The 230,686-nt window shown below is 45.2% G+C and carries 193 protein-coding genes, 5 tRNA genes, 1 pseudogene, 1 riboswitch and 1 other annotated feature (2 of these 201 only partly in view); of the genes and pseudogenes, 129 read left to right on the top strand and 70 right to left on the bottom strand.

The window, feature by feature from the left end; genetic code table 11:
- From rsxC to pflB, 4 genes are all read right to left on the bottom strand, one after another.
- On the bottom strand, positions 1-1,139 hold the start of the coding sequence (rsxC, locus tag KIO97_RS03245) for an electron transport complex subunit RsxC (RefSeq protein ID WP_285380962.1). It extends 1,594 nt beyond the left edge of the window; the window shows 1,139 of its 2,733 coding nt (coding positions 1-1,139); the start codon lies at positions 1,137-1,139; its stop codon lies beyond the left edge, outside the window.
- Positions 1,140-1,147: 8 nt separating this feature from the next.
- Positions 1,148-1,741: an electron transport complex subunit RsxB gene (rsxB, locus tag KIO97_RS03240; RefSeq protein ID WP_005439677.1), complete on the bottom strand. Its 594-nt coding sequence runs from the start codon at positions 1,739-1,741 to the stop codon at positions 1,148-1,150.
- Between the two features lie 3 nt (positions 1,742-1,744).
- Positions 1,745-2,323 (bottom strand): electron transport complex subunit RsxA, encoded by a 579-nt coding sequence (gene rsxA / locus KIO97_RS03235; protein WP_005425202.1) that lies wholly within the window; start codon positions 2,321-2,323, stop codon positions 1,745-1,747.
- 311 nt (positions 2,324-2,634) lie between these two features.
- Positions 2,635-4,932, bottom strand: coding sequence for a formate C-acetyltransferase (gene pflB / locus KIO97_RS03230; RefSeq protein WP_285380959.1), 2,298 nt, complete (start codon positions 4,930-4,932; stop codon positions 2,635-2,637).
- Between the two features lie 92 nt (positions 4,933-5,024).
- Between pflB and KIO97_RS03225 the strand changes: the two genes are divergently transcribed.
- The 6 genes from KIO97_RS03225 to KIO97_RS03200 all read left to right on the top strand — a co-directional run bounded on the left by KIO97_RS03225 (position 5,025) and on the right by KIO97_RS03200 (position 11,074).
- Positions 5,025-5,300, top strand: a complete 276-nt coding sequence (locus KIO97_RS03225; RefSeq protein ID WP_285380958.1) for a hypothetical protein — start codon at positions 5,025-5,027, stop codon at positions 5,298-5,300.
- Positions 5,301-5,741: 441 nt separating this feature from the next.
- A complete protein-coding gene (locus tag KIO97_RS03220) occupies positions 5,742-6,554 on the top strand; it encodes a winged helix-turn-helix domain-containing protein (protein WP_285380956.1) in 813 nt (270 codons plus the stop codon).
- Complete coding sequence (locus KIO97_RS03215; RefSeq protein ID WP_285380954.1) at positions 6,544-7,062, top strand: hypothetical protein; 519 nt, start codon at positions 6,544-6,546, stop codon at positions 7,060-7,062. The genes KIO97_RS03220 and KIO97_RS03215 overlap by 11 nt, the downstream gene beginning before the upstream one ends.
- Positions 7,063-7,165: 103 nt before the next feature.
- Positions 7,166-8,653, top strand: coding sequence for a sphingomyelin phosphodiesterase (gene sph / locus KIO97_RS03210; protein ID WP_285380952.1), 1,488 nt, complete (start codon positions 7,166-7,168; stop codon positions 8,651-8,653).
- A gap of 629 nt (positions 8,654-9,282) precedes the next feature.
- Entirely contained in the window at positions 9,283-10,614 is a 1,332-nt protein-coding gene (locus tag KIO97_RS03205) for a hypothetical protein (protein ID WP_045372857.1), read from the top strand.
- A 19-nt stretch (positions 10,615-10,633) separates the two neighbouring features.
- The gene (locus KIO97_RS03200; protein WP_038889848.1) at positions 10,634-11,074 is read left to right on the top strand and encodes a hypothetical protein; all 441 of its coding nucleotides are present in this window, start codon (positions 10,634-10,636) and stop codon (positions 11,072-11,074) included.
- Between the two features lie 175 nt (positions 11,075-11,249).
- On the opposite strand, the gene KIO97_RS03195 is transcribed toward KIO97_RS03200, so the two are convergent.
- Positions 11,250-11,325, bottom strand: a tRNA-Asn gene (locus KIO97_RS03195).
- Between the two features lie 559 nt (positions 11,326-11,884).
- Between KIO97_RS03195 and uvrB the strand changes: the two genes are divergently transcribed.
- The 3 genes from uvrB (at position 11,885) to luxU (ending at position 16,002) form a co-directional block, all read left to right on the top strand.
- On the top strand, positions 11,885-13,915 hold the full coding sequence (gene uvrB, locus KIO97_RS03190) for an excinuclease ABC subunit UvrB (protein ID WP_045379097.1): 2,031 nt from the start codon (positions 11,885-11,887) through the stop codon (positions 13,913-13,915).
- 342 nt (positions 13,916-14,257) lie between these two features.
- On the top strand, positions 14,258-15,661 hold the full coding sequence (luxO, locus tag KIO97_RS03185; protein ID WP_005433212.1) for a quorum-sensing sigma-54 dependent transcriptional regulator LuxO: 1,404 nt from the start codon (positions 14,258-14,260) through the stop codon (positions 15,659-15,661).
- Positions 15,658-16,002: a quorum-sensing phosphorelay protein LuxU gene (gene luxU / locus KIO97_RS03180; protein WP_005433209.1), complete on the top strand. Its 345-nt coding sequence runs from the start codon at positions 15,658-15,660 to the stop codon at positions 16,000-16,002. Before luxO ends, luxU begins: the two co-directional genes overlap by 4 nt.
- Positions 16,003-16,118: 116 nt before the next feature.
- Here the strand turns inward: luxU and KIO97_RS03175 are convergent, their stop codons facing one another.
- A complete protein-coding gene (locus KIO97_RS03175) occupies positions 16,119-17,012 on the bottom strand; it encodes a YvcK family protein (protein ID WP_005531401.1) in 894 nt (297 codons plus the stop codon).
- 175 nt (positions 17,013-17,187) lie between these two features.
- Positions 17,188-17,321: riboswitch (molybdenum cofactor riboswitch) on the top strand.
- Between KIO97_RS03175 and moaA the strand changes: the two genes are divergently transcribed.
- From moaA to KIO97_RS03115, 12 genes are all read left to right on the top strand, one after another.
- Positions 17,310-18,299, top strand: coding sequence for a GTP 3',8-cyclase MoaA (moaA, locus tag KIO97_RS03170; protein WP_005531402.1), 990 nt, complete (start codon positions 17,310-17,312; stop codon positions 18,297-18,299). It overlaps the preceding riboswitch by 12 nt.
- Before the next feature lie 100 nt (positions 18,300-18,399).
- On the top strand, positions 18,400-18,912 hold the full coding sequence (gene moaB, locus KIO97_RS03165; protein WP_005433210.1) for a molybdenum cofactor biosynthesis protein B: 513 nt from the start codon (positions 18,400-18,402) through the stop codon (positions 18,910-18,912).
- A gap of 26 nt (positions 18,913-18,938) precedes the next feature.
- Positions 18,939-19,415 (top strand): cyclic pyranopterin monophosphate synthase MoaC, encoded by a 477-nt coding sequence (moaC, locus tag KIO97_RS03160; protein ID WP_005433216.1) that lies wholly within the window; start codon positions 18,939-18,941, stop codon positions 19,413-19,415.
- Positions 19,415-19,672 carry a molybdopterin synthase sulfur carrier subunit gene (gene moaD / locus KIO97_RS03155; RefSeq protein ID WP_005433220.1) on the top strand — a complete coding sequence of 86 codons (258 nt, stop codon included), beginning with the start codon at positions 19,415-19,417 and terminating at the stop codon, positions 19,670-19,672. Before moaC ends, moaD begins: the two co-directional genes overlap by 1 nt.
- A gap of 1 nt (position 19,673) precedes the next feature.
- The gene (gene moaE / locus KIO97_RS03150) at positions 19,674-20,129 is read left to right on the top strand and encodes a molybdopterin synthase catalytic subunit MoaE (protein ID WP_005433207.1); all 456 of its coding nucleotides are present in this window, start codon (positions 19,674-19,676) and stop codon (positions 20,127-20,129) included.
- 561 nt (positions 20,130-20,690) lie between these two features.
- Positions 20,691-22,322, top strand: coding sequence for an ABC transporter substrate-binding protein (locus KIO97_RS03145; protein WP_282248864.1), 1,632 nt, complete (start codon positions 20,691-20,693; stop codon positions 22,320-22,322).
- Between the two features lie 108 nt (positions 22,323-22,430).
- Positions 22,431-23,351: an oligopeptide ABC transporter permease OppB gene (gene oppB, locus KIO97_RS03140; protein ID WP_005433208.1), complete on the top strand. Its 921-nt coding sequence runs from the start codon at positions 22,431-22,433 to the stop codon at positions 23,349-23,351.
- Between the two features lie 15 nt (positions 23,352-23,366).
- Entirely contained in the window at positions 23,367-24,269 is a 903-nt protein-coding gene (gene oppC / locus KIO97_RS03135; RefSeq protein WP_005531413.1) for an oligopeptide ABC transporter permease OppC, read from the top strand.
- A gap of 30 nt (positions 24,270-24,299) precedes the next feature.
- On the top strand, positions 24,300-25,271 hold the full coding sequence (locus tag KIO97_RS03130; protein WP_010449362.1) for an ABC transporter ATP-binding protein: 972 nt from the start codon (positions 24,300-24,302) through the stop codon (positions 25,269-25,271).
- The gene (oppF, locus tag KIO97_RS03125; RefSeq protein WP_285380945.1) at positions 25,268-26,260 is read left to right on the top strand and encodes a murein tripeptide/oligopeptide ABC transporter ATP binding protein OppF; all 993 of its coding nucleotides are present in this window, start codon (positions 25,268-25,270) and stop codon (positions 26,258-26,260) included. The genes KIO97_RS03130 and oppF overlap by 4 nt, the downstream gene beginning before the upstream one ends.
- A gap of 185 nt (positions 26,261-26,445) precedes the next feature.
- Positions 26,446-27,390 carry a glutathione S-transferase family protein gene (locus KIO97_RS03120; RefSeq protein ID WP_285380943.1) on the top strand — a complete coding sequence of 315 codons (945 nt, stop codon included), beginning with the start codon at positions 26,446-26,448 and terminating at the stop codon, positions 27,388-27,390.
- A gap of 135 nt (positions 27,391-27,525) precedes the next feature.
- A complete protein-coding gene (locus KIO97_RS03115; protein ID WP_285380942.1) occupies positions 27,526-28,800 on the top strand; it encodes an MgtC/SapB family protein in 1,275 nt (424 codons plus the stop codon).
- Positions 28,801-28,871: 71 nt separating this feature from the next.
- Here KIO97_RS03115 and pta read toward each other — a convergent pair whose 3' ends face one another.
- Complete coding sequence (gene pta, locus KIO97_RS03110) at positions 28,872-31,037, bottom strand: phosphate acetyltransferase (protein WP_005433245.1); 2,166 nt, start codon at positions 31,035-31,037, stop codon at positions 28,872-28,874.
- Between the two features lie 138 nt (positions 31,038-31,175).
- On the bottom strand, positions 31,176-32,372 hold the full coding sequence (locus KIO97_RS03105; RefSeq protein ID WP_005433250.1) for an acetate kinase: 1,197 nt from the start codon (positions 32,370-32,372) through the stop codon (positions 31,176-31,178).
- Positions 32,373-32,718: 346 nt separating this feature from the next.
- Here KIO97_RS03105 and yfbV point away from each other — a divergent pair, with 346 nt between their 5' ends.
- The 6 genes from yfbV to KIO97_RS03075 all read left to right on the top strand — a co-directional run bounded on the left by yfbV (position 32,719) and on the right by KIO97_RS03075 (position 39,770).
- Complete coding sequence (yfbV, locus tag KIO97_RS03100) at positions 32,719-33,171, top strand: terminus macrodomain insulation protein YfbV (protein WP_285380940.1); 453 nt, start codon at positions 32,719-32,721, stop codon at positions 33,169-33,171.
- Positions 33,172-33,481: 310 nt separating this feature from the next.
- Entirely contained in the window at positions 33,482-34,447 is a 966-nt protein-coding gene (locus KIO97_RS03095; protein ID WP_038889859.1) for an ABC transporter substrate-binding protein, read from the top strand.
- Between the two features lie 55 nt (positions 34,448-34,502).
- A complete protein-coding gene (locus KIO97_RS03090; protein ID WP_285380937.1) occupies positions 34,503-35,438 on the top strand; it encodes an ABC transporter permease in 936 nt (311 codons plus the stop codon).
- Positions 35,435-36,229 carry an ABC transporter ATP-binding protein gene (locus KIO97_RS03085; RefSeq protein WP_005531430.1) on the top strand — a complete coding sequence of 265 codons (795 nt, stop codon included), beginning with the start codon at positions 35,435-35,437 and terminating at the stop codon, positions 36,227-36,229. Before KIO97_RS03090 ends, KIO97_RS03085 begins: the two co-directional genes overlap by 4 nt.
- A 140-nt stretch (positions 36,230-36,369) precedes the next feature.
- On the top strand, positions 36,370-38,196 hold the full coding sequence (gene malZ, locus KIO97_RS03080; RefSeq protein ID WP_285380935.1) for a maltodextrin glucosidase: 1,827 nt from the start codon (positions 36,370-36,372) through the stop codon (positions 38,194-38,196).
- Between the two features lie 113 nt (positions 38,197-38,309).
- On the top strand, positions 38,310-39,770 hold the full coding sequence (locus KIO97_RS03075; protein WP_038889862.1) for a diguanylate cyclase: 1,461 nt from the start codon (positions 38,310-38,312) through the stop codon (positions 39,768-39,770).
- Positions 39,771-39,858: 88 nt separating this feature from the next.
- Here the strand turns inward: KIO97_RS03075 and dusC are convergent, their stop codons facing one another.
- Entirely contained in the window at positions 39,859-40,818 is a 960-nt protein-coding gene (dusC, locus tag KIO97_RS03070; protein ID WP_285380932.1) for a tRNA dihydrouridine(16) synthase DusC, read from the bottom strand.
- 452 nt (positions 40,819-41,270) lie between these two features.
- Between dusC and KIO97_RS03065 the strand changes: the two genes are divergently transcribed.
- Complete coding sequence (locus KIO97_RS03065) at positions 41,271-41,879, top strand: SEC-C metal-binding domain-containing protein (protein WP_285380930.1); 609 nt, start codon at positions 41,271-41,273, stop codon at positions 41,877-41,879.
- A 76-nt stretch (positions 41,880-41,955) separates the two neighbouring features.
- Here the strand turns inward: KIO97_RS03065 and dsbB are convergent, their stop codons facing one another.
- Positions 41,956-42,492: a disulfide bond formation protein DsbB gene (dsbB, locus tag KIO97_RS03060; protein WP_005433241.1), complete on the bottom strand. Its 537-nt coding sequence runs from the start codon at positions 42,490-42,492 to the stop codon at positions 41,956-41,958.
- 85 nt (positions 42,493-42,577) lie between these two features.
- On the bottom strand, positions 42,578-44,164 hold the full coding sequence (gene nhaB, locus KIO97_RS03055; protein ID WP_038889866.1) for a Na(+)/H(+) antiporter NhaB: 1,587 nt from the start codon (positions 44,162-44,164) through the stop codon (positions 42,578-42,580).
- Between the two features lie 639 nt (positions 44,165-44,803).
- Here nhaB and fadR point away from each other — a divergent pair.
- Positions 44,804-45,643: a fatty acid metabolism transcriptional regulator FadR gene (gene fadR, locus KIO97_RS03050; protein ID WP_005433233.1), complete on the top strand. Its 840-nt coding sequence runs from the start codon at positions 44,804-44,806 to the stop codon at positions 45,641-45,643.
- Positions 45,644-45,727: 84 nt separating this feature from the next.
- Here the strand turns inward: fadR and KIO97_RS03045 are convergent, their stop codons facing one another.
- Positions 45,728-46,534, bottom strand: coding sequence for a hypothetical protein (locus KIO97_RS03045; RefSeq protein ID WP_285380927.1), 807 nt, complete (start codon positions 46,532-46,534; stop codon positions 45,728-45,730).
- Between the two features lie 213 nt (positions 46,535-46,747).
- Positions 46,748-48,808, bottom strand: coding sequence for a methionine--tRNA ligase (metG, locus tag KIO97_RS03040; protein WP_005433237.1), 2,061 nt, complete (start codon positions 48,806-48,808; stop codon positions 46,748-46,750).
- Positions 48,809-48,965: 157 nt separating this feature from the next.
- Between metG and apbC the strand changes: the two genes are divergently transcribed.
- The 3 genes from apbC (at position 48,966) to KIO97_RS03025 (ending at position 53,142) form a co-directional block, all read left to right on the top strand.
- The gene (apbC, locus tag KIO97_RS03035; protein ID WP_005433230.1) at positions 48,966-50,042 is read left to right on the top strand and encodes an iron-sulfur cluster carrier protein ApbC; all 1,077 of its coding nucleotides are present in this window, start codon (positions 48,966-48,968) and stop codon (positions 50,040-50,042) included.
- A 181-nt stretch (positions 50,043-50,223) separates the two neighbouring features.
- On the top strand, positions 50,224-50,865 hold the full coding sequence (gene udk, locus KIO97_RS03030) for a uridine kinase (RefSeq protein ID WP_005433235.1): 642 nt from the start codon (positions 50,224-50,226) through the stop codon (positions 50,863-50,865).
- 189 nt (positions 50,866-51,054) lie between these two features.
- On the top strand, positions 51,055-53,142 hold the full coding sequence (locus KIO97_RS03025; RefSeq protein WP_285380925.1) for an AsmA family protein: 2,088 nt from the start codon (positions 51,055-51,057) through the stop codon (positions 53,140-53,142).
- 123 nt (positions 53,143-53,265) lie between these two features.
- Here KIO97_RS03025 and cobO read toward each other — a convergent pair whose 3' ends face one another.
- On the bottom strand, positions 53,266-53,871 hold the full coding sequence (gene cobO, locus KIO97_RS03020) for a cob(I)yrinic acid a,c-diamide adenosyltransferase (RefSeq protein WP_005433239.1): 606 nt from the start codon (positions 53,869-53,871) through the stop codon (positions 53,266-53,268).
- A 117-nt stretch (positions 53,872-53,988) separates the two neighbouring features.
- Between cobO and KIO97_RS03015 the strand changes: the two genes are divergently transcribed.
- Positions 53,989-54,438 carry a low molecular weight protein-tyrosine-phosphatase gene (locus KIO97_RS03015; protein ID WP_010645685.1) on the top strand — a complete coding sequence of 150 codons (450 nt, stop codon included), beginning with the start codon at positions 53,989-53,991 and terminating at the stop codon, positions 54,436-54,438.
- A 60-nt stretch (positions 54,439-54,498) separates the two neighbouring features.
- On the opposite strand, the gene KIO97_RS03010 is transcribed toward KIO97_RS03015, so the two are convergent.
- Together KIO97_RS03010 and rne are read right to left on the bottom strand one after the other, a co-directional pair.
- Positions 54,499-56,058 (bottom strand): SulP family inorganic anion transporter, encoded by a 1,560-nt coding sequence (locus KIO97_RS03010; protein WP_010645684.1) that lies wholly within the window; start codon positions 56,056-56,058, stop codon positions 54,499-54,501.
- Positions 56,059-56,383: 325 nt separating this feature from the next.
- Positions 56,384-59,491, bottom strand: a complete 3,108-nt coding sequence (gene rne, locus KIO97_RS03005) for a ribonuclease E (protein WP_285380923.1) — start codon at positions 59,489-59,491, stop codon at positions 56,384-56,386.
- Between the two features lie 636 nt (positions 59,492-60,127).
- Here rne and rluC point away from each other — a divergent pair.
- Positions 60,128-61,072, top strand: a complete 945-nt coding sequence (gene rluC / locus KIO97_RS03000) for a 23S rRNA pseudouridine(955/2504/2580) synthase RluC (RefSeq protein ID WP_041853308.1) — start codon at positions 60,128-60,130, stop codon at positions 61,070-61,072.
- 375 nt (positions 61,073-61,447) lie between these two features.
- Here the strand turns inward: rluC and KIO97_RS02995 are convergent, their stop codons facing one another.
- On the bottom strand, positions 61,448-62,029 hold the full coding sequence (locus KIO97_RS02995; protein WP_045372804.1) for a nucleoside triphosphate pyrophosphatase: 582 nt from the start codon (positions 62,027-62,029) through the stop codon (positions 61,448-61,450).
- 149 nt (positions 62,030-62,178) lie between these two features.
- On the opposite strand from KIO97_RS02995, the gene yceD reads away from it, so the two are divergent.
- The 15 genes from yceD to KIO97_RS02920 all read left to right on the top strand — a co-directional run bounded on the left by yceD (position 62,179) and on the right by KIO97_RS02920 (position 75,354).
- Positions 62,179-62,703, top strand: a complete 525-nt coding sequence (gene yceD / locus KIO97_RS02990) for a 23S rRNA accumulation protein YceD (protein WP_005444794.1) — start codon at positions 62,179-62,181, stop codon at positions 62,701-62,703.
- 59 nt (positions 62,704-62,762) lie between these two features.
- Positions 62,763-62,933: a 50S ribosomal protein L32 gene (gene rpmF, locus KIO97_RS02985; RefSeq protein ID WP_005396978.1), complete on the top strand. Its 171-nt coding sequence runs from the start codon at positions 62,763-62,765 to the stop codon at positions 62,931-62,933.
- A gap of 10 nt (positions 62,934-62,943) precedes the next feature.
- On the top strand, positions 62,944-63,969 hold the full coding sequence (plsX, locus tag KIO97_RS02980) for a phosphate acyltransferase PlsX (protein WP_038889875.1): 1,026 nt from the start codon (positions 62,944-62,946) through the stop codon (positions 63,967-63,969).
- A 5-nt stretch (positions 63,970-63,974) separates the two neighbouring features.
- Positions 63,975-64,925: a beta-ketoacyl-ACP synthase III gene (locus KIO97_RS02975; RefSeq protein ID WP_005531469.1), complete on the top strand. Its 951-nt coding sequence runs from the start codon at positions 63,975-63,977 to the stop codon at positions 64,923-64,925.
- 76 nt (positions 64,926-65,001) lie between these two features.
- On the top strand, positions 65,002-65,925 hold the full coding sequence (fabD, locus tag KIO97_RS02970; RefSeq protein WP_045400776.1) for an ACP S-malonyltransferase: 924 nt from the start codon (positions 65,002-65,004) through the stop codon (positions 65,923-65,925).
- A 34-nt stretch (positions 65,926-65,959) separates the two neighbouring features.
- Positions 65,960-66,694, top strand: coding sequence for a 3-oxoacyl-ACP reductase FabG (gene fabG, locus KIO97_RS02965; RefSeq protein ID WP_005444803.1), 735 nt, complete (start codon positions 65,960-65,962; stop codon positions 66,692-66,694).
- Between the two features lie 245 nt (positions 66,695-66,939).
- Positions 66,940-67,173 carry an acyl carrier protein gene (gene acpP / locus KIO97_RS02960; protein ID WP_004406112.1) on the top strand — a complete coding sequence of 78 codons (234 nt, stop codon included), beginning with the start codon at positions 66,940-66,942 and terminating at the stop codon, positions 67,171-67,173.
- 93 nt (positions 67,174-67,266) lie between these two features.
- The gene (fabF, locus tag KIO97_RS02955; RefSeq protein ID WP_005425696.1) at positions 67,267-68,514 is read left to right on the top strand and encodes a beta-ketoacyl-ACP synthase II; all 1,248 of its coding nucleotides are present in this window, start codon (positions 67,267-67,269) and stop codon (positions 68,512-68,514) included.
- A 108-nt stretch (positions 68,515-68,622) separates the two neighbouring features.
- Positions 68,623-69,438: an aminodeoxychorismate lyase gene (gene pabC, locus KIO97_RS02950; protein ID WP_005425690.1), complete on the top strand. Its 816-nt coding sequence runs from the start codon at positions 68,623-68,625 to the stop codon at positions 69,436-69,438.
- Positions 69,435-70,451: an endolytic transglycosylase MltG gene (mltG, locus tag KIO97_RS02945; protein WP_010645673.1), complete on the top strand. Its 1,017-nt coding sequence runs from the start codon at positions 69,435-69,437 to the stop codon at positions 70,449-70,451. Before pabC ends, mltG begins: the two co-directional genes overlap by 4 nt.
- Positions 70,448-71,080 carry a dTMP kinase gene (gene tmk / locus KIO97_RS02940; protein ID WP_045458041.1) on the top strand — a complete coding sequence of 211 codons (633 nt, stop codon included), beginning with the start codon at positions 70,448-70,450 and terminating at the stop codon, positions 71,078-71,080. The genes mltG and tmk overlap by 4 nt, the downstream gene beginning before the upstream one ends.
- Before the next feature lie 24 nt (positions 71,081-71,104).
- On the top strand, positions 71,105-72,067 hold the full coding sequence (locus KIO97_RS02935; RefSeq protein WP_050909915.1) for a DNA polymerase III subunit delta': 963 nt from the start codon (positions 71,105-71,107) through the stop codon (positions 72,065-72,067).
- Complete coding sequence (locus KIO97_RS02930; RefSeq protein WP_012128450.1) at positions 72,058-72,825, top strand: TatD family hydrolase; 768 nt, start codon at positions 72,058-72,060, stop codon at positions 72,823-72,825. Before KIO97_RS02935 ends, KIO97_RS02930 begins: the two co-directional genes overlap by 10 nt.
- A gap of 444 nt (positions 72,826-73,269) precedes the next feature.
- The gene (gene ptsG, locus KIO97_RS02925) at positions 73,270-74,700 is read left to right on the top strand and encodes a PTS glucose transporter subunit IIBC (protein WP_012128449.1); all 1,431 of its coding nucleotides are present in this window, start codon (positions 73,270-73,272) and stop codon (positions 74,698-74,700) included.
- A gap of 252 nt (positions 74,701-74,952) precedes the next feature.
- The gene (locus KIO97_RS02920; RefSeq protein WP_005425675.1) at positions 74,953-75,354 is read left to right on the top strand and encodes a hypothetical protein; all 402 of its coding nucleotides are present in this window, start codon (positions 74,953-74,955) and stop codon (positions 75,352-75,354) included.
- A gap of 73 nt (positions 75,355-75,427) precedes the next feature.
- Here the strand turns inward: KIO97_RS02920 and KIO97_RS02915 are convergent, their stop codons facing one another.
- From KIO97_RS02915 to KIO97_RS02905, 3 genes are all read right to left on the bottom strand, one after another.
- Positions 75,428-75,526: a MetS family NSS transporter small subunit gene (locus KIO97_RS02915; RefSeq protein ID WP_005536518.1), complete on the bottom strand. Its 99-nt coding sequence runs from the start codon at positions 75,524-75,526 to the stop codon at positions 75,428-75,430.
- Positions 75,526-76,986, bottom strand: coding sequence for a sodium-dependent transporter (locus KIO97_RS02910; protein ID WP_005425680.1), 1,461 nt, complete (start codon positions 76,984-76,986; stop codon positions 75,526-75,528). Before KIO97_RS02910 ends, KIO97_RS02915 begins: the two co-directional genes overlap by 1 nt.
- Positions 76,987-77,466: 480 nt before the next feature.
- On the bottom strand, positions 77,467-78,057 hold the full coding sequence (locus KIO97_RS02905) for an outer membrane beta-barrel protein (protein ID WP_005425677.1): 591 nt from the start codon (positions 78,055-78,057) through the stop codon (positions 77,467-77,469).
- A 127-nt stretch (positions 78,058-78,184) separates the two neighbouring features.
- Here KIO97_RS02905 and KIO97_RS02900 point away from each other — a divergent pair, with 127 nt between their 5' ends.
- The 10 genes from KIO97_RS02900 (at position 78,185) to KIO97_RS02855 (ending at position 90,267) form a co-directional block, all read left to right on the top strand.
- The gene (locus KIO97_RS02900; protein WP_005444835.1) at positions 78,185-78,277 is read left to right on the top strand and encodes a YnhF family membrane protein; all 93 of its coding nucleotides are present in this window, start codon (positions 78,185-78,187) and stop codon (positions 78,275-78,277) included.
- Positions 78,278-78,295: 18 nt separating this feature from the next.
- Positions 78,296-79,426, top strand: a complete 1,131-nt coding sequence (locus tag KIO97_RS02895; RefSeq protein ID WP_050906275.1) for a patatin family protein — start codon at positions 78,296-78,298, stop codon at positions 79,424-79,426.
- Positions 79,427-79,765: 339 nt separating this feature from the next.
- Complete coding sequence (locus KIO97_RS02890; RefSeq protein ID WP_285380917.1) at positions 79,766-81,889, top strand: inverse autotransporter beta domain-containing protein; 2,124 nt, start codon at positions 79,766-79,768, stop codon at positions 81,887-81,889.
- Positions 81,890-81,901: 12 nt separating this feature from the next.
- A complete protein-coding gene (locus KIO97_RS02885; RefSeq protein ID WP_005425658.1) occupies positions 81,902-82,636 on the top strand; it encodes a hypothetical protein in 735 nt (244 codons plus the stop codon).
- A gap of 75 nt (positions 82,637-82,711) precedes the next feature.
- Entirely contained in the window at positions 82,712-83,611 is a 900-nt protein-coding gene (locus tag KIO97_RS02880; RefSeq protein WP_285380915.1) for a hypothetical protein, read from the top strand.
- Positions 83,612-84,024: 413 nt separating this feature from the next.
- Positions 84,025-86,610, top strand: a complete 2,586-nt coding sequence (locus KIO97_RS02875) for a hypothetical protein (RefSeq protein WP_285380914.1) — start codon at positions 84,025-84,027, stop codon at positions 86,608-86,610.
- Between the two features lie 85 nt (positions 86,611-86,695).
- Entirely contained in the window at positions 86,696-88,345 is a 1,650-nt protein-coding gene (locus KIO97_RS02870) for a carboxylesterase family protein (RefSeq protein ID WP_285380912.1), read from the top strand.
- A gap of 86 nt (positions 88,346-88,431) precedes the next feature.
- Complete coding sequence (locus KIO97_RS02865; protein ID WP_038863411.1) at positions 88,432-88,629, top strand: hypothetical protein; 198 nt, start codon at positions 88,432-88,434, stop codon at positions 88,627-88,629.
- Positions 88,630-89,012: 383 nt separating this feature from the next.
- Positions 89,013-89,774, top strand: coding sequence for a winged helix-turn-helix domain-containing protein (locus KIO97_RS02860; protein ID WP_285380909.1), 762 nt, complete (start codon positions 89,013-89,015; stop codon positions 89,772-89,774).
- The gene (locus KIO97_RS02855) at positions 89,737-90,267 is read left to right on the top strand and encodes a hypothetical protein (protein WP_050912751.1); all 531 of its coding nucleotides are present in this window, start codon (positions 89,737-89,739) and stop codon (positions 90,265-90,267) included. The genes KIO97_RS02860 and KIO97_RS02855 overlap by 38 nt, the downstream gene beginning before the upstream one ends.
- Positions 90,268-90,361: 94 nt before the next feature.
- Here KIO97_RS02855 and pyk read toward each other — a convergent pair whose 3' ends face one another.
- On the bottom strand, positions 90,362-91,804 hold the full coding sequence (pyk, locus tag KIO97_RS02850; RefSeq protein ID WP_038863406.1) for a pyruvate kinase: 1,443 nt from the start codon (positions 91,802-91,804) through the stop codon (positions 90,362-90,364).
- 319 nt (positions 91,805-92,123) lie between these two features.
- On the opposite strand from pyk, the gene KIO97_RS02845 reads away from it, so the two are divergent.
- Positions 92,124-93,341: an ROK family protein gene (locus KIO97_RS02845; protein ID WP_005425684.1), complete on the top strand. Its 1,218-nt coding sequence runs from the start codon at positions 92,124-92,126 to the stop codon at positions 93,339-93,341.
- A gap of 229 nt (positions 93,342-93,570) precedes the next feature.
- Positions 93,571-94,512, top strand: a complete 942-nt coding sequence (locus KIO97_RS02840; RefSeq protein WP_005425659.1) for a chemotaxis protein CheV — start codon at positions 93,571-93,573, stop codon at positions 94,510-94,512.
- Between the two features lie 348 nt (positions 94,513-94,860).
- Here KIO97_RS02840 and KIO97_RS02835 read toward each other — a convergent pair whose 3' ends face one another.
- The 4 genes from KIO97_RS02835 to KIO97_RS02820 form a co-directional block, all read right to left on the bottom strand.
- Positions 94,861-97,935, bottom strand: a complete 3,075-nt coding sequence (locus KIO97_RS02835; protein ID WP_285380908.1) for an error-prone DNA polymerase — start codon at positions 97,933-97,935, stop codon at positions 94,861-94,863.
- A gap of 27 nt (positions 97,936-97,962) precedes the next feature.
- The gene (locus tag KIO97_RS02830) at positions 97,963-99,366 is read right to left on the bottom strand and encodes a DNA polymerase Y family protein (protein ID WP_285380906.1); all 1,404 of its coding nucleotides are present in this window, start codon (positions 99,364-99,366) and stop codon (positions 97,963-97,965) included.
- A 4-nt stretch (positions 99,367-99,370) separates the two neighbouring features.
- The gene (gene imuA, locus KIO97_RS02825) at positions 99,371-100,063 is read right to left on the bottom strand and encodes a translesion DNA synthesis-associated protein ImuA (protein ID WP_038889891.1); all 693 of its coding nucleotides are present in this window, start codon (positions 100,061-100,063) and stop codon (positions 99,371-99,373) included.
- 131 nt (positions 100,064-100,194) lie between these two features.
- The gene (locus tag KIO97_RS02820; protein WP_045372751.1) at positions 100,195-100,941 is read right to left on the bottom strand and encodes a YciK family oxidoreductase; all 747 of its coding nucleotides are present in this window, start codon (positions 100,939-100,941) and stop codon (positions 100,195-100,197) included.
- 278 nt (positions 100,942-101,219) lie between these two features.
- Here KIO97_RS02820 and sohB point away from each other — a divergent pair, with 278 nt between their 5' ends.
- The 8 genes from sohB to KIO97_RS02780 all read left to right on the top strand — a co-directional run bounded on the left by sohB (position 101,220) and on the right by KIO97_RS02780 (position 110,136).
- Complete coding sequence (sohB, locus tag KIO97_RS02815; protein ID WP_285380904.1) at positions 101,220-102,281, top strand: protease SohB; 1,062 nt, start codon at positions 101,220-101,222, stop codon at positions 102,279-102,281.
- Between the two features lie 210 nt (positions 102,282-102,491).
- Positions 102,492-103,172, top strand: a complete 681-nt coding sequence (cmk, locus tag KIO97_RS02810) for a (d)CMP kinase (RefSeq protein WP_005533590.1) — start codon at positions 102,492-102,494, stop codon at positions 103,170-103,172.
- A gap of 110 nt (positions 103,173-103,282) precedes the next feature.
- The gene (gene rpsA, locus KIO97_RS02805) at positions 103,283-104,953 is read left to right on the top strand and encodes a 30S ribosomal protein S1 (RefSeq protein WP_005533588.1); all 1,671 of its coding nucleotides are present in this window, start codon (positions 103,283-103,285) and stop codon (positions 104,951-104,953) included.
- Positions 104,954-105,166: 213 nt separating this feature from the next.
- Positions 105,167-105,451: an integration host factor subunit beta gene (ihfB, locus tag KIO97_RS02800; RefSeq protein ID WP_005431133.1), complete on the top strand. Its 285-nt coding sequence runs from the start codon at positions 105,167-105,169 to the stop codon at positions 105,449-105,451.
- Between the two features lie 140 nt (positions 105,452-105,591).
- Complete coding sequence (locus KIO97_RS02795; RefSeq protein WP_005431104.1) at positions 105,592-105,885, top strand: lipopolysaccharide assembly protein LapA domain-containing protein; 294 nt, start codon at positions 105,592-105,594, stop codon at positions 105,883-105,885.
- 18 nt (positions 105,886-105,903) lie between these two features.
- The gene (gene lapB, locus KIO97_RS02790; protein ID WP_005431114.1) at positions 105,904-107,079 is read left to right on the top strand and encodes a lipopolysaccharide assembly protein LapB; all 1,176 of its coding nucleotides are present in this window, start codon (positions 105,904-105,906) and stop codon (positions 107,077-107,079) included.
- 83 nt (positions 107,080-107,162) lie between these two features.
- Positions 107,163-107,864 (top strand): orotidine-5'-phosphate decarboxylase, encoded by a 702-nt coding sequence (gene pyrF, locus KIO97_RS02785; RefSeq protein WP_005431048.1) that lies wholly within the window; start codon positions 107,163-107,165, stop codon positions 107,862-107,864.
- 424 nt (positions 107,865-108,288) lie between these two features.
- Positions 108,289-110,136: an extracellular solute-binding protein gene (locus KIO97_RS02780; RefSeq protein WP_045372743.1), complete on the top strand. Its 1,848-nt coding sequence runs from the start codon at positions 108,289-108,291 to the stop codon at positions 110,134-110,136.
- 69 nt (positions 110,137-110,205) lie between these two features.
- On the opposite strand, the gene KIO97_RS02775 is transcribed toward KIO97_RS02780, so the two are convergent.
- The 6 genes from KIO97_RS02775 to KIO97_RS02750 form a co-directional block, all read right to left on the bottom strand.
- Positions 110,206-110,445 (bottom strand): hypothetical protein, encoded by a 240-nt coding sequence (locus KIO97_RS02775; protein WP_005431118.1) that lies wholly within the window; start codon positions 110,443-110,445, stop codon positions 110,206-110,208.
- A 148-nt stretch (positions 110,446-110,593) separates the two neighbouring features.
- Entirely contained in the window at positions 110,594-111,076 is a 483-nt protein-coding gene (locus KIO97_RS02770; protein ID WP_285380903.1) for an SRPBCC domain-containing protein, read from the bottom strand.
- Positions 111,077-111,182: 106 nt separating this feature from the next.
- A complete protein-coding gene (locus KIO97_RS02765) occupies positions 111,183-111,752 on the bottom strand; it encodes a membrane integrity-associated transporter subunit PqiC (RefSeq protein WP_050905594.1) in 570 nt (189 codons plus the stop codon).
- A complete protein-coding gene (pqiB, locus tag KIO97_RS02760; RefSeq protein WP_285380902.1) occupies positions 111,752-113,398 on the bottom strand; it encodes an intermembrane transport protein PqiB in 1,647 nt (548 codons plus the stop codon). The genes KIO97_RS02765 and pqiB overlap by 1 nt, the downstream gene beginning before the upstream one ends.
- On the bottom strand, positions 113,391-114,722 hold the full coding sequence (locus KIO97_RS02755) for a paraquat-inducible protein A (RefSeq protein WP_285380900.1): 1,332 nt from the start codon (positions 114,720-114,722) through the stop codon (positions 113,391-113,393). The genes pqiB and KIO97_RS02755 overlap by 8 nt, the downstream gene beginning before the upstream one ends.
- A 180-nt stretch (positions 114,723-114,902) precedes the next feature.
- Positions 114,903-115,808: a LysR family transcriptional regulator gene (locus KIO97_RS02750; protein ID WP_285380898.1), complete on the bottom strand. Its 906-nt coding sequence runs from the start codon at positions 115,806-115,808 to the stop codon at positions 114,903-114,905.
- Positions 115,809-115,947: 139 nt separating this feature from the next.
- Here KIO97_RS02750 and KIO97_RS02745 point away from each other — a divergent pair, with 139 nt between their 5' ends.
- The 18 genes from KIO97_RS02745 to KIO97_RS02660 all read left to right on the top strand — a co-directional run bounded on the left by KIO97_RS02745 (position 115,948) and on the right by KIO97_RS02660 (position 133,347).
- Positions 115,948-116,346, top strand: coding sequence for a hypothetical protein (locus tag KIO97_RS02745; protein ID WP_285380896.1), 399 nt, complete (start codon positions 115,948-115,950; stop codon positions 116,344-116,346).
- 62 nt (positions 116,347-116,408) lie between these two features.
- Positions 116,409-118,520 carry a protein-disulfide reductase DsbD gene (locus KIO97_RS02740; protein WP_285380894.1) on the top strand — a complete coding sequence of 704 codons (2,112 nt, stop codon included), beginning with the start codon at positions 116,409-116,411 and terminating at the stop codon, positions 118,518-118,520.
- Positions 118,517-119,029 (top strand): protein disulfide oxidoreductase, encoded by a 513-nt coding sequence (locus tag KIO97_RS02735; protein ID WP_038889907.1) that lies wholly within the window; start codon positions 118,517-118,519, stop codon positions 119,027-119,029. Before KIO97_RS02740 ends, KIO97_RS02735 begins: the two co-directional genes overlap by 4 nt.
- A gap of 105 nt (positions 119,030-119,134) precedes the next feature.
- Entirely contained in the window at positions 119,135-119,764 is a 630-nt protein-coding gene (locus KIO97_RS02730; RefSeq protein ID WP_152684528.1) for a class I SAM-dependent methyltransferase, read from the top strand.
- Positions 119,765-119,789: 25 nt separating this feature from the next.
- Positions 119,790-120,545 (top strand): class I SAM-dependent methyltransferase, encoded by a 756-nt coding sequence (locus KIO97_RS02725; protein ID WP_285380891.1) that lies wholly within the window; start codon positions 119,790-119,792, stop codon positions 120,543-120,545.
- Between the two features lie 78 nt (positions 120,546-120,623).
- Entirely contained in the window at positions 120,624-121,394 is a 771-nt protein-coding gene (locus KIO97_RS02720; RefSeq protein ID WP_155400339.1) for a phospholipase A, read from the top strand.
- 44 nt (positions 121,395-121,438) lie between these two features.
- Positions 121,439-121,984, top strand: coding sequence for a GNAT family N-acetyltransferase (locus KIO97_RS02715; protein ID WP_285380889.1), 546 nt, complete (start codon positions 121,439-121,441; stop codon positions 121,982-121,984).
- Positions 121,985-122,098: 114 nt separating this feature from the next.
- Positions 122,099-122,911, top strand: coding sequence for a TIGR02594 family protein (locus tag KIO97_RS02710; protein ID WP_050905864.1), 813 nt, complete (start codon positions 122,099-122,101; stop codon positions 122,909-122,911).
- A gap of 2 nt (positions 122,912-122,913) precedes the next feature.
- Positions 122,914-123,348 (top strand): hypothetical protein, encoded by a 435-nt coding sequence (locus KIO97_RS02705; protein WP_079402191.1) that lies wholly within the window; start codon positions 122,914-122,916, stop codon positions 123,346-123,348.
- A 337-nt stretch (positions 123,349-123,685) separates the two neighbouring features.
- Positions 123,686-124,813 (top strand): toxin, encoded by a 1,128-nt coding sequence (locus tag KIO97_RS02700; protein WP_285380885.1) that lies wholly within the window; start codon positions 123,686-123,688, stop codon positions 124,811-124,813.
- A 210-nt stretch (positions 124,814-125,023) separates the two neighbouring features.
- On the top strand, positions 125,024-125,872 hold the full coding sequence (locus KIO97_RS02695) for an MBL fold metallo-hydrolase (RefSeq protein ID WP_285380884.1): 849 nt from the start codon (positions 125,024-125,026) through the stop codon (positions 125,870-125,872).
- Positions 125,873-126,038: 166 nt separating this feature from the next.
- Positions 126,039-127,175: an efflux RND transporter periplasmic adaptor subunit gene (locus tag KIO97_RS02690; RefSeq protein ID WP_285380882.1), complete on the top strand. Its 1,137-nt coding sequence runs from the start codon at positions 126,039-126,041 to the stop codon at positions 127,173-127,175.
- Entirely contained in the window at positions 127,168-128,439 is a 1,272-nt protein-coding gene (locus tag KIO97_RS02685; protein WP_285380879.1) for a TolC family protein, read from the top strand. The genes KIO97_RS02690 and KIO97_RS02685 overlap by 8 nt, the downstream gene beginning before the upstream one ends.
- Complete coding sequence (locus tag KIO97_RS02680) at positions 128,436-129,680, top strand: ABC transporter permease (protein ID WP_285380878.1); 1,245 nt, start codon at positions 128,436-128,438, stop codon at positions 129,678-129,680. The genes KIO97_RS02685 and KIO97_RS02680 overlap by 4 nt, the downstream gene beginning before the upstream one ends.
- Positions 129,681-129,682: 2 nt before the next feature.
- Positions 129,683-130,966 (top strand): ABC transporter permease, encoded by a 1,284-nt coding sequence (locus tag KIO97_RS02675; RefSeq protein ID WP_285380876.1) that lies wholly within the window; start codon positions 129,683-129,685, stop codon positions 130,964-130,966.
- A gap of 19 nt (positions 130,967-130,985) precedes the next feature.
- Positions 130,986-131,678 (top strand): ABC transporter ATP-binding protein, encoded by a 693-nt coding sequence (locus tag KIO97_RS02670; RefSeq protein ID WP_038889919.1) that lies wholly within the window; start codon positions 130,986-130,988, stop codon positions 131,676-131,678.
- A gap of 257 nt (positions 131,679-131,935) precedes the next feature.
- Positions 131,936-132,919: a YopT-type cysteine protease domain-containing protein gene (locus tag KIO97_RS02665; protein WP_045372687.1), complete on the top strand. Its 984-nt coding sequence runs from the start codon at positions 131,936-131,938 to the stop codon at positions 132,917-132,919.
- Complete coding sequence (locus KIO97_RS02660) at positions 132,919-133,347, top strand: CesT family type III secretion system chaperone (protein WP_005535790.1); 429 nt, start codon at positions 132,919-132,921, stop codon at positions 133,345-133,347. Before KIO97_RS02665 ends, KIO97_RS02660 begins: the two co-directional genes overlap by 1 nt.
- A 65-nt stretch (positions 133,348-133,412) precedes the next feature.
- Here KIO97_RS02660 and KIO97_RS02655 read toward each other — a convergent pair whose 3' ends face one another.
- Positions 133,413-134,027: a PolC-type DNA polymerase III gene (locus tag KIO97_RS02655; protein ID WP_010447410.1), complete on the bottom strand. Its 615-nt coding sequence runs from the start codon at positions 134,025-134,027 to the stop codon at positions 133,413-133,415.
- A gap of 303 nt (positions 134,028-134,330) precedes the next feature.
- On the opposite strand from KIO97_RS02655, the gene KIO97_RS02650 reads away from it, so the two are divergent.
- A complete protein-coding gene (locus tag KIO97_RS02650) occupies positions 134,331-136,961 on the top strand; it encodes an SIR2 family protein (RefSeq protein WP_285380873.1) in 2,631 nt (876 codons plus the stop codon).
- Between the two features lie 295 nt (positions 136,962-137,256).
- Here KIO97_RS02650 and KIO97_RS26930 read toward each other — a convergent pair.
- Positions 137,257-137,376: pseudogene (locus KIO97_RS26930) on the bottom strand (amino acid transporter); the annotation flags it as partial.
- Positions 137,377-137,626: 250 nt separating this feature from the next.
- Here KIO97_RS26930 and KIO97_RS02645 point away from each other — a divergent pair.
- Entirely contained in the window at positions 137,627-138,601 is a 975-nt protein-coding gene (locus tag KIO97_RS02645) for a DUF1852 domain-containing protein (RefSeq protein WP_045378948.1), read from the top strand.
- A gap of 30 nt (positions 138,602-138,631) precedes the next feature.
- On the top strand, positions 138,632-139,660 hold the full coding sequence (locus KIO97_RS02640; protein ID WP_033006964.1) for a methionine synthase: 1,029 nt from the start codon (positions 138,632-138,634) through the stop codon (positions 139,658-139,660).
- A gap of 1,576 nt (positions 139,661-141,236) precedes the next feature.
- On the opposite strand, the gene KIO97_RS02635 is transcribed toward KIO97_RS02640, so the two are convergent.
- Positions 141,237-142,256 (bottom strand): DUF2955 domain-containing protein, encoded by a 1,020-nt coding sequence (locus tag KIO97_RS02635; RefSeq protein ID WP_285380870.1) that lies wholly within the window; start codon positions 142,254-142,256, stop codon positions 141,237-141,239.
- A gap of 9 nt (positions 142,257-142,265) precedes the next feature.
- The gene (locus tag KIO97_RS02630) at positions 142,266-143,330 is read right to left on the bottom strand and encodes an HlyD family secretion protein (protein WP_038889928.1); all 1,065 of its coding nucleotides are present in this window, start codon (positions 143,328-143,330) and stop codon (positions 142,266-142,268) included.
- Positions 143,331-143,444: 114 nt separating this feature from the next.
- On the opposite strand from KIO97_RS02630, the gene KIO97_RS02625 reads away from it, so the two are divergent.
- The 3 genes from KIO97_RS02625 (at position 143,445) to KIO97_RS02615 (ending at position 145,482) form a co-directional block, all read left to right on the top strand.
- Complete coding sequence (locus KIO97_RS02625; protein WP_005431152.1) at positions 143,445-144,305, top strand: LysR family transcriptional regulator; 861 nt, start codon at positions 143,445-143,447, stop codon at positions 144,303-144,305.
- Positions 144,306-144,422: 117 nt separating this feature from the next.
- The gene (locus KIO97_RS02620; protein ID WP_285380868.1) at positions 144,423-144,965 is read left to right on the top strand and encodes a hydrolase; all 543 of its coding nucleotides are present in this window, start codon (positions 144,423-144,425) and stop codon (positions 144,963-144,965) included.
- Between the two features lie 40 nt (positions 144,966-145,005).
- Entirely contained in the window at positions 145,006-145,482 is a 477-nt protein-coding gene (locus KIO97_RS02615) for a GNAT family N-acetyltransferase (protein WP_045372669.1), read from the top strand.
- Between the two features lie 153 nt (positions 145,483-145,635).
- Here the strand turns inward: KIO97_RS02615 and KIO97_RS02610 are convergent, their stop codons facing one another.
- The 3 genes from KIO97_RS02610 to KIO97_RS02600 form a co-directional block, all read right to left on the bottom strand.
- A complete protein-coding gene (locus KIO97_RS02610; protein WP_285380865.1) occupies positions 145,636-147,075 on the bottom strand; it encodes a hypothetical protein in 1,440 nt (479 codons plus the stop codon).
- Positions 147,076-147,157: 82 nt separating this feature from the next.
- Positions 147,158-148,513 (bottom strand): LysM peptidoglycan-binding domain-containing protein, encoded by a 1,356-nt coding sequence (locus KIO97_RS02605; RefSeq protein WP_285380863.1) that lies wholly within the window; start codon positions 148,511-148,513, stop codon positions 147,158-147,160.
- Between the two features lie 298 nt (positions 148,514-148,811).
- Complete coding sequence (locus KIO97_RS02600) at positions 148,812-149,708, bottom strand: 1-aminocyclopropane-1-carboxylate deaminase/D-cysteine desulfhydrase (protein ID WP_285380862.1); 897 nt, start codon at positions 149,706-149,708, stop codon at positions 148,812-148,814.
- A gap of 255 nt (positions 149,709-149,963) precedes the next feature.
- On the opposite strand from KIO97_RS02600, the gene KIO97_RS02595 reads away from it, so the two are divergent.
- Complete coding sequence (locus KIO97_RS02595) at positions 149,964-151,202, top strand: leucine-rich repeat-containing protein kinase family protein (RefSeq protein WP_285380861.1); 1,239 nt, start codon at positions 149,964-149,966, stop codon at positions 151,200-151,202.
- Between the two features lie 119 nt (positions 151,203-151,321).
- On the opposite strand, the gene KIO97_RS02590 is transcribed toward KIO97_RS02595, so the two are convergent.
- Together KIO97_RS02590 and KIO97_RS02585 are read right to left on the bottom strand one after the other, a co-directional pair.
- A complete protein-coding gene (locus KIO97_RS02590; RefSeq protein WP_285380859.1) occupies positions 151,322-152,620 on the bottom strand; it encodes a HAMP domain-containing sensor histidine kinase in 1,299 nt (432 codons plus the stop codon).
- Positions 152,617-153,294 carry a response regulator transcription factor gene (locus KIO97_RS02585; RefSeq protein WP_038889938.1) on the bottom strand — a complete coding sequence of 226 codons (678 nt, stop codon included), beginning with the start codon at positions 153,292-153,294 and terminating at the stop codon, positions 152,617-152,619. The genes KIO97_RS02590 and KIO97_RS02585 overlap by 4 nt, the downstream gene beginning before the upstream one ends.
- A gap of 153 nt (positions 153,295-153,447) precedes the next feature.
- Between KIO97_RS02585 and KIO97_RS02580 the strand changes: the two genes are divergently transcribed.
- The 4 genes from KIO97_RS02580 (at position 153,448) to KIO97_RS02565 (ending at position 158,809) form a co-directional block, all read left to right on the top strand.
- Positions 153,448-154,488, top strand: coding sequence for a glycosyltransferase family 2 protein (locus KIO97_RS02580; protein ID WP_285380857.1), 1,041 nt, complete (start codon positions 153,448-153,450; stop codon positions 154,486-154,488).
- Between the two features lie 2 nt (positions 154,489-154,490).
- Entirely contained in the window at positions 154,491-155,897 is a 1,407-nt protein-coding gene (locus tag KIO97_RS02575; protein WP_050904598.1) for a glycosyltransferase family 39 protein, read from the top strand.
- 4 nt (positions 155,898-155,901) lie between these two features.
- Positions 155,902-156,324, top strand: a complete 423-nt coding sequence (locus KIO97_RS02570) for a GtrA family protein (RefSeq protein WP_285380854.1) — start codon at positions 155,902-155,904, stop codon at positions 156,322-156,324.
- Between the two features lie 388 nt (positions 156,325-156,712).
- Positions 156,713-158,809: a methyl-accepting chemotaxis protein gene (locus KIO97_RS02565; protein ID WP_005431176.1), complete on the top strand. Its 2,097-nt coding sequence runs from the start codon at positions 156,713-156,715 to the stop codon at positions 158,807-158,809.
- A 186-nt stretch (positions 158,810-158,995) separates the two neighbouring features.
- On the opposite strand, the gene KIO97_RS02560 is transcribed toward KIO97_RS02565, so the two are convergent.
- Positions 158,996-159,847 (bottom strand): alpha/beta hydrolase, encoded by an 852-nt coding sequence (locus tag KIO97_RS02560; RefSeq protein ID WP_050906837.1) that lies wholly within the window; start codon positions 159,845-159,847, stop codon positions 158,996-158,998.
- Between the two features lie 224 nt (positions 159,848-160,071).
- Between KIO97_RS02560 and KIO97_RS02555 the strand changes: the two genes are divergently transcribed.
- The 6 genes from KIO97_RS02555 (at position 160,072) to KIO97_RS02530 (ending at position 169,119) form a co-directional block, all read left to right on the top strand.
- Positions 160,072-163,515 (top strand): hypothetical protein, encoded by a 3,444-nt coding sequence (locus KIO97_RS02555; RefSeq protein ID WP_285380851.1) that lies wholly within the window; start codon positions 160,072-160,074, stop codon positions 163,513-163,515.
- A gap of 317 nt (positions 163,516-163,832) precedes the next feature.
- Positions 163,833-164,648 carry a TauD/TfdA family dioxygenase gene (locus KIO97_RS02550; RefSeq protein WP_285380849.1) on the top strand — a complete coding sequence of 272 codons (816 nt, stop codon included), beginning with the start codon at positions 163,833-163,835 and terminating at the stop codon, positions 164,646-164,648.
- 548 nt (positions 164,649-165,196) lie between these two features.
- A complete protein-coding gene (locus KIO97_RS02545; RefSeq protein ID WP_005431136.1) occupies positions 165,197-165,865 on the top strand; it encodes a transcriptional regulator in 669 nt (222 codons plus the stop codon).
- A 24-nt stretch (positions 165,866-165,889) separates the two neighbouring features.
- Positions 165,890-166,273, top strand: a complete 384-nt coding sequence (locus KIO97_RS02540; RefSeq protein WP_012128364.1) for a RidA family protein — start codon at positions 165,890-165,892, stop codon at positions 166,271-166,273.
- 40 nt (positions 166,274-166,313) lie between these two features.
- Complete coding sequence (locus tag KIO97_RS02535; protein WP_012128363.1) at positions 166,314-167,720, top strand: cation:dicarboxylate symporter family transporter; 1,407 nt, start codon at positions 166,314-166,316, stop codon at positions 167,718-167,720.
- 76 nt (positions 167,721-167,796) lie between these two features.
- Positions 167,797-169,119, top strand: coding sequence for a CoA-disulfide reductase (locus tag KIO97_RS02530; protein ID WP_285380847.1), 1,323 nt, complete (start codon positions 167,797-167,799; stop codon positions 169,117-169,119).
- A 172-nt stretch (positions 169,120-169,291) separates the two neighbouring features.
- Here the strand turns inward: KIO97_RS02530 and KIO97_RS02525 are convergent, their stop codons facing one another.
- A complete protein-coding gene (locus tag KIO97_RS02525) occupies positions 169,292-169,774 on the bottom strand; it encodes a hypothetical protein (protein ID WP_233969214.1) in 483 nt (160 codons plus the stop codon).
- A 305-nt stretch (positions 169,775-170,079) separates the two neighbouring features.
- Positions 170,080-172,464 (bottom strand): YgiQ family radical SAM protein, encoded by a 2,385-nt coding sequence (locus tag KIO97_RS02520; protein ID WP_285380845.1) that lies wholly within the window; start codon positions 172,462-172,464, stop codon positions 170,080-170,082.
- A 413-nt stretch (positions 172,465-172,877) separates the two neighbouring features.
- Between KIO97_RS02520 and KIO97_RS02515 the strand changes: the two genes are divergently transcribed.
- The 3 genes from KIO97_RS02515 (at position 172,878) to KIO97_RS02505 (ending at position 176,518) form a co-directional block, all read left to right on the top strand.
- Positions 172,878-175,334, top strand: coding sequence for an EAL domain-containing protein (locus KIO97_RS02515; RefSeq protein WP_285380842.1), 2,457 nt, complete (start codon positions 172,878-172,880; stop codon positions 175,332-175,334).
- An 88-nt stretch (positions 175,335-175,422) separates the two neighbouring features.
- A complete protein-coding gene (locus KIO97_RS02510; RefSeq protein WP_012128355.1) occupies positions 175,423-176,133 on the top strand; it encodes a hypothetical protein in 711 nt (236 codons plus the stop codon).
- A 184-nt stretch (positions 176,134-176,317) separates the two neighbouring features.
- Complete coding sequence (locus KIO97_RS02505) at positions 176,318-176,518, top strand: DUF4250 domain-containing protein (protein ID WP_005445023.1); 201 nt, start codon at positions 176,318-176,320, stop codon at positions 176,516-176,518.
- A gap of 23 nt (positions 176,519-176,541) precedes the next feature.
- Here KIO97_RS02505 and metR read toward each other — a convergent pair whose 3' ends face one another.
- The gene (metR, locus tag KIO97_RS02500; RefSeq protein WP_010649441.1) at positions 176,542-177,453 is read right to left on the bottom strand and encodes an HTH-type transcriptional regulator MetR; all 912 of its coding nucleotides are present in this window, start codon (positions 177,451-177,453) and stop codon (positions 176,542-176,544) included.
- 264 nt (positions 177,454-177,717) lie between these two features.
- On the opposite strand from metR, the gene metE reads away from it, so the two are divergent.
- Positions 177,718-180,000: a 5-methyltetrahydropteroyltriglutamate--homocysteine S-methyltransferase gene (gene metE, locus KIO97_RS02495; RefSeq protein ID WP_285380840.1), complete on the top strand. Its 2,283-nt coding sequence runs from the start codon at positions 177,718-177,720 to the stop codon at positions 179,998-180,000.
- 95 nt (positions 180,001-180,095) lie between these two features.
- Here metE and KIO97_RS02490 read toward each other — a convergent pair whose 3' ends face one another.
- The 15 genes from KIO97_RS02490 to KIO97_RS02420 all read right to left on the bottom strand — a co-directional run bounded on the left by KIO97_RS02490 (position 180,096) and on the right by KIO97_RS02420 (position 195,047).
- Positions 180,096-180,497 (bottom strand): GspS/AspS pilotin family protein, encoded by a 402-nt coding sequence (locus KIO97_RS02490; RefSeq protein WP_038889955.1) that lies wholly within the window; start codon positions 180,495-180,497, stop codon positions 180,096-180,098.
- A gap of 3 nt (positions 180,498-180,500) precedes the next feature.
- A complete protein-coding gene (locus KIO97_RS02485; protein ID WP_005430936.1) occupies positions 180,501-180,797 on the bottom strand; it encodes a YciI family protein in 297 nt (98 codons plus the stop codon).
- 120 nt (positions 180,798-180,917) lie between these two features.
- Positions 180,918-181,313, bottom strand: a complete 396-nt coding sequence (gene yciA / locus KIO97_RS02480; RefSeq protein WP_010649449.1) for an acyl-CoA thioester hydrolase YciA — start codon at positions 181,311-181,313, stop codon at positions 180,918-180,920.
- Positions 181,314-181,456: 143 nt separating this feature from the next.
- A complete protein-coding gene (locus KIO97_RS02475; RefSeq protein WP_038889956.1) occupies positions 181,457-182,029 on the bottom strand; it encodes a septation protein A in 573 nt (190 codons plus the stop codon).
- A 129-nt stretch (positions 182,030-182,158) separates the two neighbouring features.
- The gene (locus KIO97_RS02470; RefSeq protein WP_029388840.1) at positions 182,159-182,401 is read right to left on the bottom strand and encodes a hypothetical protein; all 243 of its coding nucleotides are present in this window, start codon (positions 182,399-182,401) and stop codon (positions 182,159-182,161) included.
- A 94-nt stretch (positions 182,402-182,495) separates the two neighbouring features.
- Entirely contained in the window at positions 182,496-185,045 is a 2,550-nt protein-coding gene (locus tag KIO97_RS02465) for a hybrid sensor histidine kinase/response regulator (RefSeq protein WP_285380838.1), read from the bottom strand.
- On the bottom strand, positions 185,038-186,237 hold the full coding sequence (gene luxM / locus KIO97_RS02460; protein ID WP_285380836.1) for an acyl-homoserine-lactone synthase LuxM: 1,200 nt from the start codon (positions 186,235-186,237) through the stop codon (positions 185,038-185,040). The genes KIO97_RS02465 and luxM overlap by 8 nt, the downstream gene beginning before the upstream one ends.
- Positions 186,238-186,398: 161 nt before the next feature.
- Entirely contained in the window at positions 186,399-187,658 is a 1,260-nt protein-coding gene (locus KIO97_RS02455; protein WP_005431192.1) for a dicarboxylate/amino acid:cation symporter, read from the bottom strand.
- A gap of 336 nt (positions 187,659-187,994) precedes the next feature.
- Positions 187,995-188,801, bottom strand: coding sequence for a tryptophan synthase subunit alpha (trpA, locus tag KIO97_RS02450; protein WP_285380833.1), 807 nt, complete (start codon positions 188,799-188,801; stop codon positions 187,995-187,997).
- Positions 188,801-189,991 carry a tryptophan synthase subunit beta gene (trpB, locus tag KIO97_RS02445; RefSeq protein ID WP_005376781.1) on the bottom strand — a complete coding sequence of 397 codons (1,191 nt, stop codon included), beginning with the start codon at positions 189,989-189,991 and terminating at the stop codon, positions 188,801-188,803. The genes trpA and trpB overlap by 1 nt, the downstream gene beginning before the upstream one ends.
- Positions 189,992-190,055: 64 nt before the next feature.
- Positions 190,056-191,495, bottom strand: coding sequence for a bifunctional indole-3-glycerol-phosphate synthase TrpC/phosphoribosylanthranilate isomerase TrpF (gene trpCF / locus KIO97_RS02440; RefSeq protein ID WP_285380831.1), 1,440 nt, complete (start codon positions 191,493-191,495; stop codon positions 190,056-190,058).
- A gap of 13 nt (positions 191,496-191,508) precedes the next feature.
- On the bottom strand, positions 191,509-192,519 hold the full coding sequence (trpD, locus tag KIO97_RS02435; RefSeq protein ID WP_285380829.1) for an anthranilate phosphoribosyltransferase: 1,011 nt from the start codon (positions 192,517-192,519) through the stop codon (positions 191,509-191,511).
- A 36-nt stretch (positions 192,520-192,555) separates the two neighbouring features.
- Entirely contained in the window at positions 192,556-193,164 is a 609-nt protein-coding gene (locus KIO97_RS02430; protein ID WP_285380827.1) for an aminodeoxychorismate/anthranilate synthase component II, read from the bottom strand.
- Between the two features lie 16 nt (positions 193,165-193,180).
- Positions 193,181-194,746: an anthranilate synthase component 1 gene (locus KIO97_RS02425; RefSeq protein ID WP_285380825.1), complete on the bottom strand. Its 1,566-nt coding sequence runs from the start codon at positions 194,744-194,746 to the stop codon at positions 193,181-193,183.
- 125 nt (positions 194,747-194,871) lie between these two features.
- Positions 194,872-194,975 (bottom strand) — a sequence feature (Trp leader region).
- Entirely contained in the window at positions 194,922-195,047 is a 126-nt protein-coding gene (locus KIO97_RS02420) for a tryptophan operon leader peptide (protein ID WP_005431202.1), read from the bottom strand. It overlaps the preceding feature by 54 nt.
- 94 nt (positions 195,048-195,141) lie before the next feature.
- Between KIO97_RS02420 and KIO97_RS02415 the strand changes: the two genes are divergently transcribed.
- The gene (locus KIO97_RS02415; RefSeq protein WP_010649472.1) at positions 195,142-196,020 is read left to right on the top strand and encodes a PHP domain-containing protein; all 879 of its coding nucleotides are present in this window, start codon (positions 195,142-195,144) and stop codon (positions 196,018-196,020) included.
- 38 nt (positions 196,021-196,058) lie between these two features.
- A complete protein-coding gene (locus KIO97_RS02410; protein ID WP_005431206.1) occupies positions 196,059-196,679 on the top strand; it encodes an L-threonylcarbamoyladenylate synthase in 621 nt (206 codons plus the stop codon).
- Between the two features lie 89 nt (positions 196,680-196,768).
- Here the strand turns inward: KIO97_RS02410 and KIO97_RS02405 are convergent, their stop codons facing one another.
- On the bottom strand, positions 196,769-197,479 hold the full coding sequence (locus tag KIO97_RS02405; RefSeq protein ID WP_012128338.1) for a calcium-binding protein: 711 nt from the start codon (positions 197,477-197,479) through the stop codon (positions 196,769-196,771).
- A gap of 345 nt (positions 197,480-197,824) precedes the next feature.
- Here KIO97_RS02405 and rluB point away from each other — a divergent pair, with 345 nt between their 5' ends.
- A complete protein-coding gene (gene rluB / locus KIO97_RS02400) occupies positions 197,825-198,763 on the top strand; it encodes a 23S rRNA pseudouridine(2605) synthase RluB (RefSeq protein ID WP_005431207.1) in 939 nt (312 codons plus the stop codon).
- Positions 198,764-198,929: 166 nt separating this feature from the next.
- On the opposite strand, the gene KIO97_RS02395 is transcribed toward rluB, so the two are convergent.
- Together KIO97_RS02395 and yeiP are read right to left on the bottom strand one after the other, a co-directional pair.
- Positions 198,930-199,250 carry an HI1450 family dsDNA-mimic protein gene (locus KIO97_RS02395; RefSeq protein WP_005431208.1) on the bottom strand — a complete coding sequence of 107 codons (321 nt, stop codon included), beginning with the start codon at positions 199,248-199,250 and terminating at the stop codon, positions 198,930-198,932.
- Positions 199,251-199,252: 2 nt separating this feature from the next.
- Positions 199,253-199,819, bottom strand: coding sequence for an elongation factor P-like protein YeiP (gene yeiP, locus KIO97_RS02390; RefSeq protein ID WP_005431209.1), 567 nt, complete (start codon positions 199,817-199,819; stop codon positions 199,253-199,255).
- A 186-nt stretch (positions 199,820-200,005) separates the two neighbouring features.
- On the opposite strand from yeiP, the gene KIO97_RS02385 reads away from it, so the two are divergent.
- Entirely contained in the window at positions 200,006-200,773 is a 768-nt protein-coding gene (locus KIO97_RS02385) for a nucleotidyltransferase domain-containing protein (RefSeq protein WP_285380823.1), read from the top strand.
- 39 nt (positions 200,774-200,812) lie between these two features.
- On the opposite strand, the gene KIO97_RS02380 is transcribed toward KIO97_RS02385, so the two are convergent.
- Entirely contained in the window at positions 200,813-203,176 is a 2,364-nt protein-coding gene (locus tag KIO97_RS02380; protein WP_285380821.1) for a DNA polymerase II, read from the bottom strand.
- Between the two features lie 432 nt (positions 203,177-203,608).
- On the opposite strand from KIO97_RS02380, the gene uvrY reads away from it, so the two are divergent.
- The 10 genes from uvrY (at position 203,609) to nspC (ending at position 213,927) form a co-directional block, all read left to right on the top strand.
- The gene (gene uvrY / locus KIO97_RS02375) at positions 203,609-204,253 is read left to right on the top strand and encodes a UvrY/SirA/GacA family response regulator transcription factor (RefSeq protein ID WP_005434947.1); all 645 of its coding nucleotides are present in this window, start codon (positions 203,609-203,611) and stop codon (positions 204,251-204,253) included.
- A gap of 1 nt (position 204,254) precedes the next feature.
- On the top strand, positions 204,255-206,087 hold the full coding sequence (gene uvrC / locus KIO97_RS02370; protein ID WP_285380819.1) for an excinuclease ABC subunit UvrC: 1,833 nt from the start codon (positions 204,255-204,257) through the stop codon (positions 206,085-206,087).
- A gap of 46 nt (positions 206,088-206,133) precedes the next feature.
- Positions 206,134-206,691, top strand: a complete 558-nt coding sequence (gene pgsA, locus KIO97_RS02365; protein ID WP_005530466.1) for a CDP-diacylglycerol--glycerol-3-phosphate 3-phosphatidyltransferase — start codon at positions 206,134-206,136, stop codon at positions 206,689-206,691.
- A 401-nt stretch (positions 206,692-207,092) separates the two neighbouring features.
- Positions 207,093-207,166 (top strand) — tRNA-Cys (locus tag KIO97_RS02360).
- Positions 207,167-207,203: 37 nt separating this feature from the next.
- Positions 207,204-207,279: transfer RNA gene (locus tag KIO97_RS02355), tRNA-Gly, on the top strand.
- A gap of 78 nt (positions 207,280-207,357) precedes the next feature.
- Positions 207,358-207,444: transfer RNA gene (locus tag KIO97_RS02350), tRNA-Leu, on the top strand.
- 11 nt (positions 207,445-207,455) lie between these two features.
- Positions 207,456-207,531: transfer RNA gene (locus KIO97_RS02345), tRNA-Gly, on the top strand.
- A 762-nt stretch (positions 207,532-208,293) separates the two neighbouring features.
- Entirely contained in the window at positions 208,294-211,185 is a 2,892-nt protein-coding gene (locus tag KIO97_RS02340; protein WP_285380818.1) for a pyridoxal phosphate-dependent class III aminotransferase, read from the top strand.
- A gap of 18 nt (positions 211,186-211,203) precedes the next feature.
- A complete protein-coding gene (locus KIO97_RS02335) occupies positions 211,204-212,457 on the top strand; it encodes a carboxynorspermidine synthase (RefSeq protein WP_050906311.1) in 1,254 nt (417 codons plus the stop codon).
- A gap of 336 nt (positions 212,458-212,793) precedes the next feature.
- Entirely contained in the window at positions 212,794-213,927 is a 1,134-nt protein-coding gene (nspC, locus tag KIO97_RS02330) for a carboxynorspermidine decarboxylase (protein ID WP_285380815.1), read from the top strand.
- A 104-nt stretch (positions 213,928-214,031) separates the two neighbouring features.
- On the opposite strand, the gene KIO97_RS02325 is transcribed toward nspC, so the two are convergent.
- Positions 214,032-214,544: a glycine cleavage system protein R gene (locus KIO97_RS02325; RefSeq protein WP_038889972.1), complete on the bottom strand. Its 513-nt coding sequence runs from the start codon at positions 214,542-214,544 to the stop codon at positions 214,032-214,034.
- A gap of 241 nt (positions 214,545-214,785) precedes the next feature.
- Entirely contained in the window at positions 214,786-215,688 is a 903-nt protein-coding gene (locus KIO97_RS02320) for a DUF3943 domain-containing protein (protein ID WP_285380971.1), read from the bottom strand.
- Positions 215,689-215,887: 199 nt separating this feature from the next.
- Here KIO97_RS02320 and KIO97_RS02315 point away from each other — a divergent pair, with 199 nt between their 5' ends.
- A complete protein-coding gene (locus KIO97_RS02315; protein WP_285380813.1) occupies positions 215,888-217,120 on the top strand; it encodes a CinA family nicotinamide mononucleotide deamidase-related protein in 1,233 nt (410 codons plus the stop codon).
- Between the two features lie 136 nt (positions 217,121-217,256).
- Here KIO97_RS02315 and yfaE read toward each other — a convergent pair whose 3' ends face one another.
- From yfaE to ubiG, 4 genes are all read right to left on the bottom strand, one after another.
- Entirely contained in the window at positions 217,257-217,535 is a 279-nt protein-coding gene (yfaE, locus tag KIO97_RS02310) for a class I ribonucleotide reductase maintenance protein YfaE (protein WP_038889975.1), read from the bottom strand.
- Entirely contained in the window at positions 217,535-218,668 is a 1,134-nt protein-coding gene (gene nrdB, locus KIO97_RS02305; protein WP_045402965.1) for a class Ia ribonucleoside-diphosphate reductase subunit beta, read from the bottom strand. The genes yfaE and nrdB overlap by 1 nt, the downstream gene beginning before the upstream one ends.
- Positions 218,669-218,749: 81 nt before the next feature.
- Positions 218,750-221,032: a class 1a ribonucleoside-diphosphate reductase subunit alpha gene (gene nrdA, locus KIO97_RS02300; RefSeq protein ID WP_045378844.1), complete on the bottom strand. Its 2,283-nt coding sequence runs from the start codon at positions 221,030-221,032 to the stop codon at positions 218,750-218,752.
- 501 nt (positions 221,033-221,533) lie between these two features.
- Positions 221,534-222,241 carry a bifunctional 2-polyprenyl-6-hydroxyphenol methylase/3-demethylubiquinol 3-O-methyltransferase UbiG gene (ubiG, locus tag KIO97_RS02295; protein WP_045421443.1) on the bottom strand — a complete coding sequence of 236 codons (708 nt, stop codon included), beginning with the start codon at positions 222,239-222,241 and terminating at the stop codon, positions 221,534-221,536.
- A 309-nt stretch (positions 222,242-222,550) separates the two neighbouring features.
- Here ubiG and gyrA point away from each other — a divergent pair, with 309 nt between their 5' ends.
- The 3 genes from gyrA to KIO97_RS02280 all read left to right on the top strand — a co-directional run bounded on the left by gyrA (position 222,551) and on the right by KIO97_RS02280 (position 226,532).
- Positions 222,551-225,190 (top strand): DNA gyrase subunit A, encoded by a 2,640-nt coding sequence (gene gyrA / locus KIO97_RS02290; RefSeq protein WP_005430650.1) that lies wholly within the window; start codon positions 222,551-222,553, stop codon positions 225,188-225,190.
- Between the two features lie 121 nt (positions 225,191-225,311).
- On the top strand, positions 225,312-225,935 hold the full coding sequence (locus tag KIO97_RS02285; protein ID WP_050909038.1) for a cytochrome c: 624 nt from the start codon (positions 225,312-225,314) through the stop codon (positions 225,933-225,935).
- A gap of 42 nt (positions 225,936-225,977) precedes the next feature.
- A complete protein-coding gene (locus tag KIO97_RS02280; protein WP_285380811.1) occupies positions 225,978-226,532 on the top strand; it encodes a hypothetical protein in 555 nt (184 codons plus the stop codon).
- An 89-nt stretch (positions 226,533-226,621) separates the two neighbouring features.
- On the opposite strand, the gene nrfA is transcribed toward KIO97_RS02280, so the two are convergent.
- The gene (gene nrfA / locus KIO97_RS02275; protein WP_285380809.1) at positions 226,622-228,049 is read right to left on the bottom strand and encodes an ammonia-forming nitrite reductase cytochrome c552 subunit; all 1,428 of its coding nucleotides are present in this window, start codon (positions 228,047-228,049) and stop codon (positions 226,622-226,624) included.
- A 450-nt stretch (positions 228,050-228,499) separates the two neighbouring features.
- Between nrfA and nrfB the strand changes: the two genes are divergently transcribed.
- The 3 genes in view from nrfB to nrfD are tightly spaced (at most 1 nt apart) and all read left to right on the top strand, a layout consistent with a single transcriptional unit that may run on beyond the window.
- Entirely contained in the window at positions 228,500-229,102 is a 603-nt protein-coding gene (gene nrfB, locus KIO97_RS02270) for a cytochrome c nitrite reductase pentaheme subunit (protein WP_285380807.1), read from the top strand.
- A gap of 1 nt (position 229,103) precedes the next feature.
- Positions 229,104-229,790 (top strand): cytochrome c nitrite reductase Fe-S protein, encoded by a 687-nt coding sequence (gene nrfC / locus KIO97_RS02265; RefSeq protein WP_285380806.1) that lies wholly within the window; start codon positions 229,104-229,106, stop codon positions 229,788-229,790.
- Positions 229,787-230,686 carry the 5' portion of a cytochrome c nitrite reductase subunit NrfD gene (gene nrfD, locus KIO97_RS02260; protein ID WP_285380805.1) on the top strand. Its footprint extends 72 nt past the window's final position, so only the first 900 of its 972 coding nucleotides appear in the window; it begins with the start codon at positions 229,787-229,789; the stop codon falls past the right edge of the window. The genes nrfC and nrfD overlap by 4 nt, the downstream gene beginning before the upstream one ends.

Here is a 230,686-nt window from a genome sequence, read left to right as displayed (position 1 = left end):
CGGATACATTCCATTTCGTATTGGTCAGAGGCGATCTCACGACGCTTCGGTGCCAGAATACAGTTTGCCGTTTTAGTGATAGGAACCTGAGCATGGGGGAGTGTAAAGCCCATCATTGGACCACCCATGATCAGGCGCTGCAGTTTCTTATCTGCTTTGTAGCCAAACTCGTCTAACAGTGCTTGTACTGGCGTACCAAGTAGCGTCCAAACGTTACGTGGTTGCTTGAAGGTTTTACCCGTCAGAGTCACGATGCGATTTACCACAGGTTCGCCATCGATCACTGCACGTTTAATTGAGTAGAGAGAACCAACGTTTTGAACCAGGATGCCAATATCTGCAGGGATAGCGCCGCTAGGAACTTCTTTGTTGGTCAAAATCTTGATGAGCTGCTTCTCACCACCAGAAGGGTACTTGGTTGGGATAACGCGGATCACGATATCTTTGTTCATCGCCGCTTGTTCCAGTGCTTTGATTGCTGCTGGCTTGTTATCTTCAATACCAATGATGGTCAGTTTTGGCTTAAGGATATGCTCGACGATCTCGATACCTTGGATCAGTTCGTCTGCATGTTCCTGCATGAGTTTGTCATCGGCGGTGATGTAAGGTTCACATTCTGCCGCATTAACGATAAGAATTTCGGTACGTGCAATACCCGATTGGATCTTCTTAGCGGTAGGGAAGCCTGCGCCACCCATGCCAGAGATACCAGCAAGGCGGATCACGTCGATCAATGCATCAGCGGATTCTTGGGGGTAATCGGCTACTGGCGTTTTCTCACACCAAGTATCGTTACCATCTGGCGTAATCACTGCGCACAGTTCGCTCAAACCTGATGGGTGCGCAACAGTGCGTGGCTCAATAGCTGTTATTTGCCCAGAAGTTGGAGCATGAACAGGAACGGTAAAACCACTGTCTGACGCCGTTAGCTGTTGACCTTTCAACACTGTGTCACCAACAGCAATCAATAGATTACCTGCTTTACCGATGTGTTGTTTCAGAGGTAGGACGATTTCCGACGGAATGGCTGCATGAACCAATTCAGTTTTGTTGGATTGCTTTTTGTTTTCTGCCGGATGCACGCCGCCTGGGAAATCCCATAGCGAACCAGTACGAATTTGTTCAATCAAAGACAACATACGAAACCTTATTTAATTGAATCAGTCACGTTCGCTGCATTGGCAGCATCCGTAATGTTAACCACTGGAATGGCATTAAGCTTCCATTTCCAGCTCTCTGTGGTGGTTTCCACAGGAATCATTTCAATACAGTCAGTTGGACAAGGCGCAACGCACAAGTCACAACCCGTACACTCGTCTTTGATTACGGTATGAAGGGCTTTAGTACCTCCAACAATCGCATCCACAGGACACGCTTGGATACACTTGGTACAACCGATACACATGTCTTCATGGATGAAAGCAACGGTTTTGACTTTGCTGTCGAGATCGTGTGCCGACTCTTCGGCTTCAACGCCCATTAGATCCGCCAGTTTTTCAATGGTCGCTTGACCACCTGGAGGACACTTATTGATTTTGTCGCCATTCGCGATTGCTTCTGCGTATGGACGACAACCCGGGTAGCCGCACTGACCACACTGAGTTTGCGGTAGAATAGAGTCGATTTGATCGACAATTGGATCCGCTTCGACTTTGAAGCGAATCGATGCAAAACCGAGTATCGCCCCGAATACAGCAGCGAGGGCAGCAAGAGCTATGATCGCAATTAAAATCGTACTCATCGTTTACTTCACCAAACCTGTAAAGCCCATAAAGGCGAGAGACATCAGGCCTGCGGTGATCATCGCAATCGATGCGCCTTTAAATGGCACAGGTACGTCAGCGGCGGCAATACGTTCACGCATTGACGCAAATAGGATCAGTACCAAGGAGAAGCCAACCGCTGCGCCAAAACCGTAAATGATCGATTCGATAAAGTTGTGGTTTTCATTGATGTTAAGCAGAGCAACACCCAGAACCGCACAGTTCGTTGTGATCAGAGGTAGGAAGATACCCAACAGACGATACAGCGTCGGGCTGGTTTTATGCACGACCATTTCGGTGAACTGTACAACAACAGCGATCACCAAAATAAAGCTCATGGTTCGTAAATATTCGATGCCCAGTGGACGCAAAACATAGCTTTCCACCAAGTATGCACACACAGACGCGAGCGTTAGTACAAAAGTTGTAGCTAAGCCCATGCCAATTGCTGTTTCCAGTTTTTTAGACACGCCCATAAAAGGACACAAGCCTAAAAACTTCACCAGTACAAAGTTGTTCACCAGCACAGTGCCGACCAACAACAAAATATATTCGGTCATAGTTATTACGTTCTTAAAATCCGATCCCAATATTATCGTGTTTTGTGACCTCAATAACAACCAGAGAACGGTGTGGTTTTATGCACTCGATGGAAAATTATACGTGTATGTGATGTGAGCGGATGAATTAATAAGAAATTGAAAAGTTTGGTGAATGGTTGTTAACAAAGAAAAACGCAATTACCGCCACTGATTTAACGCACGCGTTGTTGATGTTTTTGGTATCATTTCGTATGGTTCGCCAGAAACGACAAAAGCTCATACCCTAATGAGTTAGAGGGATGAGCTTCGATTACTTTACAATCTAGCGATTACAGTTTTTCTGTAAACGTTCGGCTGATCACGTCTTGTTGTTGCTCTCGAGTTAGCGAGTTAAAACGTACCGCGTAACCAGACACTCGAATCGTCAACTGAGGGTATTTCTCTGGATGTTCAACCGCATCCAATAACATCTCTCGGTTAAGAACGTTGACGTTAAGGTGTTGACCACCTTCAATCGCAATGCCCTCGTTGCTTGCTTCGTGATGGAAGTAACCATCCATTAGCGCGGCTAGGTTTTTCTTCTGACTTAATTCATCTTTACCTAACGCGTTAGGCACAATTGAGAAGGTGTAAGAAATACCATCTTTCGCGTAAGCAAACGGCAGTTTAGATACCGATGCCAAAGACGCAACCGCACCTTTTTCGTCACGACCGTGCATTGGGTTTGCACCTGGACCAAAAGGCATACCTGCGCGACGGCCATCTGGTGTATTACCCGTTTTTTTGCCGTAAACCACGTTAGATGTGATCGTTAGGATCGATTGAGTTGGCACTGCTTCGCGGTAGGTGTGCATCTTCTGAATTTTCTTCATGAAGCGCTCAACTAGATCACAAGCGATGTCATCGACACGAGCATCGTTGTTACCAAATTTTGGATAATCACCTTCGATTTCAAAATCAACGGCGATGCCATCTTCATCACGAACAGGCTTCACGGTCGCGTATTTAATTGCCGCCAAAGAGTCAGCGACAACAGACAGACCCGCAATACCACACGCCATGGTGCGGTGCACGTCGCGATCCATCAATGCCATCAGTGATGCTTCGTAGCTGTAACGGTCATGTGAGTAATGGATGATGTTCAACGCTGTGACGTATTGCGTTGCTAGCCATTCCAACATGTTGTCGAAGCGTGGCATCAAAGCGTCAAAGTCGAGAACTTCATCTTGAACTTTGTCCACTACCGGACCCACTTGCGCTTTCGATTTTTCGTCGATACCACCATTGATAGTGTAAAGCAGCGCTTTTGCAAGGTTGGCACGTGCACCAAAGAACTGCATATGCTGACCAACAATCTGTGGGCTCACACAACATGCAATCGCGTAGTCGTCATTGTCGAAATCAGGACGCATTAGATCGTCGTTTTCGTATTGAACAGAAGAGGTATCAATTGACACTTTTGCCGCGTATTGCTTGAACGCTTCAGGTAATTGCTCTGACCAAAGAATCGTCATGTTTGGTTCAGGAGCAGGACCCATCGTATGTAGCGTATGTAAGTATCGGAATGTCGTCTTAGATACTAGTGTACGGCCATCAACCCCCATACCAGCCATTGCTTCTGTTGCCCAGATTGGGTCGCCAGAGAACAATGAATCGTATTCTGGTGTACGAAGGAAGCGAACCATGCGCAGTTTCATGATGAAGTGGTCGATCATCTCTTGCGCTTGTGATTCATCAATCAAGCCATTTGCGATATCACGTTCTAGGTAAACATCTAGGAAAGTCGATGTACGACCCAATGACATTGCTGCGCCATTTTGAGATTTAACTGCCGCCAAGTAACCAAAGTAGGTAAATTGAATCGCTTCTTGCGCTGTTTTTGCAGGTAGCGACATATCAATGCCGTATTTCAAACCCATTTGACGGATGTCTTCAAGCGCTTGAACTTGGTCTGCAATTTCTTCACGTAGACGAAGCGTTTTCTCAAGATCGCCACCGCGCTCTAGGAACGTTTGTGTCGAATTGTATTGCTCTTTTTTGTCTGCTTTTAAGAAGTCGATACCGTAAAGAGCGATACGACGGTAGTCACCAATGATACGACCACGGCCATAGGCATCAGGAAGACCTGTGATAATACCGGATTTACGACACGCTAAGATTTCTTTGGTGTAAAGGTCGAAACACGCTTTGTTGTGAGTTTTACGGTACTCAGTGAAGATCTTTTCAACCGTTGGATCCAATTCGCGGCCATAAACTTCGCACGAGTTTTTCACCATGCGAATACCACCATTAGCGATGATTGCACGTTTTAGAGGCTGATCGGTTTGTAAGCCAACGATCTTTTCCAGATCTTTGTTGATGTAACCCGCATCGTGAGAAGTAATCGTTGATGGCAGATCGGTATCGAAATCAACAGGCGCGTGTGTGCGGCTTTCTTGTTTAATGCCTTCAAGCACTTGGTTCCATAATGCTGAAGTAGATGCGCTAACCTCGGCTAAGAAGGACTCGTCTCCCTCATATGGTGTGTAGTTTTTTTGGATGAAGTCACGAGTGTTGACAGAGTTTTGCCATTCACCAGCAGTGAATCCAGCCCATGCGTCGAGCATATCAGTCGTCGGAATAGTCATTAGTAAATCCCTAAGTTATTGATAAATAGAATGGAGGCGACGAGTAGGACGGAACCATTCTTAACCCTGTCAATCGTATGGATTTACAGGTTATGAGTAAAATGAATGCTTTTCATTTTTTAGATGACTATTGTGCATTAATTTTAAATTCAACTGGTTATGCGCATTGCAACAACATCAAATGGTTTTGGTTGAACGTGCCTTGTACAGATATTGACAATTTTAACGTTGGTAATGGTGGGCTTGAGTTCGTAATTACCGGTAGTAGCGACGGATTAAGAGAAGTGCCAAGGTTTTGGACTTTTGAGAGTTGTAAAAATTATTGGGCTAGGTGTGGGGTATTTGAGTACAGAAAATATGCAACCTGAACCTTTGTTGATGGAAAAATAGTCTATTATAGGGTTGGGAAAACCACATTTATATGAACTGATATTAATATTTTTGTGTGTATTTGCATTTGTGAATAAATTTTCAGTTTTATTTTAAATTATACGTTTTGCTTAATTTACTTTCATATTTACTAATTACCTATTCCGTTATTGGGTTGGTTTCTTCTCTTTTTTTTGTGAATTATCTGTCAATTCAAATAAGTTAGCCGTTTAGTTTTTTTTATTTTATAGCTATGTGCTTGTTATGTATACTTATTGTGTGAGCAATGTCGCTTATTTGCTAAATAAAAATAACAATATTATTATTTCCAAACTCATTTGGTTTAAATGTGTTCGTGGCACTGGAGTATTATTTTATTTAAGACTTTATTACCCATGAAGAATATATAGGTATAAAAATTGTGGTTTAAAGGTTGATTCATGTACAAAATTAAAAACTGGTTAATACATTCTGACCATCCACTCGTTACTAATTTAATCACAAATGAAGAGAAACGTATTGGTTACCACGACCATCTGGTCATTTTGATGCTTTGTGAGAATGCTGGAAAAATAAACACGAAAGAAGAGCTATTAAAAGGCGCTTGGCCAGGGAAGCATGTCTCGGAGGGCTCTCTGACACAATCTATTAGTGCGATACGCACCCTAATTGAAGATGACGGTAAAGCTCAAAAGCATCTTAAGACCGTCGCTAAGGTTGGATATAAACTAGAAAGTGATGCGGTTTCATGGCAAGGGGAAGAACAAGATGGATTGATGAATCAGGATACTTCTTTGGTTGAAAAGTCTGATTCAGAAGATAGCGTGTTGGTGCCCACCGTTGTTGACAGACTTCGACTTAAACTGAGTCGTAATCACATGTACATCGCCGCTGGCTGCTTGTTTGTGTCTATTGCGGTGATTTTTCCGTTTGTGTTTACCGAAAAGAACTCAAGGTTAGGGGGTTGGTTACCGTTAACAAAAATATTCTCCACTCAACACATCACCGTTTATTGTGATGATGAAGAAGAAGCCAAGGCCGTTGCTAAAGGCGTAGCGCCTTTGGTTAGAGAGAAGGTTGCGCAAGGTAAGTTAGATCGACTCGTCCTCGCTCATTCAGATGAAACATTATCCATTGTGATACTCAAGCCACTTTCACCTCCTATCAACCTTGTTGTTATGTTTGACTCTCCCCAATCAAGTGAGAGTCTGGTCGATATGATTCAGGTAGAATTAAACGATTATGTATATTAAAAATAAAAGTGTTTATTTTCTTTTCTTCGCTCTTAGCTTAATGCTGACTTCCATTGTGCTTAGTCTTCAAACACAAAATAATGTTCTGGTCAGTGCCACCACTCTCTATATGTCCATGGATGGCGAATCTCTTGCAAAAGAACATATGGAAGTTGTCATTAGCGACAACAAATTTGAAGCGGTAACCGTCATTAAAGAAGCTGGATTGGACAAGCCTCTCGATATTTTTACGAAAGGTGAGTTTCATAATAAAGAGGCGGGATTGTTCAATGTAAGCATAAGTGAAGAGTATATAAGTAATATTGAATTAAGCACTCGAGATAACGAAGTGTTACTTTATAATAAATACCTTGACGCAAGACGAAAGCTATCTTTCTTTAAATCTGTTCAGGTCGTGGAGAAACTACCACACAACTATAAGCTCATAATCTCTAATAGCCCTGTGAAAAAGATGATTGCGATAAAGATGGGAAAGCAAGAAGAAGTCAAATTTTATAATAGCTACTGATTCTTTTAATAGTATTTTGAGATTAATTTCAGATATATTTTACTATTGATAGTTGGGTCATTATGGAACTATGTCTCTGTAATTTATTAAGAGGCAACGTATCATGATTAGATATATTTTACCCATAATTTATTTGCTGATAAGTCTGGCTGTAGAGGCTGATGAGATTAGTGCTCCACCAAAAATAATGAGCTATAACGTTTATATGCTTGACCACCGCCTTGGCATTTTCGTTGGTGGAACAAACCCAAATAAGCGAGCGGAGTTATTATCGAACTCACCGGTTTTTGACGATATTGATGTGCTCGTATTTAACGAGGTGTTTGATAATCAAGCAAGCACAATACTGATTGATGCACTAGCTCAGAAGTTTGGGTATAGGACTCCTGTCCTTGGCCGTACTAAAAGCGGTTGGGACCACACCGAAGGCTGGCGCTCGACTTCTCTCGATGATGGCGGTGTGATTGTACTCAGTAAGTATCCTATTGAGTACAAGTCGCAAGTTATCTTTAGAGAGGGATGTGGCGCTGATTGGGCATCTCAAAAAGGTTTTATTCATGCGGTCATTAACAAAAACGGAGAGCGATACAATATTGTTGGCACGCATGTGCAAGCGGATGACAACACCTGCAGCATTCCTCCTTCTGTTGTTCGACAAGACCAGTTCGCACAAATAGAGAACTATATTTCAGGTGCAAATCGTTCATTTGACGAAATGTTTTTTATTGCCGGTGATTTAAATGTAGCGAAGGACTCACAAGAGTTTCCTACAATGATTGAGACTTTAAATGTTTCAGAGCCGACTAATTATGCTGGTGCGCCATACTCCTGGGACCCAGCAACTAATGGCTTAGCACACGCGAACTATGCAGATTTAAAAGGCCAACTGCTTGACTATGTCTTTGTCGAACGAAGCCATAAGCAACCCAAAAATTGGCACAACCAAGTCTTGGATGTCGTTTCAAAGAGAGTGACGCTACCTGGTACACAGGAGCCGTATTACTTTTACGAGTATTCCGACCACTTCCCCGTTGCCGCGTTCGAGTACGCGGATGAAAGCACGCCAACCCAAAGCGCTCGTCCCCAAAATAAACCCTATAATGCCATTCGACTAAAGCATCAATTGACGGGGCAATATGTTTACGCCGATGCAAATGTCTCGAATGGTTATCTTACTTACGGTAGCGATGGCAGCGTGCCGAATGCAGAGTTTAAATTAGATAATTGGTATCCTTACAACGGTACGTGTATTCACGACCATGACTACGTACAAATTTCACGAAGAGATGGTTATAAAGACTACTACTGGACTTATAGTGGTAGTAAGTATTATACCGAAGATCGCGACTCTTCTGACTTTATGAAAATCAGCCGCCAAGTGGAGTCAGATGACTGTATCCAGAATGGTGATGTCGTCTATATTTATGATCATGCACATCTGCTATGGGCTTCAGCGAATGAATATCTTGAGCCTAGCGACTCGTACATTAAAGCAACCAAGGAACTGCCGGTTGGAGATAATGGACTATTTATTGTTGAAATGAACGACTTTAAGTTTTCTGATTGGAAATCGACGCTAACTTACAAGTAAATATCGTCTAATTGTTATTTTAAATAAATTATTCTTCAGGACGATCAATCATTCGTTTGAAGCCTGATGGTTAAACATTTTCAAAGTAAAAGCCACAGTTTGTGGCTTTTTGTTTATATAAATAATTTATTAAAACATTAAGTTGTTTAGTTAATCGATTACTGTGATGTTTCGCTAAAGGTATAGGAAACCTTTAGCTGAGAATGAGTGATAAAAAGTTAGAGCGGTTTGTTGCTCTGTAAGGTGTGGAATTATGAACTTTGACGGATATTTTGACAAAATAAAAAATCAAATAAAGAAAGTTGAATCACTTGAAGAACTACTTATATGGCGAAAAAGAACGAATATCGGTCACTCCGGGCTTTCATTTAGAACGACGCGAGGACGATTGACTTCCCATAGCTACCGAAGATTTAAGGAGGAGAAATCTAAATCTTTTTAGGTTTTTATATCAAATTCTCAGTTTGTTGATGCTTGTTAAATACTTATTAATACGTTCATAGCTACTCAGGAAAAATCAAAAATAGAATTGATGCTTTTATTGCCAATTATTTGTGAATAGATTCTTTTTACTCGTTAAATTAGTGAGGTATCGACATTGGTGCAAACACGATTAAAAGGAACAAGTGATGAAAATAAAAAGTTTCAGCCTGAGCTTGATAACAGTCTCTATGTTATCGGGTTACGCTCATGCATCTCCTATCCCAGGAATTGATGATGCTTACTTTAAGGGAGCTGATGAATATGTTGCTTACGACGATCCGGCGACAGCATGTGACATATTCAATGCCAAAGTAGCGTACATTAACAATCATTTAGAGCAGCAGGGATTACCGGGTAAAATTGCGAATCTTTGTCAGCATGCAAGAATAGAAGATGGTCAAATTGAAGAGCAATTTATCATCACTTCTCAGAATGGCGCGTATCACTATGGCAAGGAAGACTATAAAATTCGCGAACAGATTGATGTCGCTCGAACTATTGATCTGTTGATGTTTTCTCAGTCAAACAAGACGAACTATATCATGGCGGTTGATGGCAGCATGAATGTGACTCGCCAAACCCTTGCTGACGGTGGCTACTACTTTGAATGGGTAGATGAAGAAGTTGCTCCGCACTTTTGGTACGGAGAAGGCTACATGGGGCAGATGTTCCATGGAAACTCTCAATTTAACTTCATGTCTGGCGAAAATGCTTATAGATTCGCTCGTAAAAAAGCAGTTAATGAAGCGCCAAATGATGTTGAAGAGCAATCAAGGCTAACTTGGAAGTATTTGGCTGAAGAGTGTGAAAACGATAGAGGTAACGACTACTGTCTTCCTCAGAACCGTTATGGAAATCTGTTTGTGAATCAGCAAAGCTTTCCAAGCTCGAGTAATGTGAATAAAGAGATTTCTCTCGCTGAGAGTACATCTTTTAGCTTTGATATTACGGGTTCTTTTGAAGCAAGCAAATCAGACGGCCCTTCTGCTGGCCTCGCTGTAGGTTTTGGCTTTAGTCAAACAAAAGAATCTAGTCAGACGCACAGTATGCTGAATTACACATCGGTTGATGAAGGTAATGACATTGGCCACTCAGTTGTTCAAACGATTAATACACGTGCGGTGGGAGAAGCTGGCTGGCGTGCAGATAATCCCAAAAATGAATTTTGGCATGTAAAGAATGCTGCTGAAATTTGGGGTGAAGACCTTTACCGAGTTTACGACCTCAAGAGTTATGAGACGTGGCAGGAAAACTACACTTCTGATTGGAATACTTGCCAAGATCAAAAACTTGTCTTTGGTAACGCCGTCACCGTTTCGCGTGCTTACCTCAATACTTATGGCGACAACTGGACAATTAATGAGAACGAGTCGACGTTGTACCAAAGAGAATCTAACTACGGTATTACGATAGATACCGATTGTACTGTTGATGACAAGGGTCAAACCTTCCGCGTTATGAAAGAAACAATTCTTTAATTATTAGAGGGTAAAGAGAATGAATTTTGTTAAAAGTACTATTTTTACAAGTACACTGTTATTGTCTTTGGCTTCTCATGCTGCAAGCCTATCTACGATTGGAACCCAAGATAATGGTGTTTTCAATGAGATGAAGCAAATTCAACTTAAGTCTGCTAGAGAGCGAAGCTCTTCGAAGTCTGCGGATATCTTTTTCATTAATAGTAATGATATTCAAGTTGAAGATTTGACCAAAGAGCTGCTTAAAGATTTTAACTCTATCGTGATCGTTGGCGATTCTTTTAAAAACAAAGAGTTGATGATTAAGCTAGTTGGATTTGGTATCGAGAGGGAAGTGGTAGCGATTACTAATATCCACGACTCATCAAAGCGTCAGATCAATACCTACAGTAAAGGTGATGAAGCTGGTGATGATAAAGTTGCTGCAGTGCTAATGGATACGATCGCTCGTCGACTTTAATCGTAAATGAATTGACTCTATTTGGAGTTAACGCATTTTGACGAGTAACTGATAGCTTTAAAGCTTAACTAAGCCACGGATTTATCCGTGGCTTTTTTGATCAACATCTAGCGATGAACAAATCAAAAAATTAAAACGCAAAAAGCCGCATCGAGTGATGCGGCTTTTCTAAATTTGGCTCCTCCTGCTGGGCTCGAACCAGCGACCTGCGGATTAACAGTCCGTCGCTCTACCAACTGAGCTAAGGAGGAATTGCTTTGCTTGAAAGCGGGTCGAATCTTACCGAGCAGCCCTAATTCTGTCAACACCCAAAAAACACATTTTTAGCAAAAAATCATGCATTTTATTCTTTACTTTTTTGTAGTCCTTGCCAGTAAAGGGCTAGAGTTACTTATCCACTAAAATTGTGGATAACTATGTTGATGAGATCTGAGTAAAGATCTTTTATATGCAACAGAGTTGCTTTGGTTTGAGTTTTTAAGCAGAAATATGCAATGAATAATCAGATAAAACAGTAATTTATTTAAATTAACTCAGAATTGCGCAAAGTGGATAAGATTCAGCCTTTTGGGGATAAAGGATAATATTGGCTATTTTTGGGGAAAAGTTGTGGAAACTGAATTTAGATGATCTGGGATGCTTCATCAAGTAGGGCGGGAGACTATAACAGAGTCACCAAACTAAGGCTAGACCAAAATAGAGAAAGCGCAAAAATTAATCGTAATGAGCTATAAATCTAAAATAGACGTAGATTTCATCTAATAAGGTGTATATATATACAGCCAAAGTGCAGGAAATTTGAGGAAGGGTATGAGTAAAGTTTATGAACTGGTCTCTGAATATCAACCATCCGGTGATCAGCCAACCGCCATCAAACAGTTATTAGAGGGTTTAGACTCAGGCCTTGCCCATCAGACTCTGTTGGGTGTAACGGGCTCGGGTAAAACATTCACACTGGCAAACGTAATTGCAGAAGCGCAGCGTCCGGCGATTCTTCTCGCGCCAAACAAAACACTTGCCGCGCAACTGTACGGCGAGATGAAAGCCTTCTTCCCAAATAATGCCGTTGAGTACTTCGTTTCTTACTACGATTACTATCAACCCGAAGCTTATGTGCCAACGACGGATACCTTTATCGAAAAAGACGCGTCGGTGAATGCTCACATAGAGCAGATGCGTTTATCGGCAACAAAAGCATTATTGGAACGCAAAGATGCAATCATTGTTGCGTCGGTTTCGGCCATTTATGGTTTGGGTGACCCAGAGTCGTACCTACAAATGATGCTTCACTTGCGCCGCGGTGATGTGATTGACCAGCGCGACATGCTGCGTCGTCTTGCAGAACTTCAATATTCACGTAACGATGTTGCGTTTGAGCGTGGCCAGTTCCGCGTGCGTGGTGAAGTGATTGACATCTTCCCGGCGGAATCAGACCAAGACGCCGTGCGCGTAGAGATGTTTGACGATGAAGTCGACTGTATCAGCGTATTTGACCCATTGACTGGTGTGGTCAAACAGCGAGACCTGCCGCGTTATACGATTTACCCAAAGACGCACTATGTCACGCCACGTGAGCGTATTCTTGATGCCATTGAAAGCATTAAAGACGAGCTTGAAGTGCGTAAGAAGCAGCTGTTAGACAACAACAAACTCCTAGAAGAGCAACGTATCAGCCAGCGCACTCAATTTGACATTGAGATGATGAACGAGCTGGGTTTCTGTTCCGGTATCGAAAACTACTCTCGTTACTTAAGTGGACGAGCGGAGGGGGAGCCGCCACCAACGCTATTTGACTACTTACCTCACGATGGCTTGCTGATCATCGACGAATCACACGTTACCGTACCGCAAATTGGCGCGATGTATAAAGGTGACCGCTCACGTAAAGAGACGCTGGTGGAGTTTGGTTTCCGTTTGCCTTCTGCATTGGATAACCGCCCGATGAAATTCGAAGAGTTCGAGGCGATTTCTCCACAGACAATATTTGTCTCTGCAACGCCGGGTAACTACGAACTTGAGAAGTCAGCCGATGAGATTGCGGACCAGGTTGTGCGTCCAACGGGTCTGCTTGATCCGGAATTAGAAGTTCGCCCAGTTGCTACTCAGGTTGATGATCTGTTGTCTGAGATTCGAATTCGCGCAGCGCAAGACGAGCGTGTTCTTGTGACGACGCTAACCAAGCGTATGGCAGAAGACTTAACCGAATACCTGCACGAGCACGATGTGAAAGTTCGTTACCTTCACTCAGATATTGACACGGTTGAGCGTGTAGAAATCATTCGCGACCTTCGTTTGGGTGAATTTGATGTGTTGGTTGGGATCAACTTATTGCGAGAAGGCCTCGATATGCCAGAAGTGTCGCTGGTGGCAATCTTGGATGCAGATAAAGAAGGCTTCTTGCGTTCAGAGCGTTCATTGATTCAGACCATTGGTCGTGCGGCTCGTAACATCAAAGGTAAAGCGATTCTTTACGCAGATTCGATCACTAAGTCGATGAAGAAAGCGATGGACGAAACAGATCGTCGTCGAGAGAAGCAAAAAGCGTATAACGCAGAGATGGGTATTGAGCCTCAAGCCTTGAAGCGAAATATTAAAGACATCATGGAGTTGGGGGATATCACCAAATCGAAGCGTCAGCGTAATACTAAGCAAGTGCCGCTATCGAAAGTGGCAGAGCCTTCTCAGACTTACGAGATCATGTCTCCACAACAGCTGGAGAAAGAGATCAGTCGTTTGGAAGCGGCGATGTACCAACACGCTCAAGATCTTGAATTTGAATTGGCGGCCCAGAAACGTGACGAGATTGAAAAGCTGCGCGCTCAATTTATCGCGAACAGTTAATTCTTCTCTAAGCGTAATTTCATTGCCACACCTAATGCCCGAGTGACTGTGTTTACGACCATATCTCGGGCATGTCCCGTTCCCAAATCTGCAGACAAAAAAGAAGCCAATAGGCAGTCGGATCTATTGGCTCGTTCTGTGAACATGTCGTTCACTAACAACGTCAGTTGGCTAGGTGACCCGAGGGGTCAAAAAGTATACAGCATGGTTTATGCCATAATTTAACCTGTTGATATTCGGTTTACTTTGTTTAGAATACCCACAGTCTAACAAATGATTATTTGCAAAATGCAAAGCGTAATGCGATTATTATTTAAAACACAACGAAAAATCGGCTAGGCTATGCAACAAATAACAGAAGGTCAAAAGTCTCGTTATCTACTAATGGTAGAAGACACCGCATCCGTTGCGGCACTTTACCGTTCTTACCTCACGCCACTTGGCATCGATATCAATATTGTTGGAACAGGCAGAGATGCCATTGAAAGCCTGAACCATCGCATTCCTGATCTTATTCTGCTCGATCTTCGTCTACCTGATATGACGGGGATGGACGTATTGCACGCGGTGAAGAAAAGCCATCCAGACGTGCCAATCATCTTCATGACAGCCCATGGCTCTATCGATACTGCGGTAGAGGCGATGCGTCACGGTTCTCAAGACTTCCTAATCAAACCATGTGAAGCAGACCGTTTACGTGTCACGGTGAATAATGCGATCCGCAAAGCAACCAAATTAAAGAATGAAGCTGACAACCCTGGTAACCAAAATTACCAAGGCTTCATCGGCAGTAGCCAAACGATGCAGCAGGTTTACCGTACCATTGACTCGGCAGCGAGCAGTAAAGCGAGTATTTTCATCACGGGTGAAAGTGGTACGGGTAAAGAAGTGTGTGCCGAAGCGATTCACGCAGCAAGCAAACGTGGTGATAAGCCGTTTATCGCCATCAACTGTGCGGCAATCCCGAAAGACCTTATTGAAAGTGAGCTGTTTGGTCACGTGAAAGGTGCGTTTACTGGTGCTGCGAATGACCGACAAGGTGCGGCAGAGCTTGCTGATGGCGGCACGTTGTTCCTTGATGAACTCTGTGAAATGGACTTGGATCTTCAAACTAAGCTATTGCGCTTTATCCAAACGGGTACATTCCAAAAAGTCGGTTCTTCTAAAATGAAGAGCGTGGATGTACGCTTTGTGTGTGCAACTAACCGAGACCCTTGGAAAGAAGTGCAAGAAGGCCGTTTCCGTGAAGACTTGTATTACCGTTTGTACGTGATTCCTTTGCACCTTCCGCCGCTGCGTGAGCGTGGTGAAGACGTTATTGAAATTGCATACTCGCTGCTTGGTTATATGTCTCATGAGGAAGGCAAGAGTTTCGTCCGTTTCGCACAAGACGTGATTGAAAGATTCAACAGCTACGAATGGCCGGGTAACGTTCGCCAGTTGCAAAACGTATTGCGTAATATCGTGGTACTGAACAATGGCAAAGAGATCACGCTGGATATGTTACCGCCACCACTGAATCAGCCTGTTGTGCGCCAATCGGTAGCAAAATTTATTGAACCTGACATTATGACGGTGTCAGATATTATGCCGCTTTGGATGACAGAGAAAATGGCCATCGAGCAGGCAATTCAAGCGTGTGAAGGCAACATTCCACGCGCTGCTGGCTATCTGGATGTTAGCCCATCAACGATTTATCGCAAGTTGCAAGCTTGGAATAGCAAGGACGAAAAACAAAACGTATGAATACGGACGTATTAAATCAGCAAAAAATTGAAGAACTGTCTGCGGAAATTGGCAGCGATAATGTTCCTGTTTTGCTTGATATTTTTCTTGGGGAAATGGACTCCTACATTGGCACTTTAACTGAACTTCAGGGCTCAGAGCAGCTGTTGTATTTAAAAGAGATCAGCCACGCACTGAAAAGCAGTGCTGCAAGCTTTGGCGCAGATCGATTGTGCGAACTAGCAATTGCCATCGACAAAAAAGCAAAAGCGAATCAATTGCAAGAGCAGGGGATGGAGATGAGTGAAATGCTCGATTTACTTCATATCACTCGTGACGCCTACCGTTCTTGGACAAACTAACGTTTCCAGAACGACATTAAGCGCAACGCAAAAACACAAAGCCCTTCCGGTGTGGAAGGGCTTTTTTGTTTAGGGAGTTTGCTCCGAATCGAAGCCGCTTTCTCAATGCTTTTCGTCTAGTCAGACAGTAGTTGATTTTCAATCGCGAGCTTTAGTTTGTCTCGGTCGTGGCGCCAATCACGGTTCGTTGAAGCCAATGACTCCGTGACTACGTTCCAGTTATCCAGCACTTCTTGCTCAGTCTCTTCAGCCAGTACCACATCGATCTTACGGCCTTGGCACGCACGCTCACACCATTCAAGCTTTTGCTTCATCGTCATACGGCCAGCAGGGCCATATTCTGGGCTCAAGTTTGCCACAAAGATGACTTTCGCCTTTTGGTTAGCAGCAATCGCTTTACCAATTTCAGGCAGCAATAGCGGCGGCATGATGCTCGTTAAGAAGCTTCCCGGACCAAGAATGATGACATCTGCTTCTGAAAGCGTTGTAACGGCTTCTTTGGTTGCAGGGACTTCCGGTGACAGATCAAGACGACGCAGATCGGTTTCCATTTCATCCACATTGGTTTCACCTGTGACCCATTGCCCATCTACTGATAGAGCCGTTAGGTCGGAAGGGTGCTCAGACATAGGCAGAATGTTTACGTCGACCTTCAGCATATTGCGAATAAGGTTGATCGCATCTAGTGGTCGTACCGACAGGTTGTCCAATGCCGTCAGCATCAAGTTACCTAGGTTGTGTCCATCTAACTCGCCAGTACCTTTAAATCGGTACTCAAACATCATCGAGCTGATTGATGGTTCGGTGATCAACTGGTTGATACAGTTACGAGTATCACCCCAAGCAATACCCCCCTGACAATGACGAATACGGCCCGTAGAACCGCCATTATCTGTTGTCGCAACAATGCCAGTTGCATTGCCGCCAAAATCTTTTAATGCCGCTAACATACGGCCCAAACCGTGACCACCGCCAACTGCGACCACTTTCTTATCGGTGTAGATATTCATTACGTTCTTCTAATAATCTTGTAAAAAACGACTACAATTTAACTTAATGAGTGCCAAAGAGGTACTCACTAAGCGGTAAATTGTGTTTCCAGAGAGTTTTTTATCACTCAAGTCTGGATTCCATTACAAATATTAAGTATTTTACACGGCAAAGCTATCAGGGGGTTATCTCCTCTGGTTGCCATAACTCCGAGCTCACTATGCTAAGTCCAAGGATAGGCGTCTTGAGCCAGTGACATACTGTCACAAGGGCATAATTGGAAATGATTATGCCTCCCGTGTTTGGAAAGGTGTTCCGTGGCGCAACAATTCGAAGACAAATTTCATCGTAAGTTCTATTACTTGCGTCTGTCTGTGACCGACGTATGTAATTTCAAATGTACCTATTGCCTTCCTGACGGCTACAAGCCATCGGGCAATAAAAACTCGTCTTTCTTATCTCTCCCTGAGATCAAACGTGTCGTAAAAGCGTTTGCAGATTGTGGTACCTCAAAGGTACGTATCACCGGTGGTGAGCCGAGTTTACGCAAAGACTTTACTGACATTATTCACTCAGTCGCAACCACGCCGGGTATCAAAAAAGTCGCCACAACGACGAATGGTTACCGCATGGCGAAGCAAGTTGCAGATTGGCGTGAAGCTGGCCTTACGCACATCAACGTGAGTGTGGATAGCCTGGACCCACGTATGTTCCATCAAATCACTGGTGAAAATAAGTTCACCGAGGTGATGAATGGTATCGAACGTGCGTTCGAAGTGGGTTATGAGCAAGTCAAAGTCAACGTGGTGCTGATGAAAGACCTCAACCATAACGAGCTGCCTGCTTTTCTTAATTGGATAAAAGATCGTCCTATCCAACTGCGTTTCATTGAATTAATGCAGACGGGAGAAATGGATGATCTGTTTGCTAAGCACCATGTCTCTGGTGTCGCTATTCGCAATCAATTAATTGCCAATGGTTGGTTACTTAAAGTTCGTTCTCACAACGATGGCCCTGCTCAAGTTTTCGTTCATCCAGATTACAAGGGTGAAATTGGCTTGATCATGCCGTACGAAAAAGACTTCTGTGAGAGCTGTAACCGACTTCGTGTATCGGCTATGGGTAAACTGCATTTATGCCTGTTTGGTGATCATGGCGTGGAATTGCGAGACCTGTTAGAACGTGACGAGCAAGAAAACGAATTGATTGAACGTATTCAAGCTCAACTGCAAACGAAATCCGTTAGTCACTTCTTGCACGATGGCAATACAGGTATGACGCCACATCTTGCGTCTATCGGCGGCTAATTCCAATCAGATTTTACATCGGGAGCTGACGTGGCTTCTGATGATTTTTCCAGAATCGATACCTTACGTATCAAAGCAAACTTAGAGAATAGGTGAACAAATGGGTCACGCTGAAAGCAAATTTCAACCTGCAAACATTGCCGTTCTAACGGTATCTGACACTCGTACTGAAGAAAACGACACTTCTGGTGGTTACCTAGTTGAACACGCGAAAGAAGCGGGTCACAACGTTGTTGATAAACAAATCGTTATCGATGACATGTACAAGATCCGCGCGATCGTTTCTCAGTGGATTGCTGACGAAAACGTACAAGCAATCATGATCACTGGCGGTACAGGTTTCACTTCACGTGACAGCACGCCAGAAGCACTTAAGCCTCTGTTTGATAAAGAAGTAGAAGGCTTTGGTGAGTTGTTCCGTTTGGTTTCTTACGAAGAGATCGGTACTTCAACGATCCAATCTCGCGCAATTGCAGGCTTTGCTAACCACACGGTTATTTTCGCAATGCCAGGTTCTACTGGTGCGTGTCGTACAGGTTGGACGAAGATCATCAAGCAACAGCTAGATGCAAGTCACCGTCCTTGTAACTTTATGCCTCACCTATCTGTATAACCTTTCCTAAAAGCGAAGGAAAAACAATGACCCAATTTACCCATATCAACGCGTCTGGCGAAGCTAACATGGTCGACGTGTCCGCAAAAGCGGAAACGGTACGTGAAGCGCGTGCTGAAGCATTCGTACACATGGCTCCAGAAACGTTGCAATTGATCGTGTCTGGCCAGCACCACAAAGGTGATGTGTTCGCCACAGCTCGTATCGCTGGCATCCAAGCCGCGAAGAAAACTTGGGATCTGATCCCGCTTTGTCATCCTCTTCTATTGTCTAAAGTTGAAGTTCAACTGGAAGCCATCGAAGCAGAAAACAAAGTACGTATCGAGTCTGTGTGTAAGCTTGCAGGCAAAACCGGCGTCGAGATGGAAGCGCTAACGGCTGCTTCTGTGGCGGCTCTGACGATTTACGATATGTGTAAAGCAGTGCAAAAAGACATGGTTATTGGTCAAGTTCGTCTTCTTGAGAAGACGGGCGGTAAATCGGGTCACTTCAAGGCGGAATAATGATTAAAGTACTTTTCTTTGCTCAAACGCGTGAGCTTGTTGGTATCGATGGCCTAGAACTCGAAGAGCAGTTCAGCAATGTTGAGGCGATTCGCGCACATTTGGTCGAAACTGGTGCAGATAAAGAAGGTAAATGGGATCTAGCGCTAGAGCCAGGTAAGTTACTGGCTGCGGTAAACCAGTCTATCGTGCCTTTAGATACAGCAGTGAAAGCGGGTGATGAGGTTGCCTTCTTCCCACCGGTAACAGGGGGCTAATATGGATCCTCGCGTTTCTGTACAAGCTGAAGACTTTTCGGTTGATCAAGAATACCAACGTCTATCAGAAGGCACATCTTCTGGTGCGGTAGTGACCTTCATCGGTAAAGTTCGTGATATGAACCTTGGCGACAACGTGATTGGTCTTCACCTAGAGCATTATCCGGGTATGACGGAGAAAAGCCTGATCGACATCTGTGATGAGGCGGAATCACGTTGGCCTCTGTTAGGCGTTCGCGTTATTCACCGTGTTGGTGATCTCGACACGGGTGACCAAATTGTGTTTGTTGGTGTCTCTAGTGCACACCGTGGTGCGGCATTTGATGCTTGTGAGTTCATCATGGACTTTCTAAAGACCAAAGCGCCATTTTGGAAAAAAGAGCGCACGACTAGTGAAAACCGCTGGATTGAGTCGCGCGATACCGATCATCAAGCTGCACAGCGCTGGGAAAAGTAGGGCAGTTTTTTATTCTGCTAACAACCCTTTCAAAGCCAGATGTTAATAACGTCTGGCTTTTTCTTTTTTTAGGGCTGAAACAGCCTATATTTCCTTCTGTGATTTGCCTTCAAAATCACCACCTTTCCTTTCTTTCTCCTCTCGGTGACCTTGTTCACAATAAAAAATATCTAACGGAATATATGCAATTATTTATTAGACTCAATGTGTCATAAATGTTAACTTTTTTACATATATCTAGCATAAGATGCTATCAATAAGTTTGAAATTAGATTTATCGAAAGTTTCACCTGTCAAATAAGCGGGTGAATCAGTATTTCTCTATTCAATACTTTTATTGCGGTATTTATTGCTAAATATGTGCACTATTTACAGAATTATTAGTTTTTTTGCTACCTCTTTATGGCAAATTACTTCAATGGTTGCTAATGTGTGCCGCAGTCTTTGTAAGGTTTTAGAATTTTGTGCTCAAAAAGTGCACTAAAAACTTCTAAAATACTGACCGTTCCAGTCCCTTGCAGAGAAGTCATGGATGCTAATGAAAAACTTGGAGTTTTACGCATGTACAAGAATAAAATCACCAAAGCCCTTCTTCTAGGTGCTGGTCTGGCAGTGGCTGCCTCTTCTACTACCGCTTTCGCTGCTGACGTTCCGGCAGGCACTAAACTAGCTGAAAAACAAGAAATCGTTCGTGGTAACGGTACTGAAGTTGCAACAATTGACCCGCATAAATCTCAAGGTGTTCCTGAATCACATGTGATTCGTGATCTTCTTGAAGGCTTAGTGAATCAAAATGCAGACGGCGACACTATCCCTGGTGTAGCTGAGAGCTGGGAAACCTCAGACAACAAAACTTTCACTTTTCACCTGCGCAAAGACGCTAAATGGTCTAACGGCGATCCTGTAACAGCACAAGATTTCGTATACAGCTGGCAGCGTGCAGTCGATCCTGCAACCGCTTCGCCATACTCTTGGTACATGGAATACACCAAGATGAAAAACGCGAAAGACATCGTTGCGGGTAAAAAAGACAAAAGCGAGCTAGGTGTTAAAGCGACTGACGACCACACACTTGTGGTTGAACTAGACACAGCGGTTCCTTACTTTGTAATGATGGTTGGTCACACAACAATGAAACCAGTACACAAAGCGACAGTTGAGAAGTTTGGTGATCAATGGACGAAACCGGAAAACTTTGTAGGTAATGGTGCATATAAACTGAGCAAATGGGTCGTAAATGAACGTCTCGAGCTTGTTCGCAACAGCGAATACTGGGATGACGCCAAAACAGTTATTGGTAAGGTGACTTTTTTACCGATAGAGAACGCAGTTTCAGAGATGAATCGATTCTTATCTGGCGAAATTGATATTAGCTATCAACTGCCAGTAGAGCATTACAAGCGTCTAAAAAAAGAGCACCCTGAGTCCCTCTCGGTTGTTGGTAATCTTTGCACTTATTACTACTCATTCAACACCAAGAAAGAGCCTTTTAACGATGTTCGCGTTCGTAAAGCAATTTCTTACGCTATCGACCGTAACATTGTAGCAAACGCGATTCTTGGCCAAGGTCAGAAGCCTGCGTACTTCCTAACGCCGGAAATCACAGCGCACTTCAACCCTGAGCTTCCAACTTACGGTAAGATGACGCAAAAAGAGCGTAACGAAGAAGCAGCACGCCTATTGGCGGAAGCGGGTTACGGCAAAGACAACCCTCTTAAATTCTCTCTTCTATACAACACAGATGAGAACCACAAGAAGCTAGCAGTAGCGCTTGGTTCTATGTGGAAGAAAACTTTGGGTCTAGACGTAACGCTAGAAAACCAAGAGTGGAAAACTTACCTATCTACGAAAGACCAAGGTGATTTCGAAGTAGCACGCGCAGGTTGGTGTGGTGACTACAACGAAGCATCTTCATTCCTAACCCTTATGGTTAGCTCGAACACAACTGGTGGCCAGCACTGGGGTAACAAAGAGTACGATGCTTTGATCGACAAAGCGATCAAATCGACTTCAGAAGAAGAGCGTACCAAGCTCTATTTAGAGGCTGAAAAACTAATGGCAAAAGATATGCCTATCGCGCCTATTTATCAGTATGTCAAACCTCGCTTATTAAATCCGCACGTTGGTGGTTTCCCTGCTAACAACGCGGAAGAAAAGATCTACACCAAAGATCTTTACATCAAAGCAGACTAATTAAAGTCGCTTCAAGACTATAAGAATAAGGCCCACACGTCCCAAGAAAGGGACGTGCGGTGCCTATCATCAATTTTTTTAACTGTCACAGACTGAAAGAGTGAGTTTATGCTTAAATTCATCGCAAAAAGGATATTTGAGGCGATCCCAACAATGTTGGTTTTGATCACCGTATCTTTCTTTCTTATGCGTTTCGCACCGGGTAACCCATTCTCGAGCGAGCGTCCATTACCGCCAGAAGTTATGGCGAACATTGAAGCCAAATACGGTCTAGATAAGCCTGTGTTTGAACAGTACACCACGTACTTGACTAACGTTGTCCAAGGCGACTTTGGTCCTTCATTCAAATACTTAGATTACACAGTAAACGAGCTAATCTCGGTAGCACTGCCAGTATCGGCGAAGGTGGGTTTCATTGCCTTTATCTTCACGGTCATTCTGGGGGTGACGATCGGGACCATAGCCGCGCTCAAACAAAACTCCTGGCTTGACTACACCATTATGTCTACGGCGATGCTTGGGGTAGTAATGCCATCTTTCGTGTTGGCGCCAGCTTTGATTTACTTGTTCTCGCTCCACTGGAATTTATTCCCTGCTGGTGGTTGGCACGATGGTTCATGGCAATATTTGGTACTACCAGTGATCGCCATGTCACTGCTTTATGTCGCCACGTTTGCTCGTATCACTCGTGGTTCAATGATCGAGACATTGAACAGTAACTTTATCCGTACTGCCCGTGCGAAAGGTCTAAGCTACCGTTACATCATCCTGAAACACGCATTAAAACCAGCTCTGCTTCCTGTAGTGTCTTACATGGGACCTGCGTTTGTCGGCATTATCACTGGCTCGGTAGTTGTTGAGACCATCTTTGGTCTGCCAGGTATTGGTAAGTTGTTTGTAAACGCAGCCTTCAACCGTGACTACTCGCTAGTAATGGGTGTAACCATTTTGATTGGTTTCCTATTCATCTTGTTCAACGCTATCGTTGATATTCTGCTAGCAATGATTGACCCGAAAATTCGCTACTAACAGGGAAGTATGGTTATGTTAACGAAAAAAGAGAATCTTGAAGCGGTCGAGAAATTTGCAGAGAACCTGGAAGTTGAAGGCCGTAGTTTGTGGCAAGACGCCCGTATCCGCTTTATGCGTAACAAAGCGGCGATGGTGAGCTTGTTCATTCTTACATTGATGACCCTTGCGGTAATCTTCCTGCCAATGTTGGCACCTTACACATTTGATGATACAGACTGGTACGCAATGCACGTCGGCCCAAGTGCTGAGCACTGGTTCGGTACTGACAGCTTAGGTCGTGACCTTTATGTACGTACGCTGATTGGCGGTCGTATCTCTCTAATGGTTGGTGTTCTAGGTGCATTGGTTGCGGTTGTGATTGGTACGCTTTACGGTGCGGCTTCTGGCTTCATCGGCGGTAAAGTTGACCGTATAATGATGCGTATTCTTGAAATCCTATACGCGGTTCCGTTCATGTTCCTAGTTATCGTACTGGTAACATTCTTCGGCCGTAACATCGTTCTTATCTTCGTCGCTATCGGTGCTATTGCGTGGCTAGATATGGCTCGTATCGTACGTGGTCAAACGCTAAGTCTACGTAGTAAAGAATTTATTGAAGCGGCACACGTTTGTGGTGTGAGCAAGTGGAAGATCATCACTCGCCACATCGTTCCAAACGTACTGGGTATCGTAGCGGTTTACTCAACACTACTTATCCCAAGCATGATTCTGACCGAATCATTCCTTTCATTCCTTGGTCTTGGTGTACAGGAACCAATGACAAGTTGGGGCGCACTTCTACAAGAAGGTTCGCAAACAATGGAAGTGGCAATCTGGCAGCTGGCGTTCCCAGCAGCATTCATGGTTGTGACTCTATTCTGCTTCAACTACGTTGGTGACGGTCTGCGCGATGCGCTGGATCCAAAAGACAGATAATTAAAAATAGAAAGAATAAAGGAAGCAATGATGAGTTTATTAGATGTCAAAGATCTGCGCGTCGAATTTACCACGCAAGATGGTATCGTAACCGCAGTAAACGATTTGAACTTCTCTCTGAATCAAGGTGAGACCCTAGGTATCGTAGGTGAGTCTGGTTCAGGTAAGTCACAAACTGTATTCGCAATCATGGGTCTACTGGCTAAGAACGGTATTATCTCTGGTAGTGCGAAATTCGAAGGTAATGAGATTCTTAACCTTCCAGAAAAAGAGCTGAACAAGGTTCGTGCGGAACAGATCGCTATGATCTTCCAAGACCCGATGACGTCTCTTAACCCATACATGAAAGTGAGCGATCAGCTGATGGAAGTACTGATGCTGCACAAAGGTATGGGTAAAGCAGAAGCGTTCGAAGAGTCGGTTCGCATGCTTGAAGCAGTAAAAATCCCAGAAGCTCGTAAGCGTATCACCATGTACCCACACGAGTTCTCAGGCGGTATGCGTCAGCGTGTAATGATCGCAATGGCGCTGCTGTGTCGTCCAAAACTGCTTATTGCGGATGAGCCAACTACGGCATTGGACGTTACGGTTCAAGCGCAGATCATGGATTTGCTGAACGAACTGAAATCTGAGTTCAACACTGCAATCATCATGATCACGCACGACCTTGGTGTCGTAGCGGGTTCATGTGACAAAGTGCTAGTGATGTACGCAGGTCGTACCATGGAGTACGGCACGGTGAACGAAATCTTCTACAACCCAAGCCATCCTTACGCGGAAGGTCTATTGAAGGCAATTCCTCGTTTGGATACAGAAGGCGAGATCCTGCCGACGATTCCAGGCAACCCACCTAACTTGCTTCGTCTACCACCTGGTTGTCCTTACCAAGATCGCTGCCACCGTGTGATGGATCGTTGTAAGCGTGAAGCACCAATTCTGACGCCGTTTGGTGATGGCCGTCAGCGTGCATGTTTTTCTGAATGGGAGGCTTGGAGCAAATGAGTACAGACAAAAAACTAATTCTGGATGTATCTGATCTGAAAGTTCACTTCAGCATTGCATCAAAATCTGCATGGCCTTGGGCAAAACCTTCAAGCCTAAAAGCGGTAGACGGCGTAAACGTCCGTCTATACGAAGGTGAGACTCTTGGGGTAGTAGGTGAGTCTGGTTGTGGTAAATCGACGTTTGCTCGCGCGATCATTGGTTTGGTCGAAGCAACAGATGGCGAAGTTGTTTGGTTAGGCCAAGACCTAACGAAGATGAAAGACGTCCAACGCCGTGAAACGCGTAAAGAAATCCAAATGATTTTCCAAGATCCTTTGGCTTCTTTGAACCCACGTATGACAGTGGGTGACATCATCGCTGAGCCGCTAGAGACGTTTTACCCAGAATTAACTAAGCAAGAAGTGAAAGACCGCGTTAAAGAGATGATGGCGAAGGTTGGTCTACTGCCAAACGTTATCAACCGTTACCCACACGAGTTCTCAGGTGGTCAGTGTCAACGTATTGGTATCGCACGTGCACTTATCCTTAAGCCGAAGATGATCATCTGTGACGAACCGGTATCAGCACTGGATGTATCGATTCAGGCTCAGGTGGTTAACCTACTGAAAGAGCTACAAAAAGAGCTAGGTCTTTCATTGGTATTTATCGCCCACGATTTGTCAGTGGTGAAACACATCTCTGACCGTGTATTGGTTATGTACCTAGGTAACGCTGTTGAACTGGGTGAAGCAGAAGCATTGTTTGCCGATCCAAAGCACCCATACACACGTGCGTTGATGTCAGCGGTTCCAATTCCGGATCCGAAAATTGAACGCAGCAAGAAGATTCAGATGCTAGAAGGTGATCTACCATCACCAATTAGTCCTCCTTCTGGTTGTGTGTTCCGTACTCGTTGTCCACAAGCAACAAAAGAGTGTGCGAAGACTAAGCCACACATCGAAGGTTCAGACGTTCACGCAGTATCTTGTCTACACGTAGCAGTGTAATTAAATTCGGCCTGTGACGGGCTTAAGCGCGGCTCCTTTTTATAGGGTCGCGCTTTTTTTATGCCTACGATTTCTCTTAGTTTTAGTTCATTCGAAATTCTTGAACAAGATGGACTAAATGGTCGGATTCTAAGCTGTACATGAAGCGCTAATATAGTAGAAAACAGAATATGAGGAGAGCAGTCATGGGTAAGTTAGTTGAAGGCGTTTGGCACGACGTATGGTACGAAACTAAATCAAGCGGTGGTAAGTTTGTTCGTGAAGATGCAGGCTTTCGCAATTGGATAAAGAACAAACCTGATGCAACGTTCCAGCCAGAGTCGGGCCGTTACCATTTGTATGTTTCACTCGCTTGTCCGTGGGCGCATCGCACACTGATCTTCCGTAAACTCAAAGGCTTGGAAAAGCACATTGACGTCACCGTTGTGTGTCCAGATATGCTAGGTGAAGGCTGGCAAATGGGACTCCCAGAGCCACTATTCGGTCACAGCCGAATGCATCAGATCTACACTCAAGCCAAGTCCGATTATACTGGTCGCGTTACCGTTCCAGTTCTGTGGGATAAAAAGACCAACACGATCGTGTCGAATGAATCGTCTGAAATCATCCGTATGTTCAACTCCGAGTTCAATGAATTAACGGGCAACCATGATGATTATTACCCAGAGCAACTTCAAAGCGTGATTGATGAGTGGAATGACTACATTTATCCGAACGTGAATAATGGCGTATACCGTTGTGGTTTTGCGACAACGCAAGAAGCTTATGAAGAAGCGTTTGATTCACTGTTTACTGCTCTGGATAAAGTTGATGCACATCTTGCGACGCATCGTTATCTAGCAGGTAATAAAATCACCGAAGCGGATTGGCGCCTATTTACTACTCTTGTTCGTTTTGACGCTGTGTATGTAGGCCACTTTAAGTGTAATAAACAACGCATTGCGGATTACCCAAATATTCAGGGTTATTTGAAAGAGCTTTATCAAGTGGAAGGCGTCGCAGAGACTACCGACTTCTACCACATTAAGCGTCACTACTACTTCAGTCATACGGGTATCAACCCGACGCAAGTCGTACCAAAAGGGCCTGAGTTAGATTTGGATTCACCCCATGACCGAGATTTAATCTAACTTCAAGCTCTCCGAGAAAAGCGCCATTTGATATAGCGCTTTTTCTTTTTTCCAATATCTTCCAATCATCACAACTTCTTTCCGCTCATAACATAAACTGATGATATAACGGCCGATCTTGGACTGAGGTGGGGTATGGATATCAATGAGTTTGTCAGTGGCGAGCATCTAATTTGGAATCTGTTTATTGCGCTGTTATTGGGGGCAATTGTCGGAACCCAACGTGGCTGGGTAATGCGTAATAGCGTTGAAGGCAGTCGCGTTGCGGGTATCCGTACCTTCTCTTTGGTCGGTTTGCTGGGTGGCTTAGTTGGGATTCTTGCCAACATCTACACACCGTTATTGTTTGGCTTTGCGTTGATTGCTTTGGTTATTCTTGCCTGTATTGCGTTTGTGATTCAACAAAGAAAGAGTGAGGACATCAGCATTACTGGCGTGGTTAGTTTGGTGATCACCTTTGTTCTTGGCAGTCTCGCTGTTTCTGGGGAGCCTGTTCTTGCTGCGGCCGCAGCGGTTATCACTGCGGTGGTACTGGATAACAAGAAAGAGCTTCATCAGGCGCTTCAGCGTCTCCAAGAGTACGAGCTTGATGCTGCTTTGCGTCTGCTGCTCATTTCTATCGTCCTATTACCTCTTTTACCCAACCAAGCTTACGGCCCATGGAAGGCTTTGAACCCTTATGAAATTTGGTGGATGGTGGTGCTGATTGCCAGTATTTCATTTGTTGGTTATTTCGCGATTAAGATCGGCGGTGCAAAGCGGGGTATTTTGTTTACGTCTGTCTTTGCTGGGCTAAGTTCTTCTACTGCACTTACACTGCAGTTCTCTCATCTTTCACGGGAGCAAGCGAATATCAGTCCTTTGCTTGCCAGCGGCATACTGCTAAGTTGCGGGACTATGTTTCCTCGGTTGCTGATCGTTCTTTCGGTGATTAATCCCCAATTAGTGACATTGTTGGGACCCGTTGTCTTGGGCATGATGGCTGCCCTCTATTTGCCTGCTTGGTGGATATGGCGTCGCAGCGAGGTTGAGAAAATAGAACAACCGAATAAACAAACCAACCCATTAGCCCTTCAATCGGCGCTTTTCTTTGGGGTTGTGCTCGCCGTGATCATGTTGTTATCGCATGCACTGTCTGATCTGTTTGGTAGTGCTGGTGTGCTAATACTGTCTGCGCTATCTGGTATTACGGATGTTGATGCTATTTCCCTTGCGCTTGGGCGGCAAAGTATCCAAACCTTGAGCGTGGAAACCGCGGCATTGGGTATTCTGATCGCGGCCTCAGTTAATACAGTGGTAAAAATGGGGATGGTTGTTGCAATAGGGGATAAGGCATTATGGAGAAGAGTTGCGCCCGTTATGGTTGGCAGCGTGCTTTCTGGCGCTATTTTGTTTTTGGCTTTGTATTGATTTATTCGAACACAAAGTGAAAAAAAACCTCGCCGTGGCGAGGTTTTTTGCATTCAGAAAAGTGCAGTTAATTAGTTAACTGCTTTTTCGCGAGCTTGGTCAGCTTGATCCGCCTGAATCGCAGTTAGAGCAACTGTGTACACGATATCGTCTACTAGTGCACCGCGAGATAGATCGTTTACAGGCTTGCGCATACCTTGCAGCATTGGACCGATAGATACTAGGTCTGCTGAACGTTGTACCGCTTTGTAAGTCGTGTTACCAGTGTTTAGGTCTGGGAATACGAATACTGTCGCTTTACCTGCTACTGGAGAGTTAGGCGCTTTAGAAGCTGCCACGTTTTCCATGATCGCTGCGTCGTACTGTAGAGGACCGTCGATCACTAGATCTGGACGTTTCTCTTGAGCAATCTTAGTTGCTTCACGTACTTTATCTACGTCTGCACCCTTACCAGATTCACCAGTAGAGTAAGAGATCATAGCAACGCGAGGGTCGATACCAAATGCCGCTGCAGAATCAGCAGATTGGATAGCGATTTCAGCAAGCTGTTCAGCTGTTGGATCTGGGTTGATCGCACAGTCACCGTAAACCAATACTTGGTCAGGTAGCAGCATGAAGAATACAGAAGATACGATAGACGCATCAGGTGCAGTCTTGATGATTTGGAACGGAGGAACGATAGTGTTTGCTGTGGTGTGAACCGCACCAGAAACTAGACCGTCTACTTCGTCGTTCTCAAGCATCATTGTGCCAAGGAATACTGAATCTTGTAGTTTCTCGCGAGCAACAACTTCAGTCATGCCTTTCGCACCACGTAGCTCAACTAGACGAGCCACGTAGTTTTCACGAACTTCATCAGAGTTGATGATAGTTACGCCAGCACCTAGTGTTACGCCTTGCTGCTCTGCAACGCGACGGATTTCGTCTGGGTTACCTAGAAGCACACACTCCGCGATGCCGCGCTCAGCACAGATAGCCGCAGCTTTAACTGTACGTGGCTCGTCACCTTCAGGAAGAACGATACGCTTGCCAGCTTTACGAGCGAACTCAGTTAGCTGGTAACGGAATGCTGGTGGGCTTAGGCGACGAGACTTCTGAGTACCCTCAGTCATAGACTCGATCCAGTTACCGTCGATGTGACCAGCAACGTGCTCGTTGATGAACTCGATTCGCTCTTTATCGTCTGCAGGAACTTCGATAGAGAAGCTCTGTAGGTTTAGAGAAGTCTGCCAAGTGTTACCTTGTGCTTTGAAGATCGGTAGACCCGTTTCAAATGCTGGTTTACATAGACCTGCAATCTCTTCAGGAATGTCGTAACCGCCAGTTAGAAGTACCGCACCGATATCAACACCGTTCATTGCTGCAAGTGCAGCTGCAACGATAACGTCTGGACGGTCTGCAGAAGTAACAAGTAGAGAACCTGGTTTGAAGTGCTCAATCATGTTTGGCAGAGAACGTGCACAGAAAGTGATGCTCTTAATACGACGAGTCGCGATGTCACCTTCGTTGATGATGTCAGCGTTTAGGTGCTGAGCCATATCGATTGCACGAGTAGCGATTAGATCGATGCTCCATGGCACACAACCTAGTACACGAATTGGAGAAGTGTTGAAGATTTCCATCACTTTCATTTCGTTTTGCTTCGCGCTGTCTGCATCGTCAAAGATTTCAGATAGGTCAGGGCGAGTACGGCCAGCTTCGTCAACAGGCGCGTTCAGCTTGTTGATGATTACGCCAGAGATGTTCTTGTTCTTAGTACCACCGAAGTTAGAACATGCTACTTCGATGCGCTCTTTAAGTTGAGCTGGGTTATCTGTACCAGGAGTTGCAACAAGAACGATTTCCGCACCTAGAGTTGCAGCGATTTCCGCGTTCACTTGGTTAGCGAATGGGTGCTTACGAGTTGGTACTAGACCTTCGATAAGCGTTACGTCTGCATCTTTGTTGATTTGGTTGTAACGCTCAACAACAGTTTCTAGCAGCTCGTCCATGTTGTCGTTACCAATTAGGCTTTCAGCAACAGACATCGCTAGTGGTTGACCGATCTTCATATCGCTGTTGTAGCCAACGATAGTTGAAGTTAGATCTGGTTGATCACCGCCAGAACGTGGCTGTGAAATTGGTTTGTAGAAAGAAACCTTAACGCCTTTGCGCTCCATTGCGCGAAGAACACCCATGCTTACGCTAGTTAGACCAACACCAGCACTTGCAGGGATAAGCATAATAGTACGAGACATTCGTAGAGTACCTTTAGCTATTGGGGGATAAAAGCTCAACTCTTATTCCATGAATAATTCAGAGAATAGGAGTTAAGCCCCTAAGAAATTCTTTGGAAGAAAAACTGGCTAGCCGGAGTGGCTAGCCAGTTTAATCTATTAAAGACCTGCTAGGCGTGCAGTGTCTTCAGCAATTACTAGCTCTTCGTTAGTAGAGATAACCATTGCTGGGATACGGCTGTTAGCTGTAGTGATAGTACCTTCGCCGCCGAAACGAGCTTTAAGGTTAGCTTCACCATCAACTTCGATACCGAAGATACCTAGACGGTTTAGAACCATTTCACGGATAGGGCCAGAGTTCTCGCCGATACCGCCAGTGAACGTGATTGCGTCTAGACGACCTTCCATAGAAGCTGTGTAACCCGCTACGTACTTAGCTAGACGGTGACAGAACACGTCCATTGCACGTGTTGCTTCTTCTTTCTCACCGTAGTTGTCTTCAACGAAACGACAGTCAGAAGTCACTTCAGTTAGACCAGCAAGACCAGACTCTTTAGTTAGCATGTTGTTGATTTGTTCAACAGAGTAACCTAGAGCGTCGTGTAGGTGGAATACGATAGCTGGGTCGATATCACCACAACGTGTACCCATTACTAGACCTTCAAGAGGAGTTAGACCCATAGAAGTGTCTACAGATTTACCGTTCTTGATTGCACATACAGAAGCGCCGTTACCTAGGTGACAGTTGATGATGTTTACTTCTTCAACTGGCTTGTCTAGTAGGTTCGCAACTTCACGAGTGATGAATAGGTGTGAAGTACCGTGCATGCCGTAACGACGGATGCCGTGCTCTTTGTATAGGTTGTATGGAAGAGCGTATAGGTAAGACTCTTCTGGCATAGTTTGGTGGAACGCAGTGTCAAAAACAGCAACGTTTTGTAGGCCAGGGAAGTTTACTTTAGCCGCTTCGATACCGATTAGGTGAGCTGGGTTGTGAAGAGGTGCGAAAGTTGCAGCGTCTTGAATACCCTTAAGTACGTCGTCAGTGATCAGTGCTGATTGAGTGAACTGCTCACCACCGTGTACGATACGGTGACCGATAGCGCCTAGGTTAGCTTTAAGCTCTGGCTTAGAAGCAAGAATAGTTTCTACCATGAAAGATAGTGCTTCTACGTGAGCTGCGCCTGCGCCTAGTTGAGCTTCGTGCTTGCCATCAAGTTTCCACTTCATACGAGCTTCTGGAAGACCAAGACACTCAGCAAGACCGGTTAGGTGCTCTGCACCTGTTTCTGCATCTACAACAGCAAATTTAAGAGAAGAACTACCACAGTTTAAAACTAAAACTAGCTTAGACATGTATGACTACCTGTTTATTCGTCTGATCAAAATCAGTTAAAGGATGAAAAATTAATCACAAGAATAGACGATACCCGCAAGGCTGCGTACTAATCTTGGTCAAAAATCGTTCTAATTCCGTATAAATGAATAGTGATGAACCCATCCACCACTATGAAGCGATCCGTGCAGAATAAAATCTCGGAGTTGCTTAAATTGTAAATAACGGCAACAATGAGATTGAGGGTCTGCAAAGGATAGCGATAATAGGCAATGATAACAAAAAAATTTTGAAAGAATATTAACTTTCATCAATTTTTTGCGCCTTTAGTTGAAATGTTCAACTATTTTTTAGTGAGAGAGCGGTATGAGCAAACAAGTCGGATTAATCCATAGCCTGAAAGACGGCCAAAGTTACATGGAGATCTGGCCGGTTCGTAAAGAGCTGAACGCCATTTTTCCCGAACAACGTATCATCAAAGCAACGCGTTTTGGCATTAAAGTGATGCCAGCGGTCGCCGCGATCAGTGTGCTCACTCAAATGGCTTTCAATAACTATGATGCACTGCCTCAAGCCATCGTAGTTGCATTGTTCGCAATCAGTATGCCTCTGCAAGGTATTTGGTGGTTGGGCAGTCGTTCCAACACCAAATTGCCCCCTGCATTAGCCTCTTGGTATCGCGAATTGCATCAAAAAATCACAGAAACAGGTTTTGCGCTCGAGCCCGTCAAAGCGCGCCCGCGATACAAAGAGCTTGCGGTCATCCTGAACCGTGCATTCCGTCAATTAGACAAAACGGCTCTCGAACGTTGGTTCTAGACCCTTAACAAAACCACAACTACTGAAATGGAGTGTGCAATTGCCACTCCATTTTTTATGCCTGCGCTTCTGACTTCACTCCTTTCTAATTTGCAATAACCGCCTTTCGTACCGATTGCGAGATCACAAATGTTACATTGTTGTTAAGTCTTGCTTTTCTTTCCCGAGAGTTAGCGTTAATAATGAAAAACAGATGCACAAAAAGTGCACAGTTATAAACACAACATCCCATCTTCCGGATTATTTCTGTTGAGCACTCATTTTCGATGAGGCTTTCAGTTCAAGGACGAAGAGACATCAAGGAGTCATGATGAAAACGAAACGTATACTTGCCACTGCTATTCTTGCCGCAACCACAGCTTTCTCCTCTGCTAGTGTGCTTGCCAATACCGCGACCGTAGCGGTTTCTCAAATCGTAGAACACCCAGCACTCGACGCGACTCGTCAAGGCTTGATAGATGGCTTGAAAGCCAAGGGCTATGAGCAAGGTAAGAACCTAGAGTTTGACTACAAAACCGCACAAGGTAACCCAGCTATAGCGGTACAGATTGCCCGTCAATATGTGGGCGAGAGCCCAGATGTGCTGGTGGGTATTGCCACACCGTCAGCGCAAGCTTTGGTGTCTGCAACACGTTCTATCCCAGTGGTGTTTACTGCGGTAACGGATCCGGTGGGCGCAAAGCTTGTGAAATCCATGCATCAGCCGGGTAAAAACGTCACTGGTCTTTCCGATTTGTCTCCTGTGGCACAGCACGTTGCATTGATTCAAGAAATTCTGCCTGCGGCTAAATCTATCGGTGTGGTTTACAACCCAGGTGAAGCAAACGCGGTGACTCTGGTGCAACTGCTAAAAGAGAGTGCAGAGGCCAACGGTCTTGAAGTGGTAGAAGCGACGGCTCTCAAAAGTGCCGATGTTCAGTCCGCGACGCAAGCTATTGCGGCTAAATCTGATGTGATTTATGCGCCGACAGACAACACGGTAGCCAGTGCTATTGAGGGCATGATCGTTGCGGCAAACCAAGCGAAGAAGCCGGTCTTTGGCGGTGCAACCTCTTACGTAGAAAAAGGCGCTATTGCGAGCTTGGGTTTTGATTACTACCAAGTGGGTGTTCAAACTGCCGACTACGTTGCTGCTATTTTGGAAGGGCAAGATCCTGGCAAGTTGGATGTGAAAGTCGCAACCGGTTCTGATCTTGTTGTGAATGAAGGAGCTGCAACCAAGCTTGGCATTCAACTACCGAGTTCTGTTGTGAAACGTGCGACTAGCATGCAGTAATAGTGATGTTCAGGTCGGTTTGATGCCGACCTGATATGTGCAGAAAGGAGCAGTTATGTCTGCATTTGCTTTTTTTGGTGCGCTCGAGATAGGTCTTATATATGGCTTAGTTGCTTTGGGCGTCTACCTTACGTTTCGCGTTCTTGATTTCCCTGACTTAAGTGTTGACGGTAGTTTCCCTATGGGCGCCGCCGTTGCTGCAACCGCGATTGTTGGGGGCATCAATCCTTGGATTGCCACCGGAATGGCCGTGATTGCTGGTAGCATGACTGGGTGGGTGACCGCCTTCCTCGCCGTTCGTTGTGGCATTCTTCATCTACTTGCTTCCATTCTTACCATGATTGCGGCGTTCTCTATCAACATTCGTATCATGGGTAAGCCGAACATGGCGCTGCTTGGGGAAGACACTATTCTCACCCCGTTTGAAGCCATGGGGGACGCCATGTACATCCGACCTTTGGTTGTTGGTGTGCTGGTCTTACTTTCCGCTCTGTTTGTTGTACGCCTCCTTAACAGCGACTTTGGCTTAGGGTTAAGAGCAACGGGAGTGAACGCCCGAATGGTGGCAGCGCAAGGGGCGAGTACTGGCTTTTACACTTACTTTGGCTTGGCGCTGTCTAACGGGTTTGTTGGTTTTGCTGGAGCCTTGTTTGCTCAGACCAACAGCTTTGCCGATGTCACCTCTGGCGTGGGCACCATCGTAGTTGGTCTTGCGGCGGTTATCCTTGGGCAAACCCTCATACCAGGGCGGAAAATCTGGGTCGCGGTTTGTGCGGTGATTATTGGTTCGGTACTTTATCGCCTCGCAGTCGCGTTTGCCCTGAGTTCCGGCATGTTTGGTCTACAAGCTTCGGATCTAAACTTGGTTACAGCTGTGCTCGTTGCGGTGGCGTTGATTGCGCCGAAATTGAAACAGAGTATGAAAGCGAAACAACGCTTGAACAATGCTAAGCAATCGACATCAAAAAATGGTTCAGGAGAGGCACTATGATTGAACTCAATGATATTCAAGTGACCTTCAATCCCGGAACCATTCTGGAAAACAGAGCCTTGAAAGGTGTTTCGTTAGAAGTGCCTGAACATCAGTTTCTCACCGTTATTGGCTCCAATGGAGCAGGGAAGTCAACCCTGCTTGGAGCAGTGACAGGAGAGACGCCGATGATTGGCGGCCAAGTGATCATTGATGGACAAGACGTAACCCGTAAGACGGTTGCACAACGCGCCACTCAATGTGCTCGCGTATTCCAAGACCCACTAGCTGGTACTTGTGGGGATTTGTCGATTGAAGAAAATATGGCGCTTGCTTACATGCGGGGTCAGCGTCGCGGGTGGGGGATGGCGCTATCAGCGAAACGTCGCAAGCTGTTTCAAGAGCGCATCAGCATTCTGGGTTTAGGGCTTGAAGATCGCTTGGGGGACAGCATTGGGCTACTTTCTGGCGGTCAGCGTCAAGCAGTCAGTCTGGTTATGGCAACACTATCAGACAGTAAACTACTCCTGCTTGATGAACACACGGCCGCTTTAGACCCTCGTATGGCGGCTTTTGTTATCGACCTGACCAAGCGCATTGTCACCGAGTTTAATCTTACGGTTATGATGGTGACACACTCGATGAAGGATGCTCTGGCTTGTGGTGACAGGACAGTAATGTTGCACCAAGGAGAGATTGTTCTTGATGTCGCGGGTGAGCAAAGAGCGAATATGCAAGTACCAGACTTATTGGAAATGTTTTCTAAAGTGCGTGGAGAAGAGTTGGCAGATGATAGCTTGTTGCTGAACTAGCTTAAAGTGTTTGTCGACTACGCCTACCAAATGTGATCCTCCTTGAGAAAATGACCCGTACGGTATTTTTAAAAGGAGGATTTTTAGATGGGTGCTCTTTAATAAAATAGTGGAATATTCCAATACTAAGAGCGCTTACCATGACCCTTCCATTTCTCTTCCATAGCCAGACTGAAGATGGCCTTGTTTTTGATGGTGAACGACTTACCGTCACTTTGAAAACCGAAAACATCGAGTTTGATAGTGTGCACGTGCGCTGTGAACCAGACAACGAAGAATACCTCATAGAGATGAAGCCTTGTGGTAACGCAGGTGAGCTTCAGCTTTGGCAAGCACAGTTTGCAGCAAACCGAGACCGTGACGTCACCCATTACGTATTCAAGCTAATTAAGGGTAATCAGCAACTTTGGCTCGATGGTAGAGGTGTGCATAAGCGTATGCCACCGAAAGAATTCCACTTTAAGTTGAACACGCAGTCTCAGCCACCGAGTTGGGTGCAAGAACAGGTCTTCTACCAGATCTTTCCTGATCGTTTTTCGGCTAGCCAAGATGAACAAACGATTCGACATGCTTACGCCCAATACGATCCGGATAGCATGGTGAAATCTTGGGGCGAGGCCGTTGGGGATCACCACAACTCGGGGGCGCGTGAGTTCTTCGGCGGTGATTTGAAAGGCATTGAGCAGAAATTGGACTACTTGGAAGAGTTGGGAGTCACTGCGCTGTATTTCAATCCTATCTTTACTGCGCCAAGCAACCATAAGTACGACACAAAAGATTACCTTACTATTGACCCGATGTTTGGTACCAATGAGCAGTTTGCACAGTTGTGTGAACAGCTCCGCGGTAAACAGATGAAGATAGTATTGGATGCGGTATTCAACCATACGTCGGTTCATCATCCTTGGTTCGACCTGAAGCAAGAAGGTCAGGGTGCGTACGGCAATCCGAGTTCAGACTTCCGTGACTACTACTTCTTTGAGGGCCAAACCAACAATTACATTGGCTGGAAAGGAATCGGCAATTTACCGGTTTTGAACTTTGAGAACGAACAAGTCCGCGATCATATTTATCAAGGTGAGGAAGCGGTGATCAAGCATTGGCTTAAACCACCATATTCTGTCGATGGTTGGCGTTTTGATGTAATCCATATGCTGGGAGAAGGCGAGGGGGCAAAAAACAATGCTCACTATGTAGAAGCGTTTCGTAAAGCGACTAAAGCGATCAACCCTAATGCTTATGTGTTAGGAGAGCATTTCTTTGAAGCGACTCAATGGCTGCAAGGCGGACAAGAAGATGGAGCGATGAACTACTACGGGTTCGCGCACCCTGTTCGTGCCCTGATTGCTAAGCAAGACATTATGTACGATCCGATCGACATCAACGTGCTAGATTTCAAAGAGTGGGTGGATGAAGCGCGAGCAAAAGTACCATTTGCCAACCAACTGTCTCAACTGAATCAATTAGATAGTCATGATACCGCCCGTTTTCTGACGCTTTTGAATGGCGATAAGGAAAAAATGCGTCTTGCACTGGGGTTACTCATGACTTATGTCGGCACTCCATGCCTTTATTATGGTAGTGAAGTTGGGTTGGAAGGCGGACAAGATCCTGATAACCGTCGTTGCTTTCCTTGGGGGCAGGTTGAGGCTTCTGATTGGTTGTCGATTTATCAACGATGGATAGGAATTCGCAAGCAATACAAGGCTCTACAAGCCGGAAGTTTGCAATGGCTTTACTGTGATGAACAGGTCATGGTTTTCGTTCGACAATGGAAAGAAGAAGCAATAGTTGTGGCATTTAACCTCGATGAATACGACCGAAATGTTAACCTTCCATTATGGCAAGTTGGCTTAAATGCAAAACAGTTGCATCAATTATTAGACAAAGGTGAAGTTGTAAGTGGTGAACGTCATTTTTCTGTCAATATCCCAGCAATGAACTGCAAAATATGGCAGATCGAGTGACTTCGAGCGCCTTCTTTATTAAAATTTATGAATACATAAATATAAAACTATAAACAGCCCTTCGATAATCTAAGCTTTCGAAGGGCTTATATTATTAGAAACAATGGTGCTCAATGGGTAATAAAAGGCGATTTAGCCTCAAGTTTGTCATCTTCTTCCCACTCTTTTTATTCTGTGTTGTCATGCTGGTGACAGCAAAGAACTACTACGATGCGATGAATCGTTACATCACGCTAGAGTACTCTCAAGTTGACCGTGCCATCGATCGCGCAATCAAAGTATTGACCGCGTTGGACTACAGCTTTGTTAACTACTCGAATCCCGCGCACCCGCTATTTAAAGAACATAACCATATGGAAAAAAATGGCTTATGTTACGTGTGGCCGATAGATGTTCTGCTATTAGAGAACAAACACTCAGGTGGGTTACCTGCAGTGGAGTTGGATTACATGATCGTGGGACAAAAATCGCTTTGCCAACCCGGCACCAAGCTGTTTAAGTTGGCAGAAAAGAAAGCTGGCTTTGCCCCATCTCTCTCTTTCCTTCATGACATTGAGTCCCATATCGTTGCGATTCATTACATTGATCAACGAGGCTACATCATCTCCTCGCCAGATACCTATGCTCAATATTTCTCTCAACAGCTGTGGGAGACGCTAAAGGCGAGACCATTCTGGCAAAAAACAGCTCAAGAGACGATGAAAGTGACCATGTCAGGCCCTGCGCCTATGTTAGACAGACATGATGGCCAAGTCGTAAGTTTAACCGTGCCCATTTATGAAAAAGATGAGCACCAAGGCGTGTTATCGATTGATTTCGATGTTGATGGGTTACTAAAAGCAAATGAAAACCTGGCAGGTAAGCTACACATCATTTCTGCTGTAATGGATGTTCCTGACAATGTGATGCGTTTAAAGCCTATAGAGCATGAGCGTCTGAGTGCTAATCACCGTATTTTCTATGAATACGACCTTTGGAGTGAATTGAAGAATCTATTGGCGTTCGAGAAGTACAGCGTCGCGGTGGCTTTCTTTATTTATGTTTTGAGCACAGTGGCATTGTTCCTAGTCAACACTCAAACAGAGCGTCGCTATTTCAAAGAGTTGGCTGCGAAAGACCCAATGACTGGGTTATTGAATCGACGTGGCATACAGGCTGTATGGCGCAATAAGATGACTAAAAAACACGTCGCGCTGGCGGTATTCGATATTGATGACTTTAAATCAATCAATGACACCCATGGACATGATGTGGGGGATGATGCGATTCGTTTGGTGGCAAAATGCATCCGAGACAATATTCGTCATTCAGATGTCGCATCACGCTTCGGTGGTGAAGAATTTGTACTTGCTATCTACGACGAAGATTTTGAAAGTATGCTTCGAATTTTAGAGCGAGTAAGAAAGGCGATCGCCAAAAGTTCACGTAAGGTGGTTGCTGGTGGCTTTACCGTTTCGGGTGGTGTGGAGTTTAAGTCTGCTGCTCAACTGGAAAGCTTTGATGAGCTGTTTAAGCTTGCCGATGAGAAGCTTTATGAAGCGAAAAGCACGGGCAAAAACAAAATCTGTCACTAGAACTAGCGAGTGGTAGAAACACAAAAGGGCGAATTCATCGCCCTTTTTCTTATTCTTAATTCACTGTACTCTCAAATTATCTCAACCACTATGCGATGCGAGATTGCAGCTCGTCGCGGTAACGTTGAATGTGCTCAACGATCGGCGCTGCTTTATTGAATGTACGAATTTCGCGGAACAACTCATTTGCTTCATGGTAGGCTTGGCGTAGGTAAGAGAACCATTGCTTAACGCGGTTTGGATAATACAAACCTTTATCGCCTTTCATTTCAAACTGAGAGTAATAGATCAGCAGCTCGACAACTTCTGGCCAAGCCATTGGTTGCTGGTTGTGTTTCACCATGTTACCCAAGTTTGGAATATTGAATGCGCCACGACACACCATCAGAGAATCCACTCCTGTGGTTTCAATACAGCGTTGGCCATCTTCGTAGTTCCAAATCTCACCATTAGCGATGAGTGGGATAGAAAAACGCTCACGGATCTGGGTAATGTATTCCCATTTGATTTCTGAGGCTTTGTAACCACCTTGCTTTGTACGAGCGTGAACCGTCAGCTCGTTTGCTCCAGCAGATTGAATCGCATCTACAATCTCGAAGCAGTCTTCAGGGTTTTCCCAACCGAGACGAATTTTCGCGGTTACAGGAATATTGCTTGGTACGGCATCACGACATGCTTTTACGATGTTGTGAATGAACTCTGGGTGCTGAAGAAGTGCCGCGCCACCTTTACTTTTGTTTACCAGTTTTGCCGGACAACCAAAGTTAAGATCAATACCTCGTGCGCCCAGTTCCGCTGCTTTGACTGCGTTTTCTGCCATCCAATTCGGCTCTTGGCCAAGCAATTGAACATGAACAGGCACGCCAGATGCGGTCTGTGAGCCTTGAAGTAGTTCAGGACACAAACGATGGAATACGTGATCAGGTAATAGCTGATCGATGACTCGAACAAACTCTGTCACACACAGATCATAGTCGTTTATCTCGGTCAGGATTTGGCGCATTAAATGGTCCAAAACGCCTTCCATCGGGCCTAATACAACTCGCATAGCTTGCCTAATACAGTTTGGTGGTAAAAAGGAGGGCGATTGTAGCGATGTGAGGGAAGTTTGTCATTAAAAGACTCATCAGCATCGAGTGACATCAACTAGCATCCTATATACCCAAGTGACTTCAAGATGCTGGATTCAGAGCGTTGTCATTGATTCCCTGTTTACCGAAAGTAAGCAAAGAAAACAACGCAGCGTAATAGCCAGCTCTTACCAAGTTGTTTGACGCAGCCATTGGTTTAATAAAAAAGCGAGTTCAATGACACGCTCCCGAAGGGCGAGTTGCCTTGGCTTGTATACTTTGTTGCCGATTCTTGATTTAGGCCCACTAGACCTTTAAATCGGCGCCGCGTCTACAAACCAACTCATTCTCGCTGAACCAAGCATCTCGAGGTTACTTGGGTATAAGCTCTAGGGTATAATGCCGCCAAATTCATGGGAAACCAGATGACATGCAATACACATTAATTGAGAAAGGTGAAGTTCAACTCGAAGAATCTTCGCTGTTTATGGAAGGGGCGGTCCTAGCTGCGAACCTGACCACGAAACCGTTAGCACCGGAAACATGGCTAGAGCCACTTCTAGGTGAGGGCTTTAAAGCGATTCAGCCAATGGTTGAAGAGCAGATTCACAAGCAGCACAACTACATTCTGCGCAACGAGTACTCTATACTTGCGCTGACAGAAGCCAACCCAGAGCAGTTAGCGGATTTTGCTGAAGGCTTTATGTCTGTCTGGCCGGTGATTGAAGAGCAGTGGCATGATGTCGCATTGAACGATGGCCTTGAGCGAATGCTGCAAGCGCTTTTGACGACGATGATGTTGGCGATTGATGAAGAGCAAACTCAGCAACAGATGCGTGATGTGGGTATTGAAACGCCGCCAGCGCTTGTGGACTTCATCGAGCAGTTTGACCTGATGATCAACGAAGTTGCACTTGGTGCCGACGAATTGATGGTCGGCAAAAAGTCGAAGAGTTTGAACCCTTTCAAAGGTGTTGGGCGTAATGACCCTTGCCCATGCGAAAGCGGTAAGAAGTTTAAGCAATGTTGCGGTAAGTAATCGAATTGCAAAGAAAAGCCGACCTCATGGTCGGCTTTTTTGTATTCGTTTTCAGTAATTAGAAGTCGGAAAAACGTTACTGGATTGGATTCTTGCGCTTACCACGAACAAATTGCGCAATCACAATGAATGCAAGAGCGACTAAGTTACCCGCAAAAATGACGACAAGCCATTGAGGCATAGAAAGACCAAGGAACTGCCACACAATCTTCGCGCAGTCACCGTATGCTTCAAACATCCATGGAACCCACTGGTTTAATGGTGCCCAACTTGGAAACGTCACAAATAGGTCACATGTTGCAAATGGTGACGGGTTGAATTGATAGTCCACATGCTGCATCGCAAGCATCAAACCTTTGTAAGCACTTGCGCCCCATGCTGCTAATGCTATCCAGCGAACGAGAGGGTTGTTTGGTGCGATAAGACCAATCATCGCGGCAAAACCAATTCCCATCATTGCCACACGTTCGTAAATGCACATAACACAAGGTGCTAGCATCATAACGTGTTGGAAAAATAGGGCACAGGCTTCAAAAAAGATAATCGCTAAAAGGAGAAGGAGCCAAGATAAGCGTCCTTTCGAAAACTGATTAAGTGATGCAAAAATACTCACGGTTACAATCCTGTCTGAAATATAAAAAAGCTCTGAATACTCAGAGCTTTTTAACTTGGATAAGTTTCCTAATCAACTCAAATTTTTAGTGTCCACCTGACACAACAGGAGCCAGATCACCACTGCTTGGCGAAATCCAGCCTGCATCGTAGAAGAATGCGGTTGCTGGTTCTAGGAAGAACATGATGCCCATCAAGCCAACAAGCGCCAGTACGATAGTGTATGGCAGTGCCATGATCACCATGCGACCGTAGGATAGACGAATCAATGGTGCCAGTGCGGATGTTAGCAGGAATAGGAACGCAGCTTGGCCGTTTGGCGTTGCAACTGAAGGTAGGTTAGTACCTGTGTTAATTGCTACTGCTAGTAGGTCGAACTGTTCACGAGTAATTTGGCCATCAATCAGTGCCGCTTTTACTTCGTTAATGTAGACCGTACCCACGAAAACGTTATCTGAGACCATTGAAAGTAGACCGTTGGCGACATAGAACAACGCCAGCTGTGTGCCTTTGTCTTCAACTGCAAGTACAGCGTCGATAACCGGCTTAAATAGCTCTTGGTCAATGATTACAGCAACGACTGCAAAGAACACGGCAAGAAGTGCTGTAAACGGCAGGGCTTCTTCAAACGCTTTACCCATTGAATGTTCTTCAATCACACCAGTGAATGAGGTTGCAAGGATAATAACTGAAAGACCAATCAGACCTACGGCCGCTAAGTGCAGAGCAAGTGCTGCAATTAACCAAACTGCGATTAGACCTTGAATCCAAAGCTTAGCTACGTCTTGGTTAGTACGGGTTTTACGCTCTTCACGGTCGAAATCAACAAGGATTTGACGCACGTTATCAGGCAGCTGCGCACCGTAACCACAAATCTTTAGCTTCTCTACTACTGCACAAGTGATCAAGCCGCAGAAGAAAACAGGAAGAGTCACTGGCGCCATTCGGATCAGGAATTCACCAAAGAACCAACCCGCTTGGTCTGCAATGATCAAGTTTTGTGGTTCACCAACCATTGTTGTTACACCCCCAAGCGCAGTACCCACACCAGCATGCATTAGCAATGAACGTAAGAATGCACGGTAGTTCTCAAGGTCGTCACGCGTAAGCTCAGTGATGGTGTCATCTTGAGTATGGTCATGGTCACCGATAGGGTTACCAGAAGCGACTTTGTGGTAAATCGAGTAGAAACCCACTGCAACGCTGATGACAACGGCGATAACGGTCAGTGCATCGAGAAATGCTGACAAAAACGCTGCTGCGAAACAGAATGCGAGTGAAAGTAATGTTTTAGAACGGATACCAAGCAGGATCTTCGTAAAAATGAACAGCAGAAGCTGTTTCATAAAGTAGATACCCGCAACCATGAATACCAATAGTAGAAGAACTTCGATATTCGCAACCAGCTCATGCTTCACCTGGGCAGGGCTGGTCATCCCGATAGCAACCGCTTCAATTGCAAGCAAACCACCTGGTTGAAGTGGGTAACACTTCAGCGCCATTGCTAGCGTGAAAATAAATTCTGCTACTAGCAACCAACCTGCAACAAATGGGTCAATTAGGAAGAAAACAATCGGGTTAATAATTAGGAAGGCTATAATGGCAACTTTGTACCAATCAGGCGCTTTACCAAGAAAGTTCTTGATAAAGGCATTTCCGAGCGACATCGGCATGATAATTCTCTTTATAACAAAATTATGAATAGACACTACAATAGTGCTTAAGTATCTGTTTGTTAGGCTTATTATTTAGCCTTTTAAAACAATAACTTAGAAAAACAACAATCCCTTGTTTCACTGTAGTCTTGCCAAGTTACTTCCCCTGAACTTAAGCACCGCTCACTTTCGACCGCAACTCTACACTTCGGCATTTTATAGTCAATAACAAAACGTAATGCTGCCGACTAAAACTGCTTTTTATTTGTAATAACGCGATCAAAACGGCGTTACTATACCATGAAAAGCTTAAAAAAAATCACCTTGGAATTTAAAACCAAGTCAATTACGAGAAAAGATCAATTAAGAAAGAATATTAATCGTAAAACATAAATTTATTTTGCATATTTTGAGCATAAAAATGTGACGAGGTAGGCTTTATTTTTCCTGCGTTTGTGGTCAGTAGGATTTGTCCAAAATATAAATTTTACGAGTTTGATTCAAAGTGATTAACATTTTGAATTGAATATATATGTAGAGTATTAACTCTATATTGAGATTTCGTTTCATTTATTGATCGTTAATTTTCGCAAATCGTTAAGTAGTGGTATGATGAGTGGTATCGACCCTTAGAAATCAATATTGGATAAAAACAGAATGGTCATTAAGGCTAAGAGCCCTGCGGGTTTCGCAGAAAAATACATTATCGAGAGCATTTGGAACGGCCGTTTTCCACCTGGCTCAATCTTACCCGCTGAACGTGAGCTATCTGAACTTATTGGTGTTACTCGTACTACGTTACGTGAAGTGCTTCAGCGTCTTGCGCGAGACGGTTGGTTGACTATCCAACACGGTAAACCAACCAAAGTTAACCAATTCATGGAGACCTCTGGTCTGCATATCTTGGACACGCTAATGACGCTAGACGTTGATAACGCAACAAACATCGTTGAAGATTTGCTTGCGGCACGTACTAACATCAGTCCAATCTTCATGCGCTATGCGTTTAAAGCAAACAAAGAGGCGTCTGAGCGCACAATCCAGAACGTGATTGAGTCTTGTGAAGCGCTTGTTAGTGCCTCTTCTTGGGATGACTTTATTGCTGCGTCTCCATACGCCGACAAGATCCTGCAAAGCGTAAAAGAAGACAACGAAAAAGATGAAGCGAAGCGTCAAGAAATCCTGATTGCTAAGACATTCAATTTCTACGACTACATGTTGTTCCAACGCTTGGCGTTCCATTCTGGTAACCAGATTTACGGATTGATCTTCAACGGTCTAAGAAAGCTTTATGATCGCGTAGGCAGCTACTACTTCTCAAACCCAGCATCACGTGATTTGGCTCTGAGTTTTTACCGTCAGCTTCTAGAAACGTGTGAAACAGGCCAGCGCGATCAACTACCAATCGTGATTCGTCACTACGGTATGGAAAGTGCACAAATCTGGAACGAGATGAAGCAAGAGCTGCCAACTAACTTCACAGAAGATGACAGTTAATTAACCCTTGAATTCCAACGATTTCAGTACAAAAACCGCAGGTATAAACCTGCGGTTTTTTTTGATACTTATTCACCCTAGCGATTAAGCTAAGGACAATCTGGGTAAAGGTAAATAAAGGGTTTCGATAATATCCGATAGCATTTGATCGTAGGTATTAAATATCGTGAGAGACAAGTCAGAAGTGATATTGTAAAGCTCTTCTTCACTCAGCGAAGTGAGCTCGCCCTCAATGTACTCATTTAAAGATTGAATCGAACGAGTTGACATAGGAGAGGCAATACTTAAAGGGCTAATCACAGCCAACTGGTTCAGTCTTCTTATCATTACCGAAGCGTAATTCTTCATCCGCTCTGGAGCACCTTTATCCCCCATGTCTTGAATGCTGATACGCAGTTGTGTCAGCGTATCTAAGCTATCAATGACAGTTTGCCAGTTCATGTGGTACTCATCATTTAGCTCGTCCTTCTGAGCGATGGCGAGCCAAGCAAGGGTGACCTCATCCATTAGGTACAAACTGTGGCGAATCAGCTTGCCATGCTCCATCTGATTGCGTGCAACAGTGTTGTCCTGCCACTGCTCGAGCAATTTATCAATTTTGATTTGCAGCACGCGATACATGGGTTTGTTCTCAAAGCGAGAGGTTTCCACTAATTGGTGCAGTTTATAACCTAGTTCCTGATGGATGTGCTCTATCTCTTTCTCATGATTTTGTTGGTGTTGGATAGAGTAGTGGGTCACTGCACGATGACGGCGCAATAGATGGATGGTATCGCGTAATAAGGTGAGCAATTGATACTTACGAGCATGTTGCTTTTCTCGCTTCGCAGCCAAGTGATAGATCCCAGCCAGAATAGCAATCGAGATCAAAGTAGAAATCAAAACAAACATAACCAACTCCTTGTTAGTGCTTTTGACCTAGCAACTATGAAAGAGCAGTTTTGATGCCAACAATTAAAATAAATCAAAACAATAACTTATGTTTGGTTGGAAAAAGAAACTGTACGAATTTGGTGCGTAATCTCCCCAAAAGTGTGAATTTAGTCAAAAAAAATCCCCGCCGAATCGGGCAGGGATTTTCTAATTTCTTCGCGAAGTAACGAATTACATTACACGCATACCTGGTTGAGCACCTTCGTGTGGCTCAAGAATCCATAGATCGCTACCACCAGGGCCAGCGGCTAGGATCATGCCTTCAGACATACCAAACTTCATCTTACGTGGTTTTAGGTTCGCTACCATTACGGTTAGCTTGCCTTCTAGCTCTTCAGGTTTGTATGCTGACTTGATGCCAGAGAACACCTGACGAGTTTCACCGCCGATGTCTAGTTGGAACTTAAGCAGTTTGTTTGCTTTTGGCACTTCTTCACAAGAGATGATTCGAGCAATACGCATATCAACCGCTGCGAAAGCATCGAACTCAATCTCTTCAGCGATTGGATCTTTATCTAGCTCAGTTTGGCTCGCTTTGTTCTTTTCTGCTTCCGCTTTCTCTTTTGCTGCCATTTCTGCCGCAGCGTCTTCTTTCGATGCTTCAATCATCGCTTCGATGTTCTTAGGATCGATACGGTTGAACAGTGCTTTGAACTTAGTGATCTCGTGACCAGTAAGCGGTGCAGCGATGCCTTCCCAAGTTAGCTCTTCGTTAAGGAAAGCTTCAGTACGTGCTGCTAGTGCAGGCATCACTGGTTTCAGGTAAGTCATCAGAACGCGGAACAGGTTGATACCTACAGAACAGATTTCTTGCAGTTCCTGATCTTTGCCTTCTTCTTTTGCTACAACCCAAGGTGCTTTTTCATCAACGTATTGGTTAGCTTTGTCTGCTAGCGCTGTGATTTCACGGATTGCACGACCAAACTCACGAGTTTCGTAAAGCTCTGCGATACGGTCTGCTGCAGCAACGAATTCGTTGTATAGCTCAGGCTCTGCAAAGTTTTCAGCAAGCTTGCCTTCAAAACGTTTAGAGATGAAGCCAGCGTTACGAGAAGCTAGGTTAACAATCTTGTTTACTACGTCAGCGTTAACACGTTGAGTGAAGTCTTCCAGGTTAAGGTCTAGATCGTCGATACGGCTGTTTAGTTTTGCAGCGTAGTAGTAACGAAGACACTCTGGGTCTAGGTGGTTTAGGTACGTGCTTGCTTTAACAAACGTACCTTTAGACTTAGACATCTTCGCACCGTTTACCGTTACGTAGCCGTGTACGAATACGTTGTTTGGCTTACGGAAACCGCTACCTTCTAGCATTGCTGGCCAGAATAGCGAGTGGAAGTAAACGATGTCTTTACCGATGAAGTGGTATAGCTCAGTCGAGCTGTCTTTCTTCCAGTACTCGTCGAAGTCTAGACCTTCAGTTTTGTCACATAGGTTCTTGAAAGAAGCCATGTAGCCAACAGGCGCGTCTAGCCATACGTAGAAGAACTTGTTTTTCTCGCCTGGGATCTCGAAGCCGAAGTACGGTGCATCACGTGAGATATCCCACTGTTGCAGGCCTGATTCGAACCACTCTTGCATTTTGTTCGCAGTTTCAGATTGTAGAGAGCCTGAACGAGTCCACTCTTTTAGCATGCTTTCGAACTGGGGTAGGTCGAAGAAGAAGTGCTCAGAGTCTTTCATGACTGGAGTTGCGCCAGAAACTGCTGATTTTGGATCGATCAGCTCAGTTGGGCTGTACGTCTCACCACAGTTATCACAGTTGTCACCGTATTGGTCTTCTGACTTACACTTAGGACAAGTACCTTTTACGAAACGATCCGGTAGGAACATTTCTTTCTCAGGATCGAACAACTGAGAGATTGTGCGGCTAGAGATAAAACCGTTTTTCTTCAGCTCAAGATAGATGTGAGAAGCTAGCTCACGGTTCTCTTCTGAGTGTGTGCTGTGGTAGTTATCAAAGCTAATATCAAAGCCAGCGAAGTCTTTTTGATGCTCTTCGCTTACTGCAGCGATCATCTCTTCTGGCGTAATACCCATCTGTTGTGCTTTTAGCATGATTGGCGTGCCGTGAGCATCGTCAGCACAGATGAAGTTTACAGTGTTGCCACGTAGGCGTTGGTAGCGAACCCAGATGTCAGCTTGAATGTGCTCAAGCATGTGACCTAGGTGAATCGAACCATTAGCGTACGGAAGGGCACAAGTTACCAGCAGTTTTCTTGGATCGTTTGCCATACTTAATAATCGCTTTTTGATAGGTATAAAAAATAGAGAGTAATACTACCCCATGAGCTCCCTGACGCCAAGGCATCAAACCATGGATTGCCTTAGTTTTTTTGGGGTTCTGAATCTCGCCGCTGGGTGCTACGATTAGATGCATAAAGGAGGCCTCATGCATCAGTTCACTTCAAAACAAGATTTTTGTCATTGGCTAAACCAGTTCCAACATCCACAGTTGGTGGAAAACTGGGCAGATATGAATGGGATGGTTGCTATCCCTGCGCAAGGCGGTATTCAAATTACCTTGCCATTCGCGAGCAACGAACTTCAAATCGCGCTGAACGACTGGATTAAAGAGCAACAAGCAGCAGGCGACGTCCCTGCGTTTGATTTCCAAATCGAGATAAAGGTTAAAGCGCTTGAGACGCAAGTTACCAATGCTGTTAAAGGCGTGAAAAACATCATTGCGGTCAGCTCGGCAAAGGGAGGCGTGGGTAAATCGACAACGGCGGTTAACCTTGCTTTAGCTATTGCACAGTCGGGTGCGAAAGTTGGCTTGTTAGATGCTGATATCTATGGCCCATCGGTTCCTATGATGTTGGGGCAAGAAGACGCGAAGCCTGAAGTCCGTGATGCGAAATGGATGGAGCCTATTTTTGCTCATGGCATCTATACTCATTCTATCGGTTACTTGGTGGATAAGTCGGAAGCGGCTATTTGGCGCGGTCCTATGGCCTCCAAAGCGCTATCACAACTGCTGACAGAAACGGATTGGCCTGAGCTTGATTATCTGGTTATTGATATGCCACCAGGCACGGGTGACATTCAGTTAACGCTTTCACAGCAGATCCCAGTAACAGGTACAGTGCTTGTCACGACACCGCAAGATCTTGCCTTAGCGGATGCGCGTAAAGGCGCGGCCATGTTCCATAAAGTGAATGTGCCAGTTGTCGGCGTTGTTGAGAACATGAGTTACCACATTTGTGGTCAGTGTGGAGCGGTTGAGCATATTTTCGGTACTGGTGGCGCAGAGAAAATGTCGCAAGAATTTGGTTTGGCGCTGTTAGGGCAAATACCACTCCATATTTCAATGCGAGAAGACATTGATGCTGGCATTCCAACTGTGGCACGACGTCCAGAAAGCGAGCACGCTGGCTACTACAAACTGCTGGCTGATCGCGTGTGTTGTACAATGTATTGGCAAGGCAAAGCAAAACCAGATGCAATCAGTTTTACCATGGTGAACTGAGTTTAATATCAACGCTGGTTGAATATTGTACATATAAACGTTTGCTTGGAGGTTGATCCTCTGAGCAGACAGAAACTTATAACGAAACCCTAATTCCAACTAGTAACGAAGGGGGGAACTCCCTATAATCAGGCAGTTTATCTCTTTATGTGACTAGAAAATCATCATCGGGTGCAAATTAATGTCTGATAATAATCAATGCGTCATCGTAGGTATTGCTGGCGCTTCTGCTTCTGGAAAAAGTCTGATCGCGAGCACTATTTACAATGAGCTTCGCGAGAAAGTGGGCGATCATCAAATCGGTGTCATCACGGAAGATTGCTACTACAACGACCAAAGCCAACTAAGCATGGAAGAGCGTGTAAAGACTAACTACGACCACCCGAGCGCGTTGGACCACGACCTACTCTGCGAACACCTAGAGAAATTGGTACGTGGCGAAGCTGTAGAAGTTCCTGAGTACAGCTACACAGAGCACACTCGTACAAGCAACACGACTCCAATGACACCTAAAAAGGTCATCATTCTTGAAGGTATCTTGCTTCTTACTGACCCACGTCTACGTGACCTAATGCACGCAACTGTATTTATGGATACGCCTCTGGATATCTGTCTACTTCGTCGCGTTAAACGTGACGTTGAAGAGCGTGGTCGTACAATGGAATCTGTTCTTAAGCAATACCAACAGACAGTTCGTCCGATGTTCATGCAATTTATCGAACCTTCTAAGCAATACGCGGACATCATCGTACCTCGCGGTGGTAAAAACCGTATCGCAATTGACGTTCTTAAAGCGCACATTGCAAAACTTCTGAAAGCTTAAGCCTTTAGACGGCTATATCGCTTTATTTTTGTATGAAGAAGTGGCACCTTAGGTGCCACTTCTTTTTTTGTTTTTAAATTAATCAGTTGCAATACGAAATCGGACGTTTTTCACGCTTTTGTGGAACTGTCGGCGATTAATTAAGTCTGTGCTTATAATTGTAAAAACACTCGAGCAAGGAAAAAGCGAATGAAAAAACTGCTCTTAATCATCGCCATCCCAATTGTGGCGATTTTGGCTGTTATTTTAGGGTTAGTGATTTTTGTTAATCCAAACCAATTTAAACCACTGATTGTGGAACAAGCTCAAAAACAAACCGGCTTAGAACTCGTTATTGACGGGGACATTAGCTGGCAGTTTTTCCCATCAATTGGCTTCGAGCTGGGCCGCACTGAATTAAGAAACCCACAAGGCTTCAGCCAACCTAACCTGTTTAAAGTTGAAACGGTCGGCGTGGATGTGTCTGTTACTCCTTTGTTCAGCAAACAACTGGAAATTGGCAATGTCACTCTTGACGGTGCTGAGTTCTACCTTGAAACGCTGAAAGATGGTACCAAGAACATTGATGCGCTAACCAAAGCACAAACTCAGCAAGCAGAAAAAAACACGGAAGCAACGCCAGAGCAAGCGGCAGACTCTCAGAGTACGGCTTCTGATTGGACGATCAATTTAGCTGGCGTCACCATCTCCAATGGCTATGTTGAAATCCAAGACAAGCAAGCGGGTAGCTACACTAAGCTGTCGGATATTTCTTTAAACCTTTCTCAGTTTGCCTTTGATAGCTGGACAACGGCAGATTTTGGCGTGAAAGGTGAAATGGATGATCAGACGTTTACAGCGCAAGGTAAAGCGGATTTCAAACTGGCGAAAGGTTTGACTAGCTACGCTCTGAAAAACATCAACTTTGATGCAACTTACCGCGATCCTGCCAACAAAATTGAATCTGCGACCATCGGTTTAGAGACGTTCGAATTCGATAAAGCAAACAACCTAAGCTACGCATTGAAAGGCGAAGCAGGTGGCATGAAGCTTGATATGCAAGGTGGCGGTGAGCTAAACGTCGATAAAGCTATCAGCAAAGTGCAGTTGAACAAGTTGACGTTGAACTCAACGTTTGAAGGAGATGCGCTTCCACAATCACCAATGAAAGTTGATATGGCTTCAGATCTCTCTTTCGATCTTACTAAGAGTCACTTGAGCTTTGTGTTGGAAAAGCTAACAGCAAACGCAATTGCATTGGATGGTAAAGCGGACGTGACTTTGGGTGAGATTCCGAAAGTACGCTTTGCTGTGCACAGTCCTAACATCGACTTGGATGAATTCCTTGGCTTGAATAAGCAAGCTCTAGCGGGTGATCAACCAGCATCAGGCGGCAACAGTGCTCCTGCTGGTCCTGAAGTTGAACCAGACCTGTCTGCACTAAAAACGCTTGATGTGAAGGGCGATATTACGATTGATAAGTTCAAAGCCGCTAATGCGAAGATGGAAGCGGTAAAAGCAAGCTTCTCTGTCAATCGCGGTGTGTTCGATCTGACTTCATTCAGTTCTAAGTTGTACCAAGGTACGATTACTGCAACCGCTAAGCTAGATGCACGTAAATCACCAGCAACTTACTCAGCGAAGAAATCAATTAAAGGTGTCCATATTCAACCATTGTTGATCGATGTGGCAAACAACGACATGTTGGAAGGTACTGGTAACATTGATGTGAACGCTAGTGGTAAGAGTCTAACGCCAACCGGCATCAAGAAGAACCTGGCCGGCACTATCGTGATCAATTTTGCCGATGGTGCTGTGAATGGCATCAACGTTGCTCAACTGATTCGAGAAAACTACGCACGATTCAAAGGTCAAAGCCTAGAAGGCACGGATGAAGTTAAGAAAACAGACTTTAGTGCCATGACGGCGACGTTGAAGCTGAACAAAGGTGTGGTTTCTACCGATAACATGAAAGCGCAGTCTCCACTTCTTCGTGTTCGTGGTAAGGGTAAAGCGAACTACTTAAACGAAACGGTCGACTTCACTATTAGCACTTCGATTGTGGGCTCGTTAGAAGGCCAGGGTGGTAAGAACATTGATGAACTGAAGGACATCACTATTCCTATCAACGTTTCTGGTAAGTGGGCTGATCCTAAATTCAAGCTGGTTTTCGATGACGTATTGAAGCAAAAAGCACAGAAAGAAATTGACCGTGGTGTAGACAAGCTAACGGATAAGATCAAAGACGAGAAAACCAAAGAAGCCGTAGATGGTTTGTTGAAGAACTTATTTAAATAACGAACCAAGCTTCCTATCTATATATCGTTAAAGCAAAAGGGTTGGTCTGAGCCAACCCTTTTTTAGTTTGTGCATTATTCGAATTCTTTGGAGCTTTATTCGCTCGGAGAAATCTTTAAACAATTACCAATCGACACCTTTTAGGGCTTTTACGCCGGATTCGAAAGCGTGCTTAACGTTCTTCACTTCGGAAACGGTATCTGCCATCTCAATTAAGGTGCGGTGTGCACCGCGACCAGTAATTACGACAGATTGCATCTTCGGGCGGTTGTTCAGCGCTTCGACCACTTCGTCTAAGTCGATATAGCCATAACTCACCATGTACGTCAGCTCATCAAACAGAATCACATCAATAGATTCATCTTTAAGCATGCGCTTACACTCTTGCCACACCAATTGAGCGGCTTCTGTATCGGCGGTTTTATTTTGCGTTTCCCAAGTAAAGCCCGTTGCCATCACTTGAAACTCAACGCCGAGTTTCTCTAGTAGGTTGCGCTCGCCATTATCCCATGTACCTTTGATAAACTGAGCAACGGAACATTTCAATCCATGGCCAACGGCACGCGCTATGGTGCCAAAACCGGATGTCGATTTACCTTTACCATTGCCAGTGATGATAAGTAGTAGGCCTTTTTCTTCTTGGGCAGCGGCGATTTTAGCGTCTACCTGCTCTTTTACTTTCTGTTGGCGAGCCTTATGGCGTGCTTCTTTGTTTTCTTCGATAGACATAATACTTCCTCAATTCCGTTGTGTGCTTTGCCCGTGGTTACTTGGGTTCATCGAATTATCTCGTTATGATAGACCAACAGTTGGTGAAGAAAAACCATCGATAATTCAGGGAATAAAATGAAGAAACTACTCGTTGTTTGTATGGGAAACATTTGTCGTTCGCCAACAGGTGAAGCAGTATTAAGAGCGAAAGCTAAAGAACTGGGCATTTCAGTGGAAGTGGACTCCGCAGGGACTATTGGTTACCACGCCGGAAATCCTCCCGATGCACGCTCCATGCAAGCAGGAAAGCAACGAGGCTATTCGTTTAAAGGAATGCGTTCTCGTAAGGTAACGGTAGGGGACTTTGATGAATTTGATATGGTGTTAGCGGCCGACAAAGCGAATCTTGCCGATCTATTGGATATTTGTCCGACAGAGCATCGCCACAAAGTGTCGTTATTCTTAAGTCATGGTGATTCAGACTATGACGAGATTCCGGACCCATACTATGGTGGAGATGCGGGTTTTGAATTGGTACTGGATTTGATTGAAGATGCGTCGGAAGTGATTTTGAAAAAGCTCTAAGTAGTGACAAGCGACAGATAGCAAAAGGGATGAGTCATGCTCATCCCTTTTTCGTTTTCATTAACCAGCAAGTACGTCGGTTGCAACCTTGTAGCTTGGGTCTTCTTTCACGTTGATTTCAACCAAGCTGCCTGCTTTATCTAGAAGCTTGCGGCAGTCAGGGCTCAGGTGACGTAAGTGAAGTGTTTTACCTAGTACAGCGTAGCGCTCAGCCAAAGTCTCAATTGCCTCAATAGCTGAATGGTCTGTTACGCGAGAGTCTGCAAAATCAACAATGATGTCTTTAGGATCGTCTTGAGCATTAAACAACTCAAGGAAGTTTGCAGCAGAACCAAAGAAGATAGGGCCGTGGATCTTGTACTCTTTTGAACCTTCTTCGTTTAGACGCGTGTCTGCGTAGATATGTTTAGCATGCTGCCATGCAAACATTAGCGCAGATGCAATCACACCAACGGCAACTGCAACCGCTAGGTCAGTCAGTACAGTCACTACTGTTACTAGAACGATAACGAAGAAATCTTGCTTAGGTACACGACGCGCAAGTTTGAACGTTGCCCATTCGAATGTACCGATTACCACCATGAACATAACACCAACTAGCGCAGCCAGTGGAATCATTTCAATCAATGAAGAAGCAAACAGGATAAACATCAGTAGGGCAATAGCCGCAACGATGCCTGATAAGCGACCACGACCGCCGGAGTTTACGTTGATCATTGACTGACCAATCATCGCACAACCACCCATTGCACCGAACACTGAACATGTCATGTTCGCCATGCCTTGGCCGATACATTCACGGTTTGATTGACCACGAGTATTGGTCATTTCATCTAGTACCGTCAGCGTCAGTAGAGACTCAATCAGGCCGATAGCAGCAAGAATGATTGCGTAAGGCAAGATGATCTGCAGTGTTTCAAGAGTGAAAGGTACAGCTGGAATAGAGAAGGTCGGAAGAGAGCCCGCCAAAGTCGCTGCTTCGTCACCAGACATAGTACGTAGGAAATCAACAACTGTGCGCGTTTCTAGATCCAAACCCACAACAAGAGCCGTCACCGTCACGATTGCTACTAGAGAAGACGGTACCGCGGTTGTGATCTTTGGTAGGAAGTGAATGATCGCCATTGTTAGCGCAACGAGACCTAGCATGAGCAGCATTTGGTCTTGTGGTAGCCAAGTCAGCATGCCGTTGATGTCAGGCGCTTTAAACTGACCTAGCTGCGCAAGGAAGATAACGATAGCTAGACCGTTTACAAAACCAATCATTACTGGGTGTGGAACAATTCGAATGAATTTACCCAGCTTGAATAGGCCTGCTGCGATCTGAAGAATACCCGCGAGCATAATTGCGGCAAACAGATATTGAACGCCGTGAGTCGCCACTAGCGATACCATAACTACCGCCATAGCGCCGGTTGCACCAGAAATCATACCTGGGCGACCACCGAAAATAGAGGTGATAAGGCCGACGATAAAGGCTGCGTACAGACCAACCATAGGGTCTACACCAGCAACGAATGCAAATGCTACAGCTTCAGGAACCAGTGCTAGCGCAACCGTAAGACCTGATAGCACATCGTTTTTTACAGAGTGCTTAGAAAATTGAGGAAATTCGAACATGTTTTAAATTGGGTTCTCTTGGCGATGAATTTCTCCCGACACATATTCGTATTGCACAAGTACTGATGGGGAAGCGAAGTCGCTTCTAACAGTACAAACCGTAGTAAAAAAAGAGCAGCATCAGAATGGTGTCGAAAACTTGAGTCGGCGAATGCTACCGAAAAGTGTGATTAAGTTCAACAAAGAAGGGGATATTGACGCACAAATGTGATCGGTAGTTGATATTAATATGAACAATGAAAGCCAACGGGCCGAATAACAAAAAAGGCTGCCAATCGGCAGCCTTTTCATTAGCTTTTCGCTTTGTGTAAAGACAAATTACAACTTAGCTAAAGTTTGGCTTTGTCATACCTGCAGACGCACGGTTTGTTGCTACTTGGCTACCTGCGCCTTTCGGTGCGTAGCGTTCAGCTTTAAACGGTGCTGCTGTAACAGTGATTTCGCGAAGCTCTTGAGGACCCGGCGCTTTTGTCATCGGTGCGCTAGCACGTGGCTTGGTCGCTACCTTGATAACTTCTGCTTTAGGCTCTGGTGTTTCTACTTTCGCTTCCGCTGTAACTTGTTCTACAGTTTCTGCTACTACTTCGACTACTGGCTCTTGAGTTGGCGCCGCTTCTGCTACTGCAGTTTCAGTTGTTTCAACTACAGGTGCTTCTACGATTGGCTCAACTGGTGTCGCTTCTGCTGCTACAGTTTCAGCTTGCTCTACAACTGCTGCTTCAACTACTGGTGCTGCTGCAACCGGTGTTTCTACAACTGGAGCTTCTACTTTCGCTTCTACAGGTTGTTGAACTTTTGGTTCAACCACTGGCGCTTCAACGACTGCAGGTTGCTCACGGCGAATGATCACTTTACCCATCGCCATTTCAGGACAAGCAAAACCACCTTGGATTGCAGGTACTGCTGTTGCAACAACCGCTGCTTCTTCCTTCACTCGCTCTTCCTTCTTAGGTGCTGGTTTTGGAATGTAGCGTGGCATTACTTTACCCATTGCCATCTCAGGAGAGGCTACACCACCTTTGCGTAGGCGGAATGGGTTAGGGCGACGATCGCGACCGCGACGACGACGTTGGCCACTTGCACGTAGGTGACGTGGTGAACGACGGTTACGACGCTGTTTAGATTCTGCTTTGTTGTCTTGTTGTGCTTCTGCTGCTGCCTCAACGGTCTTTTCAACAGGTGCTTCAACCGCTTCAACGACTGCTTGTACAGGTACTTCCTGTTCCGCTTTCTCAGCCGCTTGCTGATCTTTAACACGTACAGATTTGTTCAGTTTGCGACGCTGACGGCGCTCTTTCACTTTCTCTGCTTTCGCGTTTGATTTCGCTTTGCTTTCTTCCGGCTTCGCTTCTGTACCAGTGCGTGCTTCAGCGGCAAGTTGCAGACCTTTTTCCGCTACCTTCGCATTTGCTTTTGGCTCTTGTGCTTTTTCAGCTTGTTGAGCTCTAGGCTTACGTTTCTGGTTGCGGTTTTGCTGCTTATTAGGCTGCTGTTGCGTTTCGTTTTGCTCAGTCGCTTGCTCTTCACGTGGCTTACGGCGACGTTTGTTATCGCGGTTGTCACGACCTTCGCGGTTATCGCGTTGGTTGTTGTTGCGACGACGATCGTTGCGGTCACGTTTGTTGCGCTTGTTATCGCGGTTTGGCTTCTTCTCTTCTTTCTTAGGCTCTTCTTTTACTTCTTCAGAACCACCGAATAGGAAACTGCCAAGCGCTTTAAACAGACGGCTGATTAGACCTGGTTTTTCTTCCTGTGGCGCTGCTTCTTTCTTCTTCGCAGCTGGTGCAGGTTTAGACGTTGCTGCAGGAGCTGGTGCAGTTTGCGTTGGCGCTGCGAAACCTTTCAGTACAGGCTCTTCGATGCGCTTAGGCTTAATATCAACTTCTGCAGGCTCTTTGCCTTCTGCTTCTTTCATCGCTTCCAGTTTCTTAGGAAGTAGGTAAGAAAGCAGGTCGAACTCTTCACCCTCACGAACACGGATAACTTCAAAGTGAGGCGTTTCCATGTCTGAGTTAGGAACAACAGTGATCTTCACTTCTTGAGTGCGTTCAATGTGGTTCACAGAGCGACGTTTTTCGTTTAGAAGGTAAGACGCGATTGGCACAGGTACCACAGCAAGTACTTGTGCTGTGTTGTCCTTAAGCGCTTCTTCTTCAATAAGACGAAGAACAGAAAGTGCTAGAGACTCGTTGTCACGAACCACACCTGTACCCGTACAACGAGGACAAATATGGTGGCTTGCTTCCGCTAGAGAAGGGCTCAAACGTTGACGAGACATTTCCAAAAGACCGAAGCGAGAAATGCGACCGATTTGAACGCGGGCGCGATCTAGACGAACGGCTTCACGTAGACGGTTTTCTACTTCACGCTGGTGGCGTACTGGCGTCATATCGATGAAGTCGATAACAACCAGACCACCAAGGTCACGTAGACGCAATTGACGAGCGATTTCGTCTGCTGCTTCTAGGTTGGTATTAAGTGCTGTTTCTTCGATATCGCCGCCTTTCGTTGCGCGAGCAGAGTTGATATCGATAGAAGTCAGTGCTTCTGTTGGGTCGATTACGATAGAACCACCAGATGGTAAGCGCACTTCACGTTGGAAAGCCGATTCAATTTGGCTTTCGATTTGGTAGTGGCTGAACAGTGGTACTTCGCCATCGTATTTTTTAACGCGGCTGATGAAATCAGGACGAACCAATTTGATGTGCTCTTTAGCACGCTCATAAATGGTGTTGCTGTCGATTAGGATTTCACCGATATCACGACGTAGGTAGTCACGGATTGCACGAACGATTACGTTACTTTCCTGGTGGATTAGGAATGGGGCAGGGTTAGAATCTGCCGCGCCCTTAATCGCGCTCCAGTGGTTAAGTAGTACGTTCAAATCCCACTCTAGTTCTTCTGCGCTCTTGCCAACGCCAGCAGTACGAACAATCAGGCCCATGCCTTGAGGCAGTTCCAGAGTGCTTAGTGCAGCTTTAAGTTGTGTACGCTCATCACCTTCGATACGACGAGAAATACCGCCGGCACGAGGGTTATTAGGCATAAGAACAAGGTAGCTACCCGCAAGAGAGATGAAAGTAGTTAGAGCTGCGCCCTTGCTACCACGTTCTTCTTTTTCCACTTGCACGATCACTTCTTGGCCTTCTGTTAGCACTTCTTTAATGCTAGGACGGCCTTGGTAAGTGTAACCTTCAGGGAAGTATTCGCGGGCAATTTCTTTAAGAGGAAGGAAACCGTGACGCTCAGCACCGTAGTCAACAAATGCGGCTTCTAAGCTTGGTTCGATACGTGTGATACGTCCTTTGTAGATATTCGCTTTTTTAGATTCATGACCTGGACTCTCGATATCAAGATCGAAAAGTCGCTGGCCATCAACCAGAGCGACACGCAACTCTTCTTTTTGAGTTGCGTTGATTAACATTCTTTTCATTGAAAATTTCTCGTTGTCTTTTCTTTATCTTTCTTTGCAACTTGCCACTGTTTTTTCACTCTTTCACGGTGCCTGATCCCATGGCTATATTTTGCAGCCTCCCGGCTGGAAGGGGATGCTCTAGGGCACTTCAGTCATCACAAACTTCTTTGGGTTTCGTTGGAAACGTAAACTTGTGACCCGCTATACGGAGCGGTAGATACTCAACGTGAATATGCGAGGAGTAGAGTGACAAGTGTGTTGAACTCAATGTGTCTTACGCCAATGCTGCACCTGACATTCAACAGTCTACTCACATTGCTTGGGGATAAATGATTGGTAATGAACAAAATGTAACCAAACCTTCCTTAGCAGCTGTGAACTATAGCAGCGCAGGTGGATATCAGCAATCTGCTTTAACGTAAACGATGGAAAATTTGGCGCTAAATTCAATTTTTGTAATTTATAACTGGCTGTTTCATAAGCAGTTGAGTCTCGCAAACTGAGAAAGACGCAAATTAAATCGAGAAGTTGATAGAGAGTTTTAATAATTTAAACAAAAGCTTGGCGTGTTTTAGCTCGATGAACGGCAACAAGTGTTTCTTTTGCGGCAAGAATAATGTGAAGTCGTACAGATTTGGGTTTACAATACCGCCCATGAGCGAAATAAGAACAAAAGTCCAGTTCGTTGATATCGACGAAGACATGGCGGGTCAACGCATTGATAACTTTCTGCGTAACCAATTAAAAGACATTCCCAAAAGCATGATTTACCGAATCGTGCGTAAGGGTGAAGTGCGCGTTAATAAAAAGCGTATTAAAGCCGAGTACAAACTTAAGGCAGGCGACCTCGTACGTATTCCACCGGTAACGGTCGAGAAGAAAGAAGACGATGTCGCACCGAGCACTAAGTTAAATAAAGTGGCAGAACTAGAACATATGATCATTTTTGAAGACGACCATATGTTGGTGCTAAATAAACCATCTGGTACAGCAGTACATGGTGGCAGTGGTTTGAAGTTTGGCGCGATTGAAGCACTTCGAGCATTACGCCCACAGGCACGCTTCTTAGAACTGGTTCATCGTATTGACCGTGACACTTCCGGCATTTTGTTAGTTGCTAAGAAGCGTTCGGCATTGCGTCATCTGCAAGCCCAATTCCGTGAAAAGACAGTGAAGAAGTTCTACTTCGCGCTTGTCATGGGTGAGTGGAAAAACAGCTGCAAAGTCGTTAATGCGCCGCTACTCAAAAATGAAGTAAACAGTATCGTACGTGTGAACCCAAATGGTAAACCGTCAGAAACGCGCTTCAAGGTTTTGGAAAGGTTTGAGCAGGCGACGTTGATTCAAGCAAGTCCGATTACCGGCCGTACTCACCAGATTCGTGTGCATACTCAATACACAGGTCATCCAATCGCATGGGATGATCGTTACGGTGACCGCCGCTTTGATGCTTATACTGGCCAGGTTGGTTTGGACCGTTTGTTCCTTCATGCGGCGAACATCAAGTTCCAGCACCCATCGAATGATGAGTGGATGGAGATCAACGCGCCGATGGAAGCTAAGCTTGAAAAAGTGTTGGTAGGTCTACGTAAGAAGTAGAGGCGAGAGCGTCTACATCCTTCGGGATCGCAAAAAGCTATGTAAAAGCCGATGTTAAGACATCGGCTTTTTTGATCGTAGAAAGCTTCTTAGAGAGTGGTGGCACCTTTGCCTGTTGAGTTATGAGAACTTTGTGCTCAGCAATACCGTTGAAAGAGATCCCCAACTCGCTCGTTCCTCACTCTTGAGGATGACGTGCAGTGAATTCTGAATTTAAGTGGGTTATGACTTACGTTTTGATGGATGAGCTTAAACGACGTCATTCCCGAAAGCGACGAAGGAGCATTGTCGGGAATCTCTGGTTGAGATGCAAAGTCATTAGCTTGATGACTGCTTACACCGTCCATATCAGCCCTTTGGAGTCTTCTGTATTCCCTACAAAACCTCTAACCCTTGTTTTTGCAGCATGTCGATCAAATCAATCAGTGGCAGGCCGACTAGCGTATTTGGATCTTTACCGACTAACTTATTAAACAGGCAAATGCCCATTCCCTCGCTCTTAAAGCTGCCGGCGCAATAAAACGGTTCCTCTCTGTCTACGTAACGCTCGATTTGTTCGCGAGTCAAATCCCTAAAATGCACTTCAAAGGTATCGAAGCCGACTTCAGTATGATTTGTCGCGGTGTTATGTACCGCAAGCCCGGTATAAAAAGTGATGGTTTTACCGCTTTGAGCTAATAACTGCTTGATCGAGTTTTCTCGATTTAGTGGCTTACCGACAATTTGGCCATCGATGACACAAACTTGGTCACTGCCGATGACCAAACTGTCCTGAGTTGTGTGGCAAGAAGTCGCTTTTCCCATCGCGAGCCTTTGAACCAGTTCTAAAGGGGTTTCGTTGGGTAAAGGAGTCTCGTCACAGTCTGGTGATAAGCAAGTAAAAGGTACTGCTAGTTTTTCCAGCAGTTGTTTACGAAAAGGGGAGGTTGAGGCTAAAACCAGTTGGTAATTTTTCATTTTGAATTACAATTCGCAAAAGCATTTCCGATAGGATAATCGATCAAAATCGATTCTGGCTAATGCTCTGTACGTTAAGCGTAAAAAAGTACAACTTTTTTGCCTTTTTCTTTGACTAATTTTGATTTGGAAGATAATATTCGCGCCCTATGCAAAAGGTAAAAATACCGCGAACGGTTGATCCGGCGAAGTCCGCACAGAAACGATTAGATTACGATGGCATCATCCAAGCTAGTCTTTTCAAGCGCTTAGCGGAAACAACTGAAGGCGTAAAACGCGACGCAGAAGTCTCATTGTCATTTGATATTGATGAACAGCGACTTGTTGTTATCTCTGGTAAAGCTAACATCGAAGTCGATTTAGAGTGTCAGCGTTGTAATGAGGTATTCACACACATGTGTGAAGTTGAATTCCTTTACACTCCTTACTACGGTGAGAAGACGGAAGAGGAAGCACCAGAAATTTATGATTTGGTAGATCTAAATGAGTACGGTGAATTAGACCTCATACAACTGGTTGAAGACGAGTTCATCTTAACATTACCTCAAATCGCAATGCACGATGATGCGGATTGTAGCGTTGACTCAAATAACATGGTTTTTGGTGAGATTCCTGAAGAAATTGAGGAAGAAAAACCGAATCCATTCGACGTTTTGAAAAATCTGAAAAAGTAACTGGTGTGGTAGCCGCTTCTTCTTTAGGTTTTTAACCCAATAGTATAGGAGTAGGGTCAATGGCCGTACAGAAAAACCGTAAAACTCGTTCTAAGCGCGGTATGCGTCGTTCACACGATGCGCTAACTACAGCTGCACTATCTGTAGACGCGACTTCTGGTGAAACTCACCTACGCCACAACGTAACTGCTGAAGGTTACTACCGTGGTCAAAAGGTTATCAACAAGTAAGGTTGAACCTTTGCAAAGTATTACCGTTGCACTTGATGCAATGGGCGGGGATTTCGGTCCACGCGTAACAGTGCCTGCCGCCGTGCAGGCACTGTCTCATTTCCCAGAGCTAAAAGTGATTCTTATAGGTGATCAATCCCTGATCACGTCTCAATTATCTCAACTAGGTACCTCTACCAGTTCTCGTTTGAGCATTCTTCACAGCGAGAAAGTGATATCCAATTCAGAAAAGCCTTCTCTAGCATTACGTAATAGCCAAAATAGCTCCATGCGTATGGCCATTGATCTCGTTTCTGACAACGAAGCAGATGCTTGTGTGAGCGGTGGCAACACCGGAGCCTTGATGGCGCTCTCACGATTTGTTCTTAAGTTGCTTCCTGGTATTGAGCGTCCTGCTTTAGTTTCCGCCTTACCGACCATCAGTGGTAAACGTACTTGGATGTTAGATCTTGGTGCGAACGTGTCGTGCGATGCTGACTCGTTGTTTCAGTTTGCTGTTATGGGCAGTGCATTAGCAGAAGAACACCTAGGTCGACCTCCTCGTGTTGCTGTGCTAAATATCGGCGCAGAAGAAATTAAAGGTAATGATTTAGTCAAACGCTGTGCAGAAATGCTTTCTCAAACCGACGCAATCAATTTTGTCGGTTATATTGAAGGTAATCAAATTTTGCATGACGTGGCCGATGTCATCGTTTGTGATGGCTTTGTCGGTAACGTATGCTTAAAAGCCAGCGAGGGAACAGCGCAACTCTTTATCGAAAAATTAAAAACCAGCATGATGGCATCGACGATAAAGGGTTGGATTGCTAGAAAGTTGTTTTCTCGGCTATTTAATGAACTAAAAACACTGAACCCCGACCAGTATAACGGCGCAAGTTTGCTAGGATTGCGCGGCATTGTCATAAAAAGCCATGGAAGTGCGGATGTATCTGCGATTGTCAATGCACTTGGCGAGGCAGTACACGAGGTCAAACGACAAGTACCAAGCCGTATTAGCGATCGTTTGGAAGCGGTTTTACTCGAGAGGCATTATTAGTCTTCATGTATAGCAAAATTTTAGGTACTGGCAGCTACCTGCCATCTCAGGTGCGTACTAACGCAGACCTAGAGAAAATGGTAGATACAAGTGATGAGTGGATCGTTGCTCGCACGGGTATTAAAGAGCGTCGAATTGCAGCAGAAGATGAAACTGTTGCGGACATGGCATTCTACGCAGCTGAAAACGCTATCGATATGGCCGGCATTGATAAAAATGATATCGACCTAATTATCGTTGCTACCACGAGCAGTAGCCATACTTTCCCTTCATCTGCGTGTCAGGTGCAAGGAAAGCTTGGCATTAAAGGTTGTCCTGCATTCGACTTAGCCGCTGCTTGTTCAGGCTTTGTATACGCATTGTCTGTTGCTGATCAGCACATCAAATCAGGTATGTGTAAAAACGTACTCGTGATTGGCGCAGACGCATTGTCTAAAACGTGTGATCCAACGGACCGTTCAACCATCATCCTATTTGGTGATGCGGCTGGCGCGGTAGTGATTGGCGCGAGCGAAGAGCCGGGCATCATCTCTACACACGTATACTCAGACGGCCAATTTGGCGATCTGTTGAGCTTACCTGTGCCAGAGCGCGGCAAAGATGCCGACAAATGGCTGCACATGGCAGGTAACGAAGTATTCAAAGTGGCAGTAACTCAGCTATCCAAGCTAGTGAAAGACACGCTTGAAGCGAACGACATGCACAAGTCTGAACTAGACTGGCTAGTGCCGCATCAAGCGAACTACCGAATTATCTCAGCGACAGCGAAGAAACTTTCGATGTCACTAGACCAAGTCGTGATTACACTTGATAAACACGGCAATACGTCAGCAGCAACTGTGCCAACAGCACTAGATGAAGCTGTACGTGACGGTCGTATTAAGCGTGGTCAAACTCTGCTTCTTGAAGCGTTTGGCGGCGGATTCACTTGGGGCTCAGCTCTGGTGAAATTCTAAGTTTCACAAGAATTCAAAATTTAAGATGCGCTACGGTGCATCTTATTTCTTTTTACTTTGCTTAAAGGAAAACAACATGAGCAAGTTTGCTATCGTATTTCCAGGCCAAGGTTCACAAGCTGTAGGTATGCTTGCTGATCTAGGCGAACAATATGACGTAGTAAAACAAACATTTGCAGAAGCATCTGACGCACTAGGTTACGACCTATGGGCGCTTGTTCAAAATGGACCTGCAGAAGATCTAAACCAAACTTTCCGTACACAGCCTGCATTGCTAGCTTCATCTGTTGCTATCTGGCGCGTATGGCAAGAGCTTGGTCTTGAGCAACCAGCAAACCTAGCGGGTCACAGCCTAGGTGAGTACTCAGCATTAGTATGTGCTGGCGTGATTGACTTTAAAGAAGCAATCAAACTGGTTGAGCTACGTGGTCAACTTATGCAAGAAGCCGTACCAGCAGGTACTGGCGCAATGTACGCGATCATCGGTCTAGATGATGAAGCGATTGCAAAAGCTTGTGAAGAAGCAGCGCAAGGTGACGTAGTTTCACCAGTAAACTTCAACTCGCCTGGTCAAGTTGTTATCGCAGGTAGCAAAGACGCAGTAGAGCGCGCGGGTGCACTATGTAAAGAAGCGGGTGCTAAACGTGCACTTCCTCTTCCTGTTTCAGTGCCTTCACACTGTGCACTAATGAAGCCAGCAGCAGAGAAACTAGCGGTTGCGCTAGAATCTATCGAGTTCAACGCACCACAACTTCCTGTTATCAACAACGTTGATGTGGCAGCAGAAACGGATCCTGCAAAAATCAAAGACGCACTTGTTCGTCAACTTCACAGCCCAGTTCGTTGGACTGAGAGCGTGCAACTAATGAGCGAGCAAGGCGTAGAAAATCTTCTTGAGCTTGGTCCTGGCAAAGTACTGACAGGTCTGACTAAACGTATCGTGAAAACACTAAGCGCAGCAGCTGTTAACGACGTAGCGTCGCTAGAAGCCGCTAAGTAATTCGTTCACGATAAGAAAAGGAAAACACAACATGATGAATCTAGAAGGTAAGATCGCTCTAGTGACAGGCGCGAGCCGTGGCATTGGTCGTGCGATTGCTGAGCTTCTTGTTGAGCGCGGTGCAACGGTAATTGGTACTGCGACTTCTGAAGGTGGCGCAGCGGCTATCAGCGAATACCTAGGTGAAAACGGTAAAGGTCTAGCACTTAACGTAACTGACGTTGAGTCTATCGAAGCAACCCTAAAAACCATCAACGATGAGTTCGGTGCAATCGATATTCTTGTTAACAACGCAGGTATCACTCGCGATAACCTACTAATGCGTATGAAAGATGACGAGTGGAACGACATCATCAACACAAACCTAACGCCAATCTACCGCATGTCTAAAGCGGTTCTGCGCGGTATGATGAAAAAACGCGCAGGTCGCATCATCAACGTAGGTTCTGTTGTTGGTACTATGGGTAACGCTGGTCAAACGAACTACGCAGCAGCGAAAGCTGGCGTAATTGGTTTCACTAAATCAATGGCTCGTGAAGTCGCTTCTCGTGGCGTAACGGTTAACACAGTGGCTCCTGGTTTCATCGAAACTGACATGACTAAGGCGCTAAATGATGACCAACGTGCAGCAACGTTGTCGAACGTGCCGGCAGGTCGTCTAGGTGACCCACGTGAAATTGCATCAGCAGTTGTATTCCTAGCTTCACCTGAGGCTGCTTACATTACTGGTGAAACTTTGCATGTAAATGGTGGCATGTACATGGTTTAATGCACAGTTCGTGCAAAATAAGCTACTTTACTTTGTGAAAAATAGCCTATAGTTGCTGTTAACTGTCATTAAGTTGTCATGCTCATGCGCAACATTTGTGCATGATTTAAGTCAAAAATGTATTGAAATTCGGTTAAATTCGCTAATTTTGTGGTTTGACCAGCAAGGACCCCCTTGCAACTTTCAATAGTTCGAATAAACTACGGAATCATCGCATTAGGCGAAATCTGTAAAGGAAAAGAAAAATGAGCAACATCGAAGAACGCGTAAAGAAAATCATTGTTGAACAGCTAGGTGTAGACGAAGCAGAAGTTAAAAACGAAGCTTCATTCGTTGACGATCTAGGTGCTGATTCTCTAGACACTGTAGAGCTAGTAATGGCTCTAGAAGAGGAATTCGACACTGAGATTCCTGACGAAGAAGCTGAGAAAATCACTACTGTTCAAGCTGCAATCGACTACGTAAACAGCGCTCAGTAATTATCTCTCCCAGGCGGTCTCCTAGACCGCCTGTGTTCTTTCTAACTTCTTCTATCCTCTCATAGAAACATTCAATTCCCGGAGAATTATATCGTGTCCAAGCGTCGTGTAGTTGTCACAGGCATGGGTATGTTGTCACCGGTAGGCAACACAGTAGAATCATCTTGGAAAGCCCTGCTAGCAGGTCAAAGCGGTATCGTGAACATCGAACACTTCGATGCAACGAACTTCTCGACTCGTTTTGCTGGTCTTGTGAAAGATTTTGATTGCACAGAGTACATGTCTAAGAAAGATGCTCGTAAAATGGATTTATTCATCCAGTACGGCATTGCCGCGGGTATCCAAGCACTGGATGACTCTGGCTTAGAAATTACCGAAGAAAACGCAGCTCGAGTTGGTGTAGCAATCGGCTCAGGCATCGGCGGTCTAGACCTAATCGAAACAGGCCATACAGCGCTTGTTGAAAAAGGTCCTCGCAAAGTTAGCCCATTTTTTGTTCCTTCGACCATCGTAAACATGGTTGCAGGTAACCTATCTATCATGCGTGGTCTTCGTGGTCCAAACATCGCGATCTCTACGGCATGTACTACAGGTCTACACAACATCGGCCACGCAGCGCGTATGATTGCATACGGTGATGCTGAGGCGATGGTTGCTGGTGGTTCAGAGAAAGCATCTACACCACTAGGTATGGCTGGTTTCGGTGCAGCGAAAGCACTTTCAACTCGTAACGATGAGCCTCAAAAAGCGTCTCGTCCATGGGATAAGGGCCGTGATGGCTTTGTTCTTGGTGACGGTGCGGGCATGATGGTTCTTGAAGAGTACGAGCACGCAAAAGCACGTGGCGCTAAGATCTACGCAGAGCTAGTTGGCTTTGGTATGTCTGGTGACGCTTACCACATGACTTCTCCAAGTGAAGACGGTTCAGGTGGCGCTCTAGCAATGGAAGCGGCGATGCGTGATGCAGACATCACAGGCACTCAAGTTGGTTACGTGAACGCTCACGGTACATCGACGCCTGCTGGTGACGTTGCTGAGATCAAGGGCGTGAAACGTGCTCTTGGTGAAGAAGGCTCTAAACAAGTATTAGTATCTTCAACTAAATCTATGACTGGTCACCTTCTAGGTGCTGCAGGTTCTGTTGAAGCTATCATTACAGTGATGTCTCTAGTTGACCAAATCGTTCCACCAACGATTAACCTAGATGATCCTGAAGAAGGCCTAGATATCGATCTTGTTCCGCATACTGCGCGCGAAGTTGATATGGAATACGCAATCTGTAACTCGTTTGGCTTCGGCGGTACGAACGGTTCGCTAGTATTCAAAAAATTCGCTGAGTAAAAATCTCTAACACTGTTTTAGAGTGGCGATACTTGTATTCTAACGGCTCGATGCTTAGCATTGAGCCGTTTTGTTTTATTTGTCGATCAGAAAACAAAGGGTATCTGAATGTTCTGGGTAAATGGACTTCCACAAACGCATGTTCCGCTTGGTGACCGCTCGTTTCAATATGGTGATGGCTGCTTCACCACCATCAAGACTAAACACGGTCAGTTGGAGCTCTGGCAAGCGCATATTGAGCGAATGGAAGCGTGCCTAAAAACATTACACATCCCTTTTCCTGATTGGAGCCAAGTGTTCGATTGGGTAATGAAAGCAGTCTTGAGTGACGAGCTTGCTGGAATCAAAATTCATATCAGTCGTGGCACTGGAGGGCGAGGGTATAGTCCCAGTGGTATTGAAGGGCCAGTAGTGACTATTTCGAATTTTGCGTTCCCTTCTCATTACTCTTTATGGCAAGAAAATGGCGTGCAGCTAGGGGTTTGCGAAACTCGCTTAGGTATTCAACCAATCCTTGCTGGCCATAAGCACAACAACCGGTTAGAGCAGGTTCTCGCAAAGGCAGAAATTGATGACTCTGAATTTGCAGATGCTGTGACGTTAAATGTGCAAAATCATGTCATTGAAACTACAATGGCAAACCTTTTTTGGGTTAATGATAAGAAGGTTTACACACCGGAGTTGAATTTGTCTGGTGTGGCTGGCGTAATGCGCCGTCAGGTATTGGAATTACTCCAAGCTGAAGGTTACCCAGTGCAGGTAGCTGAGTTCACACTGGCTGATTTGCTTGATGCAGAAGAGGTGTGGATGTGTAACTCATTATTGGGTGTCGCGCCGGTTTGCGGTATTTCAACACCAGATAACAAGATTGAATTTCCAATTGGAAAATTGACACGACGACTTCAAGGGAATCTAAATTCGTGATTAAAAAACTGTTTGCTTTTGTTGTACTGATTGCCGTTATTGGTGCAGCTGGTGTTTTTTACGTTGTTTCACAGACTAAGCAATACGTTAACTCGCCAATTCTAATAGAGCAGCCACAACTGTTTACCGTTGAAAATGGTACTAGCTTTCACCGCGTCATGCGTGATTTGGTGAAAGACAATATTATTGAAGCCTCTGATTACACTCGCTTAATGCCTCACCTTTATCCAGAGCTTCTTCAAGTGCGAGCCGGCACTTACCAACTTGAGCCGAATGTTTCTTTATACGAGACGCTAGAGCAACTAAACACAGGTAAAGAACATCAGTTTGCGATTACTTTTGTTGAAGGTAGCCGTTTCTCTGAGTGGGTTGAACAGCTAAGCGTTGCGCCTTATGTAAAACATGACTTAACTGGACTGTCTGAAAAAGAGATGGCAGAAAAGCTAGGTATTGAACGTGATAAGCTTGAAGGTTTATTCCTTGCGGAGACTTACCATTACACTGCTGGAGCAAGTGAAAGTCAGATCTTAGAGCGTGCACACAGCAAGCTAAACAAGATCCTGGATGAACAATGGGAAGGACGTCAGGACAAGTTACCACTGAAAGATAAATACGAAGCGCTGATCCTTGCTTCTATTATTGAGAAAGAAACGGCAATTGATGCTGAGCGTGAACGTGTCGCATCAGTCTTTGTTAACCGCCTCAATAAACGTATGCGTCTGCAAACGGATCCGACCGTTATCTACGGTATGGGTGATGCGTACGATGGTAATATTCGTAAAAAAGATTTGCGTACACCAACGCCATACAACACATACACAATCAATGGTTTGCCGCCAACGCCTATCGCTATGGCAGGTGAAGCGTCGATTGAAGCTGCTTTAAACCCAGAAAACAGCAACTATCTATATTTCGTAGCAAGTGGAAAGGGCGGACACGTGTTTTCGAAATCCCTTGCTGAGCACAACCGTGCTGTACGTGCCTATTTAAGAGAACTAAGAAAGAACAAATGATGAAAGCAAACTTTATTGTCGTTGAGGGCCTAGAAGGCGCGGGTAAAAGCACTGCGATTAAAACTGTTTTAGACACACTTAAGGCCGCGGGTATCGAAAATATCGTCAATACGCGTGAGCCGGGTGGTACGCCACTCGCAGAGAAAATGCGCGCGCTAGTCAAAGAAGAGCACGAAGGCGAAGACCTGAAAGACATGACAGAGCTGCTTTTGCTTTACGCTGCACGTGTTCAGTTAGTTGAGAACGTGATTAAACCAGCGCTAGCGAACGACCAATGGGTAGTGGGTGACCGTCATGATTTGTCCTCTCAAGCTTACCAAGGTGGTGGCCGTCAGATAGATGCATCATTGATGAAGAATCTGCGCGATACAACGCTAGGTGAGTTTAAGCCTGCTTTCACATTGTACATGGATATCGATCCGCGTGTTGGTCTTGAGCGTGCACGTGGCCGCGGTGAACTAGACCGCATCGAAAAAATGGACATCAGCTTCTTTGAGCGTACCCGTGAGCGTTACTTGGAGCTTGCGAACGCAGATGACTCTATCGTAATTATCAACGCAGAACAGTCGATTGAAAACGTGGCACAAGATATCAAAGCTGCGCTCAATGAATGGCTAGCAGCACAGTAAGCAAAGTGTGGATTGAGGTAATTCATGTTAAATGACTTTCCATGGTTACAACCCGTTTGGGATAACCTCAAAGTAAGTTTGGATTCCGAAAGAGTTCCAGGTGCCTTGCTGCTGCAAAGTGCGCAAGGATTAGCCGTTGAGAAGTTGGTCGAACTCTTTAGTCATTCGCTTTTGTGCCAAAACTACACCAGTGAAGCGTGTGGTTTTTGCCACAGCTGTCAGCTAACGCAATCGAACAGCCACCCTGACTTACACTGGATCAAACCAGAGAAGGAAGGGAAATCCATTACCGTTGACCAGATTCGAGCATGCAATCGTCTTGCGCATGAATCATCTCAGCTAAATGGCTATCGTGTGTTTATCATTGAACCTGCGGATGCGATGAACGAATCAGCGTCGAACGCGTTGCTCAAAACACTCGAAGAACCTGGGCAGAAGTGCTTGTTCTTGCTTGTCACGCATAACCAAGAACGATTACTCCCAACCATCCAAAGCCGTTGTCAGCAGTGGGTGGTGACGCCACCTTCGACAGAACAAGCGATGAGTTGGATGAGCGAGCAGGGTTCTTTGAAAGTGCCAGCTTACGCGCTTAAGCTGAACATGGGCTCCCCAATCAACACACTAGAAGCAGTAAAAAATGGCGAGCTTGATGCCTACCAGGCATTTGAGCGCAGTTTGATTGAGGCTTTGTCTTCTCCTGTTTCTGATGTGTTCCAATGTGCGTCTTTGATGGCCAAGAACCCAGATAAAGCGTTGGATTGGGCTTGGTACTTATTAACTGATGCACAGAAAGCGCAATTTGGTGTGGCTGAGGCAGACCAGTTGCCAGGGGCTGACAAGTTTCAACCGAACAACTACAACGGTTTATACTCAGCAGCACAAAAATTACTCGAGTTAAAGGCTCAAATGCAGACCTTTCCAGGCTTGAACCTTGAGCTACTATCAATGAATTGGTTAATTGAATCACGAGAGGCATTATGTTCGTAGATTCTCACTGTCATTTAGACAAATTGAATTACGATGATCTTCACATCAATGTTGAAGACGTTATTAACAAAGCAAAACAAGCGAACGTAACAGAGCTTTTATCTGTAGGCGTTACGCTGGATTCCTTCCCGAAAATGTTGGAACTGATCACGCCGTATGAAAATGTCTACGCGTCTTGTGGTGTCCATCCTCTCGATGTAGAAAGTGACTTCTCGATGGAGGTGTTACGCCAGCATGCTTCTCACAATAAAGTCGTTGCGATTGGTGAGACAGGCCTAGACTACCATTACAAGCCAGAGATGGCAGCGCTACAACAAAAGCGTTTTGAACAACAAGTCGACTTAGCGGTAGAGTTGAACAAACCACTTATCATCCATACCCGCAATGCGCGCGAAGATACATTAGAAATTCTACGCAATGGCGGTGCAGAAAAATGTGGTGGCGTGATCCACTGCTTTACTGAAGATCTAGCTTTTGCAGAGGCGGCGCTTGATTTAGGTTTCTACATCTCGATTTCGGGTATTGTGACCTTCCGTCAAGCAACAGAATTGAAGGAAGTTGTAAAAGCTTTGCCCCTTGAAAAGTTGCTTATAGAGACTGACTCACCATATCTTGCGCCTGTTCCGCACCGCGGAAAAGAGAACCAACCAGCCTTTGTAGTGGAAGTTGCGGCTTACATTGCACAGCTAAAAGGGTGTTCATTATCTGAAGTCGGGCAAAAAACCACCGAAAACTTCCGAAATCTTTTTTTGCGATGAAAAATCAAGAAACGGTTTAAAAAGGGGCGAAAGCCCCTTTTTTGTTTAGAAATACGCCAAAAAGATCATTTAGTTTAATGTTTACTAAATTTGTTGATTTAAGCGTATTCAAATTCATCAAATGTAATTTTGTTACTAAAAATAACATCGGCCTTTATTTTATTTACGCCTTAAAATTAATTATGTAGATAATAAAATCTTTATAAAACAGTAATATAAGTTTAATGCAAACCTTTTCATTGGCTGTTTTTCGGTGTGATCCAAGACTTGTTTTGAAACTAAATTTCGTAACTGTGTGGAAAGTTTGAGGGCCATCAATATATATTTAGAGCCGGAAAATATAATGCCTCGTGTGGTTACATTTTCATTGGGTGCTAACATTTAGGCTACGGGGGTGTGCCGTTAGTGCCCAAATAATACTTATAATTTATCAGGAGCATAAACATGTTTAAGAACCTTTTTGCAAACCTGCAAAAAGTTGGTAAAGCTCTGATGCTACCAGTATCAGTGTTGCCAGTCGCAGGTATCCTACTAGGTGTTGGTGCTGCCCACCTAAGCTTCATTCCAGAGGTTGTATCTAACCTAATGGAACAAGCTGGTGGTTCAGTATTCGGCCAAATGGCACTTCTATTTGCTGTTGGTGTAGCTCTAGGCTTCACGAACAATGACGGTGTAGCTGGTCTAGCTGCTATCGTTGGTTACGGCATCATGACGGCAACGCTAGGCGTTATGGCTGGCATCATGGGCGTTGAGAAAATCGACACAGGTGTGCTAGGTGGTATCCTTGTCGGTGGTGTTGCTGCTTGGGCATTCAACCGTTTCTTCAAAATCCAACTTCCAGAGTACCTTGGCTTCTTCGCTGGTAAGCGTGCAGTGCCAATCATCACTGGTTTCGCTGCGATCTTCCTTGCAGTTGTTCTTTCTTTCGTATGGCCACCAATCGGCGGTGCAATCTCTGCATTCTCTGACTGGGCTGCACACCAAAACCCACAACTTGCGTTCGGTATCTACGGCGTAGTTGAGCGTTCTCTAATCCCATTCGGTCTACACCACGTATGGAACGTACCATTCTTCTTCGAAGCAGGTACTTGTGTGAACGCTGCTGGTGAAACGCAAAACGGCGTACTAACTTGTTACCTAGTTGCTGATGAAGCTTCTCGTGCTGCTGGTAATGGCTTCGGTCAGCTAGCGGGTGGCTACATGTTCAAGATGTTCGGTCTACCAGCTGCAGCAATCGCAATTGCTCACTGTGCTAAACCTGAAAACCGCGCGAAAGTAATGGGTATCATGGCGTCAGCTGCTCTGACTTCATTCCTAACAGGTATTACTGAGCCAATCGAATTCTCATTCCTATTCGTTGCTCCACTACTATACGGTATCCACGCTCTACTAGCTGGTTCTGCGTATGTTGTTGCTAACACGCTAGGCTTTGTACACGGTACATCATTCTCACACGGTCTGATCGACTTCCTAGTTCTATCTGGTCACGCTCAGAAGATGGGTCTGATGGTAGCTGTTGGTCTAGTTTACGCAGTAATCTACTACGTAGTATTCCGCACAGTAATCACTGCTCTTGACCTTAAAACTCCAGGTCGTGAAGACGAATCTGAAGAAGCTGCTGCAACTTCTGGTTCTGACATGGCAGGTGAGCTTGTTGCAGCATTCGGCGGCAAAGCAAACATCACTGGTCTAGACGCATGTATCACTCGTCTACGTGTAGCAGTAGCTGACACAGCTGCAGTTGACCAAGACAAACTAAAACAACTAGGCGCTGCTGGTGTTGTAGTTGTAGCAGGTGGTGTTCAGGCTATCTTCGGTACTAAGTCTGACAACCTGAAAACTGAAATGGATGAGTGGATTCGTAACCACGGCTAATCTCAGTCATTCATGATAGAAAGGAGGCTTCGGCCTCCTTTTTGCGTATTATCCTTTTCGTTCTCCATCCAACGTTGCGTATTTTTCTCGCTTCTCTCTTCTTAGGGCTTACTTTCTGACATTGTTGTTGTGATCCCTGACTCAGCCTTACGTTTGTGGCCTTTTTCGTACGTCATTCTTACTCATTACTGACATAATAAAATGCCACCATGTTTGAATTATGTACGCCGTTTTTTAAGAGTGATGACGTGTATGAAAAAGCAAATAATGTTGGCAGCTGCACTGTTCCCGAGTGTTAGCATGGCAGCAAATCAACCGACAAACTTCTCTGTCGGTATGGCAGTGGATCAGCAGCTAAGTGTTGTGATTGAAATTGAAGATAAGTATCGCGGTATTATTGGTAACGATGGTATGGCGTTTGACTACATCGCCAAGCGCGGGTCATTTGATCAGAGTATGCCGCTAACATGGTACGTAGGTATCGGTGGTTGGTATGAATGGGATGACGAATTTGGCGTTCGTGTGCCATTAGGTCTGAACTGGGACCTATCGAAAGGCTGGGACCTTTACGCTCAAATTCACCCAGAGCTAGAACTTTACAAAGGGCCGGACCTACAAATCGGTGGGGCACTTGGTATCAAGTACAGTTTCTAAATGGACACAAAAAATGCCGGCGTAGAGCCGGCATTTTGTTTGTAAAACTTATGTGTTCTGTGAATTAACGGCGTTATTGCTGTTTATTCATTGCTCTTTTGATGCATACCGCAGCGCCACCCCAAGTGATGCCAAGACCGATAACCATCATGATGATTGCACTTGTAGTCATTATGCTTTCTCCTTGCTCGCAACATTAATCAGTACACCAAACACAAACAGCGCGGCAATCATTGCCCAACCTAGTGTAAGGTCGTAGCCGCCGTAGCCCTCTGTTAGAAGTGCGTACAGTTTTGTCGCCAAGATAATCGCTAGCATGATCGGAGTGATGAAGCGTAGACAGACTTCAAACCATTGACCTACAGAGAAGTCAGAGCGTTCGTTTACGTAGCGACGAACTTCCGGTACTTGTTTCAGCAACCATGCCATCAGAAGGATTTCTACTAGGCCACCTACCATAATACCGACGTTGTTTGCGAAATGGTCAACAAGGTCAAGCAGAAGTAGACCGCCATTGGTTGCAAATGCCATTGAGACCACAAAACCCGTACCAATCACAACATTCGCAGCTTTCTTACGGCTCCACTTCAGCTTGTCGATAACCGCTGATGTTACTGCTTCCATGATTGAGATGTGCGAGCTTAAACCAGCCACAACCAAAGCAAAGAAGAATAGGGGACCAAGAATGTATGGTGCTGGTAGCAAGTTAATTGCCGCAGGTAACGTAACAAATGCTAAACCTACACCCGCTGATACAACCTCAGTCAGAGGTTTGCCTTGTTCTTGAGCCATGTAGCCCAACACAGAGAAAATCATGATGCCTGATAGAATCGAGAAACCGCAGTTGATCAATACCGTCATGAAGGCGTTATTGGTGATGTCTGATTTCTCTGGCAGATAGCTTGAGTAAGCCAGCATGATGGCAAAGCCGATACTCAACGTAAAGAAGATTTGACCGTAAGCGGCTGCCCATACCTTCACATCCCAGATTTTGCTGAAGTCAGGTTCGAACATATAGTTCACACCGTCTAGTGCGCCAGGAAGGAAGATCATACGGCCAATCAAGAAGATCACCATAAAGAATAAGATAGGCATCATGATCTTAGACGCACGCTCGATCCCTGATTTTACGCCACTCACAATCGCTGTGTAGGTAATGGCCCAAGCAATGAGCATAGACACTGCGATCTTCCATTGAATGCTGCCTAAATCCGTTGGAGAGTTATCACCAAGCTTTAGGTATTCACTGAAGAAGAAAGCGTTGGTATCTGAGCCCCAACTTTGGGTAAACGACATGCCAAAGTAAGAAATTGCCCAACCAATCACGGCTACGTAGTAAACGGCGATAACAGCGGCGACACCCACTTGGAACCAGCCAAGCCACTCAAACTTGGAATGAATTTTGGCCAGTGTTTTTGGTGCAGAACCACGGTATTTTTGACCCATGCTGAACTCAAGGATCATAAAAGGAATACCAGCAGTGATCATGGCAAAAAGGTAAGGAATGAAAAAGGCACCACCGCCATTTTCGTAGGCCATGTATGGGAAACGCCAGATGTTACCCAAACCGATGGCTGAACCGACTGCGGCTAAGATGAATCCCGCACGGGATCCCCATTGTTCTCGCTTCATATTTGACTCCTGTACGACTCCCTAAGGAATGAAGCTCTTCTCGGCAACCTGCAATCCAGAAGAATAAAGAACAACTGTTATCCGTCAGTCTTTTGTCCAATATTCGGTATTGTTATTAAATTCTGGAGTTTTGCTTTGTATTGCCTAAAAAGAAATAGAATTAAATGCTTTAAATTTTGATGTGTGTTTGTGAAAGCTGAAACATTCTTCTGCTTTATGTTGTCAGACTAACTTTTTACATTATTTAGCGCAATAGATTCTAAATGTTAATGGCGATATTTTATCTGGTATAAATATTGTTAATTAGTGATTTGCTAGGCTATCTGACCAGTTATTGCGGCTAGTTTTTGAAATAAAATATTGATGCTTGGATGTGATCTTGGTCAAATTAACTATTTTTATGTATTAGGGCGTATCCCTGTATTCGATACGCCCCATAGAGGATTTTTCGCCAAAATCATTCTTTGAAAGTGAAAGTTATTAGAAGCGGAAACTAAAGCCAATATTGGACTGGAATTGGTTCATCCAGTCGGTCTCAAACTTGATGATGCAAGATGAGCCATCAGTCGGAAGGACACATGCACCAGAGGTATCATTATCCACAACGGTGCCTAACCAACGGATCTGAGCCGTCATGGCAAAGTTTTTTGAAAATTCATATTCGAGACCAGCGAAAGCACTGGCCGAAAAACCATATTTGTCACTAACCCAATCCGCATCGGTATAAGAGCCACCTAAACCAAGTCCGACATAGGTTTGCCATCCTTGAGAGAGTGGGTAGTAAATACTGCTTTGAAACTGCAGGTAGTGAACATCTATCGAGTTATTGATGTCTTGTAATTCAGAAGATTGATTAGAGTAAAACAAACCAATACGACCCATTTCAAAAGGGGTTTCTACCGATAATGCGTAGTTAATAGAAGGATCTAAATCGTAGGTACGTTCCTTTTGATCCTCGACTTCCCCACCTCCTGTAAAGCCGACATAGGGTGTAACGATAACGTTTGCTTGAGCAGTCATAGAACAACCCAATAATACACTCCCCATTAGCCAGCCAATTTTATAGTTCATTTGCTATCTCCTTATTATGACTAAGCTAATTGTGATGCCTTAGTCAAAATCGTGCGACTAAATTAAGCAAATCTTGAACATAATTCACACTGGTGTTATTAATTTGTTACAACAAAAGGAGGTGTCTATGGAACACGATCTAAAATCAGCCCTACTCATCGTCGTCACGGTATTCGCAGTTTTACTCTCTTTTGGCATTATTGCGATTACTACGGCTTAAATCACTGGCACTGCGCCTATGATACGTAACAGCGGTATTATCACTGACAGCCATACAGAGCTAAACGTCGACGTTTATGAGCACTTTAGAAATGGCAAAACAGCCCTTGTCACGCAAGGAGGAGGGCAGAGAGGGATTTTTACCGCTGGAGTACTGGACGCATTTCTTCTCTCTAACTTTGACCCGTTTGACGAGTTTTATGGCACCTCTGCTGGTGCACTCAACCTATGTGCTTTCCTTTGTCGTCAACATGGCATGGGTAAGTCCTTCATTACAGACCTCACCACATCTGATCAATTCTTTAATCTATTTCGCTATATCCGTAAGAAGCAGTACCTTGGCTTAGAGTGGGCTTTAGAAAGAATTCAAGATTACCCCTACAAGCTGGACTTAGACCTTGGCCGTTTGGCACTAGGCGACCGTGGAGCATTTGCTGCAGTAACCAATGTCGATACGCTCTCTGATCAGTATCTTCCAATACTCGGTGCGGATTGGGTAAGCACTATGGTGGCGACTTGTGCAATCCCAAAATTGTATCAAGGTCCTGTAGATGTGAATGGTCAGCGTTTTGTCGATGGTGGCGTTTCTGCCTCTATTCCTGTGCAAGAGGCGTGGCGGCAAAATGCGCGTAATATTATTGTGATTCGTACCGAACCTTTCTCTGAATCCGAAGCAAAAGCACAAAGTGAAATTGGTGATGACAAAGTCGAATGGTATCGCGAATCCATCAATTCAGTACAAGAGTCTTGGCAAGTTAAAGTGAATCAATGGAAAGAAGATTGGAGCGGGTTCCTTCAGCAGAAAATTAATACTGCGCATGATTCTAAGCTAACTGGTGGTAAGCTGTTAAATGGCGGACGCTGGTTGTTTGGGGCTGATAACTTATACCGTTTAAGTCATCTAATTGGGGAGAACTTTGACTCCGGCTTAGCGGATATGTTGATGATTCACTACCAAACCTTCGAGCTGACTCAAGCATTCCTATCTACACCTCCGGATGACACATTTATCCTACAACTTGCCCCAAGAGAGGAATTGCAATCCTCCTCTTTAATGAGTGACCCAGAAGCATTAGAGCATGATTATCAACTCGGATTACAAACAGGCTTTAACCTTGTTCGGTTGTATGACGAGTTATCTAATCAGTAAGCCTTTAGCATGAGCACTTCATTGGATTGCTCGGATTGTGGGCTGTTTTTTCTTCTTTAACCTATAAAACCTATCTGAAAGTTCTCAAAAGAGTTTACGAAACTCCCTTCAAATAAATTCAAGTTATTGATTTTTAATATTTTAACTTTCTTTATCGTTGAATTACCTAGTGATTCACCATCCTTGCATTAGATTGCGTATAAATTTTTTATCGTTCTATACGCCATGCTATTGAAAAGAATTATTCACTCTTTATTTGTTCTTTCCTGTTTGCCTATCTCCAGTCATTCGGTTTTAGCTCATGAGAAAAATATTGTTGACGAGGCAAGCCGCGAGCAAGTGTCGCACTCTGCTTCAAAAGTTGAGAAAAACACCGTTGTTACCTTTTCATTTTATGGAGACGAAGAGAAACAGCTACAAGCGCTGTTAAATTTGGGTACCTATTGTCGAGAGGATATTCAACCAAGTGGTGCAACCTTAATTCAATGCGGTCCATACACACCGGAATTATGGAAGATAGCGGAGCCTTTGGTGTATGAAATCACGGACAACAACTATCAAGTTACTGAGACGTTGATTGATGCTTTACCTAACTTAGGCTTACAAGATAACTCTAGTGATGAAGTGAGTCCTTACTTAAACACTTTTACTTCTGAGTTGGTTGCGATCAGTCAGCAGCAGTATGAAATGGGCAATACAAAGGCATACCAAGAGCAGCTGCCGTCAAGGCTCGTGGCCAATGGTGTTAGCACGACTGAGCAGTGGTTATCTGAACAATGGGGAGATGCCAAGTTTGATATTGGTCTTTCGCTAAACAAAGGTAATCAATGGACGTTTGATCATTTCGAAACACTACTTCCATTCTGGGATCAAAACGGTCGAGCATTATGGTTTATGCAAACAGGAGCGGTGTTCAATCGTGAGAACTTTCACGGGCGAGATTTTGCGCACCTAGGGTTAGGTTATCGTCAGTTGGATGATAGCCAGTTCTTCGGGGTGAATGGTTTTTTTGATTACGATCTATCGCGTCAGCATACGCGTGTCAGTGTTGGTGCGGAATATGGCTTGGATTACGGCACATTTAGCACAAATGCTTATTTCCCGCTCTCCAATTGGAAAGACTCGCCGGATCACTATGAAGGAATGAACAGCCTAGTTGAGAAGGCAGCGAAGGGCTGGGATTTGAACTTGGAGACGTATCTGCCTTTGGATACGCGCTGGAAGTTTGGTTTAACGGCAGGTCAATACCTTGGCCGTTACGTGGAACACAGTGATGGCAGTTTGCCATCGAAAAATCCATACCATTTCAGCTTGAGTACAGAGTTTCGTCCCGATCCTGCGTGGGCCTTCTCGCTGGGCTATCAAACTGAGCAAGGCGCAAAGGAGCAATGGATTGCAGGGATCAATTATACCTTATCGTTGAGTGGTCTCTACGAGGGTGAGCGACGCTTGTCTCAACAGAGTTTACTACCGAAACCGGAGCGATTGACTGATTTTGTTCAGCGTGACCATAACATGGTGCTGGAGTACAAACAGAAGTTTGCTGAGATAAGTATTCGCCTACCGGAAAGTGCACTCGTTACAGAGTTGAGTCAGCAAATGCTCTCGTCTTGGATGGAAGTCAAAGGGGGCGCCGATATTGTGTCATACCAGTGGCAAGGTGATGCGGCGAACTATCTTAATGACATACAAGCCTCAAGCCCAACATTTATCGCGCCAGCCTATCGTTATGACGCTAACAATACCTTGTCACTGTCCGTTTCTTACAAGTTGCGTAGTGGGCAAATAAAGCAGTCCAACACAATGAAAATCACAGTAACGGACAGCAAGGTTCTTGAATCCTTGGACTTTTCACCTGCTAGAGCCGTTGCCGGTGAGCGAATTACTGCAACCGCGAAATTAAGCGTAGCGGCAGCAAGTGCGCCGATTGCGTTTGAGCTTTCTGCTGAGAGCTTACTCGGTCTCAATATTAATGGTGAAGTCCCAATTCTCAAAGATGGTCAAACCACGATTATCGTGAATACGACGACTGATGAGGAGGGCGTGGCTGAATTGGTTCTTCTCAGTGAAGAAGCCAATAAAGTGAAAATTACGGCCATTTACCACGATGACCGAGACCACGCTAAGCAGGGGATAGTCGAATGGGCTAAGGCTAAGCAATACCAGATCAAAATATTCAGAGGGCAGCAAGAGATCATTGGCTCAGGGAATGAGAGTAGCGACCCTTTGTTTACTCATCACACATTGACAGCAGAGCTGTTTGAAGACGGTGAGTCGATTAATGATACGTCGAACTTTGCATTTCAATGGTGGCGACGAGCCCATGATAAGTCAGGTGATTTTGAAAAGATTGCAGGGGCTTCAGGGAAAAACTACCAATTGACTGGTGCTGATCAGGGCTTCCAGATCAAGGTTACGGCCAATCAGAAAACAACAACCAATCAACAAAAAATAATCAAATAAAAAGAGAGTATTATGAAGAAAACAGCTATTACACTTGGGCTTCTTATCAGCGGTTTCACAGCAACAGCAGCTTGGGCGATTGAAAGTAATGTCACTGAACCAGTACAGGGTCATCAACCAACCGTGACGGCTCCGGTCATTACAAAAACAGATATCAAGTGGACGCCGGCGCCTATTAAAGTGGAGTTCAGTGTTCCGACTCATGAAGATACTGATAATGATGACATCACTTCTGTGACGTATTGGCTACAAGATGCCGGAGGTACCCAATACGGCAAGGAAGAGAAGGCTGATATTAGTAAGTTGAATGGCGGCGCGATTGAGTTCTCAAACTTCGATGAGCTAAAAAACAAAAAACTAACACTCGTTTGGAAAGTTCATACTCAATATGGCTACCCTTCAGAAACGCTTGTGTCTGATGAAATGACCTCTAACGAATTCAATGTCGCTGCGGAAATGGATCTATCCATCAGTGGCGTTTATGAAGTTGGTGAAACATTGACGGTACACGCATTCGATGGCGCTGATGTCGATCTGAATATCGCAGATGTGACGTTCACGCTGGCAGAAAATGAGACCGGTGACACAGCGGGTCTATACCCAATGGAGCAAGCAGAAGCGGCTCTACAAAGTGAGCTGAATGATTCTGGTAATGACCTAACATTCAAACTAACCAAAGAGCTTCAAGGTTACACCATCACTGCGTCTATGAACGAGGCGCCAATCACTCGTGCTTCACTGCGTTAATTTCGTTTAATTAAGCTTTAACCAATTACCAAGCGGGCTGTTTTCAGCCCGCTTTCTCTCTATGAGGGTACAACCATGATACGTCAATCATTCATCACTATTTTGGCTCTTATCTGTTCTTGGTCTGCGATGGCAGAATGCCCTGAAAACCAAGTGTGTTCGAACAATACGTCAGCCATCACAGGCCACGGCTATCCAACTGGTATGCCTGAATGGAATGTCACGCCGAGTGAAAATAACACCATAGGTACCGGCTCAATTTCTGTTCTTCCGATTCAAGAACTCGATCCTGATGGTGATAAGGTCATTGCCGATTCAAAAACCTACCAGTGGTGTAATGATAAGGGAGACTGCTTCGCGAATTCGCCAACCCTGACCATCAATCCATCGGATATTGACAGGGTGTTTGATAAAGGAGTGGGTTTTAAGCCTCTGACAGTGAAATACAGCGGCAAAGTTGAAAAGGGCTATCCGGAAGCAACACGCACCTTTGAAAGTGAACCGTTACCTGTGGCGCTAGAGTACCCGCCAGATGGCACTAAAGGGATCTGTTATGAGGCCGGCGATAAAGCGGTGCAGACGATGGTACTTTCTACTTCAGCAACTGGGAATCATACCCATTATTTAAAATTTCCAAATATGGCGCTCGGTTCATTACCCGGAAAATTGAGTCAAGTGGATAGTGCTCAGGGGATTGATTTTACCAATGCTGTAAATGCTTTTATCCCAACCTTTCAAGAAAAGGCCTTACCTGAACAATTAACCGTTCAATACTGCCATGACGATTGTAAAGAGTGGATCGAGTTTAAAGTGACCAAAATCCATCCCGGGCCTATGGCGCCAACCATCTATTCTGCTCGCAATATGGGAGTGGTATCCGACGGCGTGACTTTACACGATTTTAATTTTCAAATATTAGCCCAATCCAGTACGGACTATCGCACGAACATGGTGCACTGTACTCAATTTAATTAGTGTCTTGCCACCAATTATCCATCGATGAAAATGCCCTGATTCTGGGCATTTTACACATTTGCGTGTTACAAAATGACGAGTTGCCAGGGCTCTGTTTCCTGTAGAATGACAAGTCATTTCTCTTATTTAGTTCGACCTGCCTGATTCTAAGGTATTGAATTTCATAGTCATAAAAGAATCTCATAAAACCTAAACTAACGGTGATTCGCTGTATTTCCTAGAACGGAAGGGGGGATACTTGCCCTGTCTTTGAATTGCATATTACCTTTAGGTTTTTTGGTGAAGTAGGGCGATTTAGTTGCACCTTTTAACCCGTGTCGCTTAACAAAAAACATCGTGCTCTATGTGGTTTAAAGACGGTTTTTATACCCATTTTAAATACTGTTATTTACAACTAGAGAGACTTAATTTCTATGAGATTAACCCCTATATACGCGGCGCTGCTGACCAGCTTGGCCGGCGTTTCGACTGCGTATGCTACGCAAGTTACGCAAGACATTGCTACTAACTACGGTTCTACCAATATCGTTAACAGTCAACGATGCCTTAATAATAACCCCCACGGCGCAAGCGACTTTTGCATCGCTAATATAAACCCTGAAGGCTTAACGCTGAACCCAGGCCAGCAGATCACTGTAGTCACGCCAGTGTCATTCCCAGCGATGAGCTGGTGGGACGAAATGTCGCCAAGTCTTGTAAAGATACATGGCTCAGATGGGAGTCGCTCTGAATGTTCAAGTTTGGGCAATAACCAATGGTCGTGTGTTTTACCGAACAGTGGTTTTCATTCAAGTGGCCTACGCGTTGAGATTCGTACAGAGGGCTTTCGCGCAGGTTGGGGCGGTGACCTGACTATCGACGACTTAGTACCGGACGCTCCTGAAATTGAAAATGCCTCTGCAACATTTGAACCGGCGAAAGACGAGAAGCTGATCCGAAACGGGAAAATGTGGCTTGCTACTGAAACGCCAATCGAGGTGACGTTAGATTTTGATTTGGTAAAAGGCAACGCAAGTAGCTTTGCTAATCAACCTATTCGAGTTCTGCTGCAAAAGACCATTGGCACTGGTGAAGATAACACCACTGCAGAGTGGGTGACATTGACGGGTCAAAGCCAAAGCATTGTTAGTGGTCACAACAAGATAACGGGACAAATCAAACCGTCAGAAGGTTGGGATAGTGAGGCGTTTTACACTGCAACTCTTGGCTACAAACTGAATGATAACGACACGCCAATCACTTTTGTCGATCCACAAGGTTTGACGACGATGACGGGCCAAGGTGCATACTTAGACGCTTCTCCGATGCGCATTGTCGATTCAAATAACCAAGACAGCCAGTGTGTACTGACACAAGGTAATCCACAAACATGTGATTTGGTTGCTAATGGTAGCGAAGTGCGTTTAACAGGCGTTAACGTCTGGCAAGATGCCGATCATCCGCAAACAATTGACGTCAACGGCAATCACAAGCAGACGTTAACAGGTGGTCATGTAACCACAGATGTCCCTTTTGATATTGAAACCACAGGACAAAAGACATTCAAGTGGAACAATGTCACAACGGTCGTGACTTACAACACGGATACGCGTCAGATCGTTGTTGAAGACATTGATCCAGTGAACAACGTTATTTACGACAATGCATACATCAATGGTGCAGTGACAAAAATTACGAACAAAGGCAGCCGCAGCGATATCCGTGAAGCTAGAAACACCGGCATTCGTTTAGCATTAGATACGCTGGACCAAAGCGCAATTTCAGGTCTAGAGAGAGTGACGTGGTCAGCGGAATATCCGCTTGTTGAGTTTGTGAAAGTTTACGCCCCAGATCTTCCAAGCCTAGTTGAAGAAGGCTTAAAGCTGGTCGAGAAGACGATTAACAATAACATCTTGGCGAAAGCGGTTGAGTTCTCTGAAGATGGTCAATTTTACCTAGATGTTGCAACCGTCAACGACGGTATTACTGATGCGATTGCTAATCTAGGCAGCCAATACGAAAAGTATTTCCCTCGTTTTGCTAATGTTGTTTTACCTCTGGATCTTGTTGCTCATTATCGTGTTCATGGCGTTGATAAAGTGAAATCAAAGCGTTTTAACATTGCGATCGGTGATCGTGGTAAGCGCATTATTAACTTTACGGGTAACGGCACGACCCAATGTTTGACAAACATGGGTGGCAAGTTTGCATTCCAAGACTGTAATGCTTCTAAAGTTGTAAATGAAAACACAGATCCAAACGTCCTATTTAAGTTTGTCCCAGCTGCATTAGGCACAGTTACGCATCCAACGAACGTATTCCAAGTTCGTCCATTCTCTGATGATACTCAATGTCTGACGGTGAATGGTTATAACGTGACTGCTGAGCGATGTGACGTCGATTACGGTGTCTCGCAGTTGTTCTCTTTCAAAGCCCAAAGCGATCAACACTTAGAAGAGTCGATCGTGACTTCAGGTAACACCTCCGAGATGACGATCGCGTCGCTTAAAAATGGTCGTGTCTTTGACCGCAGCGGTGGAGGTGCTGGTGGCAGTGTTTGGGGCGATTTAATCGTGTACCCGAAAAATGGTGACAAAGGATCGATAAACCAGCATATGTTTGTGTCTCGCTTCGGTGTTCAAGACAGCAATAAACCGAAAACTGTTCCTGTTGATCTGACGATGCGATGCCAAACAGGTAAAGAGCTATTCAGCTACTGGAGCACGATCTCTCTAACCGCAACCAACAACTCAGATTACGATGCATATGTTCGTGTTAACTGGAATGAGCGTTGGGAGCTGGTTCGTGCAGGCACAACCAGAAAGGTTGATCAGCGCAGAATGTCTATGCCTGTTGCTTTCGACCAAGTATATCGTTTCTTTACCGAATTCAATCCACATAACGCCTTCTTCTCTTTACCTGCGAATGAAACGGCTTGTGAAACTGGTTTTGGCCGACCGGCACTAGATTTCACTGAGACTAAGAAAGGCTACAACGCTTGGACTGAGCTACCAGAATAATTGATCTGTTCTTTTGGGGGAGGGATGAAAGCCTCCCCTTATTTTCTTAGTCATTTTACTCATTGATTTATAGGTTCGGTAAACCATGAAAAATACACTTTATATCTCGATTACCAGCTCGCTTTTGGCTCTTAGTTCTTCAGCAATTGCTTCCCCAACGGCGGAAATTGACGGTGCAACGCTTCAGGGCCTCATCAATTCACCGGCTGATTATTCTGCACAAGTTGATGCATTTCTTGGCGTAAAATACGCTTCTGCTGAGCGATTTAGTGCACCACAGCGTCATCACTTTATTACTGGCGAGCATTATGATGCGACGGTTACGGGAGATATTTGTCCACAAGTGCCGCATACCATGGAAGCTAATGGTGTTGTACAAGAAGCACAAAGCGAAGATTGTTTGAATGCAAACATCTGGCGTCCATCTGACATTGCTAACGATGAAAAACTGCCTGTTTATGTGTTCATTCACGGTGGCGCATTTGAGCTAGGTTCTAGCACCGTTAAGCAGTTTGATGGCGCTAAACTGGTTGCAAAAAACGCTGATGAAGGAAATCCATTTATTCTCGTCAGCATTAACTATCGTCTTGGCATTCTTGGTAGTTTCTACAGCAGCGAGCACTCGGGTAACTATGGCATCCAAGACCAAAAATCAGCGTTAAGTTGGATTCATGACAACATTGGTAACTTTGGTGGTGATGCTGAGAATATTACTTTGTTTGGCGAAAGCGCTGGTGCGATGTCAATCGGCATTCAGTTAATGGATGAGAAACAAAATGCGCACCTATATCAACGCGCTATCATGGAAAGCAACCCATATGGTGTGAAATACAAAGATGCCAAATCGGCGCAATGGTTAGCTGAGCAGGTAAAAGACAAACTCAGTAATGATCAAGATATTCAAACTGTACCTTTTGAAGAGATCATCAATATACAGTCTCAAATGAAGGCGGCGACAACGCAAATGAATAACTTGATGACAATTACGCCAAGTACATCTGGCCTGTTGGCCTGGGCGCCGTATGTCGATGGAGAGACCATCCCATATCAGCCGATTGACCTACAAAAAGTAGATGGGGTAGATGTGACTCTAGGCTTTAACAAAGATGAATCCAACATCTTTGTCGCTCCTTTCGATGTGATACTCAACGCGCCTGGTAGCTATAATCTTTTGGTTGATGCATTCTTTGGTTCAGACAAAGGAGAGCAGTTGCGCAATTTGCCTGCATTCCACTTAAACTGGTGGAACAGCACGCCTGAAAAGCGAAAAAACAACGCCCGAAAATTGATGAATCAAGTTTTATTTATGTGTTCATCCCAACATGTTGCGCAAAACTTGTCGTCAAACCAAACAACAACCTCGCTGTACCAATTTAACTATCAACCAGACTTTGCCTTATGGCCGGATTACTACGTGGAGAGCTTTACAAAAACATGCTCACCGTCAGAAACATCTTGTCATGGTGCTGAACTGTCTTTCATCTTCGGAAATGAGGTGAACGCAGTATCTGGCCCTACCGTTTTTTCTGAAAAGGATCACCAAGCGAAAGACGTTCTTATGTCCAACTGGCTGAAGTCGAAGACATTCGAACCATATTCGCAAGAGACAGACAATATTACTGTATTTAACGAAGAAGCTTACTTTAATGTAAGTGGTGATTGGGATAATACGAAAAATGGTAATGTGTGTTCTCAAATTAATGAAATAATGAACAGTAATACTAAGCTTTACTAACGCTAATTATCAATATCATAAACTTTAAATGGCAGCTTAGGTTGCTGCCATTTTTTATATTTTAAATTTTTAAAGTTGTCGTAAGTATGTCTTTTGAATTCTTTTTTGAAAAAATAAATTTAAATATTAAATTGGTAAAAAGCCTTGAAGATTTAGTGGTAAGGAAAAGGAGAAAGAATATAGGTAACGCAGGCTCAAGCTTTAAAGAAGTTGATGGTCACCTCTCCGAGATAAAATACAATGTATATCTTAATGAAAAACATCAACGGAATATTGGCACTTAGAAGGCGTACTGCTTGTTGGGAATGATTATAAATTACGAAAAATTTCTTCTTTCACTGTTTTTGTTGATATTTATTTGAGTTATTGATTGGTGGTATTTCGGGCTGATTTTTTATGAGTCAGTACAGGTAAAAAACTAAATTATGGTAATTTACGGTTATTTACCGTAATTTTTTCGGTTTAATAGAGCCTTATTGAGTGTTCTGTTGCTTATTTATTCATTGGACAATCCTGTTTCCACGATGTTTTATGTGATTTTTATCGGTTATGCATTTTTACTCCTATCAAAGTTTAGATTTTATGTGTGGTTGATTAGGTATTTTAATGTGGGTATCATGCCGCTCGTCTCAAAAATATAACAATGTTTTCAGTAAGGTATTAATTCGTGGATGTTAAGTTTGACAGCTCTGGGAGTCGTATCTTTTATCGTCAAAAAAGTGTTTTCTTACAACCCAATGAGCTAAATCTGGCGTTATTACTTTTAAAGAATAAAGGGGATATTGTTTCTAAAGAAGAAATCTTACAAACCGTTTGGAAAGATAAAGTCGTTACAGAGGGATCAATTAAAAGAAGTATCTCTTTATTAAGGAAGTCTATATCCGAAATTGGTGCGAACGTTGAAATTATCGCGCACAGAGGGTTGGGATATAGCTTAAATACACCTTTGAATGTTTTTGTCGATGGCTCATTTATCAAACTGGACAATATTGAGAGCGTTGCATCAGGGACATTTTCATTTTTCAAGCTTAAAGCACAGACGATAATTCTTCTGTTGATTGCATTTAACCTTTCTGCAAGTGCCTATTTTCTATTCGATCATTTATTCAAGCCCGGACTTTCACAAACCACACCTTATTTAGAGGAAATGCTAATTTCTCCTAGCTATGAGGTGGTCACTACTCATGAGGGAGAAGCAGCGAGCGTTAAGTTGATTTACGCTAAACGTGACCATGTTCCTCAGTACTTATGGTCAGCATTAGAAAGTATTAATGAGAATATGGTTGTTTTCTATAGCCAAGAAGAAGGAGAGGTCTACTTTTCCTTGTTCATTAATAACTCTTCAAGTAAAAAATATGCACATAACTACACACTTTCGATAGACACTGCTGATGAAAAAATTAAAGAAATTCTTAGCCAATTCAAATAAGGCGCATACCGCTCTAGTATTGAGCTCACTGCTACTTTTAGGTTGTTTTTTCCTCAGCAAATCGGAGGGCGAGCAACACAATCTCAAGTTTATTTACAATTACAAAGTGTATGAAGAAGAACATGGGAAGATAAAACTGGATATCTTGAGCTCGATGGAGTTTAGCAATAATCAGTTTTCTGTTATGCAGTTCTCCTCGCCGGGCACCGAAGACTCACTCTTGCTCTCTTTTGACGCCAAGATACTCGATCGCAACAAGAATAAGTTTGAGTTCTGCTCTTACAATATTGCCGTTAAGAATACGAAAGAGGCATTCAGTGAAAGCCTAATTGAGAAACACTTTTTTGATATGTCCCAAGTGGTCACCGATTTAAAAAGAGACAGCTCGAGACCTATTTCTGTTGAGTTCTTCAGCGAAGACGTTGTATTAATCACTGGTGGTTTTTTCAATCGTCCAACGTTGATATCGCGTTCCTACCCTTCGGAGACATAAGAAAGACTAAGTTTTTCGAACGAGATAAAAAGAGCCCCTTAATTGAGTACATAAAATAAAGGGCTCTTTTTGTTTGAGAGGGGAGTAACTCTGCTTATGCCGACAAGATACGCATGCAGTTTGTTGAGCCCACAACGTCCATCACATCGCCCTGTGTGAAGATGACTAGATCGCCTTCATCCAATAGACCTTGTTCTTTCAATGTCACGATCGCAGCATGAGCTGTCGTCAAACCAGCACCGCCTTTTGAGTCAAAGAATACGGGTGTAACGCCACGGTATAATGCTGCACGGTTTAGCGTTGATTCATTGCGAGACAGTGCAAAAATCGGTAGGCCAGAACTTAGGCGAGACATCATGAGTGCTGTGCGGCCCGACTCTGTGAGCGACACCATCGCCTTCACGCCTTCCATATGGTTAGCGGCGTACATGGTCGACATTGCAATGGTCTCTTCTGCGGTCGCAAACGTGCGGTCCAATCGGTAAGTCGACAGACTTGCTTCCGACATCTTTTCTGCACCCATGCAGACTTCTGCCATGGATTTAACGGTTTCTACTGGGTATAAACCCGCAGCCGTTTCACCTGAGAGCATAACGGCGTCTGTACCATCAAGCACGGCGTTGGCAACGTCCATCACTTCTGCACGAGTTGGCATCGGTGCGGCCATCATAGATTCCATCATTTGGGTTGCAGTGATAACAATGCGGTTTAAGCTACGCGCACGGCGGATCAGCTTTTTCTGTACGCCGATAAGTTCTGGATCGCCAATTTCTACCCCAAGGTCGCCACGCGCTACCATGACTACGTCAGAAGCAAGGATAATGTCATCAATCGATTCATTGTTTGCGACGGTTTCTGCGCGCTCTACTTTAGCGACAAGTTTTGCCTCTAAACCGGCATCGCGAGCCAAGCGTCGTGCGTAGTTCATGTCTTCGCCGTTGCGAGGGAATGAGATTGCTAAGTAATCAACTTTGATTTCAGCCGCTGTTAGGATATCGGCCTTGTCTTTGTCTGTTAGTGCATCTGCAGACAGACCGCCGCCTTTTTTGTTGATGCCTTTGTTGTTGGAAAGAGGGCCTCCAACAGTGACGCGGGTATGAACTTTATTGCCTTCAACGCTGGTTACTTGTAGTTGTACTCGACCATCGTCAAGCAACAGAATGTCGTTAGGTGAGACGTCTTGTGGCAGTTCTTTGTAATCTAAGCCAACGGACTCTTGGTTGCCTTCGCCTTTTGGTAAGTCGCTGTCTAGCGTGAATTTATCACCCACACTGAGGTGAATTTTTCCATCTTTGAATGTGGAAACACGAATTTTAGGGCCTTGAAGATCACCGAGAATAGCGACTTGGCGACCAAGTTTCGCGGCGATGGCACGGACTTTTTGCGCACGTAGGATGTGATCCTCACTGGTACCGTGAGAGAAGTTCATGCGGACGACGTTGGCTCCCGCTTTGATGATCTCCTCAAGGACATTGTCTTTATCGGTTGAAGGGCCAAGCGTTGTGACAATTTTTGTTCTTCTTAATATAGAAGTCATAGATTCTCCGAAGAATGCAGGTGTAGGGTGAGATAAATCGAATTCTACTCTCGCTAAGTATATGCATAGTGTGTACAGATTGTTCGTATTCAGGTCAAAGTACTGAAAAAACATCCTGTCGCAGGTATTGCTACCTAATTTGACGAATAAAATAAGTCATTTTTCAAACAATTTAACAGGAGTAGATTTCTCGTTATTTGATTGAATACACAAACAAACATGTTTATACGTGATGCTTGTCACGGGGATTTATCAATTCACTTCACAATTACTTCGCAAAGTAAAAAAATTATCCCGTAATAAAATTTCGGAGTGCAAGATGTACATGGCTCAACCGGGCCATATTGATCATATCAAACAGGTCAATGCTGGTCGTGTATACAAACTAATTGACCTCAAGGGTCCAATATCTCGAATCGATTTGTCCAAGCAAAGTGAGCTTGCGCCTGCGAGTATCACTAAGATCACTCGAGAGTTGATTGAAGCCCACTTGATTCATGAAACAACCGTTCAGGAAGCCACCAGTCGTGGTCGTCCAGCGGTGGGTTTGCAGGTCAATAATGAAGGTTGGCAATTCTTGTCGATGCGTTTAGGTCGCGGCTACTTGACCATCGCTCTTCATGAGCTTGGCGGTGACGTTCTGATTGATACCAAAATCGATATCCACGAGCGCGATCAAGATGATGTTTTGGAACGCTTACTCTACGAAATTGATGAATTCTTCCAAACCTACGCCGATCAACTTGACCGTGTCACCAGTATCGCCATTACGTTACCTGGTCTGGTGAACTCAGAGCAGGGCATTGTATTGCAGATGCCACATTACAATGTTGAGAATTTAGCGCTAGGTCCTGAGATCTATAAAGCAACAGGCTTACCTGTTTTTATTGCTAACGATACACGAGCTTGGGCGTTAGCTGAGAAACTGTTTGGTCATTCTCAAGATAACGATAACTCGGTTCTTATCTCTATCCACCACGGCTTAGGCGCTGGTATTATCTTGGACGGTCGAGTGCTGCAAGGCCGACACGGTAACATTGGTGAATTAGGACATATCCAAATTGACCCGAACGGCAAGCGCTGCCACTGTGGTAATATTGGTTGTTTGGAAACCGTAGCCAGTTCACAGGCGATCCGTGAAGAAGTGGTTACTCGCATTGCAAATGGCGAAGCTTCTATCCTTGCAGAGCAAGAAGAGATGAGTATCGAGAGCATTTGTGAAGCTGCTGCGAACGGCGATCCTCTTGCGGTTGACGTGATTGAGAAACTGGGTCGCTATTTAGGCTCGGCTATTGCCATAGTCATTAACTTGTTCAACCCAGAAAAAATTCTCATCGGTGGGGTTATCAACCAAGCGAAGGATGTGCTTTATCCAGCCGTTCGACGTTGTATAGAAGAGCAAAGCCTTCCAGTTTACCATCAAGATCTTGAGCTGGTGGAATCTCGTTTCTACAAACAAGCGACTATGCCCGGAGCCGCATTGATTAAGCAAGCGCTGTACGATGGTCAGCTGCTGATGAAGGTGATTGAAGGCTAATCTTTCCTACATTCATAGCGTTATTTTAAGGGGTGATCGGTGTCGTTCACCCTTTTTTGATCTTCCCAGTGCTGAAAACATCAATCTGAGCGCTGCTTCATTGCTATATCCATGGCATTAATGTAATTTCCGTAAGTATGGTAGAACACTCATAAAAAAGTTTACTTTGTTGTTTCAACACGGTTTTCTGTAAAGAGTGGAAGGTTGTGATTCAAGGTTAGGTAGTGGTATGTCCGGAGTGTTAAATACGGTTGATCAGCGTACAAATCTGGTGGGTGAAAACCGACTAGAACTTTTGCTGTTCACGTTAAATAGTCGCCAGTTGTTTGCGATTAACGTTTTTAAAGTGAAAGAGGTGATCAAGCTGCCTCCACTGACCAAACTGCCGGGCTCTCACTATAACATCCGTGGAGTGGCTTCTTTACGTGGTGAAGCGGTACCTGTGATTGATTTGCGTTGTTCGATTGGCTTTCCACCATTGCGTGGAGAGGCAGAAGAAGAGAACTTGATCATTACTGAATACAACCGCTCGATTCAGGGCTTCCTTGTTGGGCCTGTGCGTAACATTATCAATACCGCATGGACTGAGATTCAGCCACCGCCGTCTACATCTGGCCGTTCTAATTACCTAACTGCCATCACCCAAGTGAAAGATGGTGATTCATCTCAAATCGTTGAAATCATTGATGTCGAGAAAGTGCTGGCGGAAATTGTTCACTATGATGTGACTATCTCCGATGGCATTTTAGACCAAGATCTCGCTCACGCTATGGTTGGTCGTAACGTGCTTATTGTTGATGATTCCTCAACAGCACGTAATCAAGTTCGTGACACGCTATCTCAGCTTGGTTTGAACATCATTGAGTGTCGTGATGGCCTAGAAGCTTTAACAGTACTCAAGCGTTGGTGTGATGAGGGCAAAGACGTTGAGAAAGAACTGTTGATGATGATTACGGATGCGGAAATGCCAGAAATGGATGGTTACAGACTCACGCATGAAGTGCGTTCTGATCCTCGCATGTCGAAACTGTTTATTACGCTGAATACGTCGCTAAGTGGAAGCTTTAATGAAGCCATGGTGCAAAAGGTTGGATGTGATCGTTTTATCTCTAAATTCCAGCCCGATCTCTTGGTTCAAGTAGCACAAGAGCGGATGCGCCAAATCGTATAAACAAATATTTCTTATCTTGTTACAAAGTCACCCATAAGTAGCGGTGATATATGTGTCGCAACTTGCTATACTTTTTTACATATTTCTGACAACGAAATATGTAGGTATATCACGTCACTTTTCACCTATGAGTCTTTTTTGACTTATTAACATAGGGTACTTCCATTTAATGATATGGCTAACATCAAAAGTCATCATGACTTTGTCTTTGTTACTGTATAGGAAATACAAGAGTAAGCGTACGGAAACGATGGCTGAAGATTAATTCAGCAGAATCAAAAAGGGAGGCTTGACCTCCCTTTACTTTTTCCGGCGCACGCTTTTTCCCCGCCATCAAAACGCGATGGCTTAATGGAAGTCACGAGATTTACTTTTTAGCTCAGCAAGGTTGTGTGTGCAATCGATGAGCTTTCCTGCAATTACATGCGTCACTTCTCCTTCTCTTTCTAAAATCCCTTTGACCATCAAGACTTTCGAAGTGAGATAAGCTTGCTTTTGAGCACGCGCGGTTGCTCGCCAGACCACCACATTAATGTTGCCCGTATCATCTTCTAAAGTGAAAAAGGTCACACCTGCTGCCGTGCCTGGAGATTGTCTACCTGTCACAACACCGACGACCGTCACTAAAGACTTGTGCTCCTTTTCTACCAACTGCTTCATCCGAGTAAAGCGTGGTAACTTGCCTGCTTTTTCCAGCAGAGTAATCGGGTGTCGGCTCAGTGATAATCCGGTGCTGGCGTAATCTTCAATCAAATTCTCGTATTCAGAAGGTTGAGCTTGGTAATTCGCCATTGGTTCTTCTATGTGATTAAACAAAGGCAAATCTGACAACGAATCCATTGCGGCCCAACGCGCGTTATAGCGATTGCCAGAAAGGATCTGAAACGCATCGGCAGAAGCGAGTAATTCAATGTCGCGGCGGTTTCTTAAGATCTGTTTCACCTCTTGGATAGCACGATAGCCAGTGCTTGGTCGGCGCTCAACCAGTCGAGAAGCGCTTTCTTGATTAAAGCCCTTTACTAAACGAAAGCCCAGTTGCACACCAAGACGGCCATTAGGACGCTGAACCAAATGGTGTTGATACGAAGAGTGATTGATGCAAACAGGCAGCACTTCGACACCATGTCGGCGCGCATCTTGAATCAATTGCGAAGGGCTATAAAAACCCATCGGTTGACTATTGAGTAGGGCAGTATAGAACTCAGCAGGATAGTAAAACTTTAACCATGCAGAGCAGTAAGCCAGCACTGCAAAAGAGGCGGAGTGACTTTCTGGGAAGCCATACTCACCAAAGCCGCAGATTTGATCGAAGATGCGTTCCGCAAACTCCAAGTCATAGCCACGTTCACGCATCCCGTCGATTAACTTCGGTTTGAACTTGGCAAGATCGCCGTTCTTCTTCCATGCTGCCATCGCACGGCGTAACTGATCGGCTTCTCCACCACTAAACCCCGCAGCAACCATCGCGAGTTTGATCACTTGTTCTTGGAAAATTGGTACGCCCATGGTTCGCTCTAGTACGCTTTTCACTTCTTCTGATGGATAGCTGATCGGCTCTTCACCATTTCGTCGCTTTAGAAAAGGATGGACCATATCACCTTGGATTGGCCCTGGACGAACAATAGCTATCTGTACGACTAAGTCGTAGTAACGTGCAGGCTTTAAGCGTGGCAGCATGCTCATTTGTGCGCGAGACTCAATTTGAAACACGCCAACGGTGTCGGCTTTTTGGATCATGCGGTATACGTGTGGATCATCTTGCAGGCGCGTGATCTCGGCAATTGACAGTGATCGCTGGTGGTGTTTCTCGACCAATTGAAAGCATTTACGGATCGCGTTTAACATGCCCAGTGCCAGCACATCGACTTTCAATAGCTTTAAGCTTTCTAAATCATCTTTATCCCATTGAATAATCGTACGGTCTTCCATTGAGGCATTTTCGACAGGCACCAGTTCATACAAAGGGCCTGATGAAATCACAAAGCCGCCCACGTGCTGAGATAAATGGCGCGGAAAGCCGATGATCTCGTTCACCAACTGGATAAATTGCTGGCCCTTTAACGACTCTGGTTGTAACCCCAATTCGATGATTTGCGCTTGCCAACCTTGGGTGCGATCACGTCGATTGACGTTTTTGATGAAGAAGTCTAGCTGAGTTTCTTCAATCCCCAACGCTTTGCCCACTTCACGTACGGCACTTTTAAAGCGATAGCTGATCACGGTGGCTGCCAAAGCGGCACGCTCGCGGCCATACTTTTTGTAGATATATTGAATCACTTCTTCACGACGCTCGTGTTCAAAGTCGACGTCAATGTCTGGCGGCTCTTCTCGCTCTCGGCTAATAAAGCGTTCGAACAGAACCGAGATTTGTCTAGGATCGACGGCGGTGATTTCTAAGCAGTAACACACCACCGAGTTTGCCGCAGAGCCTCGCCCTTGATAGAGAATGCCTTGCTGTTTAGCAAACATCACGATGTCGTGGATGGTGAGAAAGTAATAGTGATATTCCAGCTCTTCAATGAGCGCTAACTCATTCTCGATGGTTTGATGAATATCTGCGGGTATGCCCTCAGGAAAGCGCAACTTTTTACCACGCTCGACCAACATACGCAGATAAGAAGTAGGGGTGTAACCATCTGGAATCAGTTCTGTTGGGTATTCGTATTTCAAATCTGAGAGTTTGAATTCGCACAAGTCCGCAATATGGGTGCTTTCTTCTAGCCATTCAGATTTGTAAATTCGAGACAGTTTATTCAGTGGGCGCAATGCTCGCTCAGCATTGGATAAACGACCAAAGCCGAGCTTATCAACGCTGCAACCGTGCTTTACTGCTGTTAGGACATGTTGCAAAGGTAAGCGCTCAACGGCATGCATTAAGACGCCGCCACAGGCGGTAATTGGCAATTGGAACTCGTTTGCCAGTAACTCACAGTGCGTGGTGTAGGCATCGTCGTCGCCACCTAAATGACGCTGAATCGCGACCCATAAACGATGAGCGTGATGCTGCTGGAGCCAGCGTCCCCAATAATGGTCGCTCTCTTGATGAGTTGGGAGCCACAGTACGAAACAATGGCGAACCGACATCAAATCCCACTCAGACAATTGATAACTGCCTTTCTCGCTGCGGCGTCTCGCATTGGTGATGATCCGGCACAGCTCAGCATAAGCTTTACGGCAAGGGCAAAGCAGCACCACTTGGCATTCATCATTGAGCCAAAACATACTGCCGACGATTTGTTTGATGTCGAGTTTATGCTGCTCGATGGTGGCATGGGCTTTCACTACGCCCGCAACTGAGCACTCATCGGTGATCGCAATGGCTTGATAGCGATAAAATGCCGCCTGCAGCACCAGTTCTTCTGCATGAGAAGCGCCAGTGAGAAAGGAGAAGTTGGACTGACAAAACAGTTCTGCGTAACTCATAACGACCTAACAAAAATAACTGTCGGTTTAACAAAAATAGCCATGAAGAAACCAATGCTTGTGCTGATCGCGAAACACCCACAACCAGCGACCTTGTTTGGTGTGTGCAATGTAGTAATCACGCATTATCTCATCGCCATCCCACCATCCAGAGACAATCCGCTCTGGCCCATGAACTAGAGAGACTTGCTCTTGTAGCAAGATAGGTTCGGGTAATTGCATCGCGGGTCGCAGAAGAGCAGGGATGGTGTTAATCGGGACATCCGGCTCATCGGCTGGGCGATATTGGTTGGCTTTCTCTGGCCTTGGGTCGCAGGCAATGTTGGGTTTGAGCACCGCGCTTTTGCCCAATTTAGCTTGCAGTAAAGAGAGCAGTTCTAACGCGTTCATTTGTCCTTTTTGCCCGGCAAAGAAGTCGCGTGCAGAGCTTAAAGGTTCACCTTGGCGTTCTACTTGTAACGTCAGACCAATAACAGGACCGTTTAACGTGACAGATTCCAAACTCAAACTCGCCAATTGTTGCCAGCGTTGGCACAAGTAATCGCCTTGTGCAGATGTGAGCTGAAGGTGCTGTGTTTGTTTGTCTCGCTGGTGGAGGGTTAAACACAGCTCAAACGCGACTTTATCGCGTAGCTTGAGAAAGGTTTCGAGCTGACGAAGTAATTTAGCCAGTGGTTTCTCCACCCATTGAACGTTTTCAATCTCAAACAACAGTTCTAAATAGACTTGGAAGGATTCGGTTGGATGATAAAAGTCGACAGGATGCTTAAACTGCCCAGTCAGTCGACCAACGTAGTTCACCAAATCAATGTCGAATCGGCGTGCGATATCTTGCAATGGCAACTCAAGCAAGCCTTGCAAAGTGGTGACACCGACACGTTGTAGCTTCTCTACGGTAGCGCTTGATAAATCCGTCAGTGTTAGCGGCAGTGGCGATAAGGCTTGTTGTATGGCAGATTTGTCTTCGCTGATGAAGTTCGTCCCTGCTAGTGCCATCAATTTGGCAGAAAAAGGCGAAAAGCCACACCCGAATTGAAAACTCAGTTTCAGCTCTGATAAATGAGCACTGACTTTAGTCCAATAGTTTTGTAGCCCTTCATATAGATTAAGCATCGGGGTTGCGCGTAGCAGAATACCTTGGTTTGGCATCAATACGACATCAGAAGTAATCAGATAAAGCCATTGAGCAATTTCTTGTAACTTGCTCAATTCGGTTTGCGGATGATAAGGATGCACTTGTAAATCTCGGCACAAAGAAGCCGCGCTACCCAAGCCCATATTTGGCTTAATGCCTTGTTGCTCGGCAATCTCATTGTATTGAATGATCCGACAACGTTGGCTTTCTACAATTACCACGGGTTGCTCTTGGTTATCACCAAAGAGGGCATCTAACTGTAGGCGAGGGAAGTGCAAGTAAATCCACAAAACCATATCATTAACCCTGGCTCGCCAATGGGAAATTGACCACAGTCGATGGAATGTGAGTTGTGCTTGGCATTACCAGTTGCGGGTAGTGGTGCTGGAAGCTGATATCGACACTACCTTTACTCCAGCCGCCTTTTCGTTTGAGAACTTCCACGCTGACGCCTTGTTCATGACCTTGCAGTTTTAAACTCAGTGACACAGGTAAAGACAAACGGTTGGTCATGTTAGGCTTGAGCATAAACAAAGGGCAAGAGCCTTGTTCACTCGCCACTTGTAGACGTTTTACTTGATGGATCTCTAGTTCATCCTGCCATAACAAAACGTTGGTGCACACGCCGCTCTTGAGGCATTGCTCGGCTGCCCATAACGCATCGCGTTGATGTTCAGGCGTGATTACCCATACTTGGTTGATGTCCAATCCAATACTGTGGAGGAACAATGAATTCATTAACGCAGGTGGCTGAATAAAGGCCGTCACTCCTCTCGAAAGAGACGCTTCTAAATAAGGCGCAAGCAAACGTAGTTCGCCAATACTGCCAACGGATTCCATTTCCACCACGCCGTGAGGAGGAAAGCCGCCGCCAAGCAGTGCGTCGAGTTCAGGAAAACCAGAGCTATGGAGGAACTGATGGTCGTCCGCTTTGGTTAAATTTGCTTGCCAAACAAGGTGTTGGCTTTTTAAGTGTTGGATAATGTCTTGCATAAATAAAATACCTGTATATATGTACAGTATATTTCTGTGATGGAAAGTCGCAAGATTTTTATAGGCAGAAATACGAAAAAAGGCAGCGTTTGCTGCCTTTTCAATCGATTATGTGAGGTAACCTGAGTTGATTACTTACGCTTTGGCTGCGCGTCGATACACTGACCATTTACATCAGTCACTGTTGGGTCCATCAAGTGCAAGTAAAGCGGCATGATGTCCAGTGCTGTTTTTAGTGTGTTCGCATCTTCACCTGGGTAGGCTTTTTCACGCATGCGAGTACGAGTTGCTCCCGGGTTAATTGCGTTAACACGCATTGGTGTGTCACTTAGCTCATCTGCCAATACCTGCATCATACCTTCTACGGCAAACTTAGAAATGGCGTATGGGCCCCAGAAAGCACGACCAGAATGACCAACTGTCGAAGAGGTAAAGACAATACGACCCGCATCTGATTTACGCATGATAGGTAGCAGAGCTTGAGTCATCAGCACTTCGGCTTTCACGTTGATTTGCATGATGTCGTCGAAGTCTTCTTCGTTGATTTGCTCAAACGGACATAGCGTGCTGAGAACGCCAGCGTTGTGCAATAGGCCATCCAAGCGACCAAATTGACCTTCGATGGTTTCTGCCATATCGATGTAGTGCTGCTTTGTTGCACCTTTCAGGTCAAGTGGGATGATCGCTGGCTGAGGGTAGCCCGCAGATTCGATTTCATCGTAAATGGATTCAAGGTTCTGAACGTTTCGACCAAGTAGAATCACAGTCGCACCGTGCTGAGCGTAAGAAAGTGCGGCTTGGCGACCGATGCCATTACCTGCACCAGTGACAAGAATGACTTTACCTTTTAGGGCATCTGCTGAAACGGAGTAGTTCACGGTAGTAAATCCTTATTATTGTATCTAGTTCCGACGTACAGGCTTCATGTTCGTTTGTGTAGAAATGCGCCTGTTTCTCAATGGAAAATCTTGGTAATCGTGACAAGTTGGTTACAATACACCAATTCATGTGTTATACCAATTCCAGAACGGTTGTCCGGTATGTTATTTGAACACTATCAATCAGAACAAAAGGTTACTGATTTTCTCGCCTTCTCTCTGATTTTTCTACGTAACATATTGATGGCCATTACTGGTATGAGATAGAGGAACTCTCATTGGAATTTTTATTAGATTACGGTCTGTTTTTAGCCAAGATTGTCACCGTTGTAGCGGCAGTCGTTGTGCTGCTGATTATTGCAAAATCAGCGGGTGGTAAGTCGGGTGCGGCAAAAGGTGAATTAGAAGTCACTAACCTTTCTGAGCGCCATAAAGACGCGGTAGAGCAGCTAGAACACCACTTACACGATGACGCTTTCATCAAAGCGCGTGATAAAGCGGTTAAGAAAGAAGAAAAAGAAAAGAACAAATCTCGCGAGAAGGAAATCAAACAAGCGAGCAAAGAAGGCTCTCTTGATGGCAAACGTGAACCACACCTGTTCGTTCTGGACTTTAACGGCAGTATCGATGCTAAAGAAGTAGCATCACTACGTGAAGAGGTGACAGCAGTATTAGCCGTTGCTCGCGAAGGTGATGAAGTTCTGCTTCGCCTAGAGTCTGGTGGTGGCATGGTTCATGGCTATGGCTTGGCATCTTCTCAACTTGACCGAATCAAAGCTGCGGGTTTGCCTCTGACGATTTCTGTCGACAAAGTTGCTGCAAGTGGCGGTTATATGATGGCGTGTGTGGCAGACAAGATTGTCTCAGCGCCGTTTGCGATTGTGGGTTCTATCGGCGTTATCGCACAGATCCCTAACTTCAACAAACTGTTGAAAAAGCATGATATCGAATACGAGCAGCTAACGGCAGGTGAGTACAAACGCACACTGACCATGTTTGGTGAGAACACCGACAAAGCGCGTGATAAATTCAAGCAAGAGCTTGAAGAAACGCACGTACTGTTCAAAGACTTCATCCGTGAGCGTCGCCCAGAGCTAGAGCTTGAAAAAGTAGCAACCGGTGAGCACTGGTTTGGCACGCAAGCAAAAGAGCTAGGACTGGTAGATGAAATCAGCACTTCTGACGATCTTGTTGTCGCGGCATGCAAAGAGAAAACCGTACTAGCAGTACATTATGTGCAGAAGAAAAAACTGGCAGACAAGCTTGCTGGTGTGGCAGGTAAAGTGGCAGATAGCGTAGTACTTAAACTTGCAGAACGTGGTCAAAAGCCAATTGTTTAATCGATAAGATACGATTCAAACTTAAAGCGGCGAGGGTGGAAACTCTCGCCGTTTTTATTGGAACTTTCCTCAATAGTGTGAATCCAACTGCGCATTGGGTGTAATGCTTTACACGACATTTTTCCTCGCTCCAGAGGACGATTACCCGTATAATACGCGCCTCGAAAACCGAGCAAATTGCTGAAAAAGAAATTATAGGTGGAGAAGAACATGTCCTCTCAAACTCCGGTTGTTACCGTAGATGGACCTAGTGGTGCAGGTAAAGGCACTTTATGTATGTTGCTAGCGAAGAAGTTGGGCTTCCACCTTCTGGATTCTGGCGCAATTTATCGTGTACTTGCACTTGCAGCGATTCACCACGGTGTAGACACAGAGTCAGAAGACGCGCTTGTCCCACTTGCTACTCACCTAGACGTTCAGTTTATTGCTGAAGGTGACCTAGTAAAAGTGATTCTAGAAGGCGAAGATGTTTCTGGTGAACTTCGTAAAGAAGAAACCGGTATGGCTGCGTCTAAAGTGGCAGCACTGCCACGCGTTCGTGAAGCATTATTGCGTCGTCAGCGTGCATTTGAGACCGCTCCGGGTCTGGTTGCTGATGGTCGTGACATGGGTACGGTTGTATTCACAGGTGCACAAGCGAAAATTTTCCTTGATGCGAGCGCAGAAGAGCGTGCAAATCGACGCCTTAAACAGTTGCAAGATAAAGGGTTAGATGTTAGATTTGCTGACCTTTTGAGCGAGATCCAAGAGCGTGACGATCGCGATCGTAACCGCCCAGTGGCGCCACTACGCCCTGCAGAGGATGCGCTTGTGCTAGATTCTACGTCGATGACTATCGACGAAGTGGTAGAAAAGGCACTACAATATATCGAATCGAAGCTAGCTGAGTAATTACGCTCGGCTAGGCTAAGAGCGTTGGTCGCAAGGATGATGACTGGCGAATTTAATAACCCCATGCGGTAGGATACCCGTGGACGTTTAATTTATTGAAGATTAAATAAATGACTGAATCTTTTGCTCAACTCTTTGAAGAGTTTCTAAACGAAACAGAATTCCAACAAGGCAGCATCGTTAAAGGTACTGTAGTAGCTATCGAGAACGGTTTCGTTCTTGTTGACGCTGGTCTTAAGTCTGAATCTGCTATCCCTGCTGAACAGTTCAAGAACGCTGCTGGCGAACTTGAAGTTGAAGTTGGCGCTGAAGTAGACGTAGCTCTAGACGCTGTTGAAGATGGTTTCGGTGAAACTCAACTTTCTCGTGAGAAAGCTAAGCGTCACGAAGCTTGGATCGTTCTTGAGAAAGCTTACGAAGAAGCTGAAACTGTTGTTGGTATCATCAACGGTAAAGTTAAAGGCGGTTTCACTGTTGAACTAAACGGTATCCGTGCTTTCCTTCCTGGCTCTCTAGTAGACGTACGTCCAATCCGCGACACTGCTCACCTAGAAAACAAAGAGCTAGAGTTCAAAGTTATCAAACTTGACCAAAAACGTAACAACGTAGTTGTTTCACGTCGTGCAGTTATCGAATCTGAGAACAGCGTTGAGCGTGACGAGCTTCTAGAAACTCTACAAGAAGGTTCTGAAGTTAAAGGTATCGTTAAGAACCTTACTGACTACGGTGCGTTCGTTGACCTAGGTGGCGTTGACGGTCTTCTACATATCACAGATATGGCTTGGAAGCGCGTTAAGCACCCATCTGAAATCGTTAACGTTGGTGACGAGATCCAAGTTAAAGTTCTTAAGTTCGACCGTGAGCGTACTCGCGTATCACTAGGTCTTAAGCAACTAGGCGAAGATCCATGGGTAGCAATCGCTAAGCGTTACCCAGAAGGTCACAAACTAACTGGTCGCGTAACTAACCTAACTGACTACGGCTGCTTCGTTGAAATCGAAGAAGGCGTTGAAGGTCTAGTACACGTTTCAGAAATGGATTGGACTAACAAGAACATCCACCCATCTAAAGTTGTTAATGTTGGCGACGAAGTTGAGGTTATGGTTCTTGAGATCGACGAAGAACGTCGTCGTATCTCTCTAGGTCTGAAACAGTGTAAAGCTAACCCATGGCAGTCATTCGCTGAAGCACAAGCTAAAGGCGACAAAGTTACTGGTAAGATCAAGTCTATCACTGACTTCGGTATCTTCATCGGTCTAGAAGGCGGCATCGACGGTCTAGTTCACCTATCTGACATTTCTTGGAATGTTGCTGGCGAAGAAGCTGTACGTGAGTACAAGAAAGGCGACGAGATCTCTGCAGTTGTTCTAGCAGTAGACGCTGAGCGTGAGCGCATCTCTCTAGGCGTTAAGCAAATGGAAAACGACCCATTCAATGCTTACGTTGCTGATAACAAGAAAGGTGTTCTAGTTAACGCTACTGTAACTGCTGTTGACGCTAAAGGCGCTACAGTTGAAATCGCAGAAGGCGTTGAAGGCTACATCCGTGCTTCTGAAGTATCTCGCGATCGCGTAGAAGATGCTTCTCTAATCCTAAGCGCTGGTGATGTTGTTGAAGCGAAGTTCACAGGTGTTGACCGTAAGAACCGCGTAATCAACCTATCTATCAAAGCTAAAGATGAAGCTGATGAGCAAGAAGCAATGGCATCTATCAACAAGCAAGACGAAGCTGCTTTTGGTAATGCAATGGCTGACGCTTTCAAAGCTGCTAAAGGCGAATAATTTACTCGCTTAAGCTAAAAAGGAGCCGCAAGGCTCCTTTTTTATGCTTGCTACTTTGTGAGTAGTAATACTAATGTTGATAAACTATGCTAAAAAAAGACATTTTTTGATTGCGCATTTTGTGTAAAATTTGTCTAGAATTGATAGCAAGTGTTTGTTGGAATTAGTATTACTTACTATAATGAGTGATAAAGATACTCAAAGAGGGCAACTATGACTAAGTCTGAACTGATTGAAAGACTCTGCGCTGAGCAAACACATTTATCAGCGAAAGAGGTAGAAGATGCTGTAAAAGATATTTTGGAGCACATGGCCTCTACATTAGAGAGCGGTGACCGTATTGAGATCCGTGGCTTCGGTAGTTTTTCTCTTCATTACCGCGAACCTCGTGTAGGTCGCAACCCTAAAACGGGTGATAAGGTGGAGCTGGAAGGTAAATACGTTCCTCACTTCAAACCTGGTAAAGAGCTTCGTGAACGCGTGAATCTCGGTAGCTAAGGCTCTCTTATTAGTTTGAAAAAGCGGCATACTCTCGTGTATGCCGCTTTTTTATAACTAGATTATTGGTAATATACATGGTCTGAAGAAACATTTTACTGCATAATCTTACCTACTTACTCCTCGAAGGGTGATGTAACATGAAAATTATAAAAATCATTGCTGTTTTAGCTCTCTTTTTAATTGCACTGGCTTTAGGTTCTCAAAACCAAGAGATCGTGACTTTCAATTACCTTCTAGCGAAAGGTGAATTCCACCTATCAACGCTACTGGGTGTGGTCTTTGTCGTTGGCTTTGGTCTGGCATGGGTTATCTTTGCTAGCATCCAATTCAAGACTCAGCTTCAAGTTCGCCGTCTGAAAAAGAAACTTAAAAAGTATGAGCCCGCTGAAGCAGAGAAACCTGCAAAACCAGCAGTAGAAAAACAGGCATAAGGATAAGGCTTAACTTTAATGCTTGAACTACTCTTCTTGTTATTGCCGATAGCCGCCGCCTATGGCTGGTACATGGGCCATCGCAGCGCTCAGCAAGACAAGCAGAAGCAATCTCATCAAATATCCCGTCAGTATGTGACGGGTCTTAACCTGCTCCTATCTGATCAGTCAGATAAGGCGGTTGACCACTTTATTGAATTGCTCCAAGTCGATAACGAAACGATAGATACACACCTAGCGTTGGGTAATCTTTTCCGTTCTCGTGGCGAAGTCGACCGCGCAATTCGCATTCACCAAAATCTCATTTCTCGTTCTGGCCTGACTCTGGACCAGAAAAACCTTGCTCTTCAGCAACTGGCTAAAGACTACATGGCGTCTGGTTTTTTAGACCGCGCAGAGAAAATCTTTGAGCAGCTAGTTGAGGAGCCAGACCATCGTGAAAGCGCGCTTCAACAACTGGTTACTATCTATCAACAGACGCGTGAGTGGGAAAAAGCCATTCATTACGCCAACCAGTTGGCGAAGATGGGCAAGAAGCGTACTCGTATTCGTGCCAACATCGCACACTTCTGGTGTGAACTAGCGATGCTTGACCAAGCAGATGGCAACACCAGCAAAGCAATTCAACACTTCAAGAAAGCACTGTCAGAAGACCCGAAATGTGTGCGTGCAAGCATTGCGCTGGGCCGTGTTTATTTGGAGTCAGAAGATTACAAGCACACCATTAAATACCTCACGGGTGTACTTGAACAAGATAAAGACTTTATCAGTGATGTACTGCCGACCATTGCCGAATGTTATCACCACCTTGGTCAAGAAGATGAGCTGGTAGAGTTCTTGCGTGCGTGTATCGATAAGAAAGCCGGTGTATCGTCTGAGCTGATGCTAGCACAGCTTGTCGCGCATCATGAGAGCGTTGGTGCAGCGCAAGAGCTGCTGACCAAGCAACTATTGAAAAACCCAACCATGAAGGGCTTCTACCGCCTGATCGACTACCATATCGCGGAAGCAGAAGATGGTCGTGCAAAAGACAGCCTTTCTACACTACAAGCGATGGTTGGGGAGCAATTAAAAGTTAAACCGCACTACCGATGCAGGAAATGTGGTTTCTCCACTCATTCCCTTTACTGGCATTGTCCATCATGTAAAGGATGGGGGACGATCAAGCCAATCCGAGGATTGGACGGTGAATAATTTTTAATGCAGCTGGCAGAGTTTCTGTCCGCTGCATTTTTTTAACCTTTTTAATAAGAACCAAAAACTAGTTAGGAGATGAAATGATCGACCAAAAAGTTATTGTCGCACTGGATTATGATAACCAAGCGGATGCACTTGCATTTGTAGATAGAATTGATCCTGCGTCATGTCGCCTAAAAGTAGGCAAAGAAATGTTTACGCTATTTGGTCCTGATTTCGTACGTGAGCTTCATAAACGTGGTTTCTCTGTATTCCTAGACCTGAAGTTTCACGATATCCCGAATACGTGTTCAAAAGCAGTTCGCGCTGCGGCTGAGCTAGGTGTATGGATGGTGAACGTTCACGCGAGTGGTGGTGAACGTATGATGACGGCATCTCGTGAGATTCTTGAACCTTACGGTAAAGACCGTCCACTGCTGATCGGCGTGACTGTGCTTACAAGCATGGAGCAAAGTGATTTGGCAGGTATTGGCTTGGACGTTGCGCCTCAAGAGCAAGTGATTCGTCTAGCTACGCTGACAAAGAATTCAGGTCTTGATGGCGTAGTCTGTTCTGCTCAAGAGTCATCACTTCTGAAGAATGAACTTGGCAAAGAGTTTAAGCTAGTAACTCCTGGTATTCGCCCTGCGGGTTCAGAGCAAGGCGATCAACGCCGCATCATGACACCAGTCGATGCAATCCAAGCGGGATCAGACTATCTGGTTATTGGCCGTCCTATTACTCAGGCGGCGGATCCTGCATCGGTTCTTAAGTCAATCAACGATAGCTTAGCAAACATGTAATGTTGCTTTGAATTGAGCGCAAAGGTGAAGTGGGAACGCTTCACCTTTTTTTGTTTTTGCAGCACGTAAAAATCTCTTGGAGTGTTGTTATTCATATCGTGCCAGATGAACGCTGTGGCTGATGGTACTGCTAGGATCACATTTTGCTAACATAAATGGCTGTGATACTCGGAAAGTGCAACCATGTGTTATGGGTAGCTTGCGTTACAAATGTGTAACGAATAGTATGGGGTTGATGCATTCACTGCGTTGTAAGGTCAGGATGACCTAGTGAAACTCTCTGATATGAATACGGAAGTGGATAGGACTTCACTTTGTATTTGCTCTCATTATTTCCTTTACCGCGCCTTGCGCGTGGTCACTTCGAGATTCACTGCCGTCACTCTTCCTGCCGTATTGCGCAAACACAACAAGGAAGAAAACAATGATAAAGACCCTGCCATTTTCGGCACTGGCAATGTTGGTTGCGAGCAGTTTTCAACTAAATGCTGCTGAACTACCTGCAGATATCGAATGGACTTCGAATAATAACGAACCGCTATTTGCTTCAGAAGAAGCAGTACGAGGTGGTACTTACCGCACCTTTATCCGCAGTTTCCCACAGACACTTCGTAGTGTAGGCCCAGATGCGAACTCTGGCCTTCGTCAGTACTTAATGGATGGTACGCCGAAACTGGCGCAGCGCCACCCTGACACAGGTAAATGGATTCCACAGCTTGCCAAAGCATGGGCATTTGGCGATGACAACAAAACGGTTTACTTTCAATTAGATGAAACGGCGAAATGGTCAGATGGTGAGAAGATCACCGCAGATGATTACGTGTTTATGATGAAGTACTACACGTCGGAAGACATCATCGATCCGTGGTACAACGACTTCTTTAAAACGAGCATTGTAAGTGTTGAGAAAATCGATGATTACACCATCAAAGTCAACCTAGCTGTCGCGCAAAGTGAAGATTCGTTAATGGTGTTAATCAACATGCCAAGTAACGGTTTCCAGCCTCGTCCTGAGCACTTCTTTAAGAAAGAAAAAGACGAAAATAATGATGGTATGCCAGATAACTTTGTTCGCAAGTTTAACTTCAAATCTGAGCCTACAGCAGCACCTTACTACATCGATAAAGTGAAGAAAGGTAAGAGCGTGACATTCAAACACGTTGGCGAAGATTGGTGGGGCTACAACAACCGTTATTACAAAAATCGTTACAACGTAGACAAAGTGCGCATCACAGTTATCCGTGATGAAGATATCGCAATGAAGCACTTTGAAAAGGGTAACTTAGATTACTTTGAAATGGTGTTACCAAACTTCTGGCACGATAAAACAGACAGTGAAGTGTACAAGAAAGGCTATGTACAAAAGTACTGGGGCTTTAACCAGTCGCCTCAAGGTGCGGGTGGTCTTTGGATGAACACGGCTATGCCAATGCTGGATAACCTAGAAGTACGTAAAGGTGTCATGGCTGCAACCGACTATGACGGCATGATCGAAAACATCATGCGTGGTGACTATTCTCGTAAGCCACATGGTCTTGGTTTTGGCCATGGTGATTACGACGATCCAAACAACACACCGCCAAAATTTGATCCAGCAGAAGCGGTCAAACATTTCGAGAAAGCGGGCTTCGACAAAGTTGGCTCTGATGGTATCCGTGTGAACGATAAAGGTGAGCGTCTAAGCTTTGCCATCACTTACGGTTACAACTCACATACGCCGCGTATCGCGTACCTGAAAGAGCAAGCTAAGCTAGCAGGCTTAGAGTTTACTCTGAACTTGGTTGATGGTTCTTCTGCGTTCAAATACATTCTTGAGAAGAAACACCAGTTAGCGTTTTTGAACATGGGTTCTGGTGAGATCCCTGCGTACTGGGAGTACTTCCACTCAGACAACGCTAACAAACCACAAACGAATGCGCACACAAATTACAGCAGCCCAGAGCTAGACAAGTTGATCGAAGCGTATGACAACGAGTTTGAGCAGCAAAAACGTTACGACTTGTCTCGTCAGATTCAAAAATACATCGGTGATGCGAACGTGATCGTTCCTGGTTACATGGTGCCTTACACCCGTGATGCTCACTGGCGTTGGGTTAAGATCCCGAAAAACGGTATGACAAAGAATACTGAGTGGATTCTGCACCCAATGGACATTGCGAACTTCTGGATTGATAAATCTGTGAAGAAAGAGACCGAGAAAGCAATGAAGGCGGGCAAATCGTTCCCTGAAGTGACGGTTATCGACGACCGTTACAAGTTGTCATCGAACTAGTTGCTAAATAGCAAACAACAAAAAGCCCCGAAACTTGATTGAGTCGGGGCTTTTTTCATTTTCAAAATACTAGCTGACTAGGTAAGAGGCTTCCAATAGGTAAGTCTTTACGTCACCAAGTGAAGCAAATGCTGCATCGATGGTCTTAAAACGTTCATCGATAGAGCTACTCGAAACGATCTGGCTAAATGTATTCAGAGAGAAAGCCTCGTTTGCTTTAAAAAACTGGTGTACATTTTCCAGTTGAACTTTATGGATATGCTCGACCTTGCTTAAAGCAGCGGTAAGATCTGAAATGTTAATCGACATTGCTAATTTAACGCCTTTCTCTTGGCCTATAGGCCATAGGATTGGAATTTCTAATTTTCGCTAAGGGTATCTTAAGCGGTGTGTCTCAAATATGATTGAGATCAGGTCGAGTGCATTTATTGAGCATTGGGTTTGAAAGGTCATCGCGCTATTTTTCGCAATGACCATGAGATTGACGGCATAGTTCTTCCAACCATCTGAGGTGATACTTCCTTAACCGCCTTGGCGCAAAGTACTTCGTTAACCACGTGATTCCACCGCGCTGGGTGCTCTCTGTAATAATACAACAACCGTGCTTCGTCGGTTCTAGCACCCAAGCATGGTAAATATCGATACTTCCTTTTTTCCCCTTCCATGCTAAGCGTTGGTTCTGTAAATACTCTACGACGGTGCACTTCACTTCAAATCCAGAGGCCTTCCAACGAAACATAGTGTTTTTACATAAGGTGTTGTCGCCATTAAGGATTTGAACCATGGTTTTTGCATGTCGCCATGCCGGCCATTCTGGCGCTCGTACTAAATGTTGCCAAACGACTTCAGGAGGCTCTGGGATTTCAATTTGGCTACGAACATGAATCTGGGCATGTTTGGGGTGGTAATAATCTGGCCAGATAACTTCCGATTTATTCATCTCGGTGGTTCCTAATAGCTCTTGTTCTTATTAGCTTAGGAGAGTGTGGCGTAAAGTGCAGAAACGCTTCGCCCACTCAGAGAACTGAATGGGCGAGGAGGGGGGATTATAGTTGGGCTGCGATTTGGTCTGTTAGGTTGTTCAAACCCACTGACAGCGCATCAACAAGTGCGTCATAGCCATCATCTTGCAAAGGCATGTTGATTTTGACTGGTGCGCTATTTTTCACTTTGCCATTTTCATCAACAATCAACCATTCACCTTCAATTTCAGCGTTGCCTTGATAGCTACCATTAAACTTGCTCAGTGAAAGTAAAAGTTTGCTCTCACCACTTTGGTCAAGCAGGTTATTTACTTCAACCGGCCAGTATTGGCTTTGCTTGCTGCGCAGCTCGTCAATAATGCGTTGTGTGATTTGCTCAGAGATATTGTGCGCCCACTGATTGTGTTTCGCTTGAACGATTTTTGTTTCAGAGGTTCGATATACGATACCGCTGTCAGCAAGGTAGCTAGCAAGTTCTACAGGGCGAACCACCAGCTGTGGACGCTGAGCAATCGCGGTGTCACTTAGCTTAGCAGAACTTGCTTCCGGTAAGACATACAAAGCACCAGAGTCTTCAGGTGCACTGCTACAGCCTGCCAAAAGGGCAGAGATCAATAAAAGTCCGCGTTTCATTATTTTTGCCCTCTAACTGGGGTTGGATCGTTGACGTCATCTTCACCGAATACCAACGAGTTTGGTTTTTCATTCAACTGCTTCAGAACCGGTTTAAACTCAGTCATCACTTGCTCTAGTTCTTTCAACGTTGACTCCATTTCACTGTACATAGTGGAGTTCGGGCCATAGCCATCCAACGTTTTTTGTAACTGCTCCAAGCTCTTACGAATATCCGCTGGAATTGCTTTAGTGTCTTCTTGGTTAAGGAGACGATCCACGCTATTCGCTACGCGTTCTGCCGAAGCCAGTGTTTTTTCTGAGTTCTTCAGTGTCTTATTCAGTGAGTTCAACGTGTCTTCCATCGGCAAACTGTTCAGCTTAGTGAGGAAGTCATTGACTTGGCGTTGAACTTGGGCGAAACCACCTTGCTTCGTTGGGAATACATCATAGTCTTCAAACTTGCTTGGCACATATGGCTCTTCATCTGGGTAGAAGTCAGTGTCGATGTACAGCGCACCGGTCAACAAGTTACCAGTTTTCAGTGTGCCACGAAGCCCCTTAGCAAACTCTTCTTTAAGCTTCTCTTTGAACCTTGGTAGTTGGCTAGACGGTAGGTTTTCATAAACGCGACCGAGCTCAATACGCACAAGTACTGGGATTTTCTTCGCTGAGAAATCTTCTTCAGGTGTTGGCATACGCATCGGCACTTTCATTACCGTACCGATACGAAGACCGCGGTATTCAACCGGTGCTTTCGCTTTTAGGCCTCGGACTGATTCTTCAAACATCATCACAAATTGGATGTATTCGTCGTACATGCCTTCGCGTACTTGCTTCACATCATCGAAAAGACGGAAGTGCAACATGTCCTCAGTGACTTCATCTCCAGCATCTAAACCAGGTACAGTATCAAAAGTAACTCCGCCTGTGATTAGGCTTTCTAACGAACCAAATTTCACCTCAAAGCCTCCCGCATTCAACTGCAAGTCAACGCCAGATGTTAGCCAAAAGTGGGTTTTGGTGCGCACTAAGCTATCGTATGGTTTGAAAATAAACAGTTGGTATAGCGCACGACGAGTTTCGACATCAAAGCTGGTTGTTTCCACTCGGCCTACGGTAAAGCCTTTGTAGATAACGGGATCGCCAACACCAAGTTTTCCCGCTTCACGGTGAGTTAAAACGATACGCAGGCCTTCTGCATCGGGAGAGGCAACGGGTGGAACGTCAAGCACATCAAAGTGCTCTTTTTCTACCTTGGAGTTCCCCGGTTGCAATTGAACATAAGCGCCTGATAGTAGTGTTTCTAAGCCAGATACACCTTCGCGACCAATACGTGGTTTCACCACCCAGAACATAGAGTCCTCACGCAGCATGCGATCGGCGTCTTTGTTCATTTGTGCGGTAGCAATGATATGGTCATAGTCTTCGCTAAGTTTGACGTCAGTGATAACGCCCACCTTTACGTTCAGAGCTTTGATTTCGGTTTTGCCGACTTCAATGCCTTCCGCTGTAGGAAGTTTTAACGTGATCTCTGGTCCTGTGCTGTTGATGTATTGGAACAGCATCCACGCTCCCATCGCTAGCGCAAGGATCGGGATGATCCAAATCGCAGAGACCTGCTTTTGAGGTTTTATTTGAGCGGTTGCGTTGTTCTCATCACTCATATTTGGCTTTCTCAGTTAAGTTATTGTTCATTGGCTCCTGCGCTTCGTTTTGTGGTAATTGCCACAACAAACGCGAGTCAAAAATCATTGCAGAGAGCATGGTTAGTATGACCACTGCAGCAAATGAGAGTGCAGCTGGACCAGGGTAAATCGCCATTAGGTTTTGCAACTGTACGAGCGCAACCAAAATCGCGACAACAAAAATATCAATCATTGACCAACGACCGATAAATTCTGTAATTCGATAGACCTTTAAACGTGAAATGCTTTCTTCCGGTGGTAAGTACTGTGCTTTTTGAGCGTTGTAGTAAAGCCACGCCAATGCCAGCATTTTGGCCATAGGGATAAACACACTAGCGAAGAAGATAACCGCTGCAATAGGGTAAGAACCCAGCTGCCACAGGAGAACCACACCCTCCATGATGGTGGAACCTTCGGAATGACCAAGGCTAACGGTATACATCATTGGATATAAATTGGCAGGAATGTAGAAAATGACCGCTGCAAACAGTAAAGCCCAAGCTTTCTGCATGTTATCTTTTGGGTTGTATCTGTGCACAGGGCTATCGCAACGAAGACACTTTTGGTGCTTTTTATCTTCAATTGGATTGAGTTGATGACACGTATGGCAACCGATGTGGTTTTCGTTATGGTGTGTGTCACCTTCTTTCACGTTTGGTAATTCAATCGCAGGAATAAAGTGTCCCCATAGCCAACTCTTGTCGACCATCGAAATGCACTTCACCACCAGCACGGTGTACACACAGAATGCCCAGAATGAGCTACCCATGCTGATTTCTGCTAGCGAGGCAATCTTAATCAAGCTCACCAAAACGCCAATCAAAAATACATCAACCATCAGCCAAGGCTCGACTCGAAATAAGAGTCGACACAGCGTTTTCGCCATGCGGATTTGTTTTTTCCCTAATGGGTGCTTGAGTGATTTTAGGGCTTCAAGGTGAAGAAAGAGGATCAAACCAACATAGATAGCGGGCAACACGACCACAGTCGCGAGCAGCAATGCACCGAGTAGCGCGTTATGAAATTCCGCCAACATCTTCGCCGCGTGCATTAAGGTGATCTCTTGGGATAAACCTTGAACGCTAAACGACATAAACGGGAAAGAGATGCTCAAAACCAACATGATCAGACACGCAACCGACACAGCGATAACGCTTTGATACGGCTTGGCATTGACTTTGGTTAGCGAATGCTCACAGCGAGGACATTGGGCTTTTTGACCTTGTTCAATATCAGGGATACGAACGACCAAGCCGCACTCCTCACAGGAGATCAGTTGACGTGAATTAGGTTGAGTGCTCATTCAGTTATTATTTCGTACTTTTAATAACTAAGAATAACTCTTTTTCTTCTTAGACGCTTGTTTTTGCGGGGATGTTTTACAAGCTTCTAACCTGTTGAAATGAAAAAACCAGCCTCGGAGACTGGTTAAGGTGTTGTTCCATGCTTCGTTTTAGACGCAGCGCGTGTGCGTTTCGTCTTTTTATTCTGCAAACTCCTGCTCAAATTTGGCTTTAACGAAGTCGATAAAGGTGCGCAGGCGTTTCGGTTGATAACGGTCGCGATGGAAAATGGCAGACAAAGGAACAGAAGGGATTTCCCACTCTGGCATCACTTTAACCAGTTGGCCTTGTTTGACCTCTTCGTCGCAGTAACTTAATGGCACACGAATAATTCCGTTACCGTGTAGTGCACCCATCACGAGTGCTCGGCCGTTTTTACAGCGCAGATTACCTTTCACGATGACGTCACTGTGTTCTTTCGGATTGGTAACATTACGGTAACTCCAGCGAGTGACGGAGCCAGTCAGAGTGCGGTGTTTTGCCAGTTCTTTGGGTGTCACTGGTTCCCCATGCGTTTTGAGGTAGTTCGGGCTTGCCAGCGTCACCATATCAATCATCATCAGCTTACGTGCGACGAATCCTGCGTCTTCCAACTCGCCCATGCGAATCGCCACGTCGAATTGGTCCTCAATCAGGTCAATGCGTGGCGAAGAGAAGTCGAGGTCGACCGTAATGTTCGGGTATTCCAACATGAATTCGTTGACGTACTTGGCAATGATGTCCTCGCCGATGTAGCCACCCACACAGTTTACGCGAATCAAGCCGCGCACTTCTTGAGTGTCGTCGACTGCGGCGATCAACGCTTGGTCGATATCGCGCAGCGCTTTCTCACACTCTTGGTAAAAACGTTCACCAGCATGGGTCAAACGCAGAGTACGTGTGGTGCGAGTTAGTAAGGTCACGCCCATTTGTGCTTCAAGTCCACTGATTTGGCGAGACACATGAGAACGAGAGACGGAAAGCGCTTCTGCCGCTTTGGTGAAGTTACCCAGTTGAGCGATCAAAACGAAGGAGCGAATATCAGCAAGATTAACTTTATTGAGCATGTTGAATTATTTACAGAAACGGTAGTCATAAGACTATCACAGTTAGTTACGAAAACGCGCTGTTCAAAAAATCATACTACTTGAGGTTTATGCTAACTTGCGTATGATTTCCCGCGTTTCCACATTTATCGAAGTTAGAATGCATTCATCCACTTTACAATCTGCTGCGTCCCGACAACAGGGCAAATGGCTCCTAGCGCTAATAGGCTGGGTGATTGTGGTGTGCCTGATGAAAAATTCTGGTTTGATGTTCAGTTGTGCCATGCAATATGATGCAAGCTCGACTTCTGCGGTTGTCGGCGATGAAGTTAAAATCGTAAAAGCAGAAAGTGTGCATGACACGAGTAAATGTGAATTGTCTGAAAAGCTGATTCAATTTGCTCAACAACAACTGGAAACCTTGGTCGTTGTATTATTTGTTGGCATTTTCGCGCTTGTCGTGTGGCGCTGTTGTGCATTCGCCAGCAAAAGACAATGGACCGAACCGATAGTCCAAAAGTATCGAGTCCATCTCACCCTGTGTGTATTCCGCGAATAACAAGTGATTTCTGACGAGTTTCGTCAGCGATTTTCTACACTTGTTTTTAACTAGGAATAACTATGAACCACATGAAAAAAATGACTCAAGCCGCGTTGATGCTTATCATGACGCTGGCGCTGAGCTTATTCTCGCTAATTGCCCAAGCACAAACGACGGACACAGGTTGGCTGACCAACCCGCAGCATCCACCTGTGCAAACGCGCTTTGTCTTAACCGGACAGCAAGATCCAAATACCAACACACTCACTGGTTACCTTGATGTCAAACTGACCGGTGATTGGAAAACTTACTGGCGTTCACCGGGTGAGGGTGGCGTTGCGCCATCTATTGATTGGGAAAAATCACAAAACCTAACCAAAGTGGATTGGCAATGGCCGTACCCGCAGAAATACGAGCTGCTTGGTATCGAGACGCTTGGCTACAAAGGTGACACTGTCTTTCCAATGACGTTGCACGTCGAAGACATGAACAAGCCAGTGACGATTGATGCGACACTGACGCTGTCTTCATGTACAACGATTTGTGTCCTGACGGATTACCACATTCAACTGTCCTTCCTACCTTCCGATCTACAAGTCGATGAAGATGTGATGTTCACTTACGCGCAAGCGGTAAGCAGTGTGCCTCAAGCTTCACCATTTGTTGACGTGACAGAAGCGAACTGGGATGCAAACCAATCTAAGCTGCAAATCAAACTGACTAACTCACAAGGTTGGCAAAAACCAGAAGTGTTGGTTGATGGCGTCGACGAAGCAACCAGCGATTACAGCTTCAAATTAGAAGGGCTGCATCAAGAGGGCAATACGCTTACTGTCAACTACCTAGTGAATACTTGGTTGGGTGACGTAGAGCTTGATAACCAATCGGTTTATGTCTCAATCAAAGACAACAACTTACTGGCGCAAGAAACCGCGCAAGCTAAAGCGGGTGTGATTACTGAAGCCTTGCCAAGTACATCACTGGTGAACATTTTCTTGTTCGCGCTACTGGGTGGTGTGATTCTCAACATCATGCCTTGTGTATTGCCAGTTCTCGGCATGAAGTTAAGCAGCATCGTAGCGGCACAAGGCGTTGAACGTCGTCAAATTCGCACTCAGTTCGTGGCTTCTTCGCTAGGTATTCTGACTTCGTTTTGGTTACTGGCTGGCTTTATCTTAGTGCTGAAGCTCACCGGTAACGCCATCGGTTGGGGCGTTCAATTCCAAAGCCCTTGGTTCTTAGGTTTAATGCTGTTGGTGACCGGATTGTTTGGTGCCAACATGCTTGGCTTGTTTGAAATTCGCTTGTCTTCGGGAACGAACACTTGGTTAGCTTCAAAAGGGGATAACTCACTGCTTGGGCATTACGTTCAAGGTATGTTCGCGACCCTGCTAGCAACGCCTTGTTCAGCACCTTTCTTAGGCACTGCGGTGGCGTTTGCACTGGGTGCAGACGTGGTGACTCTGTTTGCTATCTTCACTGCGTTAGCTCTGGGCATGGCACTGCCTTGGATCTTAGTGGCTATCTTCCCGGGGATTGCACTCAAGCTACCAAAGCCAGGCCAATGGATGAATGTCGTGAAAATCGTATTCGGCATCATGATGTTGGCAACCAGTGCGTGGTTATTGTCATTGATGGCGAATCACTTGCCGGTATTTTGGGTCATTCTGATCGGCTTGGTTGCGTTCATCGTTATCATGGCGCGTGTTAAGCGTATTTATGGCAATAAAGCGTTAGCGATTTCCGGCACGGTTTCGTTGATTTTGATTGCTGGTGGTCTGGTACTAGGCAGTGTGACTGCCAATCACTGGGCGACGCCATTGCCACAAGATCTGGCTTGGGAAAAACTGTCAAACGAAGCGATTGCAGACCACGTGAAGAATGGCCGGGTGGTGTTCGTCGATGTGACCGCAGATTGGTGTGTAACTTGTAAAGCCAACAAGATCGGCGTGATCTGGCAAGATCCGGTTTACTCACTGTTGCAAAGCCCTAACGTCGCGACGCTGAAAGGCGATTGGACACATCCGAACGGCTCTGTGACCGACTTCTTGCGTGCACATGGTCGCTTTGGTGTGCCATTTAATATCGTTTATGGTCCAGCTGCGCCAGAGGGGATTCCTCTACCAGTGATTCTGACTGACGATGTAGTGGTGAAAGCCATCGAACAAGCGAGCGGAGGCACGATTAAGTGAACACAGTAAAAAAGCGCAAGTCGCTCAAATACTGGCTTAGTCAAGCGTTGCAAATGGTGCTCATGGTGACCGTGATTTCGGTCGCCATGGATTGGTACCGCACCAAAGACATCCCTAAAGAGCAAGCACCGCCTCTGAGTGCGATCATGGCCGATGGCGAGTTTGTCGATGTGATTGCCAAAAGTCATGAAGAACCGGTGGTTGTGTACTTTTGGGCAACTTGGTGTCCGGCGTGTAAGTTTGTTAGCCCAAGCGTGAGCTGGTTAAGCGATTACTATGAAGTGGTTGCAGTATCCGGCGCATCCGGACCGGAAGAGCGCGTACAAAAGTTCATGCAGGCGAAAGACTACCAGTTCGACAACATCAACGATCCGAAAAGCAGCATTATGCAAGAATGGAGCATCAGCGTGACGCCGACCATCTATGTATTAAAAGATGGAAAGGTAAGCTCAATCACCACAGGTGTTACGACACCAATAGGCATTTTAGCAAGGATCTGGATGGCCTAAATCAATGTGTAGCATGTCGAGTTTTTTCACGCTTTTACAATAACATAGGTGTTTAAGTGAATATGGCGTGCTACATTGGCAGCGTTCAATGATAAAGGAGGAATCATGGACGTTGCCAAAATGTATGATGAAGTATCTGAGCGCTATCAGAAGCTAATTAAAGACAGCCAATACGTTGGCCCACATTGGGTAGATGAAAAGTTAAAAACACTCGATCTTAAACAAGTCTCTGCTCTCGATTTGGCTTGTGCCACAGGCAGTATCGGGGAGGTCATCAAAACACATTACCCAGAAGCTACTCTTCACGGCTTGGACATTTCATCCAAAATGGTCGATAAAGCACGCGAGACAAACTTCTATCAAAGCGTCAGCGTTCATAACCTAGACCAACCTTTCTCTCCGATTTTCAATCAAACCTTCGACATCATTACCGCACTCGGTTTCACGGAATTCCTTACCAATCCCCAGTCGCTACTGCAATGCATCGCTAATAAGCTCAATGCCGACGGACGCTGTTTCATCAGTTTTCAATGTCACGACCCAGATGGAAAAGACCTACCGAGAAATACCTACAGTGGCACCGTTGTACATACCGCTTACACTGAGAGCGAAGTCCGTGAATTCAGCCAAAATGCAGGGCTAGAAGTCGTGTCACTAGAAAACCTTATTGGTTACACATCACATGCTGGCTATGTATGCCGTTACTTGCTCTTGGAGTTAAGAAAGCCAAGTTAATCAATTAAATAAACAGGGGCTGTTTTTGAAGACACAAGACTTGAGTGAGTTCGCATCGGGAATGGAATACGATGCGCAGTATGATAAACATTACGAAGATGATATCGCTCTGATACAAAAGCACATCACCACGATGGGTGCTCGAAGTTTGTTGGATGTGTGCTGCGGCACGGGTATTGTCACCATACCTGTCGCCAAGAAACTCGATAATGCTGTTGGTATTGATATTGCCGGAGGAATGCTAAAACATGCTAAACACAAAGCACAGGGATTAGATAACCTTTCTTTTTTGCAGCAGGATGCCACTCAATTCTCTCTCGATAAATGCTTTGATATTGCGATCATGACGGGCAACGCTTTCCAAGCTTTCCTCTCCGATGAGATGCTCGTTGGTGTCCTTAATTCGATTTCTAATCACCTTAACAAAGGTGGTCGTTTCATCTTTGATACTCGTCTACCAACGCCAGATAACTTAGAAATTGATGCTGAAATGTCCCTTTGGCAAACCTATGAATTGCCCGAAAAAGGCGAAGTGAAGTACATGGGGATGAGCGAACGTTATGACGCTGAAAGTGCAATCCTTTATTTGAAGAAAGAACGTCACTACCAAGATGGGACAATGGTCTACTCAAGCATTGACTTGAAGTATCGAAAGTTATCTGAAATTGAAACGTTTCTTGCTCAGGTGGGTTTATGTATTACCGAAAAATACAGCTCGTGGGCAGAAGAGAAGTTTTCTGAAAATTCAAACAACCTAATCTGCGTTGCAGAGAAGCTTTGATTGCTCCAGATAAATAGAGGAAAGCTGCTAATTATCTTCTATATTGAATTCAGAAAGTTACAGATCAAAAGGATGATGATGTTTCATTGTAAAAAGTTAGGTTTATTTACGGCGTTTTTATCAACTGTTACAGCAGACGTCTACGCAGAAGAAAAGCGCTTTTCTGCTCATGAAGACAACTATTTATTACCGTTTTATACCGAGTCTAAGGTAAACCAAGCACGCTTTGCTCCAACCAATCCAAATGGCCACGACGCAAAGGACGTGTTGGTCCAGTTCCAACTAAGCATGAAGTATAAACTCCTAGTGTTTGGGGATGATGGCTTATTTGTCGCCTATACCCAGCGCTCAAATTGGGAAGCGTACGATGACTCAGCATACTTTAGAGACGATCAATACAACCCTGCTATTTTTTATCGTTGGAACTTAAACCCTTGGCGTATTTCGCTTGGTTTCGAGCATCAATCCAATGGTGCGGGTGGCAGCGACGAAGTCAGTTGGAATCGCGTCTACCTCGATAACAAATGGCGCTTTGAGTCTGGCTTTGTTCGTTTTAAAACTTGGTTTGATGTTGGTAGCAATCATTACAATCCAGATATTGTTGATTTCCTTGGCTATGGCGAGCTAGAGGCGGCTTGGATTTCAGAAAATGATCACAAACTGAAACTCACCGTATCGAATCTTTTTACTGAAGGTTGGGAAAAGGGTTTCTATCGCGCATCTTGGAACTTCCCCGTTTATCAGGGGCTAAGAGGTTATATGAAGGCAGAAACGGGTTACGGTCTCACAATCTCAAATTACAACTTCGATGAAAGCGCGTTTGGGGTTGGCTTTGCGTTCGACTTTTAGCGCCCACCCTTTAACGTCCAAAAACGTTTTTGAGAAGGAAGTGAATGAAACTTGAAGCGCAACACGTGGCAATTCGTCACGTTGAAGAATCGGATGCTGTGCCTCTCTTTGATCATTACCTCGGTGATGAGAAAGCCTGTTTGTACCTAAACCGACAAGCGCATCTAAGCTCAACTCAAACATTGCAAGCTATCACTAGATGGCGAAGCCAGTACGAGTTGGCTCACCCTAATATCTTGGTACTCGCAATCGAAGAAATTGCTTCTCAAGTTCCCATTGGTTGCTTGGTGTTAATCCCTGAAAAAAGCAGTAGCGAAATTCATTTTGGTATTTCCAGAAATTATCAAGGTAAAGGGTATGCGACTCATGCTTGTATGCTGGGCATAGAGTATCTAAAAAGTATCGGAGTCGAGGAAGTTCATACAGCTCCTCATATCGATCATCAAGCCAGTATTCGCGTGCTCGAAAAATGTGGGTTTAAGAAACAAGGCGTGCTGAAAGAGTATGCGGTTTTTCCAGCACTCAGCGCCAATGCACAAGACTGCTTATCTATGTATTTAGTGATGTCTGCCGCAAGCGCGTGTAATTAATATTTCCAACAGCTTATTTCGTTTTAGCAGTCTATCGTGTAGCAGTGTTGTATTTGTTCAACTAGTCCATAAATTTAACTACTCTCTCAATCCAAGCTTGAGGGAGAGAAAAAGTTGCAACTGAAAATTCGTAGTTCTGTAGGGGTCGGTGGTATTAATGCAAAGAGCGATATCATAGCTGTTCAACAAGTTTTGAACCATCATCAAAACGCGATTGGGTTTAGACCAAAGCTGGTTGTTGATGGCTCACTCGGACGCAATCCAATGTCGTCCAAAACTGTAGCTGCGATTAAGGCTTGCCAACGTAGATTGATATTTATGGTGAGGCCAGATGGGCGTATTGACGTGAATGGAAAAACACACAGAAAGCTCAATAGTGTCGTGCCAACTTCGCCTAGAAAGAACTCTAAACCTCAGGTGGAAAGCTTAACAACTAAAGTTACTTGGATGAAAACCGCTTTTGGTGAATTAGGGCAAACGGAAGTTCCTGGGGCAAAAGCAAACCCAAGGATCTTGGAGTATTTTTCTGCATCAAAATTTTGGGGAACCGATGATTCTGGAGGTCAAAATGCTTGGTGCGGTTCATTTGTTGCGTGGGTCTTCAAACAACATGGCATAAAACCAGTGAAAGAGGCATACAGAGCAAAGGAATGGGAAGCTTTTGGTAAAAGTGTCACTAATCCAATTCATGGTGCATTAGGAATTAAAACGAGGAGGGGTGGTGGTCATGTTGCGTTTGTCGTAGGTAAGAGTCCCGATGGAAAGTACCTTTACATGTTGGGTGGAAACCAAAACAATCAAGTAAACATTGCTAAGTATCCCCTTACAGCATGGGATAAGTTTGTTGTTCCTAATAGTTATGATGATACAAAAGGCACGCTACCTATCTATACAAAAGGAGCGGTGAAAGCAGGTGCAGAAAGTTAAGTATGTATAAATTAATCAGCTTATTAGGTCTAGTCAGTTTGTTTGCTTGTGCCTCTCAAGATAACGCGCCTACAAGTGAGGCCCTGATTGAAGCAATAGGTGAGACTCCATACTCAGCTGTTGTGACACTCACTGGTTTTGAGGAACCGGAGAAAGACGGTGGAGATAACTATTATAAGGTTCAAGCTAAGGTGCTGAATGGGATTCGAGGCCATATTACTTCTAAAATCACTTTCGATATGTACACAGAGGTTGGAGATACCCCTAAAATTGGAATTGATCCAATAGTCATCACTCTCTGTCATGATGAGCAAGGGTACTACTGGCCGGGAACAGGCTCTGAATTCAAAGCTACCCAAGAACAAATTTTGTTAGCGAAAGAAGCCGCTAAAAAACTATCTGACAAGCAAAGAGTCTTTGCACATTGTGACCAGTAGAGTCTGGTGCAACCAAGCTCAAAACATGTTTAGGCTTTATTGTCCCTCCCGCTAAAGCTGTTCAACGTCACTAGGAGGCACCATGATCCTTACCACTGTCACTAAACCTATCCCCTTGAGTAATCCTCCAGTTAAGTGCTGTTAAATTGGAATCATTGTCACTGTGTCACTTTCTAATTGTGTAATCACATTTTAATTTTTGACGTTGATATGATTATAACTAGTGTGCAAGTAAACGATTGCCTAGTGATTCTGAGCGTTTTATAAAATCGATATTATTGATGATTAGTCACTGCTTTAAGATGAAGTTTCCGCTTCTTTTGTAGAGTGTTACTTCATGCCTAATCTTGATGAACTAAAAAGTAAAACCAGTACGGGTGGAGGCTACAAGCCCGTTGATGACACCGTAAAACCACCACCAAAGCCTCCCGAATTAGAACAAACGGTTCAAGAACGCCTCGAGCGGCAACGAAGAGAGCGTAAAGAAGAGTTAACCTACAAAGCAGAAGATGAAGAGCGTTGGGCTGCGAATCGTGAGCGAGCGGCTCAGAATTCTGCAACAACGAGCTCCAAACCGGCTCCACCGCCACCTCCACCGCCAAGAATGGCACCGCCGCCTCCTCCGGCAGGAGGTATGCCGCCACCACCACCGCCTCCGATGGGGGGAGGGGCTCCACCACCTCCGCCAGGGCCAGGTGCACCGCCACCACCAGGAGCGAAGAAAGCGGCACCGGTCGATGATGAGAAAGAGTTTGTCCCAATCGTACTGAGCAAGCCAGAGATGGCTGGGGATAAGGCATCAGAGACGTGGAAAACGGAAGATTACGTTGATGTAGATCGTTTGAATGCGAAAATCAGTGCGTTGTTCGGTATACCAAATCCGGGAGTGAAGGTTGAGAGCGTATCTCATGAAGAGATGTTTAATAAGATAAAAGCGCAGCCGGGTTACGGAAATATGGAATTCAACCATGAGCAATTGAATGTGAACCCAGCAGCATGGACATCGCCTGATGGCACTATCTATATGGGAACAACCGCGCCGGATTATTCGTCTGGAGGCAAACTTGACGCTGCCAAGATTCGATCGACTATCGTTCATGAAAGTTTGCATGCTTCTTCGTGCAAGCACACAGGATTTCAGGGGCCAGAAAGTTTGGCTGTACCCAACACCAACTACGATGAGTATGTGACGGACTATTTCGCCAAACAAGTTTACGACGAGCTGTTCCCTGGAGTGGTGTACAAAACCGCTTATTTCACCAAAAACCTTGGTGATAGGCCGATGCATTGGGGCGGCAACCTCGCGAAATTTATGGTGGACTCTGGCCATACTACAGAGAAAGAGCTTATCAATGCGTACTTCAAAACGGGCAAGACTCCGACACTTTCTGGAGAGAATCTAAATAAGTGGAAGAACTACGCTAAACAGGATCGCAATAAGCTCAAATATAAAGAGAAGAAGTAACAAAACTGAAACGGATTTGCTCTCTTCTTCAGCTCAATGCATTTGAGCAAGTCATCCAACGCTCGGCAACATTTGCCAGCGTTGGCCTTGTTTCTCTGTCATGTTGTAAATCACTCTCTAGTCACACAATTTCAATCAAGGCTTCCGAGATGAATGAAACCTCGTTATTGTCTCTGCGATTCATATAGTTCAACGCAGTAAGGAGACATTATGATCGTGACCACCTTGGTTGATAATTCACGCATAGAGGGGAGAGATGATCTCTGTGTTGAGCGTGGTTTATCGCTACACATTGAGACGTCGGGAATGAACATTCTCTTTGATATGGGGAGTGGACAAACGTTTTGTGACAACGCGCCTCGACTTAATGTGGATATCCAAGCCGTAGATTTTGGCGTTGTTTCTCACCGACACCATGACCATTGCAACGGTGCCTCTTATTTCCTTGAGCGGAATGAAACCGCGAAGATTTATTTAAAGGCATGTGGCGAGCAAGATTACTACTTTCGCGCCTTTGGTTTTAAAAACGATGTTGGCATCGATAAAGCGCTGTTAGAGAGCGCAAATAACCGTTTCGTACTGATTGATAGAACGACAGAAGTTGTGCCCAATGTTCACGTGATCACCGAGATATGCGATCGCTTTGCACAGCCAAAAGGCAACCAGTACCTGTATACCCGATCGCATGATGGGCGCTACGAGCAGGACATCTTCGAGCACGAATTGCTGCTTGTCATCAAAGAAGAAGACGGCTTGGTTGTCTTTACGGGCTGTGCGCACAGCGGTGTGCTGAACATGATTGAAACCGCCACAGAGTTATTTCCAAACTGCAAAATCAAAGCGGTTGTGGGTGGCTTTCACCTTGTTGGTTTACCAGTATTGAATGGTATTGGTGGCACGAAAGACGATATTAGAGCATTGGGCAGAGCGCTGTCGGAATATCCGATTGATAAGTTTTACACCGGCCATTGCACAGGAATGAAAGCGTATGGCCTTTTAAAAGAAATACTAGGGGATCGTCTAGAGCATTTACCCACAGGTAGAAGCGTAAACCTATAAGTTTAGACTCATACGACTTAGTGGATTATCCATCTAGTTTATTGTCAATAGCACCTGACATAGCTATACCAAATACGACAAATTCGCGACATTAAAGCCGATATGATTCTAGAACTTTATGTTCATAAGATGGTCACAAGACTACACAAAAAAATCGGTATCAATAATGGCAAAAATTTGGCTTGTCTCTGCTGTGAGCGTTGCATTGCTTGGCGGCGGTGCATATTTTTATCTGCAATCTTCCACTCAACCAGAGGCGTTTCCAACGCTGGCAGTGGAAAAGGGAACCATTGAAAAACAAGCGGTAGCGGTCGGCAACATTGTCCCTGCGCACTCGGTGTCTATTAAGTCGCAAATCGATGGCATCGTGGGCGAGATGTACGTGCAGGTCGGTGAGAAGGTCAAGCAAGGCCAAGCATTGATTAAGGTTCGACCGAACCCGACGCCGCAAGCATTAACCGACGCATCAACAGATCTCATGCGCAGCGAAGCCGACTTAGAATCCGCTAAGCAAAAGCTGGCTAACCTTGAAAGCTTGGTGAAACAAGACATCATTCCAAACAACTACGACGAATACGTCAGCGCGCGCTCTGCAGTGAAATCCGCTCAAGCTAACGTACTGCAAAAGCGCCAGAATCTAGAACTGATCCGCAGTGGTGAAGCTTCCATTGGTGACGCCCGTTTAACCTCAACCATTTATGCACCAATCGATGGCACCGTATTAAACCGCAAAGTAGAAGTGGGTGAGCCAATTATCTCGACCGAATCCAGTCAAGCGGCGACAGAAATGATGTCTCTGGCAGACATGAACAGCCTGATCTTCAAAGGCAGCGTCAGCGAGCACGATGCAGCGCAGCTTTCTCCGGGAATGCCGGTTTTGCTGACCGTTGCGCCGTATCCTGATGTGGAAATCTCCGGTGTGCTGACCAAAGTTGCGATTCAATCAGAGAACCTAAACTCGCCAGAAGGTAACGCGACGGCAAAAAGCTTTGATAACGGATTTGAAGTGGAAGTTGGCGAACTGAAGATCCCGAAAGAGATCTTACTGCGCTCGGGTTTCTCGTCCACAGCACAAATCACACTGAAGAAATCTGAGAACGTCTTAACCTTGCCAGAACGAGCACTGCAATTTGATGGCGATACACCAAACGTATTGATTCCAGATAGCTCAGAGCAAGGTTTCCACAAACAAAAAGTGAAGCTTGGTTTGTCGGATGGCATCAATGTAGAAGTATTGGACGGCGTTAAGCTAGACGAAGAAATCATCGATAACAGCATGATGATGGGAGCCGCGCATGGCTAAGCGAAATCTATCTAAAATCGGATGCGCGATTCTGGCCGCCACACTCAGCTTACCAAGCTATGCCATCTCGATTGAACAAGCATGGCAACAGGCGAAGCAAAATGACCCGAACTACGAGAAAGCCAAAATTGGTGTTCAACTCGGTGAAGTGGGTGTTGATGCAAGCCGCAGTTCACTCTTACCCGGCTTAAGTGCGACGGCCTCGGCGAATTGGAATGAATCCGCCGACAACACCAACAGTTATGGCGCATCGCTTTCTCAAACCATCTGGGACAGCAGCTTGTGGTCAGATTTGGATCAAGCCAATGCCAACTACATTAAATCTCAGCTAGAGCTCGCTCAGTCACACAATGAACTTGCACAAAGGCTGCTCTCGTCTTATTTGGATGTGGCAAGCGCGCAGGGGGATCTGCAACTGGCGCAGTCCAAACTGGAAGAAGGCAACAAACTGCTGAAGATCATCGAGAAGCGTTACCGAGCAGGTAAAGTGAAGTCCGTTGATGTCGAAGAGATCCGTGCGACACAAGTTGCCGATAAAGCCGGTATTTTGAATGCGCGCTCAGACTTAGAAGTCAAACGAGCAGAGCTGGCGGCTTTGATCAACCAAGTTCCACAAGACGTTGACCAAATTCGCACTGACTCCCTTGTTCAACCGCCAATGATGGTGGAATCGCAAGAACAATGGTTGAAGCTTGCTAAAGACAGCAGCCCAGAGTTGCTGGTGGCTGCTCAGAACGTCAAAGCCAGCGAGTTTGCTAAAGACTCAGCCCAAGGCGGTTACTACCCAACGGTGAAAGGTAACGTTGGGTATAACGATGATGACCGACGTAAAGACGGCGAGTTCAGCGCTGGCATTACCCTAAGTGTACCGATTGATTTGAACGGCGCAACGCGTGCCAGAGTGGACGAAGCGTCACTCAATACCCTCAGCGCAAAACAAGACTTACGTCGAGTCGAAATCGACATCCAAAAGCGCGTGATCCAGCAATTTACTCAAGTCGACATCAACTGGAATCAAGTCTTAATGGCGAGCGAGCTGGTGACTTCTCGTGAGAAAGTGTTGCGCAGCAAAGAGAAACTTTACGATGCGGGCTTGTTAGAAGTCTCGGAAGTGATCAGTGCGCACAACAGCTTGTTTAAAGCGAAAAACAGCCTGCAAAACAACCTGTACAACTACTGGCGTCAGCGTATCGGCTTGTTGCAAACCGCAGGTAAGCTAGATGACGACACCATGGTACTGATCTCCCGAGCATTTAATTCATGATCCGTCTATTGCAGCAAACTTTATTACAGCAAACCTTATTGCAGCAAACATGGCAAACACTGATGGCGCATCGCATGAAGAGCATGCTGGCCATCGTGGCCATTGCTTGGGGTGTGATTTCGGTTGTGGTGTTGATTGCATTGGGTGAAGGTTTTTATCGCCATCAAACTCAGCAGTTGTCATTTATGGTCAACAATGTGCAAATCGCCTTTCCGTCGAGCACCAGCAAACCTTGGCATGGCTTACCCCTGAGACGCCAGATCCAGATCCCGCAGGATAAGGTCGATATGATCGAACAATCGGGTTTTGTGAAACAAGCATCCAGTGTTTATGCCAAGTGGGATGCGAACGTCACCAATGAAAAAGGGCAGAACCTGACGAGCTTCGTCAGTGGCATTGACTCCCATTATTTCTCGTTGATTCAACGTAAGTTAGAGCAAGGTTCACGTAACCTTTCACCCAGTGATATTGCCAACCACACCCGCGTTGCGATTTTGGGGGATCAAGTTGCTAGGATGGGGGGAATTCATGTCGGGCAAACCACCAAAGTCAATGGCATTCCATTTTTGGTGATTGGCATTATGAAAGACGAAGATGCGGGCATTTCATTTGGTGACAGCCGCAGAGTTTTCATCCCTCATACCACGTACCTTGATTTGTGGGATACCAAGCCTTGGATGCTGCTACTCAAGCCTGTCGACGGCATGGATAGCAACGCATTCCGACAAGCCATCGTTAACTTTTATGCCAAACAATTGCACTTTGACCCGACCGACAAAGAAGCGATTAACTTGCCAGACTTTAGCGAGGGAGCGGCGGTGATCACGGGGATTTTCCGCGGCATTCAAATCTTCCTGGGTGCAAGCGGTGCAATGACCATGGCCGTTGGTGCGCTTGGCGTTGCGAACATCATGTTCCTCTCTGTGACAGAGCGAACGCGAGAAATCGGTGTACGCTTGGCGATTGGCGCAACGCAAAAATCCATACTCAGCCAGTTCATCCTTGAAGGATTGTTATTGGTGGCCGTTGGTACCGCAGTTGGCTTAATGGTGGCTTACTTGGTGGTCGCGCTGCTCGGGTCTATGCGTTTACCGGATTGGTTAGGTTTTCCTGTGATTACGCCGGATTCCATTGCTTGGTCATTATTGGTGACTCTCGTTCTGGCGCTGCTGGCGTCTTATTTTCCGGCAAGGCGAGCATCGCGTCTCACCCCCGTAACAGCATTAAGTGCGAGGGCGTAAATATGTTGCTACCAATGAGACAAATCTTTCAGGAAATGGCAGCAGAAAAGCTGCGTTTGGGATTGACCATTCTTGCCGTTGCATGGGCGACTCTATGTATCGCTGCCATGCTGGCGGTGGGCGAGGGCATTCGCCAAGGCGTATTAAGAACAGCGCAAGATGGTAACGGGAACCTGATTTACTTAACCGGAGGCATGGCGACCGTCGACTATGGCGTGTTCCACCAAGGTAAGTTTCTCACCTTAAAAGCCGATGATACCGACGTATTAAAAGCCCTGCCAGAGGTGAAAAGCGTTGCGCCAACCGCCGTTTGGGATGAGCGCATTACAGTCGGTGATCGAGGAATATGGCAAAAGCCACTAGCGGTCACGACAGACTTCGCATCGATGACCAACTTAATCCCAATGGATGGCGGACGTTGGCTCAATCCACTTGATCAAAAAGAGATGCGTAAAGTCGTTGTGTTAGGCTATTCACTGGCTGCGGACTTGTTTAATCCTAATGAAGACTTCAGCTGGTTTGCCCCCGTGACACTGCAAACCAACCCTGTCGGTGAAAAGGTCAAGATTGGCAGTGAAGAGTTCACCGTAATTGGTGTGTTGAAGAAGAACAGCGCCGAAGTTGAGCAGGGCGACCAAATCAACTATGCCAGCTTCGTGCCGTTAGCCACGTGGCAACGCTTTCATACCAACGGTGATATCGGAGGCATCAACGTCGAGCCGCAAGCTCATGCTGATCGTGAAAAATTGGCAAAGACCATTCGTCAGGTGATTGCTCGTAAACACGGCGCCAGTGTGAGTGATGAGCAAGTCGTCCAAGTGGAAGACATGTTCCTCAAACAGAAAAGCATGCAGCAGTTCTTGATTGGTTTACAAAGCTTTCTTGGCATCATCGGCTTTGTCACGCTGGCTGTGGCGGGCGTAGGGATTGCGAATGTCATGTACGCGACCGTAAAACGTTCCACCCGAGACATCGGTGTGCGCATGGCAGTCGGTGCCACGCCCACAGCCATTCGTCTTCACTACCTAGTGCAGTCACTGATGACCATGATGCTCGGCGGTGTACTGGGGTTAGGTGTGACGTACGCGCTTGTATCGGCCATCAGCGCCATAAACCTAGAAGGCAACACCTTCTATGAACACCTTGGAAAACCCGTCCCTGAGCTGTCTTGGGTCGTGGTTGCGATAGTGATTTCCACCTTGGTGTTTATTGGTGTCGCTTCTGCATGGCTGCCCGCAAACCGCGCCGCAAAAGTGAGCCCGCTGGAGGCACTGCAAAGTGAATAACAAGAATTCTGGAGACAAGATGTCGAACACGCCACTGGTTGATTTGACCAACATTTGTAAATACTACTCAAGCGGAGAGGCGGAAGTTCGTGCGCTAGATGGCGTCGACTTGACCATCAACCAAGGGGAATTTCTTTCCATTCTTGGTCCGTCTGGCTCGGGTAAATCGACTCTGATGAACATGCTGGGCTGCTTGGATAAACCGACCGATGGCCAATACCAATTGGGTGGTCAAAACGTCGCAAGTTTAAGCCCGAACGAGCTAGCTGGTATTCGCAACCAAAAGATAGGCTTTGTCTTCCAAAGCTTTAACTTGTTGGAATACGCGACAGCATTGGATAACGTGGCACTGCCGTTGGTTTACTCTGGCATCAAAGCCAAAGAACGTCGCCAGCGCGCCGCTAAATTGCTAGAGCAAGTCGGACTAGGGGATCGCCTCGACCACAAACCAAACCAGCTTTCTGGTGGTCAAAAGCAGAGAGTGGCGATTGCAAGAGCCTTGGTCAACGATCCACAAATCATCTTAGCGGATGAGCCAACGGGGGCATTGGATTCAAAATCCGGCGCAGAGATTGAAGCCTTGTTCAATCAACTCCACGCTGAAGGCAGAACCTTGATCATCGTGACGCACGATAACGCCCTTGCAGAGCGCACCAAGCGCATCATTACCATCAAAGATGGCAAGGTGATTTCGGATAGAGTGCCGCAGTAACCGTCTCTATGTTTGCCAAAACTCAACGCATAGGGAAATAAAGCTCGGGGCAATGATGGTTACGAAAATCATCATTGCCCTCTACTCACACAGAACCACTACAACGATTTCTTTGCCTCAAAAATACACCCGTCCTAAACCTCTTCAAACACGCTCTCTGATCAAATCAACAAAACAACGACCATGACTAACAGCCCAACTTCATCGCTTTGGTTAACCTTGCTGCATACAAAAATAAACAAAGAAAGCAGGTAGTTATGCAAGGTATTACTAATATTTCCTCTATCAGTGGACCAATCATCTCTGCACCAGTCAGCCAACCACAAAACCAAGGTCAACTTGGTGGCTTGAGTGCAAGCACGCAAATGACGCCAGATGCAATTCGCAACTTGATGCTGCAACAGATGAGTAGTGGTGCTACTGCAAACCCAGCACCAATCAGTTCGTTCTCTCTGCAAAGCGCGACACCAGAACAGAGCGCAGAGCCTCGCTCAAAGCTACAAAACTTCAAAACAGCGGTACAAACGCTGGGCGACCGTATTTTGCACGCTCTGGTTAGCACTAAAACCGCTTCATTGCGTAACTCGGCAGCAAAACACAACGGCGAAGTGACCATGAAGGTCTCTCAGGTAACGGGCAGCATCAAAAACGCCATCCTAAAAGACACCAACACCTCTGGCGGATGTTGTGAAGCACTGAGCGCTCACTGGATGAAGGCACGAGCAGAAGGCTCTAACCTTGGCGAACAGCTATTTCAATCAGGAACGGCAAGCGACAAAGGTAAGCTGAACAAAGAGACAATGCAGTCTGTCGCGCAACTGCAAACCGATGGCATGGTGGGTTATGACCAAGAAGCGATCACAGAAGGTTGGCTAAGAAGCAACAACATCGAATCGCCTTACCGAGAACTTGGTGCATTATCACGTGTGCATGGGCAAACAAGCCGTGGCCGAAATGGTGCAGCAGAGCTTGCGGCGAAGATCGTTGATAACGGTCCTAAAACATCGCTATTGAAGAAGATCGGCCTTGAAGGTCCAAGTAATGCGCACGCCGTTGCCGCCGCGGTAGATGGAGAAAAAGTGACCTTCTTTGACCCGAACTTCGGTGAGTTTTCTTTCCCAAGCAAGGAAGATTTCACCAGCTGGTTTGTTCAGGATTTTTGGCACAAATCAGGCTACGACTTACCGAAATTCGGCTTATCGGGAGAATTCAGCATCGTCAACTTGGAGGCTAACCACTAATGACAACCACATTCGATCACCTAGTTAAACACTTTTTCGAAAAGAACGGCCTAGAGAACCCAACCGCGCAAGATGGTATCTACAGCCTGTTGATTGACCAAAAGTATCAACTTCATTTCACGCATCAGAATGAAGAGTGGATGGTACTGTATGCAGAACTTGGTGAGGCAAACCCAATATCGGAGCAGCTGGCAAAGAGCAATATCTTTGGTGAATACTGGCCTGCGCACATTGTGTCGCATCAAGAAAACAGCGCCGTCTTATGGTCGCAACAACCGATGGCGATGCTCAATGTCGCAGCGTTGGAGGCGTGGACAGAGTGCTTTATTCAAGATCTTATTGAAAAGCAGGCGGCGATTTCTGGTGTAGAGCCAACGCCAGCAAGCGCAGAGCCAACCAATATCCGACCTCATATGATCTCGGTGTAAACCCTAGAATCTAAATTTATAGGGCTAAGTAACGCCCGCATGATTGGGCGTTACTTGTTTGTGGGTTAAGCGCGGCTTTTAGCCAGTAGCTGGTCCACTTTTCCTTTTGCTGTTTTACTTACCGTCTGCATAAACTTAAAGCTTGGCGCTGCAATGCCCGATTGCTCAAGCTCTTCTACCATCAGCAACCACAGTTTTGCCGTTACCTGTGCATCGGCTAACGCGCGGTGGAACACACCGTCGTTTTCAATGTTCTTATAACGAACCAACTCACCCAACTTGTGTGACGGCGCATCTTGAATCAGGCGTCGTGCTACCAATAAAGAACACGCGAACTCGCCAGAATAACCGCAGTCGATTCGCTCTAGCTCTGCATCCAGAAATCGCTTATCGAACGACGCGTTGTGCGCGATAAGATTCTCACCCGCAATAAATTCACTGAACGATGCCATCACTTCATCGCAGCTCGGCGCAGTGCGCAGCATGTTATTGGTAATGCCTGTGTAACCCTCAATAAATGAGCTCACACGAAAGCCAGGATTCATAAGTTGCTGAAAACTATCGACCACCTCACCATCAACGATCTTAACCGCACCGATTTCAATCGCGCGATCCCCCATATTCGGAGACAGACCTGTGGTTTCAAAGTCGAGTACGACAACGGAGTTAGCTTGAGGCATGAAGTTTTCCAACTGAACAATAAGGCGCAAGAGTATCGTTGAAAGTGGTGGAAAAGGGAAGTCGGGGTGAGTGCTAGTTGTGTGAGGAATCTGGGAAAGACGGATAAGCAGTACGCTTTTACTTGCCAAAATAGATACTCATTTACATGCTGTTCATGTTTTAACTTTGTTAATATTTATCCATCTTCCAAGCTTTTAAGTATCTGTGATTAAGCCAACGATCACATATGTGCGTATGTATTATATGCCACATGTTTTTTATTGGTTATATTGCATAAAAGTGAATCAGTAACGGCAAAATACATGAAGTACGAAGACCTAAAAAAAGAGCTTGCACACAAAGAAAGAAGTATCAATGACTTAGTTTCATATCTTAAAACCAGAACAAGCCCCTCTAACCCAAACTATAGTCTGTTACTTGGAGCCGGAGCGTCTGTCACATCTGGAATACGAAGTGGTAAAAGCTTAGTTGATACATGGCGAAAGGAAATCTATGAGCTTTATTCAGGGAAAACTTACGAAAATGTCAATACCGCAAAAACCTATCTAATGACTAGCGAAGGCTCATGGTACTCTGAACAGAATGAATATTCGTCTTTATTTGAAAAAAAGTTTGACTTGCCTACACAGAGACGTCGTTTTGTTGAGCAAGAGGTAGACAGAGCTACCCCTTCTATAGGATATGCCTATTTAGTGTCGCTAGCGAACGAAATGGATAGGTACTTTGGGACTATATATACAACAAACTTTGATGATTTAATTAATGAAGCATTCTATCAATTCTCATTAAATAGACCTTTAGTCTGTGCGCATGATTCTAGTGTTAGCTCACTTAGTGTTAGCTCAACAAGACCTAAAATAATTAAGCTACATGGAGACTACCTCTTTGATGATATAAAGAGTACGTTACGTGAAACAGAGTCTTTAGAAAGTAATATTAAGAATAAGTTCATCGAATTCTCAAAGGAATATGGATTAATTGTAGTTGGCTACGCCGGTCACGATCGTTCAATTATGGATGTTCTAAACCATTTGTTGAAATCAGATGACTATTTTAAAAATGGTTTATACTGGTGTGTTAGAGAAGATGATGATATCAGTCCAGAGCTCAGGAAATTGCTTTGGAAAGAGAGAGTGTACTTTGTTAAAATAGACGGTTACGACCAATTAATGGCAGAGTTGCACCATAATTTGATAGGTGAGTTGCCAATAAAGGATAACTTATTCGAGTCAAAGCATGAAAGAATATTAAAGTCCTTTGCAAATGATTCAAATAATCTTTCAGATACTTCTAGTTATATATATAGTGATATTGTTAAGCTGAAAAAGCATAAGAGTGAAGTAGACATATCAAACTCCATTCGGGAGCTTAATATAACTGACTTTGAGGATGAAATTTCAGAATCTATATTTAAGTCACTACTTAAGGTGGATTATCTAATCAGGCAGGGAGAGTTTCATGAAGCGTATGAATTAGCTGGTAAACAGATTAGAGAACTCAAAGAAGCAAATGAAAATACGCTTTTTATAAGAAAAATGATCTATATATGTAGTAAATTATCTAGAGTTTCAGAGGCTCTGAACTTCTGTGATCTCTTGATAGAGAAAGATGTTAACAATAGCGATTATTATGTCTTAAAAGCGGATACTTATGAAAATATCGATGAAACTTGCCACTTTCTAAAAGATAATCTACCCAAGTTTTCTAAGGATGTTGATTTCTTGGTGGATGTAGCTAGACGAGGCTTGAGACAATTTAGTTCGAGAAAAGCACCGGTATTCTGTATAGAAGAAATATCGGACATATTAGAAAAGAGTTTAAAACTAGAACCATCTCTGGAGAATCCAGCGTGGAGTCTTAAAGTTACATTAATCGATAATAAATATAAGTTCAACACCAAAGATAGTAAGAAAAAAGAAGATGAACTTAAGCAACTTGTTGGTAGAGCTTCTGATATAAATCCAAACCATATTCGATATCTTTCTCTTCTTTCTGAAAGTAGTTTATTAAAGGACAAGGGGTCTTTTGATTTTGCACTTAAAAGAAATCTAGATATTTTCGAAATATCCAAGAAATCTAAAAGGCGTAAAATATTCTATACTATTTGTCAGATATATTCTGAAATGGCAGATTGTCAAGATAAAGGTTTTGATTTAGCTGAAGAACTTCATAAGTTTTTCGATAGTGATCTTGTTAAAGAATTTTCTGGAAAGAAAGATATGGCCTCCTATCATTTGCTTAAATCATACTACGAAATTAATTTTAATGATGATTTTGAAGAATTCAAAAAGTGTGTCATTCAAGCAAGTAAATGCTCTGATTCATACAAATCTGCGTCTTCAATTGTAAATATATTTTTAAGACAGTTTGAATCAGCGGAACTAGCTGTTGAATTTATTAACAATAATGAGAGTAATTTAAGTAAAGTCGCATTCTACGATTTGATGTCAGAAGTAAATATTACGATTGGTAATTTTGATGAGGCTTTGGAAAATTTAGACTTATCATATTCTTTCGGATTAGACTATGAAGATTATATATCATCAAAATGCTTCCTGTTAATTAAGTCTAGAAAATATGTTAAGGTTGTTGATTTTGTCGACAAGCACAAAGACACGATTCATGGTGAAGAGTATAAATCGATATTGCTTGTTAACAAAGAATATTCTAACAAGATGCTAGACAGAGATGTCAAAGATATTGTTTTAAGAAATATAATAGGTAAGAAGTTTGGCAAAGGAACTAACGCTGCCTGTTACTCGATTTTAGGTGACTTGGTTTCAGCTCAACGTTCAGTTGATGATAGTATCGCCAAGGATAGGTTGAATTACGGTTTACTTAAAACATGGGTAGTTTTGGATGAGTCCTTACTTACTAAGCATGATCACACGCTATCTTTAGTTAATGTTAAGCCTATTGATAATGTTGCATAAAATACTTGAAGAAATGATGATGTATCTTTTATCTGTTTCTAATTATCTCACTTAAGGGCCTTGCATGTTTAAGTGTATGATGAGAAATATTTTCATTATTAGATAAACGTTACTTAAGCAAAGAAGTATTAACTTGTATTTATTATGCAGTTACTAATATAAAAGTTGGTAACTGCATTCGTCCATATTCCATAGTTGAGTTTTCTCACTCACCGTTTGAACTCAGATTATTATCATACGGTGCTGCAAATTTACCCATAATCCTTCAAATGAAACTGTATATCTAAACTTAATCTCAAACAAACAACTGCACCGCACAGTAAAGCAGTGTCGCCGCTAAAGTCATATCGATCGCTTTGCCATACTTCTGGAATTGCGATTGCAACAGCTTACTGGCGATCAACGCACACCAAACAGATAAAACTCAAACCATGAAATTCCTTCATGTTCAACGTGAAGTATTACCAATGTTATTCAAGTAACGAAGCAAGTATAAAAAACAGACTGCTCTGGTGTTAGGCACTGTGACAGCTGTTTTTGAACTGAATTTTCGAAGTAAACGCTGCACACACTGACGATTGGGAAAATCAAAAAACACAACCATCCCCAAAGCAGAGTTAGGAATCAGTCAGCGTTTATCTAAGGAAATAGGATACCAACTCACCATGAATAACGATTTCAATTTTGCTATTAAGAGCATCCGTTTTGATGAGAACTACCAACCATCAGACAGCACGCGCATCACGACCAACTTTGCCAACCTAGCTCGTGGTGAAAGTCGCCAAAATAACCTTCGCAATGCACTGCGTATGATCGACAATCGTTTTAATGCCTTGGCGCATTGGGATAACCCGAATGGCGATCGTTACAGTGTCGAGTTGGAAATCATCTCTGTGGATATGGATATCCAAGGCAGTGGTGAAGCGTTCCCTTCTATCGAAGTGCTTAAAACCAACATTGTTGACCGCAAAACCAATGAACGTATCGAAGGCATTGTGGGTAACAACTTCTCTTCTTATGTGCGTGATTACGACTTTAGCGTTCTGCTATTAGACCACAACAAAGACCAGCCTCAATTTAGTATTCCTGCTGATTTTGGTGAGTTGCACGGCAAGCTGTTTAAAGCGTTCGTGAAGTCAGAATCGTACCAACAACATTTCCAAAAGCCGCCAGTGATTTGTTTGAGTGTGTCGGATAACAAGGTTTACCGCCGTACTGATAACCAACATCCGGTGTTGGGTTTTGAATACCAGCCAAACGAATCGTCATTGACCGAGCAGTACTTCAAAAAGATGGGCTTACAGGTGCGCTACTTTATGCCGCCAAACAGTGTCGCTCCGCTGGCGTTTTACTTTTTCGGTGACTTGTTGAATGACTACTCGAATCTAGAGCTGATCAGCACCATCAGTACCATGGAGACGTTCCAAAAAATTTACCGCCCAGAGATTTACAACGCGAACGCGGTAGCCGGCCAGTGTTACCAACCGAACTTGAAGAATCTCGATCACTCGTTAACCCAAATCGTTTATGACCGCGAAGAGCGCAGCCAGCTTGCGAAAGAGCAAGGGAAGTTTGCTGAGGAGCACTTCATCAAACCTTATCAAGCGATCCTTGAGCAATGGTCTGCAAATTACGCGTAATCAAAAACGAGAATCTAGAAGGGAATGACGATGAAAACACTATTACCGACTTCAACAGCGGGCAGCTTACCTAAGCCTTCTTGGCTGGCTCAACCAGAGACGCTTTGGTCACCGTGGAAACTGCAAGGCGACGAGCTAATTGATGGCAAACGCGATGCGCTGCGTGTCTCTTTACAAGAGCAAGAACTGGCAGGGGTTGATATTGTCAGTGACGGTGAACAAACTCGCCAACACTTTGTAACGACCTTTATTGAACACCTCAACGGCGTAGACTTCGAGAACCGCAAAACTGTGACCATTCGTAATCGCTATGATGCGAGTGTACCGACGGTCGTTGGCCCAGTGAGCCGAACCAAACCTGTGTTTGTGGAAGATGCGAAGTTCTTACGTCAGCAAACCAAACAACCGATCAAGTGGGCGCTTCCGGGGCCAATGACGATGATCGACACACTGTATGATGATCACTACGGTAGCCGTGAAAAACTGGCTTGGGAATTCGCAAAGATCCTTAACCAAGAGGCGAAAGAACTTGAAGCGGCAGGCGTCGACATTATCCAATTTGATGAGCCCGCATTTAATGTGTTCTTTGATGATGTGAACGAGTGGGGCATTGCGTGTTTAGAGCGTGCCATCGAAGGGCTAAAGTGCGAAACCGCAGTGCATATCTGCTATGGCTACGGTATTAAAGCCAATACGGATTGGAAGAAAACATTGGGCACTGAGTGGCGACAGTACGAAGAGGTGTTCCCGAAGCTCCAAAAGTCCAATATCGATATTATCTCGCTTGAGTGTCACAACTCGCGTGTGCCTATCGAGCTACTAGAGCTTATCCGCGGCAAAAAAGTGATGGTTGGCGCAATTGATGTGGCAACCAACGAGATTGAAACACCAGAAGAAGTTGCAGAAACTTTGCGCGAAGCACTTAAGTACGTGGATGCCGACAAACTTTACCCATGCACCAACTGCGGCATGGCGCCTCTCTCTCGTGAAGTTTCAACTGCTAAGCTCAATGCACTCAGCGCAGGCGCAGAGATCATTCGTAAAGAGTTGGCGGGCTAGTATCGAAATTGATCTTCGATACAGAAACTTAAGACAGGGTCATTCCAGCGAGTCTAGACGAGACTAGGAATCTGCTCACCTCTCGCTGGGAAATGGCGATAATCTCAGAACTTCACAGCACACTGTAGGTAGATCCTGAATCACCTCGTCCCTCGTTGTTCAGGATGACAGACTTTGGTAGATACGTTGCTCGCGATATTTTTATATTTGGTATGTATCCAAAGTTGGGTCATTCTAGCGAGTCTAGACGAGACTAGGAATCTGCTCACAACTCGCTGGGAAATGGCGACAATCTCAGAACTTCACAGCACACTGTAGGTAGATCCTGAATCACCTCGTCCCTCGTTGTTCAGGATGACAGACTTTGGTAGATACGTTGCTCGCGATATTTTTATATTTGGTATGTATCCAAAGTTGGGTCATTCCAGCGAGTCTAGACTAGACTAGGAATCTGCTCACAACTCGCTGGGAAATGGCGACAATCTCAGAACTTCACAGCACACTGTAGGTAGATCCTGAATCACCTCGTCCCTCGTTGTTCAGGATGAAGGACGTTGGTAGATACGTTGCTCGCGATATCCTTATATTTGGTATGTATCCAAAGTTGGGTCATTCCAGCGAGTCTAGACGAGACTAGGGATCTGCTAACAACTCGCTGGGAAAATAGCGATAATCTCAGGGCTTAACAGCACTTTGCGGGTAGATCCTGAATCACCTCGTCCCTCGTTGTTCAGGATGACGGACGTTGGGAGATACGTTGTTCGCGATATTTTTATCTTTGGTATGTATCCAAAGTTGGGTCATTCCAGCGAGTCTAGACGAGAATAGGAATCTGCTCACCACTCGTTGGGAAATAGCGATAACCTCAGGAGTCAACAGCACACGGTGGGCAGATCCTGAACCCCTTGTCCCTCGTTGTTCAGGATGACAGACGTTGGTAGATACGTTGCTCGCGATATTTTTATATTTGGTATGTATCCAAAGTTGGGTCATTCCAGCGAGTCTAGACGAGACTAGGAATCTGCTCACAACTCGCTGGGAAATGGCGATAACCTCAGACCTTAACAGCACTTTGCGGGTAGATCCTGAATCACCTCGTCCCTCGTTGTTCAGGATGACGGACGTTGGTAGATACGTTGCTCGCGATATTTTTATATTTGGTATGTATCCAAAGTTGGGTCATTCTAGCGGGTCTAGACGAGACTAGGAATCTGCTCACCTCTCGCTGGGAAATAGCGATAACCTGAGACCTTAACAGCACTTTGCGGGTAGATCCTGAATTACGCTCGTTCCTCGTTGTTCAGGATGACGGGTGTCGGTAGATACGTTGCTCGCGATATCCTTATATTTGGTATGTATCCAAAGTTGGGTCATTCCAGCGAGTCTAGACGAGACTAGGAATCTGCTAACCAGTCGTTGGGAAATAGCGATAGCCTCAGGACTTAATAGCACTCTGTAGGTAGATCCTAAATCACTTCGTTCCTCGTCGTTTAGGTGACCGGTTCTAAATAAAAATACCGCTCACAGTAAAGTGAGCGGCATACTTCGTTTCCCGTTTCCCGTTTCCCGTTTCCCGTCAATTCAATTCCACATTTTTCATCTCAGGATGCTTCAACAACATCACTCGAATCCAGTGGTGTACTACCCACATCACCATTGCGGTCAGTAGCACTGCTACGAATATCGAACTGAATCGGTACAAGATGGAGAAGAACGCGTCTTTCTGCTCAGGCACTAATGATGTGGTCAGTGGAACGGAGAGGGCAGACATCGCCGAGAACGCAATGGCGGCTTTGACTTGTCCTTTCGTTAGCCACAAACAGAATGGCCCCATAGCGATGGTAAACGCCAGCCAGAACAACAACCCATCACCGAACCAGCTGCCCAAGATTAACTGCACTGCCATACCCGCGATACAACCCAGTGCTGTGCCGATGATGCGGATTTTCGCCATCGCCATGGAGCCTGCCAGTGTCATTGGCGTTAGGATGATCAGTATTGAAGCTTGTGCCGAAAGTGAATCGTACAAATCACCTATTTGGAACACCAAAAACGCCGCCATTGCTACCACCCAGCCCATTGCTACTTGGCTGATGTAGTCGATATCGCTTTTTACTGGCGTAGTCATTTCTGTTTGTAATATCTTCGATTCCGGCTCTGGGAATAGCCAATAGGCGAGGGCACAGACAAAGATATTGCTGAACGAGATCACCCAAAGGTTGACGTTGAACTCTTCAATATCCATAAAATCGTAGCTCGCAAAGTTCAGTACGATCGAGCCAACCAACAATCCCATGTAACCAAACAAGTAGGTTTTCGGATTCATCATTGCGATGCATTTAAACAGCATCATAATGCCCACTGCCGCGAACATCAGAGTAGGATGGAACTGCAAGTATTCGAGAATAAAGGTGGCTTGAACCGTGGTCCAAACCGCCGAGAACAGCACCATCAAGACGAGTGGCAGACTGAAGTGGTCCATGCGGCCGAGCACGAACAGTGGCAGCATGACGGCAAAGAAACCGTAAGACCAACCAAAGATCATGCTCAACGCCAAACCCATTGAGCAGCCAAACCAAATACGTAAGGTTTTCATCGCAGCCGCCTAGTAGATAAAGTGGAACCAGCTAGCAAGGTAGATTTGAACTTGTGCCATCAGTGACCAAAACGGACTGTTGTCTGGGTAAAGCACGATAGTGGCACGAGAACCAACGAACAGAGAGGAAGGCAAGGCTTCTTCGCTGGTCAGGTTCACGCGAGTTCGCTGCGCATCACGTACCCAACGGTTGTTCACTTCGACTTTGGTTAGAGCGCCGTTTGGAGTTTGCTGAGCAGCGGCAACGCCATAATCTCGGCTAGCCAGATCGAAGTCGTACACAGAACCTGGGTTAGCATCGAATGCCACCATGGCGTGGTAGTCTTTGCTTACTCCTGCTACAGACTTCTCTCGGAAATCCGCTGCGACCCACATTGAGCCTGTTGGTACAAACGTCAGTAATGGCATGTTGGTGTTTGCCATGGTGCCGACTTCCAACTGTAGGTTCGTCACCACACCATCACTTGGAGCAAGAACCGCGGTGTTGGTTAGGTCTAGTTGTGCTTTCTCAATGCCATTTTGCGCAATGCGTACCGCAGTGCTTTGGCCTTTTTTGTCACCAAGCTGCGCTTCAATCACTTTCAAGTTTTGTTGTTCTGCTTTCAGTGCCGCACGAGAAACTTGGTTTTGTGCGTAGGCACTGTCTAGGTTGGATTGAGAAATCACTTTTTGCTTCGACAGTTTTTGTAGACGTGAGTACTCACTGTGCGCGTTATTGTAAGTTGCTTGAGCACGAGCAATGTTTGCCAACGCCGCTTCTCGTTGCGAATACAATGTTGCTTCTTTCTCGTAGGCGGATTGCAGTGAAAGCTGCGCTTGTTCTAAAGCGATTTTGTATTTTCGGTCGTCGATTTTGAACAGCACATCGCCTTTGTGCACCGCTTGGTTGTTTTCGATCAGCACGTCGGTCACTTTGCCAGACACTTCTGGCGCGACTTGCACTACATAGCCTTGTACGCGACCTTCGGTGGTGATTGGCGCGTGACGATCAGCAATGATGATGTAGAAAAAGAGTACAATGAACAGGACAATAAGTGTTCGCATCCAGTGTTTGAATTTATGATCCGCTGTCATAAGAAATTCCTGAATTTATGGCGCTCGCAAGCAAATAAGATAACGAATTATAGAGAAGTCGATCACAATTCAGTAGAATGACAATAAGCGCATGAATGACCTAAAAGTAGGACAATGAACGTAAGTTTTGATGATCTTCACCTGTTTAGCCAAACCGTCGTGCACGGTGGTATTAGTGCAGCGGCAGAGGCGAACCAGTTACAACGCTCTAAAGTGAGCCGACGTTTGCAAGAATTAGAGAAAGCGTTGGGCTGCCAATTGCTGATTCGTACTACGAGAACCATTGAGCTTACCGAGCACGGCAAGCGCCTTTTTGAGCTGGTGGGGCAACCCATAGAGCATATTCAGCAAGGCTTGAAAGTGATGCACGAATACGAGCAAGAGTTGACGGGCAAGGTGCGCGTCGCGATTCCTTCTGCTTTGATGAGCTCGGCTGCGTTCAACTGGATCATCAACGAATACACCACGCGTTATCCGGATATGTCTGTAGAGATTGAGAACCACCAAGAGAGTGTCGATCTTAAGCGTCAAGCGTTCGATCTTCAGCTTCTTCCTAGTGTGGCCAAAGTCTCGGACGACAGTTATGTGCAGTTCAGTTTACTGCCTTATCGCAGTCACTTTGTCGCTTCCCAAGCTTACCTCGATGCCCATTCGCCATTAAAAAGTATGGATGACTTAAAACACCATCGCTTACTCACCAACCGATACAACGCAGGGTTATTGGACCCAGAATTACACGTCGCGGTTAGGTCAGACGATTTAAACTTGCTGCGGTTAATGGCGATTGCAGGCAATGGCATCGCATTCATTCCTCAAGTGCACTCCAAGCCCGCTTTGGAAGACGGCCAACTGGTGGAGGTGTTGCCGGAGTTCACCCATCCTAAGCAACATCTGACGTTGATTTACCCATCCAATCTGTTTTTGCCGAACAAGGTCAAAGCCTTGATTGAGCTGTTTAGGGAAAAATTCCAATAGCGTGAGCGGACAATAACTTTGCGAATTTACTCATCTGAATAGGCGGCAGTTCTGGTACATTCTCTTTATTCAAACGCTTGAGTATATTCACCTTCAAGCGGCTCATAGGAGATGAGAATGTTATCGAAAAATTCCACCGGTCTGATTGTTGTCGATGTGCAAGGTAAGTTGGCAACGCTCATGCACGAAAGCGAAGCACTGATTGAAAGCACCACCAAATTAGTCAAAGGAGCGAAAGCACTTAACTTGCCCATTCTATGGCTGGAACAAAACCCAGAACGCTTGGGGCCAACGGTTGAGCCGATCCGCGAAGTGTTAGCGAAGGACCATTTGCCGATCGCTAAACACACTTTCGATGGTTGCAAAGAACCGACATTCAAACTCGCGGTAGAAAACGCCAAAGTCGATACATGGTTAGTTTGTGGTATCGAAGCGCACATTTGCGTGTATCAAACCGCGGTGTCGCTGCGTCAAATGGGCTACCGAGTGGAACTGGTGACGGATTGTGTCTCTTCCCGAATGCCAGCAAACAAAGCGTTAGCGCTGGCAAAACTGACTGCGAATGGCGTTGGCCTAACAGGCGTTGAGATGTGTTTATATGAAATGGTAGAAGATTGCCGAGCACCAGAGTTTAAAGAGATCTTGGGGCTGATTAAGTAGAGAATAACGGATTAGAACGCCAATCACGGTAGAGGTAAAGATGGAACTGAGAGCGTTTGAGCATGAAGACTATGAGACTCTGATTCAATGGATTGATTCAGACAAATTGAATTACCAATGGGGTGGGCCGAATTTTCATTATCCTCTGGATCATCAACAAATCAGCCTCCATTGTGCGAGACCCGAAGTGTTTCCATTTCTCCTTGTTTGCGATGGGAAGAAGGCGGGTTATGTTGAGTTGTTCAAAGTATCGGACGCCCATTTCCGTATTTGTCGTGTTTTTGTTGCTGATGCGTTTCGAGGGCAAGGCCTTGCAAAAGTGATGCTAACGCAACTTATCGTACTATCTCAAACTCAGCATCAGGCTGGTGTATTGTCATTGGCAGTCTTCGAGCGTAACACCGTCGCCAAGAATTGTTATGAATCTCTTGGGTTCGAAGTGACTTCTCACGAATCAGGAACCCGTTCTTTTGATGGGGAGACCTGGGATTTGTTATTGATGGAAAAGCGATTGTAACTATCTATTCTCCCGCTACTTGTTCCGCTATTTTTCTCCCCGCCTATTTCGTAGTTCGCTCCCTTTGAAATCGAGCTCGCTCCCTTGGCAATCGAGTGCCAAGGGAAGCATAGTTTTTGAGTGCCGAGCTTTCGTCTTTTGACGTGTTTGGCCCTAGCGGTTGTTATCCGCGCTGTCATTCTCCGGGAAAAGTGCCGCTTGCGTTTCTTCCAGCCCTTCAGGGGTGTATTGATAACCTTTGTCCATACTCATGTTTTTGTATTTCACCAACATCTTTTCAATGATCAGAGATTGAATGCGAAGGGCATCTTTACCTAGTTTTTGGGCAATAAACTCACTCAGTGTTTGTATGGTCACGTTATGGAATTTTGGCTCTGTACCTTTTCCCATGTCCGTTTTGACTTGGACAACAAGATCTTTTTCCTTATTGGAGATCTGAGTCAGGTGTTCCTTAAACTTTTCGTTGTAGATCTCGGACGTTGCGTTTAGGCGTAGCTTGTTAATTCTCGGGTATTGGATTTTTTGTGCATCTTGCAGTTTCAGCTTTAACTCTTTAAACGCAATGGATTCCTCTTTGTTAATGCTTTCAAAGAACTTCATATCGTTGGAGACATCGATATCTTCCGAAGAGGAGATAAACGCAGGATCAAACAGTACGTTGGTGTTTAGCATCGTAAATTGTTCGATAGGGCGTCCTTTCACTGAATCTGACTCGACCGTGGTTTTTTTCGGTGCTTTTGACCCTTTTTCGTAAGTGTCTCCGCTGGTTGAACCGAGTGAAAAATACAGAGTGGTGTCATCTTTAACTTTCGATGTGGCTTGCTCGGCTGCAGAGATAAGGTCCATGTCAGACATCAGCACATTGCAGTCCATCATGGTGACTTTTTTGAACTGGTTTTGTTTGCAAAAATCGACGACGGCTTTTCTTGTCGCACCAAATCCAACCGTTCCTGATTCGAACTCCCAGCCTACGAGGCCAACTCCCGCATCACGTAAGTATGCTCCCATCTGTTCATCGTACAGAGCTAGCTCACTTTGATGCACAAACAAGTAGACGGGGCGACTCGTACCTTCTGTATACCAATACAGCTCTTGGAGTTTTTCTTTTATCAGAAACTGTTGTGGCATGCCGACTGAAGGAACGATCAAAGCGGTGCCAGTGGAGGATTGCGGGGCAATTCTTTTCTCAAAGTGGGAGGCCGTAGGTAAGCTGGCATTCTGGCTTTGTTGTCGAGTTTGTCTCGGGCTCTGGTCATTGATCTGACGACGATAGTAAACACGCTCCAACTCTCTACTGCGGTTGAGAATTTGATCGACAACGGCAGGCTCATACTTAAGTGCTCCCGTGTTATCGCTAACGACATAGCGATAGTTAAAGCGAATTAGGGCTTCTGGCCGCTTGTTTTTTACCTCGAGTTCACCGCTATTAACGTATGCCCACCAGTCCTGTTTAAAGGTGGTCCATGTCGCATCGTTTTCAGCATCTCGCTTGCGTTTAGCTGATTCAGGATTTTGCGTGGTATTGAGCTGGTCGCTTTTTCTCTTTTGGGCTTTGTTTGAGGAAGAAGCCGCTTGATTATTGTCACCGTACATACGTATTTTCACTTCTTTTGAATATCGTCGAAGATAGGTTTTTTCGCTCTTGGTAGCGGAATGACAGACGTTGTGAATCGTCTTATTGGCCCGCAGGGATGCTGGTTATATGCGTCAGTTGCAATTCATCTTCGACAAAAGAGACCGTGATGCGCAGCAGTCTGTTTTCGATTTTTTGCACATTCAATACCGGCGTGTTTGGGGATAATCCAGCTTGGCTAAAGATGTTGATAACCGAAGAGGGCTGCGTTAAATCGGCATACTCTCCCCAAACATCACGTTGTGAATATTTGCCCCACACATCACCAAGAGGGTAGGCATCACCAACGGAAAAGGTATCTTGAGGACAAGTTTGCTCAGAGTTGGCCTCTTTTTGGGGTTGCTCGGCCGCACTGACAGTCAATACATCGCCGACTTTGAGAGCGAGTGGATCACTTTCATAGTTCGGATTGAGCTTGAGTAGTGCTTTTGCCGACAAACCGTATTGAGGCGCAATGTCTGTCCACTGCTCTGGAGAGCCGTCGTCGTTGGTGCGGACTTTATGGTTTTGGGCTTGGCTCGTTTCGCTGGTGGATTGCGTGGCGGCTTGTTTTCGCGGCAACAAAGGCTGCTTCACGATGGTTTTGAGCGCATCGATATCAATGAGTGTTGCGTTCTGTTTTAACCAAGCTGCATTGATTTCTGCAAGCTCATCATTGGTGAGTTTTTCTTGGCGATAGAAAATATGCTGGGGCGCGGCTTTTTTTCCTTCGATGGCAACCGGGACAAGCATGGCGTTGAATGTTTTTTTGCTGACGAGCTTGTCTGTGATGCCATGCGGGCTAGACTCAGTCATTTGCCAAGAGAACTTATCGTTGCCAAGGATAGCCATTTCATACATCAGCTTCCCATCATAGAAGTAATAATAAAACCCTTGTGCTGCCCACCCGAGTAAGCTTTTTGTTTCTACTGCGGGAATAAAAGGAATGAACTCAGCGTTAGTATATTCACTGCCAAGTGGTTTTGGTGTGATTGTGTATTTTTGCTGTAAGCCGATGTCTTGAAAAAGTTCGTGTAAAAGGGTTTTGTCTTCGGCTTCGAAGCATTCTGCTGATAATACGGTGCAGGGTGATGGTTGTGTTTGTTCTAATTTTCCCCAGCGCTTAATAAGCGGTTCATTTGGCGTTTTTGCCAGAGAAAATACACCAGGCTGAAGCGTATTTAAGTCATCCTTTGGAGCATGAATCTTTATTCGGCATTCAAACTCAGCGGTGGCTTGTGATTGAGCGTCAGTTACGAGTGAGCTGTAGCTCGCCTGAGCACTGCTTTTTGAATGTGATTGGCTGCTAGCCGATGAGTACTGGTTTGCGCTGGAGCGATTACTTGACGTAGTTAGTGTGGAATCGATAAGTGGAGCGTAGCCAGCTCCCCTCACACGCTTTGATGCTGGACGCTTCATTTATATCGCCTCTTGGATTTAATTGGTGATAGCTTAGCGGCAATTAAACGAACGCACTATAGACAGAATAACCAATTCCATTTGCTTAGTTACTAAAACTGTAGGCATATCGAAAGTGATAGAGGTAAGGGTTTTAATGATAAAAAGCGTTATTAATACAGGGCGAAGAGGGGAATAATTGATATTAATGCTATTGAAGTGTAACCATATTGGCGACTTATTTTAGAGAAGCATTAAGCGCTAGGTATTTATTAATTACTCACTAGCGCTATTGGAATATGAAAAGCACAGAACGCGCTTATTCAAACTCTCGCTGGTATCTTGGCAGCATGGATTCATTACCAAGTAATCCACCTTGATGGATGTAGATCAGTGTCTTGTCTTTATTTTCTGTCAACCACGGTTGTAAGCATTGCCACATGTATGGGTCGTACAGTAGATCGAATTCGAGGTTGGTCTGATCGTAGAGCGCGTTCCACGTTTCGTAATCGCTTTGATACAAACGTCCGAAATGGTGCTTGTCGCGCACCGAGAGAATTGTTGGGTGGTTTTCACTTTCGAGTGTGTTGAATTGCTCAGTCAGGTATTCAGCATTGCCGACACAAGCGCAGGTGATGACCTCGATTCCGTGTGGCTTTAAGTGCTTGCTCAAATACAGTGCGGTTGTTCCCGTTCCTGATGGCAAGGCCACTACAAACTGCTTTTTGCCTTCAAGGCGTGTCCAATCAAGCAGTTCTCGCGCCAGTTGTTTTACACCGGCTTCGGCAATCTTCGCTTTTCCGCCTTCAGGGACAACCAAGGTTGTATCGTCTAACCCACGCACTTGTTCAATGTATTCAGTGGGATGAAGAGGGGATTCGATCTCTTGCATTGCCGTGATGTTCATCCCTAAATCCAGCGCACCTCGGTAGTTGCCGATCGGGGAGTCCTTGAGCCAAGACGGGATATGCTGGACGTAGAACTCAAAGTTCCAGCCTTTGATTTGCGCCAGAGCGGCAAGGGAGTACATCGCATTGGATTGAGCAGAGCCGTAGCTGATGAGGGTTTTGATGTCGCTGTTCTGCGATTCCATCAACGCCATAAACTTACGTGCTTTGTTCCCAGAGAAGTGAGAATGCAGCATGTCATCACGCTTAAGGAAAAAGGTGTGACCGTTAAAGTTGTGCTGAGTTATCGGGCTTTCAGAGAGTTTCATGCGACTACTGACGTGTCCAACCACGCGACCTTGCCGTTAAAAAGGGCGCGTAGTGTAACGCCAATAAACCTAGATAAAAAGTCCGTGTTTCAATACAACCTTTTCGATTATTCCTGATGGTCACGGGGGGCTTAAAAGGTTTCATATCCAACAAGGTTTGCAGCTTAAATAAACCAGGCGGCATCACGACTCGCGTTTCTTCCTCAAGCCACGTAAACTACGCCGCTTATTTTCATTCAATCAGAAGGCTTGGTTTTGCAAACTCTAGAACAATTAAAAACAGGACAATTGGTAGGAATCAAACAACTGAAGTTGGCGCAAGGGCTAACTGAGTTTCCTATGGAAATTTTAGAGCTTGCAGAAACGCTTGAAGTGTTGGATTTATCCGGCAACGCACTGTCAGATTTACCTCCAGAATTGGAGCAACTGACCAAGCTGAAAATCATCTTTGCTTCAAACAATCAGTTCACCCATTTGCCAGAGGTTCTGGGCAAGCTGCCAAATCTTGAGATGGTTGGGTTCAAAACCAACAAGATTAAAGAGGTGAGCGAAGCCTCGCTGCCAAGCCAGTTGCGTTGGTTGATTCTGACGGATAATGAGATTGAAGTTCTCCCAAACAGCCTTGGTGAAAGACCGCGACTGAGAAAACTGGCGCTGGCAGGCAACTGCATCAAGCAACTGCCAAACAGCATGGAAAACTTGGTCAATCTGGAATTGATTCGTCTGTCTGCTAACCAGCTTGAGCACTTCCCTGATGTGTTGATGAAGCTGCCTAAGCTTGCGTGGTTTGCTTTCGCGGGTAACCCATTTTGCAAGCATCCTTCTTCGCTAGACAGCGTGCCTAAGGTTACAACTGGCAGTTACTCGCTTAACCACGTTCTCGGCCAAGGCGCGAGTGGGGTGATTTCTCATGCGAATTGGACTGACGCGCATTATGAGTTCCCGAGTGAAGTTGCGGTGAAAGTGTTTAAGGGTGAAGTGACCAGCGACGGTTTCCCGCATGATGAGCTTGAAGCGTGTTTGCAAGCAGGGCATCACAACAATTTAGTGAAATCCATCGCGCAGGTGGATGATGGTAATGAGCTTGCGTTGGTGATGGAGCTGATTCCAGACAGTTACTACAACTTAGGTTTGCCGCCAACACTGGAAACCTGCACACGAGACACCTTCCCACAAGGGTTTACCTTAACTGTCGAGCAAGTAAATGCGATTGTTGAACAGATGGTGGATGTGTTTAATCACTTGCATGACAATAAGGTGTGTCACGGTGATTTGTATGCGCACAATACTTTGGTGAATGAACAAGGTGAGATGATCTTCGGTGATTTTGGTGCGGCGAGTATTTACGGTTACCTATCCGAACAGCAGCAAGCGGCGATCAAAACCATTGAAGCCAGAGCGTTGACGTACTTTATCGAAGATGTGTGTTCTGTTTGTGAAGACTCGAAAGCAGCATTGGAAGTGATGAATCGCTTTGCGTCGCTCGCGGCGTAATAGTTCATTCAATCGAACAATCGAATAAGAAAGAGGTATCGGTTGCCCGCTTTGATGCTCAGCAAATTATTGGCGCTGAGCAAATAAGATACCTCTTAATTGAATCTAGTTCGAGGAAGTTACGCTGAGCAATCTTCTTGATGCTCTGACGCAAGGTTAATCACTGCCTCACATCCACCCTCTGGATGCGTACCAATCGTAAAATGCCAGCCATAACGTTGGCACAAATCATCGACAATCATTAGACCCAATCCGTGTCCCCCCGAGTGTGGAATGGTGGAGAAACCTTCACCTTCGTCACGCACCGAGATGGTGTGTTCATCCATACTGATATGAATGGCTCCCGATGTTGTCGCAGCGATGCCGTTGCGAATAAGGTTACCAAGAATAATGGTAAGTACCGCGTTGGTTGCTTTGGTCTTAGGTGTCCCGCTGACGTTCATTTGCAAGGCCAGTGATTTTTCGTCTGCTTGCGCTTGGCTTTGCGCAATGATCCTCGTGAGCTCTTCTTCAGAGATGGTTCTCACTGGTGAATCATCCGTATTGCGCTCGTAACGGACTAACCCTAGTAGCGCATCTACCATGGTCGACATTTGTTGTGTCGCGTCTTGAATTCGATTGACTTGGCGTGTCTGGAAGTCCGTATTCGCACTTCTGGCTAATAAGCTGCTTGAGCCTTTCATCACAGTCAGCGGCGTACGAAGCTCGTGGCTTGCGTATCGCGCAAAGGCTTGTTCGCGCTTGATCACTTGATTGATCTTGTGGCGATATTGGTTGAGTTCTTCGGCCAAGGCTTGGAACTCTTTGGCGGAGCCCTCAGGAACACTGAAGGTTTGAGAAGGGTCTCCTTGGTGTTGGTCTAACTGGTTTTTAAGCGCATTGACGGGTTCTATTAATCGTAGGGATAGACGCAGCAATAGGTTGCCAAATAAGAAAATCATAACGGCGACAATGGAAAGTACCGCAGCGACCACGAGAACGAACTCTTCTGAGGTGATCTCGATTTCATCAATGAGGGAAATCAGAATGATCGGGTGCTCAACACCTTTGTTGGTGTAAGAGCTCATGTAGATCATGCGTGAATCTGGCTCGTCGCCTATTTCATCAAGAAAGTGTTTTTTACCGATCAGATATTTGCGAAATTCTTCTGGGACTAAGTTGATGTCGTTGTATGCGGTTGTCAGCAAATCAAGCTTGATAGTGCCTTGGTCGGGATGAGATTGAAAATGTACGATGGCTTCTTTTTTGTCGACCATAATACGACGTTCACCCACGCGATCTTCCGACCAAAGCAGTGCGCCAGTGATCAGTAAAAAGCAGAACAGGCCAATAACAACAGAGACAAACGAGAAGAACAGCGCTAAACGCCCAGTCATACTCTGGGTGCTTTGAGTGCTGTTTAACAATCGGAGGATCATGCTCCGGTCTCCAAGCGGAAACCGACTTTAGGCACCGTGATGAGAACATGTTTTTCAAAGGGTTTATCGAGTTGGTTACGCAGTTGGTAAATATGGCTGCGCAGTACATCGTTGTTGGGCTCGTTCTCTTGCCACAGCTGAAAGGCGATCTCTTCACGTGTTACTACGTCTGGCGCGTTCTTGACCAGCATTTCTAGAATGGTATAGGTGGTCGGGTTGAGCGCTAAGAGCTTATCTTGACGGTAGGCTTTACGTGTTTTTTGGTCGATAGAGACTTCACCGTACTCCAATTTACTCGAAGCCACGGTGCCACGGTAACGGCGGATCAGCGCCATCATGCGCGCTTCGAGAATATCCAAGTCGAAAGGTTTTGTTAGGTAGTCATCGGCACCGTGCTGAAAGCCTTTAAGCATATCGTCGCGGCTATCAAGCGCGGTCAGCATCAGCACTGGTGTATTGTTGCCCGCATCGCGAAGTTTATTGCACATGGTTAAGCCATCCATGCGTGGCAGCATTAGGTCGAGCAAAATGATGTCGAAGGTGTTTTCCATCGCCAGCTTCAAGCCCAGCTCGCCGTTGTCCGCGTAATCGAGTTCCATACCTGCACACTCAAAATAATCGAACAGCATGCCTGCAATTTCTCGATTATCTTCGACCAAAAGTACGCGTTTCATGTATTTCTCTCCAATCAGGCGGGTTTTCGAAATTAAGGGCATTTCCTTAACCGAACATTATTCACTAAGGGTGTGAAAAAGATGTCAACAACAACTATTTCACGCCGCTATTAATAGACTGCATCCATTCATCGGATACAGTGGAAGAGTAGCATGTCAACCTTCAACATTCACGCTGCAACCTTTTCGAAGGTGAGCCAACACTCTGAGCCTAAAACAGTTTTGTCTGTGGTGGTGCCATTCCTTAACGAGCAAGAAGTCTTGCCGGAATTTCATCGTCGTTTGATCGCGGTTCTGGACACGATGCCAGAACGTTGCGAAATCGTGTACGTCGATGATGGCAGCAAAGACGACAGCCTAATGATCGCGCAAAACTTTTCTCAATCTTCTAGCGACGTTCGTTGTATTGCATTAAGCCGTAACTTTGGCAAAGAGTCTGCCATGAGTGCAGGTTTGGAACATTGCCAAGGCGAAGCGGTGATCGTGATTGATGCTGACTTGCAAGATCCTCCAGAGTTGATTCCGAAGATGGTCTCTAAATGGCGTGAAGGGTATGACGTAGTCAACATGCAGCGCAGCGAACGCCATGGTGAGACGTGGTTCAAGCGTTTCTCGGCCGCCTGCTTTTACAAAGTGCTCAACAGCATGGCTAAGCTTGATGTGCCAGAGAATGTGGGCGATTTTCGTCTACTAAGCGCAAAGGTGGTTAAGCACATCAATGCGCTTCCAGAACGCAATCGGTACATGAAGGGCATTTTCTCGTGGCCGGGCTTTAAACAGGTGACGGTACCGTTTGAGCGTGATGCTCGTTTCTGCGGCGAAACCAAGTGGAACTACCTTAAGTTGATTGGCCTAGCAATGGACGGCATTACGTCGTTCTCGATTCGTCCTTTGCGTTTAGCGACGTTAGCGGGGGCGTTAGTGGCGTTCAGTGCCTTTCTTTATGGCGCATTCATCGTGATGAAAACCGTGGTGTTTGGGGAACCTGTGACGGGTTACCCATCCATGATGGTGGTTCAACTCGCATTGGGAGGAGTTCAACTGCTGTCGATTGGCCTTTTGGGCGAATACATCGGGCGTATTTTTGTCGAGACCAAGCAGCGTCCTCTTTATCTTATCCAGTCTGTTTACGAGCAGTCTGCGAAACATCAATCCATCCAAACCATGAAGTTTAAACTAGGAGAAACTGCGTAATCATGAGTATTAATAAAACCCATCTGTGGTTGTTGTTAGCGTTTGCGCTTTTACTCCGTCTTATTTCACTTGCGACTTACCCTTTGATGGATACCACAGAAGCCCGCTACGGCGAAATGGCACGCTTGATGGTGGAAACGGGTAATTGGCTCACCCCTCAGTTTGATTACGGTGTCCCTTTTTGGGGTAAGCCGCCGCTGTTCACTTGGATGAGTGCTTATGGCATAGAACTGTTTGGATTGAATGAATTCGCGGTGCGTGCACCACACTGGTTGGCTGGTGTCTCGACAATCTTCTTTGTTGCTTTTATGGCTTATCGAGCGGGTACTAGCGCGTTGATCGCAGCGCTAGTATTGGCGACGTGTGGCATTTTCTCTATTGCTGCGGGCGCGGTGATGACAGACATGGCGCTGACGTTGGCAATGACGATGGCGATGGTCGGGTTCTACTACTGCTGGCTTGGTAAAGATAAACACAGCCGCCTGTGGGGATATGTTGGTTTCTTTGGTCTGGCTTGTGGCTTGCTCGCAAAAGGACCAGTAGCCATTGTTATCATGGGGATTGCAGTGTTCCCGTGGTTGGTGATTCAGCATGGCTTTTTTGGGGCGTTTAAAGCGTTGTGGCAGCGTTTTCCTATTGTGTCAGGTTTGGCGTTGATGTTCGCGATTGCTCTTCCTTGGTACATCATGGCAGAGATGGCGACACCGGGATTTATTGATTACTTCATTGTTGGCGAACACTTTAAGCGTTTTGTCGTGAGTGGCTGGCAAGGGGATTTGTACGGTTCCGCACACGATCAACCTCGTGGGATGATCTGGGTATTTTGGCTGCAATCGGCAGCGCCTTGGTCAATCGTATTGCCTATCTTGGCGTGGAAGCGTCGTAAGGTGCTCAAAGCCATTGAAACTGATCATCAAGGTCTATTTAGCTTCCTGATCTGTTGGCTGATTTCACCAATGATTCTGTTCACGATGGCTGGGAATATTTTGCCTGCTTACGTTCTACCGGGCATTCCAGCTCTGGGCATTTTGGTTGCGATGCTGGTGGATAAAAACGACTTTAAGTGGGTAACCGGGACTGCTGCGGTGCTACCGGTACTGCTTATGATTGCAATGTTGGTATTAAACATGGGCAAAGCCGACAGCCGCAGTGACCGTATTATCTTTGAGCAAATTGATGACAGTGCACCTGTATTCTACATTGGTAAACGACCGTTCTCTGGCCAGTTTTACAGCCATGGCCAGGCTAAAAAGCTGGAAGATGCCAATGACTTAAATAACCTGAAGAAATTCCACCTGATTGGTAAATCGCAACAAGTGGATGTGGTTATTCACGATAACGCTTTGAGCTGTACTAACGACTTCACAGCCAAATCGAAACGTTCACTCTATACCTGTGTGATGGGGTAACGGAGTGGGCAAATTACTAAAATTTGCTTCGTTAACAAGGCTTTCTTCGTTAGAAAGATTTGCTCTGGTTGGTGGTATCGGCTTTGTGGTCGATACCCTCATCTTTTCCTTGTTATTCCATGTGGCTGGCTTGGAGTTGATGGCGGCTCGCAGCATCGCTTTTTTGTTTGCAGCAACCACGACTTGGCTAGGCAATCGCAGGCTTACTTTCTCTCAAGCAGACAAACATAACCCGTTCTATCAGTGGCTGAAATTTATGGCGAGTGCTTGCATTAGTGCGGTGCCTAACTTTGCCGCTTTTAAAGGTTGGACGCTTATGTTCGGAACACAAGGCTATATGGTGCTCCTCGCTCTGGGCCTGGGAATATTGTTCGGCATGATGAGTAATTACTTACTCAGCTCAAAGTGGGTCTTTAGCCAACAATGAGCCTTACTTTCATTTCAGGGAGTAAATAACTGCAATAAAAACAGGGATATGAAGAAAATTAACTGTGACTCGAGTCACGGTTTGAGTAATCTAATACTCAGTAAAAAAGAGCAAAAATACATGAATACTTTCGTATAAAATGCATTTTATTATTTGAGTTTATATTCTATAAATACAATAACTTAGACAGATTATTGGAAGGCTTTATTTATTGTAGGGCTCATACGTTAAAAATATAAAACTGACCACATACGTTACGCTGTTAATAAGTTTGATCTTTTTATTCTCTTTCTGTTCATAGCTTGACGTCTTCTGTTCACCTCTGTTGTTTAAAATCCATGAAATTTCTAAAAATAATGCCAATCTATCATCAGTTACAGAGGTGACTATGTTTAACAGTATACGTACTCGAATCGCAGTCAGTGCGGGCGGTGCAATGGCGTTCACTTTATTGATTGCAATGGGTATGACTACCGATGCATTTACTGACGTGAACAAGCAAGTGAACGAGAAAGTAAAAGCGCAATTAACGGATGCGACCAGTACCGATCTGCAAAACACCGCGATTCAGCAAGGTCTGAATATTGCGAACCAGCTTGATCCTGTACTTGCAAACTTGAAGCAAGTACGTTCGATCATCGAGTTGAGCTCAGAAACTAACGCAAGTGCAGACCTTATTGTTAAACAGTTTACTGCCGCGCTAGAAGCACAAAACAAAGCGGTATTTGCAGGCTACATGGTTTGGCAAGACAAAACTTGGCCGCAGCAAGTGACGCTTAATCCTGAAGACGGTTTTAACAGCCAAGGTTACCTTGCGCCTTTCTTCTCGCCAAATGATCAAAACAGTTTTGATGCAGTGGCGATGGAAAGCTTTAGCAATACAGAGCTAAACAGCAGTGGCGAACGCAAAGACGATTGGCACTTAATGCCTTACGAAACGGGCAAAACCTTCGTCATGGAGCCGTACTTTTATCCTGTACGAGGCAAGCAAGAGCTGATTACAACCATCAGCCAACCGATCAAACAAGATGGCAAGATCATCGGTTCGCTTGGTTTTGATTTGTCTCTGTATGAACTACAAAGCCAGAGTGAACAATCGGCGCGTAACTTGTTTGATGGCAAGGGCAAAATTCTTATCACCTCTTGGAAAGGTATTACCTTGGCAAACAGCCGAGATGGTGCAATGGTGGGTAAGAAAGTTTCTTCAGAGCTGGCTGCCGAGTGGTCGAACATTCAGTCGGTTGCGAAGCGCGATGGTGCTGGCCTTGTCGCTTTTGATGGTGATGAGTATGCGATCACTGCTATCGATACCAGTGATGCGCCATGGGTAGTCATGGTGTCGGTTCCCAGTAGTCACCTCACAAAAAGCGTCGACGAGTACCAGCAATGGAGTGATGGGCAGAGTTCGGAAGCGCTTGAAAAAGGTGTGTGGGCGGGGATCTTCGCTGCTATTTTAGGCATTGCCGCGATGGCATTCATTGCGAACTCGCTTGGCAAAGTGTTGAACAACTTGGTTGAACGTTTTAAAGACGCGGCGCAAGGCGAGGGCGATCTGACTTACCGTATTGAAGTGAAGGGTAAAGATGAAACCGCGCAACTGGCACATTGGTTCAATACCTTCTTGTCGCGTATGCAAGAGATGCTATTGACCGTAATGGCAACCGCAGATCAAGTGGATAAGAACGCAACAGAAGGCCAAACACGTGCTGCGGCTTCTCGTGACCAATTGAATGCTCAGGTTAATGAAGTGAACTCGTTAGCAACGGCGATCAATGAAATGAGTGCAACCGCACAGGAAGTTGCGAACTCTGCGGTTCAAGCAGCCGCTGCGGCAAGCCAAGTACAAAGCAATAGCCTAAACGGCATGACGCGTATGGATAACGCTGCGAGTGCGGTGGATAGCTTGGCAATGCAAGTCAACGATGCGCAGCAACAAACGCAGAATCTGGTGGATTCCAGCACGGCAATTCAGGGCATTTTGAGTGAAATTGGCGGTATTGCTGAGCAAACTAACTTACTGGCGCTTAATGCGGCGATTGAAGCTGCACGTGCAGGTGAGGCTGGCCGAGGTTTCGCGGTGGTTGCCGATGAGGTTCGTAACCTTGCAAACCGCACACAAGGATCGACGGAAGAGATCCGCGCAATGCTGGCTCGACTAGAGCAAGAAACGCAATCGATCGTTGTACTGATGGAGCAAAGCCAAAAACAAGCGACCGATACTAAGGGCGAGACGCAAGCGGCACATCTAGCGCTGTCTGAAATCAACCAAGCGATTGAAGTCATCAACGACATGAACAACCAAATCGCTTCGGCAGCAGAAGAGCAGAGTTCTGTATCGGAAGAGATCAACCGTAATGTGGTGATCATCAACGATACCGCAGTAGAGGTGATGGACACCATGACGTCGTCAGTAGAGATCAGTAACGAACTCACCGTAAAAGCGAGCGATCTTCACGGTGAGCTGAGTAAGTTTAAGCTGTCTTAACCCGCTACTACTGCTCTCATCCAATCAGGCCGAGTGCAATGTGCACTCGGCCATTTTGTTTTCGTTATGTCGATGCTATTCGTCATAAAGAAAGCAAATTACTTTGATTATGGTTAGCTCTGCAGAGCTTACTAACATCGGAGGAGATTCAATAATAAGAATTCTCGTTCGATTTTCCCTATCTGATCACTCCAAATCGCGAGTTATTCTCTCCCAAACAGGGCTGTTTTCGTCAAGAAAGTACGTATGTCCTGTTGGAAAATCAAACTGCTGATTGAAACCTGAGCAGTCTATTATCTCAAGGCCTGACACGGGTGTTTTAGGGCCGTACATACCTAAGCGGTGAGTGAAAAACCGTTCATCAAAGTTCATGATCATACTAGCTGGCATCGCATAGTCGTCGCTGGCGTAGAAGCAGACGACATTCTTCGCGCTCTGCATAAGAGAACGCCCTTTTTTTCCGTCTTCTAGCATATCGTTGGCGATGTCTGGTGCCATCAAAAAGATATTCTCAAAGAGCCTTGGGAGTTCGCTCGTGCTGAGAGCCTTATTAAGATTGTGAAGGCAATTTAATAGGACTGTATTTCCCATTGAGTGGGCGATTACGGAGATCTTTAGTTCACTTTGACTGTTGGCTTTTATACCGTCCAGCATAGCCATTAACTCATCTGAAAGCATCAGCCCAGAAAGGCGCGCTGTTTTTCTATCATCCCAATAATCTTTGACAAGCCCGAGATCATTATCGCATGGCCAGATAATAGGGATAACTAGACTTCGACTATGGAACTTGTCCAGAATCGACTGCATCTTTCTCACTTGCGGAATGATGTCTTCTTCTGGTTGATTATTAAACCCATGGATATAGATGAACAGGTGGGTGGGTTTCATCTCCAACAACTCGCTTAGCCAGGAGTTGCGGCCGATGTCATAGAGTTTATTTCCTCGGTACAGACAATAATGATAGTAGTCATTTAAGCTGTTCGTAGGTGAGAAATTATGAGTTACAGGATCAAACTGACGATTAGTTATAATTAGCATAAACCATTCTTAATGTTTAATTATTTTATATTATTTAAAAATTGCCTATAAAAAATAGAAGTGAAGATGATTAATTCTTAATCCTACACTTTTGTTGGTTTTTGTTAAGTTTTATGTAATTAATATTCCATTGATTTGTTATCAACTTGTTTTATACTTTGTCGTGATTTATAAATCAAGAGCAAGCCCGCTAAAAGAAAAACACCAAAGTAATATTAGAAACGATGCAATTTACAAAAGATTATAAAGAAATAACCATAAAAGTAATTGATGATATTTATAACGATGAGACGGATATTTATTCTAAGATATCTCGCTTATCTCAAGCGCTAGAACTAATTAACGAAGGGATAAGAGAAGAAAAGGTTCTTGTTCTAAAAGATGAATATTACGCTAGAAGAGATCTTATCATTAGTATAATTGATGAGTTAAACTCGATTAAATATATTAAGAATATGGTCGGAAGTATATTTTCCGTGGTGAATGATAGGTATGATAACAACACTAAATCCAGAAACTTAGCCGTTAAATCGACTCTATCAAGAGCTATGGTTTATATTAATCACCTTCAGGAATGCTTCGATCAAGATAGTGGTATTTTGTATGGTGAAAAGATAACTCATTATGTTAATAGGCTGACTTCAGAAAAGGTTAATGTTATTTCAAGATTGGAAAATGCATTGTTTCATGTTTTCATGAAATCAGAAAAACAAATAATAATAGATATTTTGCATGGGAAGGTCATTAAAGAAGAGGTAACTATTGGTGACAGTTGGTCTAGTCAGTTAGACTCAAAAGAAATAAAGAAAAAAAGTGAGAAGATTGTTCAAAGGATTTTAGGGCGAAACTTAACTGAAAGCCTAAAAGAAAGTGACATTAAGCAAGTTCTCATTGACACTCAGAGTGAAATTGAAATTTATCAAAAATGTTCGCGAGGGGTCGAGCGAGACATTTATGACAAGGCTCATGCTGTAATATTTCAGATGAACAGCGATATAAATGCCCCGGTGACTGGAACCGATAGCGAGATAGAAAAGGTTCTGATTACCAATAATGTGCCTTTAAAAGTGCTCATTGACAGTGAATATGAAGAAAATTCACCTTTAAAATATAGAGTTGTTAATACTAAGGCTATCATCACTGGAGAAGAAGGTGATTTTGGTAGTGTGAATGTCTATGAGTCATCAAAAAATATCGATGTTTTAAATGAAGTTTCAACTTTATTGAAAGTAATATCTTTGGTTACTGATTTAGGCTCAAATACAACGGATTCCAAGCTTAAAATTGAATCACTAAAACCAAGGGAGCACTTTGACGCGGATAAATCTTATTATGAACAATTTTTATTATATAAAACGAGTCAGGTGCATGAAGATACGAGTAAATTAATTGAAAATCTAAGTCTATCGTCAACTCTCCTAAAAGATACTGTTAAAGTGATTGCGTCACTGGATCTTATACTCCCATTCTATAGTGAGGAAGCCATAAGTAACATCCTAGATGATTATATAGAAAGCAAAGCTGAAAAAATGGCAGATGTCTTTCAATTAGTGAATGAAAAGTTTCCGAATGCAGATGAAAGCATTAAGGCTTTCCTGGCTCTTTTTGTTCATTCTTTTATGTCATCACCAACAGCCGAAGCGATTTCTCTCGCTATAAAGCCCGCTATATTCATGCTGCAAACACATTTAGGTGCAAGTGGACGATTGGTATTAGCACAAGACAGTAAAGGTCAATATGTTTTAGTTAGTACTTTGAACTTTCAGCATCAGGTTATGTATTTAAATCGTGAAAAGCATATGCAAGCTATTCAAGACTTCATATCACTATTACCTCGAAGCGATGAAAACTGGAAAAGCGTTAATTATGACCAATTTAAGCAACTACTTGATGTATTTGATATTTCTACTTCATTCCTTAAATCGATAAAAGATCCTGAACCTTTTCTACTTAGGAATCATAGGTTCAGTAACTATGCATGGGATGCGATACAGGAATCTACCATGCTTAAGTTCAACCTTATTGCCCATGCTTTTAAAAAGCAGGGGATACCGGTTGTCGATTTCCAAGAAGAATATGTTCTCAATAATCTGGTAGAAAAAGAGTTTGGTCTTTCCCTGAAGGATAAAGCTATTGAGATGAAAGAGTTGTATTACTCTCAGAGTTTGGTCGAAATATCTTTGAGCGAGAAGCTGCCATTCTTTCAATTCGCAGGTAAGGTTATTAACGATCCGGGCTACGAGTTTAATGTGTCTGATGCAGAATCGATTCTGATAGACGCGATCGCACTTGTTTATGATTTCATTCCGGTTTTTGCACCTTTGGCTCGGGCGATAAACGTAAAAATTTCGAGTTTGATTTCATCTTCAGTTATCAAAAATATCAGATTAGTAAGAGTTTCTAAGAATGCGTTCTTGAGAGCGGTGGCCGAGGACATATCAGATAATTTGTTGCGAAGATCAAAGGTGATACCCAATAACCGCATCAATGAGATAAAAACGAGGCTCAAAGAGATTCACTCTTATCAAGTGATGAAAGAAACAAGAGAGCGATTACAGAAGATACAAACGCTGGGTTTGAGCGGGGGAGCGGGTAGCGCCACCGTCAATAAGGCATTTGGCTTAGGAACCGACAGCGTTATTCTCGAGACGGTTGACTGGTGTTACAACGGGAAAGGGCCCGTAGGCAAGCGTATCCTAGATGATTCTATCCCACTGCCAGCGCAGCCAGAGGTGTTCCCATCTATTATTGATGAGAAGATCGCGATAGTAAGACAAGCTGATGAACCTGTGAGTATTACCGGTTGGAGGGCGCCCAAAACCGGTAGGATTCATATTTTAGATGGTCAGCATCGATTTATTGCCGCCTCAAAGTTAGGCATCCCTGTTGAGGTCAAGTTAAAGAAGTTCGGCACGGTACCTACTCAGGTAGATTGGGGAAATACGAATTATAGTAACGGAACTCCTGCAAAGTATAAGTTAAAGCCTTCTCACAAGCCTGTGTTTACCAAGCGAACAGCAGTCTCTGCTGCGGGAGAAAAAAAGGCAATTCAAAATATAAATATTCACGCAAATGAAAGTTTGGGTTCGATTGGCAGACCAAATAAGAATTACTCGACTGGTGCTCAGCTGGTAAATTTTGCGGAGAACTTGAAAGCGCAAAATGTGTCGGCTTTGATTTCTCTAGACTCAGGTATGTCATCAGGCGAAATCGTTGCTCTGAAAAAGCAGTTATCAGCAAAAGGTATCGATTACATTTCGAACCGGACTACGTACATAAAAGACTTTTTCTCTGTTCAAGCAAACACACAGCCAACGAGTATACAAATCAATAATATCGTTACTCGCATTGTAGATTTGATCGATGAAAACAATGGAATTGTGTTGGTCCACTGTGCACTAGGAGATGGTCGTTCCGGTATGGTCAAAGCGGCAGTGTTAATGAAGAAGATGTGGATGAAAAACAAACCAGATTCAATTGAAGATCTGGACACCTCTGGCGTTGCGATCCAACCCTCTATCTTGAAAGAGCGCGAGGTTCTATCCTACCCAGCAGTGAAGGAAAATATCGACTTCATCAGAGAGAGCCACCCGAAAGCTGTAGAACGTGCCGATGATATTCAAGTGTTGAATCAATATTGGGAGATGCTTAACAGCGAACAGTTTTAAATATGAGACTTAGGCACTCAGTTGTGCCTAAGTCGCTACTCGCAATAGCTTTCTGTCTCGAACTAAACGTTGAATGAACCGAGTCATGTAGCCTCATTCCCATTTGATTGCTTTCAGGCCATTTGATTGCTTCAGGCCATTTGATTGAAACGGGGATCGATTGGTGTTCTGCTATGTCATCAAAGTGACTACAGGTCGGTGTATCATTCGGTCGTCGATTTTTGAATTAAATTGTGCAGATAAAAAGTGGCTTGAAAGTAATTCGTGCATGCTAAGGTCTTTGTAGTCTGATAAGAATCAACATCAAGAGAGTTGTAATGATAGAGATTGAGCCAATCACTCCGCATATCGGTGCGCGTATTCATGGCATAGATTTGGCCAACTGCAATGCAGAAGATCTGGAAGCAATTTATCAAGCCCTAATCGAGCATCAAGTTATCTTTTTTGATGGTCAAGCTATGTCGCCTGAGCAGCAGTTAGAACTTGCTCAGTACTTTGGGGAATTGGAGCCTGCTCATCCCTTCTTTCCCAACGTCGCGTCCTCGCCTCAAGTCAGTATTATTGAAACCACCAAAGGCAATGCGCCACTCGAGAGTTACTGGCATACCGATTTAACGTGGAGAGAGCAGCCTTCTAAAGGGGCTATTCTGCATGCTCAATACGTCCCGAAGACTGGCGGAGACACGATTTGGGTTTCTATGACTGCCGTTTTTGATGCGCTCGACGATGCGATGAAAACGAAGTTAAGACAGTTGTCTGCAACCCATTCTCTCACCGCCTTTGAAGAGGTTGCTGAGGAAGATATTGAGCTTGATTGGCATCATCGACTGCTTGAAGTTTCTCATCAACATCCACCCGTTGTGCACCCAGTGATAAAAATGCACCCGGAAACAGGCAAGGAAACCCTATTTATTAATGAGCAGTTTACTCGCCATATCAATGAAGTGGGGCATACGGAAGGTAAGCAGCTGTTAAACGAATTGTTTACGATCGCTCGCCAGCCTGAATACCAAGTTCGGTTTAAGTGGCAACCAGGCTCTGTAGCGATTTGGGATAATCGTTGCACTCAACATTATGCGGTCATCGATTATGGGGACCAACCAAGGAAGATGCATCGCGTCACCTTTGTTTAATTCAACACATTTCTAATCAACGCTTAATGTACTTCAAGTCGGGTTTCCACTTGCTCGGCTTTTTCTTCTCAATTTCTTCTATTTCAACTTTTTCCTTAATCACTGCGTCTTTTCCAATCTTATTTCGTCTTATAGGCATGGAATGGAATTTAAGTCGCTGGTGATGGTGATGGTGATGTTTTATTCATCTAATGCCTTTTTGAGAGAGCTGTAATTGACGTCGATTTTATAAATCAAGTTGCGCTTCAAATCGATGATTACCGTACGCAGTTTTTGCTGGGTTTTGGAACTTGTTCTAGATCATTAAAGTGTTCAAAAATGCAATCTTTGGTTTTAAATATTTAAACTTTGATGAGGTTTAAGAAATTAAACCTAATTCATATGTTTTTGGTGATCGTGCTCAACTATTGTGCGTGATTTCGATCAATTCTTGGATTTTTGGCGGTGTTTTAAGCGCATTTTTTAGGTTTACAGAAGTTTACTCTGTATTGCTCAACTAACTCGAAAGGAGTACTTTTCAGTCATTGAGTTCAAAAATGTAAACCAAAATGATGAGTGTAAAGCAAGTTCGATTCACCGACGAAGACAGAGAATGTTTAAGCAACTACTTTCGTTTAGCAGACACGATTGCCGATTTGATCGGACCGTACTGTGAAGTGGTTATTCATTCATTTGAAAGCTTAGAAAATTCAGTCGTGAAGATCGTGAATGGCCACCACACTGGTCGCGAAATTGGCTCACCTATCACCGATTTGGGTCTACGTATGTGGAGCACATTCGAGAAAACGGGCGAGGTCTCTCCGAAGAGTTATTTCACTAATGCAGCCGATGGCTCGCTACTGAAATCGACCACGTGTATTTTGGCTGGTCCAGAGCAAAAGCCGATTGGCATGCTGTGCATCAACATGAACTTATCTTTCCCATTCCCTGAAATCGTTAAAACACTGATGCCGCAATGCAATGTATCGCAAACCCTAGTCAGCGAAACGTTCAGCAACAACGCCAATGATGTTATCAAGCAAGCGTTGAGTGCAGCGACAAAAGAAGTGGATCAAGACGAGACGATTTCAGCAAAAGGTCGTAACAAAGCCATCATTCGCTGCCTGTTTGATAACGGCGTATTCGAGCTTAAAGAGACGACAACACAAGTATCAGAGCAACTTGGGATCAGCCGTCAGGCGGTTTACAAGTTTATCCGTGAATTTAAATCAGAATAAAATTAATAACTTAGGAGTTACATTGTGAAACAGATCATTGCCACGCAGCAAGCACCAGCAGCTATCGGTCCTTACTCTCAAGGTACGGCTTACGGCGACATGGTTTACACATCAGGCCAACTACCACTGGTTCCAGAAACCATGCAGTTTGTTGAAGGCGGCATCAAAGAGCAAGCTCGTCAGTCTCTAGAGAACTTAAAAGCGGTTCTAGAAGCAAGCGGTGCGGGCCTAGACACAGTATTGAAGACAACATGCTTCCTATCAGATATGGAAAACTTCGCCGCATTTAACGAAGTGTACACAGAGGTATTTGGTACAGAAAACGCACCAGCTCGCTCTTGTGTTGAAGCAGCAAGACTACCAAAAGACGCATTGGTTGAAGTTGAAGCCATTGCATACAAAAAATAACCGATTTTCGGACATAAATGGGTATCAATAGGAGATTCTCATGAGCGTTTCATTTATTGGATTGAGCATCCTGTTCTTTGGGTTCTACGCATTACTTGCGAACTTCAAAAAACAAAAGAAAAGCTTTAACTTCCGCGTACTGAGTGCGCTTGCTGCTGGCCTGTTATTCGGCGGTGCGATTCAGCTCGTATTTGGTGTAGGCAACGTTGCAACGGCTGGTTTTGCTGAACTGATTTCTGTGTTCGGTAAAGGCTACATCAAGCTTCTACAAATGATCGTAATCCCGCTAGTATTTGTAGCGATGATCTCTTCGATCATGAACGTAGAAGGTGGTGGTGCACTTTCGCGTATCGCACCAAAGATCATCGGTATTCTACTTTTCACTTGTGCTATCTCTGCGGCAGTGGGCATCGCAAGTATTTACCTATTCGGTATCGATGCAAACGCACTAGTGAGCACAATTGGTACCAACGGTGCGATTGAAGCTCGTGGTGATGCACTAGTAGCGACGCAAGATGCAATGGCGAGCAGCGGTCTGTCAGGTATGGCACTGTCTATCATCCCAACCAACATCTTTGACATGCTAACGGGCTCTGAGCGTACATCGACACTATCGACAGTGTTGTTCGGTATGTTCCTTGGCTACTGTATCCTGCAAGTGAAAAACCGTAAGCCAGAGAAAGTGCAAAACTTCGTTGATTTCATCAACTCTGCAAAAGAAGTAGTTCTTTCAATGGTACGTGAGATTCTGAAGCTGACGCCTTACGGTGTATTTGCTCTGATGACTACGTTCATGATGACAAACGATTTGTTCGCACTAGCAGAAATGGGTCGCTTCCTACTAGCAAGCTACGTGGCAATCGGTGTAATGTTCGCTATCCACTTCGTGATGGTGTCTATGTTCGGTCTGTCTCCTGCGAAGTTCATGAAGAAAATCTGGCCAGTGCTAGTATTCGGCTTCGGTTCTCGCTCAAGCATGGCGGCAATCCCACTAAACGTTGAAACTCAAACTCAACGTCTAGGTGTGGACGAAGAAACAGCAAACATGTCAGCAACATTCGGTACCAGTATCGGTCAGAACGGTTGTGCGGGTATCTACCCAGCAATGCTAGCTATCATGGCGGCTCAAGTAATGGGTATGCCAGTTGACCTAGGCTTCATCGTACAACTGATTGCTGTAATCGCGATTGCATCATTCGGTATCGCAGGTGTTGGTGGCGGTGCAACGTTCGCAGCAGTAGCAGTACTGACTATCATGGGTCTAGACATTACGGTTGTGGCGATTCTGGTTTCTATCGAAGCACTTATCGACATGGCTCGTACCGCGCTTAACATCTCTGGCTCAATGTTGTCAGGTGTACTAACCGCGAAGAAGAATGGCTCACTAAACACTGAGCAATACAATGCTGATGTGGCTGCAACAGTAACAAAAGAAGCAGCAGTGTAATTTCCAAACTTAATAAAGAGCACCCAACGCGGGTGCTCTCCGTTTTTCCTGAGTTCAGATTATTTAGGTAATAAATATGAAAGTTGTTGTCGTAGGCGGTAGCGCTGCAGGTATGAGTTTCGCAGCGAAATACAAACGTAATCAGCCATCAGATGAAGTGATTGTGTTGGATAAGCGCGATTACATCTCGTTCGGTGCGTGTGGTTTACCTTACTTTGCTGGTGGCATGTTTGATGACACTGAGCGCATGATTTCTCGTACGCCAGAGCAAGCGATTAAATCTGGTTTAGACGTGCGCATTGAAACTGAAATGGTGGCACTAGACCGCACAGAAAAGCAGATTAAAGTTCGTAACCAAGGTGAAGAAAGCACCATCGATTACGATATGTTGGTGATTGCCACTGGCGCACGCCCAATCGTGCCATCGTTTGGCGAGTTCAACCCAGAGCACGTATACACGCTAACCAGCATGGAAGATGGTTTGGCAGTAAAAGAAGCGCTTAAGGACAGCAACAAACAACGCGTTTGTGTTATCGGCGGCGGCTTTATCGGCCTTGAAATGTTCGATGCCGCACATCTATTAGGTAAACACGTCACCATCATTGAGCGTGAACAACACGTGATGAGTCGTCAGTTCAGCCCTGAGATGATTGAAGTGGTAGAAGGTGCGATTCGTGAATCTGGCGCTGAGCTTAAAACCGGTTGCAGCGTATCAGCCATTCGCGACGCGGAGCAGGGCGGTTACATCGTAGAAACCGACAACGGCAATGTTGAAGCAGATGTTGTGATCATGTCACTTGGTTTCAAACCAAACACAGAAGCATTCGAGTTACCAAAAGCCGCGAACGGCGCACTACTCGTAGATGAGTTTGGCGCAACAGAAGATGCACACATTTACGCTGCTGGCGACTGTGCAGTCGTTCACCACATGGCGCTGGGTAAATCAGTGTATGTTCCACTTGCAACCACAGCGAATAAGCAAGCGCGCATGATGGCTGACAAACTTGCAGGCAAAGACACTTACATGAGTGGTTTCTTGGGCTCGTCTTGCTTGAAAGTGCTGGACTACGAACTGGCATGCACAGGCGTATCAGAACTTCTAGCCAAAGAACACGGTTTGGAAGTGAAGGTTTCAACCATTTCAGATAAGAACCAAACCGACTACTACCCAGGCCAAGAAGACATTAAAGTGAAGCTGGTTTACCACCCAGAAACCAATGTGCTGCTTGGTGGCGAAATCGTTGGTAAAAAGGGCGCAGTAGGCCGAATCAACGCACTCGCTGTTGCCATCACTGCGAAGATGACAACACAGCAACTAGGCTACATGGACTTCTGCTACGCACCACCATTTGCACGTACTTGGGATGCACTAAACGTTGCAGGCAACGTAGCGAAATAAGTTAGCTATCCAAGTTCATTCTGACAAAACAAAAGGGCTCCAGAGTTAACTCTGGAGCCCTTTTTAGTATCTGTTTCTAGCATAGTTTTAGGAGAAGCTGATGACTCAAAAGGGGATTGCATCAGCCTAGCTGCTATCGATTGTTGGAGAAAAGCTTGAGCCCCAAAATCGCTTAGTAGTTTCTGGTCATTAAACCAAGGATAGAAGCGCTATTCTCACCAAAATGCAAAGTGACCGACTTCGTTTCTCCTTGAGCGAATTTATCGTCCTGCTCAATCGAAGAAGGGGATAAGTACACTTGGCCACCAAAGTACGCTTTGATTTGGGATGTCTTGAGCTTAATACCACCGCCTGAGTTGTTGGTGATAACGGCTTGAATCATACGTTTGCCAGAAGGGCTGCTGAATATGTCGTAGCTCTCTATCGTGAAGTAACTGTAAGAAGGCATATCTTTACTGTGTTTAGGTTCTGGTACAAAGGTTGAGCCGGAAACCGATCTAACGAATTGCATGGTGTCTTGCGATTGAGAGATGCTATCTTGGATATCGCCGATTTTATTTTTTATGTTATCAATGTCGTCTTTGTTTTCTGCACTCGCGCTCGTGGAAAATGCGCAAAGCAGCATTAAGATGGTTACATAGTTCTTGTTTGACATACTTATACTTCCTATTTTGCTTATGCGAAACACACTAAAATTGATTTAGATCAATTATGTCAATGTTGCGTCAATTCATTCATTAGTAGTCCTGCTCTCAGTAGATGACTAGACATCAAGTGCTCGCTTACCTCACTGTGATTATAGAAAGACATAACATGATGCTCCAAAAGGCCGCTTTATGACGATTGGGTTTCTAGTGTGCAGTTCTTAATAGCGTCGCAGTGATACTTACAAACGAAAGACAAAAAAAAGGGCTCCAGAGTTAACTCTGGAGCCCTTTTTAGTATTCAAGTCATATTGAATTAACGGCGTTTCGGTTTGCGTTGACCCACTGGTTTGCCTTGTCCTTGAGGACGACCTTGACCTTGTGAACCTGTGCCGTTTGAACGGTTTTGGTTGTTACCGCCTGGTCGAGAGCCCGAGTTAGGACGCTGACCATTTGCGCCACCATTACCGCGGTTTTGGTTGCCACGACCTTGGCCGTTTTGTCCGCCTTGCGCTTTACCTGAACCGTTGCGGTTGCCAGATGGCTTGCCGTCGCGAGAGCCACCTTCAGAGCGTTTATTCAAGTGACCACCAAAGCCTGGTTGGTTCTTGGTGTGTTTGGTTGCAAAACGGTTTGCACCGTGACGACCAGACTTACGACGTTGTGCTGGTGTTTGCGCATCAATGTCTTCTGCTGGAACCAGACAGTTTGGTTTATCACCAATCAGGTGTTTTTTACCCATGTTGATCAGCGCTTCGCGGATCATTGGCCAGTTAGCAGGATCGTGGTAGCGAAGTAGGGCTTTATGCAGACGACGTTGACGTTCACCTTTTGCCACCGGCACATCTTCACGTTGCTTGTACTTCACGCGTTTCAGAGGGTTAGTCTCTGAATAGTACATCGACGTTGCGTTACACATCGGCGATGGATAGAAGTTCTGTACTTGGTCACATTCGAAGTTGTTCTTCTTCAGCCATAGTGCCAAGTTCAGCATGTCTTCGTCTTCTGTACCTGGGTGTGCTGAGATGAAGTAAGGGATTAGGTATTGTTTTTTACCTGCTTCCGCGCTGTACTTCTCAAACATCTCTTTAAAGCGATCGTAGGTGCCCATGCCCGGCTTCATCATCAGGTCCAGTGGGCCTTTCTCGGTATGCTCAGGTGCAATTTTCAGGTAACCGCCTACGTGGTGAGTTACCAGCTCTTTCACGTATTCTGGTGATTCAATCGCAAGGTCGTAACGTACGCCAGATGCGATCATGACTTTCTTCACGCCTTCTACTTTACGCGCGGCACGGTAAAGATCGATGGTGTGCTTGTGGTCCGTGTTTAGCTTGTTACAGATACCCGGGAACACACAAGAAGGGCGGCGACAGTTTGCTTCTGCTTTTGGATCGCTACAGCCAAGACGGTACATGTTTGCCGTTGGACCACCCAAGTCAGAAATCGTACCGGTAAAGCCAGGGACTTTGTCGCGGATCTCTTCCAACTCATTGATGATGGATTCTTGTGAACGGTTTTGAATGATACGGCCTTCGTGCTCAGTAATCGAACAGAAAGAACAGCCACCAAAACAGCCACGCATGATGTTAACCGAGGTTTTGATCATGTCGTAAGCAGGGATCTTTGCTTTGCCATACATAGGGTGAGGAACACGCGCGTACGATAGGCCGAATACGTAGTCCATCTCTTCTGTAGTCAGAGGGATTGGCGCTTGGTTTACCCAAAGTTCACGGTCACCATGACGTTGCAGTAGAGCACGACCCGAATATGGGTTGGTTTCTAAGTGCAGAATACGGCTGGCATGCGCATAAAGAATACGGTCATTGTGCAGCTTTTCGAAGGCAGGTAAGCGCACCGCTGTATTCGCAGCATCATGACGTGATGGACGAATCGTGATTGGCTGTGCAACAGGCTCTTCTTTTTTGGTATCGCACTGAGTTTCCACTTCGTAAGGGTTCTTTGGTACGAACGCTTCTTTACGAGGTTTCTCAATACGAGAAGAATCGATAACGGTGTAACCTTCTGGCTCTGCTGGCAGGTTAACCGCAGTACCGCGAATGTTGGTCATGGTCGAGATGTCTTCGCCATCTGCAAGACGATGTGCGACTTCTACTAGGGCACGCTCAGCGTTACCAAAAAGAAGAATGTCCGCTTTCGCATCGAACAGCACAGAGCGACGAACTTTGTCTGACCAGTAATCGTAGTGAGCCACACGACGCAAACTTGCTTCGATACCGCCAAGAACAATAGGCGTGCCTTTGTAGGCCTCACGACAACGCTGTGAATACACCAAGGTTGCACGATCAGGACGTTTACCGCCTTCGTTGTTTGGTGTGTACGCATCATCGTGACGAAGCTTTTTATCCGCCGTGTAACGGTTGATCATGGAGTCCATGTTACCCGCGGTGATCCCGAAGAACAGATTTGGCTTACCAAGCTGCATGAAAGCATCTTTGTTGTTCCATTCTGGTTGAGCAATGATACCGACACGGAAGCCTTGAGCTTCTAGAAGACGACCAATGATCGCCATACCAAAGCTCGGGTGGTCTACATACGCGTCACCCGTGACAATGATAATGTCACAACTATCCCATCCTAGGGCGTCCATTTCTTTGCGGCTGGTCGGCAAGAAAGGTGCCGTACCAAAACACTCAGCCCAGTATTTTTTGTACTCATGAATAGGAGTAATGTCGTTGGTCATATTTTGCTCTCTGTTCCAGGGAGCGCGAATTATAGCGATTTGATAATCAGGTATCTATACCCAAGTCCCCATATCAAGCTTAGTTCAGTAAGTTTTATTGCTAGATGAAAATAACTCGCAATTAGGCTGGTGGTTTTTACTGCGTTATGTCCTTCAAAGCCTTATGGTTATTGGCTTTGCAGACAATGAAAATTTATTGTTGAGCAACAGTGTGCTTATCAAAAACTCTTTCTATAATTTAATTAAGTGCATGCTAATGCACACGTCATTTTGACTTTGAATATTGACCTAGCGTATCGACGTTCCAAATGGTGTTTGACCACTTTGCAATCATAAAACTACAGCAAAATCAGGCGACACCGTGGGTAATCAATATTCGTAGTCATGGCTGATACAAACAGGGGGGCTAGGTTATGAGTGAATTAGTGTCTATCGCACAAGGAGAAGTGCAGCCCGCATCCGGTCATTCTCAAGTTATCGATTGGTCTTATGATATCCAGACCCGAGAATTTGAATGTGACCAAAAGGGCATGATGTCCGCATTTGGTTTAAAGAAACCGATTAGCGGGTTGGATGAATTGCTGGAGCATATGTTGTTGGGGCAACAAGACACTGCAAGAGAAAAAATTGCTCAGATAGAGCGTCATGGAGGACATGGCAACTTGTCTTGTTGCTTAATGTCAAACGAAGCCATGCTCGTTCACGTCGATATGAGCTTTGAGCGCCTGAATGATCACATTGTTCAAGGTACCGTCATTCCTCAATTGACGATCACTGGCAGTGATGAATTGGCGAAAATCCTCGAAACCATTTTTGACTTGCCCAATGTGGGAATATTGATTGCTGACCAAGATACTCGAATTCTGGGTTGTAATCGGGCTTTTGAGCAACAGATGGGGTACGAAAATCGCGATATCATCGGTTTGAAAACCAACATTTTTAGCTCGGACCATCATAGCCAAGCTTTCTACGACGACATGTGGGAGCAGATTGACCAAGCAGGCTACTGGAGCGGTAACTTATTAAGTCGCACTTCAAAAGGAAACCATCAAGCGCACCATTTGTGTATTTATCGTCTTAACTTTACGTCTGGTCGAACCCTGTATCTTGGCGTTTCGACGGATATTTCTGCTTCTCTGCTTTGGATGAAGAAAGCGGGTGAGCAAACCCAACAATATTCTGCCTTTTTGCCTCCACGTGATGAGTTTGAAACTCAGCTTGGAAATTTAGCAAGAGAAAACAGTAACAAAGACTTGAGCATTGTGATGGCTCTGCGCCCCTGTTTCTCGGAAAAAACGGCGCTTGAACAGCAACTTGGGTTCGCTGATTTTTTAATGCGAAGTCGCCACGCGAGTATTGTGGGTCAGTTATCTAAAGATGTTTTCGCCGTCTGTTTGCAAACGCCTCGTTGCCAATGGCTCAGCCCTTTGAGGTTGATTCAAATTGCATTGAGAGGCTTTTTTGTGGAATTAAGAAGGGAGTTGGGTTCGAGTATGCATGATGTCATTATTGAAGGACAAACCGGGATATCAGTACTGGGTTACGATACTGACAACCCAAAGCATGCATTAGTCCACGCCGCGCAAGCGATGATCTCTTCTCGGTCAGATGACCAAAATTACTTCAGTTTTTATAACAGTGAATTGCACGATGAGTTGGTCAAGCGTTCCCATCTTGAAGCATTTTTGAGAGCGCAAATTGAGAGTCAACTTGTCGATGTTTATTACCAACCTATCATTGAGACTCGAAGTGGGAAAGTGGTGAAGTTTGAGGCGTTAGCGCGTTTTTATCATCAAAATAAAACCTACGATACGCAGGAAATGATTGCGATGGTGGAAGATCTTGAATTGATTGCCGCCTTGGATGATGTGGTCTGTCGGAAAGCATTGAAGCAATTAACTCATATCCAAAAGATTTATGGCGAAGATGTTGGCTTAACCATCAATCGCTCGTTGAATACCAAATTAGACGCTCTCCAAGTACTGCAAAGTTCTTTAGACTTAATTTCTGAGAGTGATGTGGACCCGAGTCGAATTACTATTGAACTTACAGAAACGGCGTATTTTGAGCAAGACCAAGAGCATACGGTAGCGTTGGAGGAGTTGCGCGGGCAGGGCATCAAGATAGCAATTGATGATTTTGGTACTGGTTACTCGTCATTTTCTTACTTGGAGAAAGGGCATTTTGATCTGATCAAGATTGACCGCAAATTTGTTAAGAACATCGAAGAAGGCAGCACGAAATTCAACATCGTTAAGATGATGACTGAGCTGGCCCATAAGCTCAATGTAAAGGTGGTCGCGGAGGGCGTTGAGTCGGAACAGGAATTGAAAGTGCTAGCCAACGTTGGTGTTGATTACATGCAAGGTTACTTATTCTCTCAAGCGGTTCCTCTGGTTTTATTGGATAAGCCGCAATGCCACAAGTCGTTGTTTGATGGGATAGTAGTAAAACCTAATCATGATGAATCGCTGCTCTCACTCAGTCATCGTGATGTGAGGCGTTTAGATCCCGGCGAGCCTTTGTCACTAGCGGTTGAATACATGAACCTTAGCCCCGATGCGCCCTTGGTTGTGATCAATGAAAAGCATTGTGTTGGTTTGATTACTAAGGAGCAGATCAATTTGCATTTAACACCTGCGATGGGGACGGATCTGGAATCGGAGCGAGAGAACCGTATCTGGAAGCGTCCAGTTAACCAAGTGATGAATACGGAGTTCGAACGAGTGGATGCGAGCTTACCGGTATCAGAAGTGAAAGCCTTAGTTAAAGCGAGGGTCAAATTCCCATGGATTTTATGTGACTCGCAAAACGAATATCGCGGTTTGTTGACGCAAGAGGATGTGCTGGGTTATTTGGCTTCACTCTAATGGATGCTTACCCATGAGTAATAACTAAAAGCCATATTGGGTTTAGGTGGTTTGGCGGTAGGCGATTTGCTATTATCGCCACCCCAAAATGACTTTTGAGTTTGCATTCAACATGATTCAACAACTGCTGTTAACTTTTCCTCCAATGCTGTTTGGCGCGCAAGCGCTGTTGACCTTGCTGTTGATTAAGGGCGATATCTGTCCGGGTCAACGTGGTCGTTTGCACAAGATGTTGCCATCAATTGGTATTCTTTGGTTAGCAGTGGCTTCATTGCGTATTGAAGCCTTTATGGTCGTGTTCGCGATCTTCTATTTCTACTCTCAAGTTCAAACTAAAAAGACTCGTGAAAAAGGTCCGTTATGGGCACTGCATTTGGCGAACGGCTTGGCGTTTGCTTATGTGAGTATTCAAGTGTTCGAACAACCGCATTGGGCCGCTTCAGCGTCAATGGCACTAATGATCTTCTTCTTAGGTGCGGCATTTGCTCAGCTGCTTCTGGTTATTGCACGTAGCCGTCTGCAAGCTTTCCACCGTATTTTACCTGTGACCGGTGTGGTATCGGGGATGTTGTTGGTGGTGATGACTTTGTTTTCCGCTTATCAATTGGATGAAGCGACACTAAACTCGGTCACGCAACATATCTTGGCATCACTGGCGATGCTGATTATGGCAATTGTGGTTTGGTGCTGGCACATCTTTACTCATAAAGCACCGAACAAAGTTCAGTTAGCAGCGGCACTACTGCTTGCTCTTGCTTCAATGACTAGCCTTCAAGGTCTATTTCAGCTAGGTGCTTAAGCCCTCTAGCATAACATTCCTGTCAGAATTCCTATTGGTGAGCTCGGGATTTAGATCGAGCTCACTTTCAAATCATTAGATTAAGTCTACGCTTTAGATACAGCCTCTATTTGTTTAGAGCGCGCCAAGACGCATGTGCTCAACAGAATTGAGGTCGAATACCTTGTTTTAGAGGAGTGTCGCTATGGACTTAAGCAATGTGAGTAACTGGGACAGCATTATCTTGCTGGGTATCGTTAATGAAAAGCTGCGCTTAGAGTGCGACAGCTTTGAAGAACTGGTTTCTATGTATGAGATGGATGTGGAATCGGTGGTGGGCAAGCTTGATATGCTTGGTTACCAATATGACCCACTCACCAATCAATTCAAATCTTACGAACGCTAATCTCGTTTCTCTTTCCGAATTTTCTAAGCCATCTTGATGCCGTCAAGGTGGCTTTTGCATTGTTGGCGTGCGGTTGCAAAGAAGGCTTGCAAGTAACGCTTATCTTTTTCCGAGTTTCGTGTTGCTGCAAACAAGCGTCGCCATAACCCATCACCAAAAGGTTTACTTGTGATCAGCCCTTGGCGAGAAAACTCCGATATCGCCCAATTCGGCAATGCCGCTACGCCCAAACCCGCCGACACCATTTGGACCAGCATTAGGGTATTGTCTGCCTGTTTCCATTTGGCAGGTTCAATTCCTGCAGGTTGTAAGAAGTGTTTTACTACATCCAACCTTTGCTTCTGAACCGGGTAGGAAAGCATGGTTTGATCAGCCAGATCGTTTGGCTCAATGATGTCTTTGTCGGCTAACGGATGACTAGTGGAAGTAATCAGACGCATTTCGAAATCAAAGAGTGGTTCATAGTGCACTTCAGAGCGTGGTTGTATGTCGGATGTGATCACCAAATCCAATTCCCCTGCAAGTAAGGCGGGAAGCGGCTCAAAACCAAAGCCAGAGGAGAAATCAAGCGTGACACTTGGCCAAGTGAGTTGATATTCCTTAAGAGCAGGCATCAGCCATTGGAAACAAGAGTGACATTCTATCGCCATATGCAAACGGCCATTTACGTCTTCTTTGAGGCTGGCAAGTTCGTTTTCGGCTCTGGCGAGTTTTGGTAACACTTCATCGGCGAGACGAAGCAAGATTTCGCCTTCAGACGTGAACTTTACCGGGCGGGTTTTTCGCAAAAATAGCTGTCCGCCAATACGAGATTCAAGGTCTTTGATTTGGTGTGAAAGGGCGGATTGCGTTAAGTGCAATGCCGTCGCGGTCGCAGTGAGTGACCCTGTATCTCTCAACGAGGTGAGGGTGCGTAAGTGTTTCAACTCTATCATGAATCCCTTTCATCCTTATGTGTCTGCCATGAGCTTTATTAACTTAACGAGAAAAACTAGATATGTAAACGTCTAGACGTCTATTTGTTTTAATCTAGTGCGAGTGAGATCGCTCAATATGAAATTTTTTAATAAACAAGTTGAATAATTGGATGTTGTCCAATCTATGCGTGAGAGAGATAGTTTTAGCCATCCAGACATCTTGGTGAATTTTGTTCCCGATGTACTGACCTCAATATCAGACACAGAAAAAGGAATACGGACATGGCTACGACAACGCATATTCTTGGTTACCCACGCATTGGGGAAAAACGTGAACTCAAATTTGCACTAGAGAAATACTGGCGAGGCGAGATCGAACAAGCTGAACTTAAACAGCTCGGGGCTGGACTGCGCGAGAAAAACTGGAACACACAAACGGAAGCAGGTTTGAGCTTTGCAACTGCTGGCGATTTTGCTTGGTACGATCATGTTTTAACTACCACATTAATCCTAGGACACACACCAAAGCGTCACGCCAACGGATTCCCAGATCTAGACACTTTATTTAAAGTTGGCCGCGGTCAGTCGCAGTCGGGGTGCGGTTGTGCAGGTGCAGCGGCTTCAGACATGACGAAATGGTTTAACACCAATTACCACTACATTGTGCCTGAGTTCAGCAAAGACGATGCGTTTGAAGTCAGTTGGCCGCAGTTGTTTGAGGAAGTGAACGAAGCAATCAAAGCGGGGCATAAAGTAAAGCCTGTACTGCTTGGCCCACTCAGTTATCTCTATCTAGGCAAGGAAGTAGAAGAGGGATTTGATCGCCTTACCCTGCTACCTAGATTATTGACAGCCTACCAAACGATCCTTTCTAAGTTGGCAAGCCAAGGTGTGGAATGGGTACAAATTGATGAGCCAATTCTTTCACTTGAACTTGATGACAAGTGGGCTGACGCGTTCAAATTGGCTTATCAAGTGATTCGCAGCGATGTAAAAGTCCTCCTGACCACTTACTTTGATTCGGTAAGTGACACACTCGATAAGATTGCCGAATTAAATGTCGATGGCTTACACATTGATCTATCGGCTTCGCCAGAGCAATTGGATGAGGTGATTGCTAAGCTACCAGAACATTGGGTGTTGTCGGCTGGTGTCGTGAACGGCCGTAATGTTTGGCGTACGGACTTAACCACCCAGCTTGCGCGTTTGCAGTCTGCAAAAGAACGTCTAGGTGACAGACTTTGGGTCGCGAGCTCTTGTTCTCTATTACATAGCCCGGTTGATTTAGACTTAGAGCCAGCATTGAGTGATGAAGTCAAAAGCTGGTTTGCGTTCGCTAAACAAAAAGTCACGGAAGTGGCGTTGCTCGGCCGAGCATTAGACGGAGACCATAATGCGATTCTAGCTTGTGAGACCTACAGCCAACCCATTCAGGATCGCAAGACGGCGACTCATGTGAACAAGCCACAAGTGCAAGAGCGACTCAATAACATTACGGCGTCATTCACTCAACGCAGCGCTCCTTATGCAGAGCGTGCCGCCCATCAAGCTGAGGTACTTGGGCTACCATTGTTACCAACCACGACCATTGGCTCATTTCCCCAAACCGGAGAGATTCGAGTTCAACGCAGTGCTTATAGAACAGGTAAGCTTTCAGAAACGGAATATAACCAAGCGTTGAAAGGGCACATCGCTGATGCTGTGAAGCGTCAAGAAGCGCTAGACCTTGATGTCTTGGTTCATGGTGAAGCTGAACGTAACGATATGGTGGAGTATTTTGCAGAAAACTTGGCTGGCTTCCAAACCACTAAATTCGGCTGGGTACAAAGCTATGGCTCTCGTTGTGTAAAACCTGCCATTGTTGTGGCAGATATTGAACGTGAAAAGCCGATCACGGTTGAATGGTCTACCTACGCGCAGTCATTAACCAGTAAGCAGATGAAAGGCATGCTCACGGGGCCGGTGACGATACTATGTTGGACGTTCCCGCGAGAAGATATCACTCGTAAAGAAATTGCAGAACAGTTAGCGCTTGCACTTCGTGATGAAGTGTCAGACCTACAGGATGCAGGTATCAATATCATTCAAATAGACGAACCTGCAATTCGTGAGGGCTCACCACTTAAAAAGCGTGACCATGACGCCTATCTACAATGGGCAGTGGATGCATTTAAGATGTCGGCAGCCAGTGCAAAACCTGAAACGCAAATTCACACGCACATGTGCTATAGCGAGTTCAACGAAATCATTGACTCCGTTGCGGCTTTGGATGCGGATGTGATAACTATCGAGACGTCTCGTTCTAATATGGAATTACTCAAAGCGTTTGAGGCGTTTAATTATCCAAACGAAATCGGCCCTGGTGTTTACGACATTCACTCGCCGAACATTCCTACACAAGAGTGGATTGAAGAACTGTTGAAGAAGGCTGCAGAGAAGGTGCCAGTAGAGCGCTTATGGGTGAACCCAGACTGTGGTTTGAAGACGAGAAACTGGGCTGAGACAGAAGCGGCGTTAGCGAATCTGGTTTCGGCTGCGAAAAAGTTACGAACTGAGCTCGCGTAATGATTGCTAGCGAATGGAAATAAAAAAGCGAGGACATTGAGCCTCGCTTTCTTCTTATCTGATTTCTTACTCATTCTAGTGAACGAACAAGCGCATTACTGTGGCTGCTGAGTTGCAGTACAAGTTTGTTCAGATACCAACTCATCCGCCATTAGTTGGCCACGAGAGTTGCGGATCTTAATACGGTACATCAAGCCCATATCAATCTGTTCGCGCACTGCTGGTGTGTTGCAGTAAGTGTAAATACTGGTATTTACCACTTGGTTTAATGGCTTAGCACCCAGCGCATCGTCGTTGTAGATCATCATCATCTCAACCACATTTTTGTTGGATGAGATACGTAAAATCTTAAGTGGACCGTATTCAAGCGGTAAGCCCGCTGAAAGTACACCCGCACGGTTTGAAGCCATTAGCTCAAGTTGGCGCTGTTTATCATCATTTGATGAACAACCAGCTAACGCACCAAATGCGAGGAAGAGACACAGTAATTTTTTCATAACTTAAAACACTTTCTTGAACGGTTTTACGATGACATTTTCGTAAACACCCGCCGCTATGTATGGATCGGCATCTGCCCAGGCTTGGGCTTCTTCCAAAGAAGCAAAATCTGCTATGACAGTAGAGCCAGTAAAGCCCGCTTCACCCGGATTATCAGAGTCGATGGCTGGCATTGGACCTGCTGTTAGTAAGCGGCCTTCGTCTTGAAGTTGTTGCAAGCGCTCAAGGTGTTGAGGGCGAACACTTAGACGTTTTTCCAGCGAATTCTCGACGTCCTGAGAAAAGATGACGTACCACATAGCATAGTTCCTTAATTGGTAGGGTAAAGCCTTAATTTAACGCCTTTTTTGTGCCACTCACAAGTAAACATGAAAAATTGTGAGACTCTTCCTAGCATTTCTGTTTTATTGAGTTATTCGTTACTTCTGAATTGGGCGTGGTTTGCCTTCGCTATCAATCGCAACGTAGTTGAACGTGGCATCACAAACCATGAAACGATCTTCGATACCGTGCTCTTTAATTGGCTTCACCCAGACTTCAAGATCAATGCTCATAGAAGTGCGGCCTATTTTAGTACATTCGCCGTAACAACATACGACGTCGCCGACTCGAACGGGTTTTTTAAAGGTGATGCTTGATACTGATACCGTTACGATTCGACCAGAAGAGATTTCTTTAGCAAGAATACCGCCCGCTAAATCGAGCTGAGACATGATCCAGCCACCGAAAATATCGCCATTGGCGTTAGTGTCGGCAGGCATAGCAAGGGTGCGAAGCAGCAGTTGGCCGCGAGGGGATTGAATTTCCTGACTCATTTTGACATCCATTAAATCTAGCAACGCAGTCTGAGAGGGTTGCAATAAGGCAACGCCAAAAGCCCAGACAGCAAGAACAAAACAGCGACCTAAAAGGTCGCTGTGAATTATCAATATGAACGAATTATAGCAAAACTGAGTTTTTAATCATCAAGCGATACATCGGATGAGTTCTCTTTTTGCTCTTTCTGTTCTTTTGGCATGTGTTTGTAGATGTAGAAGCCCGTTGCAATCATGTAAGCGAACGTCGCAATCAACAAACCAAAGACTTTGAAGTTCACCCAAACATCCAATGGAAGCTCGAAGGCAACGTAGACATTCAAGCCAGCGCAGAACGAGAAAAATGCGACCCACGCCCAGTTAATCTTGGTCCAAATCGCATCGGGTAAGGTGATTTCTTTGCCGAGCATGCCTTTGATTGCCGATTTGCCCATTGCGTGGCTTACGGCTAAACCAATCGCGAAGATTGCATAAACGATGGTCACTTTCCATTTTATGAAGTTTTCATCGTGCAGGAAGATGGTCATGCCGCCGAAGATGGCCACCATAGCAAAGGTGATCAGCTGCATTTTCTCGACTTTTTTGTATAGCGCGAACGTCAATACAATCTGAATAGCAGTCGCAACGATCAGGGCGCCAGTTGCAACGTATATATCGTACATCTTGTATAGGGCGAAGAAGACGATGAGAGGGATAAAATCAAGGATTTGCTTCATGAGGCAAACACTACCTAGTTGTTGAGTTGAGGACAGTCTAGCGAAATCTGAGGCAATGTGAACATTTATAGCGTAGTGGAAACAAAAATTGCCGTAATCAAGACGGCAATTTTTGGGAGAGGGTAGAGGTTACGCGACGCTTTGGTAACGTGTGATCAACGTCTTGACGTCTTCGAGGTAACCCTCTCGTAATAGGTTGTCAACGGTGGCTTCCAGCTCGTCATGTGACATGGTGAAGCAGGTAGACTTTCCGGTCATTAGGTTAAGATACTGGTGATATTCTTCTTCTGTGTAATGACCCACGCGATCAAGCAAAAGTGTTTTAACACCGTGATGGATCAAGCCGTAATATGTGTGTCGATGAAGCATCATGTTCACTCCTTATCAAGCTGCTCCTCCATCCTGTAGAGGACTTGAATCTATGGATAATTCGATTTGTACTTCAGCAATGCATATCAGGTGCCAACTATTCTCTCTCAGCTTCAAAAGAGCTCGATGCAGTGTCTTTGTTCAACCAGTTTCCTAAAACATGACGCAAAGCGTTTAACGTTGTTGGCTTTTCAAGCCTACCGTCCATTAGCTTATTGATCATGTCTAATTCGCGTTCTCCAGACTCCCCTGATAAAGCGATAATCGGGGTTTGAGGAGACAGCTCTTTAATTCTTTGGCTTGCATCAAATCCATTCATAACAGGCATTTGTACATCCATCAGAATCAAATCTACGTGGTTTGCCTTAAACACTTCGACGGCATTTTCACCGTTGTTTGCTTGTAAGCTGTTAACGCCAAGTTGGTTCAAATACATCTGAACCAGCGCACGTTGCACCTCTTTATCGTCGACGATAAGCACTGTTTGTGCTTGGTTATTAATTTGTACGTTGGACGCGACTTTATGTTCATTACTTCGTTTATTTTGCTTCCAATCGTTGAAATAAGGCGTGCGTAATGTGTCTGCTTTTGGTGCATTCGGGACAACAGGGAAGTACAAATGAAATTCTGTGAATTCGCCAAGTTTAGACTCACACTCAATTCTGCCGCCAAAAGAACGCATTACACGCTGGCAGTAGCCCAAACCTAAGCCGCTGCCGCCGCTCTTTTGGTAAGAGAAAAAGTCGTCAAAGATCTTATGAGAGATGGTTTCATCGATACCTGGGCCAGTGTCGCGGAAAATCAGCGTATTCTCGTAAGGGCCCGTTTTCGTGCTGATCTCAATTTGACTGTCTGGATACGAGTCAAAATAGTAAATTGCGTTACGAATCAGATTGAAAATGACAAAGTTAAATAAGGTCTCGTTGAGTTTTGCCACAAAATCAGTGTGCTGTGGCAGACGAATCCTTTCAATGATTTTCTCATTTTCAAAACCGTAATGGCTGACAGCTTGGTCGACGGCTTTATGAATCGAGGTCATAGCGATAGGTTCGTGCTCTGGCGAGCTGTCACTCACTTCTCGCAAAATGATGTCGATGAGTTGGCGACCGCGCTGAATTGCGGCTTGGCCATTTTCAATATCTAGTTTGATCTGTTCAACGGGCGCATGATTCTCAATATGCTGCTTCAATGCTTCAAATTGCAACTGAACTTGAGCAAGAGGGTTACGCATTTCGTGAGCAATAGAGTTAGCTAGCGCACGGCTTTGTCGAATACGGCGATCCGCTTCAATGGTACTTTGTACTCGAGTAAGCAAGGTTTGAACTGCTGAGATTTCCTCGTTCGAGAACATTTGGTTGTTGCTTTTGTGGGGAGAAACCAATAAGTGCGTAACCGATTTACCTTGCCCATACAGCGGCATAACCAAAGCGGTGTTGTTTGAGCTCATTTTGTCATACAGCGCCTTCATTGAGCGCTTTGCCGATACCTTGTATTCGAGCTCTTCAGAGAGTTCATCAAACACCAACACCGAGCGGTTTGATGAAAGGTACTCTTCGTAAAAGGTTTCGTTGTAGTTACTGGTTACGAGGCGTAGTTTGTCATTGGGAATTTGCAGCAGCTTACCCAGACGGCGCATCGCATCATCAATAGAAAGCTTAAAATCCTCTTCAAGTGACAAGATTTGCTGTACTGGTGTTTTCTTGTCGCCATATATCAAGAACGATGCATATCGGCTGACCTTTTTATACAAAAGGTGCCAAGTAATACCAATAAGGGCGCAGATAGGTGTGGCGATAAGCCACTGATTACTGTCCGTAAGTGGGATGAATATTGCGCCTAAAGGCAGAACGAAAATAGCACAGACCAGCAGCGCGCTGAGAGCGAGGTAAGCAATGTACTTTACGCTGTAGAAGCGGGAGGTCAGCAGTGCATAACCGACAAAGAGCATTTCACTTATCGACAAGGCTGGTGGTAACCAAGTCAACGAGAAATCTCCCATAAAGTAGGTCATACCAAGATGAATAACTGCCGTCGAAAGCATGAACACTAAGATACCGGCGATCATGTAGTTGGTCTTAGCTAGAGTCAGCTTACTGCTGTTCGTACGCATGGCGACAAGATTGACGAGAGTCAGAACAACAAAGCTAACGAGGCCGATAAAGAAATAAGAGGTATGGGGGCCAAACTCGATGACGAATTGACTTGGGCCGACAATATCGACGTGCTCTACGGTCAAACCGGGACGCAAATTGATAAACAGCGAGTACACAGTTAATGAAACAAAGATGCCTTGCTGCCATCGGTGTACTTTGCCTTTGCGTTGCTCCGCCGCCAACTGGCATGAGAAATAATAGGCAAAAGCAAATGCGAAGAAGGAAGCGAGGTTGGCAAACTTGGCCATGAACATGCCAGCCGAAGCTCCGAGCTCGGGCAGTAAATCGGTATGGAAATAAGCATTGCTGCTGATCCACGCAATGATACACACCGAGTACGCAATATAAGCTGCGTGGTGAGTACCAAAGATCACTTCATTTTTTTGCTTAAGTCGATAGCAGTAATAGAAGAGCCACATCATGACGACGGCCACGGTCGCGAGGAGCGTAATGGCTTTGGCGTAGACGATAGCCTCTAGGCTAAAATCAAACATGCTCATCCCTTTCTAACGAACCGCGTTTTCTGCTCGCTCGAACAGCACGTTTATAACCACGAAAGTCGATGTTACTGAACGCTTTGACCATCATTTCAAAATTCCAGAATCCACGGTAAGTCTGTTTGCCATCGTCATTTAAGTCGCAGCATCCCGAATGGAAATACGCCTTCGCATCGATAGCTCGATAAAAGTTGAGCATGAAAGGTTGCTCGATAATAGTGAAGCCAATTTTGTAACCTGTCTGATGCAATACACTCATCAACTCTTTCTGAGCGAGGTAGAGGAAGTAGAGTTTTTGTTGAGCGTTTCCACTTACGGTCAGGCGCAACACTTCGCAAACGGCTTGTGTATCAGACAATTGTAACTTGAATTCGTTATCAAATTCTGGGAGAGAGTAACATTTTAACAGTGTTGAGGGTGTAAATAGCTGTAAACGCGTAAATTCAGAGTAGCCATAACTAGGAAAGCAGTAATTCCACTGCTCGTTACTAAACTGTGGCGCGTAGCTGAGCCAAGTATCGCGAATAGACCAATCCTGAATAAGCGCGGAAGCCACCAGAGTAGGGCAAGACTCTTGAGCTGGGTGTTTCAGTACGATGAAGTGCTTACCAACTTGAGACAAAGACAATAGCGACAGCATCTCGTACCACTTTTCACCTTGTATAAAAAGCTCAAGATTACTCAATGTGATCGCATCACTGAGTGGCATTGCCTGCGGGTGGCTTGGGATTTGTACCATAAGTTGAGTGTCTTCTACTCGCTCAACTAGAGCGCCATAGTAAGCACTGTCTTCAAAGAGAAGCCGTGGAGCTGGTGATTCGTTTTCGTTCAACGGAAACTTCGCTTTAATAGCGGCAATCTCGCACTCACACCAGAAGTCCAGCCAATGCATAAAGCACTGACCAACGACTTTTTCAAGCAAAGCAGCTTCTTCGGACAGAGTGCTAGGATATCGTTCAATAAGGTCACGATAGTCCATCAACTCAAAGATAATGGAATAGCTTTTGTTAGCATGTTTAGGAAAGAGAGCGATCAGTTGGTTTTTACGATAGTCCGTAATTGCCTTAAAAAGCTCCGTTCGTTCGTGTGACTGATAAGTGCGGATCACAAGATCGATCAGCACTTGCTGTTTTTTTTCGATAGGCAAACTGTTAGCCGACAGCGAGCCTAAAGACAACATTAATTTCATGGGGTCAACCTAGCCTAGGTTTCTGGTTTTTTTATTTATGCCGCTCTTATATCACTTGAGAAAAAATATGCCATTAGTTTCTATTTAAACGGTTACGTAAGGCAGGTTTGAGATGAAAAAAAACCGCTCTTTTGAGCGGCTTGTTTAAAATGCGTTCAGGGTTAAGCTTCTTGCTTTTGAAGCTCAGCCTGTTGCGCTTCTTCTTCCACTAGAGCATCGACGATCACTGCACATGCTGCGTCACCGGTGATGTTTAGTGCGGTACGAATCATATCGAAGATACGGTCAAGAGCGAACAGTAGTGGTAGGCCTTCGATTGGAATACCAGCAGCAAGCAGTACTGCTACTACTAGGAATGAAGGACCAGGAACACCTGCTTGACCTACAGCGCCTAGTGTAGAAGTAACGATGATCGCGATGTACGCGCCCATGCCTAGGTCGATGTTGAACAGCTGAGCAAAGAAAATTGCTACTAGACCGTAGTAAATTGCGTTACCAGACATGTTGATGGTTGCGCCAAGCGGTAGAACAAATGATGCAGTCGAGTTCTTAACGCCAAGCTCTTTTTCACATGTATCCATCGTTACTGGCAGTGTCGCCATTGAAGACGCGGTAGACAGGGCAACGGCTTGTGGTTTCTTCATTGCTGACACGAACTTCTTCGCAGATGTCTTAGTGAAGATGTGTACCATCGCTGGGTAAACCACGAAACCGAACACAAGGATTGCAGCTACGTACACAACGAACAGTTTGAATACCACCATTAGGGCACCAAAACCAAACGTACCTACCGCTTCAGCCATCAGACCGAATACGCCAATTGGAGCAATGATCATCACTTTGTTGATCATCCAAACCATCGCGTCAACGATGCAGTTAACACCATTGATGATTGGCTCGCGGCGCGCTTTTTCTTGTTTTGAAATCGCAATACCGAAGAACATACAGAACACTAGGATCTGAAGAATATTTGCTTCATTAAGTGATTGGAAAACGTTGGTTGGGATCATACCAGTGATGGTCGCCCAGAAAGTAGGTAGCTCACCTTTTGAAGCGTATTCAGCCGAGAACATACCTTCAACGCCAGAAACGTCGATGCCCATGCCAGGTTTGAATACTTCACCCATGAACAGCGCTAGTGCTACTGCTAGGGCAGACGTTAGACCGAAGTAACCTAGCGTTACCAAGCCTACTTTTCCTGCAGATTGGCTGTTGCCAAGGCCTGCTGCGCCTGAGATAAGGGCTACCGCAACCAATGGGATCACGAGCATTTTAATCAGGTTGATAAAGATCGCACCAAGTGGCGCGAATACTGTCGCACTTTGACCCATGAAGGCACCAACGGCAGTACCCACGATCATTGCAATGACGACTTGCACGCCAATGTTGTTTAGCAAACTCTTTTGTTTTAACACTTCCATAACCTCTGTGCTAATAATGTGTAAAATCCTAAAATTACCCACCAATATAAAGTTGTTATTTGGATAATTGTTTCGCCTTGCTTTTTACACTTATCATTCACAATTAGCAATACAATTTCTGTACATACTTACCGTCTAATTGGAAATTTATTGATTGCTGATAGTTTTTTAACCGATAGCAAACGATTGCTATCGGTTGTGGTGATATTTTGGTTGTCTGGCGTTTGAAAAATAGATGGTAAGAGAGGGCGGTTTTTAGACGGAAATGTTAAAAAAAAGATCGATTCCTGATGCTTAATAAGGAATCGATCTCATATTTGTCAAATTAGTGATACGTTATTTTTGTGTTGCAGCTTTCATTGCAGAAACGAATTCACCTAGCTTATCGAGCATGATTTGTGGTTGCTCGACGTTCGCTTCGATAATTTTTACCACGGCAGAACCAGAAATCGCACCAGCGGCACCTGATTCTAGAGCTTGTTTTACTTGTGCAGGCTCTGAAATACCAAAACCAAGCAGCGCTGGTGGTGCATTGAATTGATTCAGTTTATCTAACATGTGGTCAACAGGCATGTTTGCCTTGGTCTCAGCGCCAGTAACACCTGCACGAGAAAGTAAATAAGTGTAGCCGCCACCGAGTTCGGATACGTGCTTCAGCGTTTCATCACTTGCCGTTGGTGGGGCAATGAAGATTGGGTGAATTCCAAACTTCTCTGCTGCTGCAACAAATTCTGAGCTCTCGTTGGTTGGTACATCTGCAATCAAAACAGAATCGATGCCCGCTTTTGCACAACGCTCGTAGAAGTTTTCGATACCACGTGAGTACACAAGGTTCGCGTACATCAGAAGACCAATAGGTAGCTCTGGGTACTTTGCTCGGATCTTACCAATCTGCTCGAAACAGATATCCGGTGTTGCGCCTGAATCTAGAGCACGAATGTTCGCACCTTGGATAGTCGGGCCATCCGCAAGAGGATCTGAGAATGGAATACCGAGTTCTAGAGCATCAGCGCCTGACTCAACTAATGATTCCATGATCTTGTAAGACTGCTCTGCGTTTGGATCGCAAACCGTTACGAACGGTACAAACGCGCCTTGGTTTTTCTCGTTTAGGCGCTCAAACATCTTTGCATAACGGCTCATTAGATCGCTCCTTTTTCTTCTAGGATGGCATGTACAGTGAAGATATCTTTATCACCACGACCTGATAGGTTCACAACTAACAATTGTTCTTTTTCTGGATTCTCACGAGCCATACGCAGTGCATGTGCCACAGCGTGAGAGGACTCTAGAGCTGGGATGATGCCTTCGTGACGCGCAATTTCTTGGAACGCTTCTAGTGCTTCATCATCCGTCACGTTGTCATATTCAGCACGGCCAATTGCGTTTAGATGTGCGTGCTGTGGACCAACTGAAGGGAAATCAAGACCAGCAGAAACAGAGTATGACTCTTCAACTTGACCGTTTGGATCTTGCATCAATGGCGCTTTCATACCAAAGAAGATACCCGTTTTACCGTGTTTAAGTGGTGCGCCGTGTTGGTCGGTATCGATACCTTTACCTGCTGGCTCAACACCAATTAGGCGAACGCTTTCTTCTTCGATGAAGTCAGCAAACATACCGATGGCGTTTGAACCACCGCCCACACACGCGATAACTGCGTCAGGAAGACGACCTTCACGTGCCAAAATCTGATTCTTCGTTTCTTCACCAATCATGCGTTGGAAGTCACGCACGATCGTTGGGAATGGGTGAGGACCCGCCGCTGTACCAAGTAGGTAGTGCGCATCTTCATAAGTTGCAGACCAGTCGCGTAGCGCTTCGTTACATGCGTCTTTAAGTGTTGCTGAACCAGAGTGAACAGGAATGACTTCTGCGCCCATTAGCTTCATACGGAATACGTTCGGGCTCTGACGCTCAACGTCTTTTGCACCCATGTAAACGCGACACTTAAGACCAAGCAGCGCACATGCTAGTGCGGTTGCTACACCGTGTTGGCCTGCACCCGTTTCAGCTATGATTTCGTTTTTACCCATGCGTTTCGCAAGCAGTGCTTGACCTAACACTTGGTTGGTCTTGTGCGCGCCGCCGTGAAGTAGGTCTTCACGTTTTAGGTACAGTTTGGTTTTCGTACCTTTAGTTAGGTTACGAGTTAGAGTCAAAGCCGTTGGACGGCCCGCATACTCTTGAAGAAGCGTCATGAATTCGCTGCGGAATTCTGGATCTTCTTGCGCGTCGATAAACGCTTGCTCTAGTTGCTCCAATGCTGGAACTAGAATTTGCGGAACGTACTGACCGCCGTATTCGCCAAAGTAGGCATTCAGTTTTGCCATCGTTATATTCCTTCTCGTATTTTTCGCTACGAATAGCTTTAAATTTTTTAGCTGAAATACAGCTTTAGTAGTTGCGAATGGCGGTGAATGCCGCGAGCAACTTCTGTGAATCTTTTTTGCCTGGTGCGCTTTCTACACCAGAGTTTAAATCTAATCCCAAGCAACCCAGTGTCGCTGCTTGTTGAGCATTTTCTGGCGACAGTCCGCCCGCTAGCATAATTTGACTTGGGTCGCCGATCAGTGACCAGTCGAACACTTGACCAGTTCCGCCGGTTTGAGTGCCAACTTGCGCATCTAATAAATGGCGGTCAATGTTTTCTGCAAGTAGTTTTGGCTTGGCATTAGTCACGCCGTAAGCTTTCCAAATTTCTACCGCTGCTGGCAGTTCGGCTTTAAGTTGGTTTACGTAAGCTTGGTGTTCTTGACCGTGCAGTTGCACCGCTTTTAAACCCAAAGAGGTCACGACAGAAGCAACAAAATCGATATCGTGGTTTTGGAACACGCCTACATAGTTCAGTGGGGCAGCGCTCATGGTTAAGCGAGCGCCTTCAAGATCAACGGCGCGCTTCGACTTCTCAACGAAAATCAGGCCACCAAATAACGCACCAGCTTGATATGCTTTCGCTGCATCATCTGGATGAGTGAGACCACAGACTTTGTTTTCGCCCAGCGTCACTTTGCGTACTGCCAGTTCAAGGTTGTCTTCTGCCATCAGCGAGCTACCAATTAAGAATCCGTCTGCGTATTCCGCTAAATCACGGACTTGTTGATGCGTATAAATGCCAGATTCTGAGATTACTGTTGCGTTAGGGGCCAGTTCACGAATTGTCGGTGCCAGTTCTTTAGTACGATTCAAATCAGTACTTAGGTCGCGAAGGTTACGGTTATTGATGCCGATAACGCGAGCGCCTAGGTCAACGGCACGGTGAAGCTCTTCTTCGTTGCTGACTTCGGTCAGGATACCCATGTTCAGGCTGTGTGCTGCTTCTTCTAGGGCTTTGTATTCTTCGTCATTGAGGACAGACAACATTAGCAAGACAGCATCAGCACTGTAATGACGCGCTAGGTAAACTTGGTAGGTATCTACCATGAAGTCTTTGCACAGAACCGGTTGTTTGACTTGACCACGTACTTGAGGAAGAAAGTCAAAGTTACCTTGGAAGTACTTCTCGTCTGTTAAGACTGAAATTGCATCTGCATGGTTGTTGTAAACCGATGCAATGTAATCCAAGTCGAAGTGATCGCGAATCAAACCTTTAGAAGGAGATGCCTTCTTACATTCGGTAATGAATGCCGTCTTTTCGCCACTCAGAGCATCGTAGAAGCTGCGGTCCGATGGCAGCAAATCAGACTGAAATGTGCTTAGTGGTTGAGACACCTTACGGTCTGCTACCCACTGATATTTGTCTCGGACAATTTTCGCCAGTACTTCTGCCATTTCTGCTTCTTTCTTAGAAACGTGTTCAGACAGGTTGTCTGCTTGCTGAGTGTTGAAGTCAGTCATCTTCTTCAATTCCTTAAGCGTGTGCGGCAAGTTGTTGTACCAATTGGTACGCCTTGCCTGAATTCATTGCCTCAATCGCTTGTTGCGTGTTGGCTTTTAAATCTTCGTGGCCGAATAGGCGCATTAGCAGAGCAACGTTCACCGCCACTGCGCCCAATTGTGCGTCTGTACCTTTACCCGTCAGAATATTGCTAATGATCGCTTTGTTTTCTTCAGGATCGCCACCTTTGATCGCTTCTAGTGGGTGTGCTTCTAGACCGAAGTCTGCTGGTGTTAGCGTGTACTCAGTGATTTTACCGTCTTTGATTTCGGCAACCGTTGTTTCACCGTGAATCGCCACTTCATCCAAACCACTACCGTGTACTACTGCTGCGCGCTTCATACCCATTTGTAGCATGGTTTCTGCAATAGGACGAACCAGTTCTTCACTGTAAACACCCATCAATTCGATGTTAGGACGAGCAGGGTTAATCAGTGGACCAAGAATGTTAAAGATGGTGCGTGTTTTCATGGTTTGACGCACTGGCATCGCATGGCGCACACCACCGTGGTATTGAGGAGCAAATAGGAAAGCAACACCGATATCGTCTACCGCTGTGCGCGTATCTTCTGCGCTCATAGATAGGTTGATACCAAATGAATCAAGAAGGTCAGAAGAACCAGATTTGCTCGAAACGCTGCGGTTACCGTGTTTCGCGACTTTTAGACCACAAGCTGCTGCAACAAACGCCGCAGTGGTTGAAATATTGATGGTGTTGTGACCGTCACCGCCCGTACCTACGATATCTGCGAAATCGTAATCTGGGCGAGGGAATGGGTTTGCGTTTGCCAGCAGTGCTTTCGCCGCGCCCGAAATTTCATCTGGCGTTTCACCTTTGATTTTTAGTGCAGTCAGTGCTGATGCCATCAAAATTGGGTCTAGTTCACCACGGATAATGATGTCGAATAGCTGTTGGCTCTCTTCCTGAGTAAGCGATTCTTGCTCGTACAGTTTGGTGATAATAGGGTTGATGATTGCTTCCATATTTCCTCTCCTAAATTTCTTATGTGCCAGTGCTTTTTAAGCAGTGAGTGGGTTCGCTGAAGTTTGTTCTTCAAGTGCCCATTCAATGGCATTGGCCAACAGTGTTGCTCCGTAGGTCGTCATAATAGATTCCGGGTGGAACTGGAACCCGCAAACTTTATCTTCTTCATGTACAACAGACATTACCAAGTCATCCACTTCTGCTGTGATGGTTAGGCTCTCAGGAACCTTGGTCGCAACCAGCGAGTGGTAACGTGCAATTGCAAGTGGTGATGGTAGGTTTTGGTAAATCGCATGGTCTTGGTGTTCCATCATAGAGACCTTTCCGTGAATGATTTCGCCCGCGCCAGCAACGGTGCCGCCGTACGCTTCAACAATCGCTTGGTGACCAAGACAAATCCCGATCATCGGTACTTTGCCTTTCATGCGTTGGATAAGCTCTGGCATTGAGCCTGCCTCTGACGGTGCACCAGGGCCTGGTGATAGCAGAACCACTGGGTTTTCAAGCTCGTTTACCGCTTGTCCGATGGTTTCTGCTGGAATGTTGTTTCGGTAAATCTTGACTGAGTGACCTAGCGAGCGGAACTGATCCACAAGGTTGTAGGTGAACGAGTCAAAGTTATCGATAAAAATGATATTAGCCATCTCTGAACCCTATTCCTTATTGTGACTTATGCGCTGCTTGGATAGCAGAGATTACCGCTTGTGCTTTGCCGCGCGTTTCGTCTGCTTCCGCTTGTGGATCAGAGTCGAACACCACGCCTGCACCGGCTTGAACTTGAGCAATGCCGTTTTCTACGTAGGCTGAGCGGATCACGATACATGTGTCGAGTGTGCCTTCACCAGTTAGGTAACCAACCGCACCGCCGTAGCTACCGCGACGTGCGCCTTCCACATCGCGAATCAACTGCATCGCACGAATCTTTGGTGCACCAGTGAGCGTGCCCATGTTCATACAAGCTTGGTATGCGTGCAGCGCGTCTAGGTCTTCACGCAGTTGGCCAACCACGCGTGATACCAAGTGCATCACGTGGCTGTAACGGTCGACTTTTAGTAGGTCTGCTACGTGGCGAGTACCAGCTTGAGCAATACGAGCAACGTCGTTACGTGCTAAGTCAACCAGCATCATGTGTTCTGCGTTTTCTTTCATGTCTGTGCGCAGTTCAAGTTCGATGCGGCTATCTAGGTCGAAATCAATCTCGCCGTTAGGGCGCTTACCGCGGCGACGAGTGCCTGCGATTGGGTAGATTTCAATTTGGTTAGTGTCGGTTTCGTACTTAAGCGCACTTTCTGGTGATGCGCCAAACAGAGTGAACAGCTCATCTTGCATGTAGAACATGTAAGGGCTTGGGTTACTTTGTTTAAGTTCTTTGTAGGCTGCCAATGGGGAAGGGCAAGGTAGAGTGAATCTACGAGACGGTACGACTTGGAACACATCGCCTTTCACTACGAACTCTTTTAAGTCACGAACGATTTGGCAGAAGTCTGCATCAGACACGCTAGGTTCAACCGTGACGTCGGCGATTTGCTCTGCACTTGGCAGCAGTTTTGGCGCTGCGCATTGAGCGCTGATTTCTGCGATGCGAGTTTCTAGCGTTGTTTTCTCTGATTCGTCGACAAACAAAGTCGCTTGCAGCTGGCAAGATTCGGTTTGATGATCGACAACAAGCAATGTTTCCGCGACGTAGAAAACGTAATCTGGACACTGATTTGTTGCTTCTGCATTACCAAGCGGCTCGAAGTTTGCTACTAAGTCGTAGGCAAACAGACCACCAAGGAAAATCGCGTGCTTATCTTGCTCTGAAATATCGAAGCTGTGTTGCACCAAACGCAGCGCATCAAATGAAGAGGCTTCACGTAGGCGAGAATCTTCATCTAGCGTGTCGCAAGGCTGGGTGAATTCCAAAGTCAGCGTTTCGCCAACGAACTCACTCTTAACCTCACCACGAATGTTCTGGTTTAAATGAGAAAGCAGGTTCTTACCATTGTTAGTCAATGCCTGCATGCTAACTGTGTGACCGAAACAAACGATGCGCACCGCAGAATCGACAATTAGCAGGGATTTTAAATCTTGCTTTGAGTCGATCTCAGCAGATTCCAGCAATAGGCTGTCAGTTTTGTTCTCACATAATGTGTGGAACAAGCGAGTCGGGTCTTGAGTATAAGGGACGGAAGCCGTTAGCACTTCAAGCTGTCCAAGTTTCTTAATTTCAATGGCCTTGTTCACAAGACCTCCTTATAGCTGTTTACATCTTCCTGCCGTACATAGTCGCATAAAGCAAACGTTCACCCAATCAAGTTTTGGTCAGATCCGATGAATGTTTAAGCAGTTGAATGTGAGATGGACGACAAAACAAAAAGCCCGCTGAGGTAGCGGGCTTTGTGACATTTAATTCTCTAAACTAGAAGTACACGTTTGCCCACCAAGAACTTGTCCAAGTGCGCCACCAAGCAAGGTCTGCAGAATTCATCTTATTCAGACGAACCGCAACTTTCGCTTTCTGGTTTTGGTTAAATTCTTGTAACATGGTGAGCCTTAATTAGGTACTTTGTATTTGTGTACTAGTTAACTAGTGCAGAGGTAAAAAGTCAACCCCAAAACAGCATTAAAACGACAAAAAGATGAGAATTGATTTACACAGCCACACCACCGCTTCAGATGGTCGCTTTGCACCACATGATTTAGTGGATAGGGCACTGAGTTTTGATATCGAGGTTTTGGCGATCACAGATCATGATACGGTTGACGGCTTAGCTCCGGCCAAGCAATACGTTGAAGAGAACAATCTCCCGATCAAAATCATCAACGGTATCGAGATTTCGACCGTTTGGCAGAACAAAGACATCCATATTGTAGGTTTGAACATTGACCCTAACAGCCCTGCGCTGGCGGAGTTAATTCAACAGCAAAAATCGCATCGTGTTGAGCGCGCAGCATTGATCGCCGAGCGCTTGCAGAAAGCCACCCGTGAAGGTGTACTAGAAGAAGTTCAGCAAATTGCAGGAGATGCCCCAATTACTCGCGCGCATTTCGCAAAGTGGTTGGTGGACAATGGTTACGCTAAAAACATGCAGATGGTGTTTAAGAAATTCCTGACGCGCTCTAACCCTGGTTATGTACCGCCGAATTGGTGCTCCATGAAAGAGGCGGTAGACGCTATTCATGCTGCTGGTGGCCAAGCAGTGCTGGCGCATCCGGGGCGTTATCAGCTCACTGCCAAGTGGGTAAAACGCCTGCTAGCGGCATTTGTTGAAGCGGGTGGGGATGCCATGGAAGTTGCGCAACCTCAACAAGCGCAACAAGAAAGACGCAACTTGGCGGATTATGCTATACAATACAAACTATTAGCTTCTCAAGGCAGCGACTTTCACTATCCATCACCGTGGATGGAATTGGGAAGAAACCTCTGGTTACCCGCGGGCGTAGAACCAGTTTGGAAAGATTGGGGTATTGATCCTTCGTTGAATAATGCTCAACAAGACCAAGTCGAGAACCCATAAAAATATAGAGCCGAGAGGTTCGATAATGAGGAATTACAATGAGCCAGTTTTTTTACGTTCATCCAGAAAACCCACAGGCTCGCTTGATCAATCAAGCAGTAGCAATCATTCGTAACGGCGGTGTGGTGGTGTACCCAACCGATTCAGGTTACGCACTAGGCTGTCAATTGGAGAACAAACAGGCGTTGGAACGAATCTGTCAGATCCGTCGTCTGGATGATAAACACAACTTTACTTTGTTGTGCCGTGATTTGTCGGAGCTTTCTTTGTACGCACGAGTGGATAACTCTGCATTCCGACTACTGAAAAACAATACTCCGGGTCCTTACACCTTCATCTTCAAAGGTACGAAAGAAGTGCCGCGTCGTTTGATGAACGCAAAACGTAAGACCATCGGTATCCGTGTTCCTGATAACCGCATTGCGCTGGACCTACTAGAGGCGCTTGGCGAGCCAATGATGTCTACGTCGCTTATTCTACCGGGCAGTGATGTGACGGAATCAGACCCAGAGGATATCCGTGACAAACTAGAGCATGCCGTAGACGTGATTCTTAACGGCGGTTACCTAGGCGAGCAGCCAACCACGGTTATTGACTTCAGTGAAGGTGAATCCGTTGTTGCGCGTATTGGCTCTGGTGATCCAGCGCCATTTGAGTAACTCGATTTACTCTTGATGAAATAAGAAAGGGAGGCTAATACGCCTCCCTTTGTCTTTTGAATCAATGTGTAGGTTTTTATATTCGCGTGTTATGCGAAGTCAAAGATGTCGATATTGTAGTGCTCAATGTAGTTCATGTAGCCAGCATCGATCCCTTTCAGGGTCACTTCTACATTAAACTCATCGCTCGAGAATACCGCCCATCCAAAGTCATTGTAAGACAGTGTTAGGTCATCTGCTGAGTCTAAGAAGGTATCGCGAATGCCGTCATCGTTCGTATCAAGGCCCATATCAAACACCAACTTATCGTGACAAATGTTGAAGTCGAGTATCTCTGCTTTCACTTCGATGTCGTTTGATGATACCGGTTGGTCCGGAACGCCAATAGCAAGACGGTTTGTCATAACGAACGTGTCAGAGCCGCAACCGCCTGCGATAACAGAGTTACCATCGCCAACCACAACAGTATCGTTACCCCAACCTGCGTTAATGAAGTTATTGCCAGAGTAATCGAAAATTATGTCGTCGCCACAACCACCAAATAGAGAGTCATTACCTAAACCACCCGACAAATAGTCATTGCCAGAACCACCGGCAAGCAGGTCGTTACCTCTACCACCGAGTAGAGTGTCGTCACCCCAGCCACCGAAGACGTAATCGTCACCACCAAAGCCAACAAACTTATCGTCGCCGCCAAAGCCGATAAATACATCGCTTGTATCGGAGCCTTTTGTACCTGTCATGTTGTCATCTTCGGAGGTGCCAAATATCCAATTTAGGTCAAGATTTGTATGAGACATTTATTATTCCTTTTTCATCTGTTTAAGGGAGCTAGCAAGCTGTAGGGTTATCTTTCTTATAACCCTGACAATTTTATCAGGTAGGCCAGCGTTTTAGAGGCTCGCTCCGACCCATAATAGTGCGGTTCTATTTGGGGAGTGTCTGGTACTAAGTGGGAGAGGGTGATGAGTTAAGTGTGAGTTTTTGGGCGTTATTTTGCTGCGACAATATGGACGATTTCGCTTACATTAAAGTAGAGAATCCCGTATAATGACCGACCGAAAAATCCCAACAGGTTGGGTAACTTGCACAATGAAGACCAATCTTGGTCTCGACGTCTGTGAAGACGACACATAGGTAGATAAATGAGCGAAAAGTTACAAAAAGTATTAGCACGTGCTGGACACGGTTCTCGTCGTGAGATCGAATCGTTAATTAAATCTGGTCGCGTTAGCGTGAACGGAATCGTAGCTAAACTTGGTGAAAGACTGGAAGATGAGAACAGCGTAGTTCGTATCGATGGTCACGTTGTGTCTGCTAAGGCGCAAGAAGAAGTGATCTGTCGTGTTTTGGCTTACTACAAGCCAGAAGGTGAACTATGTACTCGTCACGACCCTGAAGGTCGTCGCACTGTTTTCGATCGCCTGCCAAAGATCCGTGGTTCTCGTTGGATTTCAGTTGGTCGTCTTGATGCAAACACATCAGGTCTACTGCTGTTTACAACAGATGGTGAACTGGCGAACCGCCTAATGCACCCAAGCCGTCAGGTTGAACGTGAATATCTTGTTCGTGTTTTCGGCGAAGTCACTGAACAAAAAGTGAAAAACTTGGTTCGTGGTGTTGAGCTTGAAGATGGCATGGCACGTTTCGAAGATGTGGTATATGCGGGTGGTGAAGGTATGAACCACACGTTTTATGTTGCTATTAACGAAGGTCGTAACCGTGAAGTTCGTCGTCTGTGGGAATCTCAAGACACGACGGTTAGCCGCCTAAAACGTGTTCGTTACGGTGACATCTATCTAGATAAGAAACTGCCTCGTGGTGGTTGGATGGAACTTGATCTGAAAGAAGTAAACTACCTACGTGAATTGGTAGAACTTCGTCCAGAAAAAGAAACCATGCTGGATCTGAACAAAGACAACACGTCACGTAAGCGTGAACGTGCTCGTAGCCAAAAAATCCGTCGCGCAGTTAAGCGTCACGAAGAGCGCGTAAATACACCGAAAGGTCGCAGCAACAATCCTTCTCGTCGTAAGCCGAAGAAGACTGCGGGTGACCAAGGTGCACGTAACAAGCATCGTTAATCGATAGCAAAAAATCAGAAAGGCTTGCCCACTCGGCAAGCCTTTTTCTTATCCAGCATTTTATTCTCTGGCGCTATCGTGTTCCTCTCTTTTTATTACACGTAACTTATCGACATAAAAAAACACCAGCGCGAGGCTGGTGTTTTTGATCATGATAGGGAAAGCGTTAGTCGCGTTTCCAAAGCATATGACAGAACTTATGTTCTGGGTCTCGACTGATTAGCATACGAGCAAAAACGTCATCAAGTACGTCATTTTCCTCGTTTACTAAGCCGATTCGAACTTCTGCATACACTTCTTTGTCGATATCGAAGCCAACGTGTTCAACCCAGTCATCACCAGTTTCAACAAGTTCTGCGGCACCACGATCTTCAAATTGCGCAGTAAACAGAATGACATCAGCTGGCTCTAGGTTGTCTGGAGCCATCTCAAGGAAGATGTCGTACGCAGCGTCGATAACGTCGTCGTAAGAAATCAAATCAGACATACTTATGCTCGGCTCATGTATTTACGTTCAGTCGTGTTGATGATTACACGGTCACCAGTTGCGATGTACTCAGGAACTTGGATTACAAGACCTGAAGCAAAGCGTGCTGGTTTAGTACGTGCAGATGCAGAAGCACCTTTGATTGAAGGATCAGTTTCTTCAATCACTAGCTCAACAGAAGAAGGAAGCTCGATACCAACAGCAGAACCGTTGATTAGGATAAGGTGAATACCTTGAGTGTCTTCGTTGATGAACAAAAGCTCATCTTCAACTTCGTTGTGCTTGAATGTGTATTGTGAGTAGTCTTCGTTATCCATGAAGATATGCTCATCGCCGTCAGCGTATGAGTACACAACTGCACGTTTGTTCATTTCTACTGTTTCAACAACGTCATCAGACTTGTAACGCTCGTCTACACGTGCGCCAGTGTTTAGATCTGTACAACGCATTTTGTAGATTTTAGCGCCGCCACGACCACCAGGAGTCGTTACTTCGATGTCTTTAACTAGAAGAGTTTTACCATTAGACTCGATTGCGAAGCCTTTTTTGATTTCACTTGCCTTTGGCATTGTATTTTCCTATTTACACTTATTAAGCAAAACTTGGTGATTATAGCGCTAAGTTGCTTGTCTGGCACCAAAATTCCACACAGTAATTTGCACCTCAATAAGGGGTTATTTGGCTTGATTCAAATGCAAGGCTAGTGGATCATATAGCCCATCGTCCGTTAAAAGCCTGAGATCGCGTTTTCTTCAATGTCTCTTTCTGTTATCGATCCAAAACATCCTTTCCAACCAGAATTTGAACCTCTGCTCAGAGAAGTATTGGCGTGCCTCAAAGGTGGGCTTGGTTCTAACTTACATAGTGTTTATGTTTATGGGAGTGTGGCACGTAAGTCAGCTGTAGCTGGTAAATCGAACCTTGATTTGGTGGTGGTAACAAAATCAGGCTTTGAACATAATCGTGCGACGTTATTAAACACCATTAAATGGCGAGCACAGCAAGGGCACCCGCAGGTAAAAGGGGTGGCGATTCGTACTGCCTTGGTTAGCGAAGTCGCAAATCTAGACAGCATTTTTACTTGGGGCTTTATGCTCAAACACTGCTGCGTGTGCGTCTACGGAGATGACCTGGCGGATTGCTTTGGTGACTACGTGCCAAGCTGGGAAATTGCCAAACACTGGAACATGGATGTGGAAGACTGGCTATCGGTGTATCGCACTAAGATAGTACAAGCACAAAGCATTGAAGAGCTGGTCAGTGCCCAAGTGACTATCGCTAAGAAACTGCTCCGAGCGTCGTACTCACTTGTCATGTATCGAGACAAACGTTGGTTTGATGACCCGCTTGAATGTGGGGAGCAATTCTTACGATACCACCCAGAAAAGCAGCTTGAGATAGAACGCCTTGGTATTTTGCTTTCTGGACGCGCAATTCCAAAACGTTCTGTGGTTGGGTTACTCGACGGTTTTGGTGATTGGTTGGTGACTCAGTATCAAAAGACCGAATTTCGCATTGGCTAATGTCAGCTAGCGTTAACTCCCTTCAACCTGGAATTTGATTTAGAACAGCCCCATCTGCGGCGCAGATAACTGCTCGAAGTCTGTGCCAATAAACGGCAAAATCGCATCGGCCACTGGCTTCAACTGTTTATCAATATAGTGCTGGTAGTTGATAGGACTATTGCGGTATTCGTGTGGCTCTGGCCCGTTTACGGTAATCAAGTACTCGATTCGACCACGGTTTTGGTACTGCAATGGTCTGCCTAATTTAGCGTTGATGTCATCGGCTAGGCGCGCAGCACGTACTTGTGGTGGAATATTCTTTTGGTATTCGTGTAGCTTGCGGCGTAATCGCTTTTGATATACCAGCTGATCATCAAACTCACCATTATTGGTTTTTTCGACCATCTCTCGCACGTAATCACTTGGATCTTCGCCGTGGAAGATCATTTGGTACAAAGTATTTTGGAATCGCTGTGCCAGTGGTGTCCAGTCGGTGCGCGCACTTTCTAATCCTTTGAAGATAATGCGTTCTTGTTCGCCTTCACCAATCAAACCTGCGTAGCGTTTTTTTGAGCCCGTTTCCGCACCACGGATGGTTGGCATCAGGAACTTGCGATAATGGGTTTCGTATTCGAGTTCAAGAATCGAGTTGAGGTTGTACTCACTGCGCAGATGGTCATTCCACCATTGGTTGATGTAGTCGACCAGTTCATTACCAATCTTATCGGCGTCTACTTGGCTGTACGCGCCATTTAAAGACACAAAGGTTGAATCGGTATCGCCATAGATCACTTGGTAACCTTTGTCCTCAATCAGAACTTTGGTTTGCTTCATGATTTCGTGGCCACGCATAGTGATACTGGAAGCAAGGCGGGTATCAAAGAAACGACAGCCAGAAGAACCAAGCACACCATAAAAAGAGTTCATGATGATTTTTATTGCTTGCGAGAACGCTTTTTCGTTGTTCTTCTTTGCGACATCGCGCGCTGCCCAGAGCTTTTCGATCATCTCTGGCAGGAAGTGTTTGCTGCGATGGAACTGACCACCACGAAACCCCGGTACGGCTTCATTGTCTGCCTTGCCGATTTCAAGCTGTAAGCCTTCGACTAAACCCATAGGATCGATCAAGAATGAGCGAATAATAGAAGGGTAAAGGCTCTTAAAATCGAGTACCAATACCGAGTCGTAAAGGTTTGGGATCGAGTCCATCACATAGCCGCCTGGACTGGCGATCCAGTTTTCGGGATGCAGGTTTGGCGCCACATAGCCTGCTCGGTGGATTTGCGGCAGATACAAATTAGTAAAAGCTGCTACTGAGCCCCCGACGCGATCCAGTTCCACACCCGTTAGGCGAGAGCGTTCGATTGCGAAGTCGAGCAGGTGAGTGTGGTCAAAAATCTTGTTGACCAACACACAGTCTTGCAAGTTGTATTTAGCGAGAGACGGCTTGTCTGAACGGTACATGCGATTGATTTCGTCCATTCGATCATGAACGTTATGAATCTCTTTACCTTCGCCTAGGAGTTCTTGTGAAACAGACTCAAGTGACCAAGAGCGGAAATGGTATGTCGCGGTTTTGAGCGTATCGATACCATCCAGCACCACACGACCAGGGATTGAGATAAAACCTTGTTGGCTTTGCGCGGAGCTGCGGAAGAAACTTGGCTGGTCTGCACGACCTAATATCAGCTTCATGTTGTGCCACTCTGCGCGCTTGTGTAGCAGGCGGAAATCGAAGTCGATCACGTTCCAGCCAACAATGACGTCTGGGTCGAACTGCTTGAACCAAGCGATCAAAGCATCGAGTAGTGCCTTTTCATCTTTCACCCATTGAATTGCTGTCTCTGCTGGTTCCGGCTCTCCAATCATGATCACTCGTGAATCGACAGGGCTGTCTAAACCAATCGAATAGAGAATACCTTTTTCTGAACATTCTAAATCTAAGGACACCACGTGTAGCTTCGGCTGGTATTCGCCTGTTCGACACTTTGCGTTTTGGACGCGTTGGAACCCATTTCGAGATTGTAGATTCCCGGTAAACTCCATGCTGCCTTTAATAAAACGTTCCATCAAATAGCGGTCGGCAAGACGCACGTCGCCTTCGAAATGAACGATGTCATGTTGCTTGAGCTCATCTTGTAGAGCGAACGCGTCTTTTGTCGTTTGCGTGTAACATGCAGCTAAAGGTGTTAGTTGAAAGTTCTTTAGCTCAAGCGCGCGAATGTCGACGGCAATGAGTTTAGAGTTGGCAAGTTGCTTGGTTTGTTCGATGTGCGCTTGTTCAATGAAGAAAACGGGCCTTTCTCCTTGAATCAACAATTGGGTGGGACCATTCTCGGTCGAAAGCCAAAGCTCAATCTGAGTTTGACCTTTGATGTCTCGGGCTTGGCGAGTGAGAAGGAAGCCTTGTTGGATATTCAATAGAGAAACCTTGTAAATCAATGAAGCACGTATTCTATCATTAAGAACTGTAAAAATAACCAGTAAAAGAGCGCTGCTGAATTTCACCGTTCAAGTGCGTGTCTTGAGGGTGTACAAAAGCGGAGATATCTCGCTTATGGAATAACCATTTATGGGTGATATTGCGTTTTGCTGAGCAAAGTGAAATCTAGTTGCTTGATTTATTGAAGTTTATGTTGTTAATTAGCTTGTCTTAAAAATCGGCTTTGCACGCTACACACTCAAATAATAGAGTGGTTTATGAATAAGTTCTTGCCAAACTTTGCGTTTAAGCACATATTCATAGAAAGCAATTTTTTGCCTAATGCGGTAGTATATAGGCACTCATACTGATATCCACATTGACATAAAGTTATGTGGGTGCAGAGCCAATAAAAGTGTGGAGATACAAGTTTGATAAATGTTTTCCTTGTAGATGATCACGAGCTGGTTCGCACAGGGATACGACGTATTATTGAAGACGTCCGTGGAATGAACGTAGCAGGAGAAGCTGACAGCGGTGAAGAAGCAGTAAAATGGTGTCGCAGTAATCATGCAGACGTCGTTTTAATGGATATGAACATGCCAGGAATTGGCGGCTTGGAAGCCACGAAAAAGATTCTTCGCGTGAATCCTGATGTAAAAATCATCGTATTAACCGTTCATACGGAAAATCCGTTCCCAACTAAAGTGATGCAGGCGGGTGCTTCTGGTTACCTAACCAAAGGTGCAGGTCCTGATGAAATGGTTAACGCAATTCGTGTGGTTAACAGTGGGCAGCGTTACATCTCGCCAGAGATTGCGCAGCAGATGGCATTGAGTCAATTCTCACCTGCCTCAGAAAACCCATTTAAAGACCTTTCTGAACGCGAACTGCAGATCATGATGATGATCACTAAAGGGCAGAAAGTAACGGATATTTCTGAACAACTGAATTTAAGTCCAAAAACAGTCAACAGCTACCGCTACCGTCTGTTTAGCAAATTGGACATCAATGGTGACGTTGAGTTAACACACTTAGCGATCCGCCACGGAATGCTGGACACCGAGACCCTTTAGTGTGAATCAACCCTTCGATTCGGCTTCCTTTCTCAAGACAGTAACTCATCAGCCCGGCGTTTACAGAATGTACAACGCCGAGGCTGTTGTCATTTATGTAGGCAAAGCCAAAGATCTCAAAAAGCGCCTCTCAAGCTACTTTCGCAAGAAAGTCGACAGTGAGAAGACCCGCGCTCTCGTAAGTAATATCGCTAAAATTGATGTCACGGTAACTCATACCGAGACGGAAGCTCTCATCCTCGAGCACAACTACATCAAGCAATATTTGCCCAAATACAACGTACTTCTGCGTGATGACAAATCGTACCCTTACATTTTCATTAGCGGCCATAAACATCCGCGATTGTCTATGCATCGTGGTGCGAAAAAGCGCAAAGGTGAGTACTTTGGACCATACCCGGATTCTGGTGCGGTACGAGAAACTTTGCACCTTTTGCAGAAAACACTCCCTGTTCGTCAGTGTGAAGATACGGTTTATTCCAACCGTACTCGCCCTTGTTTGATGTACCAAATTGGTCGTTGTGCGGGTCCGTGCGTCAGCACGATTATTTCTGATGAAGAGTACGCCGAGCTGGTGGGTTTTGTGCGTTTGTTTTTGCAGGGCAAAGATAAGCAAGTACTTGAACAGCTAATTGAGAAGATGGAAGCGGCAAGCCAGCAACTTCGTTTTGAAGATGCCGCTAAGTTCCGTGACCAGATCCAAGCGATTCGACGCGTACAAGAACAACAGTACGTTTCAGAAGACAGTATGGACGATATGGACGTACTTGGTTTTGCCCAAGAGAACGGTATCGCATGTATCCATATCTTGATGATTCGTCAGGGCAAGGTGTTAGGCAGTCGCAGCCATTTTCCCAAGATCCCACAGAACACCAGTCAACAAGAAGTATTTGATAGCTTCCTTACTCAGTACTACCTGAGTCATAACGAGGCACGCACCATTCCGTCTCGTATTATCCTGAATCAAGAGCTGGGTGGTGACATCGAGCCGATTCAACAAGCCTTGAGTGAAGTGGCGGGGCGTAAGGTTCAGTTTCATACCTCACCGACAGGGTCGCGCGGTCGTTACCTTAAGTTATCCAATACCAATGCGTTGACGGCGATTACCACTAAGATCAATCACAAGATGACGATCAATCAGCGTTTCAAGGCACTGAGAGAAGTCTTGGGTATGGATAGTATCACTCGTATGGAGTGTTTCGATATTTCGCACACGATGGGCGAGAGTACCATTGCCTCGTGTGTGGTGTTCAACAGTGAAGGCCCAGTTAAGCAAGAGTATCGTCGTTACAACATCACAGGTATTACTGGCGGCGATGATTACGCTGCAATGGGACAAGCATTAGAGCGCCGTTATTCGAAGCAGCTAGATGTAGAGAAGATTCCTGACATTATCTTTATCGATGGTGGTAAAGGACAACTCAATCGAGCGCATGAGATTATTTCCCAATATTGGGGGGATTGGCCGAAGCGTCCAATCATGATTGGTATTGCCAAAGGCGTTACTCGGAAACCGGGACTTGAAACCTTAATTACCGTAGATGGTGAGGAATTTAACTTGCCAAGTGATGCGCCGGCATTGCACTTGATTCAGCACATCCGAGATGAGAGTCATAACCATGCAATTGCAGGGCACAGAGCGAAACGTGGCAAAACCCGTCGTACCAGTGCTTTAGAGGGGATTGAAGGCGTAGGACCGAAACGTCGTCAAGCCTTACTCAAATACATGGGTGGCTTGCAGGAATTGAAGCGTGCAAGTGTCGAAGAAATCGCCAAAGTACCGGGAATTAGTCACTCTTTAGCAGAAATTATTTTCCAAGCATTGAAACAATAAGGAAAATCCCGCAACATTAAGCCGCAATGTGTAAGAGAATAATAAAATGCGTTTGAATATCCCGAACATTCTATCTCTACTAAGACTGTTCTTAATCCCAGTTTTTGTGGTTGTTTTCTATCTACCTTACTCTTGGGCGCCTTTTGCAGCAGCAATGGTTTTCTGGGTTGCAGGTTTTACCGATTGGCTTGACGGCATGCTGGCTCGTAAGCTAGGCCAAACGTCTCGCTTTGGTGCTTTCATTGACCCTGTGGCAGATAAAGTACTGGTTGCAACGGCCCTGATTTTGATTACAGAGCATTATCACAGTATTTGGGTGACCATCCCCGCCGTGACTATGATAGCGCGCGAAATCATCATCTCTGCATTGCGTGAATGGATGGCAGAAATCGGTAAGCGAGCCAGTGTGGCAGTTTCTTGGGTTGGCAAAGTAAAAACGGTCTCCCAAATGTTTGCACTCTGGGTTTTGATCTGGCGTTACGATGATTGGATGGTATGGCTTGGTTTTGGTGCTTTGTATGTTGCGACTTTCCTGACCTACTGGTCAATGGTTCAGTATCTAGCGGCGGCGAAAGACGATTTGCTTAATGAAGAGCATCACTAAAACAATCCAACGCAAATAGCATTTTAAGAAGCAGGCACGTAGCCTGCTTTTTTTTATATCTAATTCTCAAAGGGCGATAGGAGTGTGATCTAAGTCTTAATTTTAACTGCTCCATACTTTATTCAAGTCTGTTCCGCTGATTATCAGCACTTGAAATCAAGAATAACGCCTTGGAATGGGTAAGGGGGTTAGCCCAATATTCATGATAAACAAGTGTATTTCGGATATTCTCAGTATTAAAACTAATCAATTTACCGTCTTTCGCACAAATTCTGGTCAAACGATTTAAAAAAATAAAAATAGTGTTGACTCGATCGCTCGAATCCGTAGAATGCATCCCGTACCCAAGAGAGCACGGCTCGAAAGGGTGGTGAGAAAAGTTAAACTTTCTCCACAGATGAGGCGCCTTGGCAGAGTGGCTATGCAGCGGATTGCAAATCCGTGGACCTCGGTTCGACTCCGGGAGGCGCCTCCATTATTCTTTTGAGAGTGAATGACTTTCAAGAATAAATGCGACACTAGCTCAGTTGGTAGAGCGCAACCTTGCCAAGGTTGAGGTCACGAGTTCGAACCTCGTGTGTCGCTCCAAATTAAAGTGATATGGCGATTAGCGATATCAGATGGTGTTTTACTTTTCTGTAAAGGCATCACAAAGAATATTTGTGTGCCCTGGTGGTGGAATTGGTAGACACAAGGGATTTAAAATCCCTCGACGTTCGCGTTGTGCCGGTTCAAGTCCGGCCCGGGGCACCATCTCAAAATCTGCGACACTAGCTCAGTTGGTAGAGCGCAACCTTGCCAAGGTTGAGGTCACGAGTTCGAACCTCGTGTGTCGCTCCAGATTCGAAAGCCCAGCATTTATGCTGGGCTTTTTCGTTTCTGCTGTTTGAGTCTTCCTTTAGCTCTACACAGCAACTTCATACATCCAATTGTATAGAATCCCTCTCTAATTTTGCTTTAACACTCTGATGGCGTAGTAAGAAAATGCCTTCTCAGAGCCACACAAGCGGGCTGTCCTTATATTTTCTGTTTTCAACCGTTGATGGATTTAAGACGATTTTCTGCGATACATATCAATATTAATGAAAATGAACCGAGTAAACGTTTGCCGCCGATTGTGATCTAAATCAATATGCAACCTGTGAAAACATATTGCCAGAAGATTTTATTTTATGATAAATTCGCGCGCAATCTCGGAGCGTATTATTACGACTTTGATTCTCTGGGGGATACGCGTAATGACCATTCAAGCTGATTGTGACATTACGTAGGGTAGGTATCGGCAAAGCCATTTGTCGATAGACGGGATACTAGTGCTGTAAGAAGCAGCATGTTAATGGGAAACCCAACATTGAAACCTTTAAACAAACACACACTAATCAGCTTCATACTGCCGAAATGTCCCGTTTTACAAAACGGATGCATTACGGAACCTTGATTACTCTCCAAGCACAATAAAAGTCGCGTTCGTCGTGACGGGTTATCTGTATTTGTCGTTTAAGTAACGATGAATGTGGAGGTATATCTGTATTTCCTGTTATTTAATATTAACAAGAATAAATACAGGAAAGAGAATCATTATAATTCAAGGGATTATGTAGTATGAGCACTGCCTTTGAAGTCGATAACACTATCGCAAATTACTTTTCCTCTCAGGTTCCTGTTGTTGAAGGAACGTATGACCTAACTCCTGATCAAGTGCTTCTTGAACAGGCTGAACATGAATCTGAGGTTCGTTCTTACCCACGTCGTTTACCTATCGCGATTAAGCAAGCTTATGGCTGTTTGGTCGAAGATACGCGAGGCCAGATCTTCTTAGACTGTCTTGCTGGCGCGGGCACTTTGGCTCTAGGTTACAACCATCCAGAAATTAACCAAGCGCTAAAAGAACAATTGGACTCTGGTCTGCCGTACCAAACTCTGGATATCGCGACATCTGCGAAAACGCATTTTATTAAGTCTGTTAAAGGCTTTCTTCCTCAAGAGCTGAGTGACAACTGCGTGATTCAGTTCTGTGGCCCTTCTGGTGCAGACGCGGTTGAGGCAGCAATCAAGCTGGCCAAACAAACCACGGGTCGTAACACCATGTTTGCTTTCCGCGGTGCCTATCACGGCATGACGAATGGCACTATGGGTATGATGGGGAACTTGGGCACCAAAGCTCGTCGTACTGGTTTGATGTCAGACGTGCACTTCATGCCTTTCCCTTACAGCTTGCGTTGTCCGTTTGGTCTAGGTGGTGACGAAGGGGCGAAAGCGAGCATTCGTTACATCGAACGTCTACTGAACGACGACGAAGCCGGTATCATGAAGCCTGCTGCAATCATTGTAGAGCCAGTGCAAGGTGAAGGCGGTGTTATTCCTGCTCCTGCATTTTGGCTACGTGAATTGCGCCGTATCTGTGACGATCACGGTATCCTACTGATTTTTGATGAAATTCAATGTGGTGTCGGTAAGTCGGGCTACAACTTCGCATTCGAAGAAGCGGGCATTGTTCCTGATATTTTGTGTTTGTCTAAAGCGATCGGTGGTGGCTTGCCAATGTCACTATTGGTGATCAACAAGCAACACGATACATGGAAGCCAGGTGAGCACACTGGTACGTTCCGTGGCAACCAGTTAGCAATGGTGTCAGGTGCGAAAGCACTAGAAATCATCCAACGCGACAATCTTGTTGAGCATGCAAATGTTGCAGGCCAGTACCTACGCTTTGGTCTTGAGAGCATTCAAAAACGCGTTAACTGTATCGCGGATGTTCGCGGTAAAGGTTTAATGCTGGGTGTAGAAATTAAGAATCCAAACGGCGAACTCAATAAGTTCGGTGAGCCGTTGTCGGATGGCCAGCTTACTCTTGATATTCAACGCGCGGCTCTTGAACGTGGCTTGATGGTAGAAAAGGGTGGCCGTGATGGCTCTGTGATTCGTTTTCTTCCACCACTTATCATTTCTTTCGAGCAAATTGACTTTGCACTTCGAGTTCTGGAAGACGCAATTATCGCTGCAGGCGGTAACCATGTTGAAGCAGACCTACAAGAAGAGTGGAAAAAGCACTTTATTCATACTGGTGAACTTGGCAGCGCTGAATTTGCGTCGGTAATGAACCATACGACTGCGGCGATGAAGTCGGTATTCGAACAGGTCAATGCGCCATACTCTGGTATGAACCCTAAGTTGCTGGAAACGGCAATCAACGCGATCGACTTGGACAACAAAAACGCACCGCTCAAATCTGTAATTGATGAGGCGGCTGAGCTTGTCGCGAAGAATGCAATCTTCACTCAACACCCTGATTGTATTGCTCACCTGCACACGCCTCCTTTGATGTCTGCGGTAGCGGCAGAAGCCATGATTGCAGCGTTGAACCAATCAATGGATTCATGGGATCAAGCGTCTTCTGCGACTTACGTTGAGCAGAAGGTAATTAACTGGCTGTGTGACAAGTACGAACTTGGTGAGAAGGCGGACGGCATCTTCACTAGCGGTGGTACGCAGAGCAACCAGATGGGCCTAATGCTGGCGCGTGACTGGGTTGCAGACAAGCTAAGTAACCACTCAATTCAGAAGCTGGGTCTTCCAGAATACGCGGACAAACTTCGTATCGTATGTTCGAAGAAATCGCACTTCACGGTTCAAAAGTCAGCATCTTGGATGGGACTGGGTGAGAAAGCCGTGATGACTGTCGATGCGAACGCTGACGGAACGATGGATGTTACTCAGTTAGATCAAGTTCTAACGCAGGCAAAAGCAGAAGGTTTGATTCCATTCGCTATTGTTGGCACAGCGGGTACGACTGATCACGGTGCAATTGACGATCTAGATTTCATTGCTGATATGGCAGCGAAACATGAAATGTGGATGCACGTTGATGGCGCTTATGGTGGCGCACTGATTCTTAGCAGCCACAAATCACGCCTGAAAGGTGTAGAGCGTGCGCACTCGATCAGTGTCGACTTCCACAAACTGTTCTACCAAACAATCAGCTGTGGCGCGTTGTTGGTGAACGATAAGTCGAACTTTAAGTTCTTACTTCATCATGCTGACTACCTGAACCGCGAACACGATGAGCTACCAAACTTGGTCGACAAATCTATCGCAACGACGAAGCGTTTTGATGCATTAAAAGTCTTTATGACGATGCAAAACGTGGGTCCTAAAGCGCTAGGCGATATGTACGATCACCTGTTAGCACAAACGCAGCAAGTTGCTGACATGGTTCGCGCCCATGAGGAGTTCGAGCTTCTGGCTGAGCCTGCACTTTCAACGGTTCTATTCCGCGCAACCAATGTACGCACAAACAATGCATCTACAGATTTAGATGAACTGAACAAAGCACTGCGTCTTGAAGCGTTGACTCGTGGTATCGCGGTACTTGGTGAAACCATCGTTGATGGTAAAACCGCTCTTAAATTTACGATTTTGAATCCATGTCTGACGACAGCGGACTTTGAATCTTTGCTCTTGAAAATCAACACGCTAGCCGTTGAGCTAGTTTAATAAAGGTAACGGAAAACTATGGCAGTTCTACAGATTGGTGCAGGCGGCGTTGGCTGGGTTGTTGCACATAAAGCAGCACAAAACAACGACGTTCTGGGTGATATCACAATCGCATCACGTACTATTGGTAAGTGTGAGAAGATCATCGAGTCTATTCAGAAGAAAAATAACCTGAAAGATTCAGCTAAGAAACTAGAAGCGCGCTCAGTAAATGCTGACGACGTAGATTCTCTGGTTGCTCTTATTGAAGAAGTTAAACCGGATCTAGTAATCAACGCGGGTCCTCCGTGGGTTAACATGCCAATCATGGAAGCGTGTTACCGAGCAAAAGTTTCATACCTAGATACATCAGTGGCCGTTGACCTATGTTCAGAAGGTCAGCAAGTGCCTGAAGCTTACGACTGGCAATGGGGTTACCGTGAGAAGTTCGAAGAAGCGGGCATCACGGGTATTCTTGGCGCTGGTTTCGATCCTGGCGTGGTATCAGTATTCGCGGCTTACGCAGTGAAGCACCTGTTTGATGAAATCGATACGATCGACGTAATGGACGTGAACGCAGGCGACCACGGTAAGAAGTTTGCAACCAACTTTGACCCAGAAACGAACATGCTTGAAATCCAAGGCGACTCGTTCTACTGGGAAAACGGCGAGTGGAAGCAAGTACCTTGCCACTCTCGTATGCTAGAGTTTGATTTTCCGAACTGTGGTTCACACAAAGTTTACTCAATGGCGCATGATGAAGTTCGCTCAATGAAAGAATTCATCCCTGCAAAACGCATTGAGTTCTGGATGGGTTTCGGTGACCGTTACCTAAACTACTTCAACGTAATGCGTGATATTGGCCTACTAAGTCCAGAACCACTAACGCTACACGACGGTACAGTCGTTCAACCTCTACACGTACTAAAAGCGATGTTGCCTGATCCAACGTCTCTAGCACCAGGCTACACTGGCCTAACGTGTATCGGTACTTGGGTTCAAGGTAAGAAAGACGGTAAAGAGCGTAGCGTGTTTATCTACAATAACGCAGACCATGAAGTCGCGTACGAAGATGTTGAACACCAAGCGATCTCTTACACGACAGGTGTTCCTGCAATTACAGCAGCACTGCAATTCTTCCGTGGCAAGTGGGCTGATAAAGGCGTGTTCAACATGGAACAGCTAGACCCAGATCCGTTCCTAGAAACAATGCCAACGATCGGTCTAGATTGGCATGTTCAGGAGTTGGAAGCAGGCCAAGGCTTACCGCTGATTCACGAACTGAACAAATAAGTTTTATCATTAAACTTGTTTAGATAATTTGAGCAGTCATGGCGTAAAGCCGTGGCTGCTTTTGTCGTATTTGAGGTTAACCCCTCCCAGCCTCCCTTTAAAAAGGGGAGGAGCAAAGACAGGCCGAGCTTAGTTTCAAATCTTCCATTATTAAAAGGGGGGAAGTTGAGGCAAACCGAGTACAGTTTCCACTTTCCTTTTTAAGGGGAGGAGCAGAAACAGACTGATCGTGGCTTCAATCTTTCCACTTTTTGGCAAGAGTAGAGGTGGCTTGGTTTAATCCTCCTTTTTAAGGGGGAGAGTTAGAGGGGGTTAATCGTTGATAAATGGTGAGTTATGAGCAAAGAACAACTTAAAACCCCGTACTTCATGATCAATGAAGACAAGTTGGTTGAGAACCTAGAAAAAGCAAAGCAGCTAAAAGACATTTCTGGTGTGAAGCTGGTGTTGGCACTGAAGTGCTTCTCAACATGGGGCGTATTCGACATCATCAAGCCTTACTTAGATGGCACGACTAGCTCTGGCCCGTTTGAAGTGAAGCTTGGCTACGAAACTTTCGGTGGTGAGACTCACGCATACAGCGTTGGCTACAGCGAAGACGATGTGCGTGAAGTAGCGGATATCTGTGACAAGATGATTTTCAACTCGCAGTCACAGCTAGCTGCTTACCGTCATATCGTTGAGGACAAAGCGTCTATTGGTCTTCGTCTTAACCCTGGCGTAAGCTACGCAGGTCAAGACTTAGCGAATCCTGCTCGTCAGTTCTCTCGTCTTGGCGTACAAGCTGACCACATCAAGCCAGAAATTTTCGATGGCATTGATGGTGTGATGTTCCACATGAACTGTGAGAACAAAGACGTAGACGCATTTATTGGTTTGCTGGATTCGATCTCCGAACAGTTTGGCGAATACCTAAATAAACTCGATTGGGTCAGCATGGGCGGTGGTGTATTCTTCACATGGCCAGGCTATGACATCGAGAAATTAGGCCTTGCGCTTAAAGCCTTCTCTGAAAAACACGGCGTACAAATGTACTTAGAGCCGGGAGAGGCAATCATCACAAAAACGACCGACCTTGTCGTGACCGTGGTAGATATTGTTGAGAACGTGAAGAAGACGGCGATTGTTGACTCAGCAACAGAAGCGCACCGCTTGGATACCCTTATCTACAATGAGCCTGCGTCTATTCTAGAAGCATCAGAAAATGGCGAGCACGAGTACGTGATTGGTTCTTGCTCTTGCCTAGCGGGTGATCAGTTCTGTGTGGCGAACTTCGAACAGCCATTAGAGATTGGCCAGCGTCTACACATTCTGGACAGTGCGGGTTACACCATGGTGAAGCTAAACTGGTTTAACGGTCTGCGCATGCCATCGGTATACTGTGAGCGTTCAAGTGGCGAGATTCAAAAACTGAACGAGTTTGATTACTCAGATTTCAAACGCTCTTTATCTCAATGGTCAGTGAAGTAGTTATCTTTGCTTGACGTAAAAAGTGGTTGAACGTGAAAAGAGCAGCACAACGCTGCTCTTTTTTATTGCGGTATTGCTAATGGACTAAGCATTGGGGACGGAGATTAGCCTTCCACAATCACACGGGTATCTTCACTGAGTGATTCCAGTTCGTTTGCCACATCATCGATTTCTAATTCACTAGGCAGCTTGATGGCCATCTTCGCACTGAATAGGCTAGAACTGACCCCACCACCGCCGGCAATGAACACACGTTGGCAGTCCATATCTAAGATTGAAATCCCTTGTCCATCGAGCACGTGAGTAATCTCGTTGACAATACCGGCGCGGTCATTGGCGTCGAGACGTAATTGGAAAACCGTATCTTCTCGATGAGAGTGCGGTTCAGAATCGACGAACTTGACGATAAGAGTCTGGCAAGCGGAAAACGCGTCTTTTACTGTGTCGGCGTTTTCTTCAGGAAGCTCCACTTTGATTACGCCAGCGACTTGGTCTTCAATAAAGTTCACTTTACTGATGAGCCATTTTCCCTCGTTTTCATGTGTAACAGCAGCAAGTTGTTTGATGGTCGCTGGTGATGCCTGACCGACGAAATTAACGATAAACACAGTGTTCATAATGTCCCCTCCCGGAATAAGGTTTGGACGCGGCACGGGTAGACGTATCGCTATAGTTATTTGGGCTTAAGGTTCAAGAACTTAAGTTATTGGAATTTTTTCTTAATTTCAGTGTAGGTGCTGGGGGAGGGTTATGTTTGACAGAGGTCAATTTTTGACGCTAATTCGTGACGCAAATAATGAAAACTTTGCTTGGGGCACAAAAAAAGCAGCTCGTGAGCTGCTCTTTAACCGTTTGGTTTTAGAAGGTTACCTTCATTTCAAAACCGTAGAAGACATTGTCGTAGCTTGCGCCAGAGTCCATCGCGAATCTCGCGGCGTCCTGGTTACCGAACCAAGGCGATGAGCTGAATTGGAATTCTGCGCTACCACCCCAAGCATCGGATACCCAGTAATGGATATGGCCAACTGGGTTAAGGAAGAACAAAGATACGTCACCCATCGTCTCTGAACCCATTACTTCACCGCCGCCAGCAATAATGTCTTGCTCAGCAGTTAACATCATTTCACCGACCACAGCACCAAAAAATGGAGTAATAAACAAGTCTTGCCATGATGGGATTTCCGCAAATGCTTCTACGCCGTATTCCCAGAAGAACGTCGACATGGTCGCAGAGTACAGGAAGGATTCAAATTCGTTGTAGCCCGCGTGGCGTGCTGCTGTGTAGTAAACACCACCGAAGTAAGGGTGCATGACGTAGTTTAGGAAGTGTTCGTCACGATCCCAAACCGGACCGCTAGAAACGTTGTCTTTCCACTTACTACCGAGTTTGCTCATGTCACGATCTTCGTCGTCCCACTTAGTGATGCTTTCAGGCAGCAATGTCATCAAACCCACAGTCGCCACACTCAAACCAAGAATGGTGTAAGTTTGACCCATAAGGTAGTCCCAATCTTTGTCTTTTGGAACGATAAGATGCTTTGGTTGAAGACCTGCGTCGAGATTTAAAGAATCATCGCTATCTAACCCCATCGCATAGCGAGGATTTTGTGGCTCGAAGCTATACAGAGTGGTTGTTTCGCAGTAACCTGACAGGCAATCAGGCGTGTAAGAAAACTCGATATGGTTACTCATATCGTACTGGCTCGCATTTGCCGCAGCAGACGCAGTCAGAACAAGACCACTTAGCGTTTTCTTGAACATGGATGATTTTGACACAGAGGTCTCCGAGTTATTGGTTTGATGATCGGGCTCACAATTATCCCTTAAAAGAACAGCCATTTAAATACTTGACCTAAATTTAATCTCAACAAATTCACTAAGAGATTAGTCTAATAAAATGAAAACGATATAGGCATAATGTCGAAAAAATGTGGATTTTGCCTATTTTCAGGAGTCAGTTGTGAAAATTGCTATGCTTAGTACCGGAGAAGAAGTCCTTCACGGTGACATTGTTGATACAAATGCAGCTTGGCTGTCGAGTTTGTTTTATCAGCATGGATTTGGCTTAACCAAGCGTTCGACCGTTGGTGACAAACAGTCGAGCCTTATCGAAGAATTCCTTATGCTCAGCTTCAATAACGATGTCGTGATCGTTAATGGTGGTTTGGGCCCAACTACAGACGACATGAGCGCCGCTGCAGCGGCAAAAGCTGCCGAATGTAAGCTGGTGCTATTCAAAGACTGGCTAGAGCATCTGGAGGCGATGTACGCTCGTCGTGGTATCCCAATGCCAGACAGTAACCTCAAGCAAGCGATGTTGCCAGAGACAGCCGAAATCGTGGATAACCCAATAGGCACGGCATGTGGCTTTAAAATGCTGATTAATGACGCGGTGTTCTACTTTACGCCGGGTGTGCCAAGCGAATTCAAACTGATGGCAGAAACGCAAATTCTGCCAGACTTGAAGAAGCTATTTCCTGAAGTTGAGAGCGCATCTTGCAGCCGTATTTATACCTTTGGCCTGTCAGAGTCTGGTATCTCAGACAAACTAGACCAAATGAAATTGCCACAGGGTTACGAGCTCGGTTACCGCTCTTACTTGCCGTTTATTGAGGTGAAGCTGTTTGGTCCTTCCAATCAGGTAGAACAGCGAATGAAGCTGATGCAACTGATTCACAAGCACCTTGAAACGAATACGGTGAGCGTAGATGTGCCGATGGTTGAGCATGTAGGCCAAATGCTGGTAGATAAAGGATTGACCTTGTCCGTTTCAGAGAAAAGCAGTGCAGGCCACTTAACCTATTGGCTTAACAGTGATGAGAACGTCGAAAAGCAGTTTGGTCATGGTTGGGTATTAGCTGGTCAAAGCCAAACCATTACCGACGAGGGAGACCCATTAGCAGCGACCTTTGCGTTAGCGGGTGCTACGCGCGAGAAGTGCGGCACGGATTTGGCGCTAGTGACCGGAAAGCTTGAAGAGGGAGTATTTTCCGTGGCGCTTTCTACCTCAACAGGCGAGTGGGGGGCGTTATATAAGTTATCGAGAAAATATCAGCTCGACGACCAAGTGAAAGTTATCAGTGCGGCCGCGTTAGATTTGTTACGCCGTTACCTAGAACGTAAACCAATGTCGGCTCAATATGCTTTCTTAGAGAAAGTGAAAGAGATGCATATCCCGAGCAGTGCGATTTGAAGCAAGGTTTAACTGTTTTCGCCCTTGTTGCGTAAATACATTTAAGGGCGAGATACCCATCTCAGGACGAGACGACAGATAGCAAAAAGCCAAGGCGGTTGCCTTGGCTTTATTGTATTTGCTTAGCTGGTTTGGACTAGGCGCGTTTTTCTTTCATCGCATAGTTCACACCGCTCAGGGAAACGTCTGATTTCGCCTTACAAATACAAGGCAGTATCTCATCAGGCTGAGTATAAGCCATGGCAAAACCAACGTACTCCACTTCACCCGACTCCAACTTACAACGACAAGCACCACAGTGGCCGTCGCGACAGTTGTATTCAGGTAATAAACCTGCTTGTTCCATCGTCTCCAAAATCGTATTGGATGGGTTGGACTCAATGCTAACGAGTTTGTTGATTTTGATATTTGGCATTACAGCTCAAATCCTTCGAAGTCGTCTGCACTTACTTCATTGTCAATCTGACCAACAAGGTATGAAGAGATTTCTGCTTCTTGCGGTGCAACCTGAACGTTATCCGATGACAACCAAGCGTTGATCCATGGGATAGGGTTTGACGTCGCTTCAGGGTACGCTGCTGGCAGACCTACTGCTTGCATACGGATGTTAGTGATGTACTCAACGTATTGGCTCAGGATGTCTTTGTTCAGACCGATCATTGAACCGTCTTTAAATAGGTACTCAGCCCACTCTTTTTCTTGCTCAGCCGCTTCTTTGAATAGGTCAAAACACTCTTGTTTTGCTTCTTCAGCGATTTGCATGAATGAGAAGTCATCTTGACCGTTACGTAGCAGGTTGATCATGTGCTGCGTACCGTTCAAGTGAAGTGCTTCATCACGAGCGATCAGCTTGATGATTTTCGCGTTACCTTCCATTAGCTCACGTTCTGCGAACGCAAATGAACATGCGAAACTTACGTAGAAACGGATTGCTTCAAGCGCGTTTACCGACATCAGACAGATGTACAATTTCTTCTTCAGATCGTACAGGCTAACTTTAACCGTTTCACCATTCAGAACATGTTCACCTTCACCGTAACGGTGGTAGTCGTTTGTCGCTTGAATTAGGTCATCGTAGTAGTGTGCAATGTCTTTCGCACGCTTAAGGATGTGTTCGTTTTCAACGATATCGTCAAATACCACACTTGGATCATTCACGATGTTACGGATGATGTGTGTGTACGAACGAGAGTGAATCGTTTCAGAGAAAGACCATGTCTCAATCCATGTTTCTAGCTCAGGCAGAGAAACAAGTGGAAGCAGTGCAACGTTCGGGCTTCGGCCTTGAATTGAGTCAAGCAACGTTTGGTACTTCAGGTTTGAGATGAAGATGTGCTTCTCGTGGTCTGGTAGCTTGTTGTAATCGATACGATCGCTTGAAACGTCAACTTCTTCTGGACGCCAGAAGAAAGACAATTGCTTTTCGATTAGTTTTTCGAAGATCTCGAATTTTTGTTGGTCGTAACGAGCAACGTTCACTGATTGACCTAGGAACATTGGTTCCTTTAGCTGGTCGTTTTTGTTCTGGTTAAAAGTACTGTAAGCCATAATGCCTCAATTCCTTTTAGACCTCCCCAAAAGGGGAGGTATTCGATTGTTTGTTTCTACGGATTGTTAGGGTGCGGGAGATTAAATCTTACAACCGCCGCCTGCACAATCGTCATCTTGTGGTTGAACTGCGTCTTTCTGGTCGTCTTTCGCGCCGTCACGAGTGTTATGGTAGTAAAGTGTCTTCACACCAAACTTGTACGCAGTTAGAAGGTCTTGAAGAAGTTTCTTCATTGGAACCTTACCGCTCTCGTAACCAGAAGGGTCGTAGTTTGTGTTTGCAGAGATCGCTTGGTCAACGAATTTCTGCATGATGCCCACAAGGTGTAGGTAACCGTCGTTAGAACCGATGTTCCAAAGCAGTTCGTAGTTGTCTTTCAGCTCAGCAAAATCTGGCACAACTTGCTTCAGGATGCCGTCTTTCGACGCTTTAACAGACACGAAACCACGTGGTGGCTCAATACCGTTTGTCGCGTTAGAGATCTGAGAAGAAGTCTCAGATGGCATTAGCGCAGTCAGTGTTGAGTTACGTAGGCCGTGCTCCATGATTTCTTGACGTAGGCTGTCCCAATCGTAGTGCAGCTCTTCTTCACAAATTAGATCAACGTCTTTCTTGTAAGTGTCGATTGGCAGTAGACCTTTCGCGTAGTTCGTTTCGTGGAACGAAGGACACTTACCTTGCTCTTTCGCAAGCGCTACAGAGGCTTTCAATAGGTAGTACTGAATCGCTTCAAATGTACGGTGAGTTAGGCCGTTTGCGCTGCCGTCAGAGTACTTAACGCCATTCTTCGCTAGGTAGTATGCGAAGTTGATAACGCCAACACCCAGCGTACGACGGTTCATTGTCGACTTGTAAGCTGCTGGTAGTGGGTAATCTTGGTAATCAAGCAGAGCGTCTAGTGCACGCACTACAAGCTCAGATAGCTCTTCGAAATCATCTAGCGATTTGATAGCACCAAGGTTAAACGCAGAAAGCGTACATAGTGCGATCTCACCTGAATCATCTTCTACGTTTTTCAGAGGCTTAGTTGGCAGAGCGATTTCCAAACATAGGTTTGATTGACGAACTGGCGCAACTTCTGAATCGAACGGGCTGTGAGTATTACAGTGGTCCACGTTCTGAATGTAGATACGGCCTGTTGATGCACGCTCTTGCATTAGCAGAGTGAACATCTCAATTGCTTTAACGGTCTCTTTCTTGATTGAAGGATCGTTTTCGTATTTCACGTATAGACGTTCGAATTCTTCTTGGTTTTCGAAGAACGCGTCGTATAGACCAGGTACGTCAGACGGTGAGAATAGCGTGATGTTGCCACCTTCCACTAGGCGTTGGTACATCAGTTTGTTCAACTGAACACCGTAGTCCATGTGACGAACACGGTTCTCTTCTACACCACGGTTGTTCTTAAGCACCAATAGTGAGCGAGCTTCACCGTGCCATAGCGGGTAGAACACAGTTGCTGCACCGCCACGAACACCACCTTGAGAACAACATTTCACTGCTGTTTGGAAGTATTTGTAGAATGGAATACAACCTGTGTGGAATGCTTCACCACCGCGGATTTCAGAACCTAGCGCACGGATACGACCTGCGTTGATACCGATACCTGCACGTTGAGAAACGTAACGCACGATAGAGCTTGCTGTTGCGTTGATAGAATCAAGGCTATCGCCACATTCAATCAGTACACATGAGCTGAACTGACGAGTAGGCGTACGTACACCAGACATGATCGGTGTAGGCAGAGAAATCTTAAATGTCGATGTCGCATCGTAGAAACGCTTGATGTAGTCAAGACGTGTTTCTTTCGGGTAGTTAGCGAACAGGCAAGCAGACACTAGAATGTACAGGAACTGAGCACTTTCGTAGATTTCACCTGATACACGGTTTTGTACGAAGTACTTACCTTCTAGCTGTTTTACGGCTGCGTATGAGAAATCAAGGTCGCGCTTGTGGTCGATGTACGCATCAAGCTCGTCTAATTCCGCTTTTGTGTAGTCTTCTAGGATGTGCTTATCGTACTTACCCATATCAACAAGACGAGCTACGTGGTCATGCAACGTTGGCGGCTCGTATTGGCCGTATGCTTTTTTACGTAGGTGGAATACCGCTAGGCGAGCAGCTAGGTATTGGTAGTCCGGTGTCTCTTCTGAAATCAGGTCTGCAGCAGACTTGATCATCGTCTCGTGGATATCTGACGTGGTGATGCCGTCATAAAACTGGATGTGAGCACGTAATTCTACTTGTGATACTGAAACGTTGTTAAGACCTTCGGCAGCCCAAGTAATAACGCGATGGATTTTCTCCAGATCGATAGTTTCTTTGCGGCCATCACGCTTAGTGACGGTAAGTTGTTGGTTCATTCTGCTTTATTTCCCTAAGAAAACTGATAAAAGCCGTGTTTTTGTTTGTTTATGTGCAAAATTTGTAAAACTTGCGGCGGCTTTGTGATCAAAGTCTATCTATATATTGTAGCTTAAACACAACATATAGGGGTTCATTTGTTTGCGAGTTACAAGATAGTGCTGTTACCCCAATTTTTCAAGGTACAGATTTGGGATGACTTGTGGATAACTAACAAAATTAAAAAAATCAGTAAGTGGACACTAACCGATGAGAAAAGGGCTGACTTGAATGGGGAAAATTACGTTTTTCAGATCGGTTCATAAATAACCGCATGTAAAAATATTTTCCTTGATCTTTGACAGTTTTTGTTTGTTAAAAATAGATTGGTCAAAATGGAATCTAGAGCACTTTTTTTCTACAGAAATTGACAAAAAAAGCGGCGCTCATGTGCTACCGCTTTTCCCTTAAATTTCATATCGAGTTTTGCTTAATCACGAACAACGCCGCGATCCAAAAAATCAATATTTAGTAGTGTGAACGATGTAGTTTACATCCACATTACGACCGAGCTTATAGCTGTCGTTAAGAGGGTTGTAGTGCAAACCTGTGATGCCCATTTCGGTTAGGTCAGTTTGATCAATCATCTTCATCATTTCTGCTGGTTTGATGAACTTCTCATGGTCGTGTGTGCCTTCTGGAACGATTCTCAGCAGTTTCTCTGCGCCGACAATAGCAAACAGGTAAGATTTGATGTTGCGGTTTAAAGTTGAGAAGAAGACATGGCCGCCTGGTTTCACGAGCGCTGCACAAGAACGAATCACAGAAAGAGGATCTGGCACGTGCTCAAGCATTTCCATACAAGTCACCACATCATAGGTGCCAGCATTTTCAGCGGCGTGGTCTTCGATTGTGCTTTGGATGTAAGTCAGTTTAGTACCCGTCTCTAGTGCGTGCAGGCGCGCGACTTCTAGAGGTTCTTTACCCATATCTAGACCGGTAACGACGGCGCCTTCTTTTGCCATGCTTTCCGCGAGGATACCGCCGCCACAGCCAACATCGAGCACTTTTTTGCCAAATACACCGTCAGCTTTCTCTAGGACATAGTTCAAGCGAAGCGGGTTAATTTGGTGAAGTGGTTTGAATTCGCCTTCTAAATCCCACCAACGGGAAGCCATCTCTTCGAATTTCTTAATTTCACTTGGGTCGACGTTTTGTGCTTTTGTCATGATAGTAATATCGCTTCGCTAATAGTCCTTTGGAAGGCGTGATTATACTCCAATGGTACGATACGTTAAAACTGCTTCTTTTCTCACAATCGCTACAGGGGAGATTTTTGAGCGGTGTTGGTGGAAATGTAGTCAGTTTTCAGAAAGATATGGGATGAATGTGCAAATTCTCTTCATTTAACTCATAACGAAGCTCACAACCTGATAAAACGAGTGGGAAAGTGATGCCCCGTTGATGAATTGTGTGTTATATTTTTGCACCTTACACGTATCGTAATTACGATCAGATAATAGAGGGATAATGGCTCTATGAGCGATTTAGCTAAAGAGATCACGCCCGTAAACATTGAAGATGAGCTTAGAGGTTCATACCTAGACTACGCGATGTCAGTAATCGTGGGTCGTGCTCTTCCAGATGTGCGTGATGGCCTAAAACCAGTACACCGCCGCGTTTTATTCGCGATGAACGTACTAGGCAACGATTGGAACAAACCATATAAAAAATCAGCCCGTGTTGTCGGCGACGTAATCGGTAAATATCACCCACACGGTGATAGTGCTGTGTACGACACAATCGTACGTATGGCTCAGCCGTTCTCACTTCGTTACATGCTGGTCGATGGTCAAGGTAACTTTGGCTCGATCGATGGCGACTCTGCTGCGGCAATGCGTTATACCGAAGTACGTATGGCGAAAATTGCCCATGAACTTCTGGCTGACCTAGATAAAGAAACCGTGGACTACGTACCTAACTACGATGGTACGGAGCAAATCCCAGCGGTTCTTCCAACTAAAATTCCTAACCTATTGGTAAACGGTGCTTCTGGTATCGCGGTAGGTATGGCAACCAACATCCCACCGCACAACCTTGGCGAAGTGATCGATGGCTGTCTTGCATTCATCAATAATGAAGAAATCACGATTGATGAACTAATGGATTACATTCCTGGTCCTGATTTTCCAACGGCAGCGCTAATCAGCGGTCGTAAAGGCATCGTAGACGCGTACAAAACTGGTCGCGGCAAGATCTACATGCGTTCAAAAGCGGAAATCGAAGTGGAGAAGAATGGTAAAGAAACCATCATCGTCACTGAAATCCCTTACCAGGTAAACAAAGCGCGCTTGATCGAAAAGATCGCTGAGCTAGTTAAAGATAAGAAAGTAGAAGGCATCAGTGCGCTACGTGACGAGTCTGATAAAGACGGTATGCGTATCGTAATTGAATGTAAGCGCGACGCTGTGGGTGAAGTGGTTCTTAACAACCTTTACGCACAAACTCAGCTTCAAACGACTTTCGGTATCAACATGGTTGCGCTAAACAACGGCCAGCCACAGCTATTCAACCTAAAAGACATGTTGAAGTGCTTTGTTGACCACCGTCGTGAAGTTGTAACTCGTCGTACTATCTTCGAACTACGCAAAGCGCGTGAACGTGCTCATATCCTTGAAGCACTGTCTCTTGCTCTTGCAAACATCGATGAAGTTATCGAGCTGATCAAAAACGCACCAACACCAGCTGAAGCAAAAGTTGGCTTGGTATCGCGTGGTTGGGATCTTGGTAACGTAGCATCAATGCTTGAGCGTGCTGGTACTGATGCAGCTCGTCCAGAATGGCTAGAAGATCAATACGGTATCCGTGATGGTCTGTACTACCTAACTGAGACTCAAGCACAAGCTATTCTAGAACTTCGTCTACACCGTCTAACCGGTCTAGAGCACGAGAAGATTCTTGATGAATACAAAGCACTTCTAGATGAAATCGCAGAGCTAATGCACATCCTTGCAAGCACTGAGCGTCTAATGGAAGTGATTCGCGAAGAGCTTGAAGCAGTTCGCGATGGTTACGGCGATGCTCGTCGTACCGAAATCACAGCAGCTACCCATGACATCGACATGGAAGAGCTGATTGCTCGTGAAGACGTAGTAGTAACTCTGTCTCACGAAGGTTACGTTAAGTACCAAATTCTAAGCGACTACGAAGCTCAGCGCCGTGGTGGTAAAGGTAAGAGTGCAACGAAGATGAAAGATGAAGACTTCATCGAACGTCTACTTGTTGCAAATACTCACGATAACATTCTGTGTTTCTCAACTCGTGGTAAGACTTACCGTCTGAAAGTTTATCAATTGCCTCATGCAACTCGTACTGCACGTGGTAAGCCAATCGTAAACATCCTTCCTCTAGAGGAAGGTGAACGTATCACTGCAATTCTTCCTGTTGATGAGTTCTCACCAGAGAAATTTATCTTCATGGCGACTGGCGATGGTACGGTTAAGAAGACCCCACTGAACCAGTTTGCAAACGTACGTTCAAACGGTCTAATCGCTGTGAACCTACGTGATGATGACTCACTAATTGGTGTTGATATCACAAACGGCGATAGCGACATCATGCTGTTCTCTAAAGCAGGTAAAGTGGTTCGCTTCAGCGAAGACAAAGTACGTGCAATGGGTCGTACAGCGGCAGGTGTTCGCGGTATGAAACTAGCAGACGAAGACCAAGTTGTTTCTCTAATCGTTCCGTCTAACGAAGGCGATATCCTAACGGTTACACAAAACGGCTACGGTAAGCGTACTGAACTAGCGGAATACCCAACGAAAGGTCGTGCAACTCAGGGCGTTGTGTCTATCAAGGTTTCTGAGCGTAACGGTCCAGTTGTTGGCGCGGTACAAGTAGAAGAAGGCGACGAGATGATGATGATCACCGACGCTGGTACTCTAGTACGTACACGTGTTGCGGAAGTGAGCCAAGTTGGTCGTAACACTCAAGGTGTGACACTTATCCGTACAGCTGAAGACGAATCAGTAGTTGGTCTACAACGTATCGATGAAGTTGAAGAAGTTGAATTGCCAGAAGGCGAAGAAGCAGAAGCAACAGAGGCGAATGCAGAAGGTCAAGCTCCTGAAGCGCCAGCAGCAGACGATGCAGCTGAAGGTTCAGAAGAAGAGTAAGCTTCTTCTTAATCGCTAAATTTGAAAGCCGAGCATAACGCTCGGCTTTTTTGTATCTGTATCAACGCAATCGAGACAAGAAATGCGTACACTGGCGTTATCTTTATTGAAAGGATGCGTTATGTCTGTTTGGTTCTTTGTTGCCATCTCCTTGATGGGGTTGTTCATTGTTCTCTTGTCTTTGAGTGCATCAAAAGTGAAACCTGCTCAGTGGTTTGGCTTTTGTTTGTTGGTACTCGTCGTGACCAGCGCAAGTTTCTTATTGCTGCGTCAGACACCGCCTCAACCAATCCAAGCGGAAATGTCTCGAATGATGACTGCTCGCGACATAATGCAGGAAATCCAAGATCAACTGAGTGAAGACCCAAACAACGCTGAGTTATGGTTTCAGTTAGGGCAGGGCTATCTGTTAGAAGGTGAGTTGGATGGTGCGTTGATTTGTTTTGATTACGCGATCCAACTTACTGAACCTGTCAGTGCCACGCAACTTGCTGCCAAGGCGACCACTTTATACTACATCCACCAACAATCTATGACGCAAGAAGTCAGCCTGCTTCTGGAGCAAGCTCTACAGATAGAACCGCATAATGAAGCAGCTTTGTCTTTGATCGCAAATGACCATTTTCTGTCATTCCGCTTTCAGGAAGCCATTGATACTTGGGTACTATTATTAGATTCTAATGATCCAAACTTAGATAGAGTGCAAATCATTAACTCTATCAACAAAGCAAAAGAGCTGTTGTAAGCGTACAATTTAATAAGCAGTAGAGGGAAAGGTGGGCAACGAATGAAAAATAAGGCACTAAGCATATTGGTTTTGCTGTGCGGCTCTGTATTAGCGGGTTGTAGCTCTTCCGATCATTCTGGTTCTTCCTCTTCGGTTTATTATTCTTCAGGTTATTACGATCCGTGGTGGTACGATCATGACGATTACTGGATCTACTATTATCCGGGTTGTTGTGACAACGATGACGAATACAAAGAGAAGCTGGAAGAATGGTGGAATGGCTTGGATGAAGACCAACAGCAGTCCATCAAAGACAAAGTCGAAGATTGGAAGGACGATGATATGTCTGCCAACATCGATAACATGAAGCGCCAACTTGATGATCATTGGCAATCACTGCCTGAAGAGCAAAAGCAAGAGATCCAAACTAAGTGGGAGAATCGTCCAGAACGTATTGAGCCAGCGGCTTTACAAGACAAAGTGGTGAAAGAAAAGCTGCAACAAAGAAAAGCACTGCCTGAGACTCAAATCCAACGTCCTGCTGCAAGACCTAATGTGCAAATGCCTAAAACGCGGCCAAATATTCAGCCTAGACCGAGGCTGCCTCGTCGCTAGTTTATTTTTCTCTATCTCTTTATTAAAAGAAAAGGGCGCCTTCTGCGCCCTTTGTTTTATCTGTGTAACCTTGATGCAATCGATACTGATCAGTATGTAGCTTCACGTTCGGCCGCGGCTTTATCCCAGTCCGGAACGACAGTCTCTAGGAAGTGTTTCTTATCTGTGTTCATTTTTTCCATATCCATACCAAGTGCTTCTTGTGCTTTCGCTTTGGTCGAGATATCTGGAATTTGTACTGGTTCAGTAATGCCCTTGGTTGCCAGTAAACGAACCAACTTGGTACGAGCGTCAGCGGCGCGATCAACTGCAGTACCTAGTACTTCAAGCGCTACCTCAGGAGCATGCATGTGGACACCGTGAGAAGCAATTGCGTAGTCCCAACGCCATTGTGCGTGGCGAATATCTTTTAGGATAGGTTCCATCTCTGCTTCTGTAGCGCCCGCTTTCCACGCTGCGCCTGCTTCAAAATGCGCTGCTACGATTTGCTTCTCGGCGGTTAGCTTCATGTTCAGTACTTGCGCTTTGCGAGTCGAAACGATGCCTTGTAACTGCTCTTTGGCTTGGGTATGACATTGTGCACAAGTGTCTTCGAAGCGGTCAAATGGGTTACCCACTTTGTGGTCTGTGTACACCGTGCCGTCTTCTTTGGTCACTTTAGGCATATGACAGTCCACACACACCACTTTGTTTTTACCATGGATGCCATCACGCCACGTTTCGTAACCTGGGTGTTGTGCTTTTAGCATCGGAGCTTTAGATACTGCATGCGTCCAATCTTTGAAATTCAACGCGTCGTAGTATTTCTCCATGTCATTAACGGTGGTGCCCATATCCCATGGGAATTTGACCGCTTTAGTCGGGCCGGTGAAGTAGTATTCAACGTGACATTGAGCGCAGACCGATGCTTGCTTATCTAGGCGAGATTGTTCATCAAAGTTTTTACCAATAGTATCAAAAGCACGCTCGACATAAGGGCGAGTTACCGCCAGTGCTGGTTCGCCTTTCTTAAATTCTTCAGAGCGAGTGTCGTGACAGTCAGAACAACCAATAGGGTTGACGGTTTCTGAGCCCAATCGTGCCCATTTACCTTCGAAATAACCGTCTTCACCACGTTCATCAATCACGCGAGCAACGTCAGGGCTTTTACAGCTCCAACAGGCCATTGGCATAGGGCCAGATTTTTCATCAGTCGGTGCGCCAGTGCGTAAGGTTTGGCGAACATCGTCAAGTGCGTAAAAGTGACCGCGCGCTTTGTTGTAGTCTTTAGCAAAGCCGTATCCTGCCCACAAGATCACCATGTTTGGATCTTCACTTAGGGCATCTTCAATGTGTTCGCTTTCAGAGGTTGCTTTCCAAGAGTGGTATTGATCAGGGTGGTTCTGTTCAAAGACGTCATTTCGAGGGTCGACGAGGCCTTTATCTTCTGCTGCCAACGGAGCGCCGACCAAAAATAATTGGCTGGCGAATAAGGTCGCAACCGCGATGGGTGCGCTCATCCAGTGTTTTATGCTCACGGTGTTATCTCCATATTCGTTTTTATTAGCAGCGTTGTGAAGGAGCTATTCCAAATAAGAACTGGAGATCTGTATTTAATATTATTGTTTATTCCAATGGATGAAATAGTGAGCAGGACTTGTCTTGTTTTAGATCAATTTACACCAGTGATCTTAATCATGTTTAAGTTTTTATACCTCTAAAGGGGTAGTGGTTAATGTCTTTTATAGCAAGGTGTTACGATTTAACCATTTCAAAAATAGGGTGATTTAGTTCGCTTTTTAGGCAGTTGTTTCTACCCCTTGTGGATAATAGAGGTATTATAAATATAGGTTTAGCGTTGTGGCTTTCCGAAATAAGAATTGATGTCATTTGAAGATTTGGAAAATATCTTCAGAGGAAATTAATTGTCGCTCAAATAAATAATTGAGAATAGTTATCAATTATTGTCGAGCTAAGGAAAGAAAAATATGGGCAATATAAAATTGACCATAGAGACAATGCTGAAATTTCTCTTCGTCTTTGCCATCTATGGTTTCTCCATCGCCGCCCATGCGACTTCTTCAGAGCCGATTGAAGGTGCTCAAGCTGAGCGTCATCAAGTCGAGTTAATCCGAGACAGAGACTACAAATGTCTCCAATGTCATAAGGACGCCAAAGAGACTCTGAACCTTTCGCATGATCCGCAAACGTTACTCAGCAAAGGTAAGCAGCTTAATTGCACCAATTGCCACAGTAACATCGGTCCTGATCACCGTGAAGGTGCGCCGGATGTGATTAAGTTTTCTGCCGCGCAATCGAAAGAGGTACACGACAAAGTGTTCCTTGATCCAAGCATGATTCTTAAAGCCAACAGCCAGTGTGTGGATTGCCATGCCCCTGCCAAGCTCAGAGAAAATCACTGGACGCATGATGTTCATGCAAAGAATCTTACTTGCTCAAATTGTCATGATGTTCATGCTGCAAAAACCAAAGCCCTCTCTTACGACAGAAAACAGTTGATCAAGCAGTGTGTAGATTGTCACTCTGAGTTTGCCATCGAACCTGAACTTGCAAAAGAAGAGGAGAGATAGCATGAAATGTTCTAGAAGAAACTTCCTCGCCGGCAGCGGCGCGTTGATATTGACCACAGGCGTTGCAGGCACTTCCATTGTTAGCTCCTCTCTTTATGCCAGTGATAGTGAGCAAGCAAAGCGTATGGGAATGGTTCACGATGAGAACGCCTGCATTGGCTGTACTGCTTGTACCGATGCTTGCCGTGAAGTGAACAACGTTCCTGAAGGCGTAACGCGACTTAAAATTCATCGCAGTGAACCGATTGGCGAATTCCCAGATGTGGAATACCAGTTTACTCGCGAATCCTGTCAGCACTGTGATAACCCACCATGTGTGTACGTTTGTCCAACAGGCGCTGCATACAAAGATGAAGCGACAGGCATCGTGGATGTACACAAAGAGAAATGTGTCGGATGTGGTTATTGCCTTGCTGCTTGCCCTTACCAAGTGCGCTTCTTTAATCCCGTCGATCACTCTGCGGATAAATGTAACTTCTGCCGTGATACCAATCTAGCGCAAGGTAAGCAGCCAGCTTGCGTGGAATCTTGCCCAACAAAAGCACTCATCTTTGGTGATTTAAATGACCCAACTAGCGAGGTGAGCAAAGCTATCGAAAGCCATGTTGTCTATCGCGATAAATCGCATTTAGGTACGCAACCTAAACTGTACAAAATTCCGCATAGCAAAGGGGAGGTGTCATCATGAACGGCTTCGAAAGTGCATTCCACTTTGACTCGTTAGTCTGGGATTGGATCATCGCGATTTACTTATTCCTTGCTGGGATGTCAGCAGGTGCGGTGATGATTTCTATCTATTTAAAACGCAAAGTGATTGAAGGTGATCCCGCAAACAATGGCATCATGAAAGCAATGGCTTGGCTAGCACCGTTTGGCATCATTGCCGGCCTCGTAATTTTGATTTTCCACTTAACTAAACCGCTCGAGTTTTGGAAGATCATGATTTACTACAATCCGACTTCCGTGATGTCGATGGGCGTTATTTTGTTCCAAGTGTACATGATCGTGTTGTTTGTCTGGATCGGCGTTGTCTTCCGTCATCAAATCATCAGTTTCTGTGAAGGAAAGCTTCCGAGCAAACTGTTGGATTTTGTTGATAGCATCTTGATCAAGGCGGGGAAAACGAACAACGCCATTGAATTGTTCTTGGGTTTCCTAGCTATCGTACTTGCTGCTTACACGGGCTTCTTATTGTCCGCGTTGAAGACCTATCCAATGTTGAACAACCCAGTGCTGCCAATCTTGTTCCTGTTCTCAAGTTTGTCATCTGGTGCTGCTGCTTGTTTGATGTTTGGCATCTTGGTGTTTAAAGAGTCGACCAGCAGTCCAAGTGTATCTTGGGTACATGGGTTTGAACGTCCAGTAGTATTGTTCGAGCTGTTTGTCTTAGTGACCTTCTTTACAGGGCTTATTTTTAGTGGCGGTCAGAATGAGGTTGCCGCTTGGAATGCTATTTCGAGTGGATTCTGGGCTCAATGGTTCTGGGTTGGAGTAGTGTTCATCGGCATGATTACGCCTTTGACTCTCAATTGGTTGACGCCTTCAGAAGTGCGCCACAAAGGCAGTTATGTTTTTGTGGTGACG

This window comes from Vibrio sp. B181a (assembly GCF_030248375.1).
Classification (GTDB): domain Bacteria; phylum Pseudomonadota; class Gammaproteobacteria; order Enterobacterales; family Vibrionaceae; genus Vibrio; species Vibrio campbellii.
This window is presented reverse-complemented; position numbering and strand designations above follow the sequence as displayed.

Excerpts from the sequence above, each read along its gene's own strand:
- rsxB (WP_005439677.1), bottom strand. The coding sequence starts at position 1,741 with ATGAGTACGATTTTAATTGCGATCATAGCTCTTGCTGCCCTCGCTGCT.
- rsxA (WP_005425202.1), bottom strand. The coding sequence starts at position 2,323 with ATGACCGAATATATTTTGTTGTTGGTCGGCACTGTGCTGGTGAACAAC.
- pflB (WP_285380959.1), bottom strand. The coding sequence starts at position 4,932 with ATGACTATTCCGACGACTGATATGCTCGACGCATGGGCTGGATTCACT.
- KIO97_RS03225 (WP_285380958.1), top strand. The coding sequence starts at position 5,025 with ATGAGTAAAATGAATGCTTTTCATTTTTTAGATGACTATTGTGCATTA.
- KIO97_RS03220 (WP_285380956.1), top strand. The coding sequence starts at position 5,742 with ATGTACAAAATTAAAAACTGGTTAATACATTCTGACCATCCACTCGTT.
- KIO97_RS03215 (WP_285380954.1), top strand. The coding sequence starts at position 6,544 with ATGTATATTAAAAATAAAAGTGTTTATTTTCTTTTCTTCGCTCTTAGC.
- sph (WP_285380952.1), top strand. The coding sequence starts at position 7,166 with ATGATTAGATATATTTTACCCATAATTTATTTGCTGATAAGTCTGGCT.
- KIO97_RS03205 (WP_045372857.1), top strand. The coding sequence starts at position 9,283 with ATGAAAATAAAAAGTTTCAGCCTGAGCTTGATAACAGTCTCTATGTTA.
- KIO97_RS03200 (WP_038889848.1), top strand. The coding sequence starts at position 10,634 with ATGAATTTTGTTAAAAGTACTATTTTTACAAGTACACTGTTATTGTCT.
- uvrB (WP_045379097.1), top strand. The coding sequence starts at position 11,885 with ATGAGTAAAGTTTATGAACTGGTCTCTGAATATCAACCATCCGGTGAT.
- luxO (WP_005433212.1), top strand. The coding sequence starts at position 14,258 with ATGCAACAAATAACAGAAGGTCAAAAGTCTCGTTATCTACTAATGGTA.
- luxU (WP_005433209.1), top strand. The coding sequence starts at position 15,658 with ATGAATACGGACGTATTAAATCAGCAAAAAATTGAAGAACTGTCTGCG.
- KIO97_RS03175 (WP_005531401.1), bottom strand. The coding sequence starts at position 17,012 with ATGAATATCTACACCGATAAGAAAGTGGTCGCAGTTGGCGGTGGTCAC.
- moaB (WP_005433210.1), top strand. The coding sequence starts at position 18,400 with ATGGGTCACGCTGAAAGCAAATTTCAACCTGCAAACATTGCCGTTCTA.
- moaC (WP_005433216.1), top strand. The coding sequence starts at position 18,939 with ATGACCCAATTTACCCATATCAACGCGTCTGGCGAAGCTAACATGGTC.
- moaD (WP_005433220.1), top strand. The coding sequence starts at position 19,415 with ATGATTAAAGTACTTTTCTTTGCTCAAACGCGTGAGCTTGTTGGTATC.
- moaE (WP_005433207.1), top strand. The coding sequence starts at position 19,674 with ATGGATCCTCGCGTTTCTGTACAAGCTGAAGACTTTTCGGTTGATCAA.
- KIO97_RS03145 (WP_282248864.1), top strand. The coding sequence starts at position 20,691 with ATGTACAAGAATAAAATCACCAAAGCCCTTCTTCTAGGTGCTGGTCTG.
- oppB (WP_005433208.1), top strand. The coding sequence starts at position 22,431 with ATGCTTAAATTCATCGCAAAAAGGATATTTGAGGCGATCCCAACAATG.
- oppC (WP_005531413.1), top strand. The coding sequence starts at position 23,367 with ATGTTAACGAAAAAAGAGAATCTTGAAGCGGTCGAGAAATTTGCAGAG.
- KIO97_RS03130 (WP_010449362.1), top strand. The coding sequence starts at position 24,300 with ATGAGTTTATTAGATGTCAAAGATCTGCGCGTCGAATTTACCACGCAA.
- oppF (WP_285380945.1), top strand. The coding sequence starts at position 25,268 with ATGAGTACAGACAAAAAACTAATTCTGGATGTATCTGATCTGAAAGTT.
- KIO97_RS03120 (WP_285380943.1), top strand. The coding sequence starts at position 26,446 with ATGGGTAAGTTAGTTGAAGGCGTTTGGCACGACGTATGGTACGAAACT.
- KIO97_RS03115 (WP_285380942.1), top strand. The coding sequence starts at position 27,526 with ATGGATATCAATGAGTTTGTCAGTGGCGAGCATCTAATTTGGAATCTG.
- pta (WP_005433245.1), bottom strand. The coding sequence starts at position 31,037 with ATGTCTCGTACTATTATGCTTATCCCTGCAAGTGCTGGTGTTGGTCTA.
- KIO97_RS03105 (WP_005433250.1), bottom strand. The coding sequence starts at position 32,372 with ATGTCTAAGCTAGTTTTAGTTTTAAACTGTGGTAGTTCTTCTCTTAAA.
- yfbV (WP_285380940.1), top strand. The coding sequence starts at position 32,719 with ATGAGCAAACAAGTCGGATTAATCCATAGCCTGAAAGACGGCCAAAGT.
- KIO97_RS03095 (WP_038889859.1), top strand. The coding sequence starts at position 33,482 with ATGAAAACGAAACGTATACTTGCCACTGCTATTCTTGCCGCAACCACA.
- KIO97_RS03090 (WP_285380937.1), top strand. The coding sequence starts at position 34,503 with ATGTCTGCATTTGCTTTTTTTGGTGCGCTCGAGATAGGTCTTATATAT.
- KIO97_RS03085 (WP_005531430.1), top strand. The coding sequence starts at position 35,435 with ATGATTGAACTCAATGATATTCAAGTGACCTTCAATCCCGGAACCATT.
- malZ (WP_285380935.1), top strand. The coding sequence starts at position 36,370 with ATGACCCTTCCATTTCTCTTCCATAGCCAGACTGAAGATGGCCTTGTT.
- KIO97_RS03075 (WP_038889862.1), top strand. The coding sequence starts at position 38,310 with ATGGGTAATAAAAGGCGATTTAGCCTCAAGTTTGTCATCTTCTTCCCA.
- dusC (WP_285380932.1), bottom strand. The coding sequence starts at position 40,818 with ATGCGAGTTGTATTAGGCCCGATGGAAGGCGTTTTGGACCATTTAATG.
- KIO97_RS03065 (WP_285380930.1), top strand. The coding sequence starts at position 41,271 with ATGCAATACACATTAATTGAGAAAGGTGAAGTTCAACTCGAAGAATCT.
- nhaB (WP_038889866.1), bottom strand. The coding sequence starts at position 44,164 with ATGCCGATGTCGCTCGGAAATGCCTTTATCAAGAACTTTCTTGGTAAA.
- fadR (WP_005433233.1), top strand. The coding sequence starts at position 44,804 with ATGGTCATTAAGGCTAAGAGCCCTGCGGGTTTCGCAGAAAAATACATT.
- KIO97_RS03045 (WP_285380927.1), bottom strand. The coding sequence starts at position 46,534 with ATGTTTGTTTTGATTTCTACTTTGATCTCGATTGCTATTCTGGCTGGG.
- metG (WP_005433237.1), bottom strand. The coding sequence starts at position 48,808 with ATGGCAAACGATCCAAGAAAACTGCTGGTAACTTGTGCCCTTCCGTAC.
- apbC (WP_005433230.1), top strand. The coding sequence starts at position 48,966 with ATGCATCAGTTCACTTCAAAACAAGATTTTTGTCATTGGCTAAACCAG.
- udk (WP_005433235.1), top strand. The coding sequence starts at position 50,224 with ATGTCTGATAATAATCAATGCGTCATCGTAGGTATTGCTGGCGCTTCT.
- KIO97_RS03025 (WP_285380925.1), top strand. The coding sequence starts at position 51,055 with ATGAAAAAACTGCTCTTAATCATCGCCATCCCAATTGTGGCGATTTTG.
- cobO (WP_005433239.1), bottom strand. The coding sequence starts at position 53,871 with ATGTCTATCGAAGAAAACAAAGAAGCACGCCATAAGGCTCGCCAACAG.
- KIO97_RS03015 (WP_010645685.1), top strand. The coding sequence starts at position 53,989 with ATGAAGAAACTACTCGTTGTTTGTATGGGAAACATTTGTCGTTCGCCA.
- KIO97_RS03010 (WP_010645684.1), bottom strand. The coding sequence starts at position 56,058 with ATGTTCGAATTTCCTCAATTTTCTAAGCACTCTGTAAAAAACGATGTG.
- rne (WP_285380923.1), bottom strand. The coding sequence starts at position 59,491 with ATGAAAAGAATGTTAATCAACGCAACTCAAAAAGAAGAGTTGCGTGTC.
- rluC (WP_041853308.1), top strand. The coding sequence starts at position 60,128 with ATGAGCGAAATAAGAACAAAAGTCCAGTTCGTTGATATCGACGAAGAC.
- KIO97_RS02995 (WP_045372804.1), bottom strand. The coding sequence starts at position 62,029 with ATGAAAAATTACCAACTGGTTTTAGCCTCAACCTCCCCTTTTCGTAAA.
- yceD (WP_005444794.1), top strand. The coding sequence starts at position 62,179 with ATGCAAAAGGTAAAAATACCGCGAACGGTTGATCCGGCGAAGTCCGCA.
- rpmF (WP_005396978.1), top strand. The coding sequence starts at position 62,763 with ATGGCCGTACAGAAAAACCGTAAAACTCGTTCTAAGCGCGGTATGCGT.
- KIO97_RS02975 (WP_005531469.1), top strand. The coding sequence starts at position 63,975 with ATGTATAGCAAAATTTTAGGTACTGGCAGCTACCTGCCATCTCAGGTG.
- fabD (WP_045400776.1), top strand. The coding sequence starts at position 65,002 with ATGAGCAAGTTTGCTATCGTATTTCCAGGCCAAGGTTCACAAGCTGTA.
- fabG (WP_005444803.1), top strand. The coding sequence starts at position 65,960 with ATGAATCTAGAAGGTAAGATCGCTCTAGTGACAGGCGCGAGCCGTGGC.
- acpP (WP_004406112.1), top strand. The coding sequence starts at position 66,940 with ATGAGCAACATCGAAGAACGCGTAAAGAAAATCATTGTTGAACAGCTA.
- pabC (WP_005425690.1), top strand. The coding sequence starts at position 68,623 with ATGTTCTGGGTAAATGGACTTCCACAAACGCATGTTCCGCTTGGTGAC.
- tmk (WP_045458041.1), top strand. The coding sequence starts at position 70,448 with ATGATGAAAGCAAACTTTATTGTCGTTGAGGGCCTAGAAGGCGCGGGT.
- KIO97_RS02935 (WP_050909915.1), top strand. The coding sequence starts at position 71,105 with ATGTTAAATGACTTTCCATGGTTACAACCCGTTTGGGATAACCTCAAA.
- KIO97_RS02930 (WP_012128450.1), top strand. The coding sequence starts at position 72,058 with ATGTTCGTAGATTCTCACTGTCATTTAGACAAATTGAATTACGATGAT.
- ptsG (WP_012128449.1), top strand. The coding sequence starts at position 73,270 with ATGTTTAAGAACCTTTTTGCAAACCTGCAAAAAGTTGGTAAAGCTCTG.
- KIO97_RS02920 (WP_005425675.1), top strand. The coding sequence starts at position 74,953 with ATGAAAAAGCAAATAATGTTGGCAGCTGCACTGTTCCCGAGTGTTAGC.
- KIO97_RS02915 (WP_005536518.1), bottom strand. The coding sequence starts at position 75,526 with ATGACTACAAGTGCAATCATCATGATGGTTATCGGTCTTGGCATCACT.
- KIO97_RS02910 (WP_005425680.1), bottom strand. The coding sequence starts at position 76,986 with ATGAAGCGAGAACAATGGGGATCCCGTGCGGGATTCATCTTAGCCGCA.
- KIO97_RS02905 (WP_005425677.1), bottom strand. The coding sequence starts at position 78,057 with ATGAACTATAAAATTGGCTGGCTAATGGGGAGTGTATTATTGGGTTGT.
- KIO97_RS02900 (WP_005444835.1), top strand. The coding sequence starts at position 78,185 with ATGGAACACGATCTAAAATCAGCCCTACTCATCGTCGTCACGGTATTC.
- KIO97_RS02895 (WP_050906275.1), top strand. The coding sequence starts at position 78,296 with ATGATACGTAACAGCGGTATTATCACTGACAGCCATACAGAGCTAAAC.
- KIO97_RS02885 (WP_005425658.1), top strand. The coding sequence starts at position 81,902 with ATGAAGAAAACAGCTATTACACTTGGGCTTCTTATCAGCGGTTTCACA.
- KIO97_RS02880 (WP_285380915.1), top strand. The coding sequence starts at position 82,712 with ATGATACGTCAATCATTCATCACTATTTTGGCTCTTATCTGTTCTTGG.
- KIO97_RS02875 (WP_285380914.1), top strand. The coding sequence starts at position 84,025 with ATGAGATTAACCCCTATATACGCGGCGCTGCTGACCAGCTTGGCCGGC.
- KIO97_RS02870 (WP_285380912.1), top strand. The coding sequence starts at position 86,696 with ATGAAAAATACACTTTATATCTCGATTACCAGCTCGCTTTTGGCTCTT.
- KIO97_RS02865 (WP_038863411.1), top strand. The coding sequence starts at position 88,432 with ATGTCTTTTGAATTCTTTTTTGAAAAAATAAATTTAAATATTAAATTG.
- KIO97_RS02855 (WP_050912751.1), top strand. The coding sequence starts at position 89,737 with ATGAAAAAATTAAAGAAATTCTTAGCCAATTCAAATAAGGCGCATACC.
- pyk (WP_038863406.1), bottom strand. The coding sequence starts at position 91,804 with ATGACTTCTATATTAAGAAGAACAAAAATTGTCACAACGCTTGGCCCT.
- KIO97_RS02845 (WP_005425684.1), top strand. The coding sequence starts at position 92,124 with ATGTACATGGCTCAACCGGGCCATATTGATCATATCAAACAGGTCAAT.
- KIO97_RS02840 (WP_005425659.1), top strand. The coding sequence starts at position 93,571 with ATGTCCGGAGTGTTAAATACGGTTGATCAGCGTACAAATCTGGTGGGT.
- KIO97_RS02835 (WP_285380908.1), bottom strand. The coding sequence starts at position 97,935 with ATGAGTTACGCAGAACTGTTTTGTCAGTCCAACTTCTCCTTTCTCACT.
- KIO97_RS02830 (WP_285380906.1), bottom strand. The coding sequence starts at position 99,366 with ATGGTTTTGTGGATTTACTTGCACTTCCCTCGCCTACAGTTAGATGCC.
- imuA (WP_038889891.1), bottom strand. The coding sequence starts at position 100,063 with ATGCAAGACATTATCCAACACTTAAAAAGCCAACACCTTGTTTGGCAA.
- cmk (WP_005533590.1), top strand. The coding sequence starts at position 102,492 with ATGTCCTCTCAAACTCCGGTTGTTACCGTAGATGGACCTAGTGGTGCA.
- rpsA (WP_005533588.1), top strand. The coding sequence starts at position 103,283 with ATGACTGAATCTTTTGCTCAACTCTTTGAAGAGTTTCTAAACGAAACA.
- ihfB (WP_005431133.1), top strand. The coding sequence starts at position 105,167 with ATGACTAAGTCTGAACTGATTGAAAGACTCTGCGCTGAGCAAACACAT.
- KIO97_RS02795 (WP_005431104.1), top strand. The coding sequence starts at position 105,592 with ATGAAAATTATAAAAATCATTGCTGTTTTAGCTCTCTTTTTAATTGCA.
- lapB (WP_005431114.1), top strand. The coding sequence starts at position 105,904 with ATGCTTGAACTACTCTTCTTGTTATTGCCGATAGCCGCCGCCTATGGC.
- pyrF (WP_005431048.1), top strand. The coding sequence starts at position 107,163 with ATGATCGACCAAAAAGTTATTGTCGCACTGGATTATGATAACCAAGCG.
- KIO97_RS02780 (WP_045372743.1), top strand. The coding sequence starts at position 108,289 with ATGATAAAGACCCTGCCATTTTCGGCACTGGCAATGTTGGTTGCGAGC.
- KIO97_RS02775 (WP_005431118.1), bottom strand. The coding sequence starts at position 110,445 with ATGTCGATTAACATTTCAGATCTTACCGCTGCTTTAAGCAAGGTCGAG.
- KIO97_RS02770 (WP_285380903.1), bottom strand. The coding sequence starts at position 111,076 with ATGAATAAATCGGAAGTTATCTGGCCAGATTATTACCACCCCAAACAT.
- KIO97_RS02765 (WP_050905594.1), bottom strand. The coding sequence starts at position 111,752 with ATGAAACGCGGACTTTTATTGATCTCTGCCCTTTTGGCAGGCTGTAGC.
- pqiB (WP_285380902.1), bottom strand. The coding sequence starts at position 113,398 with ATGAGTGATGAGAACAACGCAACCGCTCAAATAAAACCTCAAAAGCAG.
- KIO97_RS02755 (WP_285380900.1), bottom strand. The coding sequence starts at position 114,722 with ATGAGCACTCAACCTAATTCACGTCAACTGATCTCCTGTGAGGAGTGC.
- KIO97_RS02750 (WP_285380898.1), bottom strand. The coding sequence starts at position 115,808 with ATGCTCAATAAAGTTAATCTTGCTGATATTCGCTCCTTCGTTTTGATC.
- KIO97_RS02745 (WP_285380896.1), top strand. The coding sequence starts at position 115,948 with ATGCATTCATCCACTTTACAATCTGCTGCGTCCCGACAACAGGGCAAA.
- KIO97_RS02740 (WP_285380894.1), top strand. The coding sequence starts at position 116,409 with ATGAACCACATGAAAAAAATGACTCAAGCCGCGTTGATGCTTATCATG.
- KIO97_RS02730 (WP_152684528.1), top strand. The coding sequence starts at position 119,135 with ATGGACGTTGCCAAAATGTATGATGAAGTATCTGAGCGCTATCAGAAG.
- KIO97_RS02720 (WP_155400339.1), top strand. The coding sequence starts at position 120,624 with ATGTTTCATTGTAAAAAGTTAGGTTTATTTACGGCGTTTTTATCAACT.
- KIO97_RS02715 (WP_285380889.1), top strand. The coding sequence starts at position 121,439 with ATGAAACTTGAAGCGCAACACGTGGCAATTCGTCACGTTGAAGAATCG.
- KIO97_RS02705 (WP_079402191.1), top strand. The coding sequence starts at position 122,914 with ATGTATAAATTAATCAGCTTATTAGGTCTAGTCAGTTTGTTTGCTTGT.
- KIO97_RS02700 (WP_285380885.1), top strand. The coding sequence starts at position 123,686 with ATGCCTAATCTTGATGAACTAAAAAGTAAAACCAGTACGGGTGGAGGC.
- KIO97_RS02695 (WP_285380884.1), top strand. The coding sequence starts at position 125,024 with ATGATCGTGACCACCTTGGTTGATAATTCACGCATAGAGGGGAGAGAT.
- KIO97_RS02690 (WP_285380882.1), top strand. The coding sequence starts at position 126,039 with ATGGCAAAAATTTGGCTTGTCTCTGCTGTGAGCGTTGCATTGCTTGGC.
- KIO97_RS02685 (WP_285380879.1), top strand. The coding sequence starts at position 127,168 with ATGGCTAAGCGAAATCTATCTAAAATCGGATGCGCGATTCTGGCCGCC.
- KIO97_RS02680 (WP_285380878.1), top strand. The coding sequence starts at position 128,436 with ATGATCCGTCTATTGCAGCAAACTTTATTACAGCAAACCTTATTGCAG.
- KIO97_RS02675 (WP_285380876.1), top strand. The coding sequence starts at position 129,683 with ATGTTGCTACCAATGAGACAAATCTTTCAGGAAATGGCAGCAGAAAAG.
- KIO97_RS02670 (WP_038889919.1), top strand. The coding sequence starts at position 130,986 with ATGTCGAACACGCCACTGGTTGATTTGACCAACATTTGTAAATACTAC.
- KIO97_RS02665 (WP_045372687.1), top strand. The coding sequence starts at position 131,936 with ATGCAAGGTATTACTAATATTTCCTCTATCAGTGGACCAATCATCTCT.
- KIO97_RS02660 (WP_005535790.1), top strand. The coding sequence starts at position 132,919 with ATGACAACCACATTCGATCACCTAGTTAAACACTTTTTCGAAAAGAAC.
- KIO97_RS02655 (WP_010447410.1), bottom strand. The coding sequence starts at position 134,027 with ATGCCTCAAGCTAACTCCGTTGTCGTACTCGACTTTGAAACCACAGGT.
- KIO97_RS02650 (WP_285380873.1), top strand. The coding sequence starts at position 134,331 with ATGAAGTACGAAGACCTAAAAAAAGAGCTTGCACACAAAGAAAGAAGT.
- KIO97_RS02645 (WP_045378948.1), top strand. The coding sequence starts at position 137,627 with ATGAATAACGATTTCAATTTTGCTATTAAGAGCATCCGTTTTGATGAG.
- KIO97_RS02640 (WP_033006964.1), top strand. The coding sequence starts at position 138,632 with ATGAAAACACTATTACCGACTTCAACAGCGGGCAGCTTACCTAAGCCT.
- KIO97_RS02635 (WP_285380870.1), bottom strand. The coding sequence starts at position 142,256 with ATGAAAACCTTACGTATTTGGTTTGGCTGCTCAATGGGTTTGGCGTTG.
- KIO97_RS02630 (WP_038889928.1), bottom strand. The coding sequence starts at position 143,330 with ATGACAGCGGATCATAAATTCAAACACTGGATGCGAACACTTATTGTC.
- KIO97_RS02625 (WP_005431152.1), top strand. The coding sequence starts at position 143,445 with ATGAACGTAAGTTTTGATGATCTTCACCTGTTTAGCCAAACCGTCGTG.
- KIO97_RS02620 (WP_285380868.1), top strand. The coding sequence starts at position 144,423 with ATGTTATCGAAAAATTCCACCGGTCTGATTGTTGTCGATGTGCAAGGT.
- KIO97_RS02615 (WP_045372669.1), top strand. The coding sequence starts at position 145,006 with ATGGAACTGAGAGCGTTTGAGCATGAAGACTATGAGACTCTGATTCAA.
- KIO97_RS02610 (WP_285380865.1), bottom strand. The coding sequence starts at position 147,075 with ATGTACGGTGACAATAATCAAGCGGCTTCTTCCTCAAACAAAGCCCAA.
- KIO97_RS02605 (WP_285380863.1), bottom strand. The coding sequence starts at position 148,513 with ATGAAGCGTCCAGCATCAAAGCGTGTGAGGGGAGCTGGCTACGCTCCA.
- KIO97_RS02600 (WP_285380862.1), bottom strand. The coding sequence starts at position 149,708 with ATGAAACTCTCTGAAAGCCCGATAACTCAGCACAACTTTAACGGTCAC.
- KIO97_RS02590 (WP_285380859.1), bottom strand. The coding sequence starts at position 152,620 with ATGATCCTCCGATTGTTAAACAGCACTCAAAGCACCCAGAGTATGACT.
- KIO97_RS02585 (WP_038889938.1), bottom strand. The coding sequence starts at position 153,294 with ATGAAACGCGTACTTTTGGTCGAAGATAATCGAGAAATTGCAGGCATG.
- KIO97_RS02580 (WP_285380857.1), top strand. The coding sequence starts at position 153,448 with ATGTCAACCTTCAACATTCACGCTGCAACCTTTTCGAAGGTGAGCCAA.
- KIO97_RS02575 (WP_050904598.1), top strand. The coding sequence starts at position 154,491 with ATGAGTATTAATAAAACCCATCTGTGGTTGTTGTTAGCGTTTGCGCTT.
- KIO97_RS02565 (WP_005431176.1), top strand. The coding sequence starts at position 156,713 with ATGTTTAACAGTATACGTACTCGAATCGCAGTCAGTGCGGGCGGTGCA.
- KIO97_RS02560 (WP_050906837.1), bottom strand. The coding sequence starts at position 159,847 with ATGCTAATTATAACTAATCGTCAGTTTGATCCTGTAACTCATAATTTC.
- KIO97_RS02555 (WP_285380851.1), top strand. The coding sequence starts at position 160,072 with ATGCAATTTACAAAAGATTATAAAGAAATAACCATAAAAGTAATTGAT.
- KIO97_RS02550 (WP_285380849.1), top strand. The coding sequence starts at position 163,833 with ATGATAGAGATTGAGCCAATCACTCCGCATATCGGTGCGCGTATTCAT.
- KIO97_RS02545 (WP_005431136.1), top strand. The coding sequence starts at position 165,197 with ATGATGAGTGTAAAGCAAGTTCGATTCACCGACGAAGACAGAGAATGT.
- KIO97_RS02535 (WP_012128363.1), top strand. The coding sequence starts at position 166,314 with ATGAGCGTTTCATTTATTGGATTGAGCATCCTGTTCTTTGGGTTCTAC.
- KIO97_RS02530 (WP_285380847.1), top strand. The coding sequence starts at position 167,797 with ATGAAAGTTGTTGTCGTAGGCGGTAGCGCTGCAGGTATGAGTTTCGCA.
- KIO97_RS02525 (WP_233969214.1), bottom strand. The coding sequence starts at position 169,774 with ATGTCAAACAAGAACTATGTAACCATCTTAATGCTGCTTTGCGCATTT.
- KIO97_RS02520 (WP_285380845.1), bottom strand. The coding sequence starts at position 172,464 with ATGACCAACGACATTACTCCTATTCATGAGTACAAAAAATACTGGGCT.
- KIO97_RS02515 (WP_285380842.1), top strand. The coding sequence starts at position 172,878 with ATGAGTGAATTAGTGTCTATCGCACAAGGAGAAGTGCAGCCCGCATCC.
- KIO97_RS02510 (WP_012128355.1), top strand. The coding sequence starts at position 175,423 with ATGACTTTTGAGTTTGCATTCAACATGATTCAACAACTGCTGTTAACT.
- KIO97_RS02505 (WP_005445023.1), top strand. The coding sequence starts at position 176,318 with ATGGACTTAAGCAATGTGAGTAACTGGGACAGCATTATCTTGCTGGGT.
- metR (WP_010649441.1), bottom strand. The coding sequence starts at position 177,453 with ATGATAGAGTTGAAACACTTACGCACCCTCACCTCGTTGAGAGATACA.
- metE (WP_285380840.1), top strand. The coding sequence starts at position 177,718 with ATGGCTACGACAACGCATATTCTTGGTTACCCACGCATTGGGGAAAAA.
- KIO97_RS02490 (WP_038889955.1), bottom strand. The coding sequence starts at position 180,497 with ATGAAAAAATTACTGTGTCTCTTCCTCGCATTTGGTGCGTTAGCTGGT.
- KIO97_RS02485 (WP_005430936.1), bottom strand. The coding sequence starts at position 180,797 with ATGTGGTACGTCATCTTTTCTCAGGACGTCGAGAATTCGCTGGAAAAA.
- yciA (WP_010649449.1), bottom strand. The coding sequence starts at position 181,313 with ATGAGTCAGGAAATTCAATCCCCTCGCGGCCAACTGCTGCTTCGCACC.
- KIO97_RS02475 (WP_038889956.1), bottom strand. The coding sequence starts at position 182,029 with ATGAAGCAAATCCTTGATTTTATCCCTCTCATCGTCTTCTTCGCCCTA.
- KIO97_RS02470 (WP_029388840.1), bottom strand. The coding sequence starts at position 182,401 with ATGATGCTTCATCGACACACATATTACGGCTTGATCCATCACGGTGTT.
- KIO97_RS02465 (WP_285380838.1), bottom strand. The coding sequence starts at position 185,045 with ATGTTTGATTTTAGCCTAGAGGCTATCGTCTACGCCAAAGCCATTACG.
- luxM (WP_285380836.1), bottom strand. The coding sequence starts at position 186,237 with ATGAAATTAATGTTGTCTTTAGGCTCGCTGTCGGCTAACAGTTTGCCT.
- KIO97_RS02455 (WP_005431192.1), bottom strand. The coding sequence starts at position 187,658 with ATGGAAGTGTTAAAACAAAAGAGTTTGCTAAACAACATTGGCGTGCAA.
- trpA (WP_285380833.1), bottom strand. The coding sequence starts at position 188,801 with ATGAGCCGTTATGCAAAGATGTTTGAGCGCCTAAACGAGAAAAACCAA.
- trpB (WP_005376781.1), bottom strand. The coding sequence starts at position 189,991 with ATGGCAAAACTGAATGCCTACTTTGGCGAATACGGCGGTCAGTACGTT.
- trpCF (WP_285380831.1), bottom strand. The coding sequence starts at position 191,495 with ATGACTGACTTCAACACTCAGCAAGCAGACAACCTGTCTGAACACGTT.
- trpD (WP_285380829.1), bottom strand. The coding sequence starts at position 192,519 with ATGGAAGCAATCATCAACCCTATTATCACCAAACTGTACGAGCAAGAA.
- KIO97_RS02430 (WP_285380827.1), bottom strand. The coding sequence starts at position 193,164 with ATGGCTAATATCATTTTTATCGATAACTTTGACTCGTTCACCTACAAC.
- KIO97_RS02420 (WP_005431202.1), bottom strand. The coding sequence starts at position 195,047 with ATGTTACAAGAATTTAACCAAAACCAGAAAGCGAAAGTTGCGGTTCGT.
- KIO97_RS02415 (WP_010649472.1), top strand. The coding sequence starts at position 195,142 with ATGAGAATTGATTTACACAGCCACACCACCGCTTCAGATGGTCGCTTT.
- KIO97_RS02410 (WP_005431206.1), top strand. The coding sequence starts at position 196,059 with ATGAGCCAGTTTTTTTACGTTCATCCAGAAAACCCACAGGCTCGCTTG.
- KIO97_RS02405 (WP_012128338.1), bottom strand. The coding sequence starts at position 197,479 with ATGTCTCATACAAATCTTGACCTAAATTGGATATTTGGCACCTCCGAA.
- rluB (WP_005431207.1), top strand. The coding sequence starts at position 197,825 with ATGAGCGAAAAGTTACAAAAAGTATTAGCACGTGCTGGACACGGTTCT.
- KIO97_RS02395 (WP_005431208.1), bottom strand. The coding sequence starts at position 199,250 with ATGTCTGATTTGATTTCTTACGACGACGTTATCGACGCTGCGTACGAC.
- yeiP (WP_005431209.1), bottom strand. The coding sequence starts at position 199,819 with ATGCCAAAGGCAAGTGAAATCAAAAAAGGCTTCGCAATCGAGTCTAAT.
- KIO97_RS02385 (WP_285380823.1), top strand. The coding sequence starts at position 200,006 with ATGTCTCTTTCTGTTATCGATCCAAAACATCCTTTCCAACCAGAATTT.
- pgsA (WP_005530466.1), top strand. The coding sequence starts at position 206,134 with ATGCGTTTGAATATCCCGAACATTCTATCTCTACTAAGACTGTTCTTA.
- KIO97_RS02340 (WP_285380818.1), top strand. The coding sequence starts at position 208,294 with ATGAGCACTGCCTTTGAAGTCGATAACACTATCGCAAATTACTTTTCC.
- KIO97_RS02335 (WP_050906311.1), top strand. The coding sequence starts at position 211,204 with ATGGCAGTTCTACAGATTGGTGCAGGCGGCGTTGGCTGGGTTGTTGCA.
- nspC (WP_285380815.1), top strand. The coding sequence starts at position 212,794 with ATGAGCAAAGAACAACTTAAAACCCCGTACTTCATGATCAATGAAGAC.
- KIO97_RS02325 (WP_038889972.1), bottom strand. The coding sequence starts at position 214,544 with ATGAACACTGTGTTTATCGTTAATTTCGTCGGTCAGGCATCACCAGCG.
- KIO97_RS02320 (WP_285380971.1), bottom strand. The coding sequence starts at position 215,688 with ATGTTCAAGAAAACGCTAAGTGGTCTTGTTCTGACTGCGTCTGCTGCG.
- yfaE (WP_038889975.1), bottom strand. The coding sequence starts at position 217,535 with ATGCCAAATATCAAAATCAACAAACTCGTTAGCATTGAGTCCAACCCA.
- nrdB (WP_045402965.1), bottom strand. The coding sequence starts at position 218,668 with ATGGCTTACAGTACTTTTAACCAGAACAAAAACGACCAGCTAAAGGAA.
- nrdA (WP_045378844.1), bottom strand. The coding sequence starts at position 221,032 with ATGAACCAACAACTTACCGTCACTAAGCGTGATGGCCGCAAAGAAACT.
- ubiG (WP_045421443.1), bottom strand. The coding sequence starts at position 222,241 with ATGACAAAAGCACAAAACGTCGACCCAAGTGAAATTAAGAAATTCGAA.
- gyrA (WP_005430650.1), top strand. The coding sequence starts at position 222,551 with ATGAGCGATTTAGCTAAAGAGATCACGCCCGTAAACATTGAAGATGAG.
- KIO97_RS02285 (WP_050909038.1), top strand. The coding sequence starts at position 225,312 with ATGTCTGTTTGGTTCTTTGTTGCCATCTCCTTGATGGGGTTGTTCATT.
- KIO97_RS02280 (WP_285380811.1), top strand. The coding sequence starts at position 225,978 with ATGAAAAATAAGGCACTAAGCATATTGGTTTTGCTGTGCGGCTCTGTA.
- nrfB (WP_285380807.1), top strand. The coding sequence starts at position 228,500 with ATGGGCAATATAAAATTGACCATAGAGACAATGCTGAAATTTCTCTTC.
- nrfC (WP_285380806.1), top strand. The coding sequence starts at position 229,104 with ATGAAATGTTCTAGAAGAAACTTCCTCGCCGGCAGCGGCGCGTTGATA.